Below are 230686 nucleotides of genomic sequence, written 5' to 3' on the forward strand. Positions count from 1 at the left end.
GCGTCTTTGGGTTCTGCCACGTCAGTTTGTCGGTGATCTGGTTCAGAATGCCGCCGTTCGGGTAAAAGCCACCGGCAGGCGGATAGAGGTTGGTGTGCGCCTGTTGCTCCAGATAAATCAGCGTGCCGCCTTTGACGGGCGCATCCGCGGACCAGGCTGCGGTTGTCGTCAGAATCAGCGCCGTCAGCAGCGGCAGACGAAATGGGGTTTGCATGGTGAATTCCTTTGTTATCTTCTTGTTAGCGTCGGATTCATCATCGGGCGCGGGGGAAAACAAGGGAACAAAGGAATTAAGATAAGGATTGCCGGAAAATGGCTATAAAAAAACCGCCCCTGTCAGGAGCGGTAATTGAACGGTGGATGATTATGAACGCAGGTCAATCACCATACGGCCGCGGATCTGGCCCTGTTCCATCTCTTTAAAGATGGCGTTGATGTCCTCGATCGGGCGCATCGTGACTTTCGGCACGACCTTGCCTTCAGCGGCGAACTGGAAGGCTTCCTGCAGATCCTGACGGGTACCGACGAGCGAACCCACTACCTGAATGCCGTCCAGCACCAGGCGCGGAATGTCGAGGCTCATGGCTTCCGGCGGCAGACCAACGGCCACCACGCGGCCACCGGCACGCACGGCATCAACGGCTGAGTTGAAGGCGGCTTTTGCGACGGCAGTGACGACTGCGGCATGCGCGCCTCCGGTTTTCTCCTGCACAATTTTAGCGGCATCTTCGCTGCGGGAGTTGATGGTGAGATCCGCACCCATGCTGGCCGCCAGCTTCAGCTGTTCGTCGTTAACGTCAAGGGCGATGACTTTGGCGTTAAAGACGTTTTTGGCGTACTGCAGCGCGAGGTTGCCCAGCCCGCCCAGACCGTAAATCGCAATCCACTGGCCCGGTTTAATACCCGACACCTTCACTGCTTTATAGGTGGTGACGCCAGCGCAGGTGATGCTGCTGGCCGCCGCCGAATCCAGACCGTCCGGCACTTTTACCGCGTAATCTGCGGTGACGATGCACTCTTCCGCCATCCCGCCGTCGACGGAGTAACCGGCGTTTTTCACGTCACGGCACAGGGTTTCGTTGCCGGTATTACAGTATTCGCAGTGGCCACAGCCTTCAAAGAACCAGGCCACGCTTGCGCGGTCGCCGACTTTCAGCGACTTCACGCCAGGGCCGACTTCTTTTACGATACCAATCCCTTCATGGCCCAGGATAACCCCGGTTTTATCGCCGAAATCACCGTTCTTCACGTGGAGGTCGGTATGGCATACGCCACAGCACTCCATCTTCAGCAGGGCTTCCCCATGCTTTAGCGGGCGTAAGGTTTTTTCGGTAACGTTGACCTGGTGATCCTGAGTGACAACAGCAGCCTTCATGTGTATCTCCTTGTTCATGATAAGAATCTGCATAGCAGGTGTAGTACCTCTTAAGGATTAATACATTAGCCTGGTAATGCAAGGCTGCGGCAACATAATGTCATCATTTGATTCGATTTCAGATTAAGAATACGGCGTTCCTCTAATAATTAAGGGGGAAAATTCTGGCCCGGCGAGATGATCGCCGGGCGCAGACTTACAGCTGTGCTTCTATCTCCTCTATCTCTTTACGCCATTGCGCCTGTAGCTGCGGCTTTTGATGCTTCGGCTTACGCGCCAGATCGTCTTCCAACAGCGTTTCCAGCGCGACCAGCCGCTCCAGCAGATCGTCATACGGCGAGGATTGAATCGTCGCGGCGACAGCGGGCGCAGCGGATGTCATAAGCCCCGCGCTTTCACGCAGACGCTCAAACACCGCTTCTGCATCGTGCCACTCGCTCAGCTTTCCCTCTTCAATCAGCCAGAAACGGTTGCAGCTTTGGCTAATTAGCTGACGATCGTGGCTGACCAGCAGGACGCCGCCTTCGAACTGCTGAAGAGTGTGCGCCAGCGCCTCTTTGCCTTCCATGTCGAGGTGGTTGGTCGGCTCATCCAGCATCAGCAGGCTATAGCGGGCGAGCGTCAGGCCAACGAACAACAGGCGCGAGCGCTCGCCACCGCTGAGCGTGCTGACCGTTTGCCCGTGACGCGCCCACGGGAAACCCGCGCTTATCAGTGCCATTTTGCGGTTCTGCGGATCCGGCGCGAAAGGTTCCAGCGCGTCGAGCAGCGTGGCGTCATCCGGCAGCTGATGAAGCGTCTGGTCGTAATAACCTGGCGACACGCGCGGATGGATTTTCAACCCGCTGTCTGCGGACTCATCAGCAAATTGTTGCCAGATAAGCCTCATCAGCGACGATTTGCCGCAGCCGTTACGCCCGACAATCGCCACGCGATCGCCGCTTTTCAGCCGCGCCATGTCGATGTTAAACAGCGGCGGTAGCCCGGGCGCAGGCGGGACGCTGAGATTTTCCATCTCCAGCAGACGGTCAGCCCGCAGCGCGTCGCCGCGAAGGGTTAACGTCCACTGGCTGCCTGCCGTGAGCGCCGTCTGGCTCTCCTTCAGCCGTTCGACCTGTTTTTCCATCTGTTTGGCTTTGCGGGCCAGGTCTTCGTTGTCGTAAACCTTGCCCCAGGTCGCCAGCCGCTTCGCGCTGGCGGTCACGCGATCGATCTCCTTTTGCTCGGCCTTGTGGCGCTGGGCATCGCTTTCATCCTTTGCTTCAAGCGCCTTGCGGGCGGCCGTGCAGGGAAGGGCGAAGTAGTGCAGCGTTTTATCGCGCAGGATCCAGCTGCCGTTGGTGACGGCATCCAGCAGCTGTCTGTCATGCGAGACCAGCACAAAGCTGCCCGACCAGTTCTGTAGGAAGTGTTCCAGCCAGAGCATGGTCGGCAGGTCCAGGTGGTTGCTGGGTTCATCCAGCAGGAGTAGATCCGGCTCGTGAATCAGCGCCCTCGCCAGCAGCAGGCGGGTGTGTTGCCCGCCGCTCAGCGTGGCGGATTGCAGCATCATATCCTGCGGCGTGAAGCCCATGCTTGCCAGCAGCGTTTCGGCTTTCCAGCGCAGACTGTCCCGTTCAGTTGAGGGCAACTGGGCCAGGACGGCATCCAGCATGGTCAGCGGAAAAATAGCGTCCGGGAGATGTTGCTCCACGCGCGCCATCAGGCAGTGCCCGGCCAGTGCTACCGTTCCGGCGGCAGGGGAATCCGTGCCGTCCAGCACCTTCAGCAGCGTACTTTTGCCGCAGCCGTTGTCGCCCAGCAGGCCAATGCGGTCGCCTTTTTTCAGCGTAAAGGAGAGTGAGTCGAAGAGCGTGCCAAACGCCGTATCAACGCGTAAAGATTGTGCAGTGAGTAAAGTGCTCATTGTTGCTTACCCAAGAGTTACAGGCATGTTTATGCCTCGTCAAACATCGCTGACGATAACTCAGTAAGCCCGAGAGAAGGGATTTCAGGGGTTGGTGTCTTCGCTCAAGCAGAAGTTATCGCAGCACGATACCGATAACGCTTGAGCTGGTGCGATCACCAAATGTATGTGAAACATTGAAAATTTCACAGTACAGCATAATTGGCCTCCTTATATATTCAGTGGGTTAATGGATAAAGGGAGTGTAGCGGGGGAAAAGGGGTTTGGCTAGTGGGTATTCGATGGTGCGGTTTGTTGCCCTCACCCTGACCCTCTCCCACAGGGAGAGGGAAAACAGCCAGCCCGTAGGCCCGGTAAGCGAAGCGCCACCGGGCAGAGCGGATTAAATCGACGTACGGCGATAGCTGCGGTATTCAGGCTTCCAGAAGTTGTCGTCGATGGCCTGCTGCAGCGCGTCGGCAGAGGTTTTCACCGCCACGCCCTGCTGCTGCGCCATTTTACCTACCGCAAACGCGATGGCGCGCGACACCTTGTGAATGTCTTTCAGTTCCGGCAGCACCAGCCCTTCTCCGTCATTGACCAGCGGAGAGTAACCCGCAAGGGTTTCGCTCGCCGACATCAGCATTTCGTCGGTAATGCGAGACGCGCCGGAGGCGATCACCCCCAGACCAATGCCCGGGAAGATGTACGAGTTGTTGCACTGGGCAATCGGATAGGTTTTATCCTTCCACACCACCGGATCGAACGGACTGCCGGTCGCGACCAGCGCGTTACCTTCGGTCCACGCGATGATGTCCTGCGGCGTCGCTTCCACGCGGGAGGTCGGGTTGGAAAGCGGCATCACGATAGGGCGCTCGCAGTGCTTGTGCATCTCGCGAATGATCTCTTCGGTAAAGAGACCGGTTTGCCCGGAAACGCCGATCAGAATATCCGGCTTCACGTTGCGCACTACGTCCAGCAGGGAAAGGACTTCGTTGTCGGTATCCCAGTTTTTCAGGTTTTCGCGTTTCTGCACCAGCTTGGTCTGGAACGGCAGCAGGTTTGGCATACCGTCGGTCAGCAGGCCGAAACGGTCAACCATAAAGACGCGGGAGCGGGCCAGCTCTTCGCTTAACCCTTCGCGCTGCGTCTGGGCGATAATCTGCTCGGCAATACCGCAGCCCGCAGAGCCTGCGCCCAGGAAGACGATTTTCTGGTAGCTCAGTTGGCTGCCGGCTGCGCGGCTGGCGGCGATAAGCGTACCCACGGTCACGGATGCGGTGCCCTGGATGTCATCGTTAAAAGAGCAGATCTCATCGCGATAGCGGTTCAGCAGCGGCATCGCGTTTTTCTGCGCGAAGTCTTCAAACTGCAGCAGAACGTCCGGCCAGCGGTGCTTCACGGCCTGAATGAAATCGTCGACAAACTGATAGTACTCATCGTCGGTAATGCGCGGGTGGCGCCAGCCCATATAGAGCGGATCGTTGAGCAACTGCTGGTTGTTGGTGCCAACGTCCAGCACCACCGGCAGGGTATACGCCGGGCTGATGCCGCCGCAGGCGGTGTAGAGAGAGAGCTTACCGATTGGGATCCCCATCCCGCCAATGCCCTGGTCGCCGAGGCCGAGAATACGTTCGCCGTCGGTCACCACAATCACTTTGATATTGTGGTTCGGCACGTTCTGCAGAATATCGTCCATGTTGTGACGGTTCTGATAAGAGATGAATACCCCGCGTGAACGACGGTAGATCTCTGAGAAACGCTCACAGGCCGCACCCACCGTCGGGGTGTAGATCACCGGCATCATCTCTTCGAGATGGTTCTGCACCAGGCGATAGAAGAGGGTTTCATTGGTGTCCTGAATGTTACGCAGGTAGATGTGTTTGTCGATTTCGGTTTTGAAACCCTGATACTGGATCCACGCGCGCTCCGCCTGTTCTTCAATGGTCTCAACCACTTCCGGCAGCAGGCCAAGCAGGTTAAAGCTGCTGCGCTCTTCCATGCTGAAGGCGCTGCCTTTGTTGAGCAGGGGGAATTCGAGTAAAACCGGTCCGGCGTATGGGATGTATAAGGAACGATGTTTTTTCAGTTTGTTGTCCATGTCACTCACTCTTTTTATGAAGATCCGTCCCTGACACTGCTGTTTGTCATCTTTCTGGCCTGTGCGCTGGGAGGCGGTCAGGCGGTATTATAAAGGAGCTAAATATTAATTACCGCAACACATAAACAAAAACACCATCGGGATTACCGATGGTGTTCTGGATCTCAGTCTGGAACTTACTTGCCCGCGTGGCGTTTTCTGCCGGTGGCGTGAGTGACCTGCGTTTCATGGTCGCCTTCAATCACCACTTTACGCTGATTAGAAAGCTTGTAGTTCAGTCCCAGAATATGGCGTGCCTGACGGTTCGATTTCATGTTAACTCCTCAATCCTGTTGATAGTTTTAAGGACCAGTTTGCTTACGCAAACGAAATGTAACCCCTTAGGTTGCAGATCCAGCTTAGCAGGTTTTTACAAGGGTGCGTTTTGCCCGCTGACTACGTAGTTAATGGTCTGCTGGTAGATGTCACTGAGGATGTCATTATCTGTGGATTCCACCCACTTGGTCAGTTCCATCAAAATGTCATCTTCAGTCACAGCACCGTGCTCGGCGTGAAGACCCTGCGCAATCGCGTTAACGAGTTCAGGTTGTGCTGCTGCGGTATTAGCCGGGTAATAAGTAAACATGCTGCCTCCGTGTCGTTGTCTGTTTAATGGTACGGCTCGCAAAAAATTTAATTCATAAACAGAATGGCAAATATTTTCCCGGTTGTGGCTCAGATTCATCTTAGAAATAAAAATGACATAAGTGTATGCTTTTGTGTGCTTTTGAAATGAGGGGGGGTAAATTGAAGTGGCGTTGAGAGGATATTATAACGGTGCTCCTGCTATCACGAAAATATAGCAGGAGCAGAGTTTACATTACCACTTCATTTCGCCGGTATTCACCTTGGCGCTTAATTCCAGCGAGCTCTCTTCAGCCAGGTTCGGATACTGTTTTTTCAGGGTGCTGATGACGCCTGCAGAATCTTTATGAACGGATAAGGCCTTTTCAAAGCGCTGGAGATAGTCACGGGTAAAATCAATCGCCCCCGTCCCGGCTGGCGGGGTGCCCAGATAGTGACCCGGGATGACGCGCTCGGGTTTGTGCGCCGCCATATTCACCAGCGTTTCCTGCCACTGCTTACGGCTTTCCGCTGTCTGGGTGTCTGCCGTCCAGACGTGAATTCCCCAGGCTACCCCGGTGCCGCCGAGGATGGTTTTCGCTGACGGGATCCACACATAGGCCGCGTAGCTGTCAGGCTCTTCGATATCGATCTTTTCCCCGTCCACCATAAACGTGGTGGAGGCGAGCACCTGCGGGACGACCAGCTCTGTTGGCGCGCCGTCTTTCATCTGCGGACCCCAGAAGGCGAGCTTGGCGTCTTTGGTGGCCTTGATGTGGTCAACCACGTGTTGCGTGGCCACCACTTTGGCGTTCGGGAAGGCTTTGACCAGCGGCTGCAGGCCAAAATAGAAATCCGGATCGCCGGAGGTGATCACAATCTTGTTCAGGGTCTTACCGCTTTGACGAATTTTCTCTACCAGCGCTTCGCCATCCTTCACGCTGAACTGCGCGTCAAACAGCACCGCCTCTTTCGGGCCGGAAACCAGCGTGGAGGAGACCGCGAAAATGCCTTTCTCCTGCGGGTTATAGGTATCAATGCTCAACGGCGCGGCAAAAACAGCCGGAGTGAAAAGCGTGGAAAGCAGGGCAAGGTGAGTGAATTTCATGCTGTTGTCTCTGTTGTTCAGGAATGTCTCTATTGTACGGATATTCGCATTTGCCAGAATTCCTGAAACAGGACATGCTTAGTTTCATAAATCGAGCAAATGGAGCTTATATGGATCGCGTTATCGCCGCTCAGGTCTACAACCGGATATGCGAGCTGGGAAGCTTGAGCGCGGCGGCCCGCGCGCTGGGCATTTCCCGACCGATGGTGAGCCGCTACCTTGAACAAATGGAAAAGTGGGCGGGAACGCGGCTGGTAAACCGCTCCACGCGCAAGCTGACGCTGACCGCGGCAGGGGAAAAGGTGCTGCAAAAAACGCGGACGCTCTCGCAGATTTCGCAGGAAATTGAAGGCCAGTCGGAGAAAGATCTCCCGTCCGGCACGCTGCGGGTGGCCTGCGCGCACTTTACCGCGATGCACCTGATTGCGCCGGTACTGCCCGGTCTGCTCTCGCGCTACCCACAGTTGCGCATTGAGCTGGACGTGAATAACCACCCGGTCAGCCTGGTGGGAGAGCGCATCGACGTCGCCGTGCGCATTACGGATAACCCTGAACCCGGCATGATTGCCCGCCGGCTGGGGGAATGTCGCTCGGTGCTTTGCGCCTCGCCGGACTATCTGGCGCAGCACGGTACCCCCGTCAGCCCCGAAGAATTAGCGCAGCACAACTGCCTGCACTACAGCTTTTTCGCCGGGCAGTCCTGGCACTTCCTGACGCCGGAAGGCGAGAGCCTGAGCGTGGCCGTCAGCGGCAACCTGAGCGCCAGCATCTCTTCGCTGCTGATGGATGCGGCGATTAAGCACTGCGGTATCGCTATGCTGCCGGAGCGTGAGGCGCGAACCGCGCTGGCGCAGGGAATACTGGTGCCGGTACTGGAGACACTGGAGCCGAAACCGCTGGCCATCCATGGCATTTATCAGTCCCGTGAATACCAGCCTGCCGCGCTGCGGGTGTTCCTTGACGCGCTGGCGCACCATTTACTCAGTGACTAAGACTCGTCTGTCTTGCCCGCAGAATCCGGACAGCCTTCTATACTTAACCCTTTGTAAGCCAAAAGGAGAGCAAGAATGACTATTCATAAGCACGGTTCGGCACACTGGTCTGGCGACATTAAGCGCGGTAAAGGGACGGTTTCCACCGAGAGCGGCGTTCTCAATCAGCAGCCTTATGGTTTCAATACCCGCTTTGAGGGTGAAAAGGGGACCAACCCGGAAGAGCTGATCGGCGCGGCACATGCGGCCTGTTTTTCGATGGCGCTGTCGCTGATGCTCGGCGAAGCGGGCTATACCGCTGACTCTATTGATACCACTGCGGACGTCTCTCTGGATAAAACCGACGGCGGCTTTGCTATTACGAAGGTAGCTCTGAAAAGCAAGGTGACCGTTCCCGGCATCGCCCCACAGCAGTTCGACGGTATTATTCAGAAAGCCAAAGCGGGCTGTCCGGTATCGCAGCTCCTGAAGGCTGAGATTACGCTGGACTATAAACTTAACTAAGCCACAGCCGGGTTTACGCCCGGCTATCCCTTCAGCGCGGCGGGAAACACCTCCGCCAGCCACGCAATAAACACCTTAAGACGGTGCGTCAGATGCCGGTTCTGAGGGTAAACCACATGAAACGGATAGGCGGCAGGGCGCCAGTCGCTCAGGATCGCCGTCAGCGTACCCGCCTGTAAATACGCATTTGCCGAATACTCAAACGTCTGAACGATCCCCAGTCCCGCTGCGGCAGCCGCCAGATGGGCATTACTTTCGTTTACGCCGAGATAATGCGGAATATTGATTTCCAGCGTCTCGCCGTTCTCTCTGAAGCGAAACGGAAATGCCCGCCCGGTGACGGGCGAGAGGTAGCTAATGAGCTTGTGCCCGTTGCACAGCTCCTGCGGATAGGCCGGAACGCCATGGTTTTTCAGGTAACCCGGCGTCGCGCAGGTAACCATTTCGGCGTTGCCAATATGGCGGGCGATGAGGGTCGAGTCGTTCAGCGGGCCGCCGCGGATGACGCAGTCTACGTTACCGCTGATAAGATCCACCGGACGATCGGCTACCCCAAGGTCGATGCGGATTTCCGGATAACGCTGCATGAAATCCGGCAGCAGGGGAATAAGCACGTCCCGAGCGGTGGAGCCGCCCACGTCAACCCGCAAATGCCCTTTGGGCGTCGCGCGGGAAACGCGAAACGCGGTGTCGATATCTTCGATATCTATCAAGACCCTGAGCGCTTTTTCATAGTAATCCGCCCCTTCCGGCGTCGCGACCACCCGGCGAGTCGTCCGGTGCAGGAGACGTATCTCAAGATGCGACTCAAGTGCTTTCACCAGCTTGCTCAGGGTGGCAATGGGCATGTTCAGCGAGTCCGCCGCGCGGGTAAAGCTGCCGGTTTCCACCACCCGAGTAAACGCGCGCATCGCCATTAGCTGGTCCATTAGGCTCCCCTGATTATTTCTGTGTGTGAATAGTCATTTTCATTTTTGCCGGTTTTTCACTAATCCCGCAAGGGCTAAAGTTTGTCCAACGCAAACCCAACAAAAGGTAAATGACATGAACACGACTCTCTCAGGAAAAATCGCACTGGTCACCGGCGGCAGCACCGGCATCGGTCTTGCCACGGCGCAGGAGCTGGCGGCCCAGGGCGCGAAGGTGTACATCACCGGACGACGTCAGGCCGAGCTGGACGCGGCGGTGGCTGAAATCGCTTCAACGACAGTGGGCATTCGCGCTGACGTGTCAAAACTGGCGGACCTGGACGAAGTCTATGCCCGGATAGCCAAAGAAGAAGGCCGCCTCGATATTCTGTTCGCCAATGCGGGTGGCGGCGATATGCTGCCGCTGGGCGCGATAACCGAAGAGCAGTTTGACCGGATTTTCGGCACCAACGTCCGCGGGGTGCTGTTTACGGTACAGAAGGCGCTGCCGCTGCTGTCCGCCGGATCCTCGATTATTCTGACCGGCTCGACGGTGTCCATTAAGGGGACGGCAAACTTTAGCGTCTACAGCGCCAGCAAGGCCGCCGTGCGCAACTTTGCCCGCTCCTGGGCGCTGGATTTGCAGGGCCGCGGGATCCGCGTCAACGTGGTGAGTCCGGGTCCAATCAAAACGCCGGGTCTCGGCGATCTGGTGCCGGAAGAACACCGTCAGGGGCTTTACGACGCGCTGGCCGCTCAGGTGCCGCTGGGGCGTTTAGGCGCGCCGGGTGAGGTGGGTAAAGCGGTGGCGTTTCTGGCCTCCGAAGCGGCCAGCTTTATTAACGCCACCGAGCTGTTCGTGGACGGTGGGATGGCGCAAATTTAACCCACACTGCGCCAGCAGCGGACGTCACGGCCCTCGCGTGAGGGCTGTAACGGCTGGGGACGCTCACACCCTTGCGTTGCCATTGGACAACGGTCGCGGAAGAAACAGCCTTCGGGCAGGCGGCGATTGCCGGGAAGCTCCGTTTTGCGTAAGGTCAGCGTCTCATCCAGCGGTTCACCGGTGCGGGGAACAGAGTCGAGCAGCAGACGGGTGTAAGGATGGCGCGGCTCGCCAAGCACCTGCGCGGCGCTACCCAGCTCCACAATCTGCCCAAGGTACATCACCGCCACGCGGTCGCTCATGTGCCTGACCACCGAGACGTTATGTGAGATCAACACGTAGGTCAGATTACGCTGCTGTTGCAGGGTCACCAGCAGGTTGAGGATTTGCGCCTGCACGGAGATATCCAGCGCGCTGGTGGGTTCATCGAGCACGATAATATCCGGATCGGACGAGAGCGCCCGGGCGATGGCAATGCGCTGGCGCTGCCCGCCGGAGAAGGCGTGCGGGAGCCGGTCGAGATATTCCGGGCGAATGCCCACCTGCAGCGCCAGGTTTTCAGCCAGCTGACGGCGCTCGCGCTCGCTGCTGCGCTTTTGCACCCATACCGGCTCGGTGATGATGCGCCAGACCGGCAGGCGCGGGTCGAGCGAGGAGAGCGGATCCTGAAACACCATCTGCATGCCGCCCGCGTGGTGCGCCCGCTGGCAGGCGCCGGTGCTGGGCTTAAGCATGCCCATCAGCAGCTGGGCCAGCGTGCTTTTCCCGCAGCCGGATTCCCCGACAATGCCAAGCGTTTCTCCCCGACGGATCTCAAGGTCGAGCCCGTTGAGCGCATGGACCTGTTCCGTCACGCGGCCCAGCCAGTTTTTACGTGCCGCAAAATTCACGTGCACGCTATCCAGTTCCAGCAGTACATCAGACATGGTGTTTCTCCCGTTGTGGATACCAGCAGGCAGCCTGTTGGCCTTCTGCGCCATGGGGCTGCAGGCGCGGCGTTTCGCTGCATTTCGCCCCGGCGGCAAAGCAGCGTTCGCGGAACGCGCATCCCTGCGGAAGCTCGCTGAGGTTGGGGACCGTGCCGGGGATGGCGGGAAGCGGGGCGCGCGGCTGGCCGTTTTCCGGCGCGCACTGCAGCAGGCCGATGGAATAGGGATGAACAGGCTGATGGATCAGCGTTTGCGTGGCACCGCTCTCGATCACGCTGCCCGCATACATCACGTACATTCTGTCGCAGAGCTGGGACACCACGGCCATATCGTGGCTGATAAACAGCACCGAGGTGCCGCTGGCCCGTGCCTTGTGCTTCAGCAGGCGCAGCACCTGCAGCTGGACGGTGACGTCCAGCGCGGTGGTCGGTTCGTCGGCGATAATCAGCTCCGGCTCGCAGGAGAAGGCAAGGGCGATCATCACCCGCTGGCGCATCCCGCCGGACAGTTCAAACGGATAGCGCGCCATGACCTGTTTCGCGTCCGGGATTTGCATCTCTTCCAGCAGGGTAATCGCCTTCTGCTGTGCCTCATGCCGGGAAAGCGGCTGATGCTGGCGGATCACCTCCACCATCTGTTTGCCAATTCGCCGCGTCGGGTTGAGGGCAGTCATCGGCTCCTGAAAAATCATCGCGACCTTTGCGCCGCGCCACTGGCGAAGCTGCTTCTCGGACGCCGTCAGGACGTTTTCGCCGAGTAACTTCACCTGACCATGATGAATGCGGTAGCTGCCCTCCGGCAGCAGGCGCATGGTGAGCATGGCGGTCACCGACTTCCCCGAACCGGATTCGCCCACCACGCCGACAATTTCACCCCTGCCGATTTCCAGCGAGACGTGGTTCAGCGCGTGGACCTCGCCGCGAAAAATCGGGAAGCTCAGGTGCAGGTCTTCAATCTTGAGTACCGGGTCTGTCATCACTGTTTCCCTCCCGATTTCGGATCCAGCAGATCGCGGATACCGTCGCCAAACAGGTTAAAGCCCACGGCGGTAATCAAAATCGCCGCACCGGGAAACGCGCAGTACCACCACTGGTCCAGGACGTAGTTACGGCCAACGGCCACCATCGCCCCCCATTCGGCGGTGGGCTGCTGCGCCCCCAGGCCAATAAACCCCAGCGTGGCGGCCATCAGGATGGCGCTGCCGATGTCCAGCGACGCCTGCACAATCAGCGGCGGCAGGGCGTTGCGCAGGATATGCCAGCGGATCAAATGCCAGCGGGACGCGCCAAAGGTGCGGGCGGCCTGCACGTAGGTAAACTGGCGCACCACCAGGGTTTGCCCGCGCGCCAGCCGGACGTAAAACGGAATGCGGACAATCGCAATCGCCAGCATGGCGTTAAACAGGCTCGGCCCGAGCGCGGCGGCCAGCGCCATGGTCAGCACCAGGGAGGGAATGGAGAGCATAATGTCCATCATCCGCATGATGATGGCGTCGCCGCGCCCGCCGAGCACGCCGGACAGACAGCCCAGCAGCGAGCCAATGCCGCCCGCAATCACCACCACCGCCAGCCCGGCGGTAATCGACTGCTGGCTGCCCGTCAGCACGCGGCTGAACAGATCGCGGCCCACCTCGTCGGTACCAAACCAGTGCTGCGCAGAAGGCGCCTGCAGGCGGGCGGTCAGATCCAGCGCGTTCGGGTCATGCGGGACTATCCAGGGTGAGGTCACCATCAGGAAGAGCATCGCCATCATAATGACGCCGCCAACGATCGTGAGCGGGCTTTGACGCAGCATCCAGAACAGCTTTGCCCAGTTGATGCGTTGTCTGGCGGTTTTAACCGGGACGGGCGTTTCCTGCGTTAACATCATTCGGCACCTCCGCGCCCGATTCGCGGGTCAATCCACAGGTAAAGCAGATCGACCACCAGATTAACCAGCACGTAGGCTAGCGAAACCACGACGGCAAAGCCCATCACGGCAGGGAAATCGAGCGCCTGAATGGAGGTCACCACCCAGGCGCCCATGCCCGGCCAGGCAAAGACGGTTTCGGTCAGCACGGCGCCGTACAGCAGATCGCCCAGCGCCAGCCCGAGCACGGTAATCGATGGGATCATCGCATTCGGCAGGGCGTAGCGCAGGACGATATACCAGCCGGGCAGGCCGCTGGCGCGCGCGGTGCGGATATAGTCCTCGCTAAGCTGCTCCAGCATCGCGGAACGGACCTGACGCGCCACGATGCCCAGGTGAACAAACGCCAGCGTCAGCGAGGGCAAAATCAGGTGCTGCAGCGCATTGAAAAAGACCTCTCCGTTACCTTCCAGCAGCGCGTCCAGCAGATAAAACCCGGTGACGTGGGCAGGCGGGTCGAGCCAGTCGTCCAGCCTGCCGCCGCCCGGCAGGATCTGCAGATGCCCGTAGAACAGGACTATGATGCCCAGACCGAGCCAGAAGGCCGGGGTGGAGATCCCGGTCATCGCCATTAAACGCACCAGGTGATCCAGCCAGCGGTTGCGGTATACCGCCGACAAAATCCCCAGCGGCACGCCGATGACCAGCGCCAGCACCAGAGAACAAAAGGCCAGCTCCAGCGTGGCGGGGAAAAAGGCCTTCAGGTCTTCAGCGACCGGACGCCCGGTACGGATGGAGGTGCCTAAATCACCGTGGGCCAGAGCGTCCACATAGCGGCCAAACTGTATATACAGCGGCTGATCCAGCCCTAACTGTTGGCGGATGTTCTGCACGATTTCGTCGCTGGCGCGATCGCCGGCCAGCAGACGGGCCGGATCGCCGGGGATCAGGTGTGAAATAATAAAAGTGATAATACAGACACCGGCCACCACCAGGAGTAACCCCCAGCAGCGCTGGCGCACGATGCTCCAGAACGTCATACACTTTCCCCCGGCAAGAACCGTTATTTACTCATGGTGGCGATGTTGAACACCTGCTCGAGCATCGGATTAAAGGTGAAGCCTTTGACCTCTTTGTTCATCGCCAGCTGGTAGTTCTTCTGGAACAGATAAACGTAGGCCGCCTCGTCGATGACCACCTTTTGCGCCTGCTGATAATCTTTGGTGCGTTCCGCCTGGTCGGTGGTTTTCAGCGCGGCCTGCAGCAGGGAGTCGACCTCTTTGTTCTCATAGAACGAACGATTGCCCGGCAGCCCTTTTTTGTCCGATTCGAACCAGTAGTTCATGAACATGTACGGGTCGGCAAAGTCCGGGCTCCAGTTGCCGATGGCAATGTCGTAATCGCCTTTTCCGACGAGGTCGCGCATGGTGGCGTTGGCCAGTTTTTCCAGCTTGACGTTAATGCCGATCTTGCCAAGGCTGGCCTGCGTCGAGAGGGCGATAGGCTCCCAGTTCGGATCGTTGTCCGAGTAGAGGAAGGTCAGGCTGGCGGGCTTATCTTTGACCTTCTCCAGCGCCGCTTTGGCTTTGGCCTCGTCAAAGCTGTACTGCATGGCCGTGGCGTCAAAGCCCCACATGCCTTCCGGGATCGGGCCGCGCATCTGCTTGCCGTTGCCGCTCAGAATGCCTTTCACCATCCCCTGATAGTCCGTCGCCCAGGAGACCGCGCGGCGTAAATCGACCTGATTGAGCGGCGCTTTGCTGTTGTTGAGATAGAGGTAAGTCACGCGCAGGGACGGGTATTCGGCGACGGCCACTTTCCCTTCCTGCTTCAGGGCCGCCAGCTGATCGACCGGAAGTGAGTCGGCAATGTCCAGGTCACCGCGGGAAAGCTGCAGACGACGCGATGCGCTCTCACCGATAATTTTTACCGAGACGCGCTTGAAGTGTGGCTTCTCACCCTGCCAGTGGGGGTTTGGCACCAGCACCAGCTGCTGGCCTTTCTGCCAGCTCTTCAGCATAAACGGTCCGGAGCCGGCGGTGTTTTGCGCCAGATAGCCGCGCGCATCGTCCGCGGCATTGGCCTTCAGCACCGTCGGGTTAATGATGGAGGCGCCGTCGTTCGCCAGGGTGTAGAGGAAAGGCGCGAACGGCTGGCTGAGGGTGAACTTCACCGTATGCTCATCAACGGCATCAATTTTCAGATCTTTCGGGAAGGCTTCGGACGGCCCCTGGCTGAGCTTCAGCAGGCGCTCAAAGGAGAGTTTGACCGCCTCGGCGGTGACCGGCGTGCCGTCGGAGAATTTAGCGTTATCCGCCAGGGTAAAGGTCCACTCTTTCTGGTCGTCGGAGGCTTTCCAGCCCGTCGACAGATCGCCTTCCACCTCGGTAGAGCCTGGCTTGTACTTGACCAGACGCTGGTAGGACGGATAGGTGACGGTCCAGTCGTTGTTATCAATGGTGATGGCCGGATCGAGCGTTTGTGGGTCAGCGGCTTTGCCGATCGCCAGCATGTCTTTCGGGACGGCAGCCAGCGCCAGCGGGGCACTCAGGGCCAGCGTGGCGGCGATCAGCGTCGAGATAAGCGATGTTTTCATGGCAGTGCTCCAGGTTTAAAGAGGGGTGTGCGTCAGTGGAAAACAGGCAAAACGGTCGTCAAGCAGCGGGTAGCTGGCGGCATTCGGCAGTTCAAAGTGCCACCATTCGCTGCTGATACCCACAAAACCGCCGCCAAACATGATGGCGTTCAACAGCAGACGGTTGCGCTGGGCGTGCGGCGGCACGGAGGGGTGATACGGATGCGATCGGTCATGCATTTCATCAAAACCGGCCCCCATATCCAGCACGGCGTTATGTTCATCCATCAGGGTCACGTCGATGGCCGTGCCGCGGCTGTGATTGGAGCCAATCGCCACGTCGACCACGTATTCCGGGTTCGGACAGGCATCCCACAGCTGGGCCTGCGCCTGCTGCGGCCGATAGGCGTCGTAGACCACCAGCTTCAGACCGGCCAGCGAGGCAATGCTGATGGCTTTTGCCAGGGCGGTGGCCGCGTCGGTATGCAGCAGGCACAGCGCCTCCTGATAGATCGGGCGGCCGGTGATGTTGTCGGCGGTGGCGTACTTCAGATCGATATGCAGCGTGGGAAACGTCTTCGCCACATCAATCAGTTCACTCTCTTCGGGCATAGCTCCGCTCCTTTAGCGTTCGAATTGACCAAACTCTTGTTGTAATTGTCGGTTTACCGCCAGACGCGCCGGGAGCGCCTCACCCAGCGCTTCCACCACGCCCGACAGCAGCAGGTTGAACAGACAGCTCACGGGGGCAAGTGAATCCCAGAAATGACCGGTATCGGTTTTCACCTGCAGTAAATCAATCGGGTAATCCCGCGCCCACGGGCACCAGATGTCGGTGATTAAGGCCAGCGGAATGCCTTTCTCGCTCGCGACACGGCAGTACTGGCGGGCCATCGTGGAGTAGGTGCGCGTGTCGGTCAGCACGACATAAGGGTGTGAAAACCCCGAGTTCAGCGATTCAACCCAGCTGCCGGAAGCGCCCTCCGAATAGCTCACGCGCGGACGGAGGTACTCAAGGTGGCTGAAGAAGGCATTGGCAATCCCGCGCGTGGACTGGATCCCCAGCACAAAAACCGCGTCCGCGTGGGCGAGGTTGTGCACCACCTGACGAAAGGCATCCGTTTGTGCCAGCTGGTACACCTGCGTGATGGCATCCACCTCCAGCGACAGAGCATGCTGAAGGCGGTTGGGCAGGGGGCGCTGCTGCTGCCAGGAGTCGAGGCGCTCGTTCATGCCCCAGGGCTGGTACGGATCGCGCAGGCTCTTTTTGGCATCCTCCAGGTTGCGATACCCCAGCTTGCGCAGGAAGCGTCCGACGGTAATTCCGCTGGTCCCGCTTGCCAGCCCGACGCTCTCCGCCGTTTCAAACGGGATTTGCGCGGCGTGCGCCAGCAGCCAGCTCCCGACCCGCTTTTCGCTGGGTGTCAGCTGGCTGAAGGTCGCTTCGATACGGCTCAACATCTCAGGTTTCGTCGTCATACCGCCTCGCTGTTAACAGGCTGTCAATGGCCGAAATTGTGTTACCTGGTTAACAATGCATGACGCGTGCCATGTTCACAGGAGGGCGAAAACCCGCTGCGCAGTAAACTTCATGCAATATTTGGTTAACCAATGATCAACATTTGTGCAGCGTAGTTCACTTTTGGTGCACTGGCTGACCGGACAGGTATGAATTTGGTGAATACGTCAGCCTGTTCACATTTTTGATAAGATAGAAGCACTGAGAACATAAAAGGGATCCCTCATGGCGAATTTGCCCTGGCGAGTCAGCGTGCGCCTGATCGCGCTTGCAAAGAAAACAGGAATGGTCGTGGGGATCGTTCTGGTCGTTCTGCTGGCGGTGCGGGTGTATCTCTCGCAGCAGGGGCCGGAACTGCATCTCTGGCATACCTGGCGGGCCGATGAGATGTCCGTGCGCGAGCTGGATAACGCCGACTTTGCCGGGTACCTCGCGCGGGAAAAGGCGATTTTCACCGATCTGGATAACGCGGTGACGGCGAAAACAGCGGGCGAGGAACAAACCCCGTTAAACCGCTATTACCGTCATAGCCTGGTGTGGCCCGGTCAGTTTGCCCCCGATGCCAACCGCTCCTTTGTGCTGATGCCAGCCGGCAAGCCCCGCGGCGCGGTGGTGCTACTGCACGGGTTGACGGATTCGCCATACAGCGTCAGGCGCCTTGCCGTGAACTATCAGCAGCACGGCTTTGTGGCCGTTGTCCCGCGTCTTCCCGGACACGGCACCGCGCCCGGCGCGCTGACGGATGTTGACTGGGAAATGTGGCTGGCGGCCACGCGCCTTGCCGTACGGGAAGCCACGCGCCTGGCGGGTGATGCTGTGCCTCTGCATCTGGTGGGCTACTCCAACGGCGGGGCGCTGGCGATGAAATATGCCCTCGATGCGCTGGACGCGCCAGCGCTGCGTAAACCGCAGCAGGTGATCCTGCTCTCACCGATGATTGGCGTGACGGCCTTTGCGCGGTTCGCCGGTTTTGCCGGGCTACCGGCGCTGCTGCCGCCGTTTGCCAAAGCGGCCTGGCTGAATATCTCCCCGGAATATAATCCGTATAAATACAACTCTTTCCCGGTGAACGCCGCCCGCCAGTCGTGGCTGCTGACGAAGGCCCTGCAGGAGCAAATTGGCCGCGCGGCGCGGGAGCAACGGCTGGCGCAGCTCCCGCCGGTTCTGGCGTTCCAGTCGGTGATGGATTCTACGGTCAGCACTCGCGCGGTGGTCAGCGGCCTGTTTGACCAGCTTCCGGCAAACGGCAGCGAGCTGGTGATGTTCGATATCAACCAGGCGGCGAGCTTCCGTCCGCTCTTTAAACCGTCATCATGGACGGCCACCACGGCGCTGCTGCCGGTTGCGCAGAGACGTTACGGTGTCACGGTTATCACCAATGCGGACGAGCACAGTTTCTCGGCGGTAGCGAAAACAACTCCGGCAGGCAGCACCCGCGAGACGGTCGTGCCGCTTACGCAGGCCTGGCCGCAGGATGTCTATTCCCTGTCGCACGTTGCCGTGCCGTTCCCGCCGGATGACGATCTCTATGGTCGCGAGCCTGGGGTGAAAAACCGCTATGGCATCAGCCTGGGGACGATTGCGCTCTGGGGCGAAACGTCCGTATTGAGCGTTGGAAAAGAGGCGCTGATGCGGGTCACCTCGAACCCGTTTTACGACTACATGCAGGAGAGGATTAACAGCCGGATCGGGGACGCGAAAAAGTAACGTTCCCCTGTAGCGTGAATATGTTAGGTCGCATTGATTAAGTATGTTACATAGTAGCTTCAAGGCACCTCTCTCTCATCGGAACCCACTTTTGTGCTGACGACTCTGATCTACCGAAGCCAGTTGAATTTATCCCGCCCGTCCACCGAACTGCGGGAGCTGGTGGATCGCGCCAGGGGCCGCAACACAAAACTGGATATCACCGGCGTCCTCCTGGCAAAAGGGAATGACGTTCTGCAAATCCTCGAAGGGTCGGAAGAGAGTGTGGTCAAACTGTTCCACACCATCCGTGAGGACAAGCGGCACAGCGGGGTGGTTGAACTGATGCGGGATTATGGCCCGCGCAGACGATTCGAAAACGTCGGGATGCTGCTGTTCGATCTGCAGACGCAGTCGCCGAAAGAGGTGCTGCAGTCGGTCCTGCATTACAGCAAGCTGGACAGCTATCTCACCTCTGACGATCGGGTGTTCAAATTTATTCAGACGTTTATCATGGGCAAACGTCCGGCCCCATCGGGCGCGCGCTACACCCCTGAAAAATGGACGCTTTCACCCGAGGCGTTACCCTTTGGCGAACATCTGGGCCTGTTTACCGGACAAGCCTGCCAGTTTGCGCTGCAGCCTATTGTCGAGCCCTCGGAAGGGAAGATCAGCTCCCTTGAGGCGCTTATCCGCGGCAACGACGGCGGCAGCCCGGAGCATTTCTTCAGCAGTGTCGATCCGGACAACATTTACGAAGTCGATCTCCAGACAAAAGCCTATGCCTTTGCGCTGGCGGAAAAGCTGGGCATTGGCAGCCATAAAATCGCGGTAAACCTGCTGCCCATGTCGCTGGTGAATGTCCCTGGCGCAGTGGAATTTCTGGTCGATCAGATTAAAAAACATGGCCTTCAGCCGGAGCAGGTGGTCATTGAAGTCACTGAAAACGAGATGATCTCCGGGTTCAACCAGTTTAACAGTGCCATCAAGCAGCTTCGCGGTGAGGGGATTGGCCTGGCGATCGATGATTTTGGCTCGGGCTATGCCGGACTTTCGCTGCTGACCCGGTTCCAGCCGGATAAAATTAAAATCGACCGGGAAATTGTCAGCAACATTCACCTCAGCGGCCCGAAGCAGGCGATTGTGCGCTCCATCATCAGCTGCTGCTCCGATCTTGAAATTACCCTGGTGGCGGAAGGTATCGAGAAAATTGAGGAATGGTGCTGGCTCGAATCTGCCGGGATCCGCCGCTTTCAGGGATTCCTGTTTGCCCGGCCGCAGCTGAATGGCGTCGGCGATATCCACTGGCCGCATCTGGCGCGTTAAGTCAAATTTCCCTCCCGTTATTTCCCCTTAGCCCGGCCTGTGCTTAAATAGCTAAAACGGTTTAACATAGTTTAGCTGCGAGGATCACATGAAGAAAATCTGGGTACTTGGCGATGCGGTAGTGGATTTGCTGCCCGATGGAGAAGGTCGATTACTGCAGTGTCCCGGCGGCGCGCCGGCGAACGTCGCGGTCGGTATTGCCCGGCTGGGCGGCCAGAGCGCCTTTATCGGCAGGGTTGGCGACGATCCTTTCGGGCGCTTTATGGCGAAAACGCTCGCTGACGAGCGGGTTGACGTGACGTGGATGCGCCTTGACCCGGCGCACCGCACCTCAACGGTGGTGGTCGATTTGGACGACCACGGCGAGCGATCGTTTACCTTCATGGTGCGCCCGAGCGCCGATCTGTTTCTGGAATCTGCCGATCTGCCGACGTTCAGCGCCGGGGAGTGGCTGCACGTCTGCTCCATCGCCTTAAGCTCCGAGCCGAGCCGTTCTGCGACCTTTCAGGCGATGGCCGCCATCCGGGAGGCGGGCGGTTACGTCAGTTTCGACCCCAATATTCGCCCGGACCTCTGGCAGGATGAGAACGAACTGCGTCGCTGCCTGGATCAGGCCCTGCAGAGTGCAGACGTGGTGAAACTCTCTGTCGAAGAGCTGGCGTTTTTAACCGGAGATGTGCAGGTAAACGTCGGTCTGGACACGCTGATGGCGCGCTGCCCGGCGCGTCTGGTGCTGGTCACCCAGGGTAAAGAGGGGGTGATCGCCTGGCATGAGGGCACTGTGAAACATTATCCGGCCACCCCCGTTCAGTGTGTCGATACAACCGGCGCGGGCGACGCCTTCGTCGCGGGGCTACTCTACGGCCTGGCCGACGGTCAGACACTGCCTCCGGTTATCGCGCTCGCCCAGCGCTGCGGCGCGCTGGCCACCACGGCCAAAGGGGCGATGACCGCGTTGCCCTGGCAGCACGACCTGTAATTTCTCCTCTCCTGGCCGCCATCCGGCGGCCTGAATTGTCGCCTCGATCACACTTACTAAATCGGTTTAGCAAAAAAGATTGCCGATCCAAAATCCAGAGGTTTAGTATCAGCAACCTAAACCGGTTTAGCAATTTAGCACGTTTAATGACTTCTTTTAGGGATGCGACAAAATGTATAAAAAACGCAGACTTGCCGTGATGATAGGCATGCTGGCCGGAAGTACCTCTGTTTTTGCCCAAACGGATATGACAAGTATCGAAGCGCGTCTTGCCGCAATGGAGCAGCGCCTCCAGGCGGCGGAAACGCGTGCGCAGGTGGCTGAGAAGCGCGCCACCGATGCAGAACAAAAAACGCAGCAGCTGGTTGCCGCCCAGCAGCAGGCGCAAACGACAACCCAGGAGGTGGCGCAGCGCACCACCGCGCTGGAGAAGAAGGCGGATCAGACCGGTGGGTTTGAGTTCCACGGCTATGCCCGTTCTGGCCTGCTGATGAACGATGCGGCCTCCAGCAGCAAAAGCGGTCCTTATCTGACCCCGGCCGGTGAAACCGGCGGTGCGGTAGGGCGTCTGGGTAACGAAGCCGATACCTACGTGGAGCTGAATCTGGAGCACAAGCAAACCCTGGACAACGGGGCGACCACGCGCTTTAAAGCGATGCTGGCCGACGGTCAGAGAACCTATAACGACTGGTCAGCCGATACCAGCGATCTCAATATTCGCCAGGCTTTCGCGGAGCTGGGCAACCTGCCTGATTTTACCGGCGCGCTGAAGGGCAGCACCTTCTGGGCGGGTAAACGCTTTGACCGCGACAACTTTGACATTCACTGGCTGGATTCCGACGTGGTATTCCTCGCCGGTACCGGCGGCGGCGTCTATGACGTGAAATGGAACGATTCGCTGCGCAGCAACTTCTCCATTTATGGCCGCAACTTCGGCAGCGTGGAGCAGACCGACAACAACGTTCAGAACTATATCCTCAGCATGAACCACTTCGCCGGCCCGTTCCAGCTGATGGTGAGCGGCCTGCGGGCGAAAGATAACGACGACCGTAAAGATACCAATGGCGATCTCATCAAAACGGATGCCGCCAATACCGGCGTTCATGCGCTGGTGGGCTTGCATAATGACAGCTTCTACGGCCTGCGCGAAGGGACCGCCAAAACGGCGCTGCTTTATGGTCACGGGCTGGGTGCGGAGGTGAAAAGCATCGGCTCCGACGGCGCGCTGCTGTCTGAGGCGGATACCTGGCGCTTCGCAAGTTACGGTGTCACGCCGATCGGCGGTGGCTGGAGCGTTGCGCCAGCCGTACTGGCACAGAGCAGTAAAGATCGCTACGTCAAGGGCGATAGCTATGAGTGGGTAACGCTCAACACTCGCCTGATTAAAGAGGTGACGCAGAACTTCGCGCTGGCGTTTGAGGGAAGCTATCAGTACATGGATTTAAATCCTGAAGGTTATAAGGACCGCAACGCCGTGAACGGCAGTTTCTACAAGCTGACCTTTGCGCCAACGTTAAAAGCGAGCAAAATCGGCGATTTCTTCAGCCGTCCGGAGCTGCGCCTGTTTGCCACCTGGATGGACTGGAGCAGCAAACTGGATCATTACGCCAGCGATGATGCCTTTGGCAGCAGCGGCTTCAACGCCGGCGGGGAATGGAACTTTGGGGTCCAGATGGAAACCTGGTTTTAACCCATCACGCTCCCGCCTGGCGGGAGCGTTTCGCACATCATAAAAAAGAAGTCAGGCAGAGGTATCTATGGATTTTAATCAAATCGCCCGCGAGCTTATTCCACTGCTCGGTGGCAAGGAAAATATCGCCAGCGCGGCGCACTGCGCAACGCGTCTTCGTCTGGTGCTGGTCGATGACGCGCTGGCGGATCAGCAGGCTATCGGCAAGGTCGACGGCGTGAAAGGCTGCTTCCGTAACGCCGGGCAGATGCAGGTGATTTTTGGCACGGGCGTGGTTAACAAGGTGTACGCCGCGTTTATTCAGGCGGCGGGGATCAGCGAATCCAGCAAATCGGAAGCCGCGGACCTGGCGGCGCGCAAGCTCAACCCGTTCCAGCGCATTGCCCGTCTGCTCTCCAACATCTTTGTGCCGATCATTCCCGCGATTGTGGCATCCGGTCTGCTGATGGGTCTGCTCGGCATGGTGAAAACCTACGGCTGGGTCAATGCGGATAACGCCATCTACATCATGCTGGACATGTGCAGCTCGGCGGCGTTTATCATTCTGCCTATTCTGATTGGCTTTACCGCCGCGCGCGAATTTGGCGGTAACCCGTACCTCGGCGCGACGCTGGGCGGGATTCTGACCCACCCGGCGCTGACCAACGCCTGGGGCGTGGCCTCTGGCTTCCACACCATGAACTTCTTCGGCCTTGAGATCGCGATGATTGGCTATCAGGGTACGGTATTCCCGGTGCTGCTGGCCGTCTGGTTTATGAGCATCGTGGAGAAAAACCTGCGTCGCGCGATCCCGGATGCGTTAGACCTGATCCTGACGCCGTTCCTCACCGTCGTTATCTCCGGATTTATCGCCTTGCTGATTATCGGTCCGGCGGGGCGCGCCTTAGGGGATGGCATCTCCTTCGTTCTGAGCACGCTGATCGCCCACGCGGGCTGGCTGGCCGGGCTGCTGTTCGGCGGGCTTTACTCGGTGATTGTGATCACCGGTATTCACCACAGTTTCCACGCGATTGAAGCCGGGCTGCTGGGTAACCCGTCGATTGGCGTTAACTTCCTGCTGCCTATCTGGGCCATGGCGAACGTGGCGCAGGGCGGCGCCTGTCTGGCAGTGTGGTTCAAAACCAAAGATGCCAAAATCAAAGCCATTACCTTACCGTCGGCGTTTTCTGCGATGCTGGGCATCACCGAAGCGGCCATTTTTGGTATCAACCTGCGCTTCGTTAAGCCGTTTATCGCCGCGTTGATTGGCGGCGCGGTGGGCGGAGCCTGGGTAGTCTCGGTTCATGTCTACATGACCGCCGTTGGGTTGACCGCCATTCCGGGTATGGCCATCGTGCAGGCCAGCTCGCTGCTCAACTATATTATTGGCATGGTGATTGCCTTCGGCGTGGCGTTTACCGTCTCACTGCTGCTGAAATATAAAACGGACTCTGAATAATGACGTTGCCTTCCCGCTGGCCTGCGATCCTGCAGGCCGTTATGAAAGGTCAGCCACGGGCGCTGGCGGATAGCCACTATCCGCAGTGGCACCCCGCGCCGGTGACGGGGCTGATGAACGACCCGAACGGGTTTATCTGGTTTGCCGGCCGCTACCATCTGTTCTATCAGTGGAACCCGCTGGACTGCGAGCATCGCTTTAAGTGCTGGGGGCACTGGAGCTCTGCGGACCTGGTGCACTGGCGGCATGAGCCGCTGGCGCTGATGCCTGACGAAGCGTATGACCGCAACGGCTGCTACTCCGGTAGCGCCGTGGATAACCAGGGTGTTCTGATCCTGTGCTACACCGGAAACGTTAAGTTCGATGACGGCAGCCGCACGGCCTGGCAGTGCCTGGCAGTGGAACAGCCGGACGGAACCTTTACGAAGCTGGGGCCGGTGCTGGCGCTGCCGGAAGGCTACACCGGCCACGTGCGCGACCCGAAGGTGTGGCAGCACGACGGGGAGTGGTACATGGTGCTCGGCGCGCAGGATGTGCAGAAGCGCGGCAAGGTGCTGCTGTTTAAATCTGCCGATCTGCACGCCTGGACGTCCTGCGGGGAGATCGCTGGTCACGGGGTTAACGGCCTGACGGACGCGGGTTATATGTGGGAGTGTCCGGACCTGTTCGCTCTCGACGGGACGCACGTCCTGATCTGCTGCCCGCAAGGGCTGGCGCGCGAGCCGCATCGCTACCTCAATACCTATCCGGCCACCTGGATGAGCGGGGCGTTTGATTACGCCAGCGCCGCATTCGATCACGGCGAGCTGCACGAGCTGGACGCGGGGTTTGAGTTTTACGCGCCGCAAACTGCGCTGGCGGAAGATGGACGCCGCATTCTGATCGGCTGGATGGGCGTACCGGACGGGGAAGAGATGCTTCAGCCAACCCGGGCGCACGGCTGGATGCACCAGATGACCTGCCCGCGCGAATTACGCTATCGCGACGGCAGGCTCTGGCAGACCCCGGCGCGCGAGCTGACGGCGCTGCGTGAAGATGAGCAGCGCTGGCAGGGGCACGTCAGCGACGCGCCAGACCTGGACGCGACGCGCCTGGAGTTTGAGCTGGGCGCATCGCATGTGAATGTCGATTTTGGCGGCGCGCTGCGTCTCACGCTCGATGAGCAGGGTATACGCCTGGAACGCGCGAGCCTGAAAACCGGTGAAACGCTGACCCGCTACTGGCAGGGCGACGTCCGTCATTTGCGCGTTCTGTGCGACCGTTCCAGCGTTGAAATTTTCATCAATCACGGTGAAGGGGTGATGAGCAGCCGCTATTTTCCTGACCATCCGACCCGGGTGCGATTCGAAGGTGCGTCCGATATCACATTACGCTACTGGTCGCTGCGCGCCTGCATGATAGAATGAGGGTTTTGGCAGCCGGATCTAAGTCGTTGTGAGAAAAACAAAACGCGTCACCATTAAAGACATCGCGGAGCTGGCGGGTGTGTCAAAAGCCACCGCCAGCCTGGTCCTGAACGGTCGCAGCAAAGAGCTTCGCGTGGCGGAAGAGACGCGCGAGCGCGTGCTGGCAATTGCAAAAGAGCACCACTATCAGCCCAGCATTCACGCCCGCTCGCTGCGCGATAACCGCAGCCACACCATTGGTCTGGTGGTCCCGGAGATCACCAACTACGGTTTTGCCGTCTTTTCTCACGAGCTGGAAACGCTGTGCCGCGAGGCGGGCGTTCAGCTGCTGATCTCCTGCAGCGATGAAAACCCGGGGCAGGAGACGGTGGTGGTGAACAACATGGTGGCGCGCCAGGTGGACGGGCTGATTGTGGCCTCCAGCATGCTCAACGACGCGGACTACCATAAGCTGAGCGAGCAGCTGCCGGTGGTTCTGTTTGACCGCCACATCAACGACAGCGCGCTGCCGCTGGTGATCACCGATTCCATTACCCCGACGACCGAACTGGTGGCCGACATTGCGCGCCAGCATCCTGATGAGTTCTACTTTCTCGGCGGCCAGCCCCGCCTGTCGCCCACGCGCGACCGCCTGGAAGGCTTTAAGCAAGGGCTGCGTGAGGCCGGTGTGGCGCTGCGGCCCGAGTGGATCATTCACGGCAACTATCATCCGAGCTCCGGATACGAGATGTTTGCTGAACTCTGCGCCCGCCTGGGGCGTCCGCCGAAAGCGCTCTTCGCTGCCGCCTGCGGGCTGCTGGAAGGGGTGCTGCGCTATATGGGCCAGCATAACCTGCTGCAAAGCGATATCAGGTTAGCCAGTTTTGACGATCACTATCTCTACGATTCGCTGACGATCCCGGTGGATACCATTCGTCAGGATAACCGCCAGCTGGCGTGGCACTGCTTTGATTTGATTAGCAAATTAATCGAGGGGGAGACGCCGCAGCCGTTGCAGCGCAAGCTCAATGCCACCCTGCAGCGACGCTATAAGTCAGCGAAATAGCCCGGTTCGATACTTCAATAACTTTAATTAATTTAAGTTTTGGAATGGCCGATAACCATAAGGAATAATTCTCCTTGAGGTATTGGTTTATGTCGTTGAAAAAGTCGTCCCTGATTGTCCTGTTCTCGCTGCTTTTCTTCTTTGTTGTCAGCACCGTCACCAGCGTTGGCCTCATCATTAAAAGTAATAATTCGCTGGATAACGTCAACAAAGAGATCCAGGTTGTGCTGTCCATTATTGACCCCATCAACCACAGCCGTACGCTGCGCGTGCGGGTGATGGAGTATGTGAAGATGGTGGAAGCGGGCAACGCGGCGGACGGCGCTGCAAAGCTTACCGCCGTGAAAGAGGCGCTGACCAAAGCGGACCACGCCTTTGCGGCCTTTATGGCGTCGCCGCGCCTGAGTGATGAAGCGCCTCTGGTGACTGCCTATCAGGATGCCTGGCAAAACTACCGCAACCAGGGGCTGTCGCCGCTGATCGACGCCGCCGAGGCGCACGATGTTGCCAAATTCAACGCGCTGATCCCGGAAGTCTCCCGCCTCGACCGCCAGTACGAGATCGTTCTCGACCAGGTGCTTTCCGTCCACCAGAAATACGCCAAAAGCCTGAACGAGGATGCGAGCAGTAACTTCGTCTCTGGCCTGGCGATCATTGCCGCTATCGCCAGCCTGTTTGTGGTGGTGATTGTCGCCGTCAGCCTGCTGATGAAGCGCTTTGTCTTTGCGCCGGTCAACCTGGCGCGCGAGCACTGCAGCCAGATTGCGGCAGGCAAGCTGGACATTCCAGTGCCGGTGAAGGGGAGTACAGGCAACGAAATCGACCATCTGATGGGCTCGATGGAGCAGATGCGTCAGGCGCTGCTGGCGACCATCGCCCAGGTGCGCGATGCGAGCCATACCGTAACGCACGCAGCCCAGGAGATTGCCTCCGGGAATATCGACCTGGCGTCACGCACCGAGCAGCAGGCTTCGGCGTTAACCCAGACGGCGGCCAGCATGGAAGAGCTGAGCGCGACGGTGGCGAACAATACCGATAATGTGTATCAGGCCGGGAAACTGGTTCAGGACGCGGTGAAAAATGCCCATACCGGTGAAGCGGTAACCCGTGAAGTGATCGACACGATGAATACCATCGCGGCGAACTCTAAGCGCATTGAAGACATCACCAGCGTGATTAACAGCATCGCCTTCCAGACCAACATCCTGGCGCTGAACGCGGCGGTTGAAGCGGCGCGCGCCGGCACGCAGGGCCGCGGCTTTGCGGTCGTGGCCAGTGAAGTGCGCACCCTCGCGCAGAAAAGCGCGGTGGCGGCCAAGGACATCGAAAGCCTGATCGCGCAGTCGGTATCCAGCGTGAAAAACGGTGCGGAGCTGGTGAGCCGCTCCGGCGAGGTGATTGACTCGATTATTTCATCGGTGAATAAAGTAAATACGCTGATGGAGCAGATCTCCGTCGCCTCCGAAGAGCAGAGCCGCGGGATCAGCCAGGTCGGGCAAGCGGTGACCGAGATGGACGGCGTGACGCAGCAGAATGCCGCGCTGGTGCAGCAGTCCGCCGCGGCAGCGGCCTCGCTGGAAGAGCAGGCGCAGCAGCTATCGCGGAGTATTTCGAGTTTTAGTTTGCCGGTGCAGGCTTGATGGTATGAAGGAGGCTCCTGGGGGGAGCCTTTTTTGTATCTGGTGTAACCCTTTCTGTATAATTCAGGACGTCTCTACAGGCAGCACGAATCTACTAGTAATTATCGCCAGGGAAAATTATGTTAATTATTTTTAGTGGGCTACCCGGCAGTGGTAAAAGCACTGTTGCAAAAATCGTTACTCAAAGGCTGGGGGCTGTTTATCTGCGGGTTGATACCGTTGAGCAGGCCATTCGGTCGGTCTCTGAACCTGGTCAAAAAATTGGACCGGAGGGATATTTTGCCCTCTATGGTTTAGCGAGTGAGAACCTTAAGCTGGGCTCCACCGTTGTGACCGATTCCGTTAATGATATTAACCTTGTGCGAGATGCTTTCCGCAATATTGCTCTGTCGTTGAATGTCCCTTTCCTGGAAGTTGAAATTGTCTGCTCAGACGAAAAAGAACATCGTTATCGCGTAGAGAACAGAGTCTCTGATATCCCAGGACTCACGCCTCCTGACTGGGGACAGGTAAAAAACCGTGAGTACGAACCCTGGGAGAGAGAACATCTCATATTGGACACTGCTGTGTTATCAGCGGCAGAGTGTGCAGATAAAATCCTGGAAATAAGGCATAAGATTGCGCTTAACTGGTCTTAAATGATGGACAAGCGCCTGCAATGGCTTAACTGCTTTGAGGATTCGCCTGAATTCAGCATAATTGGCTTCAGGAAATAAAAAGCTTCGTTTTTTACCGGCAACGTAAACCGCAGCGCAATCAGAAATCGGAACCGCGCATTGGAAGAATTAATTCTCAACATGAATTGAGGGGGCAACATCGAAAATGGGAAAGCGCAAGAGTGCTCTGATTTATGTCCTGACCGTAATTATATTTTTGCTTATTATCCCTGAGATCATTCTGCGTGTATGCACGTCCGAGCAACTCGGCCGTATCAGCGACTTCACTAGTTTAGGTGGCTTGTTAAATCCACTATTATCCTTGCTCATCTTCCTGGCATTGCTTTCAATCATACTGGCCGTCATTGCTATCGCATTGGTTAAGCGAATTCTTCATACGCGGTGATTTGCCTACAAGCGACGCATAGCATCCGCCAGCCGTTACCGCTATGAGTCCAAATTCGGCAGCACAAAAAAATTTATATTCATCCCAGCAATATTTCCCTTCCTCATCCGTCTACCTCATCACAAGCCATAATCAGTTACTGTAAACGAGGTAAACACCATGAGAGATTTTGAACTGCACGGCAGAGGTCACGGACGCGGATTTGGTCGCCACCGCATGGGCAAGGGCTTAGTCATTGGCGCGGTGATTTTCATCGTGCTCGGCCTGCTGGTGATGACCCTGTGGAACGCCTTACTCCCGGCCATCCTCGGCGTTAAGGCCATCGGATTCTGGCAGGCGCTGGGCATTCTGGTGCTGAGCCGCATTCTGTTTGGTGGGCTGGGGTTCCGCCCGGGGATGTTTGGCGCGCACCGCCGGATGCACGAGCGCTGGATGAACATGACGCCCGAGCAGCGCGAGGCGTTTATTCAGCAGCGCCGTGAAGGGTTCGGTCGCCATGGTCGCGGCCACTGCGGCTGGCACGGCCATCGTGACGATAAGCGCGATGAAGCCACGCCAAAAGCGCCGGACGCGGAGTGAGCGAGATGAAAGCCGGGGAGGCGGGTGGATCCATGCTGATGTCGGCGCTCAATGCCTGCCGCGCCCGGCTGAAAGCCTTCATTCGCGGGCGGACGTCCGTTCGCGATGATGCCGACGACATTTTGCAGGAAGTGACGTATCAGCTGATGAAAGTGGAGCAGCCGGTCGAAAACGTCGCCGCCTGGCTGTTCCGCGCGGCGCGTAACGAAATGACCGACCGGGCGCGTAAAAAGCGCGAGGTGTCGCTCTCCGGCTATTTTACGGGCGAAGATGACGACGGTTATCCGGAAGACGAGCTGGCCGAAACCCTGTTCGGCGTACCGCACACGCCGGAGGAGGAGTACCTCAAGACGCTGCTGTGGGAAGAGCTGGGGCAGGCGCTGTCTGAACTTCCTCCGCCGCAGCGCGAGGTGTTTGAGAAGACCGAACTTCATGGCTACAGCATTAAAATGCTGGCAGAGGAGACCGGCGCCAGCGAACAGGCGCTGTTATCCCGCAAGCACAAGGCGGTGCTGTTTCTGCGCACGCGGCTGCGGGACGTCTATGACGCGCTGACGGGCGAATAGCGGCGACAGACAAAACCTTACACTTCCGGCACTTGTAGATTCATCACTATCGTTTATGATCGGGGCGTCTTGTCACTCTGGAATGTTATGCGCAACCGTCAGCTCCTCGGAAAATGGCTTTTGATTATCACCTGTCTCGCGATGGCGCTTTGCCTCGTGCAGCGTGCGGTGATGCTCAACCATTTTTTACAGGGACTGGATCCGCAGATTTCACTGAGTGCAGATGCCCCGGCTCAAACCAGCAGCACTGAACAACCCGGCCCGTCGCCGTGTCAGCTCGGCGCGCACTCGCTGCTTTGCGCCCAGCCGCTGTTCTTCGACGGTGCATTACCGGCCATTATTATCTTCTTCGCGCTGCTGCAGCTGTTGACGCAAGGGCGGGCATTGGCTCCCGTGGAACAGCCCGTTCAGGCGCCGCCTCCCCGAATACACCTTAAAAACTGCGTTTTCCGTGAATGAAAAACATCGTCATCACACGATAATTTTTCACTGTTCACGGAGTACAACATGGTTAACCTCTTCAGGGGATTCGTCTTCCTGTGGCTGTCCTGCATCGGCATTGTCCATGCGGCGGACACCGGCTGGCTGGTTTCCCCCCAAAACGATCACGCCCGCATCCGCTTTCAGGCGGAGAGGGAACAAACGCATGTTAAAGGCCTGCTCACCGTTGAGCTAAAGCCCGGCTGGAAAACCTACTGGAGATCGCCGGGCGAGGGCGGCGTCGCGCCGAAAATCAGCTGGCCGGAAGGCGTAACGGACAGCTGGTCCTGGCCGGTGCCGTCGCGCTTCGATATCTCCGGCATGACCACGCAGGGCTATCACGATAAGGTGACGATCCCGATTACGCTCGACGGAGCGAAGGGCGACACGCTCGACGGGACGCTGACGCTCTCTACCTGCAGCAACGTCTGTCTGCTGACGGATTACCCGCTGCATCTCAATTTTACCCAGCCGGTGGATGAGGGCTTCCACAGCGCCTTCGAGCAAGCGATGCGCGCCGTGCCGGACTCATCAGGCGTGTCGTCGGATCTTTCCGCCTGGCTCTCCGGCGACAAGCTGGTGATTACCGGCACCACGGAAGGGAAATGGGACAATCCAGGGATCTATTTTGACCCGCTGGAGGGCGATATTCTGCCCGGCGAGCCTGTCATTAAACACGACGGCAATACCCTTCGGGTGACGGTACCCGTGACCGACGAGTGGGGCGATAAACCTGCCTCGCTGGCAGGCAAAAGGCTGTCGTTTGTGCTGACCAACGGCGAACGGGCGCAGCAAACCACCATGACCGTTGGGACAACGCCCGAAGAGACCTCCGTGCCGGACGGGACGGGAAAAATGGTGCTCTTTGCGCTGCTGGGCGGGCTGATCCTGAACCTGATGCCCTGCGTGCTGCCGGTGATGGGCATGAAGCTTAACAGCATCCTGCTGGCGGGATCGGACAGCCGCGCCATCCGGCTGCGCTTTCTGGCCACCAGCGCCGGGATCCTCACCTCCTTTATGCTGCTGGCCGGGATGGTCACCGCGCTGAAGCTGGCCGGGGCGTCGCTGGGGTGGGGCATCCAGTTCCAGAACCCGTGGTTTATCGGCCTGATGGTCGCCGTGACCTTCCTGTTTGCGCTGAACCTGTTTGGGACGTTTGAAATGCTTCTCCCTTCTTCTGCCGCAGGACGGCTGGCGACGGCAGGGGGATCGGGGATCGGTGGCAGCTTCTGCGAAGGAATGTTCGCCACGCTGCTGGCGACGCCGTGCTCCGCGCCGTTCCTCGGTACGGCGGTTGCCTTTGCCCTTGGCGCGCCGCTGCACACCCTGTGGCTGATCTTCCTGATGCTCGGCGTGGGCATGAGTCTGCCGTGGCTGTTCGTTGCCCTGGTACCGAAAACGGCCATGCTGCTGCCGAAACCCGGCCGCTGGATGAACACGCTCAAGGTCATCCTCGGCATGATGATGCTGGCCTCCAGCCTCTGGCTGGCGACGCTGTTGAGCGTGCATCTGGGCGAGGCGGTCAGCCAGATCGTGATGCTGGCGCTGACTGCCGCTGCGCTGTTGCTGTTCGCGCTGAAGGGGCAAAAATCCTCACCCTTGTTCTGGCTGGTGGTCATCGCGCTGTCGGCGTTCGGCGGGTATCAGCTGCGCGGTCTGCTTAACGCGCCGCCTGACGCACCGGCACAAAACGTTGCGCAAACCATCTCGTGGCAGCCGCTCAGTGAAGAGGCCATTGAGCAGGGGCTGGCGCAGGGGAAACGGGTGTTTGTAGATATCTCGGCGGACTGGTGCGTGACGTGTAAGGTGAACGAGCACCGCGTACTCAGTCAGCCGGACGTTATTGCCGCGCTGCGCCAGCCGGACGTGGTGGCCCTGCGCGGAGACTGGAGCCAGCCGTCCGCGTTTATCGCGGATTTTCTGGCGAAGCGAAACCGTTACGCCATTCCGTTTAACGCGGTGTATGGTCCCGGCCTGCCTGAAGGGGAAGTCCTCTCGCCGCTGCTGGACAAGCGCACCCTGGTCACCACCCTGAACAATGCAAAAGGCTAACGGTATGATGAAAAAACTCTTTATTACGCTTCTGCTTCTGCTGACCCCGCTTCAGGTGTTTGCTGCCCAGCCGCTGACGGCGGACCAGGAGCAGCGTGCGCAGAAGATGATCGCTGACTTCCTGTTTAACGATCCGAACTCCCCGCGCATCGGCGCGAAAAACCCAAAGCTCACCCTGGTGGTGTTTACCGACTACAACTGCCCGTACTGTAAAAAATTCGATCCGTATCTGGAGAAGATTGTTGAAAAATACCCGGACGTGGCGGTGATCTTTAAGTTTTTACCTTTCCGCTCGGAAAGTTCGCTGACCGCCGCGCGAGACGCCTTAACGCTCTGGCGAAAAGATCCCGGGCAGTTTATGAAGCTGAACCATGCCCTGATGGCGAAAAAGGGGTACCACGATGACGCCAGCATTCAGGAGGCGCAGAGGCGGGCGGGCGTGAGCGTGACGACGCCGGACGAGGAGAGTTTTCTGACGATCAGGCGCAGCCTCATTGTGGCGGAAAAAATGGGGATCCAGGGCACGCCCGCCACGCTAATCGGCGAGGGGCTGCTGCCCGGCTGGGTGCCGTTCGAACAGTTCGACGAAATGGTCAGTGAAGCACTGAAAAACCGCTAACCTGAAGGGGGCGAAATGCCCCCGACAAACCGGAGAGGGAAATGAAAAAATTACTGTTACTTTCGGCGCTGGCGACGTCAGGGCTGGTACAGGCGGCTGAAGCCATACCGGATGTGGTGAAGCACTTCAGCGAGCAGCAGAATATCAAAATCATCAAGAAGCTGGATGCGCCTGGCGGGGCGCCAGCCTGGCTTGGGCAGTATCAGGATATGGGCGTGACGCTCTTTCTCACGCCGGACGGCAAGCACGTGATCTCGGGATATCTTTATGATGACAAAGGGAAGAACCTCAGCGAAGGCTATTTCCAGAAAGAGATCTACGCCCCAATGGGACGCGAAATGTGGAAGAACCTCAACGCGGCGCATCCCCTGAAAGAAGGGGCGGATAACGCCCCGCGTAAGGTCTTTGTCTTTGCCGATCCGTTCTGTCCGTACTGCAAGCAGTTCTGGTCCGAGGCGCAGCCGTGGGTGAAGGCCGGTAAGGTGCAGCTCAATACGCTGCTGGTGGCGTTCCTCAACCCCAACAGCGGACGCAACGCCGCCGCCATTCTGAATGCGAAAGATCCGGTTGCGGCCTGGCGCGAATACGAGCTCTCCGGCGGCAAAAAACTGCCCAAGCCTGAAGGCGAGGCTTCCCGCGAAACGGTTGAGATCCTACAGAAACATCAGGCGCTGATGGACAGCCTGGGCGCTAACGCCACACCGGCTATTTATTATCTGAATGCGGAAAACGAGCTGCAGCAGGTGGTGGGGATGCCGGATGCGCAGCAGCTCGAGGCGATGTTCGGGCCGAAGCCGTAAAAAAACAGGCAGAAACGGGCGTTTCTGCCTGATCGTTACTTAGCTACCCCAGCGTCCACGGAGGTAGTTTACCGCCTGCTGGGTCTGCGGCTGGTTCAGGTAATCTTCCCGGAACAGGATGGTGCCGTTGACGTTGGGCAGCGAATCGTTGAGATCGAGCTGCTTTTTCAGCTCCGGCACGCCGCCCTGAACCGTCCAGTCCGGCTCGTTTCTCGACGGCTCGCCTACCTTGTAGAACGCAATGCCGATATACAGGCGCGTGTGGGTCGGCTTCACGACGTCGGCCCACCATTTGGTCAGCACGTCGTAGCGCGCGGCATCACGCGCGAAGGGCCAGTAAATCTGCGGCGCGATGTAGTCCAGCAGGCCCTGCTGCACCCACTGACGCGTATCGGCGAAGGATTCATCGTAGGCCGCGGCGCCGCGTGTGTCGGAGCCTGCCGGGTCAAAGGAGCGGTTACGCCACACGCCCGCCGGGCTGACGCCAAACTCAACGTCGGGCTTTGTCTGCTTGATCGCGCGGGAGACCTGGACGATCAGCTGCTGCGTGTTGTGCCTTCGCCAGTCGGCTTTTGAGGCAAATCCCTGGCCGTACTGCCGCCAGGTCTGCGAATCATTCAGCGCGGAGCCCGGCGATTCGGCATAGAAGTAATCATCAAACTGCACGCCGTCTACCGGGTAGTTCGCCACCACTTCGGTCACCACTTTGGTTATCCAGTCCCGCACCTCGGGAATGCCCGGGTCGAGCACAAAGCGGTCGCCTGAGATGCGCACCCACTCCGGATGCTGAACATAGACGCTGGACGGGGTCTGATAGGCGGTCCGGTTTAGCGCGGCGATGGTGGACGGCTTCGTGTTGGTCGACACGCGATAGGGGTTGAACCAGGCATGGACCTTCATGCCGCGCTTGTGCGCTTCATCGAGCATAAACTGCAGCGGGTCGTATCCCGGATATTCGCCGACGTTGCCCGTCAGCATATCCGACCACGGTAGAATCTTTGATGACCAGAGCGCCGTGCTGTCCGGCTTCACCTGGAAAAACACCGTGTTGATGCCGAGGTGCTTAAGGTTGTCGAGCTTTGCGATCAGCGCCTGCTTTTGCATCGCGATGCGCTGGTCCGCGCTGCGGCCATTCACCGACGCGACCGGCGGCCAGTCGAGACGCGAGACGGTCGCCAGCCAGATGCCGCGCATCGGCTCGTTTGCCTGCGGCGTCGGTTTGCTCGCGGTGGGGAGCGGGGTAACCAGCGATTTCGGTGGTTTTGAGGAGCAGCTCACAAGTAAAAGCGCGCAGGCAGCCAGCGCACCAATCCGTTTTACGTGTCGCGTCATTTGCGTATTAGCTCTTGATAATCCGACTGTTGGCCCAGGGATTAAAGGCGGGCTCTGCCTGTTCTGTGCTTACCTCATCGTTGAGGGAGTCCAGATACAGGGCTTCCACTTCCGCGCGCGCCCACGGGGTGCGGCGCAGAAATTTCAGGCTCGATTTAACGCTGGGGTCTTTTCTGAAACAGTTAATTTTGATGCGGTCGCCCAACTCGCTCCAGCCATATTTCGCCACCAGGGCGTTGACCATCATCTCCAGCGTTACGCCATGCAAAGGATCTTTGGAAATATGTGCAGTCATAGGCGTCCGGATGTCTCGATTTTTAGGGGATTGGGGTAAACGCTGAAAGGGTACAAGAAAGCAGGGGAAGCGGCAATTTTCCTTTTCCCCTCGCTCACTTTATGACGGACTCCGTGCGCTGATTTTCGCCGACAATTTTTCCCGCACTGTTTTTAATCGTAAACCCAATCGACACGTCATCCTGGCCTGCGGGCGTGGCCGTCAGCGTTTTAACCATCGTTCCCGAGTCTGCTGCGATCGTCATCGTCATCTTGCCCTTTGCCAGCACCTTATCGCGCTGGGTGATGCGCCAGGTCAGACGACACTCGCTGCACGGTTTCCAGGTGTCGTTGATGGCCCACAGACGCACGGTCGCCGCCGTGCCGGATTTCCACTGCGCAGTGACCGGTTCAATGGACGGCAGAACAGGCTGGTACGCACGTTGTAGCGCGTAAAACCCGGCCTTAGGTTTACGCAGGTAGTCCACCACGCCCCAGTTGATGGAGGGCCAGGTTTCCACAAACATGAAGTGGAACAGGGCCGTCACCGGCTGGTAGCGTTGTCGGCGATAACTCTCGGCCGCAGTGGCCACCAGCCGCGCCTGATACGCCTGAGTATTGCGGATCATCTCTTGAATATTCTTCCCGCGCGGAATACCGGCAAACTTAAAGGTCTGGAAGGGTTGAAAATTATGGTATTTCCAGACGGTCCAGCCGGGATCGTCAGCGGCGGTCGTTTTTGGCCAGAGCGACGCCGCCGGGATGATGGTTTTTAGCGTCGATAAGCGGGGAAGCGCCTGCGCGCCAAACTCGGTGATGATCCCCGTTTTGGCCGGCGTCAGCAGGTCGCTCACGGTGCCGAAGTACCAGCCCGCCCAGTAATGCTCCTCAACGGCGGAAAAGCGATGCACGATGCGGGAGGTATCTTCGGCAAGCGTATCCGCTACCTGCTGCGTGAGCTCGCGATTCAAATCTTTATTCCAGTCCGGGAAGCGTTTTTCCATCCACGGCGAATTCCACGGCGGTTCGTTATGCCCGCCCCAGACGATGATGGCGGGCGAATTGCCAAACTGTTCGATCATCTCCCGCGTCTGGCGAACCGCATTTTCCGTGAAAGCCGCACTGTTGTTGTAGCCCCACTGCAGCGGAACATCCTGCCAGATCATCATGCCCATCTCATCGGCAACGTCATACAGCGCACGTCCGGCAACGTGTCCGTGCACGCGTATGGCGTTGGCGTTCATGGTTTCCACCAGACGAAGATCGCGACGGTATTTTTCTCGCGTCATGGTGCTGAGCCAGGGGGAACCGATGTAATTACTTCCCTTAATGAAAAGGCGTTTGTCGTTAATGAGCCAGCCCTTATTGTCGGGCTGCTCGACGATCTTACGCAGCCCGGTGCGGGTGACCGCCGTATCCATCAGGCCGTTTTCATCGCGTAATGCCACGCGAATGGTATACAGGTGCGGTTTCCCCGTGCCGACGGGCCACCACAGTTTTGCCTTCGGCATGGGCAGCGTCACCTGCACGAAATGGGCGCCGCTTTCGAGGGTAACCGGAAAGACAGCCTGATAGCGCTTGCCGCTGAAATTGGCGGGCGTGGCGGTGAGCCGCACGGTCGCCGGGCCCTGACCGAGCGCGCGATAGCGTATCTCCGCCTTTAGCGCCGGACGAGTCAGCCCCTGCGTCCAGTCGGGTCGCAGGATGGTCTCATCAAGGGTAGCGCCCCGGCTAAGATGCAGCCTGACCGGTGCCCAAATGCCGCCCGAGTTGGCATCCTGTCCTTGCGGCGACCAGGCCCCACCGGGACGCGTGTCATGCTGGTTAAGGATCCCCTTCATGAGCGTTTTATGCAGCGGCCAGACCTTAGTGGGATCTTCGTAAGGGCTGTCGACCCTGACTACGAGCTGGTTGTGACGTTGTAACGCCGAACGGGCATCCAGCGAAAAGCGCTGAAAATAGCCCTCATGCTTGCCCAGCGGCTGGCCGTTCAGCGTCACCTCTGCAAGGTAATCGACGCCGTCAAACACCAGGGTACTCATTACGTCGGGGGGCTGCACGGGCAGGGAAAACGCGTGCTTATACCACAGCGCGCCCTGGTGATCGTACCCGGCGCTGTACCAGTTGGCAGGAACCTGAAGCGGGCGCCAGCCTGATGCAGCAGGATGCGCACTGTCATTGGCGTCCTGAACCTGCCATTCTCCAGCCAGAGACCAGCTGACCGGCGCAGAGTTCGCCACCGTGTGGGGGGCCAACAGGGCAAAAAGCAGCGCGCAGTTGCGAGTCATCATGCGTTTACCCCGCGCGCGGTGAGCCATGCCGTCAGGCGCCGCGATTCCTGGCGAAGGTTTTCATTCAGGGCTGCAAGCTGTTGCCTATCCAGCGCATGCGCGTCGCTTTCCAGCACCTGTAGCTGCTGTGCGAGCGTGCTGAAGTCCAGGGTGACGGCTTCTCCCCGCAGCTTGTGGGCAGCGCGTCGCAGCGCGTCGCGATCGTCGCTGTCGATAGCCCGGGTGATGGCCTTCATGGCCTCCTCCAGCCCTTCGCCAAACAGGGTCAGCAGCTCCTGTACCAGGTCAGGGTCGTCAGCACACTGCTTCAGCAGGCGTGCTTCATCCGGAAGACCGGAGGAATCTTCGTGGCGCTGGAGCACGCGAGCAATCTCTTCAGCGAGACGTTCCTGGCTGATGGGTTTAGCAATGTAGCCGTCAAAACCCATGTTAAGACAGCGCTCTTTGTCCCCCTGCATGGCGTGTGCGGTCATGGCGACGGTGGGCTGAGCCGGGCCAGGCCGGGACCGTTCTTCTTCACGCAGCAGGCGAATGGCGGTCTCACCGTCCATCTCTGGCATCTGAAGGTCGATCAGCAGAACGTCCCACGCGCCCGCGCGCCAGCGTTCCAGCAGCGAGACGCCATTATCGACGATCTGACAGGTGTGCCCGAGCCGCTCAAGCAGGCGCGCGGCGACCTTCTGGTTAACCAGATTATCTTCTGCCAGCAGGATCCGCAGTCCCGTAGCCCCTGGCGAGGCGACAGGCGCGGGCGTGCTTTCACCCACGGGCGCCGGCGAACGTTCAAACGCGGCGGCAATCGCCTGATGTAATTCATCCTGGGCGATAGGCTTATGCAGATAGTTCTTGATCCCGATCCGCTTCAGCATATTGATATCAAAATGCCGGCTCATGGAGCTCAGCATGATGATATGGCTCTCAGCAACCTGCGGCAGAACTGAAAGCTCAAGGGCCAGAGACACGCCGTCCATATCCGGCATCTGTGCGTCCAGCAGGATCAGCGGCCATACTGTTCCAGCTTTAACCCGGGTGATGGCCTCGCTGGCGTTGTTGACGCAGGTGGGTTTCAGCCCCATCTGGCTGAGCATCGCTGCCAGCAGCCGCAGGTTGGTCTCGTTATCATCAACTACCAGCACGGGGTCACCGTTAAAGCGATGGCTATGTGGGCGCTCGCCAGGCGCCAGGGTCTGTGCCACCAGCGGCAGCGAGAACGAAAATTCGCTGCCTTTACCCGGCTCGCTGGAGACCGTTAATTCGCCCCCCATCGCCGCAACCAGTCGCGCAGAGATGGTTAGCCCGAGCCCCGTACCGCCATAGCGGCGTGTGGTTGAGTTATCCGCCTGGCTGAAGGCTTCAAAAATGGCCTTCTGCTTATCTGCCGGTATGCCAATGCCGCTGTCGCGCACGCGAAAACGCCATCGATCCGCGCTATCGTCGGGCTCAACAACCAGGATCACTTCTCCCTGATGCGTAAATTTCAGCGCGTTGCCCAGCAGATTGGTCAGGATTTGGCGCAGTCGCGCGCCGTCGACCAGCAGCACGTCGGGAACGTCGGGCGCAATATCAACCAGCAGCTCGATGCCTTTTTCGCTCGCCCCCGGCATGTGCGGGCGAATAAGCGACTGAATGAAGGGGCGGACAGGCACAGGATCCGTCTCCAGCTCTACTTTGCCGGCTTCGATACGGGAAAAGTCGAGAATATCGTTGATGATATGCAGCAGAGACTGGGCAGAACTCATCACCAGCGTCAGGTAATCGCGCTGATCGGCACTGAGAGACGTATCCAGGCACAGCTGGGTCATGCCAATAATTCCGTTCATCGGGGTACGAATTTCATGGCTCATATTCGCCAGGAACGCGCTTTTTGCCTCATTGGCTTTTTGTGCCTCAAGGGCCGAGGCGAACGCCTGAATTTCAGCCTCTTTGCGCCGCGTAATATCCTGCAGCGTGCCAATAACGCGCTCGGCGTTTCCCTCAATGGAGAGCGTGACCACCTGGCCTGACAGCAGCATCCAGCGCAGTCCTTCGGTAGGATGATGTACGCGAATTTCACATTCAAAGACCGGATGGTGATCCTGCTTCGAAGCGTGCAGCGCCTTGCGCAGCGCTGCGCGATCGTCCTCGTGGACCTGATTGAGCAAAAACCGCACCGGATATCGCCACTGTGTGCGCGACTGGCCCAGCATGGCAAGCAGAGTGTCGTTCACCTGGAGCGTGTCGCCGGAAACCTGCCAGTCCCAGATCCCGATATGAATGGATTCCGCCGTCAGCAGAAAATCGTCATGCAGCTGGTGGCGCGCGCGCTGCGCTTCATCCAGCTCCGTAATATCGCTGTGCAGACTGACAATACCGCCGTTCGAAAGCCGCTGATGCTGGACGAAAATCCGCCGCTGGCCCGCCTGCCGCACTTCGCAGTGTTTATCCTGCCGACAGTTGCGTACCACTGACTCCCGCAGCGTCTGGCGAAGACCGGGGTCGACGTTGTAAACGGCATCGATAAAGCGTTCCGCCAGCGCCTCAAGAGTCGTCCCCACTGTCAGCCACGGGGTAATGACCGGATAAAACAGGGCAACGTTGTGATTCCATGCCTGCAGGCGTTCCTCGCAGTCATAAATCATGACGGCGGCCGGCAGCGCGTTAAGATCGTACGTGAATGTGCTCATCGTGATCCTCCTTACGCGCGGTAGTGCAGTTCTGCCTGTCGGCGCAGGTATTCCAACCCGGGCGCGATCGCCATGGCCCAGGCCGTCAGGATCTCATCGTCGCACTGCGGATCGCGCAGGCTCACCGCGTTCAACATCGCTTCGCGCCACAGGGCAAAAAATCGCGGGGGGAGGTGGAGACCGTCGTCGCTTTGCTCCCGCGCCAGGCGTTCGAGAAAATCAGGCACGATTAATGCGCCGTCTACCGCAAGCATGGCGAAGAAGCTTTTAAACAGGGTCTGCTGACCTTCCCGATCCGGCAGACGAGAAAAATGCGCTTCAGTTTCGGGTGACATGTGGACGAAGGTGTCATAGAACGTCTGAAAAAACGCGGTTTTTTCATTATTCGGAAAGACGCGGTTCAGGCTGGATTCAAACAGATCGCGATAAAACTTCACGGCGTCCTCCTTAGGGTGCTTTCGCCCGGTAGACAGTGCCCGATGGGCGTGTATTCCTCTGCCAGACGGCGTGAAAAATAGCTCTCTTTCTTCGATCGACGCACGTCAAACAGCGGCCCGGCGTTGTGTTTAAAGAAAAGGGCTTCCAGAACCGTGGCATTGGTTGAGAGGGTTAAGGCAGCGTTGGTATCCCCCGTGGCTTCCTGACGGCCCTCGTACCAGCCTTTCTGCGGATCGTTAAGGTGTTTTGTAACCGTCATCAGCACGTCGGTGTACGGGGTGTCCCACAGGGCCCACAGGGCAAAGACTGCCTTGGTCGATACCTGCGCGAAACGGGTGTAGTCCCGGCCATCGTCGCCGACAGAGTTCCAGGCATAGCCATTTCCCCAGACGGTATCCTGAATATGCCAGGGCGCCTGAGAGAGCGAGAAATCCGCCCTGGCCGTCAGGATCTTATCGGTCTCCCAGCGGGTCTTCTGGCTTAGCCAGACGTTTTCTGCCTGCTTGCGCAGACGTTTTTGCAGATCGGCCGCAACGCCTTCGGGCTCCCAGCCAAACTCCAGGCCCGGCAGCATATAGGGAAGGGTGGTAATCAGGGAGGGCTGCCACGTGGTGCGCGGATCCCGGGCATCCACGGCCAGCCGCCGTTGAGAGATGATGACGTGGTTCATCGGCGGCGTAAACGCTTTATCCGGGGAAAAACCCCATAGATGAAACGCCGTCGCGGCGTATTCGCTCTCGCCCAGACGTAGCTCTTCCCGGACCACCGGCTGGCCATTTTGCAGCGAAGATGACCACAGTTCGCCTTCACCGTCGATGACCGGGCAGAAATTCCAGCGCAGGATAATTTTATCGAGGTATTCACTGTACTGTGGCTCCCGCTCAGCGGTGAGGCGCAGGGCGAGCATCAGACGCGCCATGTCGCGCGCGGACCAGCCATTTTTGACGGGGTTGCCGCTAAAATCGATCGGCGCCGCCGTCTGGCTGGAATAGAGCCGGCCCGGCGTCCGGACCTCGGTCAGCGTCAGGCGGTTAAGGGTGCCCATTAGACGGGTTAAACGAGCGTCATACTGGGCGTCATCAATTAGCCCCAGCTCTTTTGCCGCCAGCAGGGCGATAAGCGTATCGCCCATTTGCCAGAGCGTGACGCGGGGCTGTTTGTCGCTCCCGTTGACCAGCCCCGTTTGCGGCTGGGTATTATTGACGAAATAGCGCCAGGCGGTTGCCGCCCATTTCTGTTCTTCCGGCGTCAGGGCAGAGATACGCGCGCTGGAGTGCCAGCCGCCGTTGATGAGCCAGCGCCAGCCTGCTCCCTGATGGCCAAACAGAGCAAAGACGATCGCGCCTGCGAGGAGTAATCCCGCGAGCCCTCTGGCTATGGTTTTAAGCATTGCGCAGTCACCGGTGGCAGTTTAACGGGCTCGTCCACGTTGCATGACGCGCACTGACAGGCCAGACAGGCGGGTTTGGTACGCTGCGTGACGCCGGTCCGGTCGCACCAGCTTTTTACGGCCGGCGTGCTGCTCAGGAACGGGCGACTGCGCAGCGCGTTGTTCTCTTCAAACTGATCGAGCAGCTTTTGATCCCACAGCGATGGGGCAAAATCCTTGCTCTTCGGGTTGTCGGTGTTGAAGGCCAGCAGTTTTCCCTCTTTTTTGAACAGCAGTGCCTCCAGCATGATGCCGTTATTGTTCGCGGTGAACTCCTTGATCGGCCCGTCACCGTTTTCATACAGCCCTTCGTAGTAGCCTTTTCCCTCTTCGTTGGCATTCTCAATGGTGTTCAGCAGGCGGTCGGTATAGGGGGAGTTCCACAGCACCCACATGCCCAGCGCCGCCTTAAGCGATATCGCGGCAGCGTTAGGGACGAACTGGCCTTTATCGGTAATGGTGTTCCAGTTGTACCCGTCGCTGAAGACGGTGTCATAGACGAAGTAAGGGGCTTTATCGAGCTGGTGCTCAGATCGCGCGGTGAGGACGCCGGTAATGGTATAGCGGTTCTCCTGAGCCTGATAAACGCGGTCAGCAAAGTTTTTCATCCACGTCAGGGAGTAGTCGCGCGGGGCGTTATCCCGGTCGGTCGGTTTATCAAAGCCGAACTCCAGCCCGTAGAGCAGGTAGGATTCCGTCACCACGTAGTTATGCTGCGACGTGTTGCGCGGGTCGCGTGTATCGTACGGGACCAGCACGCAGTAGATTTCGGCAAGCTCGTAAGGCTGCGGACGGCTGGCTTTACAGGTATTAAACCCCCACAGCTGGAAACCGGCCGCGCCGTACTCTTCATAGCCCAGCCGACCTTCCTGAACATATTTCGGCTGGCCGTTCTCCAGATAGGCGCCGTACAGCGTGCCGCAGGGGTCGATCGCGTGGCTGAAATCCCAGCCGAGCACCACGTTATCAATGCTGTTGCCGTACTCCGGATAACGCTCTTTGATGATTTTCAGCCAGACCAGCATTCGCCCGATATCCAGCGCCGAGAAGCCAATTTCACCGGGCTTGTTGGTGTAGTCCACTTTCTGGCCGCTGATGGTGTTATAGGCCTTGTTGGGCAGCTCGTTGCGGAACAGTACCAGGGTGTTTAACGTGGCGAGGAATTTTAGCATCCGGCGGTCAAATTCCGCTTTATCAATGATCCCCAACTCGCGCGCCGCCGTCAGGGCGGCCAGATAGGAGGCGCTGTCCCACATGGTGGTGGAGGGGTATTTGTTGACCGCATTCACCAGGCCCGTCGTGGGCTGATAGTTGGAGACGAAATACTGCCAGGCGTTTTTCGCGATGGTCATCTCTCGGGCGGTCAGCTCGCCGCTACGCGGGGAGTAACCTGATGCAGGAAGCTCGGTGTCCGCACGCACGGTCGATAAGGCCAGCCAGCAGATCGTTATTCCCGTGAGCAGGTGGAAAAGGATCGGGGATCGTGGCTTCATGGCGTTGCTCCTGCTGAGGGGGAAGTGGAGAGGCAGGCCAGACAGAGCATCTGGCCATGCGCGATGTAAGACAGACTTTCCAGCACAATGGCATTGGTATCGGCGTCTACGACGGCATTGACGCTGTTGTTGAGATTTAACCCGCGCTGCCAGCCTTTACCCGGCACCTGAAGCGGCAGAACCTGCTGGCGCAGCGCTTCGCTCCAGCTGTTGCGGAACAGGGCGTACCAGGCAAACGCGGTGCGTGTGGAGGTAATCGCCACCTTCTCCGGCACTTCGTCGCGCAGGTTGCGCGCCTGAACCGGCTGCCTGTTAGGCAGATCGTTAACATAATCCGGCGCCGGTTCGGCATAATCCGTGCTGACCGGCGGTTTTGGGGTACGCAGGCTATGACGCCGCTGTTGGATCTGCATAATCCGCCACGCGATTTCAGCGCTCTGCGCGTCAAAGCCCAGCTCAAGGCCGGTTAACAGATAGGGGAGACTGATCAGGGAGGTTTGCTTGCCCCAGGGCGTGCGTAGCCCTTCATCCGGCACCATCACGCCGTCCAGATCGATCATCTTTTGCCCTTCAGGCGGGTTGGTCACCGCGAGGCCTGCCGCGCTGTCAATTAAGCGCAGCGTATGGCTGGCATAGAGCCTATAGCCAAAGCTGTCCCGCTGTTCGTCATCGGTCAGCGTCCAGTGATGGAGCGGCACCGAAGCCTGGCTTTGGGTGTTATTTTCAATCAGCGCCGCGGTGCGCCACACGCTCAACAAATCGCGGATGGCCGCCGCGTGCTGCGGATAGCGCCACAGCAGGGTCTGTAATGCCGTCAGCAGCCTGCTCAGACCGATTGCGGAGACGTCAGGTTTGCCCAGAATCTTGAGTGTGTCAGCATGGTAATACGCGGCAGGGAGGCCTCGCTCGTTGAGCGGCAGCTGCCCCAGCGTAAACAGGGCCGTGCTGACCCTTTCGTCAAACTCATCGGTGGAAATGATGTTGAGCTGCTGTGCGGCGGCAGTCGCAAACAGATAGCTCCCCACGCTCCATAGACTCAGCCACGGTTCACCGTCGCTGGCGTTCGCCAGGCCGTTTGGCTGGGTATTATTCACGTAGTATTGCCAGGCGACCCGCGCCCAGATGGCTTCGTCATAGGTCAGCGCCCGTTTCGCAGGCAGCGGTGGGAAGTCTTTACTGAGCGCGATGCCGCCGCTGCTTTCCACACGCGTGGGCATCTGTTTCTCCACCCAGACCACAATGGCAAAGCCGAGCAGGAACCCGAGCAAAATGGTGAGGTAGCTGCGAGCGGGCAGCAGGGCATCACGTATCCTCATTGGGTGACCTCGTCCTCTTCAGCGGGCGTCCACATGGCCGCGAAAATTAGCGGCAGCATGGCGGCGATGTTCACCCCTCCCCAGAAAATATTGATGACGTAGCCGGAGGGGTCGTCCACCTGTCCACGCGCCACCTGGATACCGCCCCAGACGAGTCCTGTCAGGGTCAGCACCACGATGGCTATCTGCGGCTTCACCAGGTAGAGAAAGCGGCCCGTCTGCCGCTCTTTTGGCGTAACGTGAAATTTGATCTGCTCGCCCCGCAGCACCGTATTGAGCGCGCGCAGGTTCATGGAAAAGAAGGAGAGGTAGGAGGCCCTGCCGTCCCAGGCCGAAATCCCCCATGTCCCGAACATAAAGGCCAGTTCAGAGAAAATAAAAAACGGGAGAAAGTGGAGATAAAACGGCGTCGACCAGGCGGATACCGGCGGAATGCCTGTGAACAGATAAATTATGGGTGAAATCAAAAACACCGTGTTCCACACGCAGGCCATGTACGACCAGAAGGTGGTGGCATACATCAGCGTCTGGGGTAGGGAAAGCCTGAAGCGGCGACGGCTGAAGATGTTGTCATGGAACAAAATATCCAGCGAGCCGGCGGCGTACTTAAAGCGCTGGATCATCCAGGTCAGCATATCCTGCGGAGAGAGCATCTTCGACTCCACCCGCGGGTGCATGACCGAGCGCCAGCGTCGTGCGGCGTCACCGTGCAGCAGCACCGAGGTGTAAATATCTTCCGAGACGTGGAATTTGTAGGGCGTTAGCTCAGTGTCAAACGCTACGTGCGGGCGCATTGCCTCCTGCAGCGCTTCCCGCGTTTCGTCATCGCGAATATCGCGCGTATGGCGATGGATCTCCTCTTCGACGGACCAGACATAGCTGCGCAGCGCGGCCTGCATGACCGCTTCGCGACGGTGGATGGAGGCCGCGCCGCAGCAGAAAGCCGCGTTCGCCCAGTTTCGCCGCCGCAGGATCACGTCATAGAACATGCGTGGATCGTTAAAAAACGGGTCGCGGCCTATCGTGACCGGGCCAACACACTTTTGAATCAGCCAGCCCAGACCGTAGCCCACTTTTCCCGCTTTCCGCTGGCCCCAGCGTGACAAATTTTCACCTTCCGGAAGATCGAAGAACCACTGCGGTGTCTGCACCCAGGCTACGTCCGGATCGCGGAAATAGCCCAGCGTATGGCTGAGTAGGGTGGGAAATACCCGGGTGTCGGCGTCGCAGATGACAATAAAATCGCCGTCAGTTTGCTCAAGGCCATTACGCAGATTACCGGCCTTAAAGCCGATGTTGGTCTGTCGACTGATGTAATTGACGCCTTCCTCATCGCAAACGGCTTTCATCTCCGGGCGACGGCCGTCATCAAGCACGTGGATCCGGTAGTCAATCGGGAACGGGTACGCCATCTTCAGGGCGTCGCGAATGGATAGCCTGACCAGTTCGGTATCTTCCGAGTAGGTGGCAATGAACAGATCCACTTTTACAGGACGAGGTTCTACGGTCTCTTCTGGCGACAGGCATTCGTTAATTTCGCCAGGCGGCGGGCACTGGGGAGGATCCTGTTCTTTCCATAAATTGATGGTAAACAGCACTGTGCCGATCCACGCCAGCGTTTCGGCGAGAACCAGCGGTATGGCGTACCATAACGCGTCCGTATTCAGGGAGGAGGTCCAGCGCCAGTAAATATAATTGGCGCCCAGAATAAGCGCCGCGACCGCTAACACCTGCCAGGTCATCATTACCCAACGCGGTGTTGTTAACGGCTCCGGAGGACGACGATGTTCAAAACGGGAAAAATAAAAATCCATAGTTCCGGCGTTCCTGATTCCGTGAAAATGCAGACCCATTCTGCTGCGCAGACAGTTGCCCAAAAGAGAAAGAAAATAGCGATTAAACAAGATTTAAGATAAGTGTAGAACGCCGAATAAAAGTGTCCAGCCGCGTTTTTATTAATATGTAGCAGGGGTTAATTCAGCTTTAATTCTGCTTAATATGTTTCATCTGTCGCCGATAAATTGCAGTTACTATTCCTTTAGGCTATCTACTTTATTTAGACCTTAATGTTCGTTTTCAGGCAAAGGACACCCTATGAGCCATGTTGCGCCGTCCATCGCGCAAGAAGATGCCGCTAAATCAATAGCATGGCGTTATGCTGTTGCAGGTGCCCGGGATCTGAGAATTGACTTTATGCGCGGCATTGCCCTCGTCATGATGGTCGTGGCGCATACGGAGGTAATGTCGGTATTTAATATATTCTCCTGGGAGCGCTTCGGGTTGACCACAGGTGCTGAAGGGTTTGTTATTCTCTCGGGGTTTATGCTGGGAATGCTGAATCGCGCGCGTCTGCAAAAAGTGGTTTTACTCACGGTTTCCTGGGGGCTTTATCTCAGGGCGTGGAAAATATATCGCGTAAATATCATTGTCATAGTGTCATTTATTCTTCTGGCCTATATCCCACATATTAATATTTTCGAGGTTACCCATTTTACCGACCGTTTTTCGGGGCAAAGCTGGTCGCTTTATCCTGTTACGCCGCAGATTAAAGAGACCTGGTTCAACATTATTCTCTATTTGCAGATCGGCCCCCATCAGACGCAAATTCTGGGACTGTATATCTTTTTGCTGCTCTTTAGCCCCCTTTTTTTAGGGATGTTGCAGAAAGGGAAAGTCTGGTGGCTGTTAGGGCTGTCGCTGCTGGTGTACGGCCTGTGGCAGAGGTGGCCGCTTCGGCTGACCCCGTCGGAGTTCGAATTTGCCTTTCCGCTGCTGGCCTGGCAGTTCATCTTTGTGCTGGGCATGGTCAGCGGCTGGTATAAAGCCGAACTGATCTCTTTCGCACGCACGTCAGCAGGTAAAGTGGTGGTGGTTGCGCTGGTGATGGTGGCGCTCATTCTGGGGTTCGTTGCACAGAACCATACCAACCCGTTTATGCCCCCCGCGCTGCTGATGCATGTGATTCCGCCTGATAGCTTCAATACCTTTTATCACACCTGGGCGGCGAAGAATGGGCTGGGCCCGGTGCGGGTGCTAAACGATATCGCCCTGATGGTTACCGTCTACCTGGTGCTGACATATTGCTGGACGCCGCTCAACCGCCTGCTGGGATGGTTCCTGATCCCGCTAGGCCAGCACTCGCTTTATACCTTTATTTTGCATGTGTACGTAGTGCTGCTGGTGAGCCAGTTCATCACCTTCGACTTATGGCGTCACGCCTGGATAGAGAACACGTTAGTGCATGCGGCGGCACTGGGTATTTTGTGGCTGATGGCAAAATACGACGTCGGCGCACGCTGGATACCTAACTAAGGATGGCGGTTATGCGCGAAAAATGGCTTCTGGCGGGCGTGCTGCTCGCCGCGATCCCCGCCGCAGAGGCGGCACAAAGCAATGATAAAGAAACCCTGCGCGATAAGAACGGTGAACCCGTTCAGGCAGGCGTGTTTACCAGCCGGTGGGGGCGTTTGTTCTCGGGAAATGACAAGAAATTTTCAGGGGCTCTGAGCTTCAGTTCAGGGCTGAAAGAGCAGATGGTGAGCGTGCCCAATAGCTCGGACAGCGCCGCGCAGGAGAAAAAAATTAACCAGACGCTGAATCTGAGTCTTCAGTATTCCCCGTACAGCTTCTGGTTTGCCAACATTACCTCCCGGTTGCCCGTCAGGGATACCAACCGCTACACCGCGGACTTTCGCTATAGTTTCGGCTATGACGACTGGCATGCAAATACGTTTAGCCTGGTTTACGGAAACTACGGCGATAACCACTTCTGGACGTCGGGTAGCAGGAGACATACCTATTTCGAACAGGGTGCATTTACGCTGGCCTATAAGTTTTCCTTGCCCAAACCGATAGAAAATTCGCTGCTGATAAACAAAGGGGATTCCATTATTTGCCAGGTCGGGTACAGCTGGGTCCCGCGCTACTACGATCTCAGCAGCGATGACATCCGCAAAAATAAAAACGTCATGCTGGGCGGCTGCGGCTACACCTTCAAACAACATTTCTTCGTTCGTGCGACGGCATTCTGGTTTCCGGACAGCAGCCAGCAGCAGCCCTGGAACGGCGATTACAGCTACAGCTTTGGCTACGCGGGCTATACGCCGGGATCGTTCTCTGTTCAGTACGCTAACTATGCGGGGACGCGCTATCCGGGGCACGGCAACGGTAACGCAAAATTCAGGGAAGGGACCGTGAGCCTCATCTGGTTCTTACCGCTATAGGAGGGATACATGTCGGCTCTGCACGTGTTAATTGTTGAGGATTCGCTGATTTATCGTCGTCTACTCTCCCGGATGCTCACCCAGTGGGGGTATCTCGTGAGCGAGGCGGAAAATGGCGTCGCCGCGCTGGAAATCTTGTCCAGTCAGCCGGTTAGCATGGTGATAAGCGACTGGGAAATGCCGGAAATGGACGGACTTACGCTCTGTCAGACGATCCGTAACCGTCAGTTTGGCCACTATGTGTATATCATCCTGTTGACGGCCCGCGAGAATGCCGGGGACTTGACGCAGGGGTTTGATGCCGGGGCGGATGATTTTTTAAGCAAGCCCGTTGAACAGGCTGAACTTCGGGCGCGGCTCCACGCCGGGGTACGTATTTTGACGCTGGAGGCGACTCTCGCGGCGCATAACAAGCGCCTGAGTGAAGCGTTACATCAGATTGAAAAAGATCTTGAACTGGCGGCGCGCGTTCAGCACTCGGTGCTGCCTTCACACCGCTTACGCTATGGTGACTACTTCTCCGACTGGCTTTTCCTACCGTCAGCCTGGGTCTCGGGCGATGTGTTCAATATCTTTCCGCTGGATTCCCATCTGGGATTCTATTGCGTTGATGTCTCGGGTCACGGCGTGGGGGCCGCGATGATGTCCCTCGCGGTGGCTCGCCAGTTTTTACATGGCCGTGTGGTGGATCGCTTTCTGTTTACCGATGAGGGCGGTATTCAGTCACCTGCGGAGGTCGTCAGGATGTTGAACAGCCGCTTTTGCAGTGAAGAGAGCGACATCACCAGTTATTTCACGCTCATTTACGGCGTGATCGATCCAGAGAGTGGTGAGGGGTTGCTGTGTCAGGCCGGGCATCCCACTCCCGTCATTGTGAACGCAGACAGCGAAGTCACGTCCGTGGGCGATGGCGGCCCGCCGGTCGGGCTGATCCCAGACCTGAGCTGGGAGGACGTCGCGTTTACCCTCAATCCGGGGGATCGCTTATGCTTATTCAGTGACGGTATTACGGAGTGTGAGAACGTCAGCGGCGAGCAGTTTGGCCCGCAGCGTCTCGAACGCTGGCTTCATGAGCATGCCCGGCTCCCGGTTGACCAGCTCCTGCCGCGGTTTGGTGACCACCTGACCGACTGGCGCAATGCAAATCGTGATGAACCCATCGCCTTAACCGATGACGTGTCACTGCTCGTGATTGAGCGTCAGGGAGAACAGAATGATTATTAACACCGAACGACTACCGCATGCCAACATTCTCACGCCCGCAGTCCGGCGGCTGGATGCCTCCGTTGCCGCGACGTTTAAAGCGTCCGTGACGGAGGAAATTGGCAGCGATCGTAAAGCCTTAATCGTCGACTTTAGCAAAGTGGATTTTATCGACAGCAGCGGGCTGGGGATGCTGGTGTCGTTGTTCAAGCTGATGAATGGAAAAGGCGAAATGGCGCTGTGCTCCCTGAACCCCGGGATCATGAACATGTTCACCCTGACCCGAATGGATCGCATCTTCCGCATCTATCCGGATAAACATAGCGCGCTTGCGCAACTGGGGCAGTAGATGCAGAGGCCGGATCAGGCTGAATTTCCGGCGGCGATCGCGTCCCTGACGCCGCTGTCCGGCTGGCTTGGCGACAGGTTGAGCGCGCTTCCCGTCGATGATGAGTGGCGTTTCGCCTTCGATCTCGCCGCCTGTGAAGTGGCGACGAACATCATCCGCTACGCGCTTCACGAGGATAACTCGCGCGTCTTTCGCGTCCAGTTCGACGTCCGCGGCAATGACGTCTGCGTTGTTTTCAGCGACGCGGGTGACGCGTTCCCGCAGGAGCGGCTTGAGGCCGCCAGGCGAGACCGTTTCTGCGAAATGTCGCCGCTGCTGGAGAGCGGCAGGGGGCTGATGCTCATTTTGCTGAGCGTCGATCGTTTCACTGTGAAACGCGTGGCGGGTGAAAATATCGCCACGCTTGAAAAGAAAATAAGCGTATGACCTGTGGGCCATACGCGCGTGATTTTCTCTATTTTTTAGCGGCAAACAGCTCCGGCGCCCACGGACGCGGATCCACCTCCATAAACGGCGCGCGCTCGAAGCGGTCCTTCAGCGCCCACGGCACCGTGCAGTCGAAGATCGTCTTGCAGGAAATGCCGTTGCCGCGAATCGAGGTGCTGTAATCCGGCGACTGGGACGGATCCAGCTGGTGGCCGCGGATCCCCGGAATATTGGTGATGCTCACATCACCCTGCATGCGCGTCGTCATTGCCCACAGGATGTCGTCGCTGTCGAAAATATCCACGTCTTCGTCGACAAGAATAATGTTTTTCAGCTCCGAATAGGTGGCCAGGGCGATAAGCGCCGCCTGGCCCTGGCGTCCTTCGTCTGACGGCTGGCGTTTTTTCACCTGCAATATTCCGAGGAACTTGCCGCCGCCCGCGGTATGGGCATAGACGTTTTGCAGGAAGCCCGGAATCGCCTCTTCAACGGCATTACGGATGCTGGCCTCGGTCGGCAATCCGGCCAGCGTGGTATGTTCTTCCCCCGGCCCCACCAGCGTTTGCAGGATGGCGTGGTTTCGCATAGTCACGGCTTTCACTTTGATCACCGGCAGGGAGGGATTCGCCTCGCCGCAGTAGCCCGGGAACTCCGGCATCGCGTGGCCGGTGTTGGTGTGCTGATCCTCTCTCACGCGCACGCCCGGAAGCAGTTCGCCCTCGATGATGATCTCCGCCCGCGCGATGGCTTTCTCTTTGACCGCCACGCCCTGCACCAGCTCGACCGGCTGCTGACGCAGCGCCCCGGCGACGCCCAGCTCGTTATAACCAAATGGCGTGGTGGGGGCCTCAAAGCACGCGCCGATATAGATGGCGGGATCGAGTCCCATGTTGATCGTCACCGGCAGCGGTTTTCCGGCATCCTCAGCTTTTTTGCGGAACACTTCGATGTGGCGCCCGGCGGCAAGGAACATGGAAAGCTCGTCGCGCTCCTGCACGCAGAGGCGGTGGATGGTGACATCCGTTAGCGAGCTGTCTTCCGGATCGCTTGCCAGCACCAGCCCCAGACAGAAGAACGGACCGGCATCAATCGGCGTGTTGGTCGGAGCCGGAAGCAGCTTGCGCAGATCGAAGTCAGGATCGTCAGCGTAGAAGACCTGCTCCTGACAGGGGGCCTGTGTGGCCGGAACGACAACCGGCGCAACCGGCTTTTTCACCGCCTGGCCGACGTGTTTTGCCAGTTCAGAGGGCTCGCAGCCCAACAGAAGCGCCGCGCGCTCGCGGCTGGCGTGCATGCCCACCAGAATGCGGGAGTGCGGATAGCCCTTAATGCTGTTGAACATCATGGCCGGGCCCGTGCGGGTTGGGCGTTTGACCGTGCCGCCTGCGCCGATATGGCGATAGACACCCGCCAGCTCCGCGTTGGGATCGACCGGACGATCGGTTTCAAGATAGTGCCCTTCGTGGCGCTGCAGTAAGGCGATGGCGCTGCGGAGATCGTTAATCTTGTTTTCCATATTTTCCTCCCTCGGTTGAATACCTCCATTTTTATGGCAATGGCCAATAGCATCAATTGCATCATTAATGTTAAATTGATAAGTAAATTAATATCAATATAAGGAGGCGTCTCGTGCAGTTTCGTCAGATGCGCCACTTCATCGTCGTGGCCGAAGAGCTCCACATGCACCGGGCCGCCGAGCGTCTGAACATGGCGCAACCGGCGCTGAGCCAGCAGATAAAGGCCCTGGAAGAGCGTTTAGGCGTCACGCTTTTCAGCCGTGCGAATCGCCGCTTAACCCTGACGCCCGCGGGCGAAGCATTCCTGGTAAAAGCCAGGCTTGCCATCTCGCTGACCGAACAGGCGGTGCTGGACGCCAGACAAACGGCACGGGGCGAGCAGGGGGTGTTAAACCTCGGATGCGTGTCGAGCGCGATGTTCGACGGCAGGCTACCCGCCGCGCTTCGCCAGATGCACAGCCGCTGGCCGGCCATTACCATGTCGCTGATGACGGGAAACGTGCAGACGCTCTACGCCGCCGTGCAGAGCAACCAGCTCGATGTGGCCATCATCCGCGCGCCGCTGCCGTCGCTGCCGGACGATCTGCAAAGTCGTCCGTTCACCTCGGAGAAAACGGTGCTGGCGCTGTATCGTCAGCATCCCCTGGCCGGGTCCGCCGCGCTGACGCTTTCGTCGGTGAAAGACGAAAAATGGATCTCCCTGCGCGACCCGGAGGGAATGGGGCTGGAACAGTATTTCTATGACGCCTGCAGCGGGGCGGGCTTTCAGCCGGACGTAGTGCAAAACGCGACCGACGTGCCTACGGTGATAAGCCTGGTTTCGGCAGGGTTTGGGCTGGCGCTGCTGCCCGCGTCGGCAAAGGCGGTGAGCGTCGAGAATGTGGTTTACGTGGACATTCTCGACCGGTTGCGGGAGAGCGAACTCACCCTGGTTTGCCACCGGATTATTCGCTCAGAAGTGCTTAAAAAGTTTCTGGTTACCCTCGATCACACCTGACGTCCGGCGGCCCGCAGCAGCTGCTCGCGCAGCCAGGCATTTGCCGGATCCTGGCTGTTTTTCGGGTGCCAGTACATGTTGATGGTAATCGGCTGGAGCGGCAGCGGCGGGGGGAAAATATCCAGCGTGCTGGCGAACCGTCGCAGCATCCGTTCCGGCAGGGTACAGATCAGGTCGGTACCGGCAACAAGCGGTGGCGCCATGGCGTAGCTCTGGGTGGACATGGCGACGTGTCGCTGATAGCCCAGCCCGGCAAGGGTTTGGTCGACAAAGCCGGTAAAGGGATCTCCCGCCGACGACACCACCAGATGCGAAAGTGCGCAGTAGCTTTCCAGATCTAACGGACCTGTTCCGCGCGGATGGCCTTTACGCTGGGCGGTGGCAAACGCGTCGTCGAGGAGTTTGCGCCTCACCCAGCCGTCATGAGCGCCCGCGCTCACGCCGATGTAGATGTCCACATCCCCGTTTTCCAGCTGCTGCGGCAGGTCAGCCATCTCCGGCAGGGCGAAGCGCAGGCGGATGCCGGGGGCGTCGGTTCCCACCTGGTTAAGCAGTCCGGTGCCGAGCATCAGCGCCGGGTTCTCATGCAGCGCGATAACAAAGGTCCGGCTGCTGGTTTGCGCATCAAATGCCGTGGGGGCAAACATCGCGCTGATGCCGCGCAGTACGTTCGCCACCTGCGGCTTGAGCGCTTCCGCTCGCGGCGTGGGTAATACCCCGCGTCCATGCGGGGAGGGAATGAACAGCGGTTCGCCAAACAGCGAGCGCAGACGCGCGAGACGGGCAGACAGCGCGGGCTGGCTGATGCCCAGCCGCGCGGCAGCATGGGTGATGTTCCTGTCCTGAAGCAGGGCGTCCAGCGTCAGGAGCAGGTCTATGTCCATGTCAGATATCCGCGTCATCGCTCTATTTCGCGCCGCTGGCGTCCCGGTTGGTATAGGTGACAGGGACCCAGGCATAACCGCCTTTCTCGCCTTTCGTCACATAGCCGATGCCCGGGAAAGGCAGGTGCGGGGCGGCAACCAGGTCCTTGTTTTTCACAAAGTCAGCGAACGCATGCTCGCGTACGCTTGCCGCTTTGTTCTGATCTTCATCGTAGGTGATGGTCACCGCAGGCTGCGGGAACTGAACCGCCGCGGCATGAATGATGTCGCCGACAAAGGTGATCTTCTCGCCTTTACTCGTTAGCGTGTAGAAGGCCGAACCCGGCGTATGGCCGGGATGAACCGTGCCGGTCAGACCCGGGAGAATCTCCGATGTACCGCTAAACGGCACCACTTTCCCCGCGTCAAGATAGGGCTTTAAGGTCTTCTGCGCGACGTCAAAGTAGTTCTTGCCGTAGCCGGTTTTCTTCTGATTGTCGTCGTTAAAGAAAAAGTCGATATCCGGTTTACCAACAAAAACGCGCGCGTTGCTGAACACTACTTTTCCATCCTTCACCAGGCCACCGGCATGATCGGAGTGGGCGTGGGTCAGCAGGACTTCAGTAATGTCCTCGGGTTTAATCCCCTGCGTGGCGAGGCTCTCAATCAGACGGCCGCCGTTACCGGGGCCAAAGAGCTGGCCCGAGCCGGTATCCACCAGAATTTTATGTCCGGGCATCGCAATCAGGAACGCGTTGATGGAGACCTCAGGCGGGTTGGTCTGGAAATTTTTCGCGAGCAGCGCATCAATGTTTTGCGGCGTAGTCCGGCGCAGCAGCTTGTGCAGATCCTGCGCGACGGTTCCGTCGGTAAACGAGGTGACCAGAATGTCCCCAACCTGAATGCTGTACCCGCCCGCCGGTTGTTTAACGACGTGCTGGGGCGTCTCTGCCGAGGCCTGCAGCGCAGGGTAGAAAAGCAGTGAACTGGAAATCAGCGTGGAAAGAGCAAGTTTTTTCACGGTAAGCATACGAGTCTCCTTTGAAAGCACTCATCTTACTTCTTCGTAAAATTATAAGAACCTGCCCAGAAATGATAGGACCTATAAACGGGATGGATAGTCAACCGAAGGGCCGGGAAGGCGGGCGATGCCTTTTCCGGCCCGTAAGACCTTATTTTTTCAGCGGTGCGTTCCAGCTATCCAGCGTGGCTTTGGACCAGGCGCCATAAGCGGCGTTAGGCAGCACAATCCAGTCGTTGCCGAAGTGTTCGGCGCTGGCTTCAACCAGCTCACGCTGCTGCTCGCTCGGCTTTTTGCTTTTAAACTGCACGGCGAAATCCGGCAGGCTGTCGCCGAACAGCATCACGATCTGCTGTTTTTTGAGGATGCTCTGGCGACGCTCTTCCTTGCTGACCGTATCCAGCAGCACGCTTTCGTCAGACACCTGCGGCAGGCCGAGAGCGTTTAACGTCTTCAGCGTGTCGGCTTTATTTTCCTGCATACGATCCGAAACGTAGTAGATCCGGACCTTGCTCTGATTCACGTGGTCAAGAAACGCTTTCGCCCCCGGGATTAAGCCGGGTTTTCCCTGCTTCTCCCAGTCGCTCCAGGTGTCCCATTGTGTATAGTCGTGACACTGCTCCGCGTCGCGCACCAGCAGAGGGGTGTTATCCAGCACCGTTTCGTCGAGGTCCATCACCACGGCGTAATTTTCGGGCGTTTTCAGATCCTTTAACTTCTCGTTGAAACGCTCGGTGGCAAACCGATAGGTTTGCAGCTGAAGGGCCATAATCTCTGCCGATTTCTGCTGATAGCGCAGCGCCATTTCGTACGCTTTTGGTTCACACAGGTCGCGCCCGGCAGCCGTCGCGGTTGCCGCTGCACTCAAAACAGGTAATGCCAGCAGTAATGCCTTAGCCATTGAATTCACGCTTTTTTCCTCAACACCCTGGTTAAAATCCCGAAAGCGTAATGAAATTCAATGACAGAAATATGAAGGCTGCGTCGCTAGACCAGCATGTAATACCAGAATAGGGCGACCTCGTCTTTTTCCGGTAAGGCGTTGTAGAGATAACGGTCGTATCCGCCCAGGGTAAATCCGTAGTGACGGTAAAACAGACAGGCAGAGACGTTCACGTTTTGTGTTTCAAGCCGTAATCCCGGCGCGTTTACACTGCGGGCCCACACGTGGGCGGCGGCCATCAATTTTTGTGCGGCGCCGGTTCTGCGTTTTGTACGCTCAACGGCGATATAATCCACTGAGATAAATTTATTCCAGCCGATTGACGCGGTAATAAATCCGGCTAATTCACCATCATCCGTTTCCGCCACAAGAAATATGGCGTCCGGATTAACGCAGTGGTTTTCAAGCGTTTGAATGTCAAGTTCGTAGGTTTTTATCCACGGCTCGGCGACGGCTTCAATATGCAAATCACAATGGATAAAGGGCTCTCGCGCAATGTGGCTAATAGTGAAAGAAAAGTCACAACATTCAAGACGGACGAGGTCCGTATTTAATCCTTTTCGAATCTGCATAGTATTCCCGATAGTGAGTTATTTCATAAAGAATAGACGAAGCGGTTAAATCCGCTGAGCTCACGCACTTTTAATCCTGAACTAAGCTTGTACTTCGTTCCGCGTAAAATGTGGGTCATTCGAGGACAATGAATGGAATTCAGGACATTTCAAAAGCAGTGGGGGGCTGAGTTTATTTCCGATGACGTTGTACGTTTTCGCGTCTGGGCAGAAGGACAGAAAGAACTTACGCTACGTCTTGCCACCGCCGACGTGCCGATGACGGCAACAGGCGGCGGCTGGTTCCAGGCAGACGTCCCCGGCGTCACGCACGGTGCAGAATATCAGTTTGTTCTTCAGGACGGCATGGCGGTGCCCGATCCCGCCTCGCGGGCGCAAAAGGGCGACGTTAACGGCCCCTCGGTGGTGATCGATCCCCGACGCTACCAGCCGGTCAACCGCGACTGGGCAGGGCGTCCGTGGGAAGAGACGGTTATTTACGAACTGCACATGGGCACCTTTACTCCGGAGGGCTCCTTCCGGGCGGCCATCGACAAGCTGCCGTATCTGGCAGAACTCGGGATTACCCAGCTTGAAGTGATGCCCGTCTCTCAGTTTGGCGGTTCCCGCGGCTGGGGGTACGACGGCGTGCTGCTGTATGCCCCACACTCAGCCTACGGTACGCCGGAGGATTTCCACGCGTTTATCGACGCCGCGCACGGGCTGGGGCTTTCAGTGGTGCTGGATATCGTGCTCAACCACTTCGGCCCGGAGGGGAACTATCTGCCTTTGCTGTCGCCCGCGTTTTTCGATGCACAGCGGATGACGCCGTGGGGCAACGGCATCGCCTACGAGCGCGAGCCGGTGAGACAGTACATGACCGACGCGCCGCTCTTCTGGCTGACGGAATACCGCCTGGATGGCCTGCGGTTTGATGCCATCGACCAGATTAAAGACGGCTCGGACACGCATATTCTCGAGGAGATTGCCGCAAAAATTCGCGAGGCCATTCCGCACCGTCACGTTCACCTGACCACGGAAGACAGCCGCAACGTGATTTTCCTGCATCCGCGTGATGAACAGGGCAACGCGCCGCTGTTTACCGGCGAGTGGAACGATGACTTCCACAACGCCGCCCACGTGTTTGCCACCGGTGAGACGCACGCCTACTACCAGGACTTTGCCTTTGAGCCGGAGAAAAAGTTCGCCCGGGCGCTGGCGGAAGGCTTTGTCTACCAGGGCGAGGTATCTCTGCAAACCGGCGAGTCTCGCGGGGTGGAGTGCCGCACGCAGCCGCCGCAGTTCTTCGTCGATTTTATCCAAAACCACGATCAGACCGGCAATCGTGCTCAGGGCGAGCGGCTTATCTCCCTCGCGGGCGCCGACAAGACGCGGGTGCTGCTTGCCGCGCTGCTGCTCTCCCCGCATATCCCGCTGCTGTTTATGGGCGAGGAGTTTGGGGAAACGCATCCGTTCCTGTTCTTCACCGACTTTCACGGCGGACTGGCAAAGGCGGTGCGGGAAGGGCGCGCGAAAGAGTTTACCGGTCATGCCGGACACGATGAAACCGTCCCGGACCCGAACGACGTGAACACGTTTATCCGCTCAAAGCTCGACTGGCATAAAGTCGCCACCGACGAGGGCAAGACGTGGCTGCGCTATACGCGCCATCTGCTGACGCTGCGCCATCGCTATATCGTTCCGCTTCTGCATTCGGGCGGCGCCGTTGAGGGCCATGTGCTCAAGACCGCGCCCGGCATGGTGGCGGTGAGCTGGCGCTTCCCGTCGGGGACGCTCTCTCTGGCGCTGAATATCGGCATTAAGCCCGCCGCGCTGCCCGCTCTGGCGGGGGAGACGCGTTTTGCCTCGTCGGAAGTCACCGACGTTTTACCCCCGAACGGTATTGTCGTTCGCTTTGCTGATGGAGAAGCATCGTTATGATCCCTTCCGCCACGTACCGAATTCAGTTCCGTAACGGCATGACGTTTGACCGCGTTGTGGCGCTGGTGCCGTATCTGAAGGACCTCGGCATCAGCCACCTTTACGCGTCGCCCGTGTTCACTGCCACGACGGGGTCCACCCACGGCTATGACGTAACCAACCCGAATGAAATCGACCCCGCCATCGGCGGGCGGGAAGGATTTGACCGCATGGCCGCCGCGCTTAAGCAGGCCGGCATGGGGTTGATTCTGGACATTGTCCCGAACCATATGTCCACCTCGCTGGAAAACCTCTGGTGGCGCGACGTAATTGAATATGGCCAGCAGAGCCGCTATTTCCGCTATTTCGATATCGACGGCTCGCGCCCGCTTACGCTGCCGTTCCTCGGCGACACCTTTGAGGCGGATCTGGAGAAGGGAGCTATCACGCTAAAACGTGACCCTGTCACGAAAAGGGCCGCACTGGTCTACTACGACGCCGAGTATCCGCTCAACCCCGGCACGTACAGCGAGGAGAAAAGCATTGCCGAGCTGCACGACGCGCAAAGCTGGCGGCTGATGTCCTGGCGGGAAGCGCCGAAGCAGCTCTCGTGGCGGCGCTTCTTTGAGATCACCGGGCTGGTCGGCGTTCGGGTTGAAGATGATGCGGTCTTCGACGACACGCACCGGCTGATCCTTGAGCTGGTCCACGCGGGCGTGGTGGACGGCCTGCGCATTGACCATGTCGACGGCCTGGCGGATCCGCTGGGCTATCTGCAGCACCTGCGGCAGGCCACCGGGCCCGACTGCTACATTACGGTCGAAAAGATTCTCGCCAAAGGGGAACAGCTCCCCTCTGACTGGCCGGTATCCGGTACCACCGGCTACGAGTTTATCGCCTCGCTGGCGGAAGTGCTGGTCGACGACGATAGTCTGTCGCGCCTGGAGACCATCCACGACGAGACGCTGGGCATCACGGTCGATCGCCACGCGGAACTGCGCGATGCCAAAGGCCTGATGGCCGATCGTAATTTTGAGGGTGAATTCACCACGCTGCTGAACCTTGCTGAGGATCTGGCACGCCGCAATGAGGTTGCGCTGCCGCGCGAGGAAATCCGCCACGCGCTGCGTGAGCTGCTTATTGCCTTTCCGGTCTACCGCACCTATGGCACTCGCGAGGGATTAACCCCGCCGGACGTGGCGCTGCTTAACCGCGTGGTTGCCAGCGTGGAAACGTCGGAAGCAGCGCTCAGCCTGATTGTGCGCATTCTTACCGGCGACCTGCCAGACGGGTGCCGCCAGAGCGCCGCACTGTTCAGGACCCGCTTCCAGCAGCTCACCGGGCCGCTGATGGCGAAATCCGTTGAAGACACGCTGTTCTTCCGCCACAACCTGGAGCTGGCGCTCAATGAAGTGGGTGCCGACCCGACGCCGCGCGCGTTTTCATTATCCCGATTCCACCAGGAAATGCGCATTCGTCTGGCACGTCAGCCCGACGCGCTGCTGGGCACCTCCACGCATGATACCAAGCGCGGGGAAGATGCCCGGGCGCGCCTTTACACCCTGACGGAAGCCCCGGAACGCTGGGGGGAAAATCTGGCCCGCTGGCGGCAGATGAACCAGACCCAGGTGCGTTTTCTCAATGACGGTACCGCGCCGAACGCCGCCGATACGTGGATGATCTACCAGGCGCTGGCGGGCGTCTGGCCCGCCACGCTGACACCGGACGACGCTGACGGGCTGGCATCACTGGAAGAACGTTTTATCGGCTTCCTCGAAAAAGCGTTGCGCGAGGCGAAACAGCGCACCGACTGGATTGACAGTAACGAGAGCTATGAGAGCGTGGTGTTGAGCTACGCGCGGCACCTGCTTTCACCGGACAATAGCCTGTTCCTGCACGATTTCAGCGAGGCGATGCAGCCCTTTATCCGCGCCGGGCTGATGAACAGCCTCAGCCAGACGGTGATCAAGCTGACGGCCCCCGGCGTGCCGGATATCTATCAGGGCAGCGAGGCGCTTAACTTCAGCCTTGTCGACCCGGATAACCGACGCGAGCCGGACTTTCCGGCCCTGGTGCAGAGCCTCAGCGCGGCGGATGCCGGGGTGTTTGACAACCCGGCATGCTGGCTGGACGGCAGGGTAAAACAGTTCGTTACCGCCACGCTGCTGCGGCTTCGACCGCACTACGACGCGCTTTTCCGCTACGGCGACTGGCTACCGCTTAAGGTCAGCGGCGAGCGCGAGGAGAACCTGATTGTCTATGCGCGCGTTAAGGACGACGAGGCGCTGATTGTCGCCGTACCGCGTCTGGTTTTTGACGTCACCGATAATCATCAGCTGTGGGTCAATACCACGGTCGCGTTACCCGACGAACTGGCCGGGAAGCGCTATCGGGATCTGTTCAGCGGCGAAAGCCGCATGCTGCAAGAAACGCTGGCGTTAACGTCAGAAAAGGGATGTGTACTGGTTCTGCTTACCTGCGAATAATCGTGGAGAACGAAAATGGCAAAGGATACAACGTTTGAAATTCGGGCCGGTCATGGCCAGCAGTTGGGGGCGAATTATGACGGGAAGGGCGTTAACTTCGCGCTGTTCTCCGCTCACGCTGAACGGGTGGAGCTCTGTCTGTTTGACCCGTCCGGGAAAACGGAAATCGCCCGGCTGGAGCTGCCGGAGTATACCCATGAGGTCTGGCACGGCTATGTGCCTGACCTGAAGCCGGGGGCGCTGTATGGCTATCGCGTCTACGGCCCCTACGACCCGGAAAACGGTCATCGCTTCAACCCGCATAAGCTGCTTATCGACCCCTACGCTCGCGAACTGGTGGGTGACATCGACTGGAACGATGCCCATTTCGGCTATGAGCTGGGGCATGACGAGCTGGATTTGAGCTTTGACACGCGGGACAGCGCGCCGTTCACGCCGAAAGGCAGGGTCATCGACCCGAACGCCTTTGACTGGCAGGACAACAGCCGGCCGAACGTGCCCTGGCCGCATACCGTTGTCTATGAGAGCCACGTGAAAGGCTTTACCCAGATGAACCCGGCCATACCACCCGAGCTGCGCGGCACGTTTGAAGGCATGGGGCATAAAGCCTCGGTCGACTATATCAAAAGCCTGGGCATTACCTCGGTGGAGCTGCTGCCAGTTCACTGGTTCCCGGACGACCAGCATCTGCTCGACCGCGGTCTGAAGAACTTCTGGGGCTATAACACGCTGGGCTTTTTTGCTCCGGCGTCGCGCTACTACGGCCCGGCGGGGATCCAGGGTTTTCGCGACATGGTGCGCGCCTATCATGACGCGGGCATTGAGGTCATTCTTGACGTGGTGTACAACCACACGGCGGAAGGGAACGAGCTTGGCCCGACGCTCTCGTTTAAGGGGATTGATAACTACAGCTATTACCGCACGCTCCCGGACCAGCACCGGTACTACATCAACGACACCGGGACGGGAAACACGGTCAACACCTCGCATCCGCGCGTGCTGCAGATGGTGATGGATTCCCTGCGCTACTGGGCGGAATCGATGCACATTGACGGTTTTCGTTTCGACCTCGGGACGATCCTGGGCCGCGAGCCCGAAGGGTTTGACCCGCGCGGCGGTTTTTTTGACGCCATGACTCAGGATCCGGTCTTATCCCGACTGAAGCTGATTGGTGAACCCTGGGATATCGGTCCCGGCGGCTATCAGGTGGGCGGATTCCCGCCAGGCTGGGGGGAGTGGAACGACAAATACCGCGACACCGTTCGCGAGTACTGGAAGGGGGACAACGTCTCCACGGACTTTGCCGCGCGGCTTCTTGGCTCCGGCGATCTGTACGATTTGCGTGGGCGTCGCCCGTGGGCCAGCGTCAACTTTATCACCGCCCACGACGGCTTTACGCTGAATGACCTGGTGTCGTACAACGAGAAGCATAATGCCGACAACGGCGAGGATAATAACGACGGGCATAACGATAACCGCTCGTACAACTACGGCGAGGAAGGGCCAACCGAGAACCCGGATATTATCGCTACCCGCGAACGGCAGAAACGTAATTTCCTCACCACGCTGCTGTTCTCCCACGGCACGCCGATGCTGCTGGCGGGGGACGAGTTTGGCCGCACGCAGAAGGGGAACAATAACGGCTACTGCCAGGACAGTGAAATCTCGTGGATCGACTGGAAGGGGCTCTCCGAAAACGACGCCGCGCTGCGCGAGTTTACCCGTCGTCTCATTGCCCTTCGCGCGCAACAGCCGCTGCTGCGCCGTGAAAGCTGGCGCGACGGGCTGGAGATCCGCTGGTTCAATGCCGGAGGCGGTCCGCAGCAGGCCGAGCAGTGGGATGAAGGCTCAACGCTCGGGGTCTCCATCAGCAGGCCGGATCTTCAGCAGGAGGACGGCATCTGGCACGACGTGCTGATGCTGTTCAATCCGTTTGAAGGCACCGTGCCGTTCCATATCCCGCAGTTTGGCGAAGGGGGATGGGTGCTGGAGCTGTCTACGGCGGATGATGCCGCCACCGGGACAGCGATCACCGAAACCGTTGAGTACGCGCTGGCCGGACGGAGCATTACGCTGTTCCGCCGTCCTTAGTTACAGTGACGCCGCCGCCCGTGCGGCGGTGTCATACAGGGAGGAGATTGTGCGTAACAGCTGCGCGGTCTCGCCAATCGACTTCCCGGCAATGCCGCTCTCCGCGTGGATCGCAATCAGACACGCCTCCCGCACGTCCCGGTATTTCATGCACAGCGCTTTCCCTTCCTCCGTTGTAGAGAAAAAGAGCTCTTTCCCCGCTTTCTCGCTCGTCACGTAGCCTGCTTTGACCAACTTTTTCAGCGCATAGGTCACCACGTGGGTGTCTTCCACGTTGAGGACGAAGCAGATATCGGCCAGCTTTTTCTTGCGGTCGCGGTGGTTCACGTGATGCAGCAGCGAAACGTCAAAGGCGCCCATATCGGGCTCGCCGGCAGCCGTCATGCAGCGCACCATCCATTTGTTAAAGGCGTTGCCGGTCATGATCAGCGCATATTCCAGCTCTGATAACTCCGCGCAGCGCTCGGATACCAGATGGCGGGAAGAGACGATCCGGCCCTCGTTGATATCGTCGCGATCGGGTGAAGCACTCTTTTCTGAGGTCATAACGTTCCTTAGCCAGAAATGTAAACTCATCGATAAAATAAGAACATTTTATTGATAATTTGTTTACATGTTTTTGAGGTTCAGATATAGCTTTTTAGCGCAGGTTTTGCGAAGCCTGCCAACAAAACACAACATCGCTCGCCGCAAATTAAAAAAATAGCCGTCGGCGCGCAACGCTCACTTTCGATAGGGTAAACGTTATGGACGGTACTACGCTGCTGCCGCTGATCGGGATACCGATCGTGGTTATTGGTTTTGCACTGCGCTTCAACCCGCTGCTGGTGGTCGTGGTGGCGGGGCTGGCGACGGGTCTGCTGGTCGGTATGGATTTCGGCATGCTGCTGGAGACCTTCGGCGAGAAGTTCGTCAATAGCCGATCGCTGGCCACCTTCATCCTGATCCTGCCGGTGATTGGCCTGCTGGAATATTACGGGCTTAAAGAGCGCGCCCAGGCCTGGGTGGCGAAGATCGCCAGCGCCACCTCAGCGCGTATTCTGATGCTCTATTTTGTCGCCCGTGAAGGTACCGCCGCGCTGGGCCTGATGTCGCTGGGCGGTCACGCGCAGACGGTGCGCCCGCTGCTGGCGCCGATGGCCGAAGGAGCGGCGCTGAACGAATATGGCGAGCTGCCGCAGCACATTCGCGACAAAATCAAAGCCCATGCCGCCGCGTGTGACAACATCGCGGTCTTCTTTGGGGAAGATATCTTTATTGCCTTCGGGGCGGTGCTGCTGATCGACGCGTTTCTGAAAGAGAATGGCATTCAGGGCATTGAACCGCTGCATATCGGCCTGTGGGCTATCCCAACCGCCATTGCGGCATTGATTATTCATATGACGCGCCTGCTGCGCCTCGATGCAAGTATCCGTCGCGACGTGATGGCCTGGCGTGCAGAGCAGGGTACGCAGGAGGCCGCGCAATGATGACGCTTATCACCATTAACCGCGTGTACTACCTGATTGGCTTTGTCGTGATGCTGCTGGTTGTGATGACCCTGCGCGATCGCGCCAATCCGAAGCGCTTTACCACCGCGCTGTTCTGGTTCTTGTTTGGCGGGATCTTCCTGTTTGGCGATCTGATGGTTCAGGAACTCGGCAAATCGCTGGCGTACCGGATTATCGGCGGCGGCGTTATCGCCATCGCGCTGCTGGCGGGGTTTGGTCTGGTCGGGAAAGGGCACTATAAAATGTCGACCGAGGAGGAGCGCGTTGCCTCATCGAACCGGCTCAAAAACTGGCTGTTCCTGCCTGCGCTGATGATCCCGGTGGTGACGGTGCTGGGCACGTTATTCCTGAAGGGCGTTTCGGTCGGCGGCGTGTTTCTGCTCGATCAGAAGCAGCTCACACTGGCGGCGCTTTGCGTAGCCTGCGTCGCGGCGATCCTCACCGGCTGGTGGCTGACCAAAGGCACGCCGCTGCATGCCGTTCGTCAGTCTCGTCGTCTTGTCGATACTATCGGCTGGGCGGTGATCCTGCCGCAGATGCTGGCCATGCTCGGCGGCGTGTTCGTGGTGGCTAACACGGGCGACTCGGTACAGAAGGTGGTGAGCCTGTTTGTGAACCCGGATAGCCGCTTTATGCTGGTGGTGATTTACTGCGTGGGTATGGCGCTGTTTACCATGATTATGGGTAATGCCTTTGCGGCCTTCCCGGTGTTAAGTGCCGGTATCGCCTTGCCGTTTCTGATCAACGTGCATCACGGCAACCCTGCGCCGCTGCTGGCGATTGGCATGTATGCAGGCTACTGCGGCACGCTGATGACGCCGATGGCCGCGAACTTCAATATCGTTCCCGCCGCGCTGCTGGAGCTGAAAGACAAATATCAGGTGATCAAGATCCAGATCCCGACCGCGTTAACCCTGCTGGTGGTGAACGTGTTCTTAATGTATTTCCTCGTGTTTCGCTAAGGAGCTGTCATGGAATTAACGCAACATCAGGCCGACGCGTTTGCCCGCATGCCTTTGACCTATTTGCGCCAGGAATACCCGAACCACATCATGCACCTGCTTAATGATGATGGTGACGTTCTGCCGCCGCGCGAACTGCACCCGATTTTCTACGGCTGTTTTGACTGGCATTCGGCGGTGCACGGTTACTGGCTGCTGCTGCGCTGCGTGCGGCTCTATCCAGAATTACCGTCTCGGGACGCGATCGTCGCGCTTTTTGACGAGCACATGACCGAAGAGAACGTGGCGAAGGAGCTGGCCTATTTTACCGTGCCGTTCCGCGCCTCGTTTGAGCGACCGTATGGCTACGGCTGGCTGCTGGCGCTGGCCCAGGAGCTGAAACAGTCGTCGCTGCCGCAGGCCGCGGGCTGGTACCAGACGCTGGCACCGCTCACCCAGGATATTCGCAACCGGCTGGTGGATTACCTCGGTAAGCTCACCTATCCGATCCGCGTCGGGACGCACTACAACACCGCGTTTGCCCTCGCGCTGGCGCTCGATTACGGTCGCACAGTGGGAGACAAGGCGCTTGAACAGGCGATTCTGGCGGAAGCGGAGCGGTTTTATCTCGCCGACACGCGCTATCCGGCTCATTATGAGCCCGGCGGAGACGAGTATATTTCCGGCGCGCTGACGGAGGCGCTGCTGATGAGCAAGGTGTCTGAAGACTTCCCGGCCTGGTTTGACGCGTTTCTGCCGGAGGTGAGCGCCGTTACGGCACTGATGAACCCGGCGGAAGTGAGCGATCGTACCGACCCGAAAATTGCCCATCTGGACGGATTAAACCTCAGCCGCGCGTGGTGTATGAAGCACATTGCGAAAGCGCTTCCTGCCAGCCACCCGGCGCAACCGGCGTTGCGCGAGGCGGTGACGAAACATCTGGCCGCCAGCGTCGGGCATGTGGTCGGCAGCCACTATAGCGGCGGGCACTGGCTGGCGAGCTTTGCGCTGCTGGCGCTGGAGTAAACAAACGAGTCGTCTTTCTTGCCGGGTGGCGCTGCGCTTACCCGGCCTACATTGTGCAACGCTTGCCTGTAGGCCGAGCAGAGCGCAGCCTGCTCAGGCTAAATACCACCGAACCCGTCGAGGCGATGACGGCTAGCCACAGTGCAACATGGATAGCATGTTGATGGTCCCATCCTGCCGCTGCTCCCAGCAGCACCCCCACCACGGCGGCGCCGAGACACTGGCCGAATGTCCTCACAATCGACAACACGCCGGAGGCATAGCTGGCATATTCCCGCGCGACGTTAGCGAGCATTTCCCGGTTATTGGGGCTCTGGAAGCAGCCAAATCCAATACCGCATACCAGACTGCGCAGGCCGATATTCCATACGGAAGGATTCTCCGGCAACGTGGCCAGCAGGACCAACCCACCGACAAAGACGATCAGCCCTAGGGTCGAGATCAGCGGCGCGGAGATCGTATCCGCCCAGCGACCCGCGTGCGGCGCGATCAGCACGATGCCAATCGGCCACGGGGTGAACAGCAGCGCCGACACCACCGGGCTGTAGCCATACACGCTCTGAAACAGGAACGGCAGCGCGACAAACGTGATCCCCTGGCTCACAAACGACGCCAGCGAGGTCAGCGCGGCGAGGGTGAAGTGCCCGTTTCTGAACATCACCGGCGGCAGTAACGGATGTTGCGCGCGCCGAATCCGACAGGTAAAGGCGAAGGCGCCGACCAGCGCGACAACGCCCCAGCAGACGGCCTGCCGGTTAATGTGCTCCGTCACATGCTGAAGGCTGTCGGCCAGCATGATCGCTGAACCTAACAGGACGGCGGAGAGCACGGCGCCCGGCGCGTCAAAGGGAGTGCGGTCAGCGGCCGATTCCCGCGGCAAGGCCCGCCATGCCAGCAGCAGGGCGATGCTGCCTGGAATAAGATTAATGGCGAACAGCCATTGCCAGCTCAGGGCGTCCAGTATTGTTCCGCCGAGTACCGGGGCAATCGCCGTGCTGGAGGCAATAAGCAGGGCGTGCAGCCCCAGAATGCGGCCCAGCAGCCGGCCCGGAAAAACGGAGCGCAGGATAGCCGGAGCAATACTCAGGGTCGCCGCGCCGCCGATGCCCTGCAGAATTCGCATCCCGGTTAACATTTCCGGCGTTGTTGCCATCGCGCAGCCGAGCGAGGTGAGCGTAAAGGTGGCAAGCCCGGCCAGAAAGATTGGGCGATAGCCCACGCGGGCTGCCAGCGCCGCGAAGATGGCCAACGTCATCGCCGCTGACAGCAGATAACCGTTGGCGAACCAGACCGCAACGTTCGCAGGGACCTGCATCGCTCTTGCCATGGAGGGGAGCGCGATGTTGATCATGGTACCGTCAAAAACGCCCATCAGCGTGGTGGTCATAACGGCGGCCATCACCCTGGCGCGTTCATGCCCGGATAAACCTTCATCGCCGGGCAGGTTGGTAAATAGCGTCATTGTCGTTACTCCGGATAAGAATCGTGATGACGAAACTATAATCATGCGGTATACAGGGCGGAAGACGCATCATTTGCACTTAATCATTGCATGTAACGCCACATCTGAGGAGGCATCGTGTCCGATCCTGACTTTAACCTTCTGGTTGCGCTCGACGTTCTGCTGGCAGAAGCCAGCGTGGCGGGCGCGGCGAGACGTTTGAGCCTGAGCACCTCCGCCATGAGCCGCACCCTGAGCCGGCTGCGGGAGGTGACCGGCGATCCTATTCTGGTACGGGCCGGTCGTCATATGGTGCTGACGCCCTGGGCCGAAGCCACCCGGGACCGCGCCAGAAGCGCCGTGCACGAGGCGAGGGCGGTGCTGCAGCCCTCCACCGACACGCTGAAGGTGGAAAGCCTTGAACGGCTGTTCACCATCCGGGCCAACGACGGTTTTGTGGTGGCGTTTGGGCCTCTGCTCATTGCTGCGGTGGCGAGCGTCGCGCCCGGGGTGTGCATCCGTTTCTCACCGAAACCGGAAAAAACGTCGCGCTATTTACGTGAGGGGCTGGTCGACCTGGAGATCGGCGTGCAGGGTAACATGGGGCCTGAAATACGGCTGCAAAGGCTCTTTCAGGATCGGTTTGTTGGCGCGGTGCGTAAGGGGCATCCGCTGTCAGAGCAGCCGGAGGTCAGCCTGAGTGACTATGTCGCCTGGGGGCATGTGGTGGCCTCGCCGGACGGATCGCTGCACGGGTTTGTCGATGAGGCGCTGGCGGAGCGCGGGATGAAGCGCAAGGTCGCCAGCGTGGTGCCTGGATTCCCGACGGCGTTATCCGTGGCGCTGGCGTCCGATCTGATTGCCATGGTGCCGGCGTTATATCTGCTCAATCAGGCGATGACCGAGCGCGTGCACGTCTTTGAACTGCCCTTTAAGACCCGGACCATAACGGTTTCACAGATGTGGCATCCGCGCATGGAGAGGGACCCGGCGCACCGGTGGCTCAGGGAAAAGGTCCTTGAGGTGTGCCGTGCTGTTTGCTGACGCTCAGAGCACTTTCCCCGGCACGGTGAGGATGAAGCGCGTCGACACCGCATCCGATTCCACGCGGACTTTTCCCTGATGTGCGGTGACAATGGACTTCACGATAGCAAGCCCAATTCCGCTGCCTTCGCCTTTACGCTGCCTGGACGGATCGACGCGATAAAAACGGTCAAACAGCTTCGGCAGATGCGCCGGCGGGATCGGCGGCCCGGGGTTTTCTGTCACCAGCTCAACGTCGTTATCCTGTTTTCGCAGAGTGACCGTCACCGTTTTGCCCGCTGGCGTATAGCGCAGGGCGTTGGATAACAGATTATTTATGGCCCTTCTGAACATCTGCGGATCGCCTTCTATCAGGCAGGGCATCCCGTTAAACTTCAGCGCGATGTGGCGTTCTTCCGCCCAGGCTTCAAAGAAATCGAAGACTTTCATGACCTCGGCGCTTAAATCAAACATCACCCGGTCAGGGATGAGCTGATTGTTATCCGCCTGCGCCAGGAAAAGCATGTCGCTGACCATGCGGGTCATCCGGTTGTACTCTTCCAGGCTGGAGTACAACACATCCTCCAGCTCCTTCGGAGTGCGGTTCTGACTCAGCGCGATTTCCGTTTGCGTCACCAGGTTGGTGATGGGGGTTCTGATTTCGTGCGCGATGTCGGCGGAAAAGTTAGCCTGACGGGTAAAGACATCTTCAATCTTTTCGATCATCTGGTTGAAGGAGATGACCAGCTGCTCCAGCTCAACGGGTACGCGGGACGGCTCCAGTCGTGCATCCAGATTTTCAGAGGTGATGTTTTTTATGGCGTTGCTGACGTTACGCAGAGGCAAATGTCCCTGGCGCACCGCGATGCGAATGACAAGGATAATCAGCAGGCTGATAACCGCCGCAATCGCCAGGAGATTCTTTTTCAGCGCCTCAAGATAGTGGAGATGAAAATTAATGGAGAGCCCGATCAGCATGACGTAGTCCTGTGTTTTTCCCTGCAGCGTCGCCGTGCCTGAAGAGGCGATAATCCGGTAGGTTTCCATTTTCATGTCGGACCCGGCGTGCATGGGGTTGGCCGGGTCTTCTACCGTCCAGAGAAACACATCCTGTGCGCGACGGTGTTCGCTAAAGTTCGCCGTGTTCATTGCCGGGCGCAAAGCCGCCCCTTGCGCCGAGCTGAACAGGGTATTGCCCTGCGGATCCAGAAGCAGGACGGCCACGTTGCGGTAGCTGGCGATCGACTCTTTAATCTTGCTGATTTTCTTTTGATCGGGATCGGCCGGTGATTGCAGTATGCGGTGCATCGCAGTGCTGATTTGCTGCAGATCGCTGACATCCTGCTCGGCGAAATGCTTTTCAACGGAATGGAGCATAAACCAGGTAAAGGCGAAAAAGGCCAGTATAGTGGAGAGACTGATAAGAAAGGTCAGCCGCAGAGCAAGAGAAAAGGGGCGCCGGGGAAACTTAACGTGCATCCGGCACCTCCAGCATATAGCCCACGCCGCGCACCGTCTGGATCAGCTTCGGTTCAAAATCGTTATCGATTTTCGCGCGCAGCCGCTTTACCGCCACGTCAATCGCGTTTGTGTCGCTGTCAAAATTCATGTCCCACACCTGGGAGGCAATCAGGGAGCGGGGAAGCACTTCTCCCTGATGGCGCATGAAAAACTCCAGCAGGCTGAACTCTTTGCTGGTTAACAGGATGCGACTTCCGGCCCGGCTGACCTTTCTCGACACGAGGTCAACCGTAAGATCTGCCACCTGAAGCTGGCTTTCCGCGATCACCGTATTTCCGCGTCTTAACAGCGTCCTTACCCTGGCGAGCAGCTCGGCAAAGGCGAAAGGCTTAATCAGATAATCATCCGCGCCCAGCTCCAGCCCTTTGACCCGATGTTCAATCGTACCGAGAGCCGTAAGTAACAGAATGGGCATCCCTTTGCCCGCAGAGCGGAGCATACGGACAATGTCCCAGCCGTTCACATCGGGCAGCATGATATCCAGAATCAGCAGACCGTATTCAGCGGTCATGGCGAGATGGTAGCCGTTCAGGCCATTATCCGCGTGGTCTACGACAAACCCCGCTTCAGTCAGCCCCTTACACAGGTACTCACCGGTTTTCATTTCGTCTTCGACGATCAGTATTTTCATCGTGCTCCCCAGAATGGCTGCTGATGACATTCTATGGCGCCCGCGACCGTTCACAATGACTTACGTTAAAAATGACAACATTGTCATTATCCTGTCACCCGTCAAACAGGATGTGTTCCGTAGAGTAGCCCTAAAAATACTCTGGACTTCATCTGGACCGTTATGTTCCTGTTAAAACGACTAAGCATCAGTACGGTATTTATCCTGGCAGGCTGCGTCTCGCTGGCCCCCGACTATCAGCGCCCGGCGTCACCGGTACCTCAGCAATTTTCACTCTCGCGCAACGGTCTGACGCCCGCGGTGGCGGGTTATCAGGACACCGGCTGGCGCACCTTTTTTGTCGACCCGCAGGTAGCGGGGCTGATTACGGAAGCCCTGAATAACAATCGCGATGTAAAAATGGCCGCCCTGAAGGTTGAAGAGGCGCGGGCGCAGTTCAACGTGACGGATGCAGACCGTTATCCTCAGCTGAATGCGTCTTCGGCTATCACGTACAGCGGCGGGCTTAAAAGTGACAAACCCACCACGCAGCAGTACGACGCGGGCCTTGCGCTTAGCTATGAACTCGACTTCTTCGGCAAGCTGAGGAACATGAGCGAGGCTGACCGACAAAACTATTTCGCCAGCGAAGAGGCCCGTCGCGCGGTGCATATCCTGCTCGTCTCTAACGTTTCCCAGAGCTATTTCAACCAGCAGCTGGCGTATAAACAGCTTCGTGTTGCGCGGGAAACGCTGACAAATTACCAGCAGTCCTATGCGTTCGTTGAGCAGCAGCTGGTGACGGGCAGTACGAACGTCCTGGCGCTGGAACAGGCCCGGGGACAGATCGAAAGCACGCAGGCAGATATTGCCAAACGAGAGGGAGAGCTGGCGCAGGCCAATAATGCCCTGCAGCTGGTCCTCGGCACGTATCGCGCGCTCCCGGGCGACAGCGGCATGAATGCCGGCGATGTCGCGCCGGTAAAACTGCCTCCCCATCTTTCCTCAGCGATACTGCTGCAGCGCCCGGATATTATGGAGGCGGAGTACCAGCTTAAAGCGGCCGATGCGAATATCGGCGCGGCGCGTGCCGCCTTTTTCCCGTCCATATCACTAACCAGCGGACTTTCCACAGGTAGTACGGAATTATCCAGCCTGTTCACGTCAGGGAGCGGGATGTGGAATTTTATTCCTAAAATCGAAATTCCCATTTTCAATGCGGGCAGGAATAAGGCCAACCTGAAGCTGGCTGAAATTCGCCAGCAGCAGTCGGTTGTTAATTACGAACAAAAAATTCAGTCCGCCTTCAAACAGGTTGCCGACGCGCTCGCGCTGCGGGACAGCATTAACCAGCAGCTTGCTGCGCAACAGCGGTATCTTGATTCTCTACGCATCACCCTGCAGCGGGCCAGAGGGTTATATTCCAGCGGGGCGGTCAGCTATATCGAAGTGCTTGATGCGGAACGTTCTCTTTTCTCCACGCAGCAAAATATTCTCGACCTTATTTATGCCCGGCAGGTTAATGAAATTAATCTTTTCACCGCGCTCGGCGGCGGTTGGGTCGAATAACGTTATTTAATTAAACAGGAAAATAAACATGCGCAATTCACTTAAGGCTGTTGTATTCGGTGCGATCTCTATTGTGTTTTCTGCTGGCCTCCAGGCTGAAGTTCATCAGCACGAGGGGATGAGTGCTGCCAGCGAAGGGAGCTCAGAGCAGCTCATCACCGGGACCGGTATCGTGAAGGACATTGATCTCACGAATAAAAAAGTCACGATTTCTCATGAGGCCATCCCGGCGATTGGCTGGCCCGCAATGACCATGCGCTTCACCTTTATTCAGGCCGATGAGAGCATCAACGCCTTAAAAGTCGGCAGTCACGTTGATTTTTCATTTGTTCAGCAGGGCAATATCTCTTTACTGAAGAGCATTAAATAGCGAGATACGGCATGGCCTCATTAAAAATAAAATATGCTGCCATGATAGTCAGCAGCCTGATTGCGGGAGGGCTGATATCGGTAACGGCATGGCAGGCTTTTCATTCGTCTGAAAAAACAGAAAACAGCGTCTCTGAAAGAAAGGTGCTTTTCTGGTATGACCCGATGAAGCCCGACGTTAAATTCGATAAACCCGGTAAATCGCCGTTTATGGATATGGATCTGGTGCCTAAATATGCGGACGAAAATGACGATAAAAGCGGCACCGGAATACGTATCGACCCGACACAGGTTCAGAATCTGGGATTAAAAACGCAAAAGGTGACGCGCGGAACGCTGAATTATGCCCAGACGATCCCGGCCAACGTCAGCTATAACGACTATCAGTTTGTCATTGTGCAGGCGCGCGCGGAAGGGTTCGTGGAGAAAGTGTATCCGCTGACGACGGGCGATAAGGTGAAGAAAGGCACGCCGCTGATTGATATTACCATTCCGGACTGGGTCGAAGCGCAGAGCGAGTTTCTGCTGCTATCCGGCACCGGTGGAACGCCAACGCAAATAAAAGGTGTGCTGGAGCGTCTTCGCCTGGCCGGAATGCCGGATGACGATATTCAGAGGCTGCGTGCGACCCGAACGATCCAGACCCGGTTTACCATCAAGGCGCCTATCGACGGGGTGATCACGGCCTTTGACCTGCGTACCGGGATGAATATTTCCAAAGATAAGGTGGTGGCGCAAATTCAGGGAATGGATCCGGTCTGGATCGGCGCGGCAGTACCTGAATCCATCGCTTATCTGCTGAAAGATACCTCGCAGTTTGCTGTTTCCATACCGGCTTATCCGGATAAATCCTTCCCGGTTGAAAAGTGGAGTCTTCTGCCGAGCGTGGATCAAACCACCCGTACGCTGCAGGTGCGCCTGCAGGTCTCCAACAAGGATGAACTGCTGAAACCGGGCATGAATGCGTACCTGAAGCTAAATACCCAAAGCCAGGAAATGCTGCTGATCCCCTCCCAGGCCGTAATCGATACCGGCAAAGAACAGCGCGTTATTACCGTTGATGCGGACGGGAATTTTGTGCCGAAAAGGATCCACGTTCTGCATGAAGCTCAGCAGCAGTCCGGCATTGGTAGCGGACTGGAAGAGGGAGAGTCGGTAGTGGTCAGCGGTCTGTTCCTGATTGACTCGGAGGCTAATATTACCGGCGCGCTGGAGCGCATGCGTCACGCTGAAACGGCTGACGGCGCGCATTCTGGCCATTAAGGAGACGATGATGATTGAATGGATTATCCGGCGGTCAGTCGCCAACCGTTTCCTGGTCATGATGGGGGCGCTCTTCCTCAGCATCTGGGGGACATGGACCATCATCAACACCCCGGTCGATGCCTTGCCCGATCTGTCTGACGTTCAGGTGATTATCAAAACCAGCTATCCCGGCCAGGCTCCGCAGATTGTTGAAAACCAGGTCACCTATCCACTCACCACCACCATGCTGTCGGTTCCCGGCGCAAAGACCGTGCGCGGTTTTTCGCAGTTTGGTGATTCGTATGTCTATGTCATTTTTGAAGACGGTACCGATTTGTACTGGGCCCGTTCGCGCGTGCTGGAGTATCTGAACCAGGTTCAGGGCAAACTGCCTGCCGGTGTGAGCTCAGAAATAGGCCCTGATGCTACGGGCGTGGGCTGGATATTTGAGTATGCGCTGGTGGATCGCAGCGGAAAACACGATCTCGCCGAGTTACGCTCGTTGCAGGACTGGTTCCTGAAATTTGAACTGAAAACGATCCCGAATGTGGCTGAAGTGGCCTCCGTCGGCGGCGTGGTGAAGCAGTATCAGATCCAGGTCAATCCGTTAAAACTGGCTCAGTACGACATTAGTCTGCCGGAGGTTAAGCAGGCCCTTGAGTCGTCTAACCAGGAGGCAGGGGGATCGTCAGTTGAAATGGCGGAAGCGGAGTATATGGTCCGGGCCAGCGGCTATCTGCAGACGATGGACGATTTCAATAACATCGTTCTGAAAACCGGCGAGAACGGGGTACCGATTTACCTTCGTGATGTTGCCCGCGTACAAACGGGGCCGGAAATGCGGCGCGGTATTGCCGAGCTGAACGGGCAGGGTGAAGTGGCGGACGGCGTGGTGATCCTGCGTTCGGGTAAAAACGCGCGCGAGGTCATTACGGCGGTGAAAGATAAGCTGGAGACGCTGAAGGCCAGCCTGCCGGAAGGTGTTGAGATTGTGACTACCTACGATCGCAGCCAGCTCATCGATCGGGCAATCGACAACCTGAGTTCCAAGCTGCTCGAAGAGTTTATCGTGGTGGCCATCGTCTGCGCCCTGTTCCTGTGGCACGTTCGCTCGGCGCTGGTGGCGATTATCTCTCTGCCGCTTGGCCTGTGTATTGCCTTTATCGTCATGCATTTCCAGGGACTGAACGCCAATATCATGTCGCTGGGAGGCATTGCCATTGCCGTCGGCGCGATGGTGGATGCCGCTATCGTGATGATTGAAAACGCGCACAAACGGCTTGAAGAGTGGGATCACCAGCATCCGGGAGAGCAGATTGATAACGCTACGCGCTGGAAGGTGATCACCAACGCCTCTGTCGAGGTTGGCCCCGCGCTGTTTATCAGCCTGCTGATCATCACCTTGTCCTTCATTCCTATCTTTACCCTTGAGGGTCAGGAAGGGCGGCTGTTTGGTCCGCTGGCCTTCACGAAAACGTACGCCATGGCGGGCGCGGCCGCGCTGGCCATCATCGTGATCCCCATCCTGATGGGATTCTGGATCCGGGGTAAAATCCCCGCAGAGACCAGTAACCCATTGAACAGGCTACTGATTAAAGCCTATCATCCGCTACTGATTCGTGTGCTCCACTGGCCTAAAACAACCCTGCTGGCTGCGGCCTTATCCATCTTCACGGTGATCTGGCCCCTGAGCCAGGTGGGCGGCGAGTTCCTGCCAAAGATAAATGAAGGTGACCTGCTGTATATGCCGTCAACATTGCCGGGCGTCTCTCCGGCTGAAGCTGCCGCGCTGTTACAGACCACGGACAAACTCATCAAAACCGTGCCTGAAGTGGCCTCGGTGTTTGGCAAAACCGGCAAGGCCGAAACGGCAACGGATTCCGCGCCGCTCGAAATGGTGGAAACCACCATTCAGCTCAAGCCTGAGGATCAGTGGCGGCCCGGCATGACGATTGACAAGATCGTTGATGAGCTAGACAAGACCGTTCGTTTGCCGGGCCTGGCGAACCTCTGGGTTCCGCCCATTCGTAACCGCATCGATATGCTTTCCACTGGGATCAAAAGCCCCATCGGTATCAAAGTGTCAGGTACCGTTCTGTCGGATATTGACGCCACGGCGCAGAGCATCGAGGCGGTAGCCAAAACGGTGCCGGGCGTGGTGTCTGCCCTGGCTGAACGTCTGGAGGGCGGGCGCTACATTGATGTCGATATCAACCGGGAAAAAGCCTCCCGCTACGGGATGACGGTGGGTGATGTGCAGCTCTTTGTCGCCTCGGCCATCGGCGGGGCGACGGTGGGTGAAACGGTGGAAGGCGTCGCCCGATACCCGATTAATATTCGCTATCCTCAGGACTACCGGAACAGCCCGAGCGCGTTGAAGCAGATGCCTCTCCTCACGCCGATGAAACAGCAGATCACGCTGGGCGATGTGGCGGATATCAACGTGGTTTCCGGCCCCACGATGCTAAAAACGGAGAATGCCCGACCTGCGAGCTGGATTTATATCGATGCCCGCGGCAGGGATATGGTGTCGGTGGTGAACGACATTAAAATGGCTATCAGTCAGAACGTAAAGCTGAGACCGGGTACCAGCGTCTCATTCTCCGGACAGTTTGAACTGCTCGAACACGCCAACAAGAAACTGAAGCTGATGGTGCCGATGACGGTGATGATCATCTTCATTCTGCTGTATCTGGCGTTCCGTCGCGTGGATGAAGCGTTGCTGATCCTGATGAGCTTGCCGTTCGCCCTGGTCGGAGGAATATGGTTCCTCTACTGGCAGGGCTTCCATATGTCTGTGGCAACCGGCACCGGTTTTATCGCTCTGGCCGGGGTAGCGGCAGAATTTGGGGTGGTCATGCTGATGTATTTGCGTCATGCCATTGAAGCGCACCCGGCGTTATCCCATCGGGAAACGTTCACCGAACAGGGGCTAGATGACGCTCTTTATCATGGCGCGGTGCTGCGCGTGCGGCCAAAGGCGATGACCGTCGCGGTGATTATTGCCGGTCTGCTGCCCATTCTGTGGGGTACCGGTGCCGGGTCAGAAGTCATGAGCCGGATAGCGGCGCCCATGATTGGCGGGATGATCACGGCTCCGCTGCTATCGCTGTTTATTATTCCTGCGGCGTATAAGTTAATTTGGTTGCGCAGGCATAAAAAGCCATAAAAAAACCGCCAGTGATGGCGGTTTTTTTTTACGGGATGAACGCTTAGCGCGCTGTTTTAGCACGCGTCTGGCTGAGAAGCTTGCGCCAGGCACGATTATGCAGAGTAAACAGCAGCATCTTATAGAAGGCGGTGGAAAGGATACAGCTGCCGCTAAGCAGTAGCATGACGGTACTCACTAGCGCCGCGGTCAGACTGACGCCCGGAGCAGCGCTACCGCTCAGCGCGACCAGCAGATAGGCTGCCGTTAATACCAGGCTTATCACCGCCAGCGTAAGGTGTAACCGCACGGCGCGCATGCTGCCTTTGCCAATCATAAACATCGTCACGCCGTTAAGGCCAGCGAACAGAAGGGCGATCAGGACAACCCAGACGAATACGTGTCCCGCTGGCTGGTCGAGTTCGGCGAGTACGCCATACCCCAGCCACAGCTGAGGAATAGCGAAACTGACAATCACCCCGAGAGTACTGATTGCCGCGGGAATCCCCATGGTGTGTAGGCCCACAGGTTTGCCCATTTCTTCAGCCAACTGAGTCTTTAGCTGTTGCAACTGTGTCGGGGAGGCATTGCTTATGCTGGTAGCCACCTCGTTACAGTGTTGCAGGTGACGGGATAAATTTCTAATTATTTGAATAATCAACGTTTTGTATCTCTCATTCCTTGAGTGCCGGAATAGGGTAGGGAATAAGCTCATAGAGTGACAGAAATGTCACTCGCCAGTCATGCGATAAACAGTAGCCGGTTTTTATAATTCATTATAAAGAAGGCCTCCAACTGTTGGGCGCTTTAACTTCGGAGATACCGTTATGAAAAAGACCCTTTTATCTGTTATTGCCCTCCTGGCGGTTTCTGCATCCAGCTGGGCGGCAGAGACAAACAGCAACAAACAGGCAGCACTGCCCCATAACATGATGCAAAGCAACACATCGGATTCGAGCCAGGGCATGGCGGAAATGCATAAGGAGATGATCAAAACCCGTCCATGCGGTACTAACGAAACAGCGACGTCGTTTTCTGCGATGAATGAACACGAGAAAGCGGCGATTGCACACGAGACGGCGAATAACGGCCAGTCTTCGGTCAGCCATCAGCAGCAGGCGCAACAACATCGTCGCCAGATGACAGAGAATTAATCCGCTGCGAAGCCTCTCGAGGCCGTAAACCCTCCATCGATCCTGCTGAAGTGTACCGTCTGCATGTGGTCGCGAAAATGGGCGGCACAGCAATTTGAAAACCCGCAGGTAACTTTGCGGGTTTTTTATTTCAGCCGAAAAAAGGCCTACAAATCAAAATTTAAAATATTTATACAATTAAGCTTTGATTAATAAATAAACTAACCATTAACAATTGCTTAATTGTTAATTTAAAACAAAAGCGATTTTTCTTTGCCTTTTTCTGGGGGAGGGGGTGTTTATTCTGATAATAATTAATCACTTGAGGTATTACTCTGGATTAAGATGAAAAAGCCATCATTGCTACTTTACTTATGTTATAAAGTGGCACATTACACCATGTAACCCATGGTGCAGTAAAATGAAATTCCGTATTATTAAAGTCAGTTGCGGGAAATGATTGTACCACTAATATTTAAGAACGTTCTGATTGCCAGTTATTGCACTGGCTAAAATATAAAATATATCACAAGCAGCTTCTGCCAGATTGAAGCTGGTGGTTTTTTTCTTTACAAATATGTATGGAAATAAATGGATTCCAGAAACCATTTCAAAATAGATGGGGCGAACTCCGAAAAGCCAAATGAGTAGGATGACTAATATCGAGGCAATATCATGTCGAATCAAGAGACTATTGTTGGTGGCTGGACGGCTTATCATACGTTGACTGAAAAAGATTGGCAGGTATTTAAAGAAGCCATGGCGGGATTTGTTGGTGTAACGTATGAGCCGCAGGCCGTCTCAACGCAGTTAGTGGCCGGGACAAATTATCGCTTCAAGTGCCTTGCTTCAATTCCGCCTGCTTTAGTGGTGTGGGAGTCTATTGTTGAAATCTTCCAGCCTTTGCAGGGGGCTCCGCATATTGTCGGAATCACCCGAATCTGAACTTTCAATCAATACTGTGTCAATGCGTGATTTAGGAAAATATTCCAGGCTTTGACGGTCTTTTCGTAAATAAGTGATTTTTATTAAGTTGATTTTTCTTTAATCCACTTATTGAAAGAAGTCGTGAGCTTAAAACGCGATTTCCTTGGTATGAAATGACCTGATTAGCCACGGTCAATATGTTTTATATTTAACTGAGTTCTAAGAGTTCACTCCGATCTTAGTAACGGAAAAGGTATTTAATAATGCTAAATCATATTCTACAGGCCGGCACTAATCCGTCGATTAACAGTAATAACATGAAAGCGAGTGCTGATGCCTCAACCACGGCAGCTGTGATTATTCAAAACTATGTCGGCACCATTTTAACACAGGCCGATCTCTCTCTGCCTGATATATTACCCGATCTACCGGAACATCAGGCAAAAGCCAGAGACCATGCCACATCCTGGCGCGATGTCATACAGCCGCAAATGATCTCAACCAATACGGATATTGTGAGCTTCTCTAACAATTTTGATTCCTATTATGACCCTTTGGTTAAGCTGGCGGTAAAAATACAGCAAAACCCTTCGGACACAGCATCAATTAATACTTTTAAACTGGGTGTTCAGCAACTTCAGGCGTTGGTCGCTCAAAAACAAACCGCTACGCATACCGTGGTTAATTCAGTGGGGGGGTTCCAGACCACGCTTGCCGAAGATGCCCGCAATTTCGCTAGTGATTTTTCGACGGCAGAGGCGGCATTAGCCGGTAAAGACGGGCAAATTGCCGCACTGGGGAAACAAATCGACGCTATTAATTCCGCCATGAGTAAAGACTTGACTATGATTGCAGCGGGTTCAACCGCCGCAGTAGTAGGGGGATTAATGATTGCCGTGGGGGCACTGGCGGAAATTGCGACCGCAGGTGTCAGTACCGCACTGATTGTCGGTGGATTGGTGGTCGTTGGAGCCGGTGCTGGTGTTGCCATTGCCGGGGGAGTTGACTATGCCAAGCAAACCAGCGCGCTCAGCACGGCCATTACGACCAGAACAAAACTACAACAACAGTATTCTGCCACCAAAAACGTGAATACGATTGTTCAGAACCTTTCAGGCCAGGCATCCGCTGCGGTTCAGGCCGCGGGTTCTTTACTGGCAGGTTGGCAGACGCTTGAACAGGACTTTATTGTCTTCCAGTCGGCGCTGACCAGCGCGACCCCCGATTTAGGTTATTTCCTGATCGCGCAACTCAATGCGGCGAAAGCGGACTGGGATGATGTTGGCAATCATGCCCGTAAACTCCTGGATTATGGTTCTTTACCGGTCAGCAACGCATCGGTTACCAGCGGTGGGATCCTGTTGCCTAACCCAACGGCGACGTTTGCACGGCTGGCTGCTGCATAGCGTTCATCAATCATCAATCAGGCCCGTGAGGGTCTGATTGTTTTAACAGACAAACCGGACGCATCGTTTCACGATGATGCCAATAAAAGACCCTTGTCTAAGGTTCAGAGTATGCCAGCATTAAAAGTCAGCTTTACTCAGGCATTAACGGCTCAACAAAATGTGCGTCAACAGATGAAGCTGGTCGTACAACAATTAGAACAGCTTCCGCCCATTAACGATCCGCAGATCCCCGACCTGAATGAAAATATTGTCTCCGTCCACAATCATGCGAATTATTATCTGTCTGACATTGTGGTGGAAATGGATTCGTTGTATTCCGAGGTTATCAGGTTTGGAGACGAGCTGGATTCTACGGTTTCTAACATCCGTTCTGAATTAAATGGTCCTGACGGACAGGGATATCTCACAAAAGCTCAGGGACAGATTAAGCAATTACTCTCCGACAGCGCGCCGCTATCCGCCTCTCTGAATAATTTCAATGAGGTTGTTATTTCCTTTAATAATGACATTACGACGGACTCAAGGAACTTGCTAGCCGATCAGCAAAGGGCGCAACAGTTATTAGCTGCCGATCGGGCAAGATTAGAAGCTCTTAACGCTCAGCTGAATGCGCTGAATGCTGAGCTTGAAAGTAAAAAGCGGATGGAAATTATCATCGGCATTTTTACTCTTGGGATTGGCGCCGCCATTATGGAATTAACAGGCTATGTGCAAAGCACAGAGCGGGCGATTGGTCAGGCGCAACAGGAAACGGAGAGGCTTTATCAGGAAATAGGACAGCTCGGCGCCACCAGTGATGCACTGAACGCATTGACCAAAGGAACCGCTATTTTGTGTGGCCTGACACAATCTCTTCAATATGGTTGGCAAACCGTGACGGCCGAGCTGTCGGAGGTCACCCAACAACAGGTGACTGCGGATTTTCTTATCGTCTCGGTTAATACCGTGCAGGCGAACTGGCAGGAAGTGATGCGCACCGTTGAGCAATTGCAGTAAGGCAAAAACCAATTAACGACTTTGAGGTTTTCATTATGATCATGCAAGCCATTGCAGCTGTGAAAAATGATACTGAATCATCATCAACCAATACCTTAATGACAGGTATTCAGGGCATTGGTGCTTCATCGATTGCTCAACAGACTTATGCGAGCACTGTATTATGTCAACCCAACATTCATTTAGATATTTTACCTGATCTTCCTGCACAGCAGGCTATTGCGCGCGATCAGGCGCAGGAATGGTTGTCCTCGATTAATCCGGCGGCCATCTCTTCTCTGGTGAATGTGCGTAATTTTTCGAATCAGGTGGGGGCTTATGTCGATGCACTTCTTCCGGCGGCACAAAAATATGACATGGGGGATAAAAGCCAGCTTCCTTATATCCAGCAGGGCATCCAGCAGCTGCTTTTTCTTGCTCAGAAAAATGTCACTTCCACGGGGGTGTTTGTCGATAACGTCCAGGTTTATGTGAATGGGATCAACAGCAGTCAGAGCACATTTAAAGCGGCTAAAGAAACCGTGCAGACGCAAATTACCGGTGATAAAGGGGAAATATCGGCACTTCGGCAGAAGCTAAACGATCTAAATAAACAGATGGATGCAGATATTGTGCAGATTTCGGCGGGAGCGGTGAGCGACATTATAGGGATCGGCATGATTGTCATTGCGGCCACAACAATTATCGAAACCGGTGGGGCAACGCAAACGCTTCTGGCTGCAGGTATTACCCTGGTCGCGGGCGGAACGCTGGCGATGACCATAAGCTCTGCCGATATCGTCAAAGCGCAAAAAGAGTACAGCACAACGTTGACCAATCTCGTCGGGCTTGAATTGGAAGTGGCTGTTTTTGACACGGTTTATAACCAGTTGACGGCCAGTGAAAGGCTTTCTCAGTCTGCCATTGATGCCGCTAAGCTGCTGGTCAACGGATGGCAGACCGTTGCTGATAGCTACCAGCAAACGCTGGCCGACCTGCAGCAGAGTTCAAAAGGGTATCTGGCACTGAGGCTGAGCGCGATGAAACGCCAGTGGCAACAGCTAGGCGATCAGGCGGGAAGCGTGATGCAGTTAGGGCCGCTGCCTTTTAATACTGTTCCCGCAAATGAACTGAAGTCGAGTGCATGACAGGCGAGGAGCTGCCCGGCAACCGCCGGGCAGAAAAGCTTTTTAGAACAGGTATAGCGTCAGCACCGTTGGTTGAAGGTGGGTGGTACAAAACAGCGTAAGTTAATAATCAACATGATTTAACATAATATACATTATGCGCACTTGTATGGAATCAGGGAAAATCTGGCGTTTTGCGGACATCGTTGGCCTGGCTTCTGAAAGCGTCTACGCCGGCTATCTCACAGCGCGTCCAGCGCATGCCGGCTTAACGGTACTGTTCTTCCCAGGTTTACTTACCGTTTTGCCCTGTTGATATAAGCCTGTAAACCCTCTGCAAGAAAATCAAACACCGTTTTACAGGCCTGGCTGTGGCGTAAATCTTCATGCATCACCAGCCAGGTGTCGAGATGAAATGCAAAGAAATCAGGCATTATCCTCTGTAACGGCGGAGAAAAATCGGCCAGATGCACCTGGCACATACCGATACCTGCTCCGGCACGTATGAGGTTTAATTGTGCAATATCGCTGTCGGTTCGCACGGTAAACAGCTCGCGGTTTAGCTGTGGGTACTGTTTAAGTGCTTGTAAAATAAAGGGCGTCATATTATCGAAACCCACAAGCGTATGGGTGAATAACGCATCAATACTTTCCGGTGCTCCATGTCGTGACACATAGGCTGGCGCGGCATGCAGACCTATTTCAATCCTGCCCATCCGACGAGCAATCAGTTGCTCCTGCACCGGTGTGGTCATGCGTACAGCAATATCCGCTTCCCGGTTCAGTAAATCCTGAACGCGGTTAGACAGAACCAGTTCAACGGTTATTTGCGGGTATGCCTCCTTTATTTGTGCAATCACTGGAGGCAGAACTTCAGTGCCGATGATTTCACTTGCGGCAACGCGCACCACGCCTCGTAATCCGGCTGCGCCGGAGCTGAAACTGGCAGCTGACCGCTCAATCATCATGGCCGTATTTTCCATCGCTTGCGCATGGCCCTTCAGCTCGACGGCTGCGTCCGTAGCCTGCAATCCTGTCTGTGAACGTGTAAATAAAACAAGGCCGAGGGCCGATTCCAGTGCTGCAATATGACGTCCGGCGGTTGGCTGGGTAATGGCAAGCCTGCGTGCGGCCCCTGACAGAGACCCTTCCCTCATCACGGCCAAAAATGTGCGATACCATTCCCACGGGATATTTAGCTTCATACAAAAATGCATACCTGCTGGCTTATATTATGCAATTACATTTAGCCCGTGCGGTCATTAAGATGTCAAGCAGATATCCAATAAGGGTCAGATGATGAAAAGCACAAATAAGGTACTAATACTGGGCGCAACGGGTGGGATCGGTGGCGAAATAGCCCGTAAATTGATCCGGGACGAATGGGATGTGCGTGCATTGCGCCGCTGCACTCCGCAAAATGCCGATCGCAACAATAGCATTTCGTGGATAAGCGGAGATGCGCTGAATGCTGAACAGGTTGAGGCGGCGGCGTCAGAATGCAGCGTGATTGTCCATGCCGTTAACCCGCCGGGTTATCGAAACTGGGAACAGCTCGTTTTGCCCATGCTGCATAACACCATCAGCGCAGCGGAGAAAAACGGTGCATTAATCGTTCTGCCGGGCACGATTTATAACTACGGTCCGGATGCTTTTCCCCTCTTACGCGAGGATTCCCCTCAGAATCCGGTTACCCGAAAAGGCGCCATACGCGTGCAAATGGAGCAGGAACTCGCAGCCTATGCACAGCGTGGCGGAAAGGTGCTGATTTTGCGGGCTGGAGACTTTTTTGGTCCCCATGCTGGCAACAACTGGTTTTCACAGGGACTGGTCAAACCGGGGCATCCACCGCGGGTCATTAAAAACCCCGGCAAAACCGGCGCAGGCCACCAGTGGGCTTATCTGCCGGATGTCGCCGAAACGCTCGCTGCACTGTTGGCGCGTCGGGATGAGCTCGAACCGTTTGCCAGTTTCCATATGCGCGGGCATTGGGATCCTGATGGGACAGCGATGACCGCCGCCATAAAGCTCGTCGTGGAGCGTGCCGGTATAAAGGCGAAGGTGAAGTCGTTTCCCTGGTGGCTTATCTCTGCGATGAGTCCCTTTAACGCTACGCTGCATGAAATGCGGGAGATGCGCTATCTTTGGGAGCAGACAATAGAGATGGATAATTCAAAACTGATTGCCTTTTTAGGTCACGAACCGCAGACCCCTCTTAATGAGGCCGTACATTCCACATTAGTTGGTTTGGGCTGTATTTAACATAACCTGCTGTTTAGAAAGAGTTGAAAGATGTCTGATATACTTAAGCTTTTGAAAAACGCAGCCCTAATCAAATGGAAATTGAATTAAATAAAAGTGTTAAAGAGAGAATCTTCCATGCTGTCATTTTTGAGGTGACGGCCAACGTTATTATCGCCCTGTCACTTGCCTGGCTGATGAATGTGTCTGTACTTCAGTCAGGCACGTTGTCCGTCATATCCGCACTTACCGCAACGGTCTGGAATTTTATTTTTAATAAGCTCTTTGATTCCCTGCAGAAAAAATACCAGTTTGAAAGAACATTTCTCATTCGTGCGATCCATGCGGTAGGTTTTGAAGCGGGACTCATCATAACCTTAATGCCTGTCGCGATGATTATGCTGAATCTTACAATGACTGAGGCATTTTTTGTTGAGATTGGTCTTGTACTGTTTTTCCTGCCATACACGATGCTGTTTAACTGGCTTTACGACTATCTGCGCTGGACGTTTGTTGGACGTAAACGGTCTGTTATGTAGCGAGATATCAGTCACATTGACACGCCTTTGATCATCTTCGACTCCACTCACCTCCTATACTCTTCATTTCTCTATCTCTTTTCAGGAGTCGATAATGTTTGATCATGTGAAATTCGGCGTCAGCGATTATGAAAAAAGTAAAACCTTCTTCCTCGAGGCGCTTCGCCCGCTTGGTGTAGAACTCATCGATGAAGGCACGCCGGAGTATGGTGTAGAAATGAGTTCCGGCGATGTTTCACTTTGCCTTTTCCATACAAATGACAAACCCGCGCCTCTGCATCTGGCGTTTGTGGCCAATACGCGCCAGCAGGTTGATGATTTTTACCATGCTGCACTGCGCGCCGGCGGACGTGATAACGGCGGGCCGGGGTTGAGGTCATACGGTGAAAATTACTATGCCGCGTTTGTCATCTCGCCTGATGGTCATAATATCGAGGCGGTGTGCCATGCGCCGCAGAGTCTGTAGCGTCAGATGTCATTAAATATCTGTCATGCGTCTATTTACACGATTATGCACGAAAGTGCTTCATTAAGCCACATTAATTCCGTAAGGTATGGCCTGTTAACGTGCAACATCATGCAATAACACTGACAGAGGTATTTATGACACAACAGTTGATTCTAATTGCCGGCCCCTACCGCAGCGGAACCGGCGGCGTTCAGGCGCGCATTGATGAGAATCTGGCGCGTCTCGAAAGCGCAGCATTAGCCGTTTACCAGCGTGGTCACATTCCGATCATAGGTGAATGGCTTGCTTTGCCGTTGGCAAAGGCCGCGGGCTCGAAAACCGTTGGTGATGAAATCAGCGAAGCGATGCTCTACCCCGTTGCTCACCGGCTCATAGCTAAATGCGATGCAATTTATCGTATCGCCGGTGCATCTAAAGGTGCCGATATGGACATTGAGGTCGCCAGAAAATACGGCCTCAGGGTTTATACCGCGCTTGAGGACATTCCTGAGGCTTAAGGAAAACCGACAGCCAGGCTATGCTCTCAGGCTGGCTGTCAGACGGTATCACAATCTGAGGTTAACACGACGGATACCCCCTTTTCTGATACTGCGCGGATCCAGTCCTTATCGGTATTGTCTTCCACGACGATGGTATTCACCGATGACACATCACCAATCACAAACGAAGACGCTGTGTTGATCTTTTCCGGAGAAGCCAGAACAACAGTCTCCGCGGCTCTGCCGGAAAATGCACGTTTGATGCACGCCTCTTCGAAATCACCGGTCGTTAATCCAGCTTCAGGATGGATCCCGGTCACGCCCATAAAGAACAGGTCTGCATGAATATTTTCGATGCCTTCGATGGCCGCAGCGCCGACCGCAACGATAGAGTGTTTATACAAGCGACCGCCGATCAGAATCACCTCAATGGACGGATGATCGACAAGCCCCAGGGCAATGCTCGGGCTGTGCGTCACCACAGTGATACGAAGCTCGAGAGGGAGAAACGTAATCAGCTCCGACGTTGTCGTGCCACCATCGACGATCACCACCTGGCCTGATGAAATCAGCTGCGCGCCTTTGCGGGCCACCCTTTTTTTCGCATCCATTTTCACGGATTGCCGTTCAGCAAACGGAGCAATCGCGGAAGATGCTGGAAGCGCGCCACCGTGAACCCGCTGCAAACGCCCTTCTGCCGCCAGCTCGCGCAGATCGCGCCGGATGGTGTCTTCAGAGACGTCAAAGAGAATGCTGAGCGCTTTTGACTGGACCTGACCTTCGGCACCGAGCTTTTCAAGGATCAATTGTTTTCGTTGACTGGTGAGCATCATGAATTCCTGACGTTGCATGTTTTATCTTGTAATTGCACGATAATGCTGTTTATGATAATTACTCTACGTAAGGAGGAACAAACGTGCAATCAAAACGTGCAGATGTGCGCATCATTAACAGTGAAACACTGTCAGATAACTGGTACGTCCTTAAAAAATATACCTTCGACCTGCAGCGACGTGATGGCGAATGGCAGCGGCAGCAGCGGGAAGTCTACGACCGTGGCAACGGCGCGACGATTTTGCTCTACAACCGTGATAAAAAGACGGTGATCCTGACTCGCCAGTTCCGCTTCCCCGTCTTTATCAACGGCCATGAGGACAATCTAATTGAAGCCGCTGCAGGGTTGCTGGACAACATGGATCCCGAGAGCCGCATCAAAGCAGAAGCGGAAGAAGAGACCGGATTTCACGTTTCACGCGTGCAGAAAATTTTCGAAGCCTATATGAGCCCGGGCTCCGTTACGGAAAAGCTCTATTTTTACCTTGCCGAGTACCAGCCGAGAGACAGAACCGGCGCTGGCGGTGGGATCAAGGCGGAAGGAGAAGATATCGACGTGCTGGAAATGACGCTTGAAGAGGCATTACGCGGCATTGAGACGGGTAAAATCGTCGACGGGAAAACCATCATGCTGCTTTATCATGTGGCCCTTAAAGGGATTCTGTAACCTACTGGTTTAAATCCTGATTTGAAGGTGCATGAGTTGGTGCGCTTGTCCGATACGCGGATGGAATGCGGGAAACCTCCTAAATTTTGCAGCCTACTATATTTAGTGAACGATTTCGAAATTCGATAAAATCATAAACATTTCCCTGAGTCATCTGCATTTACCATTCAAAAATGCCAAACGTTCACAAGGCTGCCTGCAGAGGTAGCCTGTCTTATCTGTTGACTGGATTAAAATGCGACTCGCTACAGATAACGAAGCATATTATACTTGCTCCTCCACTCGAACAGGAGGCAGCAACTCACGTGAAGGATACATATTACAACGACATAACGATCAATACGCTAATTCAGAGTGAGCTGGACGCGTTTTTTGAGGACTTCAGAGGGATCGTCTTTGCCTACGCTATTATGAACAAGAAAGATCCTTCACAGATGAGGATACTCAATAACAGTCCTGAGTGGTTTAATATCTACCTTGAAAGAAAATATCAGTTCATTGACCCTGTCATTATTCGGGCTTTGCGCTGTGTTGAAGACTTTTTCTGGGAAAGCGATGTCGTCCTGTCGGATGGTTATAACCTGACACGCATTTTCGACGAAAGCGTTCAGTATGATATATACCAGGGGCAGACTTTTCCTCTGCATGACTATCTGAATAATCTTGTTGTCTTATCCGTCATCAGTCCTAAGCATTCTGGTATTGACATAGAGAAATATCGGCCGCAATTTCTACGCTTCCTTGTTCAGTTACATCAGAAGACACTCAATCTGTATAGTCAGCATCAGCAGAAAAAGAATGTGTTCTTGTCGCCACGTGAGCGACAAATCCTCAAATGGGTCAGCGCCGGAAAAACCTATGCAGAAATTTCTGTTATTTTATCTATTGCTGAACGCACCGTTAAATTCCATATGGGCAATATAATGAAAAAACTCGGTGTGAATAATGCCAGACATGCAATAAAGCTTGGAACAGAACTCCGGTTACTGGACGACTGACCCTCAGACACTGGTTATAGATAGCGTAAATGCCCGAGCATTTCGCGAAGCCAGTGGCTGGATTTGTCTTTACTAATAATATCTTCAATAATGCGGGTGCTGGCAGGCATATAAATATAGTAAATAACCTCCCCTTTTTCAGAAACACCGCGCTGAATAACTTCAACTTTCCAGTTCGCATGCCGAAATATGGCATACATACCGCGACTGGCTACTGCGTACATTCCGTGATATTTATTCTTAATGCAATAAATATTCATTGCAAGAAACAATGCTTTACTGGCGGGCACGCCCTGCAAACTTGCAGAGTCTCGTGTTTCTTTATCTAAAAATAAACGACTCACTTCACAGCAGGGAACATCGGCTGGAAAAACAATGGGATTATCGAAATAATTATGAAAGATTTCGCTTATCATTGTCGGCTGCGTTGAGTTAATAAATCGCGCGCCGCATAACAGCTGTCCATCATACATACCCAGTAAGTATGTCGTGTTATGGGAATCAAATTGATCCTTTTCCATCCCTTTGACGCATTCCACTTTCCAGTCGAGTCGGTCCCGAAAGGTTTTTCTTCTGAGTCGGTAGAGTTCGTGCGCTAGTGCTGGGGGTAAATCATCGTAGTCGTGTAAAAAAAATTCAATGACAGAAATCATGCTCTTGTTCCTGATAATAACACCTGAAACTATCATCACCTGTCTTTTAGGACAGCTTTCATTGTGCCGCATATTCCCTATACTTAAAAAGTACCTGACCACGAAGTTCTCGCAAAACTAAGCGGTCAGGAGGTCAAAGACCTACGAAACACCAGGGATATACCCATCGATGATTATCTAATATTTAAAGTTTCGGGTACAGAGCATAAGAAGCACTTTGCCGATAAAATAATAAAAAACAATAATCATAAAGTAATTACAATAAAAACATTGCCCCTTAATCTTTTAAGGGGTAATATTTCCGATTGCTTATTTTTCCCGCCCTCCCCTTCATTTTACAGACTCAGCTGACGTCATCTGCCCAAAACCCTGGCCGGTACCGCTTTGCAGGTATCTGCCTGTGCTATTCTTGCAGAATCATGCAAAACGGAGAATTGATGATGGCCGACTGGAACCCTTCTCTTTACCTGCAATTTGGCGCAGAAAGAACGCGTCCAGCCGCCGAGTTGCTCGCCAGAATTCCTCTTGATGAAGCCGCTACTATCGCTGATTTGGGCTGTGGGCCAGGTAACAGCACGGCGCTGTTAAAGCATCGCTGGCCTTCTGCTCACATCACCGGCGTCGATAACTCCCCTGCCATGCTCGGGGAAGCACGCGCCGCCTTACCTGACTGCCACTTTGTTGAGGCCGATATCCGTCAGTACAAGCCTGGCCAGCCGCTGAGCCTGATTTATGCTAACGCGTCGCTGCAATGGGTTCCGGACCATTACGATCTCCTGCCTCATCTTGTCTCCCTGCTTAAGTTAAATGGCGTGCTGGCGATCCAGATGCCTGATAACTGGCTGGAACCCACCCATGTGGCGATGCGTGAAGTGGCGCTGGAGCAAGACTACCCGGACCGTGGCCGCGAACCTCTGCCGGGTATACATGCTTATTACGATATTCTGTCGGAGGCAGGCTGTGACGTGGATATCTGGCGGACAACCTATTATCACAAAATGAGCTCTCATCAGGCCATTATTGACTGGGTAAGCGCCACCGGCCTGCGCCCCTGGCTCCAGGAACTGAACGAGAGCGAGCAGAAACGTTTCCTGAAACGCTACCATGAACTGCTGGAAGAGCAGTATCCGCTCCAGGAAAACGGGCAGATACTGCTGGCTTTTCCTCGGTTGTTTATCGTGGCTCAACGCCAGCCCTGATCCGATTATAGGCGGGCTTCTTTGAGCAACTGCTGGATAACCTTTTCCTGCTGCGCATAATCACCCTCGCCAAAGGCGGTATAGCGCAGCTGCCCTTTGGCATCAAAGTAATAATGCGCTGGCCAGTACTGGTTGCCGAACGCATTCCAGATTTGATAGTTGTTATCCGTCACAACCCGATACGGCAACTGCCATTTCGTTACTGCCTTTTGTACCGACGAAAGCGGTTTTTCCCAGGGGTATTCTGGGGTGTGAACCCCAATCACCACCAGGCCCTGCGATTGGTACTTAGTGGCCCAGTCTCGCACATGCGGGAGCGTGTGCTGGCAGTTAATGCAATCCCACGTCCAGAAATCAATCAACACCACCTTCCCTCGCAAGGATTCAGACGTGACAGGGTCACCGTTAATCCATCCTGTTCCACCGTTTAACGAAGGCAGCTGGCTGCTGGGCTCAGCGATCGCCACCGGCTGGAGCTTCACCGGCGCGGTTGTGGGTTTTGCCAGATTTAAGAGCGCGGTCTCAAGACGGTCTGCGACGCCGTTAGCCCCTTTCAGCAGCGAGGTCATCCCCGTCGCGTTCAGGACAACTGCCGCTAACATTGCAACTCCTGCCCCCTGCCGGAGCTTCGCCATCAGCGCAGACTTTGCCCTTAACGGTGTCATCAGCGTGCGGCTGCCGATAACGAGCAGGCCCAGCATTAGCGCGCATCCGCTGCCATAGGCAGCGAGCAGTGCGCCCGTGGCGATGGCCGAGTGGCCCGCGATATTAATGCTGAAAATAGCGCCCAGGATGGGGCCCGCGCAGGGAGACCAGAGTAGCCCGACCGCAAGCCCGGCCAGAAAAGCCGATGCCATTCCGCGCGTTTGCCCGCTTCGGGTGTTGAGAACATTTCCTGCGCTGACGGCCGGTCCCGCGATACGCTGGGCGAAAGACGGAAAAATTAAGGCCAGCGCGGCTATGGCCAGAATGACGAGCGCGATCCAGCGCCCAACAATGGTTGCCGCTGTTATCCACTCGCTGGCGACGGTGATGACCATCGCCACCAGGGTGAACATCACGACCATCCCGGCGAGCAGGGCCAGAATATGTCGTCGTTGCCCCTGGAAACCGGCGAACAGGAGTGGAATAACCGGGAGCGTACATGGGCTTAGCAGGCTTATCATCCCGCCCAGAAAAGCGATTACCAGAAACATAATGACCTCACATTACATGTCCTGCGACACTGCAGTGAGGCTATTTCATCGTCCTGATGTGTTCAGGATATGTGTAAACGCGCGGTTTTTGTCTGGCTCTGTATCATCCGGGCCAGGAGATACAAAGCCGTACAATTAACGACGCGGTAGCGTAATGGAGACGTCCAGTCCGCCACCGGCTCGGTTCGCCAGTTTGAGCTTTCCTTCCAGCTGTGCGGTCAGCTGCGCGGCAATCGCCAGGCCGAGTCCTGTCCCGCCGGTATCGCGGTTACGCGAGGTTTCAACACGATAAAACGGCTGCAGAACCGCCTCCAGCTCGGCTTCGGGTATTCCCGGTCCGTCGTCCACAATGTGAATCACCACCTCTTTGGCAGACGAATCATCAATGGCAATGACGGCACAGTCGCCGAACTTCAGGGCATTATCCAGCAGATTAGTCATTACTCTACGAAGCGCCTGCGGACGCGTGACGATCGGCAAACGGACTTCGTTTGCCTGAAACTGCACGTTTTTACCAATGTCCTGATAATCGCTGGCGATGCTGTTGACCCAGGCGTTCAATTCTAGCTTCAGCGACGTCTCTTCCAGTGATTCTGATGACCGGGCATACGCAATGCCCTCCCGCACCAGACGCGACATGTTATCAAGGTCGTTTAAGAGCTTGTCCCGCAGTTCAGGCTGCTCCGTCATTTCTACACGAAGCTTCATGCGGGTAATGGGCGTCTGGAGATCGTGAGAAATAGAGGCCAGGATCTGTGCGCGTTCCCTGAGATAAGACTGAATGCGCGCCTGCATGGCATTGAAGGCATGGGCTGCGCGCTGCAGCTCCAGCGGCCCTTTCTCCTTCATTGGCGTGCTGGCCGCCGGATCAAGTGAATCCACCGCGCGGGTAAATTGTGAAAAAGGCCGAACCACCTGCCGCACGGCGATCCAGGAGCAGGCCGCCAGGAGCAGCAGCTGCAGGATGAGCACACCGGGTAACCAGCTGGCGACGGGGGGCATGCGCGGGATGAGGTCAATGGTCAGCGGCGAGCCATCGCGTAACGTGAGATGCGCCTGGATATGTGAAATGGCGCCGGGAACGGCGGTGAAGCTGACAGGATATTGTGCCGCGAGCGTCGCTTTTAAGGTTCGGATAGCATCCTGCGAACGCTTATCCGTCGGCGCTGCGCCGGGTTCCCCTGTGCCCAGAATATAGCGATAGTTACCCCGTTCAAGCCGCGGCAGCCAGGCGGCGCGTTCGCTGGCCGGTAAGCGGTCTAAAATGGCGACGCTGGTTGCGACGTCGTTTTCCAGATTACCGAGCATCACCGTGCGGGCGCTGTGCATGCGTTCAATCATGACCAGCGTCAGGCTCAGGGCGTTAGCCAGCAGCAAACCGGGCAGCACGACGATCAGCAAACGAGCCAGCAGCGAGCGTGGCCAGAGCGTCATTCGTTAACCTCTTTGATGGTCACCGGCATCGTAAAGACGTAGCCTTCGCTGCGCACGGTTTTGATATAGGCGGGCGTGCGGGCATCTTCATTGAGACGCTGGCGAACCCGGCTCACCAGCAGGTCGACAGAACGCTCAAACAGCTCGGCGTCTCGCCCCTGCGTCAGGTTAAGCAGCTGATCGCGGGTCAGTACCCTCTGAGGATGGTCAAGGAAAACGCGCAGCAGACGATACTCCGCCCCGCTGAGCGCCACAATCACCCCTTCCGGGTCGATTAAGTGGCGAGCGACGGTATCGAGCTGCCATTCACCGAACATCACCAGCCGCCCTGCTTCTGTCACCTGTAGATTGGGCGGCATCGTGCGAAAACGCCGTAAAATCGCTTTAATGCGTGCCAGAAGCTCACGCGCGACAAACGGCTTCACCACGTAGTCATCCGCACCCATCTCCAGACCCAGGATCCTGTCCGTCTCCTCATTGCGGGCCGTCAGCATCAGGATGGGCAGATCTTTATGTTTGCCGCTGCGTAGCTGCCGGCATAGCGTGAGACCGTCATCGCCGGGCATCATGACGTCCAGCACCACCAGGTCGATATGCTGTTTATCCAGTACGCTGCGCATCTCTTTGCCGTTGGCCGCGCCCGTCGCGCGATAGCCAGACTTACCGAGATAATCGACAATCAGTTCACGAATATCCCTGTCGTCATCGACGACAAGGATGTGGTCAATATGTTCCACCGAACTCTCCAGACCGAAGGGTAACGTACTGAAAATAGCACATTTCACAGCTTATCCGCGTCGATAACCGCCTTGACGAAATCCTGCGGATCTTCCTGAGGCGGGTTGTGCCCCACGGTTGAGCCGAAGGTGCGGTGCTCATATTTGCCGGTAAATTTAGCTGCATAGGCCTGCGGTGCCGGATGCGGCGCGCCGTTGTTGCCGCCTTCGATGGTGATCGTTGGTACGGTGATATTCGGCAGCGTAGCCAGTTTTTGCTCGTAGCGGTCGTATTTGCGCTCGCCTTTTTCCAGCCCTAAACGCCAGCGATAATTACTGAGCGTCACCGCGACGTGGTCCGGGTTATCGAGTGATTTGGCGCTGGCGTTAAAGACCGCATCGCTAAATTTCCAGTCAGGTGAGGCCTGAGACCAGATTAAACGGGCGAAGTCATGCGTATTTTTGGCATAGCCTTCAGCACCACGCGCGGTAGAGAAATAGAACTGATACCACCACTGCTGCTCCGCTTTTGGCGGCAGCGGCTGTTTGCCAATCTGCTGGCTGCTGATGAGATACCCGCTCACTGAAACGAGTGACTTCACGCGCTCGGGCCACAGCGCCGCAACGATATCCGCCGTCCGGGCACCCCAGTCATATCCTGCAAACACCGCCTGCCGGATATTCAGGGCATCCATCAGGTTGACGATGTCTTTCGCCATCGCCGAAGGCTGGCCGTTGCGCAGCGTTTTTGCTGACAGGAAACGCGTGGTGCCGTAACCGCGCAGAGACGGAACAATGACCCGGTACCCTTTTGCCGCCAGTGCGGGTGCAACCTCGGCATAGCTGTGAATATCGTACGGCCAGCCGTGCAGTAAAATAACCGGCTGACCGTCTTTCGGACCAATGTCGACATAGCCGACATTCAGATCGCCGGCATTGATTTGCTGAGGATGGTCAAAGGCTGCGGCGACGTTTGTGCCGGTGACCTCGGCCTGACAGGACATCACGGTGCCAAGCGAAACGGTCAGTGCGAGGGTTGAGTAAGCAAGTTTGCTGAACATGTTGGTATCTCCGGTTGAGTACAATTCACGGGGATATAACAACACTGCAATGTATAGCGGATATGTGCGAAAGCGGGTTTATTGCAAGCCTGTGTATGTATCCGGGACGCTGATACAGTGTGATACAAACACAGGCGTTGTCGCCTTAAAGAGAGAGTCGGTAGCGGACGTAATCGTCAGCTTCGCCATATTTGTCATAGAGTTTACGCGCCGGGTTGTTCTCCCGGGTGACCCAGTACAGTTTCGACCACCCTTCGCGCCTGCCTTCCTCAATCAGAGCATCAATAAGCGCCTTACCTGCACCCGCTCCGCGTTCGTCGGCATCAACAAACAGATCTTCCAGGTAGCAGATGGGGGCCGTTGACCAGGTTCCTTCGTGCAGAATGCACATCGCGAAACCGATGACCTTTTGGTCCTTCTCTACCACCCGGCAGAACATCTGGGAATGCGCTGATAGCGCCCTTTCCCACGTCGCTGCGGTGACGGATTCCTCGAGGTAGCAATCATAAAAATGGGTGTAACCATCCCACAGCGGTCGCCATTGGGAATAGTCGTCTGCGCGTAGAGGTCTTACCGTGACAGCCATGTGTTCCTCACATTACAAATTGATCGCCATTTCGAAACAGCGTAAATCGACACCCGCCATACGCGAGTGATGATAGCTTTCGCTCAGCGTAACAAACCCCTGCTTCTGATAAAACGACTGGGCGTTAGGCGTCGCATCGAGCGTCAGACGGGTTATCCCCCGGCTGCGGGCTTCCTGTTTGAGCGCCTCAATAATCCGGGTTGCCATGCCTTTTCCGGAGGCTGCAGGCAAGGTGAAAATCGCCTCCAGACAGTGGGTATCCAGATCGAGATAGCCGGTTGCCGCAACATCGCCCTTTTCATCTTCAACCACATAAAAAGGGTATTCAATGATCATCTTCCGAAAGCGTTCGGGCATGAGAACTGGCGTCCAGCGCGCAATGACCTCTGCGTCGTAACTGGTTTTACAGCCGTGACGAATCGCCTGATTGCGAATATTCCAGAGCGTTTCGGCTTCCTGTGGCCTGGCTTTTCGTAATGTCATAACCTCCTCCTTTAACGGCTTTTTAGCCGCATTTCCCGTGCCGACCTGGCAAGACGCTGAGTACGACAATAGAGCGTAAACAGCACAAAGCCGCTGCTGTTCATCACCACCCGACAAAGTAATAGCGCGAATGATGCGATGACCAGCGGCCAAAGACCTCCGTCATGCGAAAGCAGGAAATGTAAAACCTGAACGAGGGTCGTTATCAGCAGGATGATGAACAACGCCATAAAGCCCGACAATCCTGACGTCTTACCACGTGCCAGGAGTACGCTTGTCACAATGAGCGCGCCTGTCATCGTCACTGATGGTAAGAAAAAGCTCAATGCATGATGCAAAGGTGACAAACCCTGCAACGTGCTGAGAAAAGGCAAAAGGTTTAACGCAAACGCCACTAAAAACAGAGGTAACAGCATAGCTACCGGATAAGGATTTTGACGCGGAAGCTCGCTGAGTGGACGCGAAAAATACCGTTCCAGCTCGGGCGTGGAATGATTCAAGAGACGGATATCACGATGAGCAATAGCCTCCTCTATCTCTTTGCCATGCTGCAGGAGATCCTGGAAAACCCGTCCGGTTAAAAGAGACAAAAAACTCATCAAAATTTCGCCATTAAAGAAATGATGCCCATTTCTGGTAGGGAATGAACCCAGCACGCCTCAACTAAATGTGATAGAGATGAAAATACCAGAACGCAAACAAAAGCATAACGCCTAAAAAGGGAGATCCGCAGATGACCATACCGACGCTCATGACAGAACGCTTACTGCTAAAACCGCTGGTTGCCGAAGATGCGGCTCAGATACAAAAGCTTTATCCGCGCTGGGAGATTGTCCGCTATATGGTCTCTTCCGTGCCATGGCCCTACCCGGATAACGGCGCGGAAAACTATGTCAATAACGTGGCGCTGCCGGATGTGGCGAAAGGGATTGCCTGGTTCTGGAGCATCCGACGACGTGAGGTGCCGGATGAATTGATGGGCATTATTTGCCTGTACGACGTCGAGGATAATAACCGCGGGTTCTGGCTCGCGCCGGAGTTTCAGGGCCAGGGATACATGCGCGAGGCCAGCATTGCCGCTACGGATTACTGGTTCAATACGCTAAACAAACCTGTATTACGCGCCCCGAAAGCCGCTGCCAACAGCCGCTCCCGGCGTATTTCGGACAGTAGCGGCATGCGGCTTATCAGGACGGAGAAGAAAGCCTACGTTAGCGGGATGCTGGACTCCGAGCTGTGGGAGATCACCCGCGACGAGTGGAACGCCCGTCAGGTGAGCTGATAGTGCTTATCCGGCATCAGCCTTTCCGGAATGTTCTCTTCATCGTTCATCTGCAGCAGATCGCGTTCCATCATGTTGCAGATGGCGTCCAGCGGCAGATCGTTATTCTCAGTGCCGAACGGGTCTTCCAGCTCTTCCGCCAGGGTGTCCAGCGAGATGAAGGTGTATGAGATCAGCGCAGAGACAAAGGGCGTCATGTAGTGCAGATCCACGACCAGCGCGAACGGCAGCATGATGCAGAACAGATACACCGTGCGGTGCAAAATCAGCGTATAGGCAAACGGTACCGGCGTGGTCGCAATGCGTTCACAGCCGGACAGGACGATGGACATATCGTTCAGACGATTGTTCAGGCTGTGAAACAGAATGTCTGAGAGTTGCCCGTTACGCCGCCGTACGGCCAGCCACTCCCCCATGATCAGTAAAATACGATTCGCCGGTGAGTTGGCTTTCATCACCTGACGTAAATCATCCGGAGCAAGATAGCGAGAGAGTTGCTCAGCGTTCAGCTCCCGGCGCAGGGTCATGCGCAGGCAGTTAGCAAAAGCAATCTGCAGACGGACAAATTCGCCCAGATGCTTATCGTCAGGCAAGGTGTTTTTTACCTCGCGAAACAGCGAGCGCGCCGCTATCATCAACTGCCCCCAGAGCAGGCGAGCCTCAACGTAGCGTGAATAACAGGCGTTGTTTCTGAAACCGAGAAAGATTGCGATCGCCACGCCGAGAATGCTGAATGGCGCCACGGTAAATTTGATGCCCAGTGAGGTATACCACGGCAGCATCAGGATAACGGCAATAGAAAGCAGGAAGTTGAGCAGCAGTCGGGTATAGATCTTAGGCAGTACCGAACCGTGCCAGACAAAAATCAGTTGTAGCCAGTGCTGTTTAGGACGAACGATCATAGTGAGTTTCAGGAAAGAAAAGAGCGAGGCTATTAAACGTGATCCCCGTCACCGTTGCAAGTTTGTTAACTGGACATTGCATTTTCTCCCCTGATTAGCGAAATCGGCACAGTGCTGCATGTGTTTTTTAAAAACAAAGCACATAGTATGTTGTAACTAAAATGAAGTATGTTTAAACCCGGCCGCAGCCGGGTGAACGTTAGCAAAGCGGTTTAACCGCAGCGCGCATTCCCTTCAGCAGAATGGCATCAAGGTCCAGCGTGACCTGGTCGACAAGACCGCTTACCTGCGTCAAGTCCTGTTCCCAGTGTTCGCGTGCGCTGAGCACCGACTGCACCAGCTCACGGGTGCTCAACTGCCGATCGCGGTGCTGCGCCCAGAGCTGCTGATAACGTTCCAGCCAGCATGCATCATCCTGCACCGGATAGCTCTCCCCGTTACGCTCTGCGCGGTAGAACGCGATTAACGCGGCTAAGGCAAACGTCAGACGTGCCGGTAATTGCCCTGTTGCCTTCTGCCCTGCCAGTAGCTGTGGCAGGATGCGGGTGCGGTATTTGGTCATGCCGTTGAGCGCAATGGAAAGCAGCTGGTGTCGGATATAGGGATTGCGAAAACGCCCTGTTACCGCACTGGCGAAAGATTCCAGCTCGTTACGCGGCAAATCGAGGACCGGAATGATCTCCTGATAAATTGCTTTTTCGACGAACGCGCAGATCTCCGCATCATTCATCGCCTCGCCCACCGTATCCAGCCCGGCCTGGAAGGCGACCGGCACCAGCGCCGTATGCGCCCCGTTCAGAATGGCAACCTTGCGTTCTTTGTAGGGCCTGATGTCGTCGACAATCAGTACATTTAACGGGTACTTATCCAGACGGAGTTCCTGAGCAAGGGATGCCGGCCCCTGGATAACGAACAGATAAAAATGTTCAGCCGTGTCAAGGAACCCATCGTGATACCCCAGCTCAGCTTCAAGCGCAGCCGCTTCGTCGCGCGGGTAACCGGTCACGATACGATCAACCAGCGTCGAGCAGAAGCTGTTGGCGTCGTTTAGCCACCGGATAAAGGCCGCAGGCAGCGACCACTCCTGGGCATAGCGCAGGACGAGTTCACGCAGTGCATCACCGTTGTAGTCAATCAGTTCGCACGGAATGATGATCCAGCCTTTATCCGGTGCACCGTTGAAATGGTTAAAGCGCTCAAACAGCAGTCGCGTCAGCTTCGCCGGGTAGCTCACCGCAGGGGCATCGTCGAATCTGTCACCCGCGTGGTAGCTAATACCCGCTTCGGTGGTGTTCGAGAAAACAAAGCGCATATCCGGGTTGTGTGCCAGATTCAGAAAGGCGTCATAGTCGTCGTAGACGCTGATTTCACGGTTAACCGAGCGGATAAGACGGCTCTCACTCACCGCTTCACCCTGCTCGTTCAGGCCGCGAATGATAGTGGTATACAAACCATCCTGAGTGCTCAGCGACGGAGGGAAGTCACTCTGAATAGGACGGACGATAACCACTCCGGCATTAAGATCGGTATGTTCATTTAACAGGTCAATTTGCCAGTCGACGAACGCACGCAGGAAATTGCCTTCACCAAACTGAATGATGCGTTCTGGGTATTGAGCACCGGGAAAATCACGACGGTTGAGCGTGTTCACAAGGGGGTTCCTTTTATGATTAGTCATACAGCCTGATAAGATTGGTACGATAACTTATCAAAACTTAACGACCGGGAACCCTGTTTTGATCAATACGTCGCGTAGTTGTACAAAATAATCATAAGAACTTATAGAACACGGACGTGGCCGTCATGGCGCCGTCCGGCATAAGGGCATAGCGCGGGATCTCCCCCACCTTTTGCCATCCGGCGCGCTGGTAGAACGTCTCGGCCCCGCTGCCGGTGGAGGTATCGAGCACCAGCACCGAAATCTCTCTGGCCCGAGCCTCAGCTTCAAGCGCTTCCATCAATGCCATCGCGGCACCTTTCCGGCGCGCTTTCTCGTGAACCAGCAGCTTCGCCACATCGGCGCGATGCGGCTGGTTTTCCGGCTGGTCTGTGATTAACTGCACCGTTCCGATGACGCCGTCCTGCGGGTCGACACAGGCCAGCACGAGGCGCTCATTGCGCCCTGCGCTTTCAGCAATGCCGCGCCAGAAAGAGCGGGCCCTCTCCAGGCTAAAGGGAAGCATAAAGCTGACGGATGCCCCGCCGTTCACACAGTTTTCGAGGATCCCGGCCAGCGCATCAAGGTGGGTGAGAATTTCGTCTCGGGTGAGGTTTTTGATTTGCAGTGAGGTGTTCATTGTTTTTCCTTACGTTGAATACCATCACTGTGCATTTAACATCTTCTTAACGCAAACGGATCGGACATAGGCTTTTGTTATGTCACCGGGCGCGCTGGCGCTGCTGCTTCATGGCATACATCTTTTCATCGGCATCTTTTAACCACTGCTGCAGGTCGTTGTCGTTATGATCGAATTCACTTAGCCCCCATGAGAAGTGAAGCGACCAGGGGTGTAACCTGCGGGCGTTATAGTTTTCTACCTGCTCGGCGAGATACTGCATGGCAATCCAGGCGCCCTGCTCATCCGTATCCGCGAACAGCACGGCGAACTCGTCCCCGCCAAAACGAACCAGCAGATCCGCTTCGCGGAAAGAGGCACGCATCAGTTGCGCCATGGCATTCAGCGCCTTATCCCCCTCTTCATGCCCGAAGCGATCGTTAATTTCCTTAAAGCGATCCAAATCCAGCCAGCCGAGCGTCAGCGGCTCTGCCCGGCGCCGGGCAACGGAAAGCGTGAAGCGCACGAGTTGATTAAAGCCCCGACGGTTGAATAGCCCGGTTAATTCATCCGTGGTCGCCGCGCTGATGGCAGCAAATTCATCTTCCGCCAGCGCGCCAAGATCTCCCAGGACGGCGAGGTCGGCGGCAGAAAACTCCCGGGGAGCATAATCAATCAGGCACAGCGAGCCAACGCTTGCGCCGTCACGCAGGCGCAGCGGGAAGCCGGCGTAAAACCGCACGCGAGGTTCACCGGCCACCAGCGGGTTATCCGCAAAACGATCGTCCTGAAGCATATCCCCTACCACCAGCGGCGCTTCGGTGAGGATCGTATGCCCACAAAATGAGATGTTACGCGGAACGGAGCCAGGTGCCTGACCATCAGCGGACTTAACGATTAGCGAATGCTCATCAATGAGATTGACCATCGCCAGCGGCACCTGGAAGAAGCGTTTTGCCAGACGCGTTAACCGGTCAAACGCCGGGGAACTGTCGATCTCAAGCAGACCGGATTCTCGTAGCGAGTTGAGTCTGTCTGTTTCATTTTCAGGGGTTGCAGGTGCTTTCATAATGTCTCCTGACGTAAAGCGTTACTAAAAGCGTAGCTTAAACAGAGGCATTGTCAGCGTTCTGACAGCCTGTTAAGTCGCTTACTATTCACGTCAATGCCTTATGACGATTAACGCAGCTATGTTTCACTCCCGGTGGGCGCGGCAATTTGCTCGTCCGCCACCCGGGCGCTGGTACGGTTTCGACCCGCTTTTTTTGAACGATAGAGATGATCGTCCGCTTCGGCCATGAGCTTGTTGAAGACTTCGGTCAACTGCCATGACTCAGCCTTTCCACTGCCGAGGCCAATACTGACCGTCAGAAAGAGCGTCTGGTGACGCCATGTAAAAGGATGGCTGGCAACGGTGGAACGGATACGCTCAGCCAGTTCAAAACCGTGCTGCGCGTCGCCTGAATGAACCACCACAGCGAACTCTTCCCCGCCCATGCGCGCCACCATACCGTCTTCGCCGACGACCTGCTGAACCTGTCGGGCAAACGACGCCAGCACGCGATCTCCACACTCGTGGCCGTAGTTATCATTAATGCTTTTGAAATAATCAATATCCAGCAGCATGACGGTCAAAAAACGGGTATGCCGGTACGTCTCTTCATGCTTTAACGCCTCATAAAGCCCGGAACGCGAGTAGACGTGTGTTAAAAAGTCATAATCCGCCCTCAGTGAAACCTGGCGGATCAGGGAATTAATCGCCGCCATGCTGACGGAGACCATCACCGGGCAGATCGCCATCGTGGCGATACCCAGCCGGGCTGAAAACATCATTGGCGTCGTAAACGGCGTCGCCACGGCAATGTTAATAATCGAGTTGGCGACCAAAATGATTTCAGTGGCACCCGTGATAAACGTCAGCAGACAGGTCGCAGGCAATGAGTAACGAACCGCACACCAGATAAGCGCTGGCAGAGGAAACGAGAGGCTCCCCGCTCCGCCAATCACCACCGACGCGACCACCGAGACGATCAGCGCCATCACCGGCAGCAGCTGCTCCAGACGTAACCTGAGATCACGCCCGGGCATACGTAACGTGAGCATACAGGGCACAACAAGCACGCCGGTTGAGAACTGCTCGCTAAACCAGTCGGCAAACAGCGGCCAGAAGGTGTGACTGTCAATCCCGACCGACCCCGCCGCGCCGAGCAAGGCACAAAGCAGCGCGGCAATCAGACAGTAGTTAAACAGACGTAGCGCGTTAAGCGGATCGGGGGTTTTCTTCATCAGTCGCTTGTCGCGCTGAACCAGCACGGCGACGACAACAATAAAGATCATGTTAGACAGGTTGATTACCGCTGAGGCTATACCCCAGTTGGTCGTCACCGCGTCGTACAACAGCATCGCGACATAGCATACCGCATAGTAATGCAGGCGATTCAGGTAGACATAGCGGGCGAAGATCCCTGCCATGACGCCATTCAGCGGCCAGAACAGCGACAGGGCCTCAACGAGCCGTAATTCCGCGCCCACAAAATAGAACAAGGTGGTGAGGATGAAGATCGTCGATGCATTTCGCAGCGGCGTGTCAGGCTGGAACGGCCTGAAAGCGGTAAGAGCAGAACGCATTAAATATCATTCCATATGAAAGCTTATGGCAATTATTGCGGTCGTCAGCATGATCGGGACTAACTTAGGATGCATCTATAACACAAATACCACTGGAGCATAACTCGTCAAATTTAGGCGTTCATCTGCAGCACCAGCCAGTGGTGGATAACGCTGACGATATAATTTTTTTGCGGCGCGGTGAGCGTTACACCCTGTGGAATGTTATGCCATTTTGCCAGGCAGCCCCGACAACAGGTGGCGGTGGCATGCTGGGCGATAAACACCGGGTGACCGCGCATAGGCGTCTGTTTACCGTCATTTGCGGGTTGTGCAGGCGCAAGGCGCTTTTCGACAAAATCCGCGGCATGCTGGTCAATGGTTTCGGGGCCTTTGTCCCAGCAGTACTGTCGTTCTTTATCGCCTAACCGAAAGCGCGAGCGAAATGTCGATCGCGCCAGACGGGAAAAGAGAGGATCCAGATCGGGCATCAGTATACTGAACGTCCCAGACGCTGGGTCAGTTTCTCCAGAACCGCCACGCCGGCAAGCGAATTTCCCGTTTCATCCAGCTCCGGGCTCCAGACGGCTATCGCCATTTCATGCGGCACAATCGCCACGACCCCGCCGCCAACGCCCGATTTAGCCGGAAGCCCAACGCGCCAGGCAAACTCGCCGGCGTTTTGATACATCCCGCTGGTGGCCATTAGCGCGTTAACCTGACGAGCCTGAAGCGGCGAAACGACTTCCTGATCGAGATGCGGCGCGTGCCCCTGGTGCGCAAGGAACAGAAACGTCTGAGCCAGCTCAACGCAGCTCATTTTCAGGGCGCAGTAATGGAAGTAGTTTTGCAGGACGGTCGCCACGTCGTTGTGGAAATTACCGAAGGATTTCATCAGCCAGGCGATAGCCGCGTTACGGGCAGAGTGTTCAAACTCCGAGCGTGCCACAACCGTATCATAGGTAATGTCGTCAACGCCCGAGAGCTGACGCACAATCTCAAGCATTCGCTGACGTGGTGCGCTCAGGCGGCTTTGCAGCATATCGCAGACCACCAGCGCCCCGGCGTTGATAAAGGGATTTCGCGGTTTACCCTGTTCTATCTCGAGCTGAAGCAGCGAGTTAAAAGGCTGGCCGGACGGATCTTTGCCCACCCGCTGCCAGATCTCGTCTTCTTCATACTGGCGCATCGCCGCAACCAGACTGAGCACTTTCGAAATGGACTGGATGGAAAAACGTTCTGTTGCATCCCCTGCCTGGTATCGCTGTCCGTCGATAGTACAGATAGCAATGCCCAGCTTATTCCCGCTGACCGAGGCAAGGGCCGGAATATAGTCGGCAACCTTCCCCTTTCCAATTAACGGACGAACCTGCGCCAGAATCTCGTCCAACATCTCATTATGGATGACCGCAGCCACACTTTGCTCCTTGCCCTCAGGCTAAAACGGGCTGCGAGTATAACAGAGGCTTATGTATTGCGTCAGGCGCTAAGACGAAAACGCGAAACGGCCTGCAATAAAAGATCGGATTGCTTTTGCAGTCGCTCAGAGGCATCCGAGGCGTCAGAGACCAGCAGGTCCGTCTGACGGGAGACCTGGTTCAGTGCCTGAAGCTGACGCGTCATCTGGTGAATACTCTCTCCCTGGCTGAGGGTGGCGGTGGAGATCTCATTCAGCAAACTGCTTAAATTGCCCACCAGACCGGTGACCTGCTGCAGATTCTCTTCCATCAGGGTGACGGCACGGGAACCGTCTTCAATGCCCTGAACCGAGCGGTTGATCAGCTCCTGAATGGTCTGCGTCGAGTGGCTGCTCTTTCTGGCCAGCAATCCAACCTCCCGGGCGACGACGGCAAAACCGCGCCCCTGGTTTCCGGCATGGGCCGCCTCGATGGCCGCATTCAGCGCCAGGATGTTGGTCTGAAACGCCACGCTGTCGATCATCGCCACGATCCCGCGCATCTCGGACGATCGGTCGACGATCGCCTGCATGGACGCGTTTACCGTCGACATCATCTGGTCTCCCCCCGCGGCGGCCTGACGCGCTTCATCCGCCCGCGAGCTGGCGAGTCTGGCATAGCCGGTATTCCCTTCCACATGGTTTTCCAGCGCCGCGATATGCGCCGTCACATCCTCAAGCTCTTTCGCCTGGCGTGCCGACTGCTGATACAGCTTCTGGTTACCCTGGGCCAGTGAGCCAATGTTCTCCACCATGGTCACCGTGGCATGGCTGACCTGCGTGACCAGCTGCTGCAGACCGTGCTGCATCGTGGCAATACTGTCGCTAAGCTGCCCTATCTCCCGGTTGAAGCGCATGACGTCCGGCGGCGTGCCGGAGAGATCCCCTGCCGCCAGCCGGTTGATATGCGCAATCAACCGACGCAGCGGCGTAATCACCCATCTGGACATGCCGAACCAGACGACAGCGGCGATAGCGAGCAACAGCACCGGCGCAAACAGGAACAACGTTTGCAATCCTGAGAGCTGCGCCATGAGGCTCTGACGCCCCTGCATGGCCTGCTTCTCGCTTGCCTGCTGATAGCGCGCATAGTTATCGTTAAAATCCGTCTGAAACGCCTGCGCCGGGACGGCAAAAAAAGCGTCGATGGTGTTGGTCTTGAGAAGACCTTCAGCCTGCTCGTTAATCGCACCGTAGAAAAGCTGATAGCTGTTCACCAGCGCGTCATCTTTCGGCGGATTCAGCGCCAGCCAGGCCTTCCACGCCTGCTGAGAAACCGTCAGCGCCTTTTGCGCATCGTCCATCAGGCTATGCCAGCTTCCGTCGGAGCCGGTCTCTTTATCCTGCATAAACCAGACGCCGGACCGGTTAAGCAGATCGCTTGCCGCCAGCAGGGAAACACGGGCCAGATCCAGCTTGCTCTGCTGCTGCCAGGCCAGCAGGTTTTGCTGCTCGTTACGCTGGGCGTTGTTCAGGGAGGCGTTAAGCAGGAGTGACGAGGAGAGCTGCACCGCGGAGAAAAGGCCAATAATGCAAAAGATGCCCGTCAGCAGGCCAAAGTGACGAGGTGTGAGACGCTGCGCAATACGGCGGAAAATTTGCGTTAGGTTCATAATTAGCTTCATTTACAAGGCGTTAGACGCGTGCGAGTCTACGAAATGAAAATGACAGAACCATGGCAGAATAATGACAACGGCCCTCACGATGAGGGCCGAAATTAAGGATTACACGCGATCCTTCCACACCGTCTGCACGTTACAGAACTCGTGCAAGCCAAAGTGGGAAAGCTCGCGGCCGAAACCGCTTTTCTTCACGCCGCCAAAAGCCACGCGCGCATCGCTGGCGCTAAAGCCGTTGATAAACACGCCGCCGCACTCCAGCTCGCGGGAGAAAGTCTCTGCCAGCGCATCACTGGCGGTAAAGACCGTGGCTGACAGACCAAAATCGCTGTCGTTGGCCAGCATCAGGGCGTGCTCCGCGTCTTTCGCGACCGTAATGGCCGCGACCGGCCCAAACAGCTCCTGACGGAACGCCGTCATCGCCGGGGTGACATTCGCCAGCACGGTTGGTGCATAATAATTCCCCTCGCCACTGATTTTCTCACCGCCCAGGAGCAGCGTTGCCCCTTCTGCCAGCGTCGCCTGCACCTGCTGATGCAGTTCATCGCGCAGATCAAAACGCGCCATCGGGCCCAGGTAGTTTTCTTCCTGGTCCGGCGCACCCAGCTTCAGGGCCGCAACCGCATCGACAAAGCGTTGGGTAAAGGTGTCCGCAATACCTTCTTCCACAATGAAGCGTTTTGCCGCCGCGCACACCTGTCCGGTATTCTGATAGCGGCCTGCTACCGCCGCCTTCACGGCAAGATCCAGGTCGGCATCGTTGAGAACGATGAACGGGTCTGAGCCGCCCAGTTCAAGAACGCATTTCTTCAGCGCGGCCCCCGCCTGAGCACCAATGGCTGCCCCGGCACGCACGCTGCCGGTGACGGTCACCGCAGCAACACGACGATCGTTAATCGCCTGGCTGACGCCGTCATTGGTGGCGTTCACCCAGCCGAACACGCCTTCAGGGAAACCCGCATCCGCAAAGATCTGCCCAATAAGATCCGCAGAGCCGAGCACGTTAGGCGCATGTTTGAGCAGATAGCTGTTACCGGCCAGCAGAATCGGCACCGCGCCGCGCAGCACCTGCCAGAGCGGGAAGTTCCATGGCATCACCGCGAGAATCGGCCCCAGCGGACGGTATTCAATGACCGCGTTGTGGTTTTCCACCAGCGTCGGCTCCGCACGCAGCATTGCCGGGCCGTGCTCGGCATACCAGTCGCACAGACCGGCGGACTTTGCCACTTCCGCTCGCGCCTGCAGGATGGGCTTGCCCATTTCACGGGAGATAATCTGCGCCATCTCTTCCGCGCGGTTTCGCAGCGCGGCGCCGAGATCCCGCAGCTTCTGCGCCCGGTGGGACACGCTTTCGCGTCGCCACTGGCGATAGCCCGCGTCGGACTGAGAAATCGCGCGTTCTACCTCTTCCGGCGTCGCCCAGGGATACGCAGCGAGGGTTTCACCCGTTGCCGGGTTAACAGAGAGGGCATGTGTAGCAGATGAATATTTCATGATGTTCTCCACGCATTTCGGTTGATTGATTGTGGCTCACTCTGCTATTTCTTAAAAATGAATAATACTAACCACCTTATTCACGAAACGAGAATGCCATGGACTTAACCCAGCTTGAAATGTTTAACGCCGTCGCGCTGACGGGCAGCATCACCCAGGCGGCGCAGAAGGTGCATCGCGTGCCGTCTAACCTGACGACCCGCATCCGCCAGCTGGAAGCCGATCTGGGCGTTGAGCTGTTTATTCGTGAGAACCAGCGTTTGCGCTTATCCCCGGCTGGCCATAACTTCCTGCGCTACAGCAAGCAGATCCTCGCCCTGGTGGATGAAGCGCGCATGGTTGTCGCGGGGGATGAGCCACAGGGGTTATTTGCCCTCGGCGCGCTGGAAAGCACCGCCGCCGTGCGCATTCCTGAAACGCTGGCGCAGTTTAACCAGCGCTATCCGCGTATTCAGTTTGCCCTTTCTACCGGGCCTTCCGGGACGATGATTGATGGCGTACTGGAGGGAACCCTAAGCGCCGCCTTCGTCGACGGTCCGCTTTCGCACCCGGAGCTGGAAGGCATGCCGGTCTACCGGGAAGAGATGATGCTGGTCACGCCTGCCGGGCATGTTGAGGTGACGCGCGCCGCGCAGGTCAGCGGCAGCGACGTCTATGCCTTTCGCGCCAACTGCTCGTATCGCCGACACCTGGAGAGCTGGTTTCACGCTGACCGCGCCACGCCCGGCCGCATTCATGAGATGGAGTCCTATCACGGCATGCTCGCCTGCGTCATTGCGGGCGCGGGCATCGCACTGATGCCGCGCTCGATGCTGGAGAGTATGCCTGGGCATCAACAGGTGGAAGCCTGGCCGCTGGCGGAAAACTGGCGCTGGCTCACCACCTGGCTGGTGTGGCGACGCGGGGCGATGACCCGCCAGCTGGAAGCTTTTATAGCGCTGCTAAACGAACGTCTTCAACCAGCGCCTTCTCCATAAACAGGCTGAGCGGGTCGTCAACGTACGGGGCAAACGCCGGACGCAAATCGTATCCGCACTGTTCATAAAGACGCACCGCGGCATGCTGTTTGATGCCCGTCTCCAGCCTTACGGTATGACAATGACGGCTCAGGGCCTCATCTTCCAGGGCGGCCAGCAGCGTCTCTCCCAGATGCTGCCCGCGATGAGCCGGATCGATATAGACCCGCTTCATCTCCCCCGTTCCGTCACCGTTGAGCACGATAGCGCCACAGCCCACGGCGTGCAGCTGCTGGTCGCGAATGATCATCAGGATCAGCGAGGCTTCCGGCAGCGCAGCCAGATCGAGCAGATGGTTGCTTTCTGCGGGATAGAGTTCGCTCTGATAGCGGTCAAGCGCCGCGATCAGAGCGAGAATGTCCGGATGACGTGCAGATTCAGAGGTAATGGAATACATGGCAGGCTCCTTGCTTTTATATGAGGCTAAATTTCAACATAGCGCAGGCCTGCCAGGGTGCTACATAGTATTAACTTATCGCTCCGCCCTGTTAGCGCAAAAAGACACGCCCTTTCAGATACAGGGTGGCCTGACCGCCGATCAGCACGCGGTCGCCCTTCAGCTCGCAGCGCAGATCCCCGCCACGGTGCGACACCTGGCGGGCATTGAGCGACGTTTTGCCCAGCTTTTCGCTCCAGTAAGGGATCAGCATGCTGTGGGCAGATCCGGTAACCGGATCTTCGGGCACCCCTTCGCCCGGGCAGAAAAAGCGGCTGACGAAGTCATATTCTTCGCCCGGCGCCGTCACGCAGACCATTTTATCCAGCGGAAGCATGGCACCGATATCCGGCGTTAACGCCTCCACCTGCTGCTGGCTCTCCAGCACCACCATGTAATCCCGACCCTCGCGCACCTCTTTTGCCGCCGTGATGCCCAGGGCGCTAAACAGCACCTCGGGAGGATTATCCACAACCTCCGTCGACCACGCGGGGAAGTTCAGCGTCAGCCAGTCGCCGCTGCGCTTAACCGTCAGCTCGCCCACGAAGCGGGTGGTGAAGGTGATTTCGGTATGCGGGTAATCAAGGTATTCGAAAATGACGTGCGATGCGGCAAGCGTAGCGTGTCCGCAGAGGTTAATTTCATCCAGCGTGGTAAACCAGCGCAGCTCAAACCCACCGTCGGTGCGCACGAAAAAGGCGGTCTCAGACTGGTTATGCTGCTGCGCCATTTTGAGCAGCGTCTCGTCCGGCAGCCACTCTTCCAGAGGACATACCGCTGCGGCGTTGCCACCAAAGGTTTTGTCGCTGAAGGCATCCACCAGATAAAAATCAATTTCCTGCATTGTCTCTTCCTCTCTTGTTATGGCTATTTAGCGCAGAAAAACTGTGCCTTTCAGATAAAGTGTGGCCTGTCCGCTCATCAGCACCCGCGAGCCTTTCAGCTCACAGCGCACATCGCCACCACGCGCTGAAACCTGACGGGCAAACATCGTCGTTTTGCCCAGCTTTTCGCTCCAGTACGGGATCAGCATCGTGTGCGCGGAGCCGGTGACCGGGTCCTCCGGGACGGAAACGCCCGGTGAGAAAAAGCGGCTGACAAAATCGTATTCCCCCTCACCTCGCGCCGTCACGCTCACCTTATGCTCGCCCGGCGTCATCGCCGAAAAGCGTGGCGCAAGCGCTTCAACCTGCTGGCGATTTTCAAGAACGATGACCCATGCGCGCCCTTTCCGGGCTTCAACGTAGCGGCTGATACCCAGCGCCGAGAGCATCTCAGGCGGGGGCGTCTCTTCATGGGTTGGACATGCCGGGAAGTCCAGCGTCATCCACTCCCCCTCCCGGCTGACCGTCAGGCGGCCAGAGGCGGTTTCAAAGTGGATCCGCGAATCCGGGTAATCCAGCTCGGTAAACAGCACGTGCGCGGCCGCCAGCGTAGCGTGGCCGCAGAGATTGACTTCGGTGAGCGTGGTAAACCAGCGGAGCTCAATGCCCCCTTTACTGCAGACGAAAAAAGCCGTTTCCGACTGATTATGCTGCTGCGCCATTTTCAGTAAGGTCTCATCGGGCAACCACACTTTCAGCGGGCAAACGGCTGCCGGGTTGCCGCCGAACGAGGTATCGCTGAACGCATCGACCAGATAAAAATCAATCTCCTGCATTGTCTTACCGCCTGTTTTTATTATGTTGTTCTTTTATATTCAATGAAAACAGCGTTCCCGGCTACCGCTTTTATAAGGTAAATATTGAGATCTGCATCACATAATGGTTGAGTTTTCGCCGTTTGACGTTTTAAGATCGTCTCCTCTTCTTTACAGCAACGAATCTCCGACATCCCTATGACAACGAACACAGTTTCCCGCAGGGTTGCGTGGCTACGCGTGGTCACGCTGGCCATTGCCGCGTTTATTTTTAATACCACAGAATTTGTTCCGGTTGGGCTGTTGTCTGACATCGCTGAAAGTTTCCAGATGGAAACGGCTCAGGTGGGCATTATGTTGACCATCTACGCCTGGGTAGTGGCGCTGATGTCCCTGCCGTTTATGCTGCTGACCAGCCAGATGGAGCGGCGCAGGCTGCTGATCGGTCTGTTTGTCTTGTTCATTGCGAGCCACGTGCTGTCATTTATGGCGTGGAATTTTACGGTGCTGGTCATGAGCCGCATCGGCATCGCCTTTGCCCATGCGGTGTTCTGGTCTATCACCGCGTCGCTGGCGATTCGCCTGGCGCCGGCAGGGAAACGCGCGCAGGCGCTGAGCCTGATTGCTACCGGTACCGCACTGGCGATGGTGCTGGGTCTGCCAATTGGCCGCATCGTGGGGCAATACTTCGGCTGGCGTACGACCTTCTTCGCCATCGGTATGGGTGCGCTGGTTACGCTGGTATGTCTGATTAAACTGCTGCCCGCGCTGCCGAGCGAACATTCCGGCTCGCTGAAAAGCCTGCCGCTGCTGATGCGTCGCCCGGCGCTGCTGAGTATCTACCTGCTGACCGTCATTGTGGTGACGGCCCATTACACGGCGTATAGCTACATTGAACCGTTTGTGCAGATGGTAGCGGGCTTTAGCGCCAATTTTGCCACCGTCTTACTGTTGATCCTCGGTGGCGCGGGCATTATTGGCAGCGTGCTGTTTGGCAAGCTGGGTAACCGGCACGCCTCCTTACTGGTGAGCAGCGCCATCGGCCTGCTGCTGGCCTGCCTGCTGCTGCTGATGCCCGCCGCGGGCAGTGAAAGCTATCTGGCGATCCTGAGCCTGTTCTGGGGCGTGGCGATCATGATTATTGGTCTGGGCATGCAGGTGAAAGTTCTGGCCCTGGCGCCGGATGCAACGGACGTTGCCATGTCGCTGTTCTCCGGGATTTTCAATCTGGGGATTGGCGCGGGCGCGCTGGTGGGAAATCAGGTCATACTGCACGTGTCGATGTCGGCGATTGGCTATCTGGGGGCTATTCCGGCCCTGGTGGCACTTGTCTGGTCGGTGCTCATCTTCCGTAAATGGCCGGTGGCGCTGGAGGAACAGGGGCAGCACGGGTGAGGTTTGTTTGTGCCGGGTGGCGCTGCGCTTACCCGGCCTACAAGCCCATAATAACGTAGGCCGGGTAAGGCGTAGCCGCCACCCGGCAATCACATCAATGATAGGTCTTAATAATTTCCAGCACGCCGTTAATAATAAACTGCACGCCCATACAGACCAGTAAGAAGCCCATCAGACGGGAAATTGCCTCGATACCGCCCTTGCCTACCCAGCGCATAATGGCGCCAGAACTGCGCAGCGACACCCATACGATAAGACCGATAATCGCAAAAATCAGCGGTGGCGCTACCGTCAGCACCCAGTCCGGGAAGGTTGCGCTGTCACGCACCGTCGACGCGGAGCTGATGATCATCGCGATGGTCCCCGGCCCCGCCGTGCTCGGCATGGCAATCGGCACAAAGGCGATATTGGCACTCGGTTCGGTTTCCAGCTCTTCCGATTTGCTGGCCGCTTCCGGCGACTCATGCGCTTTTTGCGCCGGGAACAGCATGCGGAAACCAATAAAGGCCACAATCAGCCCCCCGGCGATACGCAGGCCCGGGATGGAAATCCCGAAGGTATTCATCACCACCTGTCCGGCGTAATAAGCCACCATCATGATGGCAAACACATACACCGAGGCCATCATCGACTGATGGTTGCGCTCGGCGCTGTTCATATTCCCTGCCAGCCCGAGGAACAGCGCCACCGTCGTTAACGGGTTAGCCAACGGCAGCAAGACCACCAGCCCAAGGCTGATTGCTTTAATTAAATCCAACATAGTGCGTTGTTGTCCTTATCCATATTTAACAGAGCAATTATAGGGTGAAAGTGTGACATTCAGCCATGGGTGCAACGTAACGATTATTTCCCTTCTGAAAAGATAACTGTCAGTTATCTATCTGATTTGAAAGAACTCAAAAAAAGTTCATGAAACGTTTTAGCAATTCGTGGCATCGGCTGACTCATTCAGTTGACTTATACTTGCCTGAGCAATAATATCTGCCGTGACTAATTACTTGCCAGGGCAACCATTGTGAAAAGCACCAGTGATATCTTTAACGACGTTGTTCCGCTGGGTCGTCTTATTCATATGGTCAATCAGAAAAAAGATCGCCTGCTCAATGACTACCTGTCACCGCTGGATATCACCGCAACACAGTTCAAAGTGCTGTGTTCCATTCGCTGCGAAGTGTGTATCACGCCGGTTGAGCTGAAAAAGGTGCTCTCTGTCGATCTGGGCGCGTTAACCCGCATGCTCGATCGTCTCGTCTGCAAAGGATGGATAGAACGAAGCCCTAACCCGAATGACAAACGCGGCGTACTGGTGAAGCTAACCAGCGATGGCGCGGACATGTGCGAGCAATGTCATCAATTAGTAGGACAAACACTGCATCAGGAACTAACAAAAAACTTAACGGCAGATGAAGTGGCAACCCTTGAGCTTTTGCTGAAGAAAATCCTGCCGTAAACAGAAAAAAGAGGTATGACGATGTCCAGACGCAATACTGACGCTATTACCATTCATAGCATTTTGGACTGGATCGAAGATAACCTGGAATCGCCGCTCTCCCTTGAAAAAGTGTCAGAGCGTTCGGGTTACTCCAAATGGCACCTGCAACGGATGTTCAAAAAAGAGACCGGTCATTCATTAGGTCAATATATTCGCAGCCGCAAGCTGACGGAAATTGCCCAGAAACTGAAAGAAAGCAATGAGCCGATCCTTTATCTGGCGGAGCGTTACGGATTTGAATCGCAGCAAACCCTGACGCGTACGTTCAAGAACTATTTTGACGTGCCGCCTCATAAGTACCGAATCACCAGCGTGCCGGGCGAATCCCGATACCTGTATCCGTTAAAACACTGTAGTTAATCATCGCCTGTAACAGACGTAACCGAGGAAATCATGAAAGTTATCGCCTCCGCCGCCCTCGCCTTGCTGGTGCTGTTCTCCAGCCAGACCTTCGCGGAGCAAACCCCTCGTGCAACGCAGCAAAATAATCCTGATACGATGATTTTGCCGTCAGCACATGACCAGTCGCCTTATGATTTCAACCATATGGGTGCTGGTAGCGACAAATCCGACGAATTAGGCGTGCCTTATTATAATCAGCACGGCCTCTGATTCGTTTTTGCCCCGCAGACGCGGGGCTTTTTTTATGCCTTTTCGCTTACCCGCGTCGTCCGACGAACCCGCAGACCAAACACGTTAATGTACAGCCCGGCCATGATCAGCACGGCGCCAAACAGCTGCAGCGCGCTTAGCGTTTCATCCAGTAAGAGTGCCGCACTGGCAAGCCCTACCACCGGTACCAGAAGGGATAACGGCGCGACGCGCCAGGTTTCATACCGTCCCAGCAGCGATCCCCAGATCCCGTAGCCCACAATGGTGGCGACAAAGGCCAGATAGACGAGAGACAGGATCGTGGTCATATCGATGTCGACCAGACTGTTCAGCATCACCGCCGGACCGTCCAGAATACTCGACGCCAGCAGAAACGGGATCACCGGGATCAGTGCGCTCCACACCACCAGCGACATCACCGCCGGGCGCGCCTCGTGCTGCATAATCAGCTTGTTGAAAATATTCCCGCAGGCCCAGCTCAGCCCCGCCGCCAGCGTCAACATAAACCCGAGCAGAGCCACATGCTGACCATTCAGGCTGGCCTCGATCAGCACCAGCACGCCGAACACCGCCAGGGTGATCCCCGCCAGCTGTTTGCCCTGCAGACGCTCGCCAAACACGAACGCCCCGAGAATAATGGTAAAGAACGCCTGCGCCTGTAACACCAGCGAGGCAAGACCCGCCGGCATACCGAACTTGATGGCGCAAAAGAGAAATGCGAACTGGCCAAAGCTAATGGTCAGACCGTAGCCCAGCAGCAGTTTAAAGGGGATCTTCGGGCGGGCCACAAAGAAGATTGCCGGAAAAGCGACCAGCATAAAGCGTAAACCGGCCAGCATCAGCGGCGGCATGTTGTGCAACCCCAGCTTAATGACCACAAAATTGAGCCCCCATACTACGACCACCAGCAATGCCAGCAGCCCGTCTTTCCGCGTCATACCCAGCCCCTGAATTATTAATAATTTGTTAACACTTCAAGGTAACAGAAAAAAGTGCGCCGAGAGAAGATCATTATTTCTGGCAGGCAGCTGAAGCACTTAGGGATAAATCAGGTGCTATACAAGCCCCTTATGTCATGGTAATCCTGTTAACACACATCTAATAAAAGCATAAGCAACTGTCGGGCAGGAATATGAAACCATCTCTCAGGCGCTCAACCGCAGCGCTGCTGGCATCGTCATTGTTGTTAACCATTGGTCGAGGGGCAACGCTGCCGTTTATGACCATCTATCTCACGCGCGTCTACAGCATGAGCGTCGAGAATATTGGTTATGCCCTGACGATTGCGCTGACTATCGGCGTGGTGTTCAGCCTGGGATTTGGCATTCTTGCCGATAAGTTTGATAAAAAACGCTACATGCTGATCGCCATCGTGGCCTTTATCGCCGGCTTTGTCGCGATCCCGCTGGTCGATAACGTCACGCTGGTGGTGCTGTTCTTTGCGCTGATCAACTGCGCCTATTCCGTCTTTTCGACGGTGCTGAAGGCCTGGTTCTCCGACGTGCTCACCGCGAGCCAGAAAGCGCGCGTCTTCTCGCTGAACTACAGCTTCCTGAACATTGGCTGGACGATCGGACCACCAATTGGCACCCTGCTGGTGATGTACAGCCTGCAGCTGCCGTTCTGGCTGGCGGCCTTCTGCGCCGCGCTGCCGCTGGGCTTTATCCATTTCTTTGTGCAAAAAAGCGTGGCGCTCGATACTACCGAGGAGAAGACGCCCTGGCAGCCGTCGGTATTACTGAAAGACCGCGCGCTGTTCTGGTACACGCTCTCTGGCCTGCTGGCGTCCTACGTGGGCGGGTCGTTCGCGAGCTGTATTTCGCAATACGTTCTGGCCGCGCATGCGGACAGTGATTTCGCCGAAAAGGTGGTGGCCGTGGTGCTCCCGGTCAACGCCGCCGTGGTGGTGACGCTGCAATATGCGCTGGGCCGCAAAATCTCAGCCAGCAATATCCGCCCGCTGATGACCCTCGCCACCCTGTTTTTTATCGTGGGGCTGGGCGGCTTTATGCTCTCCGGAGAGAACCTGGTTTACTGGGGCATTGCTGCCGCCATCTTTACCCTGGGTGAGATTATCTATGCGCCGGGCGAATACATGCTGATCGACAACATTGCGCCACCGGGAATGAAGGCGAGCTATTTCTCCGCGCAGGCGCTGGGCTGGCTCGGCGCTGCGGCAAACCCGATGATCACCGGTATCATCCTGACCAACCTGCCGCACTGGTCGTTGTTTGTCATAATGATGGTCGCCATTGTTGTCGCATGGCTGATGATTTTGCGCGGGATGAGCGTGAAGGCGTGGTGCGAGTCGCCCAAAGCGGCGTAGCAAATGCAGGCCGGGTAAGGCGCAGCCGCCACCCGGCAATAAAGCATCAGTGGTGCAACATCTCCTCCACCACCTGCTCTTTATACATCTCGTTCGGGTAATAGGTCGGCCAGTTATCCATCTCTTTTAGCAGCACCTCGTGGGAGGTATTGCCCATGAAAATATGGAAGTGCGAAGAGGCCTTCGGTCCGATGGTATGGTCGCTGAACTGCACGAACTTCGGCGCCTTGCTAGCGGCATCCTTACACTCAAACAGATAGCGAACGCCTTTCTTACCTGACGCGTAGGTCAGAATTTTGTAACCGCTGTAATCATAATGACAGCGGCTGACCGCTTTACCCTGATGGAACTCCATCACGTTATTTTCGATGCCGATGGCATCCACGTCCGTCGCATAACCCGTTCGGTAGTAGGCTTTCACCTCGTCAAAGGTTTTACTTTTGTCTTTCTGCGCTTTCTGTTTAAAGACCGGATCGAGCGAACCATCAAGCAGGAACGGATAGACCGACTGCCAGGTCCCGTCCCAGTCAGACAGCGCTCTGTCCTTCACGTCTTTATCCTCAAACACGCCGTTCGCCGCTTTCTGTTCCGCTTCAGTCATCTGATGGCCGTGCGAGTGAGCAAACAGCTGGCCGCTGACCAGCAGCGCCCCCAGAGTCATAGCAAATTTTCCAATATGTGCAGTCAACATAACACCCTCATTCCGTTTGATAAGAACGAGGATGTTATATTATAACATTTCAGATCGCAACCAGGCCGCGCACGCCCTCCTGCTCCATGTTCTCACCCCGTCCGCGCTGAATAATGGTGCCGCGCGACATGAGCAGATAGCCGTCTGCCAGCTCGGCGGCAAAGTCGTAAAATTGCTCAACCAGCAGGATCGCCATATCCCCCCGGTCAGCCAGGGTGCGGATCACCTGACCAATCTCTTTAATCACCGACGGCTGTATGCCTTCGGTCGGCTCATCCAGGATCAGCAGCTGCGGACGGCTCGCCAGCGCGCGCCCAATCGCCAGCTGCTGCTGTTGCCCGCCGGAGAGATCGCCCCCGCGACGATGCTTCATCTCTTTAAGCACCGGGAACAGCTGCCAGATCTCTTCCGGCACCTGCTTCGCCTCGCGGGCGGAAAATCGCGACAGCCCCAGCAGAAGGTTCTCCTCCACGGTCAGGCGCGAGAAAATCTCGCGCCCCTGCGGAACATACGCCACGCCAGTCTGCACCCGCTGATGCGGCCTGCTGTGGGTAATCTTTTTACCCTGCCAGATGACCTCCCCGGTTTTCGCCGGGATCAGCCCCATCAGACACTTCAGCAGCGTGGTTTTCCCGACGCCGTTGCGCCCCAGCAGGCAGGTGACTTCGCCAGTGTTAGCCTCAAAGCTCACGCCGCGCAGGATATGGCTGCCGCCGTAATACTGATTCAGTTCGTTGACCTGTAACATTCCCTCTCCTTAACGTCCCAGATAGACCTCAATCACCTGCTCGTTAGCCTGCACCTCGCGAAGCGACCCTTCCGCCAGCACCCGCCCCTGATGCAGCACCGTCACATGGTCGGCGATGGTTTCAACAAAGCCCATATCGTGCTCCACCACCATCAGGGAGTGCTTGCCCGCCAGCGTTTTGAACAGCTCGGCGGTATATTCCGTTTCCGCGTCGGTCATCCCGGCGGCGGGTTCATCCAACAGCAGCAGATGCGGGTCCTGCACCAGCAGCATGCCGATCTCCAGAAACTGCTTTTGCCCGTGGGAAAGCAGCCCGGCGCGGCGGTCGCGCTCGCTGCTAAGGCGCAGCAAAACCAGCATCTCATCGATCCGGTCGCGCTGTTCACCGTTGAGCGTTGCTCGCAGGCTCGCCCAGACGGACTTATCGGTTTTCATGGCGATCTCCAGGTTTTCCCACACCGTCAGCGCTTCAAAAACGGTGGGTTTCTGGAATTTACGCCCGATCCCCTGGCGGGCAATGACCGCAGGCTCCAGCGCGGTCAGATCGATGGACTGATCGTAAATCGCCCTGCCGCTCTCTGGACGCGTTTTGCCGGTGATGACGTCCATCAGCGTGGTTTTACCGGCTCCGTTGGGGCCGATCACGCAGCGCAGCTCGCCCACGCCGATATTCAGCGAGAGATCGGTCAGGGCCTGAAAGCCATCAAAATTGACGTTAATCGCCTCAAGCTGAAGCACCGGGTCGGTCTGCTCGCGGTAACGATCGCCGGGCAACTGGCGGGTAAATAACCCTTCGGCTGGCTGCATTATTTATCTCCCTTTCGAAACAGACCGTAGACGCCGCGCGGTAAAAACAGCGTGACGGCGATAAAAATCAACCCCAGAAACAGCTGCCAGTATTCCGGCATCGCGACGGTGAAAAAACTTTTCGCCCCGTTCACCAGCGCCGCGCCAATCACCGGCCCCACCAGCGTGCCGCGCCCGCCCAGCGCAACCCAGATGGCCGCTTCTATCGAGTTTGTCGGCGACATTTCGCCAGGGTTGATAATGCCCACCTGCGGCACGTACAGCGCCCCCGCCAGACCGCACAGCACGGCAGAGAGCGTCCATACCAGCAGCTTGAAGCCGCGCGGATCGTAGCCGCAAAACGTCAGCCGATTTTCGGCATCGCGAACAGCGGTCAGGATGCGGCCAAACTTGCTCTTCGCCAGCGCAAATCCGGTGCCTAACGCCAGGAGCAGCAACAGCACGGTGGCCAGAAACAGCGCGATACGGGTGGTCGTTTCCGTTACTGAAAACCCGAGCAGCGTGGTGAAGCCGGTAAAGCCGTTATTGCCGCCAAAACCGGTTTCGTTGCGAAAGAACAGCAGCATCCCGGCATAGGTCAGCGCCTGGGTCATAATCGAGAAGTAGACCCCTTTGATCTTTGAGCGGAAGGCAAACCAGCCAAACACCAGCGCCAGCAGGCCCGGCACCATCACAATCAGCACCAGCGCCCAGGCAAAATGCTGGGTTCCCCACCAGAACCACGGCAGCTCGCTCCAGGAGAGGAACGACATAAACGCGGGCAGACCGTCGCCCGCGGCCTGGCGCATCAGGTACATCCCCATCGCGTATCCGCCCAGCGCGAAGAAGATCCCGTGCCCAAGCGACAGCATCCCGGCATAGCCCCACACCAGATCCAGCGCTACCGCAACGATGGCGTAGCAGAGGATCTTGCCAATCAGGGTCAGCATCCAGGTCGACAGCGCCAGCGGATGCGTCGCAGGCAGTAAGGCGAAAAACGGCAATATCAGCAGACACACCACCAGCAGGCTGCCTGCAAGTTGCGTTGTGCGTGGCGCTTTGCGCGCCAGCATTAAGGTCAGCGGCTGGCTCATCAGTCAATCACCCTCCCTTTCAGCGCAAACAGCCCCTGGGGGCGTTTCTGAATAAACAGCACGATCGCCACCAGAATCACGATCTTGCCCAGCACCGCACCCATCTGCGGTTCAAGAATTTTATTGAATATCCCCAGACCAAACGCCGCGGCCACGCTGCCTGCCAGCTGGCCTACGCCTCCCAGCACCACCACAAGGAAGGAGTCGATGATATAGCCCTGGCCCAACTCCGGCCCGACGTTACCAAGCTGCGATAGCGCCACGCCGCCTAACCCCGCAATCCCGGAGCCAAGCCCGAACGCCAGCATATCGACGCGCCCTGTCGGTACCCCACAGCAGGCGGCCATGCTGCGGTTTTGCGTCACCGCCCGCACGTTGAGCCCCAGACGGGTTTTGTTCAGAATGAGCCAGGTGAAGAACAGCACCAGCAGCACGAAGCCCAGCACCACAATGCGGTTCCACGGCAGCGTCAGGTTGGCAAAAACCTGCACCCCACCGGAGAGCCATGCCGGGTTCGCCACCTCGAGGTTCTGGGCGCCAAAGGTCATGCGCACCAGTTGGATAAGCATCAGGCTGATGCCCCACGTCGCCAGCAGCGTTTCCAGCGGACGACCGTACAAATGGCGAATCACGGTGCGCTCCAGCACCATCCCGATGCCCGCCGTCAGGCAGAACGCGACCGGCAGCGCGATAACGGGATAGAGCGCCAACCACTGGGGCGCAAGCCCGGCCATCGCCTGCTGCACCATCCACGTGGCATACGCGCCCAGCATCAGCATTTCGCCGTGCGCCATATTGATGACCCCCAGCAGGCCGTAGGTGATGGCAAGCCCCAGCGCCGCCAGCAGCAGCACCGACCCCAGAGAAAGCCCCATAAACGCCTGGCCCAGCAGATCGCCCCACATCAGCCGATGCTGGATCTGGCTAAGACTCTCCTGCGCGGCGGCGCGAACCCCGGTATCCGGCTCTGTCTGTGCCTGGGTAAACGGGGTAAGTCTTGACTCCACGTCCGGATCGTCAGACTGCCCTAATAATTCAACAGCCTTGCGGCGCACCTCGGCCAGCGGGCTGGCTAGCTGGAGATTTGCCACCGCCAGCAGCAGCGCCTGACGCGCCACCGCGTCCGTTTCTTCGTTTACCCGCTTTTCCAGAAAAACGAGCATCCCGGGCTGGGCATCCCGCTGAAGCTGGCGTGCCGCCGATCGCCTTTCGGTGACGCTGTCACTCACCAGCTGATGCGTCGCGATGGCCGTGGCGGCCAGTACGCGCAGCCGGTTGGTCAGACGAACGGCTTTGGTTGGCCCTTCGGCCGCCTTTGCGTCACCGAGCGAGATCATTTGACCATTGCGCTGCGCAAAGGCGTGCTTTTGGCTGTCGGTATACAAATTTTCCTTTTGCAGCGCCTGCAGCAGCGGCAGCCTAACCGCGTCCGGCGCGGCGGCCCACTGCGTCAACAAATCCGCCTGCTGGCTACGGCTGGCGGCAACAAAACGATCGGCATCCGATGCCTGCGCCATCCCTGGCAGCAGTCCGGAAAGCCATACAAGAGCGATGAACAGGCGCATGGCGTTCATGACGTTTCTCCCTGCAGTGATGGCTTAGTTGCTGGCGGTTTTCATCGGCTGGTCGGGCTTTTTGTCATTCCCGGCGATGAACGGGCTCCACGGCTGGGCGCGTACCGGCTGTTCGGTTTGCCACACCACGTTGAACTGACCGTTGCCTTCGATTTCACCGATCATGACCGGCTTATGCAGATGGTGGTTGGTGGCATCCATGGTGAGCGTAAAGCCTGACGGCGCCTTAAAGGACTGACCGGCCATCGCCGCACGCACTTTATCCACGTCGGTAGTGCCCGCTTTTTCCACCGCCTGCGCCCACATATGAATCCCTACGTAAGTCGCTTCCATCGGATCGTTGGTCACCACGGTATCGGCGTTCGGCAGCTTATGCGCTTTGGCATAGGCTTTGTAATCCGCCACGAAGGCCTCGTTTGTCGGATTATCCACGGATTCAAAGTAGTTCCATGCCGCCAGGTTGCCCACCAGCGGTTTGGTGTCGATCCCGCGCAGCTCTTCTTCACCCACGGAGAACGCCACCACCGGCACGTCCGTCGCCTTCAGTCCCTGGTTAGCCAGCTCTTTGTAGAATGGCACGTTGGAATCGCCGTTGATGGTCGACACCACGGCGGTTTTGCCGCCCGCTGAGAATTTTTTGATATTGGCGACGATGGTCTGGTAGTCGCTATGGCCAAACGGGGTGTAAACCTCTTCGATGTCCTTATCCTCCACCCCTTTCGAATGCAGGAACGCGCGCAGGATCTTGTTGGTGGTGCGCGGATAGACGTAATCGGTTCCCAGCAGGAAGAAGCGTTTCGCCGCGCCGCCGTCTTCGCTCATCAGGTATTCCACCGCCGGGATCGCCTGCTGGTTCGGCGCCGCGCCGGTATAGAAGACGTTTGGCGACATCTCTTCGCCTTCATACTGCACCGGATAGAACAGCAGGCCGTTCAGCTCCTCAAAGACCGGCAGAACGGATTTGCGCGAAACAGACGTCCAGCAGCCGAATACCACCGCCACTTTATCCTGGCTCAGCAGCTGACGGGCCTTCTCGGCAAACAGCGGCCAGTTTGAGGCCGGGTCCACCACCACCGGCTCCAGTTTCTTACCCAGCACGCCGCCTTTGGCGTTGATTTCATCAATCGTCATCAGGGCGACATCCTTCAGCGGAGTCTCGGAGATGGCCATCGTGCCGGAAAGAGAATGCATGATCCCCACTTTGATGGTATCGGCCGCCTGCGCGCCAAAACTCATGCCCATCGCCACGACGGACGCGGATAACGCAAAGGCTTTTAATAAGGTACGACGCTGCATATTTTCACTCCTGAAAAAGAACGCTGTGCGAAAACGTCCGTTACGGCGTGGACGCGGAAATAAAAGTGTCAGCGAAGCAGGAGCAAAAAGGATGCCAGAATGGAGATAGCGCTATTTCTGGGAGGGGAACGCCGGATGTAAAGAGAACGTCTCAGAATGGCACAGCGCTGCACTTTTATAATGCAGCGCTGAGGAGGACGATTTTACCAGACTTCGCTGGCGATCTGCGTGACCAGACGGACTTTGTCCCACTGCTGGGTTTCGCTCAGGCTGTTGCCCTCTTCGGTTGAGGCAAAGCCGCACTGCGGGCTGAGGCAGATCTGCTCTTTTGCCACGTATCTCGCCGCCTCTTCCAGACGGGCTTTAATCCCCTCCGGGTTTTCCAGCTCGCCGTTTTTCGTGGTAATCAGACCCAGCACCACCTGCTGCTTGCCCGGTCGAACAAAGCGCAATGGCGCGAAATCCCCGCTGCGGTCGTTATCATATTCAAGGAAGAACGCGTCAACGTTGACCGTCCCGAACAGCACTTCCGCCACCGGCTCATAGCCACCTTCGGAGATCCAGGTAGAACGGAAGTTACCGCGACAAACGTGCAGCCCGATGGTCAGATCGTCCGGCTTGCCTTCCAGCGCCTTGTTCAGAACGCGGGCATAGATGCGCGCCAGCTCATCGGCATCATCGCCTCGCTCGCGGATCTGACGGCGCTGATCGTCCGAACAGAGATAGGCCCAGACGGTGTCATCCAGCTGCAGATAACGGCAGCCCGCGTCATAGAAAGCGCGAATGGCATCACGCCAGGTGGTGGCCAAATCGTCGAAATAGACGTTCAGGTCCGGATACACTGTCGCATCAATGTCTTTGCGACCGCCGCGGAAATGGAGCACGCTCGGGCTGGGAATGGTCATTTTCGGCTGGGCGTTCCCGCTGATGCTTTTCAGATAGCGAAAATCTTCGAGCATTGGATGGTCACCAAAGCCCAGCTTGCCGGTGACGCGCACGCCGTGGGCTTTGGTTTGCACCCCGTTAAACTGGATGCCCTGCTGCGAATCGTAACGTTCAACGCCCTGCAGTCCGTCGAAGAAGTCGAAGTGCCACCAGGCACGACGAAACTCGCCGTCGGTAACCACGTGCAGGCCGCACGCACACTGCTGCTCAACGACGTGGCGAATGGCCTCATCCTCTACCGCGCGAAGCTGTCCGGCATCGATTTCGCCGCTGGCGAACTTCAGGCGCGCCTGTTTGATGGCATCCGGGCGTAAAAAACTGCCGACTACATCGGCGCGGTACGGGGCGTGGTGTCGTTGCATGGAAATCTCCTCAGTCTGCCGACGGTAATTGCCAGCAGTGATAATTCATCATTTGAAGCTTTAGACTTCTGGATGTCTAAATGTCCAAAAACAATGTCATACCTCACCGGCGTCGGCAAACGAGAAAATTTCACGGGCATTGAAAAAAATTCATCTTCACAGCGCGGCGGCGGTTTCGCTGCTGGCAAAGGCGAACTTTTCATCTTCCCAGCCGGCGATCCCCCCGAGCATGATTTTGACCGGCAGCCCGAGGCGCGCCAGCTTGAGCGCGGCTCTGTCCGCGCCGTTACAGTGCGGCCCTGCGCAGTAGACAACGAACAGCGTGCCTTCAGGCCATTGAGCCATGCGCTCAGCGGTAATCTGGCTCCGCGGCAGATGCAATGCGCCAGGTACGTGACGACGGGCAAACTGCTCCGGGCTCCCCACCACATGCAGCAAAACAAAGTCCTGCTCATTATTGGCGATGGCATGATGCACATCGGCACAGTCGGTTTCGACGCTCAGGCGACGCAGAAAATGGGTAACAGCTTCCTGCGGCTCGGCAGCCGGAAATTCAGTAACATAGCTCATGATCCTTCCTCATCTTTGGCGTTTGTGTTAACACTACTCTATCCACAAATTCAGCCCGTGAATGCGCTCGCTTATGCCAGAAAACAGCAAAAAGATGACAAACTTAAGACAACTTGCCCGCCCGAAGGTGGTCGTGCTGGCGTATGACGGTCTGTGTACCTTTGAGTTTGGGGTGGCGGTAGAAATCTTCGGCCTGCCTCGCCCCGAGCTGGGCGACGAATGGTATCGTTTTGCCGTGGCGGGCGTGGACAGCGGTGAACTTCGGGCGACGGGCGGGATCCGCATCATTACCGATGGTGATATCTCCCTGCTTGAGTCTGCCGATCTGATTGTGGTTCCGGGATGGCGGGGGCTGGACTCACCGGTTCCGGATGCGCTCTGCGGCGCATTGCGTCAGGCCAGTGCGCGCGGGTGCCAGCTACTCTCCATCTGCTCGGGGGTATTTGTCCTGGCCGCTACGGGGCTGTTGAATGGACGTAAAGCCACGACGCACTGGCGCTACATTGATACGCTAAAAGCCCGTTACCCTGACATCGACGTGGTTGAGGATGTGCTCTACCAGGATGAGGGCGATATACTGACCTCCGCGGGCAGCGCGGCGGGGATCGATCTCTGCCTGCACGTTGTGCGTCGGGATTATGGCATGGAAACCGCCAACAGCGTGGCGCGTCGGCTGGTCATTCCCCCTCACAGGGATGGATCTCAGCCGCAGCAGCTGAGCCGCCCGGTGGCGCAGCTGCGGGAGAGTCAACGTCTCGCCCAGCTGTTTGATTTTCTGCACACGCATCTTATCGACGCGCATAGCGTCGACTCGCTGGCGCGTCGGGTCGGAATGAGCCAGCGCACCTTTCTTCGCCGCTTCGAGGCGGCAACGGGAATGACGCCCGCACGCTGGCTGATCAATGAACGCCTGCTGCGGGCGAAAGATTATCTGGAAAGCAGCCGGTTAAGCATCGACAGCATCGCGGAACAGACCGGATTTGGTCAGGCGTCGACATTACGTCATCATTTTCGCCAGCAGTTCGCGCTCTCCCCGGCTCAGTATCGCAAACAATTTTCACGTACTGGTACCGCCCGCTGAGGCGTTAGTTTTATGGTTAATACGGAGCACCTGATGGTCACCACACACGTTTTTATCGCAACCAGTCTTGATGGCTACATCGCCCGACACAATGACGATATCGAGTGGCTGCTGCAGCGCGATGACCCGACTGAGGATCATGGCTATGCGGCGTTCATCGCGGATAAAGAGTGGATCGTGATGGGCCGGGGGAGCTATGAGAAGGTGCTGACTTTTGACACGTGGCCGTATGATCGGCCCGTGCTGGTGCTTTCCCGACAGCTGGCCGACACGCCCGTACCCGACGCGCTGAGGGGCAAAGTACAGTTTTCCAGCCGCACGCCAAAGGAGGTGCTCGACGATCTGGCGATGCAGAACGTCCATCGCGTCTATCTCGATGGTGGACAGGTGATCCAGTCGTTCCTGCGCGAAGGACTGGTAGCGGATATGGTGATCACGACCGTTCCTGTTCTGCTTGGGTCGGGAAAGTCGCTGTTCGGCGCCCTGCCCGGAGATATCGATTTGACGCTGGTATCAAGCCGCAGCTTCCCTTCTGGCCTGGTGCAGTCACACTATCGACTGAAGCCATAAAACCACGGTAAACACTGAGTAAAAAAAACCGCCAAAAATGGCGGTAAATGCTTGCATGGATAGATTTGTATTTTGGTCTCTACGTCCCGACACTCCATGGCCGGGCTGCGGATCCCATACAACCTAACACCCGTTGTCTTAACGAAGGTTAAACAGTCTTATTAACCTGCATGGGTATTGATCTGCAAATAACGCATAAGCCCCTGTTCAGCGCTCTGTTTTGCGTCATCGTTAATGGCTTCAAGATAAAAGGAGCGTGCGACACCATAAGGTGCTTTTTCAGAGGGATACACCGCGAACTGGAATGTTTTTCCTCTTGCCTGATGAGTGCAATCTAATTCCCAACGCTGATCGTTCACTTTTTTGCTGGTGCAGGCAACGCCACCATAGTCGCTGGTTAAATATGAACCCACGCGAATTTCTGCAGATTGAATATATTCTGGTTCGTCATTACCTGCATAACGAACCCCTGCAACGGCTACAATAGCCGCCGCCAGAAGCGCAAGCGCTACTATTTTTTTCATTTATAAATGACCTGTTCCTTAGCCCAAGATAACTATTATATAAGATTAATCCTTAATGCAAACATCCAATTGTGGTCCAGAAATGGAGCTTTACAAAGATTAGGATGACTTTTAGGAAATATCCTAACCACTATTCCGAACCCACATTATTTGACATTTTCTTTTCGCTAATTTTAATTTTTAAATAATAACACCAGGAAATAATCGACATGATTATCCGGCATTGTTTTTCAGCGGAGAATCCATGATTAAAAAAGGGTTATCTTTCATAATGCTTATTTGTGCGCTGTTTTCAGGCCAGCTTATGGCCGGGCACAAAGGACATGAATATTTATGGGTAAAGAACGTGGCGCATCAGCTTCGTCATGAAGCCGACAGCGATGAGTTGCGAAGCGCTGCGGAAGAGTCGGCGGAGGGTTTGCGCGAACACCACCTGTGGCAGAAGTCGCGCAAACCGGACACGCACGTCAGGTAATTAACTGCCCTTGCGTTTTGGCAGGGTTTTCATCAGGTCGTCCGGACTGACGGATGCCACAATACTGCCGGGCTGCGGCATTTTGAAAATGTGGTTTTTCATCTTGCCAATCACATGCATTTCGCAAGGACGGCAGTCGAACTTAAGGGTCAGAACTTCGTCACCGTTTACCAGCTGCATTGGGGTGGCCTTCCAGCTCTTAATGTTCCCTTTCGCCTGCTTAGGACACAGGTTAAACGCAAAGCGGAGGCAGTGCTTGGTGATCATCACCGGCACATCGCCCTTCTCTTCATGCGCTTCATAGGCCGCGTCGATCAGCTGCACGCCGTGGCGATGATAGAATTCACGTGCTTTATGGTTGTAAACGTTGGCGAGGAAGGACAAATGGGTGTCCGGGTATACTGGCGCAGGGACGGCTTCGGCTTTACGGCTACCGCGCGGATACTGAGCCAGGCGCGCGGCATCCAGCATCTCTGCCGTTTCGCGGCGGAACTGGTTCAGCAGGCTGTTCGGCACGAACAGCGCGTCCGGCAGATTCACGTCGATAGCGCGCGCGTAGTAAATCGTCTGGCCCAGCTTCGCCACGCCATCCTTCAGGCTGCTAAGCGCTTTTTCCGCGTTGTTTGCCACCTCGAAAAGACCATCGAGCGTGTGCGTCACGCTGATACCGTCTTCACAGGTCATGGTCAGAATTAGCTGCTCTTCCCAGCCGCCCAGCTCAATATCCACGGCGATACGTCGTTCGCTGGAGGTTTTCAGCAGCGCCTGCTGCCAGTTATGATCGAGGTTGCGGTTAAGCGCCGCGTTCGGTCGCGCCTTGTAGAGATCGGCCGGCATTTCATTCGGCCATACGCGGTAGCGGTTCTCGCCGGTTTTCTCGACCGTATTCGCACGGAAGCCCACGACTTCGCGCTTAATCATCACGTTAAGGCCATCGCCGTTCGCCAGCGGCTCCGTCACTGCAACATCAAGGTGATCTTTCGCCACTTTCAGCACTTCGCCGACCGGTAAACCGATAAACTTCGGTGAGTCAAACGCGCCGATATCCCCTTTACGGGCATTCACGAAATAGTCCGTGCTGCCGCGGTGGAACGTTTTGTCCGTCGACGGAATAAAGAAATGCTCGGTGCGGCCGACCGACGCGCGCGCCAGGTCGCCGCGATCCTCAATAATGGCGTCCAGCATCTGGCGATAGTGCGCGGTGATGTTCTTCACGTAGCTCATATCTTTATAGCGCCCTTCAATCTTGAAGGAACGCACGCCCGCGTCGATCAGCGCGCCCAGGTTGGCAGTCTGATCGTTATCCTTCATAGAGAGCAGGTGTTTTTCGAACGCCACGACGCGGCCCTGATCGTCTTTCAGGGTATACGGCAGACGGCAGGCCTGAGAGCAGTCGCCGCGGTTGGCGCTGCGGCCCGTCTGGGCGTGGGAAATATTGCACTGACCGGAATAGGCCACGCACAGCGCGCCGTGGATAAAGAACTCGATCGTCGCGTCTGTCGCCTGATGAATATCGCGGATCTGATTCAGATTCAGCTCGCGCGCGAGGACGATCTGCGAAAAGCCGACGTCGGAGAGAAATTTCGCCTTCTCGACCGTACGGATATCACACTGGGTACTGGCATGCAGTTCAATGGGCGGAATATCCAACTCAAGCACGCCCATATCCTGAACAATCAGGGCATCCACGCCGGTCTGGTAGAGATCGGTAATCAGACGTTGCGCAGGCTCCAGCTCATCATCATGAAGAATGGTGTTCAGGGTCACGAACACTTTCGCCCCGAAACGGTGGGCGAACGGCACCAGTTCAGCAATATCGCTCAGGCTGTTGCTGGCGTTATGTCGGGCACCGAAGCCAGGGCCGCCAATGTAGACGGCGTCAGCGCCATGAAGGATCGCTTCACGGGCTATGGCGGCGTCGCGGGCCGGGCTTAAAAGTTCAAGATGATGGGATTGCAGGCGCATACTTCGTCGTTATCCGTTATGGTCAAAATGGCGGCTATTGTAGTCAGAAGTATGCGTCAGCGAAACAGTTTTGCGTAGCCTCAGCGGGGATAATGAATCAGGGAGTGAAAATGCACCGTCCGGTCGCTGCTGTTGCGGTAGGCGTGCGGTTTATCGCCGGCAAAACGGACGCCCGAATCGGCAGAAATCGTCTGCCACTTGCCGTCAAGCTTCATCTCCAGCTCGCCGCTGACCACCACCACATGTTCAATCACTCCGGCCTCATGCGGCGTGGATTCACTCAGCGCGCCGGGTGCCAGGGTAATGGAGAAATAATCAAATCTGAGCGTCTCGTCCCACGGAAAGAGCGGCTTGACGACCATCGCCTGCTGTTGGGGGTCAAATACCGCCTGCTGGTCCGCCTCCGGCGTGATGAAGGCGGAAAACGGAACGTTCAGTCCCGTGGCAATTTTCCACAGCGTCGACACCGTCGGGCTGGATTCATTGCGCTCGATTTGCCCAAGCATGGCCTTTGACACGCCGGTCTCGTCTGCGAGCTTCGACAAACTCCAGCCGCGCGCCTGGCGCAGCGTTTTCAATGTGGTTGCAAGATGTCGTGTGATGTCCATGTTCCCTCCTGGTGACGACCAGCATACCACTTGTACGCTATAGCGCACAGTGCTACCTTATCCCGGACGCTATAACGCACAACGGAGTTTTCATGCGCCCTTCCTCTCACCTTGTTCCAGTCGCACTGGCTGGATTTGTCGCCGTGCTGGTCGGTTACGCCAGCTCGGCCGCCATCATCTGGCAGGCTGCCGCAGCGGCAGGTGCCAGCGCACAGCAGATTGCGGGCTGGATAACCGCGCTGGGAATTGGGATGGGCGTCAGCACGCTGGCGCTTTCCTGGTGGTACAAGGCGCCGGTCCTGACCGCCTGGTCGACGCCCGGCGCGGCGCTGCTCGCCACCAGCCTGCACGGCGTCACGCTGGCGGAAACCATCGGCGTGTTCATCTTTGCGAACGCGCTTATTTTGCTCTGCGGCATTACCGGGCTCTTCGCCCGTCTGATGAAGCTGATCCCCCATTCGCTTGCTGCCGCCATGCTGGCGGGGGTATTGCTGCAGTTTGGCCTGCACGCGTTTGCGCATCTCGAAGGGCACTTTCTGCTGTGCGGCAGCATGATTGCGGCGTGGCTGATCGCAAAAGCGCTGGCTCCGCGCTATGCCATCGTCGTTACGCTGCTGGTCGGCGGTATTGTGGCCTGGGCGGGAGGTGACGTTGTCACCGATAGGCTCACGCTTTCTCTGGTGATGCCTGAGTTTATTGCGCCCGCCTTCACCTTCACCAGCCTGGTGAGTATTGGCGTGCCCTTCTTCCTGGTGACCATGGCCTCGCAAAACACGCCGGGGTTCGCCACGATGAAGGCCTCCGGTTACCCGCTGGCGGTCTCACCGCTCATCATCGTCACGGGTGGACTGGCGCTGCTGTTTTCTCCGTTTGGCGTCTTTTCTATCTGCATTGCGGCCATTACTGCCGCTATTTGTCAAAGCCCGGATGCGCACCCGGATGCCGATAAACGCTGGCTGGCGGCCATCGCAGCCGGAGGGTTTTATCTGCTGGCGGGGATTTTCGGCGGCTCCATTACCGGGCTGATGGCCGCGCTGCCGCTTAGCTGGATCCAGACGCTCGCCGGTCTGGCGCTGCTGGGCACCATCAGCGGGAGTTTATATCAGGCATTAAGTCACGAAGCGGAGCGCGATGCGGCCATCGTTACATTCCTGATGACCGCGAGCGGCGTTACGATCCTGGGCATCGGTTCGGCATTCTGGGGGCTGGTCTTGGGCGGGGTGTGCTACGCCCTGTTTTCACGCGCTCGCCGCGCGTAGCTGCGAAGGCGTCATGCCCGTTGCGCTGCGAAAGCGGTTGCTGAAGTGGCTGGCGGAGTTAAACCCGCAGGCAAGTGCGATCTCCGTCAGCGGCGTCGCCGTGTGCTGGACGAGGGATTTCGCTTTGTCCATTCGCCTCTGCATCACGTACTGATGCGGCGCCAGCCCCGTCGACTGGCGGAACATGCGTGCAAAATGGTATTCGCTGAGGGCAGCCTGCGCCGCCAGTTCGGCCAGCGTCAGGGGCTGCCCGAGATTCTCTTCGATAAAGGCAAGGACGTTGCGCAGCACAAACGGCGACAACCCTCCCGTGACAACCGGCAGCTTCCACTGCACGTTTGAGTAGTTTTGCAGCAGATGGGTCAGCAGCAGCGTGGAGGCCGTGCTCAGAGTGAGCTGGTTGGCGTGCTGCTGCCAGTCGCAGCCCAGTAAAAACTGGCGATACAGCGTGGTAATCTTCGGGTCGCTACCAAAAATGCGCTCGTCCAGGGTCAGCGATAGCGGGCGCTTGTCCCAGATTTTTTCCCCTACGTCGCGCAGGTGTTCATCGGTGCAGTAGAGATGCACAAACGACAGGTCATCACGGATATCCCACGTCGATTCGCTCTCTTTGGGCATCAAACAGAAACGGTCCGGACCCCCGCCGTTCTTCCAGCCGCCCGGCGTTTTTTGATAGCTTTCGTAGCCGTCAGCCACGTACAGGCTGAGGGTATGATGGTTGCTTTTTACCGTTATCGTATCGTGCTTGTTGTACCACGCTGCCAGCTGAATACCCGAATTCAGCGAGACGGTTTCCCGCAGGACCGCATTCTGTTGGCAAAGCGTTTCAAAGGTATCGTAAGCGTGAGACATAACCGTTAGCGCGTGATTGACCGGAATCTCAGTCTAAGAAGAGTTGTCTCCCGTTGCCAGCCCCCGCGGAAGAAAAAGCGCAAGATTTTGCAAGTCACCCGCAAGCCGGTGAAAGCCCGTTACGCATCTCAGCGCCATACTGCGTGCTTTCGGGGTTTGAGAAGAGAAAAATATGAACGCATTACTCTATGGACTGGTGGTGATCATCTGGGGAACCACCTGGATTGCCATTTTTCTGCAGCAGGGTCCCGTGGCGGCGCCCGTCTCTATTTTCTGGCGTTTCGCCGTCGCCAGCCTCACGATGATGATGGTGTTAATCGCCCTGCGACGCCTGCGCACGCTGGCGCTGCGGGATCACCTATATTGCATACTCCAGGGATGCTGCGTTTTCTGCTTTAACTTCTGGTGTTTTTACACCGCAGCCTCGCACATTAACACCGGGCTGGAGTCGGTGATCTTCTCCATGGCGGTACTCTATAACGCCATTAACAGTTTTATTTTCTTCGGGCAGCGCCCGCCCGCGCGTTTCTGGACGGCGGCGGCACTGGGGCTGGTTGGGATCATCACCCTCTTCTGGGACGATCTGCTGGCCAGCGGCTGGAGCGCGTCACTCCTGACCGGGATTGGGCTTTCCGCACTCGGTACCTACGGCTTCTCGCTGGGCAATATGATCAGCATGCGCCATCAGCGCAGAGGACTGGAAACCATGACCACCAACGCCTGGGCGATGCTCTATGGCACGCTGGTGATGGGCTGCATTGCCCTGTTCAGAGGCGATAGCTTTGTGCCGGAATGGACGGTGAGCTATCTCGGTGCGCTGGTGTATCTGGCTCTGTTTGGCTCGGTGATTGCTTTTGGTGCCTACTTCACGCTGGTGGGACGCATTGGTCCAGGCAAAGCGGCCTATAGCACGCTGCTCTTCCCGCTGGTGGCGCTCTCCATCTCCACGGTGTATGAAGGGTACGTCTGGCATATCAACGGTATCGTGGGGTTAGTGCTGATTCTGGGAGGTAATATGGTGATGTTTACCAAACCGGAAACCTGGTTCAGGCGCTTACGGATGGCATAAATAAAAAGGCCTGCATTACGCAGGCCGTTTTATTTTATTTTGCAGTCTTTTTCACATCAAACATGGTGGCATCCGTCGCCATGTCATCAACAACCTGCTTCAGCGTTGCAAAGGTCATTGGTGTGCTTTCGTTATTCAGCTCTTTACCTTCGCCTTTACGAACCACTTTAATGACCGGCTTGCCGGTTTTCGCATCAATTAACTCACCTTCAAAGTACAGGTGGGTATCCATTGTACGGTGACCCGTCGCCATTTGCGTACCCGCTACAACCAGCGCAACAGGCACCACTTCATAGAATTGCAGACCTTCTTTCTTCGAGCTTACCCCGGTAATCGCACCGCGGAAGATCAGGCTGCGCGGCCCTGGCGTAGTGACGATAGGTTTACGCTGGCCAACCGCGGTTTTCATTTTGTTATTGGTATAACTCAGCAACTCATCCAGCGTTTTTTGACCAATCTGCGTAGTTGGTTTTGGAACGGGATAATACGTAATCGGATTCCAGACGATACTGTCATAATTGGCTTCGTTATATGACGGGTCAACCCAACGCAATGTTGGTTTGCCCGTTGCTGACGTGGTTTCCTTCAAGCCAGAATAGTTTTTTAAATAGCCTGAGTATTGTTCCGGGGCGGCGACTTTTGAAGAACAGCCCGCTAACGCCAACAGACCAGTAAGCACTGCAACTTTAAAAAAAGTTTGAGTACGCATGATAGTTTTCCATGTTATCTGCAAGTATGCATTTGAAGTTATAGCAAAAGACTGGCGGGTTTGTTGTGACAAAAAATGATGCGGTGAGCACAAATTGCAAAAAGACTGCCCGGAGGCGCACCGGGCAGTGAAAAATTACTGATTTATATCCAGTTGCCAGAACAGATGTTTGCCAAACGGGTCGATTTCATAGCCCGTCACCTCCTTGCGCACCGGTTCGAAAATGGTTGAATGCGCAATCATCACCGCGGGCATCTGGTCATGCATAATCTGCTGAGCCTCTTTATACAGCGCCACGCGTTTATCGCGATCGGTCGTTGATTTTGCTTCCGCAATAATTTTATCAAAGGGCTTATAGCACCATTTCGCCGAATTTGAGCCGCCGTTTGCCGAGGTACAGGTAAACAGCGGACCAAAGAAGTTATCGGGATCGCCCGTTGCGGTCGTCCAGCCCATCAGCGCGGCCTGATGTTCGCCGCCCTTCACGCGCTTAAGGTATTCACCCCATTCGTAGGTGACGATTTTGGTCTGTACGCCGATTTTCGCCCAGTCGGCCTGAATCATCTCCGCCATGCGTTTCGCATTCGGATTGTAAGGACGCTGTACCGGCATCGCCCACAGGTCGACGCTCACACCACTGGCAAAACCGGCCTCTTTCAGCAGCGCTTTCGCCTTTTCGGGATCGTAATCATAATCCTTAAGCTCGCTGTCGGCGCTCCAGACGCCCGGCGGCAGCAGATTCTTCGCCACGGTGCCGGTACCGTGGAACACCGCATCAATAATCGCCGTTTTGTTGATGGCCATCGCCAGCGCCTGACGGACCTTCACGTTATCCAGCGGCGGCTTCTGCGTGTTGAACGCCAGGAAGCCGGTATTTAGCCCCGCCTTACTCATCAGATTGATGTCTTTGTTGGCCTTCATGCGCGGCAGATCGGCCGGATTCGGGAACGGCATCACCTGACATTCGTTCTTCTCAATTTTGGCAAAACGCACAGAGGCATCCGGGGTGATGCTGAACACCAGCCTGTCCAGCTTCGATTTCCCCTGCCAATAGTCGGCAAACGCCGTGTACAGGATCCGGGAATCCTTCTGATACTGCGCCAGCTTAAACGGCCCGGTGCCGATGGGCTCCATATCCACCTTCTCCGGCGTGCCCGCTTTCAGCATCGCGTCGGCATACTCCGCTGAAAGGATTGAGGCAAAATACCAGGCCAGATCGGCGACAAACGGCGCTTCCGGGTGCGCCAGGGTAAAACGCACGGTATGGTCATCGACTTTATCAATGCTGGTTATCAGGCTGCCAAACTCCAGGCTTTCGAAGTTGGAGTAGCTGCCGTTAGAGACGTTGTGGTAGGGATGGTTCACGTCTTTCTGCCGCATAAACGAGAAAATCACGTCGTCGGCGTTAAAGTCGCGGGTCGACGTAAAGGATTTATTGCTCTGGAACTTCACGCCTTTACGCAGATGGAAGGTATAAACCTTGCCGTCGTCGCTCACCTCCCAGCGCTCCGCCAGGCTCGGCACCAGCTCCGTGGTACCGGGTTTGAAATCGACCAGCCGGTTATAGACCGGCACGGCGCTGGCGTCCACGCTGGTTCCCGAGGTGTATAATTGAGGATTAAAGTTTTCCGGCGATCCTTCGGAGCAATACACCAGCGTTTTCGCGGCAACGGCGGAACTGACCGTGAGTGCAGCGAGTGCCAGCGCTATAGTTGTGAGTTTGCTTTTCATCATTTATTCCTGTCTTTTTAATTCGACGGCTAATTAATTCTTTTGCCATTTCATAAATAACATTAAAGTGATGTGGCAAACACCTGAAAAATAAATAAGGAATAAATCACTATGGGCTCGCCGCTTTCCAGACAATTAACGCACCGTTTTTTCCGCTATCTCGCGATCACCAGCCAGAGCGACCCTAAAGTCAAAACCCTGCCCTCAACGCCGGGCCAGCACGACATGGCGCAGGAGCTGGCACAGCTGGGGTTAGACGATATTGTGATTGATGAATTCGCCACGGTAACGGCGGTAAAAAAAGGCAACGTGCCCGGTGCGCCGCGCATCGGCTTTATTACCCATATTGATACCGTCGACGTGGGACTGTCACCGGATATTCATCCACAAATATTAACCTTTACCGGTGAAGATCTCTGTCTGAATAAAGAGAAAGACATCTGGCTGCGGGTTAAAGAGCATCCGGAAATTCTGGCTTATCCAAATGAGGAGATTATTTTCAGCGACGGTACCAGCGTATTGGGCGCCGATAATAAATCGGCGGTCACGGTGGTCATGACGGTGCTGGAAAACCTGACGGCGGAACATCAGCATGGGGATATCGTCGTGGCATTTGTGCCTGACGAAGAGATCGGCCTGAACGGTGCCAAGGCGCTGGATCTTAAGCGCTTCGACGTCGATTTTGCCTGGACCATCGACTGCTGCGAGCTGGGGGAAATTGTCTACGAGAATTTTAATGCGGCAGCCGCGGAGATCCGTTTTACCGGCGTGACGGCGCACCCGATGTCCGCCAAAGGCGTGCTGGTGAATCCCCTGCTGATGGCGACTGACTACATCAACCATTTTGACCGCCAGCAAACGCCGGAGTGCACCGAGGGGCGTGAAGGCTATATCTGGTTTAACGGCATTCAGGCCGGACAGAACGAGGCCGTTCTAAAGGCCAATATCCGCGACTTTGACAAGGACAGCTTTGCCGCCCGCAAGCAGCAGATTGCCGACGTTGCCGCGCTGATTGCCGCCCAACATCCAACAGCCAGGGTGGACTATCGCATTGAAGATACTTACAGCAATATCAGCAATGCGATTGGCGAAGACCGACGCGCCATCGATCTGATGTTCGAGGCAATGGAATCGCTAGGCATCACGCCGAAACCGACGCCGATGCGCGGCGGCACCGACGGCGCGGCGCTCTCGGCTAAAGGGCTACTCACCCCGAACTTCTTCACCGGGGCGCATAACTTCCACTCGAAGTTTGAATTCCTGCCGTTGTCGTCGTTCGAGGCGTCTTACAAGACTGCTCTCCAGCTCTGCCTGCTGGCCGCCCGTTAAGCGGGCTTGCGCGCCAGCATTGTGGCAAAGCGCAGCTTGATGCGGTTGCCGTTTTCATCGGTACGGTGCAGTTCGCCAACGTCTTCGTTGTATTTGAGCAACTCCCAGCCTTCGTAGTAGTTGCTCAGCTCACCGCTTTTAAACGCAAACGGGAAGCCGACGGTGCACGGGTAATCCGCCGTATCCATGGCGGCAACGATCAGGTTGTAACCGCCCGGCCTCGTGCAGCGCTGCATGTTGGCAATAAGGCCCGGGATGGTTTTTGACTCCAGGAACATTAGCACCACGGTGGAGAGAATAAAATCGTACTCGCCGTCAAAGCTCAGGTTGTTCAAATCATTAATCGCGGTATGCAGATTAGCGATCCCTTCTTCCGCTTTGATGCGCTCGATATTGTCGATGCTCATCGGGTTCTTGTCCCATGCGGTCACGTCGTACCCGTTGGCCGCGAGGTACAGGCTGTTACGGCCGTTGCCGCAGCCCAGATCGAGCGTTTTACCGGGCTTCACAATCTCCGCGCTGTACAGCACCTCTGAATGGGTACGAGTTAAGCCATATTTCTCTGTGAAGTAATTCTCATCGACGGTCATTGTTTTTCCTGCGTTCGCATAAAGTGAAATTGCATTTTACATGCCATTTTAAGGTGTTTACCGTCTGGTTGCCAGCCGTTCTAAAACCGAAAAATTTGCTACGTTTAGTGAAGACGCATACCAGAGATCAAACGATGAAAAAATACCGGCTCAGCGATGAAACCCGCCTCTGGCAATGGAAAAACGGCGAAACCACCCACTCTGCGACGTTGCGGCAGATCGTCGCGACGGCGGACTTTAACGACGTGACGGCCGGCACGAAAGGCGGCTGGATTGACGATGAGCGCGCCCTCGCGCAGGACGGCGACTGCTGGATCTACGACGAAAACAGCGTGGTGTTCGCGGGTGCAACCGTGTCCGGCAACGCGCGCCTTACCCTTCCGTGCATCATTAGCCATGACGCGCATATCGGCGACAGCTGCTGGCTGGACGGCGCGGAGGTCAGCCACGGGGCGCGCATAAGTGACAACGTCACCATTCAGCAGTCCTGCGTACGGGGCGAGTGTCATATCTACGGCGAAGCGCGCGTGCTGCATCACAGCGTGGTGATTGCTGCCAAAGGGTTAACGCCGGACCATGAACAGATCCTGCAAATCTACGACAAGGCGACGGTGAGCCAGTCGCGGATTGTGCACCAGGCGCAAATCTACGGCGAGGCGATGGTCAATTTTGCCTTTGTTGAACACCGGGCCGAGGTCTTTGACAACGCGATCCTCGAGGGTAACGATCTGAACAACGTCTGGGTGTGCGACTGCGCAAAGGTCTATGGTAACGCCCGCGTGATAGCCGGGTTTGACGACGATGCTATCCCCACGGTGCGCTACAGCTCGCAGATTGCAGAGAATGCCGTGGTCGAAGGCAACTGCGTCATCAAGCATCACGTCCTGATTGGCGGTCAGGCCTGGCTGCGCGGCGGGCCGATCATGCTGGATGATAAAGTGGTGATCCAGGGGCGCGCGCGCATCAGCGGAGATGTGCTTATCGAACACCGGGTTGAAATCACCGACGATGCGGTCATTGAAGCGTTTGCCGGCGAGAGCATTCACCTGCGCGGCGAAAAAGTGATTAACGGCGAACAGCGCATCACCCGCACGCCGCTGCTGGGGGCGTTATAGGGTACAGATCCTGCCGTAGATATTCACATCGTCAAAGCGGCCATTCAGGTATTCCGCTTCCCGCAGGCACCCTTCCAGCGTAAAACCGTTGCGCACGGCAACGCTGTTGCTGTGCTGATTCGCCACCCGACACTTGATCACAAAACGGCGGATCTCACCGCGTTCGACGTAGTAGCGCATAAATGCCTGCAGAGACCGGGAGAGAATGCCCAGCCCCTGGTGGGCTTCATCCAGCCAGTAGCCGATGTAGCCAGCTTTGTTGGTCGGTTCAATCGTGTTAAACGACAGCACGCCAACCAGCGCACCATCCTTGAAGATCATAAACATTTTGGCGTAGCCGCGCTGGTGCAGCATCTGGTTACTCTGCACGTTACGGCGGGTATCCTCTTCGCTGCCCACGTGCTGCGCCCAGTCAAAGGCGGTTTGCAGGAAGGCTCTGTTTTTGACGACGAGATTGTGCAGGTCGGTGGCGTAATGTTCTTCGACGGAACGCAGTTCGATGTGTTGTGAAACGGGAATGATTTCTGAAGACATGGTGCCTCTCAATTGCCGGGTGGCGCTAGCGCTTACCCGGCCTACAGTATCGAAACACAGGCCGGGTAAGGCGAAGCCGCCACCCGGCACAAGGGTTAACGCATTACCCTGTCATCAACATACTGACGTTTATCCGGCGCCGGTGGGAAATACTGGTACAGCCAGGTTTCGCTGATGGCGTCGCCCTGGCAGCGCAGGAACAGGCGCATATCCACCGGCTCCGTCGAATCCGACGTTGGGTACCAGTCAAACAGAATGCGGTAGCCGTCAAACGGCTCAACGTAGAGGATCTCCACCTGCTTGGCTTCACCGCTGGAGAGCGTGATCACCGGCTCGATGCCTTTTGGCGCAGCGGCCTTCAGGTCGCCGCCGACGAAGTCGATGGCAAAGCGACGGGCCCACACTTTCGGGTAGTTTTCGCCCGGAGCCCAGCCTTCCGGGAACCCTCCCATACCGGTACGGGTGGCGAAGACGTTGGCCAGCGGAGAACGCACCGGCGGCATGGCGCTCCAGTACAGACGATATTTAAAGTCCAGCTCGTCGCCCGCTTTCACCGCTTTTTCCGGCTGCCAGAAGCAGACCACGTTATCCAGCGTTTCACCGGTGGTCGGGATCTCCATCAGGCCAACCGCGCCTTTACCCCAGTCGTTACGCGGTTCAACCCACAGGCTCGGGCGTTTGTTATACCAGCCCATCACGTCCTGATAGTGCGAGAAATCGCGATCGAGCTGCAGCAGGCCGAACCCTTTCGGGTTTTTGTCCATATAGGCATTGAACTGCAGCTTCTGCGGGTTGTTCAGCGGACGACAGATCCACTCCCCGTTGCCGCGCCACATTGCCAGGCGGTCGGAGTCATGAATTTGCGGGTGAATGGTGTCGCACATGCGGCGTTCGTTATTGCCGCAGCTGAACATGCTGGTCATCGGTGCGATACCAAGCTGCTTGATATCCTTCCGCGCGTAGAGGTGGTTTTCCACCTCCATGATCACCTGGCTCTTCTCGCAGTGGATCACGAACTTATAGGCGCCGGTGATGCTTGGGCTATCCAGCAGCGTATAGACGGTAAAGGTCGTGTCGCCGGGCTTAACGGTTTCAAACCAGAAGGAGGTAAAGTCCGGGAACTCTTCCGGCGTGTCGGTAAAGGTGTCTACCGCCAGACCGCGGGCAGAAAGGCCGTACTGGTAAGTGTCATCCACTGCGCGGAAATAGCTCGCGCCCAGGAAAGAGACGATATCGCGACGCGCCAGCTCCGGCGCCTTAAACGCGCGGAAGCCCGCAAAGCCGAGATCGCTTTGCCCTTCCAGCTGTTTGGTATCCACACCCGTTTCGCCGTAGCTGAACAGCTCCGGACGGAAGTGGATCTCGCGCGCCATAGAGGTGGACTGGTCCAGCGAGAACATCCGCACGCGACGGCGGAACCCCATTCCCATATGGAAGAACTGCACGTCCAGCTGACGCCCTTCAATGTTGTTCCACAGTGACTGTTTTTCATCGTAGCGGATGGCGTTGTACGCCTGCGGCGTCATCGTCGCCAGCGTCTCCGGCAGCGGACGCGGTGCGCCACCCCACGGGGTTTTCGCCAGGTCATGCGCCATGGATTGCAGTACGGAGAAGTCAAAACGACGGCTCTGGCCGTCAGCAATGTCAGAGTCGGCAGCGTATGCCGCTTTGGAAAACAGGGAAGCAAGGCCGGATGTGCCGCTCAGGGCTGCCACTGCCAGCGAGCCTTTTAGAAAACGTCTGCGATTCATGCCTGGAAAAACGTCCTTATGGTCGTGTGAATGTGTTCCGCGCTCGGCGAAATGACGGCAAGAAAGAACGCACAGCCTAAACAAAAATGGTTAAGAATCCAATTGTTGGCCGGTGATTATCTGAACAAAGTGAGAAATATTTTCTGTCGACCAGAACGGCCCGAAAGTGGTGTAAAGAAAGCCTGGAAAATGTGTATAAAAATGCCCCGGCGCGACATCGTTCGCCGGGGCCAATGAGGCGGTTATTTTACGCTGACATCGATACCCGGGAAGTACTTATCAGCGAGTTTAGCGATCGTGCCGTCGGCACGCACTTTATCAATTGCGGCATCAAGCTGCTTTTTGGTGGCCTCGTCACCCTTACGCAACCCAAAACCGATCCCGCTGCCGAGGATAGTGTCGTCAGACACCGGCTTGCCGATGAAGCCAAACCCTTTCCCCTGCGGCTTGCTGAGGAAACCTGCCTGCCCGGCCGCGGACATGACCAGCGAGGCGTCGATACGGCCATTCAGCAGATCGCCCCAGGCCATATTCTGATCTTTATAAGACACCACGGTGACACCCTGCTTTTCCCAGTGCTCTTTGGCATAGGTTTCCTGAATGGAACCCTGCAGCACGCCGATGGTTTTGCCCTTCAGCCCTTCAGGCGTCGCCTCAACCGCCGTACCGGCCTTGCCGACCAGCTGTGACGGAATACGGTAAATTGGCTGGGTAAAATCAATGCTCTTGCGGCGCTGCTCGGTAATGTTCATCGCCGAGTTGATGGCGTCGAATTTCTTCGCCACCAGCCCCGGGATCAGCGCATCAAACGAGGTTTCCACCCAGCTGCACTTCAGCGCTGCCGCTTTGCAGATGGCATTCCCCAGCTCAACGTCAAACCCTTCCAGCTCGCCTGCCGCATTGCGGCTTTCAAACGGCGGATATTCTGCTTCCAGACCGTAACGCAGCTCGGACGCCGCGAAGGAGGAAAAGGTACACAGCAATCCCATGCCGACAACTAACGCGCGTAATTTCATCTCATACTCCTTAGCGTGGTTTAACCCGACACAGGGCCTGGGCACCTGCCCGTAACGTCGCCTCATCTTTCGCAAAAGAGAGACGAATCAATTTATTATCCGTACCGTCCGCATAAAACGCCGACAGCGGAATGGTGGCAACACCGTACTCGACGATCAGCCGTTTCACCAGCTCGCTGTCGCGCTCGTCGCTGAACTGGCTGTAGTCCGCCAGCATGAAGAACGATCCGGCGCTGGGCAGCAGCGTAAACGGCGAATCGGCCAGCAGACTCTGCAGCAGATCGCGCTTGCGCTGGTAAAACGCCGACAGCGCAAGCCAGGTTTGCGGGTCGACCATATGCTCAGCAAACGCGTGCTGCATTGGCGTATCGGCAGAAAACATTAAAAATTGATGGACTTTACAAATCTCGTCCATCAGCACCGCCGGTGCAACACAGTAACCCACGCGCCACCCGGTGACGTGATAGGTTTTTCCGAAAGAGGAAATAATCACGCTACGCTCCGCCAGCTGCGGGTGCGTGGCCATCCCGTGGTGCGGTTCACCATCAAAAACGACGTGTTCGTACACTTCGTCAGACAAAATAATGATGTCGGTATTGCGCGTCAGGGCCGCCAGCTGCTGCAGGTCACTGGCGGAGAAGACCTGACCGCTCGGGTTGTGCGGCGTATTGATGATAATCATGCGCGTGCGCGGGGTGATCGCGGCGCGAACCTCATCCCAGTTGACGGCAAAATCCGGCACGGTGAGCTTGATGGCAATCGGCGTTGCCCCCTGCAGACGGACAATCGGCGCGTAGCTGTCAAATGACGGTTCAAAGTAGATCACCTCATCACCCGGATGCACCAGCCCGCTTATTGCCGAATAGAGCCCTTCGCTGGCGCTGGCGGTCACCAGCACCTCGCTGGCAGGGTCATACCGCGTGCCGTAGAGCGTGGCAATTTTATCGGCAATACGTTCTTTTAGCGGCTGCAGGCCGGTCATTGACGCATACTGGTTATGCCCCGCCTCCATTGCACGGGTGACGCCCGCAATCAGCTTCGGGTCGCAGGAAAAATTCGGTGCGCCCTGAGAAAGGTTAATCGCGTTATGCTGCGCCGAGAGCTGGCCGATAACGGTAAAAATGGTGGTGCCCACATCGGGCAGTTTGGAGCGCGTTTGCACAGGCGTTCGTAAAGTCATCCTCTTTCCCTTCTCATGGACATTGCATAACTATTCAAACAACATCTGTGCTGTCGGGACAATCGAATTGTTGTCATAATAGCCATGAGAAAAATGCATAGCTGAGGATTTTCCATGTCGCGCCGTTCGCTCCCGCTTAACGCCATCGACGCATTTTTAGTCACCGCGCGTCACCTGAATCTGACCCATGCCGCCGCAGAACTGTGTCTGACGCAGGGGGCCGTGAGCCGCAAGATTGCCTCCCTTGAGGCGTGGTTTGGCTTTCCGCTTTTTGAACGCCACGCGCGCGGGCTGCGCCTCTCACCGCAGGGCAGCGCTCTGCTTCCGGAGCTGCAGTCCGCTTTCGAGCAGCTGCTGTCCGTGGCCGACCAGGCCCGCAGCCAGCACACCGTGATCCGGCTCAAGGCCCCCACCTGCGCCATGCGCTGGCTGGTGCCGCGCCTGCTGGAGGTGGAGCGCGAGCATCCGGATCTGCAAATTGCGCTGACCACCACCACCGATCACAACGTCAATTTCAAAACCGAATCTTACGACGCGGCCATCGTGTTCGGCACGCACATGAGCGCAGGCGATCTGCTGTTTGAGGAGGCGCTCACCCCGGTGATAAGCCCGGTGCGGGCAGGAGCAGCGCTGGGCTCGCTGACGTTCCTGCACCCCACAAGGGATAAGACAGACTGGTCGCTGTGGCTGACGAAACAGGAAGGTCCGGGCTTTGTCATGCACAAAAATCAACACTTCGACACGATGGATCTCGCCATTACGGCCGCCATTCAGGGGCTGGGCGTTGCCATTGCCGACGAAACGCTGGTGGAAGAAGATGTCCGCGCGGGAAGGCTGCTACGGCCCTATGGAACCAGCATAAAAACCGGCGCAAGCTACCGGCTGGTGCTGCGCGAAACGCCAGGCGAAGAAAATGGACTGGCGGCGTTTCGCGCCTGTTTGCTTAATCGAGGCTGACGTGGTGCTTCATCACCCGTTTGAAGAGGCTCATGCGGGCGCGCATAAAGCGGTTTTCAAGCCTGAAAGCTGCATGTTTATTCACACCAATGCGTAACAGAACGTCCCGCCCTTTGCGACACGCGGGCCAGTGCGTCGGCCCGGGCAGGCTGTCGCGAAGCCCTGCGTATCGCGCGAAGCTCACCCAGTAATCCGCCACCTGGGCTGCAAACTGCAGATCCCGTTCGTTGACATACTGGCGTGAAGGCTCCACCTGACCAAGCGTATCGAAGACGTAGGGCACTTCGTTGCCGTGCCAGGCGCCGTTGATATACGTGCCATGTTCCGCCTCGGCGACATAGTCAAACCAGTAACGCCAGCACAATCCACCCGCGAGCTGCTGAGCCTGCATCACCACATAGCCCATCGTGGTAAATGCCATGTCGCGGCACACCTGTCTGCCCAACTCTTCATCGCCTTTCACGCCCGGATAGAGCAGCTTAATCAGCCCCAGCCCGAAGCGACGCTCCCGGCGAAGCTTCTGAATTTGCCCCGCGAGATCGATGCCAAACACCGCCATCACGCTGGCTTCATCGCTGTTGGAGCCAATCATCACCGGCACGGGATGCTGACGGGCGGCAAAAAAGACGTCCAGCATCGCTTCGGGCAGAACGCAGTCCCCGACGATGGGCGCCGGGGCGACGTTCAGCGGTGCGATGAGCGGCCAGAACGCCTCCGGCGGAATGGCGCGCAGCTGCTCAGCAGTCGCCTTTTCCAGCCCAAAATGGTTGGCCAGCGCCTCCCCTTTTTGCAGCGCCTGCTCGCGCGGCGTGTCCGGCAAGGTGTACCCGCTTTGCACAATCGCCTTGTGGAATAATCCTGCCGCCAGCGGCGATGCCAGCAGAGAGAGCACGCTGCGCGCGCCGGCGGATTCGCCAAACAGGGTCACATTGTCTGGGTCGCCTCCAAACCCGGCGATGTTCTCCCGCACCCATTCGAGGGCGGCGATTTGATCCAGCAGGGCAAAATTATGCACCACGCGCCCTTCCTCGCCTTCCAGCGCGGGATGGGCGAAAAAGCCGAGATGACCGAGACGGTAGTTGATCGTCACGACAACCACGCCGCGCGTGGCCAGCGCTTTGCCGTTATACGGCGGCAGGCCTCCGGCACCAATCGTAAACCCGCCCCCGTGCAGCCAGACCATAACCGGAAGCGCCCCGGTGCGCTCTTTGGGGGACCAGACGTTAAGGTAGAGACAATCTTCGGAAAACTGGCCCGGATCGCCGCCGCCTAACTCCTGACAATACTCGCTGCTTTGCCAGCTTGAGGGCGAGAAAGCCGTAGCCTCGCGCAGGCCATCCCAGCGTTCAGGGGGCCGAGGTGAGCGCCAGCGCCACTCCCCCACGGGCGGTGCGGCGTAGGGAATACCGTACCAGACGTGGACATTTTCATCGGTTAAACCAGACAGTGCGCCCTGGCGCGTTTCAACCACAGGGGCGGAAGGATTTTGCATAACGACCTTATTTTTTCCATCACACCCCAGCAGAGTAACGATTTCAGAGCAAACCGCAACGCTGTTTGCTGCGGGTTTCAGCCTCCTGATAGAGCGCAAACTCGTCATACACCGGACAGCCCAGCGCGTCTTCAAACGCATCGCGGCTGGCGTTACCGTGGCTGCGGGCCTGGGTTTCGTTCCCGAGATTGGACTGGAAAATCCCCGCAGCGCTGACCGGGAGGAAATCTTCGTAGGTGATCGGCTGGGCAACCACCCATCCGCGCTCAATCAGCGGCTGCGGATCGTCTCCCGGCCGGAACGCATGGCGATGCGCTTCACCTGCAGGCGTCAGACGATAGCGGAAATAGGCCAGCTCCTGACGGCGCATTAACAGTTCGCTGTCCGGGAAAGCGCCAAAGATCTCCCGCAAATGCAGCTGGTGCGTGAGGTTATCTTTACCGGTACCGGCCTGGGCGAGAAGGCTATCGTACAGTTCCCGGCCTTTCGGCGTCAGCGCCACGCCGCGCTGCTCAATCTCACCGAAGCGCGCGGTGTGGGTGCCCTTATGTTCCCCGGCAAACAGCACCGGCTCTTCCAGTGCCTTAAAGCTGGTTTGACGCAGTAAGACGGGCACCTCGCGACGCGGCGGGCCTTCAATCAGAATTTTTGGCTCGATACCGTACTTCGGCATCAGCTCCTGCACCCGGTCAATATCCAGCGTGCGCGGCGTGAGGTGGTTAATATGGCAGCCCGGGAAGCAGACCACGTCGGCAATCAGGCGATGCTCGTTGCTCAGGGCCAGATAGGTCTCCTGATCGACCGTAGCATGGCGGTGCCAGCGGAAGGTTTCCAACGCTTCCTGTACAAACTCGTGGGCCTGTGCGTCAGTAAAGTGCCCTTCCGACTCGTGGAGGTCGATCAGTTCCAGACAGCGGGGGGTAAAAATGTTCCGGTGAGAGAGGATCTCTGCGGCACGTTCGCGCAGCGCGACGTTTTCAATCAGCTCAAGGCGCAGCAGCGAGGTAAAGATACGAAACGGATTTCGACACAGCGCCGCATCATCGATCGGGCGAAACGCCGTTGAGTGGACCGGTACCCCCGCCTGAGAGAGATCGTAATAGCTGACCGGGTACATCCCCATAATGGCAAACATACGACGCAGGGTTGAAAGTTCCTGTGCCGTGCCGACGCGGATCGCCCCGTGACGCTCAACGTTCAGGCGCGCAAGCTCATCGGCGTTAGCGAGTTGTTCATGTAATAGTGGATTATTTTCCAGAACCGCCAGGTTTACGTCCGCAACCAGTTCGAGCAAGGTGCCGTACTGCGGAACTTCCTGCTGGTACATCGCCGACATAGCCTGCGAAAAGTGTTCCCGAATGTCATCAGCCGTGATGGTGTTCGCCATGATGTCATGCCTCCAGTGAATATTACCTGGAGTGTAGAGAAACCCGTTCCTTCCGGGGGGAAGAATTTCTGATTTGTGATCTTAAGACGACAGTGGTCAAACCGTGTGCTACTGGCCCCCGAACGGATCCGAACGGAACCGCCCTTTCGACCTGAACGCTATTATCCAGGATTTTCCTTATAATTATTTAGGGTTCCGCTTTCTAGCTATAAAGGAGTATTTTTTGTTTTTCTCCTGACTGCAAATTAATCAATTTGAGCATGCCATTATTTTTATCCTCACCTTTCAAATTTTTAGCTCTAAGTTAGGATTAATCCGAATGGTCGTTTACAAGTCCTTCCTACCTATCCATATTTCCATTTTAAGCGAAGCGCAAATTTACAAATACTTAAAAATAACGCAACCGCAAATAGCAAAACGCATTTGACGGATGACGCACAGCGACTAGAGTTATTACTCGAACGACGAGTGATACGGAAATATTTTCGTATCGTACTGACATAACCAATATATGACTATGAGGTTTAATATGGCAGAGCATCGTGGTGGTTCCGGTAATTTCGCTGAAGACCGTGAAAAAGCATCAGAAGCTGGACGTAAAGGTGGCCAGCACAGCGGTGGTAATTTTAAAAACGATCCGCAACGCGCATCTGAAGCGGGTAAGAAAGGGGGACAGAACAGTCACGGCGGAGGCCGTAAGTCTGATAACTCCTGATCTTATTTAGTACTCTTTTAATAAAACCAGAGAGCATGCTGCGGGCTGAAAAGCTCGCAGTACCCTTTCTTTATTTTACCGGAGCGTAATTATTATGAATATGAAAAGTGTTGAGGATGTATTTATTCATCTTCTGTCGGATACCTACAGCGCAGAAAAGCAGCTTACCCGCGCGCTGAGCAAGCTGGCCCGCGCCGCATCCAGCGAGAAGCTGAGCGCCGCCTTTACCGCACACCTGGAAGAGACGCAGGGCCAGATCGAACGTATTGACCAGATCGTCGAGCAGGAAGACGGTATTAAGATCAAACGCATGAAGTGCGTGGCGATGGAAGGCTTAATTGAAGAAGCCAACGAAGTTATCGAGAGCACGGAAAAAAATGAGGTGCGTGATGCCGCATTAATTGCTGCTGCACAAAAAGTTGAGCATTACGAAATAGCCAGCTACGGTACCCTTGCCACATTAGCAGAACAACTGGGCTATAAAAAAGCCGTTAAACTTCTTGCCGAAACCCTGGAAGAAGAAAAAGAGACCGACCTTAAACTCACCGACCTGGCCGTTGGAAATATTAACCAAAAAGCGCAGAAATGACGCAATAACACAGGTTAAATAAAATGAGCATCAGTCCCAGGACAATTAAACGGTGCCATTTAACGGCAGCCATAATATGGTTCATTCTCGCCATCCCTTCCGTAATATGGTGGAAGAACAGCGTGCTGTGGGTCATTATCATCAGTATTTACGCCAATATTGTCGGCCATTTATCTGGCTACAGTGCCGCGCGTGCCGATCAGGCTGCTGAAAGTGAGACCAAATAAGCGAACCCTAATGAGGATACAATGATGAATCACGTAGAACACTACCATGACTGGCTACGCGATGCCCATGCGATGGAAAAGCAAGCCGAATCTATGCTGGAATCCATGGCCAGCCGTATCGATAATTATCCTGATGTTCGCGCCAGAATTGAACAGCATATTAATGAGACAAAACGGCAAATCACATTGCTGGAGGAAATCCTCGACCGTAATGATATTTCTCGTTCGGTCTTAAAAGACTCGATGAGCAAAATGGCGGCTCTGGGGCAATCTATCGGCGGCATGTTCCCTTCAGACGAAATCGTGAAGGGCTCGATCAGCGGCTATGTTTTCGAACAGTTTGAGATCGCCTGCTATACCTCCCTGCTGGCAGCGGCCAAAAAAGCCGGGGACACTGCTTCGATACCCGCTATTGAGACGATCCTCGCAGAAGAACGTGAAATGGCCGACTGGCTGATTCGCCATATCCCGCAAACGACGGAACAGTTCCTGCTGCGCTCAGACGCATCGGGTGTCGAAGCGAAAAAATAATCCACAGGAGAGTGCCTATGTTTCGACACGTCAAACAGCTGCAATATACGGTTCGCGTCGCCGAACCCAACCCCGGCCTTGCCAACCTTTTACTGGAACAGTTTGGCGGGCCGCAGGGCGAACTGGCCGCCGCCTGCCGCTACTTTACGCAAGGGTTGAGCGATGACGATCCGGGCCGCAAGGACATGCTGATGGATATCGCGACCGAGGAGTTAAGCCACCTCGAAATCATCGGTACCCTGGTCGGCATGCTGAATAAAGGTGCCAAAGGCGCGCTGGCGGAAGGGGTGGAAAATGAGGCCGAGCTGTATCGCTCCATGACCGAAAATGGGAATGACAGCCACATCACCTCCCTGCTCTATGGCGGCGGTACCCCGCTCACTAACTCTGCTGGCGTACCCTGGACCGCGGCCTACGTCGATACCATCGGGGAGCCGACGGCGGACCTGCGCTCAAACGTGGCGGCCGAGGCCAGAGCGAAAATCATCTATGAACGGCTGATCAACGTGACCGACGATCCCGGCGTAAAGGACGCACTGGCGTTTCTGATGACGCGTGAGGCGGCGCATCAGCTCTCCTTTGAGAAGGCGCTTCAGTCCATCCGTAATAACTTCCCGCCGGGGAAACTGCCGCCAATCGAGGAATTCACCAACAAGTACTACAATATGTCTGAAGGTGGAGAGGTTCGCGGAAGCTGGAACAGCGATAAATACTTCGATTACGTTGAGTCCCCCCAGCCTGCGGTGGATGGCGGCGATGGCAGTGCCAGCGTCACGCTCACAACCGAGCAGGCAACCCTGGTCAAGGCGATGTCTGCCCGCACGAAATCCGATCCACATTCCGACCCGCTGACCGGTGCCGAGCTGGGTGCCGGTAAGACTAAACCGTAATCGGTTTGCCGGGCAGGCCTGAACTGCCCGGCAATTCGCGTGCCCCATCGTCTCAGAGGTACGGACCATGTTCGAACTCGATGCGTTTCATCTGGCCAGAATTCAGTTCGCTTTTACCGTCTCGTTCCACATCCTGTTTCCCGCGAACACCATCGGTCTCGCCAGCTATCTGGTGGTGCTGGAGGGCATGTGGCTGCGCACCAAAAACGACGTCTGGCGATCGCTATACCATTTCTGGCTCAAGATATTTGCCGTTAACTTCGGCATGGGCGTCGTTTCCGGGCTGGTGATGGCGTATCAGTTTGGCACCAACTGGAGCGGGTTCTCCCAGTTCGCGGGCAGTATTACCGGCCCGCTTCTGACCTATGAGGTCTTAACCGCCTTCTTCCTGGAGGCCGGTTTCCTCGGCGTCATGATGTTCGGCTGGAATAAGGTCGGTCCCGGCCTGCACTTCTTTTCAACCTGCATGGTAGCGCTCGGCACGCTGATGTCGACCTTCTGGATCCTCGCCTCCAACAGCTGGATGCATACGCCGCAGGGTTTCACTATCGAAAACGGGCAGGTGATCCCGCAGGACTGGCTGGCCATCATCTTTAACCCCTCCTTCCCTTACCGCCTTATCCATATGGCTATCGCCGCGTTTCTCAGCAGCGCGCTGTTTGTCGGGGCATCGGGGGCATGGCATCTGCTGCGCGGTAACGATACGCCTGCCGTCCGCACCATGTTTTCCATGGCGATGTGGATGGCGCTGCTGGTCGCACCCATTCAGGCGGTGGTGGGCGATATGCACGGCCTGAACACGCTTGAGCATCAGCCGGCCAAAATTGCCGCCATTGAGGGACACTGGGAAAATCCGCCCGGCGAGGCCACCCCGTTGCTGCTGTTTGGCCTGCCGGATATGGAGGAGGAGCGTACCAAATACGGACTGGAGATCCCCGCGCTCGGCAGCCTTATCCTGACGCACAGCCTGGACAAGCAGGTCCCCGCGCTGAAAGACTTTCCGAAAGAGGATCGCCCAAACTCAACCATCGTTTTCTGGTCGTTCCGCGTGATGGTCGGGATGGGGCTGCTGATGATAACTCTCGGTCTGTTTAGCGTCTGGCTACGCTATCGTCATCGGCTTTACCATTCGCGCCCGTTCCACTGGTTTGCCCTCTGCATGGGACCTGCCGGGCTGCTGGCGCTGCTCGCCGGCTGGGTGACCACCGAAGTGGGCCGACAGCCGTGGGTGGTCTATGGTTATCTGCGCACCATCGACGCGGTATCGCTGCACAGCACCCTACAGATGAGCATTAGCCTGCTGGCGTTTTTCGTTGTCTATTCTTCCGTGTTTGGCGTGGGCTATGTTTACCTCATCCGGCTGATTAAGAAAGGACCTCAGCCCGTCGATACGCTGACCTCAAACACCTCGGGCACGCCTGCCCGTCCGCTGTCTGCCGCTGAGTCTGTTCCGGAAGAGGAGAGAATCTGATGGGCGTCGATATCTCTGTTATCTGGTTTGCCATCATCGTCTTTGCCACGCTGATGTACATCATCATGGATGGCTTTGATTTGGGCATCGGTCTGCTGTTTAACTTCGTGGGCGATGCGAAAGAGCGTGATGTGATGGTCAACAGCGTGGCGCCCGTCTGGGACGGCAACGAGACCTGGCTGGTACTCGGCGGCGCGGGGCTGTTCGGCGCGTTTCCGCTGGCCTATGCGGTCATTATTGATGCGCTGACGATCCCCCTCACCGCGATGCTGATCGGTCTCATCTTTCGCGGCGTCGCCTTCGAGTTCCGCTTCAAAGCCACGCCGTCGCACCGCAAATTCTGGGACTACTCCTTTGCCGGCGGCTCCCTGCTTGCCACCTTCAGCCAGGGCGTGGTGGTGGGGGCCGTGATCAACGGCTTTGACGTGGAGGGCCGACGTTTTGTCGGCTCTGCGCTGGACTGGCTCACCCCCTTCAACCTCTTCTGCGGCATCGGACTGGTCGTCGCCTACACGCTGCTGGGCACCACCTGGCTCATTATGAAAAGCGAAGGCGCGCTGCAGGTCCGCATGCGCGAGCTGACCCGCCACGTGCTGCTGGCCCTGATGGTGGTTATCGCGGTAGTCAGCATCTGGACGCCGCTCGGCTGGCAGTACGTGGCCGACCGCTGGTTTACCTTGCCTAACTTCTTCTGGTTCCTGCCGGTTCCTCTGCTGGTCGGGCTTTTCAGCGTGCTGATCTGGCGCCTGACCCGCAATCCGGACAGCCACTCTCGCCCTTTCCTGCTGACGCTGGGGCTTATTTTCCTCGGGTTTAGCGGGCTGGGCATCAGCCTCTGGCCGAACATTATTCCGCCGCGCATCACCCTGTGGGAAGCCGCGGCCCCGCCTGCCAGCCAGCTGTTTATGCTGATAGGAACATTACTGATTATTCCGGTGATCCTGGTGTACACCGCCTGGAGCTACTACGTCTTTCGGGGAAAAGTTTCGGATACTGAAGGCTATCACTGAGGAACGCTATGACGGACTGGCATACACGAGCCATTATTTATCAGATTGATACCGCGCTATTTTATGATTTGAACGGCGATGGCTGCGGGGACATCGCCGGGATCGCGGCCAAGCTGCGCTACATTCGCCGAATGGGGGCGACGGTCATCTGGATCACACCGTTTTACCTGACGCCCTTTCTCGATGAAGGCTACGACGTCAGCGACCATCTTCAGGTGGACCCCCGCTTCGGAAAACTGGCCGATATCATCGCCTTTATCGAACAGGCCCGCGAGCTGGGCATGCAGGTGATTATCGAGTTGCTGATCCAGCACACGTCGGACGCACATCCCTGGTTCCAGCAGGCGCGCCGCAACCCGGCGTCACCCTATCGTGATTATTACCTCTGGTCGGACAACGACGAGGACGATACGCCCCCCATGTTCCCCGGCGTGGAGAAGAGCATCTGGAGCTGGGACGACGAGGCGGGACAGTATTACCGGCACATGTTTTATCACCACGAGCCGGATCTGAACCTCACCTCGCCCGCGGTGCTGAAAGAGATTGAGAATATCATCCTCTTCTGGCTCAAGCTGGGCGTGTCGGGATTTCGTCTCGATGCCGCCTCCCACCTGACCACGCAGGCGGGAAACGGTGATGAAAAAAAGGGCCTGTGGATCCTCGAGCATATGCGCCGTCTTATCGAACAGCGGAATCCGGACGCAATCCTGCTGGGTGAGGTGGACGTCGAGGTAGAGGCCTATCAGGACTACTTTGGCAATAATGACCGCCTGAATCTGGTGCTGAATTTCTGGCTCAACAAGTATTTCTACGTCAGCCTGGCCCGCAAAAGCGCCCGCCCGCTGCGCAACGCGGTGAAGAAGATGATCGTCCCGCCTGATGCCTGCTGTTTTGCCAACTGGCTGCGCAATCACGACGAGCTGGATCTGGAAGGCATCAGCCAGAAAGACAAACAGTTTGTCCTCGATACCTTCGCCCCTGATGAGGAGATGAACGTCTATCAGCGCGGGATCCGCCGCCGCCTTGCGCCAATGCTTAATGGCGATCGGAAGCGGCTGGCGTTCTGTCACGCGGTGCTGTTTTCCCTGCCGGGTGTCCCGGTGATGCGCTACGGCGACGAGATAGGCATGGGTGACGACCTGGAGCTGGAGGAGCGCTACGCCGTTCGCACCCCGATGCAGTGGGCGGGGTCACAAGGGGGCGGTTTCTCCGCGGCCGACCCTGAAAAATTTATCGCCCCAATTATCGACCATGGACCTTACCGCTATCAGAAAGTCAACGTCGCCGATTCGCTGCTTCACCACAACTCGCTCCTGCACCGGATAATCGATATTGCCAATACCCGCTCGGAGTTCCCCGAAATTGCCGTTGCGCCTTTTCGACTTATCACAATCGATGATGACGCAGTGCTGGGGATCTATTACGAGACCGACGAGCGCAGCATCCTGACCTTCGTCAACTTTAGCGACCAGCCGGTGCAGTTCACGGCAAAAGGGATCCGCAACGCCACCTGGACCGCCTGTCTCGAGGACAAGCGCTACGATGACGCGCTGATTTGCGGCAAAACCGTTGAGCTCAGCCTTGGCGGCTACGGCTATCGCTGGTTCTGGACGCACCGTAGCGCGCTGCGCTGATTACGGTTTCCGGCGGGTTATCAGACGCGTCAGCACTATCCCTGCCACCGCGAGGGCACCCAGCGCCACTTTACCCGGCATGCCGGAGGTAACGGACGGCGCGCGGGTTTTCGCCTCGTCAGTAAAGCGGCCATGGATTTTATGCAGATCGTTAACCGGTTGGTCGAGGTAGTCCCGGCGATCCGGCGCGTTCAGATCGTCGGTCATCTGGCCTTCCCAGGCTTTCCTGACCATCAGCCGGTCCAAAAAACCCGGAAAGAGAAACTGCCCGACAATCGACTGGATGGTGCTGCTGCCTACCCACAGCTCGCGAACCGGTTTTTGCGCCACCCTGAAGATAGCGCTGGCGGCCACCTCAGGCTCAAAGACCGGCGGCACCGGCCGCATCGCCCAGGCGAACTTATTCCTCGCCCATTCGAACTGCGGGGTATTGAGCCCCGGCATCTGCACCATCGAAAGCTGAACCCGGCTGTTCTCATGCATCAGTTCCGTACGCACCGCATCGGTAAACCCGCGGATCGCCGCTTTGGCACCACAGTAGGCTGACTGCAATGGAATGGAACGGTAGGCCAGCGCGGACCCCACCTGGATAATCACGCCCCTGTCGCGCGGAACCATCAGTTCGAGAGCGGCGCGGGTGCCGTTCACGTAGCCGAGGTACGTCACCTCAGTCACGCGACGAAACTCGTCCGGCGTAAGGGTGCGAAACGGTGCCAGCGCGGCCCCCATGGCGTTGTTCACCCAGACATCAATCGCGCCGAGGCGATACTCAATTTCGTTAGCCGCATCCACCACCGCCTGACTGTCGGCAACGTCAGCCTGCACGGCGTGCGCATTCACGCCGAAGCGGCGCAACTCTTCCTGGGTGGAGTGCAGGCTTGCCTCATCGCGGGCGATGAGGCCAACATCGTAACCTGCCTTTGCAAAGTGCAGCGCCGTGGCTTTTCCCACGCCCGCCGTCCCACCGGTAATCACTACGACCGCCATAGAACCTCCTCGTGAAATCAACCGTTATGCCCGTCCGACAATGCTGCCAGCAGCTCGGCCAGCGAGAAATGCACCGCTTTTTCCACCACGTCCTGACAGTCACCGGAGAAAAGCACGGTGCGAGTCTTCGTCTCGCCGCGGATGTTCCACGCAAAACAGACCGTCCCCGCCGCCGTGCCGTCGTCGCCCCCTTCCGGGCCTGCGTAGCCGCTGATGGCGATGCTGATATCCGCCTGGGCGATGTCGCGAATACTGGCAGCCATCTCGGTCACCGTCTGTTCACTGACGGCGGTATACCGCGCAAGCGTTTCAGGGCGCACGCTGAGGATCCGCGTTTTGGCTTCGTCGCTGAACACGACCAGGCCGACGTCATAAAATTCGGCGGTGTTTTCCTCAGCGCAAAGCGCCACCGAGAGCTTGCCGCTCGTGCAGGATTCCGCGGTGGTTAAGCGAAGTCCGAGATCGGTTAATTTGCTCGCCAGCTTTTTTGTTAGTTCACCCACGGTATAATTGTTGTCGTGAAAAAGATTGCTCATCTATCCGCCTCTTATTTCTAGAATGGAATGATCGAAATATGTCCATTGCGTTCAAGTATGGCATATTTAATATCGCTTATTTCTGTAATGCCATTATTTTGCCGGGCTGACACCAAAATATCATCGCAGGAGACATCGACTTTTTTCAGTTTGTCGGTTAACGGCACGCCGTTCTCAACCAGAATCACGGGAGTGCCATCCAGAATATTCTCAACCGGGGAAAAATATTTTTTCATCAGTCCAAATATAATATCTACCACCACCAGCGTGGTAATGGTAATCATCGCGCCGGTGATGGAGAAATCTTGTCCGAGAAGCGCCTGCTGAGTGGCTTCACTAATTATCAGAAGCAGAATGAGATCAAAGCTGGTCATCTGCAACAGCGCGCGACGTCCGGCCACTTTAAATACCACCATGAGGAACAGATAAATCGCCAGCGCGCGAAAGACCATATCCATATCAGCCTCCTACGGGTAAATGAATTGCCAGATGTTAATCTCCGGCTCGCTGTTGACGCGGATGACTGTGTTCCATTTACCGGCTCTGGAAGGCGTGGTGAAGAGTAACACAGAGAAGCTGTCTGACTTTTTCAGATTGTTATAGACAAAATAGAGGGTCTTCCCTCGGCTGAACATGCTGTCAGGCTGCGGCCAGACGCTGCCAGGCTCGTAAACCTCGCTGCTCTCGCTGGTCATGCTGAGGACATACTTTCCCTCTGTCTGCACCGGGAACGCCAGCTCCATTCGCGTCTCTGTCTCCCGCCGTCCAAAGCGTTCATAGTTTATGGTCAGTGATTTAGCGGAATTCATTTTGACCGTGTCGCTGACCATTCCACTGGAAAACAGACCGGCAATCGCCGCGACGATAATAGCCAACAGAACAATAAAACCGACCTGACGAAACGCGTATTCAAACGTCAGCAAACGATAACGCTCATCTATCCCAGGTAACTTTTCATTTTCACGCTTCATGGTCATCGTCACCGTTTCGCTTATTATCCGATAAGTTTGATTTTTCACGCGAATGTTTTTAGGAGTTATCACATTTGCCACATAAAGGAATAGCAACAATACTTAATAAGTCAAGACACCCAAAATGAAGGATATCGGATGAAATTATCACTTATTTCCGCTTTATTGATATTTCTGGTTCCAACCGCATGGGCTGATAATAACGGCGGGTTACAAAAAGGTGAAGCCCCGCCGCCACCGCACGCGCTTGATAGCGGATATCGCGGAACCGACGATGCGCGTATTATGACCATCGTTCAGGCAAAACAAATGCACGACGGTGCGACAATTTCATTACGCGGTAATCTTATTGATGGTAGCGGCGATAAGTTTGTATTTCAGGATAAAACCGGAAAAATCGACGTTATTATTCCCCAGGCAGTTTTCGACGGCAGAACGGTAAAACCCGACCAGATGATCAGTATCAACGGTTCGCTTGATAAAAAATCATCTCCTGCCGTCGTCCGTGTTGATCGTTTGCAGAAATAATTCAGCGAAGCGTTAACGCTGCAGTTATCCATCAAATCTCACCCCTTGGCTTAAGGAGTCAGCTATGAGTGATACAAAACAACGTACGAACGCTTACCCGCAGCCCCCGTTCCCGGAACAGCCGCAAACGCCGCCGGGACTGGCATCCGAAATGCAGCCTGTACCCGACCACGGGGAAAAAAGCTATAAAGGACATGGTCGCCTTGCCGGCAAAAAAGCGCTGATTACCGGCGGAGACTCCGGTATTGGTCGCGCGGTGGCTATCGCCTATGCCCGTGAAGGCGCTGACGTTGCCATCAACTATCTGCCTGAAGAAGAAAAAGATGCCTCTGAGGTCATCGACCTGATCGAAGCGGAAGGTCGCAAGGCCGTCGCGCTGCCTGGGGATGTCCGGGACGAAACCTTCTGTCAGAATCTGGTCGAAGAAGCCGTGTCGAAACTGGGCGGGCTGGACATTCTGGTCAATAACGCGGGGCGTCAGCAGTTCCGTGAATCGCTTGAAGACCTGACCACCGAGGATTTTGACGCGACGTTTAAAACCAACGTCTATGCCCCTTTCTGGATCACCAAAGCGGCCCTGCGCCACCTGAAAGCCTCCTCCGTTATCATTAATACCTCCTCCGTTCAGGCGGTGAAGCCCAGCCCCGTTTTGCTGGACTACGCCCAGACGAAAGCCTGTCTGGCGGTATTTACCAAATCCTTAGCCAAACAGCTGGGTCCAAAAGGCATTCGCGTCAACGCGGTTGCCCCTGGGCCTTACTGGACGGTACTGCAGTCCAGCGGCGGGCAGCCGATGGAAAAAGTGAAGGAGTTTGGCGTAGATACACCGCTGGGGCGTCCAGGTCAGCCCGTCGAGATTGCCCCGCTGTACGTCACGCTGGCCTCGGATGAATGTTCATTTACGTCCGGCCAGGTGTGGTGTTCTGACGGCGGTGACGGCGTGATCTAACCGCTTAACCCTTCCCCCTCAGTAAAGAGCAATAAATGAACAAGGACGTTCACTCTTATTCCCCTGCCGAAAAACATGTTGTAACTCAAACAGATCAAATGTTAAAAATATTTTGCTATCAGGTTATCAAAATTAAACAACTTAACTTGTCACCCGCATCGCTCTGTTTTTAACATCGCCTATGGAAAAAAATGGTCTGTTCAGTCAGCGCATACGCTTGCGCCATTTGCATACATTTGTAGCCGTCGCTCAACAGGGAACGCTGGGGCGTGCGGCTGAAACTCTTAACCTGAGCCAGCCTGCGCTCTCGAAAACCCTCAACGAGCTGGAACAGCTGACCGGTGCCCGTCTTTTTGACCGCGGGCGGCTGGGCGCACAGCTTACCATCGTGGGCGAACAGTTCCTTACGCACGCCGTAAAAGTGCTGGATGCGCTCAATACCGCGGGCCAGTCCCTGCATCGAAAAGAAGCGCAATCCAGTGAGGTGGTACGCGTGGGCGCCTTGCCTACCGCAGCGCTGGGTATTCTTCCGCCGGTTATCGGCCAGTTCCACAAGCAGCAGCGGCATGCCACAATACAGGTTGCCACCATGAATAACACCATGCTGCTCGCGGGGCTGAAATCGGGCGAGCTGGATATCGGTATCGGTCGCATGTCCGACCCAGAACTGATGGGCGGTCTCAATTACGAACTGTTATTCCTGGAGTCCCTGAAGCTGGTGGTTCGTCCCAATCATCCCCTGCTGCAGGACACGGTGACGCTAAGCCGCGTTATGGAGTGGCCGGTAGTGGTGTGCCCGAAAGGGACCGTCCCCCGCCAGACCGCCGAATCCTTGCTGCAGATGCAGGGATGTACGCTCCCTTCAGGGTGTATCGAAACGTTGTCGGCCTCGCTTTCACGCCAGCTCACCCTGGATTATGACTACGTCTGGTTCGTTCCCTCCGGCGCGGTAAAAGATGATTTACGCCAGGGAACGCTGATCGCCCTGCCGATTACCTCCCCAGGTGCCGGCGAACCTATCGGCATTTTGACCCGGGTGGATACCCCCCTTTCCACGGGCGCACAGACGCTGCTGAGCGCTATCCGTAAATCAATGCCGGTATAACACCTTTTTTACCCCTCACACTAACCCTCTCCCCTTATGGGAGAGGAGACTAGCCCGTGCGTTAATCAATTAATGCGGAATAATTCATTAACAATTGCGTAAAACAATTTAACAGTTTTATCATAACGGTGAATTCACCAAATGGTTCGCAAATCATTTTATAAAACCGAATTCACTCGTATTAATCATTATTCCTCCCGCAATTATTACCCAACTGGTACATGCCCGACGCTGCGGGGGATAGAAAGGAGAAAGACATGGCATTTGGCAGCGCGCCGCGCGGGATACCTCGTATTCTGCAGTGGCTTCTTGCCGGACTGATGATGCTCATCGGTCTGGCGGTCGGCGGGTTGGGCTTTAAGCTCGCCACCGTAGGCGGAAGTGGATACTTCCTGATCATGGGCGTGGTGATGGTGATTGCCGCGATCCTGATTTTCCTCAACCGCACCAGCGGGATCCTGCTTTACGGCATCGCATTTATTGCCTCGCTGTTCTGGGCGGTAAGCGATGCGGGTTGGGATTTCTGGCCGCTGTTCTCTCGCCTGTTTACCTTTGCCGTTCTGGCCTTCCTCTGCGCCATCGTCTGGCCTTTCCTGCGTGCTGCGAACCGCAGCGCCGCGAACAAGGCGCCCGCTTTTGGCGTCGCGGCCGTGCTCGCGCTGGCCATGCTGGTTAGCCTGGGCTGGATGTTTAAGCCGCAAACCCTCGTGGCAGCGAACGAACCCGTGCCGGTGAAATCCGTCGCACCCGGCGAGCAGCAAAAGAACTGGGAGCACTGGGGCAACACAACCCACGGCGACCGTTTCGCCGCGCTGGACCAGATTAACAAGCAAAACGTCAGCTCGCTGAAGGTCGCGTGGGTTGCGCACACCGGCGATATTCCGCAGAGCAACGGCTCGGGCGCGGAAGATCAGAACACGCCTCTGCAGATTGGCGACACGCTGTATGTCTGTACCCCATACAGCAAAGTGCTGGCGCTGGACGTGGATTCCGGTAAAGAAAAATGGCGTTATGATTCCAAAGCCACCGCACCGAACTGGCAGCGCTGCCGCGGTTTGGGCTACTTTGAAGATCATGCAAACGTGACGGCGTCACAAACCGGGACATCACCAGCGGCATGCCCTCGCCGCCTGTTCCTGCCCACCACCGATGCCCGTCTGATTGCCATCAACGCGGATAACGGCAAGGTCTGCGACGACTTTGGCGACCATGGCATCGTGGATCTGAGCGTCGGCATGGGCGAGATCAAGCCCGGATATTATCAGCAAACCTCCACGCCGCTGGTTGCCGGGAACGTTGTCGTCGTTGGCGGTCGCGTCGCGGATAACTACTCTACCGGCGAACCGCCGGGCGTGGTGCGCGCCTACGACGTTCACACCGGTAAACTGGCCTGGGCGTGGGATCCGGGTAATCCGAACCTGACCGGCCTGCCGCCGGAAGGCCAGACCTACACCCGCGGTACGCCGAACGTCTGGTCTGCGATGTCTTACGACGCCAAACTGAACCTGATCTACCTGCCAACCGGCAACGCCACGCCAGACTTCTGGGCGGGCGAGCGTACCGCGCTGGACGATAAGTACAGCTCCTCCATCGTCGCCGTCGACGCGACTACCGGCCAGGTGCGCTGGCATTTCCAGACCACCCACCACGATCTGTGGGATTTCGACCTGCCTTCCCAGCCGCTGCTGTACGATCTGCCAGACGGTAAAGGCGGCACCACGCCTGTGCTGGTGCAGACCAGCAAGCAGGGCATGATCTTCATGCTTAACCGCGAAACCGGCAAGCCGGTGGCGAAGGTAGAGGAACGCCCCGTTCCGGCGGGTAACGTTGAAGGTGAACGCTACTCCCCAACCCAGCCGTATTCCGTTGGCATGCCGATGATTGGCAACCAGACGCTGACCGAATCCGACATGTGGGGCGCGACGCCTGTTGACCTGCTGCTGTGCCGCATTCAGTTTAAAGAGATGCGTCATCAGGGCGTCTTTACCCCGCCTGGTCTCGATCGTTCCCTGCAGTTCCCTGGCTCACTCGGTGGGATGAACTGGGGCAGCGTCTCCGTTGATCCGAACAACAGCCTGATGTTCGTCAACGATATGCGCCTGGGCCTGGCAAACTATATGGTACCGCGCGCGAACGTCGCGAAAAACGCCAGCGGCATCGAGATGGGGATTGTCCCAATGGACGGCACGCCGTTCGGCGCGATGCGTGAACGCTTCCTGTCACCGCTGGGCATTCCATGCCAGAAGCCGCCGTTTGGCACCATGTCAGCCGTTGACCTGAAAACCGGCAAGCTGGTGTGGCAGGTCCCTGTCGGCACGGTGGAAGATACCGGCCCGCTGGGCATTCGCATGCACATGCCGATCCCAATCGGTATGCCGACCCTGGGCGCGTCGCTCTCTACCCAGTCCGGCCTGCTGTTCTTCGCCGGTACCCAGGATTTCTACCTGCGCGCGTTTGATACCGCCACCGGGAAAGAGATCTGGAAAGACCGTCTGCCTGTCGGTAGCCAGTCCGGCCCGATGACCTACGTGTCGCCGAAAACCGGTAAGCAGTACATCATCATTAACGCCGGTGGCGCCCGCCAGTCTCCGGATCGCGGTGATTACGTTATCGCGTACGCGTTACCCGATAAGAAATAAGATGTGAAAAAGGGACCGAAAGGTCCCTTTTTTGTAGGTCAGATTTTGTAGGTCGGGTAAGGCGAAGCCGCCACCCGACACAACACGCCACTCAGAACGTCTCCCAGTTATCCCCGGAAACTGCCGCCGCCGGGCGCAGCGGTGCGTTCTTCGCCACTGGTGCAGAGATGACCGCGCGTCCCGACTTTGCACCGTTCAACCTAAACGCACCGACCGCCTCGGTCAGACGCGCGCCCTGTTCTTCCAGAGACGCCGCCGCAGCGGAGGCTTCTTCCACCAGCGAGGCGTTCTGCTGGGTCACTTTATCCATCTCCGAAATCGCCTGGCTCACCTGGACGATACCGCGGCTCTGCTCATCGGACGCCGCGGCGATTTCAAGCATGATGTCGGTGACGCGTTTCACCGCTTCGACGATTTCATTCATGGTGTTACCGGCGGCAACAACCTCGCCGGAGCCCTGGTCGATCAGCGATACCGATTCGTTAATCAGGCTTTCGATCTCTTTTGCGGCATTCGCACTGCGGCTTGCCAGAGTGCGCACTTCACTTGCCACCACGGCAAATCCGCGCCCCTGTTCACCCGCACGTGCCGCTTCTACCGCCGCGTTAAGCGCCAGGATATTGGTCTGGAACGCAATGCTGTTAATCACTGCGGTAATCTCAGAGATCTTCTTCGAGCTGCTGGAGATATTGCCCATGGTTTTGACCACGCCGGAGACCATCTGGCCGCCGCGGCTGGCTTTACCGGAGGCATCTTCCGCCAGCTTGCTGGCATGATGGGCGTTATCGGCGTTCTGCTTCACCGTCGCGGTCAGCTGTTCCATGCTCGCGGCGGTCTGCTCAATAGCCGCAGCCTGCTGCTCAGTGCGCGAAGAGAGATCGGTGTTACCGGCTGAAATCTCGCTGGTGCCGCGGTAGATCTCCTCCGCCCCCTGACGTACGGTGCCCACGGTATTTTCAAGCGAGTGCTGCATGGTTTGCAGATCGCGCGTCAGGCGTCCAATTTCGCTGCGCCCCGCCACGTCGTCCGGCATCGTCAGGTCGCCTTTGGCGATATTCTCGATACGTTTCGCTGCGCGCTGCAGCGGATTGATTACCGTACGGCGCAGCACGACAAAGGTCATCGCCGTCAGCACCAGCGCCAGCGCAAACGCGCCTACCATAAACATCAGGCCCAGCTGCGTGCGGCTGTGCGCCTGCGCCGTCAGCGCATTGGCACGGTCGGTACGAATCTTAATCGCCTTCAGCAGTACGGCGTTGTAAGCGTCATCCAGCGGGCGCGCCGTTTCGTTTTCGTGGTTGATGATCGCTTCAAACATGCCGTTTTTGGCAAATTTCACCATCGGCTGCATGCCCGCGATATAGGCGTCGTACCGCGCCTTGAGATCCGCTTCCAGCGCTTCACCCTCAGCGGTGCGCACGGCACGATTCATATAGGCGGTAAAGCTCTCCTGGGACTGCTTAATGCGCGTTTCCGCCTCGCTGATGTTCTGCTTCATGGCATCCATCTCCGCGATACGGCTTGCCGCACCGGCGTGGATCAGGTTGATACGCGCGGTTCGCAGATGGTTTGAGCTGTTCGACAGCCCCATACGCACCTGAATTTCGGATGTGACATCCTGCTGATCGCGATCGGCCTGCAGCAGGAAATAACCCGCCAGACCCGAGCTCAAGGCAAAGAGAAGAATAATGCCACCGAGAATGGAGGAAAACAGCGGAACCAGCCTGATGTGATGCAAGAAGCTCAGCTTGCGCTGCGCCAGCATCGAAGTAGTGTTGTCCATGACCGTCGACTCTCTTGTAGGTAAGATGCGTAAAAACACGCCTGTTAAATAGTCATCGGCACGGCACAGATTAAGATTACGGCTAAAAACGCCGCACTGGTCACACTTTAGAGAAGATTATTAAAGAAATGCCAGCGGCTAAAAACCGCTGGCAGAAGAGTTACTTGTCGCCGAAATGGATAACGGTACGGATGGATTTTCCTTCGTGCATCAGATCGAACGCCTCGTTGATCTGCTCCAGCGGTAAGCGATGGGTAATGAACGGATCGAGCTGAATCTTGCCGACCATGGCATCTTCAACCATACCCGGAAGCTGGGTACGCCCCTTCACGCCGCCAAACGCGGAACCGCGCCATACGCGCCCGGTGACCAGCTGGAATGGACGGGTTTTAATCTCCTGACCCGCTCCGGCTACGCCAATGATGATGCTCTCGCCCCAGCCTTTGTGGCAGCACTCCAGCGCGGAACGCATCACGTTGACGTTGCCGATACACTCGAAGCTGAAGTCCACGCCGCCGTCGGTCATCTCAACGATGACGTCCTGAATCGGTTTTTCGTGATCTTTCGGGTTCACGAAATCGGTCGCGCCCATTTCACCCGCCAGCCTGAATTTCTCCGGGTTGGTGTCGACCGCGATGATACGACCGGCCTTCGCCTGCACCGCGCCCTGAATCACCGCCAGACCAATGCCGCCGAGACCGAATACCGCCACGGTATCGCCCTCTTTGACTTTTGCCGTGTTATGCACCGCGCCAATACCGGTGGTCACGCCGCAGCCCAGCAGGCAGACTTTGTCCAGCGGCGCCTGCGGGTTTACCTTCGCCAGCGAGATCTCCGCGCAAACGGTGTATTCGCTGAAGGTGCTGGTGCCCATGTAGTGATAAACAGGCTCGCCGTTATAAGAGAAACGGGTAGTGCCGTCCGGCATCAGCCCTTTCCCCTGGGTGGCGCGCACCGCCTGGCAGAGGTTGGTCTTGCCGGATTTACAGAACTTACACTCGCCGCATTCCGCCGTGTACAGCGGGATCACGTGATCCCCCGGCTTCAGGCTGGTCACACCCTCACCCACTTCCACCACAATCCCGCCGCCTTCATGGCCGAGTACCGCCGGGAAGACACCTTCAGGATCGTCCCCCGACAGCGTAAACGCATCGGTATGGCACACGCCGGTATGGGTGATTTTGATCAGCACTTCGCCTCTCTTCGGCGGTGCCACGTCGATTTCAACGATTTTGAGCGGCTGGCCGGGACCAAATGCAACTGCAGCGCGAGATTTCATCATGTCTTCCCTTTTTGTCAGGTGTGTGGGTTTATTTTAGATAAGAGCGCAGCAAATGGCCGACTTCCGCCATGCGTACGGCTCGCTGATCCGGCGTAGTTTCCCCCGCTACCAGCTCATCTTTGAGGTGAATTTCAACCATTTCGCCCATCAGGCCATTGGCAGCCCCGCGCACGGCGGCAATTTGCTGCAGGATGGCCAGACAGGGGTCACCCGACTCCAGCGCGCGTTCAAGGGCATCAACCTGGCCCCGAATGCGACGGACGCGGGTAAGAATACGTTTTTTATCTTCGGGTGAATGCGGCATACGCCCTCCTGATACTATAGGGGGGTATTGTATGTTTTTTATTAACACATTGTAAACATGATAGTTTATGTGGTTATCTCATTCATTTATTGCTAGAAATTGTTCGATTAACTATCAAGCATAAAAAGGATTTTCTGCCATCATATTGACTCTCTTACTAGTTTCGCTCATTTTTTTTTAAAATTGTGGAGCATCTTTAAGTTTTTGTAGTGCATTTGTGCTCTTCGATACATTCTTCATTATGATATCCATAATGTAGTTTATTCTTTTTCGAGCTTAACTATTCAAGGACAGATAGAAATAATTTGAGCATCATTTAATTTAGCAAATAAGACTGAACGATACTTCACTCATTCATCTGCGCGTGCTAGACTTGAGAAGTTATCAAAGTCATGGAAGTGGTATAAATAAGGTAATCTATGGAACTAGAAGAGTTTTTTCATGATTTATATCGAATAGAAACTGAAGAGTTAATTACCGATTTTTGTCGAAAAAATATTTTGCACGGGACCCCTTATATTTTCTCGGCAAGAGATGGTGACTTTTACGATTTTAGAAAAAAGATTGGCGATTTTTTTGAAATACCATTCTACGAAATATATATTACGGGTTCTGCCAAATTAGGGTTTAGCCCATTTAAGAAAAAAAAATTTGACTATGACTCTGATATCGATGTTGCTTTAGTGTCTCCGCTTTTATTTGAAAAAATAATGTTAAATATTTCAATCTTCCAAATGAACTTCAGAAAAAATCGCGGATCAGTTCATGAAACTGAAATAAAACAATATCATAAATTTCTTGAATATGTTGCTTTGGGATGGATTAGGCCTGACAAATTACCAATTTCATTTCAAATGAAACAATTCAAGGATGAATGGTTTGATTTTTTTAGAAGCATTTCAAATGGAAAATCCGAAGTTGGCAATTACCAAGTTACTGCTGGTGTTTTTAAAAGTTATCATCACTTAGAACAATACACTCTTTCTGGAATTAAAGATCTGAAAAACATTCAAAAAATAGGACGTTAATATGGCAGAACAAATTAAACCATCTGTTACCAACCCTACGGTGGCAGATATTTATGAAAAAATAGATACAAGTAGATTGATTTTGGCTCCAGATTTCCAAAGGAAATTCGTTTGGACCCAAGATCATCAGGAACAATTTTTAGATACTATTTTAAATGGCTATCCATTCCCTGAAATTTATGTATGCCAGGGAGAGACTGACACAAAAAAATTAAGAACAACACAAAAGGTTATTGATGGACAGCAGAGACTAACAACAATAAAAAATTATATAGAAAATAATTTTCTTAAACCATTGAAAATTATAAAACCATTTGAATCTCTCAATGAAGAGGAAAGAGAGAATTTTCTTTCATATCAAATAGTTATACGTGACATCGGAAAGGTTGAAGATGAATTGGTTAAAGAGATATTCCGTAGAATAAATCTAACCAAATTTAAATTAGAAGATATAGAGATACATAATGCAATATATGACGGACATTTTATTAGAACCGCAAAAGAGTTAGCTGAACAAATCGATCTATCACAATTCGGAGTTTATTACGAATCAGAGATGACACGAATGGCAGATGTTAATCTTTTCTTATTGGTTATGTCCACTCTCGAAAGGGATGGTTATTTCCCACGAGATAATGAATTAGAGAAATGCGTAGCGGAATTTAACGAGGATTATCCTAATGCCTACAAAACAAAATCGCTTATTTTAAAAGCCATGTCGTACATCCTAAATTTTAAACTCCCAGACGATTCTATATGGTTTAGAAAATCATGCTTCTTCACAATGATTGTTGAATTATGCTGGGCTAAAGACTTGCCTAAAGACATAGTGAAAAAGCTAAATGAGTTTGATGAACTTGTCTTAAAAAGTAAACACGATAAAGCTAGTGATTTTGGTATGTTTTATCACTCTATGTACTCTGGCACAAACGACAGAAAAGCAAGAGTGATCCGGGCTGAGCTTTTCAGAAGATATATATTAGGCTAACATGATAAAGAGCAGGGATAATTACCTGCTCTCTTCCTTTTCGAAACGTTTTTCCCTTCCAATGCCCACTGAATTCGTATTCCCCCTCGACGTGTTTCTCTTCAGGAAACAGTTGTTAGCCACCTCATATTGCCCCAGGGATGGCATTCTTATTATTTGTTACTCACTGGACTCAGAGGTAAACCCTTTTTTCACCGCCAACCAACTTGCGCACAAAGCAGTGGAAGCACATCACGCCAAAAGCAAATTAGAGGCATTTAATGGATAACAAATATGATGTAAACGGAGAAATATAGTATTTACCTTATACATTTAGCAAGATCGGTCAGGATTCTGGCCGTTCGGTGAGGCAAAGTGGGTCATCAGGAGGATGCAATGAACGATGCAATCAAAACGGCTTACCGCGAGCGCTTCACGATGGTGTGCGACTATATCGCCCGCCATCTCGATGAACCGCTCACGCTGGAGAAGCTCAGCGCGTTAGCCTGCTGTTCGCCTTATCATTTTCACCGGCAGTTTCTGGCATTTAGCGGTCAGCCTCTGTATCGCTATATCCAGTGGCTACGCCTGCGTCATGCTTCCTGGCGGCTGGCGTTTAATCCTCAGGATAAGGTGATTGATATTGCGCTCGATGCCGGGTTCCAGAGCCCTGAATCGTTCAGTCGCGCCTTCAGAAATGCGTTTGGAAAAACCCCGCGTCAGTTTCGGCAACAGCCGGACTGGCTGAACTGGCACCAGCGCGTACCGAAAATGACCTTTCAGGAGCAAAAAACGATGGAAGTTAAGATTGTCGATTTCCCACAGACCCGAGTGGCAATGCTGCAGCACCGTGGCAGCCCGGATAGGGTTAATGACAGCGCGGCGAAATTTATCGCCTGGCGTAAAACCACGGGCTTATCGCCAGTGCACGAAAGCAGCACGTTTGGCATTGCCTGGGATGACCCGGCAACCACGCCAGCAGACGCCTTTCGTTTCGATATCTGCGGCAGTATCGCTGAAGCGATACCAGAAAATGAATTTGGGGTTTCCAATGGTGAAATCGACGGCGGACGTTACGCCGTCGGCCGTCACACGGGTTCTCTGGATACCATTTCCGCCACGGTGTGGGCGATGTTTCGCGACTGGCTACCGGCCAGCGGCGAAACGCTGCGCGATGCCCCGGTATTTTTCCACTACCTCAACTTTATTCACGAGGTGCCTGAACATGCGCTGCAAACGGATATCTACCTGCCGTTAAATTGACGATCCCTTGTTTACAACCTTATTTTCGTTTTATCACAAGCGCTGTTATATGCCTGACACAGGAACCGCACGCATTACATAAATTATATTAGGATCTGTTACTTATGGGTCACCCGCGCCTGCCGATTGCTTGCGGCAGGCGCTACCCCGCAACTGCGCGATCTGTGCAAAAAATCAAACACACCTTTAGATAAATACCACTTACTCTGACGTATGTTCCCAGCTAGTATTCAGAAACATGACGAATAAAGTCGCGACTTAATCGTCGCAGCACCTCTAATACAGATAAGCCAACACGCGGAGATAAAATGCTGTTCATTTTCACAATGTTTATATTTTCACTGACGCTTTCATTTTCTCCTGGCCCCGTTAATATGGTAATTATATCGTCTGGGGCCGCTCACGGTTTTAGAAAGACCTTCTCATTTGTCTCCGGTGCAACAATAGGGTTTACGTTATTACTTATCTTTATTTGTTTCGGTTTTTACGCTGCAATCGAAAAACACCCTTTGTTTTTCCGGTACCTTAATATTGTCGGTTCTTTATTTATAATGTATCTGGGCTATAAGATAGCGTCATCCCGGCCCGATATATCATTAACAAAAACAGATTCTCCTGGTTTTGCTCAGGGTTTTGTCATGCAATGGATCAACCCTAAGGCATGGACCGCGTGCGCCTCAGGGGCAGCGATGTTTTCCGAACCCTCAAACCCTGCGACAGCATTCGTCTTTGTAACGGTCTATTTTTTAGTCTGTTACCTGTCGCTTTCTGCATGGGCATTAATGGGAGCAAAGGTGTCGGTGCTGCTCAGGAGCACACAGCAGATCCGTACGTTTAACGTGTTGATGGGCGGACTGTTGCTTATTACGGCGTGTTACATGCTCTCTTTAGCATTGTAAACTCGTTATAACGAGTGAAACTCAATCGCGTTATAAATATCATTAATCAATTTGTAGGCAATACTGCTGGTCGACATATTAGAAGGCCATACGGCATAGACTTTCAGCGGTTCTAATGACCAGTCAGGGAGTATTTCCTGCATGTCTCCACGCTTAACGTCCTCTTCGCTTAAATAACGGGGAGGTGCTGCGAGACCAATTTGTTGCCTGGCAAGCGCATAAGCGGCTTCGACATTATCTACATACACTTCAGGCGTATACGTTACGACAGCCACTTCCCCATTTTTATGGCGAAATTCCCGGCTATTCTGCCGCATATTGAGTCCAATCCATGGCAGTTGCGCCAGGTCATCAGGATGCGTAATCGTCGGGTAATGGCTGAGCAAATCACGGGAAGCAACGACCTGGCGCGGCAGCACAAAAAGATGGCGTGCTTTCAGTGAACTGTCCGGAAGTTCGCCGATTCGAAATGCAACATCAATACCGTCAGCAATAATATCTCTGCGCGTATCACTGTAAGAGATATTCAGTAAAATGCCCGGATGACGTTTTATAAAATCGGCCAGATGCCGGGTAAATGCACTCTTCAAAAAAACGGCAGGAAGTGAAACAGTAAGCTTATTCGCCGTTGATATCGAACGCTGCTTGAATTCAATGACCCCCTGCTCATACAGCGCCAGCATCGATTTAGCTGTTTCCAGCAAATTTGCGCCATCGTGAGTCAGAGAAAGTTTGCGGGTGTTTCTGTAGAGCAGCGCGCAGCCAAGATTTTTTTCCAGCTTTGATAAATGCGTGCTTGCCGTTGCGGTTGTAAGCCCTAACGCTTCTGCCCCACCTGAAATGGATCCAGCTTCAGCAATCTTTGCAAACACTATCAGATAACGGATGTCATCAATCATTTATCGTCCTGTTGCGACGGCGTTCCTGCGAACTCCTCATTCATTCATAGAGTTACGATATCGTACTTTCCTCCCCGGCAGCATCTCTTTTTATTGTGAGGGCTTTAGCGCCCTACCAATTTTAGTGTAAAACAATAAATGTTTATTGTTTTACGATAAACACCAGACTAGCCTGCACGCACTTCAACTTACCTTTTGCCTGGAGAGGCATCGAATGAAAAGAAGTCTGCTGTATGGCGTTTTGCTCGCGGGGATCGCGCTTTGCGCCCCCTTACACGGTGCGGAGCTGTCCGGCTACGCGGGTCTGGGCGTCGCAGTCAGTCCCGTTTATTCGGGATCGCGGCATTACGCACCCGGACCGCTACTGAAGGGCGGCCTGAGTCTGAAGAGTAAAGACTGGGGGCAATGGGATCTCTCCACGGAGGGGCTGGCATGGACATATCACCCCGACGCCCCGTTTGCCGTGAGCCTGCTGCTGGCCTCTGATGAGGGGCGAAAAGAGACGGTTAACTATCCCTTCTCCGCTCGAAAAAACCGTGATCTCCAGGGAATGGGTGATATGGCCGACATGCTGATGGCGGGCGCGGAAATGCGTTATCAACGCGAGGACTGGACGATATGGCTGCGCGCGTTAAGTGCAACGCAAAAACACCGGTACGGTGGCGAGACGCAGCAGCTGGCGAGGACCGTGAACAGCGGCGTAAAGTCCACCCTCTGGCGCGGGCAGGACGTCGAATTTTCGGTCGCAGGTGACATCACCTGGGCGAACAGCGGCTATCAGCAGCGCCATTATGGCGTCACCGCGAACCAGTCTCAGCGCACCGGGTTTGAGGCGTATTCCCCATCTTCGGGTTTACAGGAAGCTGGAGTCGATAGCGAACTGGTCTGGCACATCAGTGAAAATCTGGCGGCTGGGGTGACCGGTCGCGCAGCCTGCCTGCTTGATGAAGCGGGTAAAAGCCCGCTGGTTAACAGCCGCATGCAGTACACCCTGTCATCAATGATCCAGTACGAGTTCTGAGGCGCAGACCATGAATAAACAGTATGTATACAGCCGCAGGCGAGTGTTAGCCGCAGGGGTGGTTTTTGTGTCGCTGATTGCCGCAGGCATCTACCTGCAGCCGGGCGTCAGCACGCCGTCCCCGCGCCAGACGGGTGATGCAACCATCGTCTCGTTCCTGACGCCACTCCTCAGCGGGGCGCGTGGCAGCGTTGCCGTCGCACTTATCACGCCAAAAGGCGTGCAGTACGCCCTGTGGGACAGCGATTTTACAAAACAGTATGAAATCGCCAGCCTGACCAAAACCATGACCAGCAGCCTGTTGATTGAGGCGCAGCGACGCGGCGAGGCGACTCCGCAAACCCGCGTCGGTGAACTTATTCCGGAGATCGCAGGCCCGGCGAGCGATATTACCCTGGCGCAGCTGGCTTCGCATCGCTCCGGCCTGCCGCCGCTGGCGACGTCGTTACCCGAGAAAGTTCAGGTTATTAAGTCCATCATCCTGCGAGACAATTTCTGGGACTTCGATGAGGAGACATTAATAGACATGGTGAATAAAGCCAGCGTCGAACGCCCGACCGGATTTGACTATTCCAACACCGGCTATGCGCTGCTGGGACTGGCGCTGGCGCGTGCATCGCATCAATCTTTTGCTGACCTCCTGCAAACGCGCGTATTCGCTCAGGCGCACATGACAGGTTCTGTCGTCGCCAGTGATACAACGCCCGCCTCTTCCACGTTCAGCCGGGGTCGATCCGCTTCCGGCCTGAGCGAAGCGCCGTGGAAAATGCACGCATTTACCCCCGCCGGAGGCGTGCGTTCAACCATTGTCGACATGGCCCATTACGCTCAGTCGCTGCTGGCAGGACCGCTCGCATGGCGCGACGCAATGACGCCGCAGTTTGCAACTGACGATCCCGATTCACGCGTGGGCTATGGCTGGTTCACCACACGCATTCAGGGGCGCGATATCACCTGGCATGATGGTGAATCGTCGGGGTTCGCTTCCGCTATCGCCTTCGACCGACAGCGTAAAAGCGCCGTGGTGATCCTCTCCGACACCGCGTGGCCGGTGGTTGTCCCGGCCATGCGGCTGCTATTAACCCCGCCATCTCATACAGCAGAGGCGCATCATGAACTGGATTGATATTCTCTGGGCGATACTGACCTTCGTCTCGGCCCTGCTGTTTGGGTGCGGAACGTGGGCCGCGCAGTATAAACTTCGGCTGATGAACACAATGCTGACCGTTGGGCTCATTCTTTATTGCATGGAAATGATGCAGACCATCACCCATCTGAGCAGTTCAGGCTACCTGTTCAGAATGCTCACCTGGGTGATTCAGGCGTCTTATCTCGCCTTTTGCGTCTATCATGTGTGGCCAAAACCCTGGATGAAACGCGCCGCTAACTGGCTGAACGGCGGTAAGATTGCCATCGCGCTAATGCTTATGTCATGCTTGTGCGTGCTGGTCTTAAAATAATATGAAACACTCAGGAAGGTTCGATGTGAATGGTGCGAGGGGTAAACTCAGTCTGGTGTTCATCGCAGGGGTGCTGCCGCTATTTCTCATCCTGGCATTAATCACCCCTTTGTGGATTTATTTCACCGGCGAGTCGTTTTTTATTTCCACTCTGCTAAAGCTCGCCGAGGTTCAGAAAGACGATCTGGCTGTTGCAACGGTTTCGTCGCTGCGCCAGATACTCCTGCTGGCGATCCTTTATCTTCCGGCGGGGCTGTTTGCCTTTGCTGTCTGGCAGGGAATGAGCGTCACGCGTCAGGTTCGTCAAAAACAGATCCTCTCTCGGGCTCTGGCAAACAGCGTTCGCAAGATTGCCATCGCGATGTTAAGCCTTGGGATCGCACTGCCGGTCTGTCGCTTTTTGATCCCGCTGACGATCGCGTGGCCGGGACATTACTACCAGGTCACCCTTTTGCTTGGGGATTTTGTTCTGCTATTAACAGGCGGTTTGCTGCTGGTAACCTTTCACTCCCTGGTCGAAGGGATCAAAGCGGAAGAAGAAAATAAGGAGTTCATCTAATTATGGCTGTCGTGGTTCATCTGGACAAAATGCTGGTAGAGAAGAAAATGACGTCCAGAGCACTGGCAGCCTTTGTGGGGATCACTGAGCAAAACCTGTCGCTGCTCAAGTCCGGCAAGGTGAAAGGGATACGTTTTGATACGCTGGCGAAAATATGCGAGGCACTGCAGTGTCAACCGGGCGATATCCTCTCCTGGGAGCCGGACAGCCCGGAATGACGCGCCAACCCCCACTCTCTGTGGGAGTCCCCCCGCACAGAGATATATCCGAAAACCACCCTGTCGGGTGCTGAAATTAACCTTTCGTCTCTCACATCCGCAAAGAACGGCTATCCTTTAATTATCAACAAAAGGAGGCAAAAATGTCTGATATCGGTACTGATAAAAACACCCAGTTTGCTGAAGACAAGGCAAAAAATAAACTTGATGAACTTGCAGGTTCGGCGCAGCAGCAGTTTGGTGAGTTCGTTGATTCACCAAAGCATCAGGTAAAAGGTGCGGCAAAAAAATATGCCGCGCAGGCCAGCGATGCTGTTTCCGATGTTACTGAAGCGGTCAGAAATAATCCCCTCACCGGCCTCGTCGCAGCGGGTGCGGTCGGTATTGTTCTCGGCCTGTTGCTGGGTCGAAAATAATAAAAGGCCCTTCGGGGCTTTATTTTTTGTTAACTGAACAACCTGACCATGCGGTCTAACTCTTCCTCTTTCACAGCACGCGATAAATAATACCCCTGAAAGTTTTTGACGCCCAGCGCGACTAATTTCTCGAATTTCTCTTCACTATCAACCCCCTCTGCAATGCAGTCTGCCCCGGTCATGTCGCTATATATCTGTATCGCTTTAATCAAGTTATAGTCATTGTCGTTTGCCACAAAATGCTCGACGATGTCCCGATCCAGTTTGAGTCCGTCAAAATGGACCTGGCGCACCGGGAACATGGTTTGGTGGTTAGAGAAACAGTCATCCAGAAACAATCGACACCCCGTATTGCGTAAATGCCGCATGGTTTCAGGGATCCTTTTGTCCTTCGTCACGTCAATATCTTCTGCAAATTCAAAGACCAGCTTTTCGGCCCACTGCGGTTTGAGCAGCATGCCGATGGCTTTTCTCGCCATATCTGGCAAGGCATTGCCGGAAGCCAGACGAGGCGGGATATTCACTGAAAAATAGTATTTCCCGTTATACTTATTAATTCCTGATACGGCGGCATGAATGACTAGCGCCGTTATTTTTAGCCATATCTCATAACTGGAAATATCCGTAAGAAAACCGGTTGGTTTGACAATCTTACCATTCTTATTCCAGCGAATGAGTATCTCAAACCCTACACCTTTTTTATCACGATCGGTAATGATCTGATAGGCAGGAAATATCTCTTTGTTATGCAACGCATTGAAGATTTCTGCTTCCTTATCCGTAAATTCCGTTTTTTTACTTCGCCGTTTAATACTTCCCTCCGCTTTTAAATTGTGCGGATCGTGTAGCCATTGCTTAATTAACCTTAATTTCAGCACACCTTCCTTGCGGTGGGTGTAAACCGTTTTATTAGAGAGCCCCATTCTATCGCACATTTCTTTTACGGACATGCCGCGGTAGAAATTTAACAATACATCAATCTCTCTTTTTGTAAGCCATTTAATATTTTCATGCGGAGAAATATCCGTACTGCGTTCGCGTAATAAACGTGAGCGGTCCTTAAACCCGTTATGGTGGGTGTGAAAACAGGTTATTACATCTGAAACATGGGCTATACGAATTAATGACAATTGATAGCGGTTATTTAAAAGACTGCTAAGGGTGCGATACAACCAGCCATCCGGTATGTCACCATACAGGGTGACGCGTCGAATAACGGGGAGTGCATTGAGAACGGATGCCAGTCGCTTCAGGCTCTCCAGAAGATCGACAATACCTTTGCCGAGAAAAGCTACAATATGAGTATTCTGATTTATAAGGATATTTTGCAGTTCCTGTTGAGAGACCTCATCCCCCTCAAAGTGAATATGCGTGGCCTGTACTCCGTACCTGCTAAGGATCTCGCGATATCCCTGGAATGTGAACGCGCAGGCTGAAACGACAAATTTATGTTCATCGCACGCCCCATTTCTGAGAGAAACTTTGTGGATCATAACCTGCTCCTGGGCACCAAAAGCGCCGTTTCCATTTGTGAATAAATTAAATTTATTGCACACGTTGAGAACAGTAATTTTATCCTGGAGCCTCAGGGTAAGATACAGTTATCAGCCTGATTCACTGGAACATCTTTGCGTTAATCACCAGTTCGCAAATATACTTTTCTTTGCAAATAACAACGGCAAATATCTCATTCTCAGGGTATAATGAGAATTCCGAAAAAGAAGACTGAACACTTCATCTATCGGCTCATTAAAATACGAGAAAAATGCTATGGATAATCACATCTCATCCAGGGCCTTGCTACATCGAAGGGATGTTATAAAGAACAATCCACGATTCGGTGAGGCAATATTAGAGCACTACACAATTAATGACACCATCTATAAAAAACAACCTCTTTTCTACAAGACAATGCTGCAGGAATCACGATTTAACATTATCCTCTCTATGTGTTGTTTTATTTTTGGAAATCAGGCGGAGTCAGTTTCAGAGATTAAAGATTTATGTTCTCGCTATAAGATTGCCAGTCCCAACAGCGTTATTGCGATCATTACGATACTGAGAACCACCGGGCGCATCAGGACCTGGCGCTGCACGGAAGACCGACGCAAAACGAGAATCGCGCCAACTGAAAAAGGCCTGAATGAACTTAAGCGCTATATGTCCGGCGCTTTTTTGCCCGTCAGTATTCTTTACCCGACATTCAATATTAATGTGAACCTGCTGGACAATGATATTTTGAGAAATAACTTCTTCCGCCGCGCGGCAGAATATCTTTTTCGGGGATTAACGTTCAGGAAGGTGTTGCCTGAAGTGGGATTATTTATCGATAAAGATGGCGGACGTATGATTATGCTTTATCTTTACCTGCAGGCTATGAAAAATAAATCTGCCCATGGTGCCATCATCGACTATTCAGCCAGCGCGCTCGCAAAAGAATTTTTCGTTTCGCGTATCCACGTCAACCGGATTATCAAATCGGCTCAGGAGGCAGGCTACCTGAAAGATCGGGGCGATGGTCGGCTATCGATATACCCGGCGTTTATCGAACTCGTCGAAAATTATGCCGGGTTATATTTTGCCTATGTTACGCATTACATCAACGTAGTACCCAAAGAGCGACGCCACGCTCACAACGTGACGTCAACCGTATAATCCTCCAGGCGTTCGGTCTCCCGAACGCCCTTCACCTATCGTTCCCGCAGCGCCTCTTTTGCCTTGTTCAGCGGTTTCAACAGATAATCCAGAATGGTTTTGCTGCCGGTTTTAATATCAACGGTAGCAATCATGCCCGGAAAGACCGGAAATTCCTGCCCTTGCTTATTGGTCAGATGGTTACTGTCGGTACGAATATAGACGCGATAATAGTAGACATCTCTTTTCACCTCATCCTGCAGGGTGTCCGGGGAAATCATGGTCACTTCCCCTTCCAGCCCACCGTAAATGGAGTAGTCATAGGCCGTCACTTTCACCAGCGCCTTCTGACCGGGATGGATAAACGCCACATCGCGCGGCGATATTTTCGCTTCGACCACCATCTGATCGTCAAGCGGGACCAGGCTCATCAGCTTGCCGTTCGGCGGGATAACGCCTCCCACGGTCGTGACGTCAATGTCCTTCACGATCCCACGAACCGGCGCATTGAAGGTCAGCCGGGTCAGGGAGTCCTCACGCCCTTTCATCACCGAACGCTGGGCTTCAATCTCCGCGTTGGCTTTCGCCAGCTCTTCACGGGCGCGAACGTAATACTGGTTTTTCATCTCGGTGATTTTATTCTCAAGCTCATTCTTTTGACGCTCAAGACGCAACACCTCAACCTTGCTGGCCGCCCCCTGGGTCACCAGCGGCCGGGTTAACGACAGCTCGCGCTGCACCAGCTCGGCACCCTGACGCAACCCGGCCAGCCCTTTTTCGAGGCTTTCACGACGGGACTGGTAGAGTGCCGTTTCCTGCTTGACCAGTTCAACGTCGTCATCCAGCTCACCCGGAAACGCCAGTTCCGTGTCGTTCACCTCGGCCTTCAGGCGCGCAGCCGTGGCCATCGCCGCATTCAGACGAGACTCACTCTCCAGCACGCTCGACTCGGTTTTTGTCCGGTCTAGCTGCGCAAGCTGCTGGCCGCGTTCCACAATGTCGCCTTCGCGCACCATCAGGCTGTGGATAATGCCGCCTTCCAGGGACTGGATGACCTGCTCATGCGAAGACGGTATCACCTTGCCGCTGCCGGTCGTCACCTCATCAAGATGGAACAGGCTCGCCCAGGCGATAAACGCCGCCAGCAGGGCGAACAGGGACCATGCCACCAGGGTAGAGCGCGGCAGGCGTGGCTCCTTCAGTCGGCTATTGAAACGGGAGAAATCATTCATGCCGCGCCCTCCTCGGCAACCGCCGCCGGCTTCATGGTCACGGTGCGCTGCGCTGTCTTTTGCGGCGCCATTCCGTGCTGGTGCAGGATGGCGTCGCGCGGGCCGTCCATCACCACCTTGCCGTTTTCCAGCACGATGATGCGGTCGACCAGGTCCAGGATCGGCAGGCGATGCGTCGCCACCACCAGCGTCCGGCGTTTACCCAGCCATGTGTGAAGATGCTGAATAAACTGCTTCTCGCTCATTTCGTCCAGCCAGGCCGTTGGCTCGTCCAGCAGCAGGATAGTCGGCGAGGTGATCAGGGCACGCGCCAGCAGCAGCGCCTGACGCTGTCCGCCGGAGAGGCCAGCCCCGCCCTCGTTGATGATATAGTTCAGCCCCATTTTCTGTTTGCGCACAAACTCCAGCGCGCCGCTGTTAACCAGCGCCTGATGAATTTCGTCATCGGTCGCCAGCGGGTTCCCCATCAGGATGTTGTCCCGCACGGAGCCAAAGAACAGACGGGCCTGCTGGCTCAGCAGCTGCATGTCGCGACGCACGTCGGCCGGGTCGAGGTGATTGAGGGCAATATCATCCAGCAGAATGCTGCCCTGCTGCGGCTCCTGCATGCCCGCCAGAAGCTGTAACAGCGTGCTTTTACCGGAGCCATTACGTCCGAGCACCGCCACGCGCTCTCCGGCGCGGATCTGCAGCTTGCTGATGTTAAGTACGGTAAGTTTCTCTTCCTCGTCGTAATAAAACCCGACGTCCTCAAGCGCGTAGTCGCCGCGCAGGTGGGCCTTGTGCACCTTTTTGCCGTGCTGCGGATCGTCAATCGGCCGCTGCATCAGATCGTCCAGCCCCTTGCGGGCCACTTTTGCCGACTGCCAGCGCGAGAGCACGCCTGAGATCTGCGACAGCGGCGCAATGGTCCGTGACGCCAGAATCGAGGTACCCACCAGCGCACCGGTGGTCATGTCACCGCTGATGACCAGGTAACAGCCCACCAGCAGTACCACCGCATAGACGATAGACTGCACCTCCTGGGTCCAGGTGAGCAGCAGGCCCGTCAGCCAGCGCTGCTTCATGCCGACGCTGGCGGCGACGTCGTTGGTGTTATTCCACTGGTTCTGGAAACGCTGCTCGGCGCGCATCAGCTTGATGTCTTCAATGCCCTGCACCGCTTCCACCAGCGTGGCGTTACGGATGGCGGATTCACGCATCCCTTCGCTGGAGAGTTTCCCCAGCGGGCGCTGCACCAGCAGGCCCGGAATAAGCAGCAGCGGAACCGCGAGCAGAACCACCAGCACCAGCGGGCCGCCAATCATCCACAGAATAAAGACGAACAGCAGGAAGAACGGCAGATCGGAGATAGCCGCAATCGTGGTGGAGGTGATGAGCTCCCGCACCGACTCCAGCTCGCGGATCTGGGCGATAAACGATCCGGTTGATTTTGATCGCGCGCCGTTTTTAATCCGCAGCGCGTGGGCAAACACGCGTTCAGAGATACGCAGATCGGCGCGTTTGCCCACCACGTCAGAAATATGCACGCGCAGCATGCGCATGATGAATTCGAACACGATGGCAATCATCACGCCGCCAAACAGCACCCACAGCGTGGCTTCCGACTGCGACGGGACCACTCTGTCGTATACCTGCATGGAGAAGACCATGCCGGAAAGCGCCAGCACGTTGGCGACCAGCGCCACCAGCATAATGTCGCTGTAGCGTCGCCAGTCCTTCAGCGCCAGCTGCCAGAACCAGTTTTTCTCATACGGTTTGATGTAGTCGTCCACGCGGGCATCCGGCGTGGATTCGAGCGGGCGCAACACCATCAGCCCCTTTAGCCGCTCCCCGAGCTCGTCACGCGTCAGCGTCGTCTCCAGCCCCGCGTCGCCGCTGAACTGCAGGCTGACGTTGCCTTCGCTGTCCATGCGGTTGATCACCGCGATTTGTCCGCCGGTGAATTCCGCCAGCAGCGGCAGGCGCCACGGATCGAGGGATACCGCTTCAGCCGCCACCATACGCATCCCCAGCCCAAGCTGGCGCGCCATCTCCTCCAGCACCAGCTGGCGCGGAGACTGGCTTTCATGGTTAATCGTGACCCGAACATGCTCCGCTGAGAAATCCAGCCGATAATGTTTCGCGATGATAAGCATGCCCTGCAGCCAGGGTTCGTACTGTGGATGTGTCTTCATAATCTCCGGGTTAACGCAATTCGTGTAAAAGAAACGCCAAAAGGCCGCGAGGAGCGCTCCCCGCGGCGTTGGTTTACGCAATTAACAGCTGATGATTCGCCAGCAGCGTCGCCAGATCCGTCTGCACGCCGTTCAGGGTCACCAGAGTGGTTGGCGAGAACTGGCCGCCTGTACCGTCCAGGTCAACCTGGATCTCGGTATTGCTGCCGTTCTGCACCACGCGGATGTAATCGCTGATATTGCCCGCGCTGCTGTCCAGCGTGGCCACGCCGTTCACGTAGCTCGCCGAACCCGTGCCGGTATAGCCGCTGCCGGAGAGCAGATCGCGCAGGTCAATACGATCCGTGTCCGCGGCCCCTTCCCAGGTGCCGACCGTAAAGCCGTTCACCACGTCGTGACCGTTACCGCCCGTGGCATCCGAGGCGTTGATCAGCTTGTAGAGCAGCGTATCGTGACCGCCGCTGCCGATGTTGAAGGTGTCATTTCCGCCGCGGCCTTCGAACCGGTTATCACCGCTGTTGCCGGTGATGATGTCGTCGTAATCCGAGCCGTTAATCCCTTCAATGTTCAGCAGACGCGTGGTGCCGAACCCGGTGTTCTGCGCGGTTGAGAGGCGCAGATCCACGGTCACGCCAGAGGTCGCGTTGCGGTAATCCACCACGTCCATCCCACCGGTGTTGCTCCAGGTGTCATGGTCGGAATGGGTAGTCCAGCCGCCGGAACCGTTGTAGGTATAAGTGCCATTTTCGGCGATAAAGGTGTCGTTATACCCGGTCCCGGTAATGGTTCCGCTGTGGCCGCCGGTGGCCGCTTCGGCCGTCAGGACGTAGCCCTCCTTGCCGTTGCCCGCCTCCAGGCCGCTCCAGGTGACGTTATCCGACACGCCGTTGGTGATCTTCAGGATCTCGGCCGAATAGGTTTCATTCGGATCCAGCCCGTAGAAACTCACCAGCGCGGACGTATCGTTCGACCCGATACCGGACTGGGCGTTGATGATCTGCGAGGCCACCAGCACGCCCGCGGCGTTGTACAGGTTGACCGTATTGCCGTAGTAGGCGTTGATGCCCTCGCTGTCGACAATGTGCAGATGCATCGCGGTGCCGTCAGCAATGGTTTTGCTGTTTTGCACCAGCACCACCTTGCCGTTCTGCTGAGAGACCAGCAGATCCTGCGCGCCGTCCCAGTTGTAGTCCACTGCCGCCACGCCGGTGGCGTAAGCAATGCCGGACGCCAGTTGGCTTGAGGTCCAGGTGGAGCCGTAGCCGTTGTTGGTGAACAGGGTCGCCGTCTGCGAGCCGCCGTAGGTGCTGAGCTTGATGATGTCCATCTGCCCGTCACCGTTCCAGTCCACCGCCACCGACAGATAGCCCGCCGCTGCGTTAGACGCCTCCACCGCGCTCTTGGTGGCCGAGAGTTTCCCGGTGCCGTCGTTGTAGTAGATCACCCCGCCGTTGTTGTTGTAGCTGCTGCCCAGGTACAGATCCATGTAGCCATCGCCGTTGAAGTCCGCCCACGTCATGGACGCCGCCGTGGTGGTATTCGAGGCGTTAGCCACAAACACGTTCGTCAGGTTCTGACCGATGGATAACGTCCCGTTGCCGTTGTTGTTGATCACGGTTAACGAGTACGCGCCGCTGCGGTTGGTGTGCTGAACAATATCCACCGTACCGTCGTTGTTCAGGTCAACGCCGGAGATTTCGCGCCCGGAATCAAACTGGCCGTAGAAACCGCCTTCTCCACCGGTGCCGTCCGGCGACAGGACACCCTTGTTGTTCACCAGATAGGTCAGGGAGTCCATACCGGCATCGCCGTACGCCAGATCCAGATACCCATCCCCGGTTTTATCGTACGCAATCACACCGCCGTACCAGATGGTGGTCCCCATTGCCAGCTGACTGGCGTTATAGGTGCTGCCATCGTAGGTCCACATCACCTGCGTTGACCCGGCGTAGGTATTTTCCGTCGCGAAAATGTCCTGCGTGCCGTTACGGTCAAAGTCGGCGGCGGTCTGGCTCACCACGTAGTAGTTACGGGTGTTAGTCAGCGTATTGCCGGCATAGGTCGAGCTATCGCTGCTGGAGTAAGACTGGCCGTTAGCGATGATATTCCACAGACCGCTGCTGTTCATGCCGAGGGTCATGGTGGAGTTGTTGCTGTTCCCCGCCGTGGTCGCCCAGTCGGTATTCACCGAAGTGGTGTCAATCACCAGGCTGCCGGTTGCCGTACCGGTGGTATTGCCGTTACCCGCGCTGCTCTTCACCTGCGCCGTCACGCTGTAGCTCGCCACGCTCAGCGCATCGCCGTCCGGGATCTGCAGATACCAGGTGTTGTGATCCGGATCGACCACCACCGCGCCGCCGGTCTGGGAGGTGTAGGTTTTGCCGTTCACCGTCACCACCAGGTATTCACCGTTCACCAGGTCAGCGGAGACGGTGCCGGTGACAATCGGCGTGGTGTCCGACGTGGTCTGCGCGGTAATCGCCGCCGTGGTGGTCGGGATGCTGGTATCAACGTTCAGCACAAAGCCGTCAGACTCCGTGTAGTTACCGGCCCTGTCGGTGACGCGCACAATGTAGGTGTGATTTCCGTCGCTCAGGCCGTTGTCCTGGAAGGACCAGCTTGCGCTGCCGTTCATGGTCACCTGACCGAGCAGGACCCCGTCACGATAGAGCTGCACAATTTCACCGTCGTCCGGAGCGCGGTTAAGCGTCCCGTTGATCAGCGGCGAGTTATCGTCCGTTGCCACCGCGCTGCCAAAGGTGCCCTGACGCTCGCCTTCACCGTCGGTATAGCTCACGACCGTACCCACCGTGGTTGGCGGCGTGGTGTCCACCGTCACCACCTGAGAGGCGGTGGAGCCGACGTTGCCCGCCTGGTCGATAATCCGCACCTGGTAGGTGTAGTCTCCGTCAGGCAGATCGCGGGTATCGGTGTAGCTCCAGCGCTGGTTGGTGACCGTGGTATCGAGCCAGGTGTTCCCGCCGTCCAGGCTTATCTGTACGCGCTCGTCGCTTGCCAGCGCGCTGCCCAGCGAACCGTTGATGGTCAGCGTGGTGTCCATGGTGATGAAATCACTCCCGGACTGGCCGGTATCTTCGCTGATGCTGTCGATGGTGACGCCGTACTGCGGCGCCTGCGTATCCACCGTCACCGCCTGCGAGGTGGTTGCCCCGACGTTCCCCGCCTGGTCGACGACCCGCACCTGGTAGTTATGGCTGCCGTCGGTCAGGGTACGGGTGTCGCTATAGCTCCACTGCGTCCCGCTGACGGTGGCGTATACCCAGGTCGTGCCGCCGTCCATGCTCACCTGCACGTACTCTCCCGCCCCTAACGCTGCGCCAAGCGTTCCGTGCAGCGTGTACGAGGTCGAACTGGTCAGGAAGTCGTTATTGTCGAATCCGGTATCCACGGTGATGTTATCCACGGTCACCGTAATCGCCGCATCCGGGGCGACCGTATCGACGGTCACCTGCTGATGGGCGCTGGCACCCACGTTGCCCGCCGCATCCACCACGCGAACGTAGTAGTCATAGGTCTGGTTACCCAGCGTGCGGCCATCGACGTAGTACCAGCTGTTGCCGGTGACGATGACGTTCTGCCAGGTCACGCCGCCGTCGATGCTGATTTGGGCATACTCGCCGTCGGCCAGCGTCGCGCCGAGCGAGCCGTGCAGCGTCAGGGACGTATCGTTGGTGATAAAGTCGCTGCTGCTCAGACCGGTATCGTCACTGATGCTGTCGATGGCGATGGTTTTGCTCGCGTCCGGCGCAACCGTATCAATGGTCACCACCTGGCTGGCGGTGGCGCTGATATTGCCCGCGTCGTCAATCACGCGCAGCTGGTAGTTGTAATCCCCGTCGGCCAGCGTGCGGCCATCAACATACGTCCAGCTCAGGCCGCTGACGCTGACGTCGGTCCAGGTGACGCCCCCGTCAAGGCTGATCTGCGCGTGGTCGCCGCTGCCCAGCGCCGCGCCGAGCGTCCCTTTCAGGCTGATCTGGTTGTCGCTGGTGATAAAGTCGCTGCCGGACAGGCCGGTATCCTGCGTAATGGAATCCACAGTAATGGTGGTTGCCGCAGGCTTCGTCAGGTCAATCACCACGTCCTGGCTGTCCGTGGCCCCCACGTTGCCCGCGTTATCAATCACGCGGACCTGGTACTGATACGTACCGTCCGTCAGGGTGCGGCCATCGGCGTAGCGCCAGGTGGTGCCGGTCACGGTCAGGTCGATCCAGGTGACGCCGCCGTCGAGGCTGATCTGCGCCTTCTCGTTATTGCCGAGCTGCGCGGTCAGCGAGCCGTTGACGACGACCTGGCTGTCGTTGGTGATGAAATCCGTTGCGCTCAGGCCGGTGTCGTTTTGCAGCGAATCAATAGCGATCCCCATCGACGGCGCGGTGAGATCCACCGTGACGGTATGGTTATCGCTGGCGCTGTTGCCGATGGTATTGCTGACCTGCGCGTTAATCACGTACGAGCCGCCGTCTGCCAGCGCGGTCACGTCAGCGCTTCCCACCGTGTAGCTCCAGGTACCGTCATTCTGCACGGTCGCCGTATAGGTTTTACCGTTCAGCGTGATGGTCACCGTCTGGCCTACAGGCGCGTCGGTGGTGCCGCTGATGACCAGCGGCGTACCGTGCTCGGCGGCGTTGACGATATCGTCCTGCGCAAAGGTGTTAATGGTGATGGTTGGGACATCGCCGTTCAGCGTCACGTCGTGCGTTGCGCTGCCCGGGTTGCCCGCCCTGTCGCTTACCGAAGCGGTGATGGTGTACTCCCCGTCGCTCAGGCCGAGGAAATCACGGCCCGGCACGAAGACCGACCACGATCCGTCCGCCCCGACGGTCGCCTGATAGCTGTGCCCGTTGAAGGAGACGGTCACCGTCTGGCCCTGTTCCGCCGTGGTGGTGCCGCGGATGGTCTGGCCCGCCAGCTGCTCGGCGTTGTTGACGATATCGTCATCGGCCACGGTGCTGATGGTTACGGCTGGCGCGACGGTGTCTACCGTTAAGGTGTGCGTGGTCTGGCCGTTATTACCCGCTTTATCGTTGACCGAGGCGGTCACCGTCAGCGCGCCCTGGCTCAGCGCAGCCAGATCGGCTGCCGGAACGTCGAGCGTCCAGGTGCCGTCGCTGCCGACAAGCGCAGTGTAGGTTTTGCCGCCCAGCGTCACGGTAACGGTCTGACCCGCCTCCGCGCTGGAAGATCCGTGCACGGTCAGCGGCAGCTGGGCTTCCGCGGCGTTCAGCATGTCGTCAACCGACAGCGTCCCAATGCTCACCACCGGCGCAGTGGTATCCACGCTGATGCCGTGCGTCGCCGACGCGCTGTTGCCCGCGCTGTCCTGCGCCGACACGGACACCTGATAGCGCGCGCCATCGGCCAGGGCACCCACGTCTGCGGCCGGAACGGTGGTCGTCCAGCTGCCGTCGCTCTGGATGGTGGCCGTATAGCTCTTGCCGTTCAGCGTCACGGTAACCTGCGTCCCGCTGGCGAGCTGGGCGCTGGAGCCGTTAATTACCAGGGACGAACCGGCTTCCGCCGCGTTGATGACGTCGTCACCGCTAACGGTGTTCACCGTCAGCGCCACGGAGGCGGTGTTCACCACCACATCGTGAGTCTGGGTGCTGCTGTTGCCCGCGCCGTCGGTAATCGTCGCGCTGAGGGTCACGGTGCCGTCGGTCAGCGCGGAAATCACGCTGGCCGGAACGCCCACGCTCCAGTTACCGCTGGCGTCAACGGTGGTGGTGTACTGGTTCGAACCGATGGTGATGACCAGCTTATCGCCGACGCTCGCGCCGGTTGCCGTACCGCTGACAATCTGCGCCTGGCCGTGCTCCACGCTGTTAATGACGTCATCGCCCGCGACAGCGTTAAAGCTGACGGTCGGCGGCGTGGTATCAAGCGTAATCGCTTTGCCCGCGCTGCCCGGGTTACCCGCTGCGTCGCTCACGCTGACCTGCACGGTGTAGCCGTTATCCGCCAGTGCGGACAGGTCGCTGCCCGGCACGTTCACGCTCCAGATACCGCCCTGCTGCACCTGGGCGGTATAGCTCTTACCGCCCAGGGTCACGGTGACCGTCTGCCCGACTTCCGCCGTGGTGGTGCCGGAAATGGCCACGCCCGCAGCCGCTTCGCTGGCGTTAATCACGTTATCGCCAGCGACCGTATCAATGCTCACGGTTGGCGCAGTCGCGTCCACGCTGTACTCGCGGCCCGCCGAGGCGCTGTTGCCGTGCGCGTTGGTGACGCTCACCTGCACGCTGGCGTCACCGTCCTTCAGGCCCGCGAGATCCGCAGACGGCACGGTGGCCGTCCAGCGGCCGTCAGCATCCACCTTCGCGGTATACGTCTTGCCGCCGAAGGTAATGGTAACGGTCTGGTTTTCCTCCACGTTCGAGGTGCTGCCGGAGAGCACCAGATCCGCGCCTTTCTCCGCCGCGTTAATCACGTCGTCGGTGGTAATCGCATCGATGCTGATAGCCACCGCCGCAAGATCGACAGTCACGTCATGGCTGATGGTCACCGGGTTACCCGCCGCGCTCTGGCCTGCAACGGTCACGGTGACCGTACCTGCTGCGAAGGCCGCGACGTCTGCCGCCGGGATCGCCGCGCGCCAGGAACCGTCTGCCAGCACGGAGGCCGCATAGGTTTTGCCATTGACGGTCACGGTGAGCGTTGTGCCTGCCGCCAGCCCGTCGCTGGTGCCGGAGACGATCAGATTTTGAGTATGTTCGATGCTGTTGATCACATCGTCGCCCGCCGCGGTATCAACGCGCAGGCCCGGCAGGTTAGCGTCGATAACGATTTCGCGCTCGCCGGTCCCGGTGTTGCCATGGCCGTTGGTGACGGTTGCTGACACGGTCAAATCGCCATTGCCCAGCGCCGTCAGGACGGACTCCGGCACGTTCACGGACCACGTCAGATCGCTCTGCACCGTCGCGGTGTAGGTGTTGCCGCCAATGGTCACGGTGACGGTATTGCCCGCTTCCGCGTTCGTTACCTTGCCGCTGAGGGTCTGGCCCGCGGCCACTTCCGCCGCGTTGATAACGTTATCGCCTGCGATGGTGTTGATGGTGACGCCCGGCAGCACGGTATCCACCTGCAGATTCGCGGTGTTACTCACGCTGTTGCCCACGCCGTTGGTCGCGGCCGCGCTCAGGGTGTAGTTGGCTTCGCCCAGGCTCGCCAGATCCGCCGCCGGGACCGTCAGGCTCCAGCTTCCGTCTGCCGCGGTCGTCGCCGTGTAGTTTTTGCCGTTCAGGGTCACGGTCACCACGGTGCCTTCCGCCAGGTTGGCACTGGTGCCGCTCACGCTCAGATCCTGACCTTTCTCCACCGCATTAAGCACGTTGTCACCGCTGATGGCGTTGAAGGCCACGGACGGCAGGCCGGTATCGACGGTCACGTTATGCGTACCGGTGCCGGTGTTGCCCGCCGCGTCGGTGACGGACGCAGTCACGGTTACGGTGCCGTCGCTGAGGCCGGAAATCACGCTGGCCGGGACGCCCACGCTCCAGTTACCCGCCGCGTCCAGCACGGTGGTGTAAGTCTGGCCGCCGATGGTCACGGTCACCTTATCGCCCGCCGCCGCGCCGGTGGCGGTGCCGCTGACGATGTGCGCCTGGCTGTGTTCTGCGAGGTTAATGACATCGTCGCCCGCCACGGTATTGATGGTCACCGCAGGAACGGTCGCATCTACCGTCAGGTTGTGATCAACCGATGCCGGGTTGCCCGCCTTGTCGCTTACCGATGCGGTCACGGTCACACTGCCGTCCGTCAGGGCCGCAACATCGGCTGCCGGAACGTTCAGCGTCCAGCTGCCGTCCGCGCTGACGGTGGTGGTGTAGTCTTTGCCATTCAGCGACACGGTCACCGTCTGGCCCGCTTCGGCAGAGCTGCTGCCGGACACGGTCAGTTCGCTCTTCGCTTCGGCGGCATTAAGAATGTTGTCCGTCGCCAGAGTGTTGATGGTCACGCTCGGCGCGGTCGCATCCACGCTGTACTCGCGGCCCGCCGAGGCGCTGTTGCCGTTCACGTTGGTGACGCTCACCTGCACGCTGGCATCGCCGTCCTTCAGGCCAGCCAGATCCGCAGACGGTACGGTCCAGGTCCAGTTGCCGCTGTCGTCCACCGTGGTGGTGTAGATTTTGCCGTTCAGGCTGATGGTCACGGTTTGCCCGGCCTCCACGTGGGTGGTCGCACCGGACAGCACCAGATTCGCGCCTTTCTCCGCCGCGTTAATCACGTCGTCGGTCGCAATCGCATTGATGCTGATGGCAACGGTCGCCAGATCCACCGTCACATCGTGGCTGATTGTAATCGGATTGCCCGCAGCGCTGTCGCCAGTGACGCTGATTTTGACGGTGCCTTCCGGCCACGCGCTCACGTCCGCAGCCGGGATCGCCGCGCTCCAGGTGCCGTCCGCCAGTACAGTGGCCGCATAGTCTTTGCCGTTGATGGTGACGGTCAGCGCCGTGCCCGGTGCCAGCCCGTCGCTGGATCCGCTGACGATCAGGTTCTGCGCGTGCTCGATGGTGTTGATCACGTCATCACCCGCGACGGTATCGACGCGCAGCCCCGGCAGGTTAGCGTCGATCGCGATCTCGCGCTCGCCGGTGCCGGTGTTGCCGTGGCCGTTGGTAACGGTCGCCGTCACGCTCAGGCTGCCGTTGCCCAGCGCGGTCAGCACGTCAGACGGCACGTTGACGGACCAGGTCAGGTCGTTCTGCACCGTTGCGGTGTAGCTGTTGCCACCAATGGTCACGGTCACGGTATTGCCCGCTTCGGCATTCGCCACGGTGCCGCTCAGGGTCTGGCCTGCGGCCACTTCCGCCGCATTAATGACGTTATCGCCCGCCACGGTGTTGATGTTGACCGTTGGCAGCGCGGTGTCCACCAGCAGGTTCGCGGTGTTGCTCACGCTGTTGCCCACGTCGTTGGTGGCGGTTGCGTTCAGGGTGTAGTTGGCCTGACCGAGACCGGCCAGATCTGCTGCCAGAACCGTCAGGCTCCAGGTGCCGTCTGCGGCGGTCGTCGCCGTGTAGTTTTTGCCGTTCAGGGTCACGGTCACCACGGTGCCTTCCGCGAGGTTGGCGCTGGTGCCGCTGACGCTCAGATCCTGACCTTTTTCCACCGCGTTCAGCACGTTGTCGCCGCTGATGGCGTTGAAGGCCACGGACGGCAGGCCGGTATCGACGGTCACGTTATGCGTGCCGGTGCCGGTGTTGCCCGCCGCGTCGGTGACCGACGCCGTGACGGTCACGGTGCCGTCGCTGAGGCCTGAAATCACGCTGGCCGGGACGCCGACGCTCCAGTTGCCCGCCGCGTCCAGCACGGTGGTGTACGTCTGGCCGCCGATGGTGACGGTGACCTTATCGCCCGCTGCTGCGCCAGTGGCGGTGCCGCTGATGATTTGCGCCTGGCCGTGTTCTGCAATGTTAATGACGTCGTCGCCCGCAACGGTATTGATAGTCACCGCAGGCGCGGTGATGTCTACCGCCAGGTTGTGATCCACGGACGCCGGGTTACCCGCTTTATCGCTGACCGATGCGGTGACGGTCACGCTGCCGTCGGTTAATCCAGCCAGATCCGCCGCTGGAACGTTCAGCGTCCAGCTGCCGTCTGCGCTGACGGTTGTGGTGTAGTCTTTACCGTTCAGCGATACGGTGACCGTCTGGCCCGCTTCGGCGGTGCTGGTGCCGGAAACGGTCAGATCGCTCTTCGCTTCGGTGGCATTCAGAATGTCGTCCGTCGCCAGGGTGTTGATGGTCACCGACGGTGCGGTCGCATCCACGCTGTACTCGCGGCCTGCCGAGGCGCTGTTGCCGTTGACGTTGGTGACGCTCACCTGCACGCTGGCGTCGCCGTCTTTCAGACCCGCCAGGTCGGCGGCTGGCACCGTGGCCGTCCATTTGCCATCGGCGCCTACGGTCGCGGTGTAGCTTTTGCCGCCGAAGGTGATGGTAACGGTCTGGTTTTCCTCAACGTTCGAGGTCGCCCCGGAGAGCACCAGATCCGCGCCCTTCTCGGCGGCATTAATCACGTCGTCGGTAGCAATCGCATCGATGCTGATGGCAACGGTCGCCAGATCCACCGTCACATCATGGCTGATGGAAACCGGGTTACCGGCGCTGCTCTGGCCCGCAACGGTCACGGTAACCGTGCCTGCACTCAGTGCGCCGACGTCCGCCGCCGGGATCGCCGCGCGCCAGGTGCCGTCCGCCAGCACGTTCGCCGGATAGGTTTTGCCGTTGACGGTCACGGTCAGCGCCGCGCCCGCCGCCAGCCCGTCGCTGGTGCCGGTAATAATCAGGTTCTGCCCGTGTTCGATACTGTTGATCACGTCGTCGCCCGCCACGGTATCCACGCGCAGGCCCGGCAGGTTAGCGTCTATCACGATTTCGCGCTCAGCGGATCCGCTGTTGCCGACGCCGTTGGTCACGCTGGCTGACACGGTCAAATCGCCGTTGCCCAGCGCGGTCAGCACGTCGGACGGCACGTTAACGGACCAGGTCAGATCGCTCTGCACCGTTGCGGTGTAGCTGTTGCCGCCAATCGTCACGGTCACGGTGTTGCCCGCTTCGGCATTCACCACCTTACCGCTGATGGTCTGGCCGGCTGCCAGCTCCGCCGCGTTAATAATGTCGTCGCCCGCAATGGTGTTGACGATCACGCCCGGCAGAACGGATTCCACGCTCACGGTATGCGACGCGCTGGTGCTGTTACCGACGCTGTCCGTTGCCGAGGCGGTGACGGTATAAAGCGCCTCGCCCAACTGACCGACTTCGTTCGCCGGAACGGTGGTGGTCCATTTTCCGTTATCGTCCACCTGCGCGCTGTACGCTTTGCCGTTGAGCATCACGGTTACCACCGCGCCTGCCGCCAGGCCGGAAGCCGTACCGGAGAGGGTCAGATCCTGAGTTTTCTCGCTGTTGTTGATCACATCGTCACCGGAAACGGTGTCAATGGTCAGCCCCGGTGCGGTCAGGTTCACCTCCACGCCGTGCGTGTCGCTGTTGCTGTTGCCCGCTTTATCGGTCAGCGCTGCGGTAATAGTGTGATCCCCGGCGGCCAGCGCGGTGACGTCCGCCGCAGGCACGCCCACGCTCCAGTTGCCGGAGGCATCCAGGGTGGCGGTGTAGGATTTGCCGTTGAGGGTAACGGTGACCACGTCGCCCGCCGCCGCGCCGGTCACGGAACCGGTGACAATCAGGGCCTGCGCATGCTCGGCGCTGTTGATCACGTCGTCGTCGGAAACGGTGTGAATGGTCAGCTGTGGAACGGTGGTATCAACCAGCACGTCGCGATCCGCGGAGGCCGGGTTACCCGCTTTATCCGATACGGCGGCGCTGACGGTGTAGTTGCCGTCGGTAATACCGCTCAGATCGGCGGACGGCACGGTCACGCTCCAGCTGCCGTTTGCCTCAACGGTGGTGGTGTAGTCCACGCCGTTCAGCGTCACGGTGACGGTCTGGCCCGCTTCGGCGTTGGTCACGCCGTTAATCACCAGATCCTGCTGCGCTTCGGCCGCATTGATGATGTTGTTGTCGCTGACAATTTCAATAGACACCGTCGGCGCGGTCGCGTCCACGCTGTACTCGCGGCCTGCCGACGCGCTGTTGCCGTTCACGTTGGTGACGCTCACCTGCACGCTGGCATCGCCGTCCTTCAGGCTGCCCAAATCGGCGGACGGTACGGTCGCCGTCCAGTTGCCGCTGGCATCCACCGTCGCGGTGTACGACTTGCCGCCGATGGTGATGGTAACGGTCTGGTTTTCTTCCACGTTGGTGGTCGAGCCGGACAGCACCAGGTCCGCGCCTTTCTCCGCCGCGTTAATCACGTCGTCCGAAGCAATCGGGTCAATGCTGATGGCGACTGCCGCCAGATCGACCTTCACGTCATGGCTGATGGAAACCGGGTTGCCCGCCGCGCTCTGGCCTTCCACGGTCACGGTAACCGTGCCCGCATTCAGCGCGCTGACGTCGGCCGCCGGAATGGCCGCCGTCCAGGTGCCGTCCGCCAGTACGGTTGCCGCGTAGGTTTTGCCGTTGACGGTAACAGTCAGCGCCGCGCCCGCTGCCAGACCGTCGCTGGAGCCGGTGATAATCAGGTTTTGAGCGTGTTCGATGCTATTGATCACATCGTCGCCCGCCACGGTATCGACGCGCAGGCCCGGCAGGTTGGCATCAATAACGATTTCGCGCTCGCCCGTTCCGGTGTTGCCGTGGCCGTTGGTGACGCTGGCTGACACCGTCAGATCGCCGTTACCGATGGCGGTTAAGACCGAGGACGGCACGTTGACCGACCAGCTCAGGTCGTCCTGAACCGTCGCGGTCCAGGTATTGCCACCGACTGAAACAGTGACAGTGTCACCGCTCGCCGCGCCGCTCACTTTCCCGCTCAGGGTCTGCCCGCTAGCCACTTCCGCCGCGTTAATGACATCGTCCGTGGCCACAGGGTTGATGGTGACCTGCGGCAGCGCGCTGTCGACCAGCACGCTGTGCCCGGTGCTCGCGCTGTTCCCCGCGCTGTCGGTCACGCTCGCCGTCACGGCGTAGCTCGCTTCGCCCAGCGCCGAGACGTTTGCCGCCGGAACGGTCACGCTCCAGTTCCCGCTCGCGTCGGCGGTGGCCGTATAGCTGATGCCGTTCAGGGTCACCGTAATGGTGGTTCCGTCCGGCTGGTTGCTGGTGCCGGACACCAGCAGATCCTGGCCTTTCTCGGTCGCGTTAATCACGTCATCAACCGCCAGGGTATTAATGGCAATTACCGGCGCGGTCAGGGAGACGTCAAACTCGTGCGTCGCGGTGGTGCTGTTACCGGCTTTGTCGGTGAGGGTCGCAGAGATCGTCTGCTCGCCGTTTGCCAGCGCGCCCACGTCCGCCGCCGGAACGCCCACGCTCCAGTTGCCGGACGCGTCCAGCATGGCAGTGTAGTCTTTGCCGTTCAGGGTCACGGTAATCACGTCGCCCGCCTGCGCGCCCGTCACCTTACCGGAGACGATCAGAGCCTGGCCGTGCTCGGCAATATTAACGATGTCGTCGCCGGCAACGATGTTGAAGGTGATCTGCGGCACGGTGGTGTCCACCAGCACCGAGGATCCCGCACTGGCCGGGTTACCTGCTTTATCGGACACGGTCGCCGTGACCGCCGCGTTGCCGTCGGTAATACCTGCCAGATCCGCCGCAGGCACGTCGAGCGTCCAGCTGCCGTCCGCCTGCACCTGCGCGCTGTACTGATTGCCGTTGAAGGTCACGGTGACCGTCTGGCCTGCTTCGGCCGTAGACGTCCCGCTCAGGGTCAGATCCTGCGCCGCCTCTGCCGCGTTCAGCATATTGTCGCCGCTGATGGTGTTAATGGTCACCGTCGGCGCGGTGGTGTCGACGCTGAATGCCTGCGCCGAAGAGGCCGCGTTGCCGTTCACGTTGGTGACGCTGACCTGCACGCTGGCGTCGCCCTCTTTCAGGCCGCTCAGATCGGCAGCCGGAACGGTCCAGGTCCAGTCGCCGTTGCCATCCACCGTCGTGGTATACGTTTTCCCTGCGAAGGTGATGGTGACGGTCTGGCCCGCTTCAACGTTGGATGTCGTACCGGACAGCACCAGATCCTGGCCTTTTTCCGCCGCGTTGAGCACGTTGTCGTCGGTCACGCTGCTGATGGTGATGGCGACAGGCGCGAGATCGACGTCCACGACGGTGCCGATGGTCACCGGGTTGCCGGAGGCATCCTGCGCGCTTGCCTTGATATCCAGCGAGCCATCCGCCCACTGGGACACGTCCGCCGCCGGTACCGCTGCCTGCCAGGTGCCGTCGGCCAGCACCGTTGCGGAATACGCTTTGCCGTTAATGGTCACGGTGACGGCGCTGCCCGCCGCCAGATCGGTGCTGGTGCCGGAGACAATCAGATTCTGGGCGTGTTCGATGACGTTAATCACGTCGTCACCTGCGACCGTATCAATACGCAGTCCCGGAAGCTGGGCGTCGATGGTGAAGTCGAGAGAAGAAGAGCCGGTATTACCGTGGCCGTTGGTAACGCTGGCCGATACGGTGAGATCGCCATTGCCGAGCGCGGTTAACTGGCTCTCCGTTAACGGCAGGCTCCAGGTGAGATCGTCCTGCACGGTAGCCGTGTAAGTCTGACCGCCGAGGATAATCGTGACAGTGTCACCTGCCGCCGCGTTCGTCACCTTACCGGACAGGGTTTGCCCTGCCGCCACTTCCGCCGCGTTAACGATATTGTCGCCCGCCAGCGTGCCGATCGTTACCACCGGCAGCGAGCTGTCCACCAGCACATCGTGTGAGGTTGAGGCGCTGTTGCCCACGCTATCCGTGACGCTCGCCGTCACGGTGTAATGAGCTTCTCCCAGGGCGCTTACGGCCGAGGCCGGTACGGTCACGCTCCAGTTACCGCTGGCGTCGGTGGTGGCGGTGTAGTTGATGCCGTTCAGGTTAACGGTGACGCGCGTGCCTTCCGGCTGGTTGCTGGTGCCGGAGAGCAGCAGATCTTCGCCCTTCTCGGTCGCATTGATTACGTCGTCCGCCGCCAGCGTGCTGATACCAATAACAGGCGTCACGGTATTCACCACCACATCCAGCGAACTGCTTCCGGTGTTGCCGGATCGGTCGGTCACGGAGACGTCGATGGTCCAGGTGCCGTCCGCCAGACCCTGCACGACGGGCGCCGGCAGGCCGAGGCTCCAGTTGCCCGCCGCATCCACCACGGTGGTGTAATCGACGCTGTTAATGGTGATAGTCACCAGGTCACCCGCTGCCGCACCGGTGACGGAGCCGCTCAGGATCTGCGCCTGTGAATGGGCGAGCTGGTTAATGGTATTGGTGCCGGTGACAAAGTCATTAATGGTCACCTGCGGTACGGTCGCATCCACCAGACCCACGCGATCGGCGCTGCTGCTGTTGCCCGCCACGTCGCTCACGGTTGCCGTTACGGTAACGATGCCGTCCGTCAGGGCACCGACGTCAGCCGCCGGGACGCTCAGTTGCCAGGTACCGTCCGTCTGGACCGTGGTCTGATACGTTTTGCCGTTCAGCGTCACGGTGACCGTCTGGCCGGGTTCCGCACTGCTGCTGCCGCTTAACAGTAAATCCTGCTGCGCTTCTGCCGCATTAATGATGTTGTCGGCGGTCAGGTTATCGAGCGTAATCGCCGGTGGCTGCGTATCCACCGTGACAACGCGCGAGGCGTCCGCGCTGTTGCCGCTGACGTTAGTGACGCTGACGCTCACCTGCGCGCGCCCGTCGGTCAGGGTTTCCATGGCGCTGGCGGGTACGGTCAGGCTCCAGGAGCCATCCTGCTGCACCTGCGCGGTAAAGGTCTGGTCAGCGAATTTCACCACCACGGTCTGCCCCGCTTCCACGCCCTGCGTCTGGCCGGAAAGGGTTAAATCAACGCCTTTTTCCGCCGCGTTCAGCAGGTCGTCGCCGGAGACGGTATCAATGGTGACCGCCACGGCGTTCAGATCGAGTTCAATCGGGTGTTCAGCCGCAACGGGATTGCCCCAGGCATCTACCGCGCTGACGCTCACTGTCATGCCGCCGGCCGTCCAGGCCTGCAGGTCTGCCTCCGGAACGCCGATCTGCCAGTTGCCGCTGGCGTTAACCGCGGTGACGTACTCAACGTTGTTGATGGTGACGACAATCTGCGTGCCCGCGGCCAGATGGGTACTGGAGCCGGTGACGCTCAGATCCTGCTGCTGTTCAATGGCGTTGATCACGTCATCGCCGGAAATGGTGTTCACGCGCAGACCCGGCAGCTCCGCGTTGATATTGATATCACGCTCGCCGGTGCCGGTATTGCCGTGCCCGTTGGTCACCGACGCGGTGAAGGTTAAATCGCCGTCGCCGAACGCCTGAAGATCCGCTGACGGGATCTTCACGCTCCAGGTCAGATCGCTGCCAACCGTTGCGGTGTAGCTCTTGCCGCCTGCGGTGATGGAGACGGTATCGCCCGCCGCCGCGCCGGTAACGCGACCGCTGAGGGTTTGATCGACGCCCGCTTCGGCGTTATTGACCAGGTTGTCGCCCGCAAACGTATTGATGATGACCTGCGGAAGGACGGTATCCACCAGCAGATTCGCTTCGGCAGAACCGCTGTTACCCACGCTGTCGGTACCGCTGACGCTGACGGTGTAAAGCGTGTTCGCCAGATTCAGGACGTCGGACACCGGCACCTGGACCGCCCAGATGCCGTTTTCGACGGTGGCCTGATAGCTGACGTTGTTCAGCGTCACGGTGATGGCGGTGCCGTCCGGCAGGTTGCTGGTGCCGGTCAGGCTCAGCGGCTGCATCGCCTCCTGCGCATTCAGGACGTTATCCTGGCTGATGGCGTCAATCGTAAATTCTGGCGGATGTCCACTCAGCGTAATGTCGTGCGTGGCGCTGCCGGTGTTGCCTGCCGCATCAGTGACGGAAACCGAAAGCGTATGGTTGCCTTCGCCCAGCGCGCCCAGCACGGACGCCGGAACGCCCACGCTCCAGCTGCCGTCCGCCAGCACCACGCCGGTGAAGGTCTGGCCGCCAAGGGTTACGGTGACCACATCGCCCGCGGCGGCGCCGTTTGCCTGCCCGGAGATGATCTGCGCCTGGCCCTGCTCGCTGGTATTGAGAATATCGTCGCCCGCCACGGTATCAATGGTAACGACCGGCGCGGTGGTATCCACCGCAAAATCGGCGGTGACAGACGAGCCGTTGCCCGCTTTGTCGCTGACGTTCACCGTCAGGGTGTGATTGCCCTCGCTGAGCGCCTGCACATCGCCCGCCGCAAGCGTGACGGACCAGGTGCCGTCGCTGCCCACCGTGGCGTTGTAGTTTTTACCGTTCAGCGTGACCGTGACGATCTGACCAGCTTCCGCATTCGTTTTGCCGGTCAGCGTCAACGGCTGGCTGTGCTCGGCGGCATTAATGATGTTGTCCTGCGCGAGGGTATCGACAGAGAGGGTTGGCGCGACGGTATCCACGCCAATCGTCTGGCTTCCGCTGACGGTATTACCCGCCGCGTCTTTGCCGCTGACGTTGACGGTCCAGGTGCCATCGCCCAGCACCTGGGCGTCGGCCGCGGGTACGTTAACGCTCCACGCGCCGTCTGCCCCGACTTCAGCCGCGTAGGTTTTGCCGTTCAGCGTCACGGTGAGTTCGGTACCCTGCGCCAGATTTTTGCTGGCGCCGGAGAGCGTAAAGCCCGCAGATTGCTCGCTGGCGTTCAGCACGTTATCGCCCGCCGTGGTGGCAAGCGTAATGGCGGCCTCGGCGGTCGAGACCGTTACGGTGATGTTGCCCGCATCGGTGGTTTTACTGCCGTCAATCTGCACGACCGACCAGGTGTGCTCCCCGTCCGTCTGGGTCGGTAATATTACCGTCCACGTGCCGTCTTTACCGACCATGGTGCTGGCAATGGTGCTGCCGCTGCTGTCTTTGATCTGAATGGTCGCGCCCGGCTGACCGGTGCCGCTAAAGGTTGGGTTGCTGTCGTCCGTGATCTCGTTTGCACTCAGCAAGCCCTGCTTGTCACCCGCTTTATCCGACAGCAAGAAGGTCGGCGTGGCGCTTTCAACTTCTTTGGTATTATCAATGACTTTTGTTTTCGTCTCGCCGTCACCGCCGTTTGCCAGCAGTGCCCCGATGGCACCGCCGCCTAACGCAGCTCCCGCAATCCAGCCCCACGGCGCGTCGCTTAAAACACTTTCCTGCTCGAGGAAAGGTTGAATGCTGCTAATCGGTGTGGCCTGCGCGGTTAACTCGGTCACCGCAACGCCTGACGCTTCCCCGGCATCGGCAAAAGAAATATGTGTCAGTTCCTGACGGTCGTTGAATACCAGTTCTGACTGGTTATGCGTCTCTGGATCTTCGACAAAATAGTTATTGCAGCGAATAACGCTGCCATCTTTCATATAAATGAGGAGGTCTTTCCCCTGGCGGACATAACGCGCCACATCCTGAGCAGAACCCTGGATTTCAATCACGCTCGGCGATGAAATAGAGACTGACAGATTTCCTTCGCCGGTTAATTTCGTTTTCTCCGCCGTTTTGCGAATGATGACATCAACAACCTTTACGTTACTCATTTCTTCTCCTTGCAGGTGTGCGGATTCCTGTGGATATGTCCACCAGACGGATGTAGCTATCCCTGGGAAAAAACACCCATTATTTTCAGACTTATTTTTGCGCAACACTGCGCGTCTTTTTTTAACTCAAGTCAGGTAATTTTGCGGCAGCGTTTTTCTCTATTCCAATTAGCGGCATTAAATTATCAACCGCGGAAGCATAATTAATTGCCGAACTCCAGCCATCATACTCAGCGATTATTTTCGCCGACGTGGCCTGCCAGACATCCTGCTCAACGCTGAGCAGATCGTTAATGCTCCGCTTGCTCAGGGTGTATTCATTTTTGTAAACATCGCGGGCGCGCAGCGCATTTTCCAGCTGCTGTTTCCCGGCCTCCATTCTTCCCCGTGCACCGGTCCAGTCCGCCTGCGCGACGGAGGCTTTTTGCAGGACATCGAAACGCGCCTGATCGACCTGAGAGGAGGCCATGGCCCGTGCGCCTTCCGCCTGCCGAACGCGAGCGGAAACCGCGCCCCCCTGATACAGCGGAGCATCGATATTGAGCTGTATCTGGTCGTCCCAGTATGAACGGTTGTCCGATTCATAACGGGTGCGCCCCCCTTTCAGGCTTAACGTCGGCCAGTGCTGGGACTTCGCCGTTTCCACGCCATACTGAGCCGAACGTTCCATGTTCTGCGCGGCCATCACAGCCGGTATCAACGAATAATCAATACGGTTGAGCGAATCTGGCTCAACCGCGAGGTTCGCAGGCACTGGCGAAAAGGCTTCTGCCTGCATCCCCGTTAATACCGCAAGTCTTGCGCGCGCGCTGTTTAAGGCGGCGTTATACTGCGCGACCGTCGCCTGCATGCCGGCAATACGCGTGCGGGTCTGGAGCTCATCGGAGGTCGAACTCACGCCCGCGTCGGCGCGCAGCTTTGCCAACTGCTCAACGTTTTTGAGCGCCAGGACATTCTCCTTTGCCGCCTGCAGCAGATCGGAATAGCGTTTGACCTCTACATAGCTCAGCGCCGTTTTTTCCGCCACGTCCGAGAGCGTGCCCATCAGCTGATAGCGGTAGCTATCACGCTGGGCGGAAGACTGGCTAATGCTGTTGTTGGTCTTGCCAAAATCGTACAGCAACTGCGTCAGGCTCAGCCCCCAGGCGGCTGAATTCTTCAGCGACCCGCTGGAATCGGTGGTCTGGCTGTGCCCTGTACTCCCGTTCAACGATATTTGCGGCATCCAGCCGCTGCGCGCTTCATCTATTTGTGCCTGGCCAATACCTAATTGCGCGGCTTGCTGACTAATTGATGGATCGCGATCGATAGCAAAAAGAATACTTTCTTTTAAGGTTGTGGTTGCCACCGGGGCAATTCCCACCTGACTACTATTGGCGTACGCCGTATTTATGGCTAATGAAATGAATGCCAGTGCTGCTGTAAATCGGCGTAACATAGGCTTTCGTAATATCGTCATGTTATCTCCCTGACTCTGAGTGATACTCAAGCAAATACCCAAAAAGAGGTACAGATAATTAGACAAATATCTTATTAAGCTACCATGCTGAATTTTAGGTAATAATCCCCACACCCATTTCCATTGGAGATGAGATCTGCCTGCGTCTTATTTCAATTAAGAATTTACTTATTTCTTAAACTGGTTAGCAGCATAACAAAATGTGGTATAGCCCACTACACCCACAATGTTAATGTGGTGTTACAAGTAAGAAAAAACATGGGGTTTCTGGACAAAACTCTAAAAGTCTCCTTTCAGATGAAACATATAAACCTCCTGTTATCTAAGGAAAATTCTTAATTCTTTCTGTGCACATTTTTGCGTTAATTTCATAGCGGGTCAGACACAAAGATTTTCAAAGAAATGTCAATTTAAGTAACCAAAGGGGTATATTTAAAATTAAAAGCTTTTAAAAAACTAATTAAAGCAATTAAAAACTGCATTATTTTAATTTAACAGCATTTAAAACCACACAATGACAATACGTTGGTTACATAGCCCAAATCGTTAAATAAAACATAACAATAACATTGTGATTAACATTCAAAACGGCTTCCTTATACCTGCTTAATAAAATTTTAATAATCACCTATCTGAATCATCACACCGCTGTACATCGTCATGACCTCAATCCTCTTCTCTCTGCGTCAAAATGCTGTATTATGCAAACTATTGCGACATTTTGCAGGAATGTACTCACATGCACAAAACCGCTCGTCAACGCTACGTCCTGGATATCCTCAGCGAGCATGGCCAGGCCAGCATCACCGACCTGGCCGAAAAGCTGCAGGTTTCAGCCGATACTATCCGTCGGGATCTGACCGACCTGGAAAACCAGGGCCTTGCGCAGAAAAACCACGGCGGAGCCATCGCGCTCAACCTCTCCGCCATGAACCGTCAGGGCCGCAATACGCTGCTGCCAGAGACCAAACAGCGCCTGGGTAAACAGGTCGCACAGCGGGTTCCACCGGGTTCCACCCTGTTTCTGGATGCCGGAAGCACGGTGATGGCCGTCGCCACCTTTCTTCAGGGGCCGCTCACCGTCATTACCACATCGCTGGATATCGCCCAGCACTTTAGCGACCGGGAAGACGTTGAGCTGATCCTGCTCGGTGGAAAATGGGACCACAAGCAGCGCCTGTTTGCCGGCAGCGCCACGCTGTCTTTACTGTCCCGCTATCGGGCAGATATCGCCATCCTCGGGGCATGCGCCATTCATGCCGAACTGGGGTTGAGCGCCGGTAAAGAAGCGGATGCCGAGGTGAAACGCGCGATGCTCGACGCCAGCCATGCGCACTGGATTGTCGCGGATCACCTGAAAATTAACCGCTGCGAGCCGTATCTGGTATCCGGGTTATCCAGCATTCAACAACTCTTTTTAGATCGTCCCTGGCCTGAGCTTGGGGACCATAGCGCACTGCAGGTCACGGTGTGCGCGAATTAACGTGGAGAAGGTCATGAATAACGTTCAAACAATCAACATTGCGCTGATCGGGTATGGATTTGTCGGTAAAACCTTCCATGCCCCGCTGATCCAGTCTGTGGACGGGATTAAGCTGGCAGTGGTCTCTTCTCGTGATGAAGAGAAGGTTAAACGCGATCTGCCGGACGTACAGGTGGTGGCGACACCGGAAGAGGCCATTCAGCATCCTGATATCGATCTGGTGGTGATTGCCTCCCCCAATGCCACGCACGCCCCGCTGGCGACGCTGGCCCTGAACTCGGGTAAACACGTGGTCGTGGATAAGCCTTTCACCCTCGACATGCAGGAAGCCCGCGACCTGATTGCGCTGGCGGACGAAAAGCAGCTGCTGCTCTCCGTCTTCCATAACCGCCGCTGGGACAGCGATTTCCTCGGCATTAAGCAGATTATTGAGCAAGGCACGCTCGGCAAGGTTAAACACCTGGAGTCGCATATTGACCGCTTCCGCCCGGAAGTGCGCGTGCGCTGGCGCGAGCAGAACGTCCCCGGGAGCGGCTTGTGGTTTGACCTGGGCCCACATCTTATCGACCAGACGCTACAGCTCTTTGGCCTGCCGCAGTCGGTTCAGGGGAATATCGCGACGCTGCGCGACGGCGCAGAAATTAACGACTGGGCGCACGTGGTCTTAAACTACCCGGAGCATAAGGTGATTCTGCACGCCAGCATGCTGGTGGCTGGCGGTACGGCGCGCTTTACCGCTCACGGGGACAAAGGCAGCGTGGTGAAGGCCAGAATCGATCAGCAGGAAGCGCAGCTGCTCTCAGGGGTGATCCCGGGCAGTGAAACCTGGGGCGAAGACAGCGACAGTATGGTGTTCTTTGGGGCTGACGGTGCACCACAGACGATCCCTACCCCGAAAGGCGATCAGCGCCAGTATTACATCAACGTACGTGATGCGTTACGCGGGAAAATCACCAACCCTGTCCACCCTGTTGAGGCGCTGGCGGTCATGGCCGTGCTGGAAGCGGCGGTGAAGTCATCGGAGACGGGGTCAACGCAGGCGCTGGCGTTAACGGCTGAAGAGCGTGCTTTGCTGGGTTAAAAAACAAGCCGGGTGGCGCTGCGCTTACCCGGCCTACGATTCAGAACCGTTTGTAGGCCCGTGCAAGCGAAGCGCCGCCGGGCGAGAAGACTACGAACGCTTTTTCGGCATCATGCGCAGAAGAGTATTATCTTTCCAGAAATAGTGATGCATCAGCGCCGCCGCCGCGTGCAGGCCAATCACAAAATAGCCCAGGTTTGCCAGCGTCTCGTGCCACGCCTTCAGCGTATCCACCAGATCAAAATTGGACTCCGCCGCATGCGGCATCGCCAGGCCAAAGGCAAACCAGTCGCTGCCCCGGTTGTACATCATCACAATCCCAATCAGCGGCAGCGCAATAAACAGCAGATACACCACCAGATGCCCCAGATGAGACATCCCCGTCACCATCGCTTTTGGCTTCGGCTGAATCGGGGGCGAGCGGAACTTCAGGCGAACCAGCAGACGCGTCACCATCAGCACCAGAATACCGATCCCGCATGAGACGTGGATCATATTGATCGCCGGACGCGCGGTGCGCGGGAAGAAACCTTTGAACTCCATGGCGCAGTAGGCGACGATAATTAACAGAAACACCAGCCAGTGGATGCCGATTTGCAGGCTTGTATATTTAGTGCGCATGTGATTTCTCGATTATAAACAGTTACCGCGCCAACATAATCCCCTTTCCTTAAAAATTCATTAACTTTTCTGTATGGATTTTCAAATACTTCCCCCCGCATGAAGCATCTTCAATTGCCGCCCTGCCCGTGATGGTCTAAGCCTGGATGAGTTCAAACTGTCGCATCGACACGTTTACAGGAGAACACCATGAGTAAAATTGGCATTAACGGCTTTGGACGCATTGGGCGCCTTGTCCTGCGTCGCCTTCTTGAAACCCAGGACAGTAATACCGTCGTCGCCATCAACGACCTCACCTCCCCGAAAGTACTGGCCTACCTGCTCAGGCATGATTCCAACTACGGTGGCTTCCCGTGGAGCGTAGATTTCACCGAGGATGCGCTGATTGTTGATGGTAAAACCATTGCGGTGTACGCCGAAAAAGAGGCGAAGCACATTCCGTGGAAAACCGCCGGTGTGGATATCGTCGTGGAGTGCACCGGCTTTTATACCTCTGAAGAGAAATCACGGGCGCACCTGGACGCCGGCGCGAAGAAAGTGCTGATCTCTGCCCCTGCGGGTGACATGAAAACCATCGTCTACAGCGTGAACGACGACACCATTGACGCCGGTGATACCATCATCTCCGTCGCCTCCTGCACCACCAACTGCCTCGCCCCGCTGGCCAAAGCCCTGAACGATGCGTTTGAAATAAAAGTGGGCACCATGACCACCATTCACGCTTATACCGGCACGCAGGCGCTGGTGGATGGCCCGCGCGGGAAAGATCTTCGCGCCTCGCGGGCGGCGGCAGAGAATATCATTCCGCATACCACCGGCGCCGCCAAAGCCATTGGTCTGGTGATCCCTGCGCTCAGCGGCAAACTGAAAGGCCACGCGCAGCGCGTGCCGGTTAAAACGGGCTCCGTTACCGAACTGGTGGCCATTCTGGGCAAGAAAGTGACCGTTGAGGAGATCAACGCCGCGCTGAAAAAGGCGACGCAGGGCAATAAATCGTTCGGGTATACCGATGAAGAGATCGTGTCGTCAGATGTGATTGGTTCACATTATGGTTCAGTGTTTGACGCCACGCAGACGGAGGTGTCAGAAGCGGGAGACCTTCAACTGGTGAAAGCCGTTGCCTGGTATGACAACGAGTATGGGTTTGTGACGCAGCTGGTGCGGACGCTGGATAAGTTTGCGGCGCTGTGATTTTTCCCACCCACCCCTCACCCTAACCCTCTCCCCAAAGGGGCGAGGGGATTGTTCCGTGCCTAAATTATTTTACGTGCGCCCTTCAGGACAGGATCCTGCTGCAGCTGTTTCCATGCGGCGGTGACGGCCTCGGGGAATTCAACGTGAGCAATATAATCCCGCCCGGCCGGGCCATAGCCGTTGGCGTTATCATACAGGCGCGGCAGTTCCCCCATAACCAGTGAAAGGTAACGGTCAACGGGCCACAGGCCGGTGTTGCCCTCGCTGAATTCCACGCCCTCGTTTCCGTTTTGCAGTGTCGGCGTAAACCCCGGATGGCTGAGCCACTGCGGTGAAACGGGCTCATCCCGACAAACGCGGGCAAATGTCGCCATCGTGCGGCGCTGCATCGTCGGATCCTGCACCACCAGCACCCGCCCGGTCGTTCGATGATGCTGTTTCAGCATGTTCCAGCTAAAGCGCGCGTTTTCACCGCAGTTGGTGGAGCGATCCTCAACCCACAGCTGCGCCTCGGGGATCTGCCAGAACGCCCGCGCAATGTCGGCAAGAATGCTCGCTTCAGCCCGCCCGGTGACCGGTACGGTGTGGTAACACGGATGATTGCCAATCGCGGTATATAAAAAGCTAGTCGAATGCCCGATGCCGCCGCTAATCAGAAGCGGCACGTCTTGCTGAGAGGCCATCCGGCAGGCCGCGTCAATGGTTGGGATCACCGCGTTTCCTGCCAGAATCACCGCATCGACTTCCGGGAGCGGACGCGTCGCGCTCAGGTCATCCTGCGCCAGCCATTCACCGACAGTATTGATGGCCGCCAGCGTGGCATTCGCCAGAACGGGAAAATGGGGCTGAACCATGGTGAACTCCTCACGTTGTTGAAGCACCGAATTTATCATTTTTCTGAAATAACCAGAAACATCCAAAAATCATCGGGTTGCACCTGCCTATTATGCTTTTGATTTCCAGCCTTACAAAACATTGTATTGTACAGGCGTCATGAAAAAGCACCCAGCGCTGCTTATTTCACCGTGATCTGACCAGTTTTATCCCCCCTGCGCTTGCCAAACGCAACATCCAACCCTAAGTTGCTTAACAATTTCACAACCTTTTTCATCATCACAGGTTGCACCTGAAGCGCGCCAGGTGACACCTCTCTCATCATCAACGTGGCGGGGTTTCTGGTCATGACAGAACATGAAAGTACGACGACGGTATTACGAAAAAATAAAAAGGTGTTAATCGCCAGCCTTACCGGGAGCGCCATTGAATGGTTTGACTATTTTCTCTACGGTACGGCGGCCGCGCTGGTCTTCAATAAGATCTTTTTCCCGATGGTCGATCCGGTGATCGGACTCATTCTCTCTTATCTCTCTTTCTCCTTAACCTTCTTTATTCGCCCCATTGGTGGGGTACTTTTCGCCCACATTGGCGACCGCATCGGACGTAAAAAAACCCTCGTGTTGACCCTCTCTTTGATGGGAGGTGCAACCGTCATGATTGGCCTGCTGCCCACGTATGAGATGATTGGCCTGTGGGCGCCCGCTCTGCTGATCCTGATGCGTATCATTCAGGGGATGGGCATTGGCGGTGAATGGGGCGGCGCGCTACTGCTGGCCTATGAATATGCGCCAGAAAAACGTAAAGGCTTCTTCGGCAGTATTCCGCAGGCGGGCGTCACCATCGGTATGCTGATGGCAACTTTTATCGTTTCGCTGATGACCCTGTTCAGCGAGGCGGATTTCCTCTCCTGGGGCTGGCGCATCCCGTTCCTGCTAAGCTCGGTTCTGGTGTTGCTCGGCCTGTGGATCCGCAAAGATATTGATGAAACGCCCGATTTTAAGCGAGTCAAAGCGTCCGGTCAGGTGGCTAAGGCCCCGCTGCGCGATACGCTGAAGCATCACTGGCGTGAAGTGTTGATTGCCGCCGGTCTGAAGGTGGTTGAAACCGCCCCCTTCTACATCTTCTCGACCTTCGTGGTGAGCTATGCCACCAGCACGCTGACGTATCAGAAATCGCAGGCGCTGGAAGCCGTGACGCTGGGTGCGCTGGTGGCGACCATTATGATCCCGCTAATGGGGCTGCTCTCCGATAAGGTAGGCCGTCAGCGCATGTACGCGATCAGCGTCTTCGTGCTGGGCCTGTTTATCGTACCGTGGTTTATGCTGCTCAATACCGGCACCACATGGGGTATCGTGCTCGCGACGATCATCGCCTTTGGCGTGCTGTGGGCCCCTGTCACCGCGGTACTGGGCACGCTGTGCTCTGAAATCTTTAGTGCAAACGTGCGCTACACCGGCATTACTCTAGGCTATCAGCTGGGTGCCGCGCTGGCAGGCGGTACCGCGCCGCTGATTGCGACCGGACTGCTGGCAAAATACGACGGCGACTGGGTGCCGGTGGCCTGGTATCTTGCCGTCACGGTGACCATTTCTTTAATCGCGATTTTCTGCGCCAGCCGCGTTAAGCGCGCCACTCTCATCCAGGCGCAGCCCGAACGTCTCTGACCCTTCCCGGCCCGTCCTGCGGGCCGCTCTTTTTCCTTAAATTTCCCTTCACCATTTGATTAACATGCGTAAATCATATTCACTTGAATTATCATTTGCGGGAGTCGTAGAATCGCTAGCCCGCTAATTATTCAATCATTTCTAAGGTAAACGACGTTATGCGCCTGCCCGAACGCGACCCTTATGCTCCTCGCGAGTGGCAGCCACATGAGAAACCCGCCCTGCTGGGTTCGCCCTCCACGCCCGAACACAGTACGCCAAAACGCATTGCCTACGGCGTCGTGGGCCTGCTGGTCTGCCTGACGGGGGCGCTGGGGAATGCGGTGGTGACCGCCAACCTGCAAAATTTGCAGGGAACCTTCGGCGCCTGGTCAACCGAAATCGCCTGGCTGCCCGCGGTCTATGTGATGACCAACATCTCCATCAACCTGCTGCTGGTGAAATTCCGCCAGCAGTACGGTTTGCGCGCCTTTACGGAAGGTTTTCTGGTGCTGTACGTGCTGGTCACCTTCTTCCATCTTTTCGTAAACGATCTCAGCTCGGCGCTGATGGTTCGCGCCGCGCACGGCATGGTGGCCGCCGCGCTCAGCTCACTGGGGATTTACTATCAAATCCAGGCCTGGCCTGCGAAGCACCGCCTGAAGGCGCTGACCATCGGCATCACCGGATCGTCGCTCGCCATCCCGCTAGCCCGCCTGTTTTCGACCGAGCTGCTGCAGCTGGACGAGTGGCGCGGGCTCTATTTCTTCGAACTGGGGCTGGCGCTGATCTCCCTGGCCTGCGTAATCGCCTTAAAACTGCCGCCGGGCGACCGGCGCAAGGTCTTCGAGAAAAAAGACTTTATCACCTTCTTTTTAATGGCCCCCGGGATGGCCCTCCTCTGCGCCGTGCTCTCTTTAGGCCGCCTTGACTGGTGGTTCGAAGCGCCTTGGATCGGCTGGTCGCTGGCCCTATCGCTGGTGCTGATTGTCGCAGCCATCGTCTTTGAACATAACCGCAGCAACCCGCTGCTGAACACCCGCTGGCTGTCGAGCGGCAGCATCGTCCGTCTGGGGCTGATTATGCTGCTGATCCGTATCGTGCTGGCCGAGCAAAACACCGGCGTCATCGGCTGGCTGCAGTACGTGGGCTTACAGAACGAGCAGATGACGCACCTGGCGTGGTCTATTTTCGCCGGGATCGTCTGCGGGATTGTCACCAGCTGTCTCACCATCAAGCCAACGAAACTGGCGTGGCCAATCATCACGTCTCTGGCGCTGATGATTGTTGCCTCGCTGCTGGACAGCCAGTCCAACAACCTGACCCGTCCGGATCAGCTGATGGTAAGCCAGTTCCTGCTGGGCTTCGGCAGCGCCTTCTTCCTGGCGCCCGCTATGCTGGCCGCCATTGGCGGGGTGATCGCCGACCCGCGTAACCTGGTCAGCTTCTCGGTGATGTTTGGCATGAGCCAGAACCTCGGTGGCCTGCTGGGCTCCGCGATCCTCGGCACCTTCCAGACCTGGCGCGAGAAGTACCACTCCAGCCTGCTGGCGGACCAGCTCACCACGCTCAACCCGCTGGTCAACGAGCGAATTCAGCTTTATACCCAAATGTACAAAAGCCTGATTGGCGACAGCGCGCTGCTGGGCACCCAGGCGATAACGCAGCTGCAAACGGTGACCGCGCTGGAGGCGAATATTCTGGCCTACAACGATACTTATCTGCTGACGGCGAGCATCGCTGCCGCCACGCTGGTCTGGATTTTATGGCGCTTGCTGCGCCTGCGCATCACTGCCCGTCTGGCGCTGAAGAACGCCACCGGCAACAAATAATTGAAAGAGTTCTGGAGAGTTTATGAGTCAGCAGGATGCCGCCAAAGAGCAGGCCAACACCCGCAAAAATGTGCGCATTGTTTCCGTTTTCACCGCCGCAGCCATCGGTATCGTCGGCGTACTGGTGATCCTTTATGCGTGGCAACTGCCGCCGTTCACCCGTCACGCGCAGTTTACCGATAACGCCTACGTGCGCGGCCAGACGACGTTTATCAGCCCGCAGGTGAACGGCTATATCACCGAGGTGAAGGTTCAGGACTTTGTGCAGGTCAAAAAAGGTGACCTGCTGCTGCAGATTGATGACCGTATCTACCGTCAGCGCGTGCACCAGGCCGAGGCGCAGCTGGCGATGAAAATTGCCGCCCTGAATAACAACCTGCAGCAGCGTAAAAGCGCCGAAGCAACGATCGCCAAAAATGACGCCGCGCTGAAAAATGCCCGCGCGCAGAGCCTGAAAAGCCAGGCGGATTTAAAGCGGGTGAAAGAGCTGACGTCTGACGGCTCGCTTTCCATTCGCGAACGCGACGCGGCGCTGGCCAGTGCCGCTCAGGGCAGTGCCGACATTGACCAGGCGAAAGCCGCGCTTGAGATGTCGCGTCAGGATCTGCAGACGGTGATTGTCAATCGCGGTGCGCTGGAGGCGGATGTTGAAAACGCCAAAGCCGCTCTGGAGCTGGCACAGATTGACCTGCAAAACACCCGCATTGTGGCACCGCGTGACGGTCAGCTCGGCCAGATCGCCGTGCGTCTCGGGGCCTACGTGACCGCCGGGACGCACCTCACCACCCTGGTGCCGCCGCAGCACTGGGTCATTGCCAATATTAAAGAGACCCAGCTCGCGGAGCTGCGCGTCGGTCAGCCGGTGAAATTCACCGTTGATGCCCTGAACAACAAAGCGTATCAGGGACGCGTGGAGAGCATCTCTCCGGCAACCGGCGTGGAGTTCAGCGCCATCACGCCGGACAACGCCACCGGCAACTTTGTCAAAATTGCCCAGCGTATTCCGGTGCGCATTGAGGTGCTCGGTAAGCCAGAAGATTCCGCGCTACTGCGTCCGGGTATGTCGGTACAGGTGACCATTGATACGCGGGAGGCGAAGTAATGATCCTTCGCCCGATAGCCGTGCTGGTGGCGGCGGTCATGCTGGCCGGATGCCAGTCCGTTGACGTCAAGCCGGCGCAGCCGACGCTGCACATCCCCACCCAGTGGCGCACCGTCTCCGGCCCTGCCAGCCCGACGGAGCAGCTCTGGTGGCGCAATTTCCATGACAACCATCTCAACCGCTATGTGGACCAGGCGCTGCAGAATAACAGCGACGTGCTGATCGCCCGCGAACGGATAAACGAGTATCAGGCGCGGGTCTATGCGGCCGACGGTAGCCTGTTTCCCTCGCTTGATGCAGGCGTAACCGGGACGCGCGCCCGTTCACAATCCGCCGCGACCGGGCTGCCGGTTTACGGCACGCTGTACAGAGGGAGCCTGACGGCGAGCTATGACGTGGATATCTGGGGCGTCAACCGCAGCACCTCTCGCGCTGCCGAAGCCTCGCTGGCAGCGCAAAAAGCCGCCGCCGCGGCCGCGGATTTGACCGTTGCCTCGTCCGTTGCATCCGGCTACGTCACCCTGCTCTCGCTTGACGAACAGCTGCGCGTGACCGAATCCACGCTGAAATCGCGCGAAGAGGCGTTTAATCTTGCGAAGCGTCAGTTTGAGACGGGCTACAGCTCGCGCCTGGAGCTGATGCAGTCGGATTCCGAGCTTCGCTCAACACGGGCGCAGGTGCCCGTGCTGCAGCACCAGATTGCACAGCAGGAGAATGCCCTGAGCCTGCTGCTGGGAAGCAACCCCGGCGACGTGGCGCGCAGCGCAAGCTTCGCGGCACTGACGCCGCTGACGCTGCCGTCGCAGCTGCCTTCTGCGCTCCTGAACCGCCGCCCGGATATCGTCCAGGCCGAACGCCAGCTGGTGGCGGCTGACGCCTCGCTCGCGGCGTCGCGCGCCAGCCTGCTGCCGTCGATCAACCTGACCGCCAGCGGATCGGTTCAGGATCGCACCCTATCCGGCCTGCTGGACAACCCGCTTCAGCTCTGGAGCGTCGGGGGCAGTATTCTCGCCCCGCTGCTGAACCGCCAGGCGCTGAATGCGCAGGTAGACATTTCGCAGTCCCAGCGTAACCAGGCGCTGTACGCCTATGAAAAAACCGTGCGTAACGCGTTTGCCGAAGTCAACAACAGCCTTGATGCGATAAGTCGCTATCAGGAACAGCTGACGGAGCTGCTTGCCCAGCAGGATGTGGCGCAGGAGACGCTGCGCATTGCGCAGAATCGCTATCGCAACGGTTATTCCTCCTATCTTGACGTGCTGGACGCGCAGCGCACGCTGTACTCGGTTCAGACCAGCGTGGTGCAGGTGAAAAATAACCTGCTGCTGGCGCAGATTGATTTGTATAAAGCGCTGGGCGGCGGCTGGGTCAATGTCTGAAGGCGCTTAACGGGCCTGGATTTCGTCACGTAGGCCGGGTAAGGCGCAGCCGCCACCCGGCGATTCCCCCTCAGGAGACAATCTATGCAACAACAGTGGTCTGCAGTTGATAATTTCATGATTTCTTCGCTTATTCCTGACGATGACGTACTGAGCCAGGTTCTGGAAAACAACAAGCGCGCCGGGCTACCCGAACACGATGTCGCCGCCAATCAGGGGCAGCTGCTGGCACTGTTCGTGCGCATGACGCAGGCAAGACGCATTCTTGAGATTGGGACGCTGGGTGCCTACAGCTCAATCTGGATGGCGCGTGCGCTGCCGCCGGACGGTAAGCTGATTACGCTTGAGGCCAATCCGACGCATGCCGGGGTTGCCCGCCAGAATATTCACCTCGCGGGGCTAGACGAACGTATTGAATTAATTGAAGGCCCGGCCCTGAGTTCGCTGGAGAATTTCGGTGAGGTTCCGTCGTTCGACCTGATCTTTATCGATGCCGATAAGCCAAACAATCCCGGCTATCTGGAGTGGGCGCTGCACTATTCCCGTCCCGGCACGGTAATCATTGGCGATAACGTGGTGCGCGACGGCGAGGTCATTAACGGGCAAAGCGACGACGCGCGCGTGCTGGGCGTGCGGCGGTTTATCGAGATGATTGGGGATAACCCGCGCTTAACCGCCACCGCGCTGCAAACGGTGGGGGTTAAGGGATGGGATGGGTTTACGCTGGCAATGGTGAACGGGTGATAATTGTGCGGGCTGATGCCCTCATCCCGGCCCTCTCCCACAGGGAGAGGGCGAAAACCGGGCAAGGGTTTTAACCGGAAATCTGCTCCATCGCCTGCAGAATACGCTTGTCCGAAATCGGATACGGCGTACCGAGCTGCTGGGCAAAGAAGCTGACGCGCAGCTCCTCAATCATCCAGCGGATCGCATGCACGTCTTCATCGTCGCGGCGCGCTGGCGGCAGCTTGTTGAGCCACTGCTGCCACGCCTGCTGCACGCTTTCCACTTTCAGCATCTGCGCGCGATCGCGGTGCGGGTCGATAGCCATTTTTTCCAGACGTTTTTCAATCGCCTGCAGATAGCGCAGCGTATCGCCCAGGCGCTTAAAGCCGTTGCCGGTGACAAAGCCGCGATAGACCAGCCCCGCCATCTGCGCCTTCACGTCCGAGAGCCCCAGCGCCATGGTCATATCCACGCGCCCCTTCAGGCGCTTGTTGATATTGAACACGGCGGTGAGGATCTGCTCGACCTGTTTGGCAATCTCCACCACGGTGTCGTTCAGCTCCGCGCGCACCTTTTCATGAAGCTGTGCAAAGCCCTCTTCCGTCCAGACCGGGCCGCCCGCCTCATGGATCAGCTTGTCCACGCCGCAGGAGATGCAGTCGTCAATCAGATCCAGCACCTTGCCGTACGGGTTAAAGTACAGCCCCAGCTTGGCTTTGTTCGGCAGCTTCTCGTGCAGATACTTGATCGGCGACGGGATGTTGAGCAGCAGCAGACGACGCAGCCCGCGCCACATCATCTGCTGCTGTTCCTGCGGGTTATCAAACAGTTTGATCGCCACGCTGTCGCGCTCGTCCACCAGCGCAGGCCAGGCTTTCACCTTATAGTTGCCGCGCTTCTGCTCGTAGCTTTCCGGAAGCTGACCAAAGCTCCAGATGTGCAGCCCGCTCTGCTCGATGCCGTCGTCCGCCACCGCAGAGAGCGTCTCCTGGACTTTGCCTTTCAGCGCCTCTTTCAGCTCGCTCAGGGAACGCCCTTCCAGCAGCTTTTTATTTTTATCGTCCACCACGCGGAAGCTGATTTTCAGGTGATCGGGCACCTGATCCCAGTTCCAGTCGTCGCGGTCGATGGTCGTTCCGGTCATACGGCGGAACTCACGCTCCAGCGCGTCCAGCAGCGGCAGCTCCAGCGGCGTGACGCGGCCCAAAAACGCTTCCGCGTAGTTTGGCGCAGGCACAAAGTTGCGGCGCACCGGTTTCGGCAGGGATTTGATCAGCGCAATCACCAGCTCGCGGCGCAGGCCGGGGATTTGCCACTCGAACCCGCTCTCATCCACCTGGTTTAACAGCGGCAGCGGAATGTGGACGGTCACGCCGTCCGCGTCTGCCCCCGGCTCAAACTGATAGGTCAGACGCAGCTTGAGGTTGCCCTGATGCCAGAAGTTCGGGTAGTCGAGTTTGCTGACCGACTCCGCGCCCTCTTTAATCAGCATGCTCTTTTCAAAGTTGAGCAGGTCCGGCGTCTCTTTGCTGGCCTTCTTCCACCAGCTGTCGAAGTGGCGGGCGGAAATCACATCGTGGCTGATGCGCTGGTCGTAAAACTCAAACAGCGCCTCATCGTCCACCAGAATGTCACGGCGGCGGGACTTGTGCTCCAGCTCCTCCACTTCGGCGCGCAGCTTCAGGTTTTCACGGAAGAAGGCGTGGCGCGTCTGCCAGTCGCCCTCCACCAGCGCGTGGCGGATAAACAGCTCGCGACTGAGCGCCGGATCGATCTGGCTGTAGTTGACCTTACGCGCGGCGACCACCGGCAGGCCGTAAACGGTCACTTTCTCGGTCGCCATCACCGCGCCCTGCGCGCGCTCCCAGTGCGGTTCACTGTACGAGCGCTTCAGCAGATGCTGCGCCACCGGCTCCACCCATTCCGGATCGATACGCGCGGCAATGCGTCCCCACAGGCGGCTGGTTTCCACCAGCTCCGCGACCATGGTCCATTTCGGCGGCTTCCTGAACAAGCCGGAACCGGGGAAGATTGAGAAACGGGCGTTACGCGCGCCGGTATACTCCTGCTTCTCGGCGTCCTTCATCCCAATGTGGGACAGCAGGCCGGTCAGCAGCGCGATATGAACTTCGCGGTACTCCGCCGGTTCGCTGTTGACCGGAATACCCAGCTCTTTCACCACCTGGCGCAGCTGGGTGTAGATATCCTGCCACTCGCGCACGCGCAGGTAGTTGAGGAAATCTACGCGGCACTGGCGGCGGAACTGATTCGAGGAGAGCGCCTTCTGCTGCTCGCCGAGGTAGTTCCACAGGTTCACAAAGGCGAGGAAATCGGACTCTTTGTCGTGGAAGCGGCGGTGCTTTTCGTCTGACGCCTGCTGTTTGTCCATCGGACGCTCGCGCGGATCCTGAATGGAGAGCGCCGAGGTAATGATCATCGCCTCGCGCACGCAGCCGTGCTTTTGCGCTTCCAGCACCATGCGTGCCAGACGCGGGTCGACCGGCAGCTGGCTGAGCTGGCGGCCCAGCGGTGTCAGCTTGTAGACCGTCGCCTGCTCGTCGGTGGTGATCGCCCCGAGCTCTTCCAGCAGACGCACGCCGTCCTGGATGTTGCGTTTATCCGGCGCTTCGACGAACGGAAACGCCGCGATGTCGCCCAGCCCCAGGGCGGTCATCTGCAGGATAACGGACGCCAGGTTGGTGCGCAGAATTTCCGGGTCGGTAAATTCCGGACGCGACAGGAAATCGTCTTCGGAATAGAGACGAATACAGATCCCTTCCGACACGCGGCCACAGCGGCCCTTACGCTGGTTAGCAGACGCCTGCGAAACGGGCTCAATCGGCAGCCGCTGAACCTTGGTACGGTAGCTGTAGCGGCTGATGCGCGCCGTACCCGGATCGATCACATATTTAATGCCCGGTACGGTCAGCGAGGTTTCCGCCACGTTGGTCGCCAGGACGATGCGGCGTCCGCTGTGCGGCTGGAATACGCGGTTCTGTTCGCTATTGGACAGGCGGGCATACAGCGGCAGGATCTCGGTGTGGCGCAGGTCGCGCTTGCTGAGCGCATCGGCGGTATCGCGAATTTCACGCTCGCCGCTCATGAAGATCAGAATGTCGCCCGCGCTTTCGTTACCCAGCTCGTCGACGGCATCGAAGATGGCCTGCAGCTGGTCGCGCTCGGTATCGTCCGCCTCTTCCACAATCGGGCGATAGCGCACCTCGACCGGATAGGTACGACCAGAGACTTCGATAATCGGCGCATTGTTGAAGTGCTTCGAGAAGCGCTCCGGGTCGATGGTCGCGGAGGTGATGATAACTTTCAGATCCGGGCGACGCGGCAGCAGCTCTTTCAGGTAGCCGAGCAGGAAATCAATGTTCAGGCTACGCTCGTGCGCTTCGTCAATGATGATGGTGTCGTACTGCATCAGCAGGCGATCCTGCTGGATTTCCGCCAGCAGAATACCGTCGGTCATCAGCTTGACCATGGTGTTATCGCTAACGTGGTCGCTGAAGCGCACCTTGTAGCCGATGCAGCCGCCCGGCTCCGTCTGCAGCTCTTCGGCAATACGGTTGGCAACGGTGCGCGCCGCCAGACGACGCGGCTGGGTGTGGCCAATCAGGCCTTTGATCCCGCGGCCCAGCTCCATACAGATTTTCGGCAGCTGGGTGGTTTTCCCCGAACCGGTTTCCCCCGCGACAATCACCACCTGGTGGTCGCGTACGGCCTCGAGAATGTCCTGTTTCTTCTGGCTGACGGGCAGGTTTTCCGGGTAGGTAATCGCCGGACGTGCGGCTTCGCGCAGCACAACTTTCCCTGCAGCCTGTTCAATCTCTTTCGCCATCTCCTGGTAAATGGCCTGTTGTGCATCAGGATTTTTAACCTTCTTGACGCCGTGCAGACGGCGGGCGAAGCGCTGTTTGTCGCGCAGCGTCAGAGAATCGAGCTGTTGCAGGAGCATCGGGAAGGTGAATTTTTGTTGTTCTGTCATAGCGTTAAAGGGCAGTACACGCCCTGATAAACTCTCTTTTTCATGATTGCTATAGAGTACCACACTGACGCCTTTGGCGCCTTATTCAAAAAATTCGAACATAGGCTTCGATATATTGCGCTATCTCTGTGGCAGGATTGTGAATAGAGTGTCAACAAGCAACGGGGCAACCCCCTTCAATCAAATGCAACAACAGGAATCACCCATGAGCAAAGTATTAGTTTTGAAATCCAGTATTCTGGCAGGGTACTCTCAGTCTGGTCAGCTGTCTGATTACTTCGTTGAACAGTGGCGTGAACAGCATTTTGCTGACGAAATCACCGTGCGTGACCTGGCTGCAAACCCAATTCCTGTGCTGGATGGCGAGCTGGTTGGCGCGCTGCGCCCAAGCGATGCACCGCTGTCTCCACGCCAGCAGGAAGCCCTGGCCCTGTCCGACGAGCTGATTGCTGAGCTGCAGGCGCATGACGTTATCGTCATCAACGCCCCAATGTACAACTTCAACATCCCAACCCAGCTGAAGAACTACTTCGACCTGGTGGCGCGCGCTGGCGTAACCTTCCGTTACACCGAGAACGGCCCGGAAGGTCTGGTGAAAGGCAAGCGTGCGATCGTACTGACCAGCCGTGGCGGTATCCATAAAGACACCCCAACCGACCTGGTTGCGCCGTACCTGAGCCTGTTCCTGGGCTTCATCGGCATCACTGACGTGAACTTCGTGTTCGCGGAAGGTATCGCTTACGGTCCGGAAGTGGCGACCAAAGCGCAAACCGACGCGAAAGCCGCCATCGACAGCCTGGTTGCAGCGTAAGACTTCACCCTCTCACCGCCCGGTGGGAGGGTTTTTCTTTTCCCCGCTTTTCGTTATCATCCGCTCCCACTCTCCAGCCGGGCGGCCTGATGTCTGTAATCGTCGATAACTTTATTGCCCCACCTTGTCTCGATGAGATCGAAATTCTCTGGCAGGACGAGCATCTGCTGCTGATCGATAAGCCTTCCGGCCTGCTCAGCCTGTCGGGCAAAAATCCGCAAAACCTTGATTCCGTCCATTATCGTCTGGTTCAGACGTTCCCCGGCTGCACGCTGGTGCACCGTCTGGATTTTGGCACGTCCGGGCTGATGGTGGTTGCGCGCAATAAAGCCATCAACGCGGCGCTGTGCCAGCAGTTCAGCCAGCGCAGCGTGGAGAAAGCCTACAGCGCCCTGCTTTGCGGACATGTGGAAAATGACGAAGGTGTAATCGATGCGCCGATTGCCAAAGACCCGGCGCTGTTCCCGCTGATGTCGATCTGCGCCATCACCGGTAAACCCGCCCGCTCCCGCTATCGGGTTGTGGAACGGTTTTATCAGGGGACGGGGCTGCCGTTAACGCGGGTGAAACTGATCCCGGAGACCGGGCGAACCCATCAGCTGCGTATTCACTGCCAGCAGTTGGGGCACCCTATTCTGGGCTGCGATCTGTATGGCGGTCTTGACGTGCCGGGCGCTGAAGAAACGCCCCGGCTGATGCTGCATGCCAGCGAGCTGAATTTTATTCATCCCGTGAGCGGCGAGCCGGTTAACGCCCGTCACGCCGCCCCGTTCTGAATGCGGTTTACCACATCAAATCGTCAGGGATTTTGAAGTCCGCGTACGGATCGTCTTCGTCCTGCTCTTCCTGGCTGAGCGCGCTGTTTAACACGATGCTGTCGGCATCGCGCTGGGCAATTTTATCGGCCACCACTGCCGGAATGATCGCGTAGTCGCAGTCACCGTTAGCATTTAGCACCAGACGCGCAATCGCCAGACGGCCGTTGATCAGCTGGGTCTGCGTTTGCTTATCGACTTCAATCTTTTTAATCAGCGTACCGTCGGTAAAGTTAAAGGTGATGTTGCCTTTCGCCACGGTGATGCGGTTCATCTCAATCAGCTGCTTCACCTGCGCCTTAAACTCTTTCGCCAGCACGGCCTGCTTCTGCTGCTCGCTCAGCAGCTTGTCACGCTCGATCTGCGCCTTCTTGTTCTCTTCGACCGCTTCACGGGCCTCACGCGCCTGAACGCGTGATTTCTTTGCCGTACGCTGCACTTTCGCCGCTTTCTTGCTGCTGACAAGGCCCGCTTTCAGCATCTGCTCTTGTAAGGTGAGTTTTGTCATGATTGTTTCTAAACCGGTTGGAAATTTTGGGGATTATAGCGGGAATTGAGGAAAGAGTGCGACATTAGCAGAATCGTAGGTCGGGTCCACCCGGCAAGAAGGCAGCGAAACCTCGCGGACTACCCTTCATGAAGTTCGCTCATGTTGCAGTGAAATTAAGTCACTTCCCCTGCGCCGCGGGGTCAGGCATAAATTATGCATTGGTAACTTCTTAGCAACATGAACTTAGGATGCATAACCACAATGAGCAAAGCTTTCACATATAACCTTAAGCGCAGTTGCTTCGATGAGAATTACAACCCGTCAGAAAATACGCGTACGACCACTAACTTTGCCAACCTGGCCCGCGGGGAAAAACGTCAGGAGAACCTGCGCAATACGCTGGTGATGATCAACAACCGCTTCAACGCCTTAGCGCGCTGGGATAACCCAACCGCCGATCGCTACGCGGTAGAGCTTGAAATCATCTCTGTCGATTTGAACATTGGCGCGGAAAAACCGTTCCCGGCCATTGAGATATTGCAAACGTATATTGTCGACAAGAAAAACAACCAGCGTCTCCCTGGCATCGTCGGGAATAACTTCTCGTCTTACGTGCGGGATTATGATTTCAGCGTCCTGCTGCTGGAGCATAACAAGAACCAGCAGCACTTCAGCATTCCGGAAAAGTTTGGCGAGCTGCACGGCAATATCTTCCACCACTTTGTGAACTCACCGGAATACAAAGAGAACTTTAGAAAGGGACCGGTGATCTGCCTGAGCGTCTCCAGCAAAGATACCTATCGCCGCACCGGTAATCAGCACCCCGTGCTGGGCGTTGAGTATCAGCCGGATGGCGAATCGCTCACGGAGCAGTACTTCGCGAAGATGGGCCTGAGCGTGCGCTACTTCATGCCGGAACACAGCGTGGCGCCTTTCGCGTTCTTCTTTACCGGCGATTTGCTGAGCGACTACACCGATCTGGAACTGATTGCCACCATCAGCACGATGGAGACGTTCCAGAAGATCTATCGCCCGGAAATTTATAACGCCAACTCGGCGGCCGGACTGTGCTACCGACCGGATCTGAACCAGCAGGATCACTCCTTAACCAAAATTGTGTATGACCGGGAAGAGCGAAGCCGTCTGGCGATTGAACAGGGTCGATTTACCGAAGAGTACTTCATTAAGCCTTACAAACACATTCTTGAGCAGTGGTCTGATAACTACACGCTTTAATACATCAAAAAAGGTCTTTTATTATGAAAACATTGCTCCCGACTTCAACGGCTGGCAGCCTGCCTAAGCCGACCTGGCTTGCGCAACCTGAAACGCTGTGGTCACCCTGGAAATTGCAGGATCAGGAACTGCTGGCGGGCAAGCAGGATGCGCTGCGCCTGTCTCTGGATGAGCAGATCCGTGCAGGAATCGATATTGTCAGCGACGGGGAACAGACCCGTCAGCACTTCGTCACCACCTTTATTGAACACCTGAGCGGCGTCGATTTTGAGAACCGCCAGACGGTGCGCATTCGTAACCGCTATGACGCCAGCGTGCCGACCGTGGTCTCCGCCGTCGCGCGCCAGAAACCGGTCTTCGTGGACGATGCTAAATATTTACGTCAGCTTACGGATAAGCCGATCAAATGGGCTCTGCCGGGGCCAATGACCATGATCGACACCCTTTACGACGCGCACTATAAAAGCCGCGAAAAGCTGGCCTGGGAATTCGCCAAAATCCTCAATCAGGAAGCGCGAGAGCTAGAGGCCGCAGGCGTGGATATTATCCAGTTTGATGAACCGGCGTTTAACGTCTTTTTTGACGAGGTGAACGACTGGGGTATCGCCGCGCTGGAGCGCGCCATTGAAGGGCTGAAGTGCGAGACCGCGGTACACATCTGCTACGGCTACGGCATCAAGGCCAATACCGACTGGAAAAAAACGCTCGGCTCCGAATGGCGCCAGTACGAAGAGGCCTTCCCTAAGCTGCAGACCTCTAACATCGACATCATCTCTCTGGAGTGCCACAACTCCCGCGTGCCGATGGTTCTGCTGGAGCTGATCCGCGGTAAGAAAGTGATGGTTGGGGCGATTGACGTGGCAACCAACACGGTTGAAACGCCGGAGGAAGTGGCCGATACGCTGCGTAAAGCGCTGCAGTTTGTCGACGCCGACAAGCTGTATCCGTCAACCAACTGCGGTATGGCTCCCCTCTCCCGTGAGGTCGCTAACGGCAAGCTGAAAGCACTTAGCGCTGGCGCAGAGATTATCCGCAAAGAGCTTGGCGCGTAATCCCCTTACGTTTGCCAGTACGGCGGCGTGCCAAAACGCTCGACGTAATAATCAATTACCGCCCTGACGTTCAGGGGCGGATGTCGGGCATCAGGATAGATCGCCGCAATAGCCTGCTGTTCCGTATTGATGGCACACTCCAGCGCGGGCAGGAGCGAAATCAGCTCACCGCGCTGGAGCTGTTCACTCACCAGCCAGTCCGGGAACAGCACAATCCCCATCCCGCCCAGCGCCGCAGCGAGTAACGCCTCCGCATTATTGGAGGTCATCAATGGCGTCACGGGATAGTGTATCCACGCCTCGCCCTTCCTGCGAAAGAGCCAGCGGTTTGGCCCTGACGATCCGCGATAGACAAGACAGTGATGACGGTTCAGATCGTCCGGTCCTTCAGGTGCACCGTGTTTACGCACGTAGTCCGGCGACGCGGCCAGATGATAAACCTGCTGCCCGAACACCCGCGCATGAAACGAGGAGTCCGTCAGTACACCAATGCGGAAGATAAGGTCTGCCGCATCCCGGTGGGGATCGATAAAATCATCGGTCAGCGTCAGCTCTACGCTCAGGCGAGGATAGCGTTCCGACAGGCCGGGAAGTCCTGGGGCTATGTGCTTCTGGCCGAAAAACACCGGTCCGTTAATGCGGATCGCACCGGACGGTTCCACCGCACGCGCGTCCAGCTCCCGGCGCGCCTCTTCCAGATTTTCCGCCATCGACCGGGCGTAGCGAACAAACAGATGACCGCTTTCCGTGGGAATGACGGCCCGCGTATTGCGATAGAAAAGCTGCTGCCCGAGCGCGTCCTCAAGCTGGTGGATCACGCGCGATATCTGCGAGGCCGATATCCCCTGCCGCCGCGCCACGACGGAGAAGTTCTGCGCTTCATACACGTCGATAAAGATCAGCAGCGCGCGGATGTTGATGTTGCTGGCGTCAACCATTAATGCATTTCTCGCAAAGGTGTTTCCAGCATTATGGCATTTTTCTCATTGAACAACCCACGTAATCTTCTTCGCCTGAAAACGGAGGAAAAAGAATGCAGTTTGTTTTGATTTTACTGGTGATTGCCGGCGGGATGGGCCTCTCCGTCGAAGCGGGACTGCTGGGACCGCTGGGGGGAAAGGTCGGGGATTTGTGGGCGACGTTCAGCATTTTTGGCGTCGGCGCCGCGCTAACGTTTCTGCTGATGCTGTTTTTCAGCCCGCGCAACAGCCCGTCATTTTTCGCACAGCCCGGCTGGCAGCTGCTCGGTGGCGTGCTCGGGCCGGTGTACGTGGTCATCCTGACCGTGGCGACACCCACCATCGGCATCGCCATGACCATGATTGGCATTCTGGCCGGGCAGGTCTTTAAAAGCCTGATCATCGATCACTTTGGTCTGCTGGGTTCGCCGCACAGGAAGATAAACGCGAAGCGCATTATTGCACTGGTTTTCATCATTGCGGCACTGGTTCTGGTCGCACAGGGGTAACGTATGACACTGATTATGATCCTTCTGGCCGTCTGCGGCGGCGCAACGCTGAGCATTCAGGCCGCCATTAACGGACAGCTCGGCAGCAGCGTGGGGGTATTTAAAAGCGCGTTTCTGACGTTTTCCGTCGGCGCACTGGTGACCGCCCTGCTCATTTTCTTCTTTGAGCCTAAGCAGGTGGTCACGCTGCTGGACGTGCCGAAATGGCAGCTTCTCGGGGCGATATTCGGCGTGCCCTATATCGTGATTATGGTACTCGCCGTACAGCGCATCGGCACTGCCGTCGCCACGGTGGCGGTGATCTTTGGCCAACTCGCCATGAGCATGCTGATTGATCACTTTGGCTGGCTGGGTAATCCCGCCATTTCCTTTTCAACGAGTCGTCTGGGGGCGGTAGTCTGCCTGGGGATTGCGCTTGTCTTTATTTACTCGGGTAGTAAAACCCGTTCTGCCGGGGCATGACATCACACCTTGCGGACACAGCGTAGACACGAAACAGTTCCCTCGCCCCTTTGGGGAGAGGGTTAGGGTGAGGGGGAACATACGGCTGTAGTGGTCATTCCGTTCACTTTATGTTCCTTGCTACTCTGTAACGACATGACCTGTGAACGTGCCAGGGTGGCTCAATCGCCACCACCCTGGCGACCCGGGCTCCCGGCGGTAAATCGCCGCTTCGCAGTCCCTTCGGCTTATTCCTTCCGGCTTATCGGGGACGGGCGGAGGTAACATCCCTGTAAAGCCCGCCCTCTCGGCGCATCCCTGCGCCTCGCCCCGGCCTGCAGGAAACGCCTCAGCGATTTACAGCCGGACCAGGTCATCGCTGCAAAATAATCATGTCATTTAAAAAATCCGAATCGCTTCTGGTTACAAATTGAGTGGGGATCCCTTATCCCTTGGTGAAAAACAGCGTCACCGTGGCGACGGTGACGCCCAGTTTCTTCATCTCGGTTTTATTAAACAGATGGTTCTCATCCTGCAGGTACATCCAGTCGTCAAAGTTCAGTAGCCAGGTGCTGCCGTTGGCCTTCACGCTCATGCTGTAATGCCAGTTGAACGCGTTGCCTGCGGCCTGCCCCGTCGCTACCCCTTCGATATCCCCCGCCGTGCCCTCATAGCGATCGGTCCCCAGGCGCCGGATATGCCAGACCCGCTGCTGCTTCTCACCGTCGTCGTAAACAAAATGTTCGTTGAGCGTCAGCGTATCGCCGATAACGTCTCCGGCAATCTCCACGTGAAAACGTCGGATCTGCTTGCCGCTGCGATCCTGCACCATCCCCCACGCTTCGGTTTTTCCCTGGAAGTAATGGAAAATATCAAGCCGCGGCTGCTGCTGGCGGTATTCGGTCACCTCTGTGCTACAGCCCGCCAGCAGCATCGTTAATGCCAGCACCATCATCAGAAAACGTTTCATTTTTGGCCTCCGATTAACTGCTGACGCAGCTCAGGATATTGCGTACGGGGAGCCAGCCAGATGGCCAGAAAGCGGGTACTGAACGCTTCTGACTGGCGTGGTCCCAGGGGAATAAAGGTTTTCTGAAGGGCCGGATCGCAGTACCAGAACTGCCCCTGCTGGTCATCAAGGACAAACGCCAGCTGTGAGCCCGGTCGAACATCCGGCCACAGCGTCCGGAGCATCCGCAGCCAGGCTTCGCTTTGCGGTTCCTGCGCCAGGATCCCCTGCGCCTGCCACTGGTCGCGGGTCGCCTCGACCAGCTCATCGCGATCGATGTCGCGCGCATAGGTAATTATCAGCGCCTGATCCTGGTTCTCCCGACCGTAACGCCCGTCCGGCGTGCGCAACTGGGAGGTATAGACGGTGAACGGCCCCCAGGTAAGCGTGGCATCGCCCACCTTACGCCATGCCAGCCAGTCGGCGGCCTGTGCCGCGGGCATGGCGATGAGCCAAAGCAGCAAAATCGCAGCTCTCATTTTTGTCTCCCCATCAGCAGGTGGAAAAACAGCATCAAAACCAGCCAGCCCGGCGCCATCCAGCTGACGACGATAAAGGTCGGCTCCAGAAATGTGATGGCATCCAGCCGCTCGCCAATAAGGTACGCCACCGGGCCTCCTACGGCCGCCAGCAGGGTCAGCAGCCAGCCGGGCAACGTGGTGGTGCGCGTAAGCTGCGTCCAGACGGTGGCGAACATCAGCCACAGTGCCACCATCCATAGCGGCATCAGGGAGTCGCCCGTGAAGGCTATCAGTCCCGTCAGCGCCCAGAGCGTATCCAGCAAACTGCCCGCCGCGGCCAGCCCAATGGCGTAAAAACGGTATACAGACGGCAAGAGCAGGCATGCCAGGATCGCCAGCGCGAGCCAGATAATCAGGCCTTGTTCGCGAAAGAGCACCACCAGCGCCCAGTAAAGATCGAACGCGACGGCCAGCAGAAAGACCTGAAGATATCGTTTCATACGCGCTCGGCGGTCAGCTGCACCACGCTGATGGTGCGGGCGTTAAACCCGGCTTCGCAGTAGCCAAAGTAGTACAGCCACATGCGGCGAAACCGCTCGTCAAAGCCGAGCTTTTCAATCTCCTGCCAGGCGTGGACAAAGCGCTGCCGCCAGTGGGCCAGCGTGCGGGCGTAGTCGGGACCCATGTCGAACAGATTGCGCACCACGAAATCGGTGTGGCGCGTCATCAACTCGTTCATCGCCGTAATGCTCGGCAGGAAGCCGCCTGGGAAAATGTAGCGCTGGATAAAATCGACGCTTTTGCTGTAGTCGCGATAGCGCTGGTCCTGAATAGTGATGGCCTGAATCGCCATGCGTCCTCCCGGGCGCAGCCGCGCCTGGCAGGTACGGAAGAACGTGGGCAGATAGCGCTGCCCGACGGCTTCGATCATCTCTATCGAGACCAGCTTGTCGTACTGTCCGGTGAGGTCGCGATAGTCGCAGAGCAGCACCTCGACCCGATCCTGCAGTCCGGCGCGGGCGATCCGCTCGGTCGCCCAGACGTATTGCTCCTGCGATAGCGTGGTGGTGGTCACCCGACAGCCATAATGACGGGCCGCGTATTCCGCCATCGCGCCCCAGCCGGTGCCAATTTCCAGCAGATGATCGTCCGGCTTCAGCGCCAGCTGTTCGCACAACCGCGCCATTTTGGCCTGCTGAGCCGCAGTGAGATCCTGCTCGTCAGCGGTAAACAGCGCGCTGGAATAGAGCAGCTCCTTATCCAGAAAATGGGCATAGAAGGTGTTACCCAGATCGTAATGGGCGGCAATATTTTCACGCGCCTGCGCGCGGGAGTTACGCCGCGTCCAGTGGCGTAGCCGCTCCAGCGGCCTGCCGAGCAGACGAAACCCGTTTTCGAGACGACCAAGCACCTCGCCGTTGAGCGCCAGAAGTTCCAGTAGCGGCGTGAGGTGCGTGGTTTCCCATTCGCCGTCCATCCAGGCTTCTGCCGCGGCAAGGCTCCCGCCCGTTAAGACGCGCCAGTAAACGCCGGGCGTAAGGATCTGCACGTCGGCATGCAGCGCGGAGGATGTCTCGCCAAAATGAAAGGTCTGCGCCCCTTCACGCAGCGTGAGCGAGCCGCCGCGAATTCCGCTTAACAGACGAAAAAGCAGCCAGCGCGCAAGGCGCACGCTGCGCGGGATATCGGGTTCTAACGCAAAGACGGGATCGGTCATGGGCGTTCACTCCTGCTGACGGGATGGTTATACAGCGGCACGCGCTTGAGCCACAGGCGCAGCGCCTGCCAGTAAATGGCGAAAGCGGTTTTCAGGGTCATAAGCGGGATACGCAGGAGCAGCGAACGCAGCGCGGGGCGAGTCAAAGGCTCCCGGCGCAGCACCAGCGTGGCGTCGAACACCTTCCCCTCCTGATGATTTTCAATGTGCATATGCAACGTGTTATCCGGGTCGTTGAAGCGCCAGTGGTAGATCATGTCCATCGGGTTGAAGGGGGAAACGTGAAACGCTTTTTCCGTGGGCTGGGCATGTTGCCCGTCGACCGCGTAATAATGACGCTCGTTCCACGGCGTGTTGCGGACCTCCGCCAGCAGCCAGCGCAGGATTCCTCTCCCGTCATAGCAGTAGTAAAAGTTGACCGGATTGAAATGGAACCCGAAATAGCGCAACTGCGTCAGGAGCATGACCCGCCCGTCCGGACGTTCCCCGGTCAGGCTCTCCAGCCTGCTCAGCACGTTCTCTTTAAGCGGCGTGCCAAGCGGATAGTCCGCATCATGAAATGAGGCGGCGGCAAAGCGATTGCGCCGCACGCCGACGGACGTCAGCAGCGGCAGCTCATCGAGATCCAGCCAGGCCATAAACACGCTGTAGCGAAACTCATGGGTTTTCGGCTGCAGGCGGCGGTGGCGTAATACGCCGTGGTAAAGGCAGCTGTTCATCTCAGTTCCCCTCCCCGGCCGCTATCGCATTGACCACGTCCAGCGCGCTGCGCACCCCGTCCTCATGAAAACCGTTGTACCAGTAGGCCCCGCAGAACCAGCTCCGCCGGTGGCCGTTGATCTCGCCGCGCCGCGCCTGCGCCCGCCAGCTTTGCGGGTTAAACAGCGGATGCTCATAAACGAAGCGTTGCAGAACGAAGCTCTCATCCACCGGCGCGTCCGGGTTCAGGGTGACGCAGAACAGCGGGCTGCCCCCAGGCAGCCCCTGCAGGATATTCATGTTGTAGGTGACACAGGCGCTGGCCTGCGCCTGCTCGCTCAGGCGGTAGTTCCAGCTGGCCCAGGCGCGCGGCCGCACAGGCAGCCAGCGCGGATCGCTGTGTAAAACGACCTCGTTGCGCTGCCAGCCGATGTCACCAAGCACTTCGCGCTCGGCGGGCGTCGGGTCATCAAGCATCGCCAGAGCACTGGCGGAGTGGCAGGCAAAGATCACCTGGTCGAAGGTATGGCAGGCGTCGTCGAGCTTGAGGGTTACGCCATCCGCATGGCGTTTCACACGCTGCACCGGCGCGTTCAGGTGCAGCGTCAGACGGTCGCCCAGCTTATCCAGCATGGCGCGGATATACTCCCGCGAGCCGCCCGGGACGACGTACCACTGCGGACGATGGGTGATATCCAGCAGGCCGTGGTGGTTAAAGAAGCGTAAAAAGAGCGGCAGCGGGAAACGCTTCATCTCCTGCAGCGACGAGGACCAGATGGCGGCCCCCATCGGCAGAATGTAGTGGCGCGCAAAAAACGGCGTGAAGCCGTGCTGTTGCAAAAACGTCTGCAGCGTGGCGCTCGGGTCCACCTCCCCGTCCAGCGCCGCTTTCGCCAGGCGGTTAAAGCGAACGATCTCGCCCAACAGCCGCCAGAATGCCGGATTCACCAGGTTTCGACGCTGGGCAAACAGCGATGTCAGGGTGTGTCCGTTGTACTCAAACCCCGTCGCGGGATTGTGCACCGAAAAGCTCATCTGCGTTTTTTGCCCGCTGATGCCCAGCTCGCTGAGCAGGCCCATAAAACGCGGATAGGTGCGATCGTTATAGACGATAAACCCGGTATCGATCGCGTATGTGCCCTGTGGCGTTGTCACGTCAACCGTTGCGGTATGGCCGCCCGGCGTGGCGCCTGCTTCAAAAAGGGTCACCTGATGGTGCCCGGCCAGGCGCCAGGCGCAGGTCAGCCCGGCGATGCCGCTGCCGATAATCGCAATGTTCATGAACGCACCATCCTGCGCAGCAGCGCGCGCTGAAGAAACGCAGGCAGCCCGGAGAGCAGCCGCAAAATGAAGCCAAACCCGTCAGGAAACGCAATGTGCATTTTCCCAGCCGCCAGTCCGATACGGATCGCCTTCACCGCCTCGTCGACGGTCACCCTGCCCGGCATGGCAAAATCGTTTTTTTGCGTCAGGGGCGTATCGACAAAGCCCGGAGAGACAACCGTGACGGCAATCCCTTTTGGCTCCCAGTCCAGGCGCAGACTCTCGGCAAACCAGCTCAGCGCCGCTTTGGACGCGCCGTAGGCCTCTGCCCGTGGGAAAGGCAGCCAGTGGGCCATCGAGCTCACCAGCACCACGCGGTTACCGGCAACCAGCTGCGGCTGGAGCGCCTCGAGGCAGTTCACCGGGCCAAGGAAATTAGTGCTCATGACCCGCTCCACCAGCGCCGCATCCACCACTCCACCGTCGAGGTATTCGCAGGTCCCGGCGCAGAGAATAATCAGGTCGGCGTAGCTGCCGGTCAGCGCCTGGCGACAGGCGTCCCTGTCCGTCATATCGAAGAGGCGAACGGTGAGATTGGGGCAGGTCTGATGCAGCGCTTCCAGACGCGCCGGGTCGCGCCCGCAGGCAATCACATGGTAGCCGTCAGCGGAAAAGGATTTTGCCAGCCCGGCGCCAATCCCCGAGCTTGCGCCGGTAATCAGCACCGTCTTCATGATTTCACCCTCCGCTTAACGCCGCGTACCGCCCAGCCCAGCAGAGGAAGATGTTCGTAGATCATCTCTCCCGCATCGTAGTAGTCGCGCTGGTGCGTGATGAGATCGTTTTCCGTCCGCACCACTGAACATCCGGGCAGGTCGAGCGGTTCGCCTCCGGCAATGCGCGGGTGCGACCAGTGCATCACCCAGGTGACAACAAACCGGCTTCCGCTGCACAGCGGCGGATCGATAGAAAAACGGCAGTTCTCGACGTTGGCCAGCAGATGGGTGAAATAGCGCTGAAGCGCAAAAATACCGTTGTGCTCACCAAACGGATCGATAAGCGTGGCGTTCGAATGATAAAGCCCCGCCAGCGCGGACGGCGGCTGGCTATCCAGTGCGGCGTAGTACTCGACAAACCGACTCACGACAGAGGGCAAAGTGCTCATGGGTCACATCCTGGCTGTAAACAACGTGGCGTAATCGCATAATTAAAACTTACACAATTAACGTTATTTGTCCAAGTTTGTGCAGATTTATTTTTTATTACCTATCAATATCAATAACTTGATAACTCAATCGTTTGACGGTTTTGTAGGCCGGGTAAGGCGTAGCCGCCACCCGGCTTTCACTTTCAGGATATCCTTAAGGCAAATTCGTCGGTCTTCTTCCAGGCTTATCCTTTTTATTCAAAAGGATGCCCGTATGAAACGTTTCTTCCTCTCCCTTTTCTCAAGCCCGGAATCCTTACTGCAGGTGATGAGTCAGCAGGAAATTATTGAAGCCGTGGAAGATGGCGACCGCATCATCATCGACCAGGACGGGAACGCCTCGGTGAACTACAAGAGCAACGAGGTGCGGCAGGACTTTCTGCGTCACGTTAACGCGCTGAAGAGGGCCTGATATGGGAACGGCGATATTTATGGTGCTGATGGTCTGCGGGTACTGGTACACCAGCCGCGACCTGTCGACCCGCTTTAAAATCAAGCGTTCCTTCGGCTGGGATGTCTATTTTCTCGTTGCGCTTTACGGCTGTATTTTCGTTCTGCAGGGGGTGATTGCCACGGGGTTGCTCTGGCTGCTGCTGCTTAGCCTTTCCGCCGCCAACAACGCTTTCCACTTTGCCTCACCGAAATACACCGACTGGCAAATCGACTTTATGAACTGGAGTTTTTTAGGCATTCAGGCGCCGGTGGTGGTAATGCTGGCGTTTGCCATCCTGTTTTGTCTCTACCGGTCTAACTGGGCAGGCAGTGCCAGGCTGGATGGCGAGAGTCGGAAAAAGCTCTACAAACGGCTTGCGCAGGCGAGCGGGATCGAGCAACTGCTCTATCAATGTATGGAGCAAGGCGAGCTGGCGCAGGTCACGCTCCGCTCGAGGCGGATATACGTGGGTATGATCCACACCGC

206 protein-coding genes and 1 pseudogene (2 of these 207 cut by a window edge) are annotated in these 230686 nt (G+C 56.8%); 102 read left to right on the forward strand and 105 right to left on the reverse strand.

Annotated features, from left to right (window positions below; all coding sequences use genetic code 11):
• The 7 genes from BM007_RS01090 to BM007_RS01120 all read right to left on the reverse strand — a co-directional run.
• A protein-coding gene (locus tag BM007_RS01090) for a TIGR04028 family ABC transporter substrate-binding protein (protein WP_024909555.1) crosses the window boundary here: on the reverse strand, positions 1-214 show its start. 1406 nt of this gene lie to the left of the window's left edge; the window shows 214 of its 1620 coding nt (coding positions 1-214); the start codon lies at positions 212-214; the stop codon falls past the left edge of the window.
• Between the two features lie 150 nt (positions 215-364).
• Positions 365-1375, reverse strand: coding sequence for an alcohol dehydrogenase AdhP (gene adhP / locus BM007_RS01095; RefSeq protein ID WP_032647362.1), 1011 nt, complete (start codon positions 1373-1375; stop codon positions 365-367).
• 196 nt (positions 1376-1571) lie between these two features.
• Entirely contained in the window at positions 1572-3281 is a 1710-nt protein-coding gene (locus BM007_RS01100; protein WP_061715074.1) for an ABC-F family ATP-binding cassette domain-containing protein, read from the reverse strand.
• Between the two features lie 382 nt (positions 3282-3663).
• Positions 3664-5361 (reverse strand): NAD-dependent malic enzyme, encoded by a 1698-nt coding sequence (locus BM007_RS01105; protein WP_024909550.1) that lies wholly within the window; start codon positions 5359-5361, stop codon positions 3664-3666.
• 176 nt (positions 5362-5537) lie between these two features.
• The gene (gene sra / locus BM007_RS01110; protein WP_008501714.1) at positions 5538-5675 is read right to left on the reverse strand and encodes a stationary-phase-induced ribosome-associated protein; all 138 of its coding nucleotides are present in this window, start codon (positions 5673-5675) and stop codon (positions 5538-5540) included.
• Positions 5676-5770: 95 nt separating this feature from the next.
• On the reverse strand, positions 5771-5986 hold the full coding sequence (bdm, locus tag BM007_RS01115; protein WP_013096534.1) for a biofilm-dependent modulation protein: 216 nt from the start codon (positions 5984-5986) through the stop codon (positions 5771-5773).
• A gap of 234 nt (positions 5987-6220) precedes the next feature.
• Positions 6221-7072: a Vmh family MBL fold metallo-hydrolase gene (locus tag BM007_RS01120; protein WP_061715075.1), complete on the reverse strand. Its 852-nt coding sequence runs from the start codon at positions 7070-7072 to the stop codon at positions 6221-6223.
• Between the two features lie 110 nt (positions 7073-7182).
• Between BM007_RS01120 and BM007_RS01125 the strand changes: the two genes are divergently transcribed.
• Positions 7183-8064 (forward strand): LysR family transcriptional regulator, encoded by an 882-nt coding sequence (locus tag BM007_RS01125; protein ID WP_048992329.1) that lies wholly within the window; start codon positions 7183-7185, stop codon positions 8062-8064.
• A 75-nt stretch (positions 8065-8139) separates the two neighbouring features.
• Positions 8140-8568 (forward strand): OsmC family protein, encoded by a 429-nt coding sequence (locus tag BM007_RS01130; protein WP_023311893.1) that lies wholly within the window; start codon positions 8140-8142, stop codon positions 8566-8568.
• 23 nt (positions 8569-8591) lie between these two features.
• On the opposite strand, the gene BM007_RS01135 is transcribed toward BM007_RS01130, so the two are convergent.
• A complete protein-coding gene (locus BM007_RS01135; protein WP_090416843.1) occupies positions 8592-9497 on the reverse strand; it encodes a LysR family transcriptional regulator in 906 nt (301 codons plus the stop codon).
• Between the two features lie 115 nt (positions 9498-9612).
• Here BM007_RS01135 and BM007_RS01140 point away from each other — a divergent pair, with 115 nt between their 5' ends.
• A complete protein-coding gene (locus BM007_RS01140) occupies positions 9613-10362 on the forward strand; it encodes an SDR family NAD(P)-dependent oxidoreductase (RefSeq protein WP_090416845.1) in 750 nt (249 codons plus the stop codon).
• On the opposite strand, the gene BM007_RS01145 is transcribed toward BM007_RS01140, so the two are convergent.
• From BM007_RS01145 to BM007_RS01175, 7 genes are read right to left on the reverse strand one after another with little or no spacing between them, the layout of a single operon-like run.
• Positions 10359-11288 carry an oligopeptide/dipeptide ABC transporter ATP-binding protein gene (locus BM007_RS01145; protein WP_048992331.1) on the reverse strand — a complete coding sequence of 310 codons (930 nt, stop codon included), beginning with the start codon at positions 11286-11288 and terminating at the stop codon, positions 10359-10361. The genes BM007_RS01140 and BM007_RS01145 overlap by 4 nt on opposite strands.
• Positions 11281-12267, reverse strand: coding sequence for an ABC transporter ATP-binding protein (locus BM007_RS01150; RefSeq protein ID WP_090416847.1), 987 nt, complete (start codon positions 12265-12267; stop codon positions 11281-11283). Before BM007_RS01150 ends, BM007_RS01145 begins: the two co-directional genes overlap by 8 nt.
• Positions 12267-13160 (reverse strand): D,D-dipeptide ABC transporter permease, encoded by an 894-nt coding sequence (ddpC, locus tag BM007_RS01155; RefSeq protein ID WP_061715080.1) that lies wholly within the window; start codon positions 13158-13160, stop codon positions 12267-12269. Before ddpC ends, BM007_RS01150 begins: the two co-directional genes overlap by 1 nt.
• Positions 13157-14179: an ABC transporter permease gene (locus BM007_RS01160; RefSeq protein WP_090416849.1), complete on the reverse strand. Its 1023-nt coding sequence runs from the start codon at positions 14177-14179 to the stop codon at positions 13157-13159. Before BM007_RS01160 ends, ddpC begins: the two co-directional genes overlap by 4 nt.
• Positions 14180-14202: 23 nt before the next feature.
• A complete protein-coding gene (locus BM007_RS01165; protein ID WP_090416851.1) occupies positions 14203-15735 on the reverse strand; it encodes an ABC transporter substrate-binding protein in 1533 nt (510 codons plus the stop codon).
• Between the two features lie 15 nt (positions 15736-15750).
• A complete protein-coding gene (gene ddpX / locus BM007_RS01170) occupies positions 15751-16326 on the reverse strand; it encodes a D-alanyl-D-alanine dipeptidase (RefSeq protein WP_024909540.1) in 576 nt (191 codons plus the stop codon).
• Between the two features lie 12 nt (positions 16327-16338).
• Positions 16339-17193: a MurR/RpiR family transcriptional regulator gene (locus BM007_RS01175; RefSeq protein WP_024909539.1), complete on the reverse strand. Its 855-nt coding sequence runs from the start codon at positions 17191-17193 to the stop codon at positions 16339-16341.
• 265 nt (positions 17194-17458) lie between these two features.
• Between BM007_RS01175 and BM007_RS01180 the strand changes: the two genes are divergently transcribed.
• The 15 genes from BM007_RS01180 (at position 17459) to dsbG (ending at position 34601) form a co-directional block, all read left to right on the forward strand.
• Positions 17459-18940, forward strand: coding sequence for an alpha/beta hydrolase (locus BM007_RS01180; RefSeq protein WP_090416853.1), 1482 nt, complete (start codon positions 17459-17461; stop codon positions 18938-18940).
• Between the two features lie 93 nt (positions 18941-19033).
• Positions 19034-20245, forward strand: coding sequence for a diguanylate phosphodiesterase (locus BM007_RS01185; protein ID WP_090416855.1), 1212 nt, complete (start codon positions 19034-19036; stop codon positions 20243-20245).
• A gap of 88 nt (positions 20246-20333) precedes the next feature.
• Positions 20334-21224, forward strand: coding sequence for an aminoimidazole riboside kinase (locus BM007_RS01190; protein WP_090416857.1), 891 nt, complete (start codon positions 20334-20336; stop codon positions 21222-21224).
• Positions 21225-21396: 172 nt separating this feature from the next.
• Entirely contained in the window at positions 21397-22914 is a 1518-nt protein-coding gene (locus BM007_RS01195; RefSeq protein ID WP_024909535.1) for a carbohydrate porin, read from the forward strand.
• Positions 22915-22981: 67 nt separating this feature from the next.
• A complete protein-coding gene (locus BM007_RS01200) occupies positions 22982-24352 on the forward strand; it encodes a sucrose-specific PTS transporter subunit IIBC (RefSeq protein WP_024909534.1) in 1371 nt (456 codons plus the stop codon).
• Complete coding sequence (locus BM007_RS01205) at positions 24352-25758, forward strand: sucrose-6-phosphate hydrolase (protein WP_090416859.1); 1407 nt, start codon at positions 24352-24354, stop codon at positions 25756-25758. The genes BM007_RS01200 and BM007_RS01205 overlap by 1 nt, the downstream gene beginning before the upstream one ends.
• 28 nt (positions 25759-25786) lie before the next feature.
• Positions 25787-26803, forward strand: a complete 1017-nt coding sequence (locus BM007_RS01210) for a LacI family DNA-binding transcriptional regulator (RefSeq protein ID WP_023344186.1) — start codon at positions 25787-25789, stop codon at positions 26801-26803.
• Positions 26804-26892: 89 nt separating this feature from the next.
• Entirely contained in the window at positions 26893-28443 is a 1551-nt protein-coding gene (locus tag BM007_RS01215; protein WP_090416861.1) for a methyl-accepting chemotaxis protein, read from the forward strand.
• Between the two features lie 119 nt (positions 28444-28562).
• Positions 28563-29081 (forward strand): P-loop nucleotide/nucleoside kinase family protein, encoded by a 519-nt coding sequence (locus BM007_RS01220; RefSeq protein ID WP_024909530.1) that lies wholly within the window; start codon positions 28563-28565, stop codon positions 29079-29081.
• Between the two features lie 583 nt (positions 29082-29664).
• Entirely contained in the window at positions 29665-30084 is a 420-nt protein-coding gene (locus BM007_RS01230; RefSeq protein ID WP_090416866.1) for a hypothetical protein, read from the forward strand.
• A 5-nt stretch (positions 30085-30089) separates the two neighbouring features.
• On the forward strand, positions 30090-30650 hold the full coding sequence (locus BM007_RS01235; protein ID WP_048029899.1) for an RNA polymerase sigma factor: 561 nt from the start codon (positions 30090-30092) through the stop codon (positions 30648-30650).
• Between the two features lie 87 nt (positions 30651-30737).
• Positions 30738-31109 carry a hypothetical protein gene (locus tag BM007_RS01240; protein WP_048992352.1) on the forward strand — a complete coding sequence of 124 codons (372 nt, stop codon included), beginning with the start codon at positions 30738-30740 and terminating at the stop codon, positions 31107-31109.
• A 48-nt stretch (positions 31110-31157) separates the two neighbouring features.
• Positions 31158-33182, forward strand: coding sequence for a protein-disulfide reductase DsbD family protein (locus BM007_RS01245; RefSeq protein ID WP_090416868.1), 2025 nt, complete (start codon positions 31158-31160; stop codon positions 33180-33182).
• Positions 33183-33189: 7 nt separating this feature from the next.
• The gene (locus tag BM007_RS01250) at positions 33190-33801 is read left to right on the forward strand and encodes a DsbA family protein (protein ID WP_090418172.1); all 612 of its coding nucleotides are present in this window, start codon (positions 33190-33192) and stop codon (positions 33799-33801) included.
• Positions 33802-33842: 41 nt separating this feature from the next.
• Positions 33843-34601 (forward strand): thiol:disulfide interchange protein DsbG, encoded by a 759-nt coding sequence (gene dsbG, locus BM007_RS01255; protein ID WP_090416870.1) that lies wholly within the window; start codon positions 33843-33845, stop codon positions 34599-34601.
• Positions 34602-34640: 39 nt separating this feature from the next.
• On the opposite strand, the gene BM007_RS01260 is transcribed toward dsbG, so the two are convergent.
• The 9 genes from BM007_RS01260 to BM007_RS01300 form a co-directional block, all read right to left on the reverse strand.
• On the reverse strand, positions 34641-35933 hold the full coding sequence (locus BM007_RS01260; RefSeq protein WP_090416872.1) for a glycoside hydrolase family 10-like protein: 1293 nt from the start codon (positions 35931-35933) through the stop codon (positions 34641-34643).
• Positions 35934-35940: 7 nt separating this feature from the next.
• On the reverse strand, positions 35941-36228 hold the full coding sequence (locus BM007_RS01265) for a VF530 family protein (protein ID WP_045399853.1): 288 nt from the start codon (positions 36226-36228) through the stop codon (positions 35941-35943).
• Between the two features lie 94 nt (positions 36229-36322).
• Positions 36323-38497 carry a glycoside hydrolase family 2 protein gene (locus BM007_RS01270; protein WP_090418174.1) on the reverse strand — a complete coding sequence of 725 codons (2175 nt, stop codon included), beginning with the start codon at positions 38495-38497 and terminating at the stop codon, positions 36323-36325.
• A complete protein-coding gene (locus tag BM007_RS01275; protein ID WP_090416874.1) occupies positions 38494-41160 on the reverse strand; it encodes a hybrid sensor histidine kinase/response regulator in 2667 nt (888 codons plus the stop codon). Before BM007_RS01275 ends, BM007_RS01270 begins: the two co-directional genes overlap by 4 nt.
• Before the next feature lie 11 nt (positions 41161-41171).
• Positions 41172-41597 carry a globin family protein gene (locus BM007_RS01280; protein WP_090416876.1) on the reverse strand — a complete coding sequence of 142 codons (426 nt, stop codon included), beginning with the start codon at positions 41595-41597 and terminating at the stop codon, positions 41172-41174.
• Positions 41594-42988, reverse strand: coding sequence for a DUF3131 domain-containing protein (locus BM007_RS01285; protein WP_090416878.1), 1395 nt, complete (start codon positions 42986-42988; stop codon positions 41594-41596). Before BM007_RS01285 ends, BM007_RS01280 begins: the two co-directional genes overlap by 4 nt.
• The gene (locus BM007_RS01290; protein WP_090416880.1) at positions 42973-44520 is read right to left on the reverse strand and encodes a DUF3131 domain-containing protein; all 1548 of its coding nucleotides are present in this window, start codon (positions 44518-44520) and stop codon (positions 42973-42975) included. Before BM007_RS01290 ends, BM007_RS01285 begins: the two co-directional genes overlap by 16 nt.
• On the reverse strand, positions 44517-45836 hold the full coding sequence (locus BM007_RS01295) for a DUF3131 domain-containing protein (protein WP_090416882.1): 1320 nt from the start codon (positions 45834-45836) through the stop codon (positions 44517-44519). The genes BM007_RS01290 and BM007_RS01295 overlap by 4 nt, the downstream gene beginning before the upstream one ends.
• Positions 45833-47650: a glycosyltransferase family 2 protein gene (locus tag BM007_RS01300; RefSeq protein WP_090416884.1), complete on the reverse strand. Its 1818-nt coding sequence runs from the start codon at positions 47648-47650 to the stop codon at positions 45833-45835. Before BM007_RS01300 ends, BM007_RS01295 begins: the two co-directional genes overlap by 4 nt.
• Before the next feature lie 280 nt (positions 47651-47930).
• Between BM007_RS01300 and opgC the strand changes: the two genes are divergently transcribed.
• From opgC to BM007_RS01325, 5 genes are read left to right on the forward strand one after another with little or no spacing between them, the layout of a single operon-like run.
• The gene (opgC, locus tag BM007_RS01305) at positions 47931-49148 is read left to right on the forward strand and encodes an OpgC domain-containing protein (protein WP_090416886.1); all 1218 of its coding nucleotides are present in this window, start codon (positions 47931-47933) and stop codon (positions 49146-49148) included.
• Positions 49149-49159: 11 nt separating this feature from the next.
• Positions 49160-50059: a hypothetical protein gene (locus BM007_RS01310; RefSeq protein ID WP_090418176.1), complete on the forward strand. Its 900-nt coding sequence runs from the start codon at positions 49160-49162 to the stop codon at positions 50057-50059.
• 9 nt (positions 50060-50068) lie between these two features.
• Positions 50069-51283 carry a PP2C family protein-serine/threonine phosphatase gene (locus BM007_RS01315; protein WP_024908545.1) on the forward strand — a complete coding sequence of 405 codons (1215 nt, stop codon included), beginning with the start codon at positions 50069-50071 and terminating at the stop codon, positions 51281-51283.
• On the forward strand, positions 51273-51611 hold the full coding sequence (locus BM007_RS01320; protein WP_024908544.1) for an STAS domain-containing protein: 339 nt from the start codon (positions 51273-51275) through the stop codon (positions 51609-51611). The genes BM007_RS01315 and BM007_RS01320 overlap by 11 nt, the downstream gene beginning before the upstream one ends.
• The gene (locus BM007_RS01325) at positions 51612-52037 is read left to right on the forward strand and encodes an ATP-binding protein (protein WP_090416888.1); all 426 of its coding nucleotides are present in this window, start codon (positions 51612-51614) and stop codon (positions 52035-52037) included.
• A gap of 28 nt (positions 52038-52065) precedes the next feature.
• Here BM007_RS01325 and BM007_RS01330 read toward each other — a convergent pair whose 3' ends face one another.
• Positions 52066-53553 (reverse strand): UbiD family decarboxylase, encoded by a 1488-nt coding sequence (locus BM007_RS01330; RefSeq protein WP_090416890.1) that lies wholly within the window; start codon positions 53551-53553, stop codon positions 52066-52068.
• 113 nt (positions 53554-53666) lie between these two features.
• Here BM007_RS01330 and BM007_RS01335 point away from each other — a divergent pair, with 113 nt between their 5' ends.
• On the forward strand, positions 53667-54551 hold the full coding sequence (locus BM007_RS01335) for a LysR substrate-binding domain-containing protein (protein ID WP_090416892.1): 885 nt from the start codon (positions 53667-53669) through the stop codon (positions 54549-54551).
• On the opposite strand, the gene BM007_RS01340 is transcribed toward BM007_RS01335, so the two are convergent.
• From BM007_RS01340 to BM007_RS01355, 4 genes are all read right to left on the reverse strand, one after another.
• The gene (locus BM007_RS01340) at positions 54542-55453 is read right to left on the reverse strand and encodes a LysR family transcriptional regulator (RefSeq protein WP_090416894.1); all 912 of its coding nucleotides are present in this window, start codon (positions 55451-55453) and stop codon (positions 54542-54544) included. The genes BM007_RS01335 and BM007_RS01340 overlap by 10 nt on opposite strands.
• A 4-nt stretch (positions 55454-55457) precedes the next feature.
• Entirely contained in the window at positions 55458-56444 is a 987-nt protein-coding gene (locus tag BM007_RS01345) for an MBL fold metallo-hydrolase (protein ID WP_090416896.1), read from the reverse strand.
• A gap of 142 nt (positions 56445-56586) precedes the next feature.
• The gene (locus BM007_RS01350) at positions 56587-57345 is read right to left on the reverse strand and encodes a 5'-nucleotidase, lipoprotein e(P4) family (protein WP_090416898.1); all 759 of its coding nucleotides are present in this window, start codon (positions 57343-57345) and stop codon (positions 56587-56589) included.
• Between the two features lie 77 nt (positions 57346-57422).
• Positions 57423-57950, reverse strand: coding sequence for a GNAT family N-acetyltransferase (locus BM007_RS01355; RefSeq protein WP_090416900.1), 528 nt, complete (start codon positions 57948-57950; stop codon positions 57423-57425).
• Positions 57951-58082: 132 nt separating this feature from the next.
• On the opposite strand from BM007_RS01355, the gene treZ reads away from it, so the two are divergent.
• Genes treZ through glgX form a run of 3 tightly spaced genes read left to right on the forward strand, consistent with a single transcriptional unit; the run spans position 58083 to position 64426 of the window.
• Positions 58083-59870, forward strand: a complete 1788-nt coding sequence (gene treZ, locus BM007_RS01360) for a malto-oligosyltrehalose trehalohydrolase (protein WP_090416902.1) — start codon at positions 58083-58085, stop codon at positions 59868-59870.
• The gene (gene treY / locus BM007_RS01365) at positions 59867-62335 is read left to right on the forward strand and encodes a malto-oligosyltrehalose synthase (protein ID WP_090416904.1); all 2469 of its coding nucleotides are present in this window, start codon (positions 59867-59869) and stop codon (positions 62333-62335) included. Before treZ ends, treY begins: the two co-directional genes overlap by 4 nt.
• A 15-nt stretch (positions 62336-62350) precedes the next feature.
• Positions 62351-64426: a glycogen debranching protein GlgX gene (glgX, locus tag BM007_RS01370; RefSeq protein ID WP_090416906.1), complete on the forward strand. Its 2076-nt coding sequence runs from the start codon at positions 62351-62353 to the stop codon at positions 64424-64426.
• Here glgX and BM007_RS01375 read toward each other — a convergent pair whose 3' ends face one another.
• A complete protein-coding gene (locus BM007_RS01375; protein ID WP_021240146.1) occupies positions 64427-64972 on the reverse strand; it encodes a winged helix DNA-binding protein in 546 nt (181 codons plus the stop codon).
• Positions 64973-65172: 200 nt separating this feature from the next.
• Here BM007_RS01375 and BM007_RS01380 point away from each other — a divergent pair, with 200 nt between their 5' ends.
• From BM007_RS01380 to BM007_RS01390, 3 genes are read left to right on the forward strand one after another with little or no spacing between them, the layout of a single operon-like run.
• The gene (locus BM007_RS01380) at positions 65173-65895 is read left to right on the forward strand and encodes a DUF969 domain-containing protein (RefSeq protein ID WP_008501655.1); all 723 of its coding nucleotides are present in this window, start codon (positions 65173-65175) and stop codon (positions 65893-65895) included.
• Entirely contained in the window at positions 65892-66878 is a 987-nt protein-coding gene (locus BM007_RS01385; protein WP_024908532.1) for a DUF979 domain-containing protein, read from the forward strand. Before BM007_RS01380 ends, BM007_RS01385 begins: the two co-directional genes overlap by 4 nt.
• 9 nt (positions 66879-66887) lie before the next feature.
• Positions 66888-67883 carry a DUF2891 domain-containing protein gene (locus BM007_RS01390; RefSeq protein ID WP_090416908.1) on the forward strand — a complete coding sequence of 332 codons (996 nt, stop codon included), beginning with the start codon at positions 66888-66890 and terminating at the stop codon, positions 67881-67883.
• A 46-nt stretch (positions 67884-67929) separates the two neighbouring features.
• Here BM007_RS01390 and BM007_RS01395 read toward each other — a convergent pair whose 3' ends face one another.
• Entirely contained in the window at positions 67930-69345 is a 1416-nt protein-coding gene (locus BM007_RS01395) for an MFS transporter (RefSeq protein ID WP_090416910.1), read from the reverse strand.
• A 117-nt stretch (positions 69346-69462) separates the two neighbouring features.
• Between BM007_RS01395 and BM007_RS01400 the strand changes: the two genes are divergently transcribed.
• Entirely contained in the window at positions 69463-70368 is a 906-nt protein-coding gene (locus tag BM007_RS01400) for a LysR family transcriptional regulator (RefSeq protein WP_024908529.1), read from the forward strand.
• 3 nt (positions 70369-70371) lie between these two features.
• On the opposite strand, the gene BM007_RS01405 is transcribed toward BM007_RS01400, so the two are convergent.
• A complete protein-coding gene (locus BM007_RS01405; protein ID WP_090416912.1) occupies positions 70372-71826 on the reverse strand; it encodes a Cu(+)/Ag(+) sensor histidine kinase in 1455 nt (484 codons plus the stop codon).
• Positions 71816-72499, reverse strand: a complete 684-nt coding sequence (locus BM007_RS01410) for a copper/silver response regulator transcription factor (protein WP_090416914.1) — start codon at positions 72497-72499, stop codon at positions 71816-71818. Before BM007_RS01410 ends, BM007_RS01405 begins: the two co-directional genes overlap by 11 nt.
• Before the next feature lie 162 nt (positions 72500-72661).
• Here BM007_RS01410 and BM007_RS01415 point away from each other — a divergent pair, with 162 nt between their 5' ends.
• Genes BM007_RS01415 through silA form a run of 4 tightly spaced genes read left to right on the forward strand, consistent with a single transcriptional unit; the run spans position 72662 to position 78830 of the window.
• On the forward strand, positions 72662-74047 hold the full coding sequence (locus BM007_RS01415) for an efflux transporter outer membrane subunit (protein WP_090416916.1): 1386 nt from the start codon (positions 72662-72664) through the stop codon (positions 74045-74047).
• A gap of 28 nt (positions 74048-74075) precedes the next feature.
• Positions 74076-74417, forward strand: a complete 342-nt coding sequence (gene cusF / locus BM007_RS01420; RefSeq protein ID WP_024908525.1) for a cation efflux system protein CusF — start codon at positions 74076-74078, stop codon at positions 74415-74417.
• Between the two features lie 11 nt (positions 74418-74428).
• Complete coding sequence (locus BM007_RS01425; protein ID WP_090416918.1) at positions 74429-75679, forward strand: efflux RND transporter periplasmic adaptor subunit; 1251 nt, start codon at positions 74429-74431, stop codon at positions 75677-75679.
• A 10-nt stretch (positions 75680-75689) separates the two neighbouring features.
• Positions 75690-78830 carry a Cu(+)/Ag(+) efflux RND transporter permease subunit SilA gene (silA, locus tag BM007_RS01430; protein WP_090416920.1) on the forward strand — a complete coding sequence of 1047 codons (3141 nt, stop codon included), beginning with the start codon at positions 75690-75692 and terminating at the stop codon, positions 78828-78830.
• A gap of 43 nt (positions 78831-78873) precedes the next feature.
• Here silA and BM007_RS01435 read toward each other — a convergent pair whose 3' ends face one another.
• On the reverse strand, positions 78874-79335 hold the full coding sequence (locus BM007_RS01435; protein ID WP_228117521.1) for a hypothetical protein: 462 nt from the start codon (positions 79333-79335) through the stop codon (positions 78874-78876).
• Between the two features lie 301 nt (positions 79336-79636).
• Here BM007_RS01435 and BM007_RS01440 point away from each other — a divergent pair, with 301 nt between their 5' ends.
• The 6 genes and pseudogenes from BM007_RS01440 (at position 79637) to BM007_RS01460 (ending at position 84401) form a co-directional block, all read left to right on the forward strand.
• Positions 79637-79963, forward strand: a complete 327-nt coding sequence (locus BM007_RS01440) for a Silver-binding protein (RefSeq protein ID WP_090416922.1) — start codon at positions 79637-79639, stop codon at positions 79961-79963.
• A 17-nt stretch (positions 79964-79980) separates the two neighbouring features.
• A pseudogene (locus BM007_RS22915) lies at positions 79981-80058 on the forward strand (recombinase family protein); the annotation flags it as partial.
• Between the two features lie 559 nt (positions 80059-80617).
• Positions 80618-80887 carry a hypothetical protein gene (locus BM007_RS01445; RefSeq protein ID WP_024908520.1) on the forward strand — a complete coding sequence of 90 codons (270 nt, stop codon included), beginning with the start codon at positions 80618-80620 and terminating at the stop codon, positions 80885-80887.
• A gap of 245 nt (positions 80888-81132) precedes the next feature.
• Positions 81133-82275, forward strand: coding sequence for an HBL/NHE enterotoxin family protein (locus BM007_RS01450; RefSeq protein ID WP_048991623.1), 1143 nt, complete (start codon positions 81133-81135; stop codon positions 82273-82275).
• A gap of 111 nt (positions 82276-82386) precedes the next feature.
• Positions 82387-83274 carry an HBL/NHE enterotoxin family protein gene (locus BM007_RS01455; RefSeq protein ID WP_090416924.1) on the forward strand — a complete coding sequence of 296 codons (888 nt, stop codon included), beginning with the start codon at positions 82387-82389 and terminating at the stop codon, positions 83272-83274.
• Between the two features lie 35 nt (positions 83275-83309).
• Positions 83310-84401, forward strand: a complete 1092-nt coding sequence (locus BM007_RS01460; protein ID WP_048991625.1) for an HBL/NHE enterotoxin family protein — start codon at positions 83310-83312, stop codon at positions 84399-84401.
• A gap of 275 nt (positions 84402-84676) precedes the next feature.
• Here BM007_RS01460 and BM007_RS01465 read toward each other — a convergent pair whose 3' ends face one another.
• A complete protein-coding gene (locus BM007_RS01465) occupies positions 84677-85585 on the reverse strand; it encodes a LysR family transcriptional regulator (protein ID WP_090416927.1) in 909 nt (302 codons plus the stop codon).
• A 94-nt stretch (positions 85586-85679) separates the two neighbouring features.
• Here BM007_RS01465 and BM007_RS01470 point away from each other — a divergent pair, with 94 nt between their 5' ends.
• The 4 genes from BM007_RS01470 (at position 85680) to BM007_RS01485 (ending at position 88126) form a co-directional block, all read left to right on the forward strand.
• Positions 85680-86642 (forward strand): NAD-dependent epimerase/dehydratase family protein, encoded by a 963-nt coding sequence (locus tag BM007_RS01470; protein WP_090416929.1) that lies wholly within the window; start codon positions 85680-85682, stop codon positions 86640-86642.
• 74 nt (positions 86643-86716) lie between these two features.
• Positions 86717-87160, forward strand: a complete 444-nt coding sequence (locus BM007_RS01475; RefSeq protein WP_024908486.1) for a PACE efflux transporter — start codon at positions 86717-86719, stop codon at positions 87158-87160.
• Between the two features lie 94 nt (positions 87161-87254).
• Positions 87255-87626 (forward strand): VOC family protein, encoded by a 372-nt coding sequence (locus tag BM007_RS01480; protein WP_024908485.1) that lies wholly within the window; start codon positions 87255-87257, stop codon positions 87624-87626.
• A gap of 137 nt (positions 87627-87763) precedes the next feature.
• A complete protein-coding gene (locus tag BM007_RS01485; RefSeq protein ID WP_090416931.1) occupies positions 87764-88126 on the forward strand; it encodes a TIR domain-containing protein in 363 nt (120 codons plus the stop codon).
• A 38-nt stretch (positions 88127-88164) separates the two neighbouring features.
• Here the strand turns inward: BM007_RS01485 and BM007_RS01490 are convergent, their stop codons facing one another.
• The gene (locus tag BM007_RS01490) at positions 88165-88938 is read right to left on the reverse strand and encodes a DeoR/GlpR family DNA-binding transcription regulator (RefSeq protein ID WP_090416933.1); all 774 of its coding nucleotides are present in this window, start codon (positions 88936-88938) and stop codon (positions 88165-88167) included.
• Between the two features lie 86 nt (positions 88939-89024).
• Here BM007_RS01490 and BM007_RS01495 point away from each other — a divergent pair, with 86 nt between their 5' ends.
• Entirely contained in the window at positions 89025-89609 is a 585-nt protein-coding gene (locus BM007_RS01495; protein WP_024908482.1) for an NUDIX hydrolase, read from the forward strand.
• Between the two features lie 305 nt (positions 89610-89914).
• Positions 89915-90607, forward strand: coding sequence for a helix-turn-helix transcriptional regulator (locus BM007_RS01500; RefSeq protein ID WP_090416934.1), 693 nt, complete (start codon positions 89915-89917; stop codon positions 90605-90607).
• Between the two features lie 14 nt (positions 90608-90621).
• Here the strand turns inward: BM007_RS01500 and BM007_RS01505 are convergent, their stop codons facing one another.
• Positions 90622-91260 carry an acyl-homoserine-lactone synthase gene (locus BM007_RS01505; RefSeq protein WP_090416936.1) on the reverse strand — a complete coding sequence of 213 codons (639 nt, stop codon included), beginning with the start codon at positions 91258-91260 and terminating at the stop codon, positions 90622-90624.
• Between the two features lie 440 nt (positions 91261-91700).
• Between BM007_RS01505 and tam the strand changes: the two genes are divergently transcribed.
• Positions 91701-92459 carry a trans-aconitate 2-methyltransferase gene (gene tam / locus BM007_RS01510; RefSeq protein WP_090418179.1) on the forward strand — a complete coding sequence of 253 codons (759 nt, stop codon included), beginning with the start codon at positions 91701-91703 and terminating at the stop codon, positions 92457-92459.
• A 5-nt stretch (positions 92460-92464) separates the two neighbouring features.
• On the opposite strand, the gene BM007_RS01515 is transcribed toward tam, so the two are convergent.
• The 7 genes from BM007_RS01515 to BM007_RS01545 form a co-directional block, all read right to left on the reverse strand.
• The gene (locus BM007_RS01515; protein ID WP_090416938.1) at positions 92465-93655 is read right to left on the reverse strand and encodes a cytochrome c biogenesis protein/redoxin; all 1191 of its coding nucleotides are present in this window, start codon (positions 93653-93655) and stop codon (positions 92465-92467) included.
• 135 nt (positions 93656-93790) lie between these two features.
• Positions 93791-95089 carry an ATP-binding protein gene (locus BM007_RS01520; protein WP_090416940.1) on the reverse strand — a complete coding sequence of 433 codons (1299 nt, stop codon included), beginning with the start codon at positions 95087-95089 and terminating at the stop codon, positions 93791-93793.
• On the reverse strand, positions 95086-95826 hold the full coding sequence (locus tag BM007_RS01525; RefSeq protein WP_032647230.1) for a response regulator: 741 nt from the start codon (positions 95824-95826) through the stop codon (positions 95086-95088). The genes BM007_RS01520 and BM007_RS01525 overlap by 4 nt, the downstream gene beginning before the upstream one ends.
• Positions 95827-95870: 44 nt before the next feature.
• Positions 95871-96866, reverse strand: coding sequence for an alpha/beta fold hydrolase (locus BM007_RS01530; RefSeq protein WP_090416942.1), 996 nt, complete (start codon positions 96864-96866; stop codon positions 95871-95873).
• Between the two features lie 145 nt (positions 96867-97011).
• Positions 97012-97452, reverse strand: coding sequence for a GNAT family N-acetyltransferase (locus BM007_RS01535; protein ID WP_090416944.1), 441 nt, complete (start codon positions 97450-97452; stop codon positions 97012-97014).
• A gap of 12 nt (positions 97453-97464) precedes the next feature.
• Positions 97465-97935, reverse strand: coding sequence for a GNAT family N-acetyltransferase (locus BM007_RS01540; protein WP_090416946.1), 471 nt, complete (start codon positions 97933-97935; stop codon positions 97465-97467).
• 11 nt (positions 97936-97946) lie between these two features.
• Positions 97947-98534, reverse strand: a complete 588-nt coding sequence (locus BM007_RS01545) for a hypothetical protein (protein ID WP_090416948.1) — start codon at positions 98532-98534, stop codon at positions 97947-97949.
• Between the two features lie 134 nt (positions 98535-98668).
• Between BM007_RS01545 and BM007_RS01550 the strand changes: the two genes are divergently transcribed.
• Complete coding sequence (locus BM007_RS01550; RefSeq protein WP_048991639.1) at positions 98669-99217, forward strand: GNAT family N-acetyltransferase; 549 nt, start codon at positions 98669-98671, stop codon at positions 99215-99217.
• Here BM007_RS01550 and BM007_RS01555 read toward each other — a convergent pair.
• The 9 genes from BM007_RS01555 to sad form a co-directional block, all read right to left on the reverse strand.
• Complete coding sequence (locus BM007_RS01555) at positions 99205-100119, reverse strand: bestrophin family protein (RefSeq protein ID WP_048991640.1); 915 nt, start codon at positions 100117-100119, stop codon at positions 99205-99207. The genes BM007_RS01550 and BM007_RS01555 overlap by 13 nt on opposite strands.
• Positions 100120-100318: 199 nt before the next feature.
• Positions 100319-101770 (reverse strand): tagaturonate reductase, encoded by a 1452-nt coding sequence (locus tag BM007_RS01560; protein WP_090416950.1) that lies wholly within the window; start codon positions 101768-101770, stop codon positions 100319-100321.
• Between the two features lie 118 nt (positions 101771-101888).
• Positions 101889-102416, reverse strand: coding sequence for a GNAT family N-acetyltransferase (locus BM007_RS01565; RefSeq protein ID WP_048991642.1), 528 nt, complete (start codon positions 102414-102416; stop codon positions 101889-101891).
• 82 nt (positions 102417-102498) lie between these two features.
• Positions 102499-103464, reverse strand: a complete 966-nt coding sequence (locus BM007_RS01570) for a sensor domain-containing diguanylate cyclase (protein ID WP_024908467.1) — start codon at positions 103462-103464, stop codon at positions 102499-102501.
• Positions 103465-103583: 119 nt separating this feature from the next.
• Positions 103584-105023, reverse strand: a complete 1440-nt coding sequence (locus tag BM007_RS01575) for a sensor domain-containing diguanylate cyclase (RefSeq protein ID WP_048991643.1) — start codon at positions 105021-105023, stop codon at positions 103584-103586.
• Positions 105024-105136: 113 nt separating this feature from the next.
• Positions 105137-105493, reverse strand: coding sequence for a DUF4186 domain-containing protein (locus BM007_RS01580; protein ID WP_024908465.1), 357 nt, complete (start codon positions 105491-105493; stop codon positions 105137-105139).
• Positions 105493-106419, reverse strand: a complete 927-nt coding sequence (gene glsB / locus BM007_RS01585; RefSeq protein WP_024908464.1) for a glutaminase B — start codon at positions 106417-106419, stop codon at positions 105493-105495. The genes BM007_RS01580 and glsB overlap by 1 nt, the downstream gene beginning before the upstream one ends.
• Positions 106420-106481: 62 nt before the next feature.
• A complete protein-coding gene (locus BM007_RS01590) occupies positions 106482-108071 on the reverse strand; it encodes a methyl-accepting chemotaxis protein (protein WP_024908463.1) in 1590 nt (529 codons plus the stop codon).
• Positions 108072-108182: 111 nt separating this feature from the next.
• Complete coding sequence (gene sad, locus BM007_RS01595) at positions 108183-109571, reverse strand: succinate-semialdehyde dehydrogenase (RefSeq protein WP_090416952.1); 1389 nt, start codon at positions 109569-109571, stop codon at positions 108183-108185.
• Positions 109572-109669: 98 nt separating this feature from the next.
• Here sad and BM007_RS01600 point away from each other — a divergent pair, with 98 nt between their 5' ends.
• Positions 109670-110548 carry a putrescine utilization regulator PtrR gene (locus BM007_RS01600; protein WP_090416954.1) on the forward strand — a complete coding sequence of 293 codons (879 nt, stop codon included), beginning with the start codon at positions 109670-109672 and terminating at the stop codon, positions 110546-110548.
• Here BM007_RS01600 and BM007_RS01605 read toward each other — a convergent pair.
• The 3 genes from BM007_RS01605 to BM007_RS01615 form a co-directional block, all read right to left on the reverse strand.
• Complete coding sequence (locus BM007_RS01605) at positions 110502-110984, reverse strand: GNAT family N-acetyltransferase (RefSeq protein WP_032647199.1); 483 nt, start codon at positions 110982-110984, stop codon at positions 110502-110504. The two genes, BM007_RS01600 and BM007_RS01605, sit on opposite strands and share 47 nt — an antisense overlap.
• Positions 110985-111075: 91 nt before the next feature.
• Positions 111076-111867: a PhzF family phenazine biosynthesis protein gene (locus BM007_RS01610; protein WP_090416956.1), complete on the reverse strand. Its 792-nt coding sequence runs from the start codon at positions 111865-111867 to the stop codon at positions 111076-111078.
• 27 nt (positions 111868-111894) lie between these two features.
• Complete coding sequence (locus BM007_RS01615) at positions 111895-112683, reverse strand: PhzF family phenazine biosynthesis protein (RefSeq protein ID WP_090416958.1); 789 nt, start codon at positions 112681-112683, stop codon at positions 111895-111897.
• 177 nt (positions 112684-112860) lie between these two features.
• On the opposite strand from BM007_RS01615, the gene BM007_RS01620 reads away from it, so the two are divergent.
• On the forward strand, positions 112861-114057 hold the full coding sequence (locus tag BM007_RS01620; protein ID WP_090416960.1) for a sugar transporter: 1197 nt from the start codon (positions 112861-112863) through the stop codon (positions 114055-114057).
• Positions 114058-114151: 94 nt separating this feature from the next.
• On the opposite strand, the gene BM007_RS01625 is transcribed toward BM007_RS01620, so the two are convergent.
• On the reverse strand, positions 114152-114817 hold the full coding sequence (locus BM007_RS01625) for a MarC family NAAT transporter (protein ID WP_024908448.1): 666 nt from the start codon (positions 114815-114817) through the stop codon (positions 114152-114154).
• Between the two features lie 255 nt (positions 114818-115072).
• On the opposite strand from BM007_RS01625, the gene marR reads away from it, so the two are divergent.
• Genes marR through marB form a run of 3 tightly spaced genes read left to right on the forward strand, consistent with a single transcriptional unit; the run spans position 115073 to position 116161 of the window.
• The gene (gene marR, locus BM007_RS01630; protein WP_032647191.1) at positions 115073-115507 is read left to right on the forward strand and encodes a multiple antibiotic resistance transcriptional regulator MarR; all 435 of its coding nucleotides are present in this window, start codon (positions 115073-115075) and stop codon (positions 115505-115507) included.
• A 21-nt stretch (positions 115508-115528) separates the two neighbouring features.
• Positions 115529-115909: an MDR efflux pump AcrAB transcriptional activator MarA gene (gene marA, locus BM007_RS01635; protein ID WP_008502237.1), complete on the forward strand. Its 381-nt coding sequence runs from the start codon at positions 115529-115531 to the stop codon at positions 115907-115909.
• A 33-nt stretch (positions 115910-115942) separates the two neighbouring features.
• Positions 115943-116161: a multiple antibiotic resistance protein MarB gene (gene marB / locus BM007_RS01640; protein ID WP_023335698.1), complete on the forward strand. Its 219-nt coding sequence runs from the start codon at positions 115943-115945 to the stop codon at positions 116159-116161.
• A 32-nt stretch (positions 116162-116193) separates the two neighbouring features.
• Here the strand turns inward: marB and eamA are convergent, their stop codons facing one another.
• Positions 116194-117099 (reverse strand): O-acetylserine/cysteine exporter, encoded by a 906-nt coding sequence (gene eamA / locus BM007_RS01645; protein ID WP_090416962.1) that lies wholly within the window; start codon positions 117097-117099, stop codon positions 116194-116196.
• A gap of 194 nt (positions 117100-117293) precedes the next feature.
• Between eamA and ydeE the strand changes: the two genes are divergently transcribed.
• Complete coding sequence (gene ydeE / locus BM007_RS01650; protein WP_024908445.1) at positions 117294-118487, forward strand: efflux MFS transporter YdeE; 1194 nt, start codon at positions 117294-117296, stop codon at positions 118485-118487.
• 46 nt (positions 118488-118533) lie between these two features.
• On the opposite strand, the gene zinT is transcribed toward ydeE, so the two are convergent.
• The 8 genes from zinT to BM007_RS01690 all read right to left on the reverse strand — a co-directional run bounded on the left by zinT (position 118534) and on the right by BM007_RS01690 (position 126553).
• Positions 118534-119175: a metal-binding protein ZinT gene (zinT, locus tag BM007_RS01655; protein WP_090418182.1), complete on the reverse strand. Its 642-nt coding sequence runs from the start codon at positions 119173-119175 to the stop codon at positions 118534-118536.
• A gap of 52 nt (positions 119176-119227) precedes the next feature.
• The gene (gene urtE / locus BM007_RS01660; protein ID WP_090416964.1) at positions 119228-119926 is read right to left on the reverse strand and encodes an urea ABC transporter ATP-binding subunit UrtE; all 699 of its coding nucleotides are present in this window, start codon (positions 119924-119926) and stop codon (positions 119228-119230) included.
• Between the two features lie 9 nt (positions 119927-119935).
• Positions 119936-120733 (reverse strand): urea ABC transporter ATP-binding protein UrtD, encoded by a 798-nt coding sequence (gene urtD, locus BM007_RS01665; RefSeq protein WP_090416966.1) that lies wholly within the window; start codon positions 120731-120733, stop codon positions 119936-119938.
• A complete protein-coding gene (gene urtC, locus BM007_RS01670) occupies positions 120733-121806 on the reverse strand; it encodes an urea ABC transporter permease subunit UrtC (protein WP_090416968.1) in 1074 nt (357 codons plus the stop codon). The genes urtD and urtC overlap by 1 nt, the downstream gene beginning before the upstream one ends.
• On the reverse strand, positions 121806-123380 hold the full coding sequence (urtB, locus tag BM007_RS01675; protein ID WP_090416970.1) for an urea ABC transporter permease subunit UrtB: 1575 nt from the start codon (positions 123378-123380) through the stop codon (positions 121806-121808). The genes urtC and urtB overlap by 1 nt, the downstream gene beginning before the upstream one ends.
• 24 nt (positions 123381-123404) lie before the next feature.
• Positions 123405-124676: an urea ABC transporter substrate-binding protein gene (gene urtA, locus BM007_RS01680; protein ID WP_090416972.1), complete on the reverse strand. Its 1272-nt coding sequence runs from the start codon at positions 124674-124676 to the stop codon at positions 123405-123407.
• A 203-nt stretch (positions 124677-124879) separates the two neighbouring features.
• Entirely contained in the window at positions 124880-125983 is a 1104-nt protein-coding gene (locus BM007_RS01685; RefSeq protein WP_048991140.1) for a cobalamin-independent methionine synthase II family protein, read from the reverse strand.
• A gap of 156 nt (positions 125984-126139) precedes the next feature.
• Positions 126140-126553 carry a rhodanese-like domain-containing protein gene (locus BM007_RS01690; protein ID WP_061715159.1) on the reverse strand — a complete coding sequence of 138 codons (414 nt, stop codon included), beginning with the start codon at positions 126551-126553 and terminating at the stop codon, positions 126140-126142.
• Between the two features lie 73 nt (positions 126554-126626).
• Here BM007_RS01690 and ftrA point away from each other — a divergent pair, with 73 nt between their 5' ends.
• Both ftrA and BM007_RS01700 read left to right on the forward strand, forming a co-directional pair.
• Positions 126627-127634, forward strand: coding sequence for a transcriptional regulator FtrA (gene ftrA, locus BM007_RS01695; protein ID WP_090416974.1), 1008 nt, complete (start codon positions 126627-126629; stop codon positions 127632-127634).
• Between the two features lie 33 nt (positions 127635-127667).
• A complete protein-coding gene (locus BM007_RS01700) occupies positions 127668-128204 on the forward strand; it encodes a dihydrofolate reductase family protein (protein ID WP_139210870.1) in 537 nt (178 codons plus the stop codon).
• Between the two features lie 161 nt (positions 128205-128365).
• On the opposite strand, the gene BM007_RS01705 is transcribed toward BM007_RS01700, so the two are convergent.
• Positions 128366-128728, reverse strand: a complete 363-nt coding sequence (locus BM007_RS01705; protein ID WP_090416976.1) for a hypothetical protein — start codon at positions 128726-128728, stop codon at positions 128366-128368.
• A gap of 244 nt (positions 128729-128972) precedes the next feature.
• Here BM007_RS01705 and BM007_RS01710 point away from each other — a divergent pair, with 244 nt between their 5' ends.
• Entirely contained in the window at positions 128973-129203 is a 231-nt protein-coding gene (locus BM007_RS01710; protein ID WP_024908433.1) for a DUF2554 family protein, read from the forward strand.
• Here the strand turns inward: BM007_RS01710 and BM007_RS01715 are convergent, their stop codons facing one another.
• Together BM007_RS01715 and BM007_RS01720 are read right to left on the reverse strand one after the other, a co-directional pair.
• The gene (locus BM007_RS01715) at positions 129204-131168 is read right to left on the reverse strand and encodes a peptidase U32 family protein (RefSeq protein WP_090416978.1); all 1965 of its coding nucleotides are present in this window, start codon (positions 131166-131168) and stop codon (positions 129204-129206) included.
• A gap of 80 nt (positions 131169-131248) precedes the next feature.
• Positions 131249-131776 carry a helix-turn-helix domain-containing protein gene (locus tag BM007_RS01720; protein WP_048991135.1) on the reverse strand — a complete coding sequence of 176 codons (528 nt, stop codon included), beginning with the start codon at positions 131774-131776 and terminating at the stop codon, positions 131249-131251.
• Between the two features lie 71 nt (positions 131777-131847).
• On the opposite strand from BM007_RS01720, the gene BM007_RS01725 reads away from it, so the two are divergent.
• The gene (locus BM007_RS01725) at positions 131848-133035 is read left to right on the forward strand and encodes a benzoate/H(+) symporter BenE family transporter (RefSeq protein ID WP_302847439.1); all 1188 of its coding nucleotides are present in this window, start codon (positions 131848-131850) and stop codon (positions 133033-133035) included.
• Here the strand turns inward: BM007_RS01725 and BM007_RS01730 are convergent.
• A complete protein-coding gene (locus BM007_RS01730; protein ID WP_090416982.1) occupies positions 133015-133887 on the reverse strand; it encodes a helix-turn-helix transcriptional regulator in 873 nt (290 codons plus the stop codon). The two genes, BM007_RS01725 and BM007_RS01730, sit on opposite strands and share 21 nt — an antisense overlap.
• Before the next feature lie 172 nt (positions 133888-134059).
• On the opposite strand from BM007_RS01730, the gene BM007_RS01735 reads away from it, so the two are divergent.
• Complete coding sequence (locus tag BM007_RS01735) at positions 134060-134956, forward strand: DMT family transporter (RefSeq protein ID WP_090416984.1); 897 nt, start codon at positions 134060-134062, stop codon at positions 134954-134956.
• Positions 134957-134990: 34 nt separating this feature from the next.
• Here BM007_RS01735 and BM007_RS01740 read toward each other — a convergent pair whose 3' ends face one another.
• Positions 134991-135665 (reverse strand): DUF3313 domain-containing protein, encoded by a 675-nt coding sequence (locus tag BM007_RS01740; RefSeq protein WP_032647158.1) that lies wholly within the window; start codon positions 135663-135665, stop codon positions 134991-134993.
• 135 nt (positions 135666-135800) lie between these two features.
• Positions 135801-137396, reverse strand: coding sequence for an ABC transporter substrate-binding protein (locus tag BM007_RS01745; RefSeq protein ID WP_090416985.1), 1596 nt, complete (start codon positions 137394-137396; stop codon positions 135801-135803).
• Positions 137397-137507: 111 nt separating this feature from the next.
• Here BM007_RS01745 and pepT point away from each other — a divergent pair, with 111 nt between their 5' ends.
• Entirely contained in the window at positions 137508-138725 is a 1218-nt protein-coding gene (gene pepT, locus BM007_RS01750; protein WP_090416988.1) for a peptidase T, read from the forward strand.
• On the opposite strand, the gene tehB is transcribed toward pepT, so the two are convergent.
• Entirely contained in the window at positions 138722-139315 is a 594-nt protein-coding gene (tehB, locus tag BM007_RS01755) for a tellurite resistance methyltransferase TehB (RefSeq protein WP_090416990.1), read from the reverse strand. The two genes, pepT and tehB, sit on opposite strands and share 4 nt — an antisense overlap.
• Positions 139316-139449: 134 nt before the next feature.
• Between tehB and ydcK the strand changes: the two genes are divergently transcribed.
• Positions 139450-140430 carry a YdcK family protein gene (gene ydcK, locus BM007_RS01760; protein WP_090416993.1) on the forward strand — a complete coding sequence of 327 codons (981 nt, stop codon included), beginning with the start codon at positions 139450-139452 and terminating at the stop codon, positions 140428-140430.
• Here ydcK and rimL read toward each other — a convergent pair.
• From rimL to BM007_RS01780, 4 genes are all read right to left on the reverse strand, one after another.
• Positions 140425-140964 carry a 50S ribosomal protein L7/L12-serine acetyltransferase gene (gene rimL, locus BM007_RS01765; RefSeq protein WP_090416995.1) on the reverse strand — a complete coding sequence of 180 codons (540 nt, stop codon included), beginning with the start codon at positions 140962-140964 and terminating at the stop codon, positions 140425-140427. The genes ydcK and rimL overlap by 6 nt on opposite strands.
• Before the next feature lie 95 nt (positions 140965-141059).
• Positions 141060-142715, reverse strand: coding sequence for a glucan biosynthesis protein D (locus BM007_RS01770; RefSeq protein WP_090416997.1), 1656 nt, complete (start codon positions 142713-142715; stop codon positions 141060-141062).
• 242 nt (positions 142716-142957) lie between these two features.
• Complete coding sequence (locus tag BM007_RS01775) at positions 142958-143731, reverse strand: transporter substrate-binding domain-containing protein (RefSeq protein WP_021242531.1); 774 nt, start codon at positions 143729-143731, stop codon at positions 142958-142960.
• Between the two features lie 10 nt (positions 143732-143741).
• Positions 143742-144911, reverse strand: coding sequence for a pyridoxal phosphate-dependent aminotransferase (locus BM007_RS01780; RefSeq protein ID WP_061715173.1), 1170 nt, complete (start codon positions 144909-144911; stop codon positions 143742-143744).
• Between the two features lie 114 nt (positions 144912-145025).
• On the opposite strand from BM007_RS01780, the gene BM007_RS01785 reads away from it, so the two are divergent.
• A complete protein-coding gene (locus BM007_RS01785) occupies positions 145026-145868 on the forward strand; it encodes a LysR family transcriptional regulator (RefSeq protein WP_048991120.1) in 843 nt (280 codons plus the stop codon).
• Here the strand turns inward: BM007_RS01785 and BM007_RS01790 are convergent.
• Together BM007_RS01790 and BM007_RS01795 are read right to left on the reverse strand one after the other, a co-directional pair.
• Positions 145855-147360, reverse strand: a complete 1506-nt coding sequence (locus BM007_RS01790) for a carboxylesterase/lipase family protein (RefSeq protein WP_061715174.1) — start codon at positions 147358-147360, stop codon at positions 145855-145857. The two genes, BM007_RS01785 and BM007_RS01790, sit on opposite strands and share 14 nt — an antisense overlap.
• A 43-nt stretch (positions 147361-147403) precedes the next feature.
• A complete protein-coding gene (locus BM007_RS01795; RefSeq protein ID WP_032647139.1) occupies positions 147404-148747 on the reverse strand; it encodes a 2-oxoadipate dioxygenase/decarboxylase HglS in 1344 nt (447 codons plus the stop codon).
• Between the two features lie 529 nt (positions 148748-149276).
• Here BM007_RS01795 and BM007_RS01800 point away from each other — a divergent pair.
• From BM007_RS01800 to BM007_RS01835, 8 genes are all read left to right on the forward strand, one after another.
• Complete coding sequence (locus BM007_RS01800; RefSeq protein ID WP_004150795.1) at positions 149277-149462, forward strand: con-10 family general stress protein; 186 nt, start codon at positions 149277-149279, stop codon at positions 149460-149462.
• A gap of 94 nt (positions 149463-149556) precedes the next feature.
• Positions 149557-150051 carry a YciE/YciF ferroxidase family protein gene (locus BM007_RS01805; RefSeq protein ID WP_023311678.1) on the forward strand — a complete coding sequence of 165 codons (495 nt, stop codon included), beginning with the start codon at positions 149557-149559 and terminating at the stop codon, positions 150049-150051.
• A gap of 23 nt (positions 150052-150074) precedes the next feature.
• Positions 150075-150278 (forward strand): hypothetical protein, encoded by a 204-nt coding sequence (locus BM007_RS01810; RefSeq protein ID WP_013096662.1) that lies wholly within the window; start codon positions 150075-150077, stop codon positions 150276-150278.
• 24 nt (positions 150279-150302) lie between these two features.
• Entirely contained in the window at positions 150303-150809 is a 507-nt protein-coding gene (locus BM007_RS01815) for a ferritin-like domain-containing protein (protein ID WP_014883791.1), read from the forward strand.
• 17 nt (positions 150810-150826) lie between these two features.
• Positions 150827-151699: a manganese catalase family protein gene (locus BM007_RS01820; protein WP_061715175.1), complete on the forward strand. Its 873-nt coding sequence runs from the start codon at positions 150827-150829 to the stop codon at positions 151697-151699.
• A 67-nt stretch (positions 151700-151766) separates the two neighbouring features.
• Complete coding sequence (locus BM007_RS01825) at positions 151767-153170, forward strand: cytochrome ubiquinol oxidase subunit I (protein ID WP_090417001.1); 1404 nt, start codon at positions 151767-151769, stop codon at positions 153168-153170.
• On the forward strand, positions 153170-154180 hold the full coding sequence (cydB, locus tag BM007_RS01830) for a cytochrome d ubiquinol oxidase subunit II (RefSeq protein ID WP_090417003.1): 1011 nt from the start codon (positions 153170-153172) through the stop codon (positions 154178-154180). The genes BM007_RS01825 and cydB overlap by 1 nt, the downstream gene beginning before the upstream one ends.
• Positions 154181-154188: 8 nt before the next feature.
• Complete coding sequence (locus tag BM007_RS01835) at positions 154189-155814, forward strand: alpha-amylase family protein (RefSeq protein ID WP_090417005.1); 1626 nt, start codon at positions 154189-154191, stop codon at positions 155812-155814.
• On the opposite strand, the gene BM007_RS01840 is transcribed toward BM007_RS01835, so the two are convergent.
• Genes BM007_RS01840 through BM007_RS01855 form a run of 4 tightly spaced genes read right to left on the reverse strand, consistent with a single transcriptional unit; the run spans position 155815 to position 158308 of the window.
• On the reverse strand, positions 155815-156801 hold the full coding sequence (locus BM007_RS01840) for an SDR family oxidoreductase (RefSeq protein ID WP_090417007.1): 987 nt from the start codon (positions 156799-156801) through the stop codon (positions 155815-155817).
• A gap of 17 nt (positions 156802-156818) precedes the next feature.
• Positions 156819-157337: a 2-oxo-tetronate isomerase gene (locus BM007_RS01845; RefSeq protein ID WP_090417009.1), complete on the reverse strand. Its 519-nt coding sequence runs from the start codon at positions 157335-157337 to the stop codon at positions 156819-156821.
• 17 nt (positions 157338-157354) lie between these two features.
• A complete protein-coding gene (locus BM007_RS01850; protein ID WP_090417010.1) occupies positions 157355-157795 on the reverse strand; it encodes a DUF421 domain-containing protein in 441 nt (146 codons plus the stop codon).
• 9 nt (positions 157796-157804) lie between these two features.
• Positions 157805-158308 (reverse strand): hypothetical protein, encoded by a 504-nt coding sequence (locus BM007_RS01855; RefSeq protein WP_032647825.1) that lies wholly within the window; start codon positions 158306-158308, stop codon positions 157805-157807.
• A 138-nt stretch (positions 158309-158446) separates the two neighbouring features.
• Here BM007_RS01855 and BM007_RS01860 point away from each other — a divergent pair, with 138 nt between their 5' ends.
• The 4 genes from BM007_RS01860 to BM007_RS01875 all read left to right on the forward strand — a co-directional run bounded on the left by BM007_RS01860 (position 158447) and on the right by BM007_RS01875 (position 163529).
• On the forward strand, positions 158447-158836 hold the full coding sequence (locus tag BM007_RS01860) for a YdeI family stress tolerance OB fold protein (protein ID WP_032647122.1): 390 nt from the start codon (positions 158447-158449) through the stop codon (positions 158834-158836).
• Positions 158837-158900: 64 nt separating this feature from the next.
• Positions 158901-159785, forward strand: coding sequence for an SDR family oxidoreductase (locus BM007_RS01865; RefSeq protein WP_090417012.1), 885 nt, complete (start codon positions 158901-158903; stop codon positions 159783-159785).
• 181 nt (positions 159786-159966) lie between these two features.
• Positions 159967-160890 (forward strand): LysR substrate-binding domain-containing protein, encoded by a 924-nt coding sequence (locus BM007_RS01870; protein ID WP_090417014.1) that lies wholly within the window; start codon positions 159967-159969, stop codon positions 160888-160890.
• 257 nt (positions 160891-161147) lie between these two features.
• Positions 161148-163529, forward strand: a complete 2382-nt coding sequence (locus BM007_RS01875) for a glucose/quinate/shikimate family membrane-bound PQQ-dependent dehydrogenase (RefSeq protein ID WP_090417016.1) — start codon at positions 161148-161150, stop codon at positions 163527-163529.
• Positions 163530-163620: 91 nt separating this feature from the next.
• Here BM007_RS01875 and BM007_RS01880 read toward each other — a convergent pair whose 3' ends face one another.
• From BM007_RS01880 to BM007_RS01890, 3 genes are all read right to left on the reverse strand, one after another.
• Positions 163621-165312, reverse strand: coding sequence for a methyl-accepting chemotaxis protein (locus BM007_RS01880; protein ID WP_090417018.1), 1692 nt, complete (start codon positions 165310-165312; stop codon positions 163621-163623).
• A gap of 160 nt (positions 165313-165472) precedes the next feature.
• Positions 165473-166591 (reverse strand): S-(hydroxymethyl)glutathione dehydrogenase/class III alcohol dehydrogenase, encoded by a 1119-nt coding sequence (locus BM007_RS01885; RefSeq protein WP_090417020.1) that lies wholly within the window; start codon positions 166589-166591, stop codon positions 165473-165475.
• Positions 166592-166622: 31 nt separating this feature from the next.
• On the reverse strand, positions 166623-166898 hold the full coding sequence (locus BM007_RS01890) for a metal/formaldehyde-sensitive transcriptional repressor (protein ID WP_021242544.1): 276 nt from the start codon (positions 166896-166898) through the stop codon (positions 166623-166625).
• A 419-nt stretch (positions 166899-167317) separates the two neighbouring features.
• Here BM007_RS01890 and BM007_RS01895 point away from each other — a divergent pair, with 419 nt between their 5' ends.
• From BM007_RS01895 to BM007_RS01915, 4 genes are all read left to right on the forward strand, one after another.
• Positions 167318-167926, forward strand: coding sequence for a hypothetical protein (locus BM007_RS01895; protein WP_090417022.1), 609 nt, complete (start codon positions 167318-167320; stop codon positions 167924-167926).
• 1 nt (position 167927) lies between these two features.
• On the forward strand, positions 167928-168914 hold the full coding sequence (locus tag BM007_RS01900) for a DUF262 domain-containing protein (RefSeq protein ID WP_090417023.1): 987 nt from the start codon (positions 167928-167930) through the stop codon (positions 168912-168914).
• A gap of 375 nt (positions 168915-169289) precedes the next feature.
• On the forward strand, positions 169290-170156 hold the full coding sequence (locus BM007_RS01910; RefSeq protein WP_090417026.1) for an AraC family transcriptional regulator: 867 nt from the start codon (positions 169290-169292) through the stop codon (positions 170154-170156).
• Between the two features lie 308 nt (positions 170157-170464).
• Positions 170465-171055 (forward strand): LysE family translocator, encoded by a 591-nt coding sequence (locus BM007_RS01915; RefSeq protein WP_090417028.1) that lies wholly within the window; start codon positions 170465-170467, stop codon positions 171053-171055.
• A 5-nt stretch (positions 171056-171060) separates the two neighbouring features.
• Here BM007_RS01915 and BM007_RS01920 read toward each other — a convergent pair whose 3' ends face one another.
• Positions 171061-171954 (reverse strand): LysR family transcriptional regulator, encoded by an 894-nt coding sequence (locus BM007_RS01920; RefSeq protein ID WP_090417030.1) that lies wholly within the window; start codon positions 171952-171954, stop codon positions 171061-171063.
• 214 nt (positions 171955-172168) lie between these two features.
• On the opposite strand from BM007_RS01920, the gene BM007_RS01925 reads away from it, so the two are divergent.
• The 6 genes from BM007_RS01925 (at position 172169) to BM007_RS01950 (ending at position 175628) form a co-directional block, all read left to right on the forward strand.
• Entirely contained in the window at positions 172169-172975 is an 807-nt protein-coding gene (locus BM007_RS01925; RefSeq protein ID WP_090417032.1) for a MipA/OmpV family protein, read from the forward strand.
• 10 nt (positions 172976-172985) lie between these two features.
• On the forward strand, positions 172986-174101 hold the full coding sequence (locus BM007_RS01930; protein WP_090417034.1) for a serine hydrolase domain-containing protein: 1116 nt from the start codon (positions 172986-172988) through the stop codon (positions 174099-174101).
• Positions 174088-174435, forward strand: coding sequence for a hypothetical protein (locus BM007_RS01935; protein WP_090417036.1), 348 nt, complete (start codon positions 174088-174090; stop codon positions 174433-174435). Before BM007_RS01930 ends, BM007_RS01935 begins: the two co-directional genes overlap by 14 nt.
• Before the next feature lies 1 nt (position 174436).
• The gene (locus tag BM007_RS01940; RefSeq protein ID WP_032645327.1) at positions 174437-174994 is read left to right on the forward strand and encodes a DUF2975 domain-containing protein; all 558 of its coding nucleotides are present in this window, start codon (positions 174437-174439) and stop codon (positions 174992-174994) included.
• 2 nt (positions 174995-174996) lie between these two features.
• Positions 174997-175212: a helix-turn-helix domain-containing protein gene (locus BM007_RS01945; protein ID WP_024908393.1), complete on the forward strand. Its 216-nt coding sequence runs from the start codon at positions 174997-174999 to the stop codon at positions 175210-175212.
• Between the two features lie 143 nt (positions 175213-175355).
• A complete protein-coding gene (locus BM007_RS01950; RefSeq protein ID WP_024908392.1) occupies positions 175356-175628 on the forward strand; it encodes an ElaB/YgaM/YqjD family protein in 273 nt (90 codons plus the stop codon).
• Between the two features lie 29 nt (positions 175629-175657).
• Here BM007_RS01950 and BM007_RS01955 read toward each other — a convergent pair whose 3' ends face one another.
• Positions 175658-177121 (reverse strand): EAL domain-containing protein, encoded by a 1464-nt coding sequence (locus tag BM007_RS01955; RefSeq protein WP_090417038.1) that lies wholly within the window; start codon positions 177119-177121, stop codon positions 175658-175660.
• 277 nt (positions 177122-177398) lie between these two features.
• On the opposite strand from BM007_RS01955, the gene BM007_RS01960 reads away from it, so the two are divergent.
• A complete protein-coding gene (locus BM007_RS01960) occupies positions 177399-178283 on the forward strand; it encodes a helix-turn-helix domain-containing protein (RefSeq protein ID WP_090417040.1) in 885 nt (294 codons plus the stop codon).
• Positions 178284-178318: 35 nt separating this feature from the next.
• On the opposite strand, the gene BM007_RS01965 is transcribed toward BM007_RS01960, so the two are convergent.
• The 4 genes from BM007_RS01965 to BM007_RS01980 form a co-directional block, all read right to left on the reverse strand.
• A complete protein-coding gene (locus BM007_RS01965) occupies positions 178319-179494 on the reverse strand; it encodes an HlyD family type I secretion periplasmic adaptor subunit (RefSeq protein WP_024908389.1) in 1176 nt (391 codons plus the stop codon).
• Entirely contained in the window at positions 179491-181671 is a 2181-nt protein-coding gene (locus BM007_RS01970; protein WP_090417042.1) for a type I secretion system permease/ATPase, read from the reverse strand. The genes BM007_RS01965 and BM007_RS01970 overlap by 4 nt, the downstream gene beginning before the upstream one ends.
• Positions 181672-181744: 73 nt before the next feature.
• On the reverse strand, positions 181745-199750 hold the full coding sequence (locus BM007_RS01975) for an Ig-like domain-containing protein (protein ID WP_090417045.1): 18006 nt from the start codon (positions 199748-199750) through the stop codon (positions 181745-181747).
• A 121-nt stretch (positions 199751-199871) separates the two neighbouring features.
• Complete coding sequence (locus BM007_RS01980; RefSeq protein WP_090417047.1) at positions 199872-201209, reverse strand: TolC family outer membrane protein; 1338 nt, start codon at positions 201207-201209, stop codon at positions 199872-199874.
• Between the two features lie 739 nt (positions 201210-201948).
• Here BM007_RS01980 and BM007_RS01985 point away from each other — a divergent pair.
• Together BM007_RS01985 and BM007_RS01990 are read left to right on the forward strand one after the other, a co-directional pair.
• Positions 201949-202692 carry a DeoR/GlpR family DNA-binding transcription regulator gene (locus BM007_RS01985; protein WP_048990916.1) on the forward strand — a complete coding sequence of 248 codons (744 nt, stop codon included), beginning with the start codon at positions 201949-201951 and terminating at the stop codon, positions 202690-202692.
• Between the two features lie 13 nt (positions 202693-202705).
• Positions 202706-203773 carry an oxidoreductase gene (locus tag BM007_RS01990; protein ID WP_061715204.1) on the forward strand — a complete coding sequence of 356 codons (1068 nt, stop codon included), beginning with the start codon at positions 202706-202708 and terminating at the stop codon, positions 203771-203773.
• 90 nt (positions 203774-203863) lie between these two features.
• Here BM007_RS01990 and cybB read toward each other — a convergent pair whose 3' ends face one another.
• Positions 203864-204394: a cytochrome b561 gene (gene cybB / locus BM007_RS01995; RefSeq protein ID WP_061715205.1), complete on the reverse strand. Its 531-nt coding sequence runs from the start codon at positions 204392-204394 to the stop codon at positions 203864-203866.
• Between the two features lie 189 nt (positions 204395-204583).
• Between cybB and gap the strand changes: the two genes are divergently transcribed.
• Positions 204584-205585: a type I glyceraldehyde-3-phosphate dehydrogenase gene (gene gap, locus BM007_RS02000; RefSeq protein WP_024908382.1), complete on the forward strand. Its 1002-nt coding sequence runs from the start codon at positions 204584-204586 to the stop codon at positions 205583-205585.
• Positions 205586-205647: 62 nt separating this feature from the next.
• Here gap and BM007_RS02005 read toward each other — a convergent pair whose 3' ends face one another.
• Positions 205648-206442, reverse strand: coding sequence for a YdcF family protein (locus tag BM007_RS02005; RefSeq protein ID WP_090417049.1), 795 nt, complete (start codon positions 206440-206442; stop codon positions 205648-205650).
• A 327-nt stretch (positions 206443-206769) separates the two neighbouring features.
• On the opposite strand from BM007_RS02005, the gene BM007_RS02010 reads away from it, so the two are divergent.
• The 5 genes from BM007_RS02010 (at position 206770) to BM007_RS02030 (ending at position 213125) form a co-directional block, all read left to right on the forward strand.
• Complete coding sequence (locus BM007_RS02010) at positions 206770-208089, forward strand: MFS transporter (protein WP_090418188.1); 1320 nt, start codon at positions 206770-206772, stop codon at positions 208087-208089.
• A 158-nt stretch (positions 208090-208247) separates the two neighbouring features.
• Positions 208248-209900, forward strand: a complete 1653-nt coding sequence (locus BM007_RS02015; protein ID WP_045910485.1) for an MFS transporter — start codon at positions 208248-208250, stop codon at positions 209898-209900.
• A gap of 22 nt (positions 209901-209922) precedes the next feature.
• Entirely contained in the window at positions 209923-211002 is a 1080-nt protein-coding gene (locus tag BM007_RS02020) for an HlyD family secretion protein (RefSeq protein ID WP_048223106.1), read from the forward strand.
• Positions 211002-212381 carry an efflux transporter outer membrane subunit gene (locus BM007_RS02025; RefSeq protein WP_061715209.1) on the forward strand — a complete coding sequence of 460 codons (1380 nt, stop codon included), beginning with the start codon at positions 211002-211004 and terminating at the stop codon, positions 212379-212381. Before BM007_RS02020 ends, BM007_RS02025 begins: the two co-directional genes overlap by 1 nt.
• 84 nt (positions 212382-212465) lie before the next feature.
• Entirely contained in the window at positions 212466-213125 is a 660-nt protein-coding gene (locus BM007_RS02030; protein WP_061715210.1) for an O-methyltransferase, read from the forward strand.
• Between the two features lie 70 nt (positions 213126-213195).
• On the opposite strand, the gene hrpA is transcribed toward BM007_RS02030, so the two are convergent.
• Positions 213196-217098, reverse strand: coding sequence for an ATP-dependent RNA helicase HrpA (gene hrpA, locus BM007_RS02035; protein WP_061715211.1), 3903 nt, complete (start codon positions 217096-217098; stop codon positions 213196-213198).
• A gap of 205 nt (positions 217099-217303) precedes the next feature.
• Between hrpA and azoR the strand changes: the two genes are divergently transcribed.
• Positions 217304-217909 carry an FMN-dependent NADH-azoreductase gene (azoR, locus tag BM007_RS02040; RefSeq protein WP_090417052.1) on the forward strand — a complete coding sequence of 202 codons (606 nt, stop codon included), beginning with the start codon at positions 217304-217306 and terminating at the stop codon, positions 217907-217909.
• Positions 217910-217998: 89 nt separating this feature from the next.
• Positions 217999-218685: an RluA family pseudouridine synthase gene (locus BM007_RS02045; RefSeq protein WP_048990896.1), complete on the forward strand. Its 687-nt coding sequence runs from the start codon at positions 217999-218001 to the stop codon at positions 218683-218685.
• A gap of 7 nt (positions 218686-218692) precedes the next feature.
• Here the strand turns inward: BM007_RS02045 and BM007_RS02050 are convergent, their stop codons facing one another.
• Entirely contained in the window at positions 218693-219232 is a 540-nt protein-coding gene (locus BM007_RS02050) for a DUF2058 domain-containing protein (protein WP_008502315.1), read from the reverse strand.
• Positions 219233-219475: 243 nt separating this feature from the next.
• On the opposite strand from BM007_RS02050, the gene BM007_RS02055 reads away from it, so the two are divergent.
• Positions 219476-220450: a DUF1852 domain-containing protein gene (locus BM007_RS02055; protein WP_048990895.1), complete on the forward strand. Its 975-nt coding sequence runs from the start codon at positions 219476-219478 to the stop codon at positions 220448-220450.
• 23 nt (positions 220451-220473) lie between these two features.
• On the forward strand, positions 220474-221502 hold the full coding sequence (locus tag BM007_RS02060; RefSeq protein WP_090417054.1) for a methionine synthase: 1029 nt from the start codon (positions 220474-220476) through the stop codon (positions 221500-221502).
• 5 nt (positions 221503-221507) lie between these two features.
• On the opposite strand, the gene BM007_RS02065 is transcribed toward BM007_RS02060, so the two are convergent.
• The gene (locus tag BM007_RS02065) at positions 221508-222440 is read right to left on the reverse strand and encodes a LysR family transcriptional regulator (RefSeq protein WP_061715212.1); all 933 of its coding nucleotides are present in this window, start codon (positions 222438-222440) and stop codon (positions 221508-221510) included.
• A 95-nt stretch (positions 222441-222535) separates the two neighbouring features.
• Between BM007_RS02065 and BM007_RS02070 the strand changes: the two genes are divergently transcribed.
• Both BM007_RS02070 and BM007_RS02075 read left to right on the forward strand, forming a co-directional pair.
• Positions 222536-222970, forward strand: coding sequence for a DMT family transporter (locus BM007_RS02070; RefSeq protein ID WP_061715213.1), 435 nt, complete (start codon positions 222536-222538; stop codon positions 222968-222970).
• A 3-nt stretch (positions 222971-222973) separates the two neighbouring features.
• Positions 222974-223432, forward strand: coding sequence for a DMT family transporter (locus BM007_RS02075; RefSeq protein WP_061715214.1), 459 nt, complete (start codon positions 222974-222976; stop codon positions 223430-223432).
• A 424-nt stretch (positions 223433-223856) separates the two neighbouring features.
• Here the strand turns inward: BM007_RS02075 and BM007_RS02080 are convergent, their stop codons facing one another.
• From BM007_RS02080 to BM007_RS02115, 8 genes are read right to left on the reverse strand one after another with little or no spacing between them, the layout of a single operon-like run.
• Positions 223857-224381, reverse strand: a complete 525-nt coding sequence (locus BM007_RS02080; protein WP_061715215.1) for a DUF3833 domain-containing protein — start codon at positions 224379-224381, stop codon at positions 223857-223859.
• Positions 224378-224899 carry a hypothetical protein gene (locus BM007_RS02085; RefSeq protein WP_090417056.1) on the reverse strand — a complete coding sequence of 174 codons (522 nt, stop codon included), beginning with the start codon at positions 224897-224899 and terminating at the stop codon, positions 224378-224380. The genes BM007_RS02080 and BM007_RS02085 overlap by 4 nt, the downstream gene beginning before the upstream one ends.
• On the reverse strand, positions 224896-225381 hold the full coding sequence (locus BM007_RS02090) for a DUF2878 domain-containing protein (RefSeq protein ID WP_061715217.1): 486 nt from the start codon (positions 225379-225381) through the stop codon (positions 224896-224898). The genes BM007_RS02085 and BM007_RS02090 overlap by 4 nt, the downstream gene beginning before the upstream one ends.
• Complete coding sequence (locus BM007_RS02095; protein WP_061715218.1) at positions 225378-226598, reverse strand: SAM-dependent methyltransferase; 1221 nt, start codon at positions 226596-226598, stop codon at positions 225378-225380. The genes BM007_RS02090 and BM007_RS02095 overlap by 4 nt, the downstream gene beginning before the upstream one ends.
• Positions 226595-227317: a DUF1365 domain-containing protein gene (locus BM007_RS02100; protein ID WP_061715219.1), complete on the reverse strand. Its 723-nt coding sequence runs from the start codon at positions 227315-227317 to the stop codon at positions 226595-226597. The genes BM007_RS02095 and BM007_RS02100 overlap by 4 nt, the downstream gene beginning before the upstream one ends.
• Position 227318: 1 nt before the next feature.
• Positions 227319-228578 (reverse strand): NAD(P)/FAD-dependent oxidoreductase, encoded by a 1260-nt coding sequence (locus BM007_RS02105; protein WP_061715220.1) that lies wholly within the window; start codon positions 228576-228578, stop codon positions 227319-227321.
• Positions 228575-229294 carry an SDR family NAD(P)-dependent oxidoreductase gene (locus BM007_RS02110; RefSeq protein WP_061715221.1) on the reverse strand — a complete coding sequence of 240 codons (720 nt, stop codon included), beginning with the start codon at positions 229292-229294 and terminating at the stop codon, positions 228575-228577. The genes BM007_RS02105 and BM007_RS02110 overlap by 4 nt, the downstream gene beginning before the upstream one ends.
• The gene (locus BM007_RS02115) at positions 229291-229725 is read right to left on the reverse strand and encodes a nuclear transport factor 2 family protein (protein WP_061715222.1); all 435 of its coding nucleotides are present in this window, start codon (positions 229723-229725) and stop codon (positions 229291-229293) included. Before BM007_RS02115 ends, BM007_RS02110 begins: the two co-directional genes overlap by 4 nt.
• Positions 229726-229981: 256 nt before the next feature.
• On the opposite strand from BM007_RS02115, the gene BM007_RS02120 reads away from it, so the two are divergent.
• Together BM007_RS02120 and BM007_RS02125 are read left to right on the forward strand one after the other, a co-directional pair.
• Positions 229982-230179, forward strand: a complete 198-nt coding sequence (locus tag BM007_RS02120) for a hypothetical protein (RefSeq protein ID WP_008502331.1) — start codon at positions 229982-229984, stop codon at positions 230177-230179.
• A 1-nt stretch (position 230180) separates the two neighbouring features.
• On the forward strand, positions 230181-230686 hold the 5' portion of the coding sequence (locus BM007_RS02125) for a hypothetical protein (protein ID WP_090417058.1). Its footprint extends 277 nt past the window's final position; only the first 506 of its 783 coding nucleotides appear in the window; it begins with the start codon at positions 230181-230183; its stop codon lies beyond the right edge, outside the window.

The sequence above is a fragment of the Enterobacter sp. NFIX59 genome (genome assembly GCF_900113755.1).
Lineage (GTDB): Bacteria > Pseudomonadota > Gammaproteobacteria > Enterobacterales > Enterobacteriaceae > Enterobacter > Enterobacter pseudoroggenkampii.

What these genes read in the sequence shown, in the direction of transcription:
- adhP (WP_032647362.1), bottom strand. Translation starts at nt 1,375, where the DNA reads ATGAAGGCTGCTGTTGTCACTCAGGATCACCAGGTCAACGTTACCGAA.
- BM007_RS01100 (WP_061715074.1), bottom strand. Translation starts at nt 3,281, where the DNA reads ATGAGCACTTTACTCACTGCACAATCTTTACGCGTTGATACGGCGTTT.
- BM007_RS01105 (WP_024909550.1), bottom strand. Translation starts at nt 5,361, where the DNA reads ATGGACAACAAACTGAAAAAACATCGTTCCTTATACATCCCATACGCC.
- sra (WP_008501714.1), bottom strand. Translation starts at nt 5,675, where the DNA reads ATGAAATCGAACCGTCAGGCACGCCATATTCTGGGACTGAACTACAAG.
- bdm (WP_013096534.1), bottom strand. Translation starts at nt 5,986, where the DNA reads ATGTTTACTTATTACCCGGCTAATACCGCAGCAGCACAACCTGAACTC.
- BM007_RS01120 (WP_061715075.1), bottom strand. Translation starts at nt 7,072, where the DNA reads ATGAAATTCACTCACCTTGCCCTGCTTTCCACGCTTTTCACTCCGGCT.
- BM007_RS01125 (WP_048992329.1), top strand. Translation starts at nt 7,183, where the DNA reads ATGGATCGCGTTATCGCCGCTCAGGTCTACAACCGGATATGCGAGCTG.
- BM007_RS01130 (WP_023311893.1), top strand. Translation starts at nt 8,140, where the DNA reads ATGACTATTCATAAGCACGGTTCGGCACACTGGTCTGGCGACATTAAG.
- BM007_RS01135 (WP_090416843.1), bottom strand. Translation starts at nt 9,497, where the DNA reads ATGGACCAGCTAATGGCGATGCGCGCGTTTACTCGGGTGGTGGAAACC.
- BM007_RS01140 (WP_090416845.1), top strand. Translation starts at nt 9,613, where the DNA reads ATGAACACGACTCTCTCAGGAAAAATCGCACTGGTCACCGGCGGCAGC.
- BM007_RS01145 (WP_048992331.1), bottom strand. Translation starts at nt 11,288, where the DNA reads ATGTCTGATGTACTGCTGGAACTGGATAGCGTGCACGTGAATTTTGCG.
- BM007_RS01150 (WP_090416847.1), bottom strand. Translation starts at nt 12,267, where the DNA reads ATGACAGACCCGGTACTCAAGATTGAAGACCTGCACCTGAGCTTCCCG.
- ddpC (WP_061715080.1), bottom strand. Translation starts at nt 13,160, where the DNA reads ATGATGTTAACGCAGGAAACGCCCGTCCCGGTTAAAACCGCCAGACAA.
- BM007_RS01160 (WP_090416849.1), bottom strand. Translation starts at nt 14,179, where the DNA reads ATGACGTTCTGGAGCATCGTGCGCCAGCGCTGCTGGGGGTTACTCCTG.
- BM007_RS01165 (WP_090416851.1), bottom strand. Translation starts at nt 15,735, where the DNA reads ATGAAAACATCGCTTATCTCGACGCTGATCGCCGCCACGCTGGCCCTG.
- ddpX (WP_024909540.1), bottom strand. Translation starts at nt 16,326, where the DNA reads ATGCCCGAAGAGAGTGAACTGATTGATGTGGCGAAGACGTTTCCCACG.
- BM007_RS01175 (WP_024909539.1), bottom strand. Translation starts at nt 17,193, where the DNA reads ATGACGACGAAACCTGAGATGTTGAGCCGTATCGAAGCGACCTTCAGC.
- BM007_RS01180 (WP_090416853.1), top strand. Translation starts at nt 17,459, where the DNA reads ATGGCGAATTTGCCCTGGCGAGTCAGCGTGCGCCTGATCGCGCTTGCA.
- BM007_RS01190 (WP_090416857.1), top strand. Translation starts at nt 20,334, where the DNA reads ATGAAGAAAATCTGGGTACTTGGCGATGCGGTAGTGGATTTGCTGCCC.
- BM007_RS01195 (WP_024909535.1), top strand. Translation starts at nt 21,397, where the DNA reads ATGTATAAAAAACGCAGACTTGCCGTGATGATAGGCATGCTGGCCGGA.
- BM007_RS01200 (WP_024909534.1), top strand. Translation starts at nt 22,982, where the DNA reads ATGGATTTTAATCAAATCGCCCGCGAGCTTATTCCACTGCTCGGTGGC.
- BM007_RS01205 (WP_090416859.1), top strand. Translation starts at nt 24,352, where the DNA reads ATGACGTTGCCTTCCCGCTGGCCTGCGATCCTGCAGGCCGTTATGAAA.
- BM007_RS01215 (WP_090416861.1), top strand. Translation starts at nt 26,893, where the DNA reads ATGTCGTTGAAAAAGTCGTCCCTGATTGTCCTGTTCTCGCTGCTTTTC.
- BM007_RS01220 (WP_024909530.1), top strand. Translation starts at nt 28,563, where the DNA reads ATGTTAATTATTTTTAGTGGGCTACCCGGCAGTGGTAAAAGCACTGTT.
- BM007_RS01230 (WP_090416866.1), top strand. Translation starts at nt 29,665, where the DNA reads ATGAGAGATTTTGAACTGCACGGCAGAGGTCACGGACGCGGATTTGGT.
- BM007_RS01235 (WP_048029899.1), top strand. Translation starts at nt 30,090, where the DNA reads ATGAAAGCCGGGGAGGCGGGTGGATCCATGCTGATGTCGGCGCTCAAT.
- BM007_RS01240 (WP_048992352.1), top strand. Translation starts at nt 30,738, where the DNA reads ATGCGCAACCGTCAGCTCCTCGGAAAATGGCTTTTGATTATCACCTGT.
- BM007_RS01245 (WP_090416868.1), top strand. Translation starts at nt 31,158, where the DNA reads ATGGTTAACCTCTTCAGGGGATTCGTCTTCCTGTGGCTGTCCTGCATC.
- BM007_RS01250 (WP_090418172.1), top strand. Translation starts at nt 33,190, where the DNA reads ATGAAAAAACTCTTTATTACGCTTCTGCTTCTGCTGACCCCGCTTCAG.
- dsbG (WP_090416870.1), top strand. Translation starts at nt 33,843, where the DNA reads ATGAAAAAATTACTGTTACTTTCGGCGCTGGCGACGTCAGGGCTGGTA.
- BM007_RS01260 (WP_090416872.1), bottom strand. Translation starts at nt 35,933, where the DNA reads ATGACGCGACACGTAAAACGGATTGGTGCGCTGGCTGCCTGCGCGCTT.
- BM007_RS01265 (WP_045399853.1), bottom strand. Translation starts at nt 36,228, where the DNA reads ATGACTGCACATATTTCCAAAGATCCTTTGCATGGCGTAACGCTGGAG.
- BM007_RS01270 (WP_090418174.1), bottom strand. Translation starts at nt 38,497, where the DNA reads ATGATGACTCGCAACTGCGCGCTGCTTTTTGCCCTGTTGGCCCCCCAC.
- BM007_RS01275 (WP_090416874.1), bottom strand. Translation starts at nt 41,160, where the DNA reads ATGAGCACATTCACGTACGATCTTAACGCGCTGCCGGCCGCCGTCATG.
- BM007_RS01285 (WP_090416878.1), bottom strand. Translation starts at nt 42,988, where the DNA reads ATGCTTAAAACCATAGCCAGAGGGCTCGCGGGATTACTCCTCGCAGGC.
- BM007_RS01290 (WP_090416880.1), bottom strand. Translation starts at nt 44,520, where the DNA reads ATGAAGCCACGATCCCCGATCCTTTTCCACCTGCTCACGGGAATAACG.
- BM007_RS01295 (WP_090416882.1), bottom strand. Translation starts at nt 45,836, where the DNA reads ATGAGGATACGTGATGCCCTGCTGCCCGCTCGCAGCTACCTCACCATT.
- BM007_RS01300 (WP_090416884.1), bottom strand. Translation starts at nt 47,650, where the DNA reads ATGGATTTTTATTTTTCCCGTTTTGAACATCGTCGTCCTCCGGAGCCG.
- opgC (WP_090416886.1), top strand. Translation starts at nt 47,931, where the DNA reads ATGAGCCATGTTGCGCCGTCCATCGCGCAAGAAGATGCCGCTAAATCA.
- BM007_RS01310 (WP_090418176.1), top strand. Translation starts at nt 49,160, where the DNA reads ATGCGCGAAAAATGGCTTCTGGCGGGCGTGCTGCTCGCCGCGATCCCC.
- BM007_RS01315 (WP_024908545.1), top strand. Translation starts at nt 50,069, where the DNA reads ATGTCGGCTCTGCACGTGTTAATTGTTGAGGATTCGCTGATTTATCGT.
- BM007_RS01320 (WP_024908544.1), top strand. Translation starts at nt 51,273, where the DNA reads ATGATTATTAACACCGAACGACTACCGCATGCCAACATTCTCACGCCC.
- BM007_RS01325 (WP_090416888.1), top strand. Translation starts at nt 51,612, where the DNA reads ATGCAGAGGCCGGATCAGGCTGAATTTCCGGCGGCGATCGCGTCCCTG.
- BM007_RS01330 (WP_090416890.1), bottom strand. Translation starts at nt 53,553, where the DNA reads ATGGAAAACAAGATTAACGATCTCCGCAGCGCCATCGCCTTACTGCAG.
- BM007_RS01340 (WP_090416894.1), bottom strand. Translation starts at nt 55,453, where the DNA reads ATGACGCGGATATCTGACATGGACATAGACCTGCTCCTGACGCTGGAC.
- BM007_RS01345 (WP_090416896.1), bottom strand. Translation starts at nt 56,444, where the DNA reads ATGCTTACCGTGAAAAAACTTGCTCTTTCCACGCTGATTTCCAGTTCA.
- BM007_RS01355 (WP_090416900.1), bottom strand. Translation starts at nt 57,950, where the DNA reads ATGCAGATTCGAAAAGGATTAAATACGGACCTCGTCCGTCTTGAATGT.
- treZ (WP_090416902.1), top strand. Translation starts at nt 58,083, where the DNA reads ATGGAATTCAGGACATTTCAAAAGCAGTGGGGGGCTGAGTTTATTTCC.
- treY (WP_090416904.1), top strand. Translation starts at nt 59,867, where the DNA reads ATGATCCCTTCCGCCACGTACCGAATTCAGTTCCGTAACGGCATGACG.
- glgX (WP_090416906.1), top strand. Translation starts at nt 62,351, where the DNA reads ATGGCAAAGGATACAACGTTTGAAATTCGGGCCGGTCATGGCCAGCAG.
- BM007_RS01375 (WP_021240146.1), bottom strand. Translation starts at nt 64,972, where the DNA reads ATGACCTCAGAAAAGAGTGCTTCACCCGATCGCGACGATATCAACGAG.
- BM007_RS01380 (WP_008501655.1), top strand. Translation starts at nt 65,173, where the DNA reads ATGGACGGTACTACGCTGCTGCCGCTGATCGGGATACCGATCGTGGTT.
- BM007_RS01385 (WP_024908532.1), top strand. Translation starts at nt 65,892, where the DNA reads ATGATGACGCTTATCACCATTAACCGCGTGTACTACCTGATTGGCTTT.
- BM007_RS01390 (WP_090416908.1), top strand. Translation starts at nt 66,888, where the DNA reads ATGGAATTAACGCAACATCAGGCCGACGCGTTTGCCCGCATGCCTTTG.
- BM007_RS01395 (WP_090416910.1), bottom strand. Translation starts at nt 69,345, where the DNA reads ATGACGCTATTTACCAACCTGCCCGGCGATGAAGGTTTATCCGGGCAT.
- BM007_RS01405 (WP_090416912.1), bottom strand. Translation starts at nt 71,826, where the DNA reads ATGCACGTTAAGTTTCCCCGGCGCCCCTTTTCTCTTGCTCTGCGGCTG.
- BM007_RS01410 (WP_090416914.1), bottom strand. Translation starts at nt 72,499, where the DNA reads ATGAAAATACTGATCGTCGAAGACGAAATGAAAACCGGTGAGTACCTG.
- BM007_RS01415 (WP_090416916.1), top strand. Translation starts at nt 72,662, where the DNA reads ATGTTCCTGTTAAAACGACTAAGCATCAGTACGGTATTTATCCTGGCA.
- cusF (WP_024908525.1), top strand. Translation starts at nt 74,076, where the DNA reads ATGCGCAATTCACTTAAGGCTGTTGTATTCGGTGCGATCTCTATTGTG.
- BM007_RS01425 (WP_090416918.1), top strand. Translation starts at nt 74,429, where the DNA reads ATGGCCTCATTAAAAATAAAATATGCTGCCATGATAGTCAGCAGCCTG.
- silA (WP_090416920.1), top strand. Translation starts at nt 75,690, where the DNA reads ATGATTGAATGGATTATCCGGCGGTCAGTCGCCAACCGTTTCCTGGTC.
- BM007_RS01440 (WP_090416922.1), top strand. Translation starts at nt 79,637, where the DNA reads ATGAAAAAGACCCTTTTATCTGTTATTGCCCTCCTGGCGGTTTCTGCA.
- BM007_RS01445 (WP_024908520.1), top strand. Translation starts at nt 80,618, where the DNA reads ATGTCGAATCAAGAGACTATTGTTGGTGGCTGGACGGCTTATCATACG.
- BM007_RS01450 (WP_048991623.1), top strand. Translation starts at nt 81,133, where the DNA reads ATGCTAAATCATATTCTACAGGCCGGCACTAATCCGTCGATTAACAGT.
- BM007_RS01455 (WP_090416924.1), top strand. Translation starts at nt 82,387, where the DNA reads ATGCCAGCATTAAAAGTCAGCTTTACTCAGGCATTAACGGCTCAACAA.
- BM007_RS01460 (WP_048991625.1), top strand. Translation starts at nt 83,310, where the DNA reads ATGATCATGCAAGCCATTGCAGCTGTGAAAAATGATACTGAATCATCA.
- BM007_RS01465 (WP_090416927.1), bottom strand. Translation starts at nt 85,585, where the DNA reads ATGAAGCTAAATATCCCGTGGGAATGGTATCGCACATTTTTGGCCGTG.
- BM007_RS01470 (WP_090416929.1), top strand. Translation starts at nt 85,680, where the DNA reads ATGAAAAGCACAAATAAGGTACTAATACTGGGCGCAACGGGTGGGATC.
- BM007_RS01475 (WP_024908486.1), top strand. Translation starts at nt 86,717, where the DNA reads ATGGAAATTGAATTAAATAAAAGTGTTAAAGAGAGAATCTTCCATGCT.
- BM007_RS01480 (WP_024908485.1), top strand. Translation starts at nt 87,255, where the DNA reads ATGTTTGATCATGTGAAATTCGGCGTCAGCGATTATGAAAAAAGTAAA.
- BM007_RS01485 (WP_090416931.1), top strand. Translation starts at nt 87,764, where the DNA reads ATGACACAACAGTTGATTCTAATTGCCGGCCCCTACCGCAGCGGAACC.
- BM007_RS01490 (WP_090416933.1), bottom strand. Translation starts at nt 88,938, where the DNA reads ATGCTCACCAGTCAACGAAAACAATTGATCCTTGAAAAGCTCGGTGCC.
- BM007_RS01505 (WP_090416936.1), bottom strand. Translation starts at nt 91,260, where the DNA reads ATGATTTCTGTCATTGAATTTTTTTTACACGACTACGATGATTTACCC.
- tam (WP_090418179.1), top strand. Translation starts at nt 91,701, where the DNA reads ATGGCCGACTGGAACCCTTCTCTTTACCTGCAATTTGGCGCAGAAAGA.
- BM007_RS01515 (WP_090416938.1), bottom strand. Translation starts at nt 93,655, where the DNA reads ATGTTTCTGGTAATCGCTTTTCTGGGCGGGATGATAAGCCTGCTAAGC.
- BM007_RS01520 (WP_090416940.1), bottom strand. Translation starts at nt 95,089, where the DNA reads ATGACGCTCTGGCCACGCTCGCTGCTGGCTCGTTTGCTGATCGTCGTG.
- BM007_RS01530 (WP_090416942.1), bottom strand. Translation starts at nt 96,866, where the DNA reads ATGTTCAGCAAACTTGCTTACTCAACCCTCGCACTGACCGTTTCGCTT.
- BM007_RS01535 (WP_090416944.1), bottom strand. Translation starts at nt 97,452, where the DNA reads ATGGCTGTCACGGTAAGACCTCTACGCGCAGACGACTATTCCCAATGG.
- BM007_RS01540 (WP_090416946.1), bottom strand. Translation starts at nt 97,935, where the DNA reads ATGACATTACGAAAAGCCAGGCCACAGGAAGCCGAAACGCTCTGGAAT.
- BM007_RS01545 (WP_090416948.1), bottom strand. Translation starts at nt 98,534, where the DNA reads ATGAGTTTTTTGTCTCTTTTAACCGGACGGGTTTTCCAGGATCTCCTG.
- BM007_RS01550 (WP_048991639.1), top strand. Translation starts at nt 98,669, where the DNA reads ATGACCATACCGACGCTCATGACAGAACGCTTACTGCTAAAACCGCTG.
- BM007_RS01555 (WP_048991640.1), bottom strand. Translation starts at nt 100,119, where the DNA reads ATGATCGTTCGTCCTAAACAGCACTGGCTACAACTGATTTTTGTCTGG.
- BM007_RS01565 (WP_048991642.1), bottom strand. Translation starts at nt 102,416, where the DNA reads ATGAACACCTCACTGCAAATCAAAAACCTCACCCGAGACGAAATTCTC.
- BM007_RS01570 (WP_024908467.1), bottom strand. Translation starts at nt 103,464, where the DNA reads ATGAAAGCACCTGCAACCCCTGAAAATGAAACAGACAGACTCAACTCG.
- BM007_RS01575 (WP_048991643.1), bottom strand. Translation starts at nt 105,023, where the DNA reads ATGCGTTCTGCTCTTACCGCTTTCAGGCCGTTCCAGCCTGACACGCCG.
- BM007_RS01580 (WP_024908465.1), bottom strand. Translation starts at nt 105,493, where the DNA reads ATGCCCGATCTGGATCCTCTCTTTTCCCGTCTGGCGCGATCGACATTT.
- BM007_RS01590 (WP_024908463.1), bottom strand. Translation starts at nt 108,071, where the DNA reads ATGAACCTAACGCAAATTTTCCGCCGTATTGCGCAGCGTCTCACACCT.
- sad (WP_090416952.1), bottom strand. Translation starts at nt 109,571, where the DNA reads ATGAAATATTCATCTGCTACACATGCCCTCTCTGTTAACCCGGCAACG.
- BM007_RS01600 (WP_090416954.1), top strand. Translation starts at nt 109,670, where the DNA reads ATGGACTTAACCCAGCTTGAAATGTTTAACGCCGTCGCGCTGACGGGC.
- BM007_RS01605 (WP_032647199.1), bottom strand. Translation starts at nt 110,984, where the DNA reads ATGTATTCCATTACCTCTGAATCTGCACGTCATCCGGACATTCTCGCT.
- BM007_RS01610 (WP_090416956.1), bottom strand. Translation starts at nt 111,867, where the DNA reads ATGCAGGAAATTGATTTTTATCTGGTGGATGCCTTCAGCGACAAAACC.
- BM007_RS01615 (WP_090416958.1), bottom strand. Translation starts at nt 112,683, where the DNA reads ATGCAGGAGATTGATTTTTATCTGGTCGATGCGTTCAGCGATACCTCG.
- BM007_RS01620 (WP_090416960.1), top strand. Translation starts at nt 112,861, where the DNA reads ATGACAACGAACACAGTTTCCCGCAGGGTTGCGTGGCTACGCGTGGTC.
- BM007_RS01625 (WP_024908448.1), bottom strand. Translation starts at nt 114,817, where the DNA reads ATGTTGGATTTAATTAAAGCAATCAGCCTTGGGCTGGTGGTCTTGCTG.
- marA (WP_008502237.1), top strand. Translation starts at nt 115,529, where the DNA reads ATGTCCAGACGCAATACTGACGCTATTACCATTCATAGCATTTTGGAC.
- marB (WP_023335698.1), top strand. Translation starts at nt 115,943, where the DNA reads ATGAAAGTTATCGCCTCCGCCGCCCTCGCCTTGCTGGTGCTGTTCTCC.
- eamA (WP_090416962.1), bottom strand. Translation starts at nt 117,099, where the DNA reads ATGACGCGGAAAGACGGGCTGCTGGCATTGCTGGTGGTCGTAGTATGG.
- ydeE (WP_024908445.1), top strand. Translation starts at nt 117,294, where the DNA reads ATGAAACCATCTCTCAGGCGCTCAACCGCAGCGCTGCTGGCATCGTCA.
- urtE (WP_090416964.1), bottom strand. Translation starts at nt 119,926, where the DNA reads ATGTTACAGGTCAACGAACTGAATCAGTATTACGGCGGCAGCCATATC.
- urtD (WP_090416966.1), bottom strand. Translation starts at nt 120,733, where the DNA reads ATGCAGCCAGCCGAAGGGTTATTTACCCGCCAGTTGCCCGGCGATCGT.
- urtC (WP_090416968.1), bottom strand. Translation starts at nt 121,806, where the DNA reads ATGAGCCAGCCGCTGACCTTAATGCTGGCGCGCAAAGCGCCACGCACA.
- urtB (WP_090416970.1), bottom strand. Translation starts at nt 123,380, where the DNA reads ATGAACGCCATGCGCCTGTTCATCGCTCTTGTATGGCTTTCCGGACTG.
- urtA (WP_090416972.1), bottom strand. Translation starts at nt 124,676, where the DNA reads ATGCAGCGTCGTACCTTATTAAAAGCCTTTGCGTTATCCGCGTCCGTC.
- BM007_RS01685 (WP_048991140.1), bottom strand. Translation starts at nt 125,983, where the DNA reads ATGCAACGACACCACGCCCCGTACCGCGCCGATGTAGTCGGCAGTTTT.
- BM007_RS01690 (WP_061715159.1), bottom strand. Translation starts at nt 126,553, where the DNA reads ATGAGCTATGTTACTGAATTTCCGGCTGCCGAGCCGCAGGAAGCTGTT.
- ftrA (WP_090416974.1), top strand. Translation starts at nt 126,627, where the DNA reads ATGCCAGAAAACAGCAAAAAGATGACAAACTTAAGACAACTTGCCCGC.
- BM007_RS01700 (WP_139210870.1), top strand. Translation starts at nt 127,668, where the DNA reads ATGGTCACCACACACGTTTTTATCGCAACCAGTCTTGATGGCTACATC.
- BM007_RS01705 (WP_090416976.1), bottom strand. Translation starts at nt 128,728, where the DNA reads ATGAAAAAAATAGTAGCGCTTGCGCTTCTGGCGGCGGCTATTGTAGCC.
- BM007_RS01710 (WP_024908433.1), top strand. Translation starts at nt 128,973, where the DNA reads ATGATTAAAAAAGGGTTATCTTTCATAATGCTTATTTGTGCGCTGTTT.
- BM007_RS01715 (WP_090416978.1), bottom strand. Translation starts at nt 131,168, where the DNA reads ATGCGCCTGCAATCCCATCATCTTGAACTTTTAAGCCCGGCCCGCGAC.
- BM007_RS01720 (WP_048991135.1), bottom strand. Translation starts at nt 131,776, where the DNA reads ATGGACATCACACGACATCTTGCAACCACATTGAAAACGCTGCGCCAG.
- BM007_RS01730 (WP_090416982.1), bottom strand. Translation starts at nt 133,887, where the DNA reads ATGTCTCACGCTTACGATACCTTTGAAACGCTTTGCCAACAGAATGCG.
- BM007_RS01735 (WP_090416984.1), top strand. Translation starts at nt 134,060, where the DNA reads ATGAACGCATTACTCTATGGACTGGTGGTGATCATCTGGGGAACCACC.
- BM007_RS01740 (WP_032647158.1), bottom strand. Translation starts at nt 135,665, where the DNA reads ATGCGTACTCAAACTTTTTTTAAAGTTGCAGTGCTTACTGGTCTGTTG.
- BM007_RS01745 (WP_090416985.1), bottom strand. Translation starts at nt 137,396, where the DNA reads ATGAAAAGCAAACTCACAACTATAGCGCTGGCACTCGCTGCACTCACG.
- pepT (WP_090416988.1), top strand. Translation starts at nt 137,508, where the DNA reads ATGGGCTCGCCGCTTTCCAGACAATTAACGCACCGTTTTTTCCGCTAT.
- tehB (WP_090416990.1), bottom strand. Translation starts at nt 139,315, where the DNA reads ATGACCGTCGATGAGAATTACTTCACAGAGAAATATGGCTTAACTCGT.
- ydcK (WP_090416993.1), top strand. Translation starts at nt 139,450, where the DNA reads ATGAAAAAATACCGGCTCAGCGATGAAACCCGCCTCTGGCAATGGAAA.
- rimL (WP_090416995.1), bottom strand. Translation starts at nt 140,964, where the DNA reads ATGTCTTCAGAAATCATTCCCGTTTCACAACACATCGAACTGCGTTCC.
- BM007_RS01770 (WP_090416997.1), bottom strand. Translation starts at nt 142,715, where the DNA reads ATGAATCGCAGACGTTTTCTAAAAGGCTCGCTGGCAGTGGCAGCCCTG.
- BM007_RS01775 (WP_021242531.1), bottom strand. Translation starts at nt 143,731, where the DNA reads ATGAAATTACGCGCGTTAGTTGTCGGCATGGGATTGCTGTGTACCTTT.
- BM007_RS01780 (WP_061715173.1), bottom strand. Translation starts at nt 144,911, where the DNA reads ATGACTTTACGAACGCCTGTGCAAACGCGCTCCAAACTGCCCGATGTG.
- BM007_RS01785 (WP_048991120.1), top strand. Translation starts at nt 145,026, where the DNA reads ATGTCGCGCCGTTCGCTCCCGCTTAACGCCATCGACGCATTTTTAGTC.
- BM007_RS01790 (WP_061715174.1), bottom strand. Translation starts at nt 147,360, where the DNA reads ATGCAAAATCCTTCCGCCCCTGTGGTTGAAACGCGCCAGGGCGCACTG.
- BM007_RS01795 (WP_032647139.1), bottom strand. Translation starts at nt 148,747, where the DNA reads ATGGCGAACACCATCACGGCTGATGACATTCGGGAACACTTTTCGCAG.
- BM007_RS01800 (WP_004150795.1), top strand. Translation starts at nt 149,277, where the DNA reads ATGGCAGAGCATCGTGGTGGTTCCGGTAATTTCGCTGAAGACCGTGAA.
- BM007_RS01805 (WP_023311678.1), top strand. Translation starts at nt 149,557, where the DNA reads ATGAATATGAAAAGTGTTGAGGATGTATTTATTCATCTTCTGTCGGAT.
- BM007_RS01810 (WP_013096662.1), top strand. Translation starts at nt 150,075, where the DNA reads ATGAGCATCAGTCCCAGGACAATTAAACGGTGCCATTTAACGGCAGCC.
- BM007_RS01815 (WP_014883791.1), top strand. Translation starts at nt 150,303, where the DNA reads ATGAATCACGTAGAACACTACCATGACTGGCTACGCGATGCCCATGCG.
- BM007_RS01820 (WP_061715175.1), top strand. Translation starts at nt 150,827, where the DNA reads ATGTTTCGACACGTCAAACAGCTGCAATATACGGTTCGCGTCGCCGAA.
- BM007_RS01825 (WP_090417001.1), top strand. Translation starts at nt 151,767, where the DNA reads ATGTTCGAACTCGATGCGTTTCATCTGGCCAGAATTCAGTTCGCTTTT.
- cydB (WP_090417003.1), top strand. Translation starts at nt 153,170, where the DNA reads ATGGGCGTCGATATCTCTGTTATCTGGTTTGCCATCATCGTCTTTGCC.
- BM007_RS01835 (WP_090417005.1), top strand. Translation starts at nt 154,189, where the DNA reads ATGACGGACTGGCATACACGAGCCATTATTTATCAGATTGATACCGCG.
- BM007_RS01840 (WP_090417007.1), bottom strand. Translation starts at nt 156,801, where the DNA reads ATGGCGGTCGTAGTGATTACCGGTGGGACGGCGGGCGTGGGAAAAGCC.
- BM007_RS01845 (WP_090417009.1), bottom strand. Translation starts at nt 157,337, where the DNA reads ATGAGCAATCTTTTTCACGACAACAATTATACCGTGGGTGAACTAACA.
- BM007_RS01850 (WP_090417010.1), bottom strand. Translation starts at nt 157,795, where the DNA reads ATGGATATGGTCTTTCGCGCGCTGGCGATTTATCTGTTCCTCATGGTG.
- BM007_RS01855 (WP_032647825.1), bottom strand. Translation starts at nt 158,308, where the DNA reads ATGAAGCGTGAAAATGAAAAGTTACCTGGGATAGATGAGCGTTATCGT.
- BM007_RS01860 (WP_032647122.1), top strand. Translation starts at nt 158,447, where the DNA reads ATGAAATTATCACTTATTTCCGCTTTATTGATATTTCTGGTTCCAACC.
- BM007_RS01865 (WP_090417012.1), top strand. Translation starts at nt 158,901, where the DNA reads ATGAGTGATACAAAACAACGTACGAACGCTTACCCGCAGCCCCCGTTC.
- BM007_RS01870 (WP_090417014.1), top strand. Translation starts at nt 159,967, where the DNA reads ATGGAAAAAAATGGTCTGTTCAGTCAGCGCATACGCTTGCGCCATTTG.
- BM007_RS01875 (WP_090417016.1), top strand. Translation starts at nt 161,148, where the DNA reads ATGGCATTTGGCAGCGCGCCGCGCGGGATACCTCGTATTCTGCAGTGG.
- BM007_RS01880 (WP_090417018.1), bottom strand. Translation starts at nt 165,312, where the DNA reads ATGGACAACACTACTTCGATGCTGGCGCAGCGCAAGCTGAGCTTCTTG.
- BM007_RS01885 (WP_090417020.1), bottom strand. Translation starts at nt 166,591, where the DNA reads ATGAAATCTCGCGCTGCAGTTGCATTTGGTCCCGGCCAGCCGCTCAAA.
- BM007_RS01890 (WP_021242544.1), bottom strand. Translation starts at nt 166,898, where the DNA reads ATGCCGCATTCACCCGAAGATAAAAAACGTATTCTTACCCGCGTCCGT.
- BM007_RS01895 (WP_090417022.1), top strand. Translation starts at nt 167,318, where the DNA reads ATGGAACTAGAAGAGTTTTTTCATGATTTATATCGAATAGAAACTGAA.
- BM007_RS01900 (WP_090417023.1), top strand. Translation starts at nt 167,928, where the DNA reads ATGGCAGAACAAATTAAACCATCTGTTACCAACCCTACGGTGGCAGAT.
- BM007_RS01910 (WP_090417026.1), top strand. Translation starts at nt 169,290, where the DNA reads ATGAACGATGCAATCAAAACGGCTTACCGCGAGCGCTTCACGATGGTG.
- BM007_RS01915 (WP_090417028.1), top strand. Translation starts at nt 170,465, where the DNA reads ATGCTGTTCATTTTCACAATGTTTATATTTTCACTGACGCTTTCATTT.
- BM007_RS01920 (WP_090417030.1), bottom strand. Translation starts at nt 171,954, where the DNA reads ATGATTGATGACATCCGTTATCTGATAGTGTTTGCAAAGATTGCTGAA.
- BM007_RS01925 (WP_090417032.1), top strand. Translation starts at nt 172,169, where the DNA reads ATGAAAAGAAGTCTGCTGTATGGCGTTTTGCTCGCGGGGATCGCGCTT.
- BM007_RS01930 (WP_090417034.1), top strand. Translation starts at nt 172,986, where the DNA reads ATGAATAAACAGTATGTATACAGCCGCAGGCGAGTGTTAGCCGCAGGG.
- BM007_RS01935 (WP_090417036.1), top strand. Translation starts at nt 174,088, where the DNA reads ATGAACTGGATTGATATTCTCTGGGCGATACTGACCTTCGTCTCGGCC.
- BM007_RS01940 (WP_032645327.1), top strand. Translation starts at nt 174,437, where the DNA reads ATGAAACACTCAGGAAGGTTCGATGTGAATGGTGCGAGGGGTAAACTC.
- BM007_RS01945 (WP_024908393.1), top strand. Translation starts at nt 174,997, where the DNA reads ATGGCTGTCGTGGTTCATCTGGACAAAATGCTGGTAGAGAAGAAAATG.
- BM007_RS01950 (WP_024908392.1), top strand. Translation starts at nt 175,356, where the DNA reads ATGTCTGATATCGGTACTGATAAAAACACCCAGTTTGCTGAAGACAAG.
- BM007_RS01955 (WP_090417038.1), bottom strand. Translation starts at nt 177,121, where the DNA reads ATGATCCACAAAGTTTCTCTCAGAAATGGGGCGTGCGATGAACATAAA.
- BM007_RS01960 (WP_090417040.1), top strand. Translation starts at nt 177,399, where the DNA reads ATGGATAATCACATCTCATCCAGGGCCTTGCTACATCGAAGGGATGTT.
- BM007_RS01965 (WP_024908389.1), bottom strand. Translation starts at nt 179,494, where the DNA reads ATGAATGATTTCTCCCGTTTCAATAGCCGACTGAAGGAGCCACGCCTG.
- BM007_RS01970 (WP_090417042.1), bottom strand. Translation starts at nt 181,671, where the DNA reads ATGAAGACACATCCACAGTACGAACCCTGGCTGCAGGGCATGCTTATC.
- BM007_RS01975 (WP_090417045.1), bottom strand. Translation starts at nt 199,750, where the DNA reads ATGAGTAACGTAAAGGTTGTTGATGTCATCATTCGCAAAACGGCGGAG.
- BM007_RS01980 (WP_090417047.1), bottom strand. Translation starts at nt 201,209, where the DNA reads ATGACGATATTACGAAAGCCTATGTTACGCCGATTTACAGCAGCACTG.
- BM007_RS01985 (WP_048990916.1), top strand. Translation starts at nt 201,949, where the DNA reads ATGCACAAAACCGCTCGTCAACGCTACGTCCTGGATATCCTCAGCGAG.
- BM007_RS01990 (WP_061715204.1), top strand. Translation starts at nt 202,706, where the DNA reads ATGAATAACGTTCAAACAATCAACATTGCGCTGATCGGGTATGGATTT.
- cybB (WP_061715205.1), bottom strand. Translation starts at nt 204,394, where the DNA reads ATGCGCACTAAATATACAAGCCTGCAAATCGGCATCCACTGGCTGGTG.
- gap (WP_024908382.1), top strand. Translation starts at nt 204,584, where the DNA reads ATGAGTAAAATTGGCATTAACGGCTTTGGACGCATTGGGCGCCTTGTC.
- BM007_RS02005 (WP_090417049.1), bottom strand. Translation starts at nt 206,442, where the DNA reads ATGGTTCAGCCCCATTTTCCCGTTCTGGCGAATGCCACGCTGGCGGCC.
- BM007_RS02010 (WP_090418188.1), top strand. Translation starts at nt 206,770, where the DNA reads ATGACAGAACATGAAAGTACGACGACGGTATTACGAAAAAATAAAAAG.
- BM007_RS02015 (WP_045910485.1), top strand. Translation starts at nt 208,248, where the DNA reads ATGCGCCTGCCCGAACGCGACCCTTATGCTCCTCGCGAGTGGCAGCCA.
- BM007_RS02020 (WP_048223106.1), top strand. Translation starts at nt 209,923, where the DNA reads ATGAGTCAGCAGGATGCCGCCAAAGAGCAGGCCAACACCCGCAAAAAT.
- BM007_RS02025 (WP_061715209.1), top strand. Translation starts at nt 211,002, where the DNA reads ATGATCCTTCGCCCGATAGCCGTGCTGGTGGCGGCGGTCATGCTGGCC.
- BM007_RS02030 (WP_061715210.1), top strand. Translation starts at nt 212,466, where the DNA reads ATGCAACAACAGTGGTCTGCAGTTGATAATTTCATGATTTCTTCGCTT.
- hrpA (WP_061715211.1), bottom strand. Translation starts at nt 217,098, where the DNA reads ATGACAGAACAACAAAAATTCACCTTCCCGATGCTCCTGCAACAGCTC.
- azoR (WP_090417052.1), top strand. Translation starts at nt 217,304, where the DNA reads ATGAGCAAAGTATTAGTTTTGAAATCCAGTATTCTGGCAGGGTACTCT.
- BM007_RS02045 (WP_048990896.1), top strand. Translation starts at nt 217,999, where the DNA reads ATGTCTGTAATCGTCGATAACTTTATTGCCCCACCTTGTCTCGATGAG.
- BM007_RS02050 (WP_008502315.1), bottom strand. Translation starts at nt 219,232, where the DNA reads ATGACAAAACTCACCTTACAAGAGCAGATGCTGAAAGCGGGCCTTGTC.
- BM007_RS02055 (WP_048990895.1), top strand. Translation starts at nt 219,476, where the DNA reads ATGAGCAAAGCTTTCACATATAACCTTAAGCGCAGTTGCTTCGATGAG.
- BM007_RS02060 (WP_090417054.1), top strand. Translation starts at nt 220,474, where the DNA reads ATGAAAACATTGCTCCCGACTTCAACGGCTGGCAGCCTGCCTAAGCCG.
- BM007_RS02065 (WP_061715212.1), bottom strand. Translation starts at nt 222,440, where the DNA reads ATGGTTGACGCCAGCAACATCAACATCCGCGCGCTGCTGATCTTTATC.
- BM007_RS02070 (WP_061715213.1), top strand. Translation starts at nt 222,536, where the DNA reads ATGCAGTTTGTTTTGATTTTACTGGTGATTGCCGGCGGGATGGGCCTC.
- BM007_RS02075 (WP_061715214.1), top strand. Translation starts at nt 222,974, where the DNA reads ATGACACTGATTATGATCCTTCTGGCCGTCTGCGGCGGCGCAACGCTG.
- BM007_RS02080 (WP_061715215.1), bottom strand. Translation starts at nt 224,381, where the DNA reads ATGAAACGTTTTCTGATGATGGTGCTGGCATTAACGATGCTGCTGGCG.
- BM007_RS02085 (WP_090417056.1), bottom strand. Translation starts at nt 224,899, where the DNA reads ATGAGAGCTGCGATTTTGCTGCTTTGGCTCATCGCCATGCCCGCGGCA.
- BM007_RS02090 (WP_061715217.1), bottom strand. Translation starts at nt 225,381, where the DNA reads ATGAAACGATATCTTCAGGTCTTTCTGCTGGCCGTCGCGTTCGATCTT.
- BM007_RS02095 (WP_061715218.1), bottom strand. Translation starts at nt 226,598, where the DNA reads ATGACCGATCCCGTCTTTGCGTTAGAACCCGATATCCCGCGCAGCGTG.
- BM007_RS02100 (WP_061715219.1), bottom strand. Translation starts at nt 227,317, where the DNA reads ATGAACAGCTGCCTTTACCACGGCGTATTACGCCACCGCCGCCTGCAG.
- BM007_RS02105 (WP_061715220.1), bottom strand. Translation starts at nt 228,578, where the DNA reads ATGAACATTGCGATTATCGGCAGCGGCATCGCCGGGCTGACCTGCGCC.
- BM007_RS02110 (WP_061715221.1), bottom strand. Translation starts at nt 229,294, where the DNA reads ATGAAGACGGTGCTGATTACCGGCGCAAGCTCGGGGATTGGCGCCGGG.
- BM007_RS02115 (WP_061715222.1), bottom strand. Translation starts at nt 229,725, where the DNA reads ATGAGCACTTTGCCCTCTGTCGTGAGTCGGTTTGTCGAGTACTACGCC.
- BM007_RS02120 (WP_008502331.1), top strand. Translation starts at nt 229,982, where the DNA reads ATGAAACGTTTCTTCCTCTCCCTTTTCTCAAGCCCGGAATCCTTACTG.